This window comes from Neisseria sp. P0024.S006 (genome assembly GCF_051956595.1).
Lineage (GTDB): Bacteria > Pseudomonadota > Gammaproteobacteria > Burkholderiales > Neisseriaceae > Neisseria.
In genome coordinates this window covers 229,520-457,892 of sequence record NZ_JBQCXH010000001.1, presented here as the reverse complement: position 1 = coordinate 457,892, position 228,373 = coordinate 229,520, and the positions used below count along the sequence as shown (strand labels likewise).

The window sequence follows — 228,373 nt, the reverse complement described above, 5'->3', positions numbered from 1 at the left end:
TGCCAAACCGTCCGAACGGCATATCTTGGGAACGGACGACCGCGGCCGCGACCTGTTGGCACGCTTGGTTTACGGTTTCCGCGATTCGCTGCTGTTTGCCTTGGTGTTGACCGTGGTAACTACCGTAATCGGCGTGGTTGCAGGTGCGGTGCAGGGTTATTTCGGCGGCAAAACCGACCTTCTGATGCAGCGTTTTATTGAGGTTTGGGGCGGTATGCCGGAGCTGTACCTCCTGATTATCCTGTCTTCGTTTTTTAATCCGGGGCTGTTGATTTTGCTGGTGTTGCTGTCGCTTTTCGGCTGGATGGGCTTGTCCGACTATGTCCGCGCCGAGTTTTTGAAAAACCGTCAGACCGATTACGTTTTGGCGGCGCGCGCGATGGGCGTGAGCAACCGTGAAATCATGTGGCGCCATATCCTGCCCAACAGCTTGACGCCGGTATTGGCTTTCCTGCCTTTCCGTATTTCTGGTGCCGTACTTGCCTTGACCAGTTTGGACTTCTTGGGTTTGGGCGTACCTGCCTCACAGGCGAGCTTGGGCGAGTTGCTGGCGCAAGGCAAAGACAACTTGGACGCATGGTGGATCGGTCTGTCTGCCGTTGCTACGCTGACGGTGATGCTGCTTTTGCTGGTTATGATCGGCGAAGGTTTGCGTCAGGCATTTGACGTACGCGCACGCAGTTAATTGCTTTTCTAAAGCGTGAAGAGGGTGGGCGGAAAAGCCTGTCCTTCATTCTCAAGGCCGTCTGAAAAGTTTCAGACGGCCTCATCCATTCGTTTGAATCATTAAAAAACATGAATCAAGAAATCACATTTCTTACGCTTTTTCTGCTCGGCTTTTTTGGCGGAACGCATTGCGTCGGCATGTGCGGCGGATTGAGCAGCGCATTCGCTTTGCAGCTGCCGCCACATTTAAACCGAATCGGGCTGATTGTATTGTTGAACTTGGGGCGCATCAGCAGCTATGTCGTCATTGGCCTGTTGGTCGGCTTGGTCGGGCAGGTCGGCATTTCTTTGGACGATACGCGCGCGGTTCAAAACGGTTTGTATATTGCCGCCAATGTCTTGTTGCTTTTGCTTGGTCTGTATCTTGCCGGTATTTCGACCGCCGCAACTAAAATCGAACGCATCGGCAAACCGATATGGAAACGCCTAAATCCTTTACTGAACAAATTGCTGCCGATTAAATCGATGCCTGCCTGTTTCGGCGTGGGCGTGCTTTGGGGCTGGCTGCCGTGCGGCTTGGTGTACAGCGCGTCTTTGTATGCTTTAGGCAGTGGCAATGCTTTGCATGGCGGGCTGTATATGCTGGCGTTTGCATTGGGGACCTTGCCGAACCTGCTCGCGATGGGCATATTTGCAGCGCAGTTGAAAACCTTTCTGCAGAAACGCATGGTTCGTTTGTGCGCCGGATTATTGGTGGCAGGATGGGCGATATGGCGCTTGGCCGTCTTTGCAATGGGGCAAATCGGGTAGGGAAAAAGATTTAATTTAGTTTGTTTTTATTGTCATGAAACAGGCCGTCTGAAAGATTTCCAGACGGCCTTTTCACAAGAAAGATTTAATGAATCAAATTCCAAGTCATTTTGGCGGCAATCAGCAGCAACATGATGCCGAAAGCGATTTTGAGTTTTCGGGCGGGCAGCTTGTGCGCCGTTTTAACGCCGAGCGGGGCAAAGAGGATGGTGGCAATGCTCAAAATGGCTACGGCCGGAAGATAGATAAAGCCTGCCGCGCCTTCAGGCAGGTTGGCAATAGGCAAACCGTTGGCAAAATAGCCGATGGTGCCGGCAACTGCAATCGGCCACGCCAGGCCTGAAGATGTGCCGATGGCGCGGTGCGCCGGAAAGTTGCAATACAGTAGGAATGGAACGGATAGCGAACCGCCGCCGATACCGACCCAGCTCGAAGCTGCTCCAAAAAGCGTGCCTGCGGCTGTCAGGCCGGGGAGGGAGGGCAGGGTGCGTGAAGGCGTGGGTTTGGAATCGCGTAGGGTTTTGAGTGCGATAAGGGTAAGAAATGCAATAAAGAAAACCTGCAAAGCCAGCGTCGGCATATATTTTGCCGTTACTGCGCCGAGGAGGACGCCGAGTATCATGCCCGGCGTCATCCGGCGGACGGTTGCCCAATCGATGGCGTGTTTTTTATGCTGGGCATACATACTGGAGAAGGTGGTAAACACCATGACGGCAAAGGAAGTGCCGATGGCGAGATGCTGGGCATAGGGGTGGTTGCCTACGCCTTGCAGTTGTAGCGCCCATAAAACAACGGGGACAACCAGCGTGCCGCCGCCTACGCCGAACAGCCCGGCAATAAAGCCCGCCGCGCTGCCGACGGCGAGCAGGGCAAGGATGATGTCCCAAGACCACATTTCAGACGGCCTTGTCGTGTTTGTGTGATTTATGGCGTTTTTTAAACCAACGGATGATTGCCATCACATAACCGGACAAGCTGTAGCCGAGGAAAAACAGGAAGAGGACGAGCGAAGGCTCCCAATTGATCAAAAGCAGAATCAATACGGCCAACACCATGCCCATAAACGGCACTTGGCGGCGGATATTGATTTCTTTGAAACTCCAAAACGGAATCTGCACAATCATGGAAATGCCGGCAAACAGGGTGATACCCAATGCCCACCAATGCACGTTGGGGAAGCGTTCGACGCTGTGGTTGACCCAAATCAGGCCGACAATCAACGCAGCGGCGGTCGGGCTGGGCACGCCGATAAACCAGCGTTTGTCGACTTTGCCGATAAGCGTGTTGAACAGTGCCAAACGCAGGGCGGCGCAGGCGCAGTAGATAAAGGCGACGGAATAACCGATTTTGCCAAACTGCCAAAGTTGCCATTTGTAGGCAATCAGGGCAGGCGCGACGCCGAAGCTGACCATATCGGCAAGGCTGTCGAGCTGTTCGCCGAACGCGCTTTGGCTGTTGGTCAGCCGCGCCACGCGTCCGTCCATACCGTCGAGCAGCATGGAAAGGAAAACTGCAATCGCCGCTGTTTCATAACGTCCGTGCATGGACTGAGTGATGGCGAAAAATGCGCAAAACAGTGCGGCGATGGTAAAGGAATTGGGCAGCAGGTAAATGCTGTTTTTGCGGATGGAGTTACGCGGTGGAATCGGATTTTCTGTATTTTGTGAGTTGTCCATAATGTTTCCGTATATGCTGCGGGTGCAGATGAGGCATTATACCGCATTGGCAGGTTAAGGATTTTTAAAAGGCAGTCGTAGTTTCACTTCATCAGCATAAAGTTTCAGACGGCCTTTATTGCGTCAGTCAAACAACTCGCCCTGCGCCTGCTCTTTGGTCACGCGTACGTCGGTTTCGCCGTCGGCAAAAGTGATGTGCAGTTTCTGCCCTTGCTTCAACGTATCGGCATTGCGGATGACTTGTCCGCGAGTATTTTTGACGACCGAGAAGCCGCGTTCCAGAATATGTTGAGGCGAGACGGCTTCGAGCAAAGCGGCTTGGGCGGTCAGGCTTTGACGGCGGTGGGCGAGCAGCTGGCGGAAGGAATGCGACAAGGCCGTCTGAAAGCGGTCGATGTTGTGTTTGTAAACGGAAACATCAGGACGGCAATGTTTCAGGGCTTGGGTTTGGCGTTCGAAACGGGCGGTGTGGGTGCGGAGGTTTTGCGTCATTGAGTAAGACAGCGTTTGCGCCAGTTTGCTGATTGAAGCGCGTTGCTCGTTAAGTTTTTGGCGCGGATGGCGGATTTGCCGTGCGAGCCAGTCGAGTTTTTGGCTGGCATCGAAATAGCGTTGTTCCAAAACAGTTTTCAGACGGCCTTGCGCTTGGGCGAGACGATGTAGCGATTCTTGGCGGTTGGGGCTGACTAATTCTGCCGCTCCGGTCGGCGTGGGCGCGCGTACGTCGGCAACAAAATCGGCGAGCGTGAAATCGGTTTCGTGTCCTACGCCGCTGACAACCGGAATTGTGCAGGCTTCGATGGCGCGTACGACCGGTTCTTCGTTAAACGCCCACAAGTCTTCAATGCTGCCGCCGCCGCGACAGACAATCAACACATCGCATTCGGCGCGTTGCGAAGCGGTTTTAATCGCTTGGGCAATTTGCAACTCGCTGCCTGTGCCTTGTACGGGCGTCGGATAAACGATAACGGGGATTTCGGGTGCGCGGCGGTTTAAGGTGGTTACAACATCGCGCAATGCCGCCGCCGCCAGGCTGGTGACGACGCCGATACATTGCGGACGGGCGGGCAATGGTTTTTTGCGTTCTGCCGAAAACGCGCCTTCCGCCTGTAACTGGGCTTTCAATCGCTCATAGGCTTCGTAAAGCTGCCCCAAGCCTTTGAGCCGCACCTCGTTCACGGTAATCTGAAATTCGCCCCGCGCTTCATAAATACTGATTTTTCCTGATACTTCGATATGGTCGCCTTCTTTCAAAGGCTTCGCCAAACGCATGGCTGCACCCTTAAACATCGCGCAACGCACCTGCGCGCGGCTGTCTTTGAGCGAGAAATAATAATGTCCGCTGGCGGCACGGGTCAGATTGGACACTTCGCCGGCAATCCATAAACCTGCGAGATGGTCTTCCAGCAAGGCTTTGGCGAGGGCATTGAGTTCGGATACGGAAATAGAGGAGGGCGCGAAGAGTTCGGACATTGCGAAACAGAAAAATTGGGGAAAGCTGAATTATAAGGGTTTTAGGGCGATTCGTTGTATTCGTTTTTATGAAACTTGAGCTCTTTGTTTTAATATTATCAAAGCCGCATGTTCAGACGGCCTTGCCTGGGCAGGCTTGTGTTATATTATCGTTTGATTTTCGCTTCAAAAGCCGTGCGTATGCCCAAACTCCACCAAATTATCGAGCGCCATTGGCAATCTCCCAATCCGTTTTTGTCTTTGCTGTTAAAACCATTGTCCAAACTGTTTGCCAGAATTGCGGCGAAACGGCGCGATGATTTTGTTTCAGGCCGTCTGAAAAGTGAAAAATTGCCTGTGCCAGTGATGGTGGTCGGCAATATCCATGCAGGTGGAACAGGGAAAACGCCGATAGTTGCTGCGCTGGTGTCGGGTTTGCAGGAAAGGGGCGTTAAGGTCGGCATCATCAGCCGGGGGTACGGGCGCAAGAGCAAGGCGGTTCATGTATTGAATACAACCAGCAGCGCGGCAGATGCAGGCGACGAGCCTTTATTGCTGTTTCGTCAAACCGGTGCGCCAACGGCGGTAGGCAGCAACCGTACAGAAGCAGGCAGGGCATTGCTTGCGGCGCATCCGGAGCTTAAATTGATTGTGGCCGACGACGGTTTGCAACATTATGCCTTGCAACGCGATATGGAAATTGCCGTATTTCCGGCGGCAGATACAGGGCGTACCAATTTGGATTTACTGCCCAACGGCAGCTTGCGCGAACCTTTGTCTCGGTTGGCTTCCGTTGATGCGGTTGTCGTTAGCGGCGGAAAAGCAGATGCGGCGTTTAGGCCGTCTGAAAATATGTTTGCCAGCCATATTGAAACAGGGCGGATTTACCGTTTGAACAGGCCGTCTGAAAAATTGGATTTGGAAGGCTTGGAAAGTCAAACCGTCGCCGCCGTCGCCGGTATCGCCAAGCCGGAGCGTTTTTTCAATACGTTGCAAAGCATGAATATCGCTTTAAAACAAACCATTGCCTTGCCTGATCATGCAGATATTACGGTCGAGGATTTGCCGGACGCAGATGTGGTAATTATGACGGAAAAGGATGCGGTCAAATTTTCAGACGGCCACGGCCTGAATCATGTGTGGGTCTTGCCTGTTTATGCGATAATTGAGCCGGACTTGGCGGCGTTCGTGTTGAATCGTCTAAAAAATATTTTACTTTAAAGGAATTGAAATGAAATTTAAATTGCTATTAAGTCTCATTACTACATTGGTTTATACAAATACATTTATAGCATCAGCAACAGAATTATCAGATGTGAAACATTCAAAATCAATATTTGATGAAAATATGCAAGTCAATATTGAAGAAAAAATAATTTCAGATTTGAAAGATATTCTCCTAAAGAATGGGGGACAAGAAATGTTAAGTAAGTTTATCAATAAATATGATTTGAAATGTACTACTGAAAGTTTTTCTAAAAAACTCAAAGTAGGAGCTAGAGAGTGCCAGCTGGAAAATAAAGAGAGCAATGATGGTGTTCCTTTATTGATGCTTGGTATTGAGAATGATAAAATCATTGCAACTGTTTATAGTGGCAAAGATATAACTTTTCTAAGAAAAATGAAATGTTCTTTTTCTAGAAATCGCCTGCCTATTTGTTTCTCATCAAATTCATCTTACAAAGAGAGAAAATATTGGTTGAAATTGTGGAATAAACCGTTACAAGTTGCAAATTAGATTTTATCTTTTACATTAGTTCATTTAATTATAGTTTCAGAGGATTCTTAAAATTATGCCAAAAAATATGCAAAATTATAGTGATGCTTATAGTATCAGTCAGAAATATGATAATGTCAAATATGGATTTGGTTCTAAAAATCCTGAGAAAGGAAAGGTAGATTGTTCTGGATGGGTAATTTATTTACAAAATTCAGATATGAAGCATATTAATGAATTCCTTGGGAAGGAAATCTTTACTAAAAAAGATTATTTTAATAGTTCTATAGATGCGGCATCAGAAATTATTAGAAAATCAGAATCACGTTCAGGTTTGTTATTTTCTGGTAGATTATCTTCTGACAACACCATTACAAAGGATATGCTGAAGGAAGGAATGATTATAGGGGAGGATAATGGGGATAAAATATGGGATAGAGGACGTCATAAAGGAATAGATCATATAGTCCAAGTTGTAAAAAATCCAGATACTGGTGAACTTATGATTAGTCAATCTCATGCAGGCCATAATGGTGGGGTGACATTAACATCCGTAGATAATTATCTGGATGGTAAACGTAAAAAAGGAACGTTTCTTTATTTAACTGATCCTCTATATAAAGCTAGAGAAGCCATTGAGCAAAAGATAAATGAACTTGAAGAAAATAAAATAGAAAATTTTAATACTTTGAAAAATGGGAAAGAACAACCACAAAGTTCAGTTGACAGGCTCAGATCTTTAATTGATGGGTTTAAAAATGATTACGATGGTTCGTTTAGTAAGCAGATTTTAGCAGAATATAAGGATGTTGTTGATAATTTTAAAGAAAGACAACAAGAAAGATTGGAAGAGCAATTGGCCATACAGAATGAACAGCCTGAAATACAAAGAGATCGAAACTTTAGTGGTAGATCTTTAGGTTAAGGTGTTTTTATAATTGATTCAAGGTCGTCTGAGGATTTATCGGACGACCTTTAAATCATATGGATACTAGAAAAAACAGAAGGTAACCCCATGGAAAAAAAATTCTTAGACATCCTTGTTTGTCCTGTGACCAAAGGCAAACTCGAATACCATCAAGACAAACAGGAATTGTGGAGCCGTCAGGCAAAGCTGGCTTATCCGATTCGTGACGGCATCCCTTATATGCTGGAAAACGAAGCACGAGCGTTGAGCGAAGAGGAACTGAAAGCATGACCGAATTTGTCGTATTGATTCCGGCGCGGTTGGATTCTTCACGTCTGCCGGGAAAGGCGTTGGCTGATATTCACGGTAAACCGATGGTTGTACGCGTTGCTGAACAAGCGGCAAAAAGCAAGGCTGCGCGTATTGTCGTTGCCACCGACCATCCTGATATTCAGACGGCCTGTCAGGCGCACGGTGTCGAAGTGGTCATGACTTCCAATCAACACGAAAGCGGTACAACGCGCCTTGCCGAAGCGGTCAATACGCTGAAACTGCCGCAACATCTGATTGTCGTGAACGTACAAGGCGACGAGCCTTTAATCGATCCCGAACTCATCAACCGTACGGCTGAAGTTTTGGTTGAAAACAATGTGCAAATGGCGACGGCCGCCCACGAATTGCACGATTTTGACGAGTTTATGAATCCTAACGTTGTCAAAGCCGTCCTCGACAAAAACCGCAACGCCATCTATTTCAGCCGCGCCCCGATTCCTTATCCGCGCGACGCCATGCGCGCCAAAAAACGCGAATTACCTTCAGAAACAGCTGTTTTGCGCCACATCGGCATTTATGCCTATCGTGCAGGTTTCCTGCAACGCTATTTCGAAATGGAAGTTTCTCCTTTGGAAACCATTGAATCTCTGGAACAATTGCGCGTCCTGTGGCACGGTTATCCGATTGCCGTTGAAATTGCCCAAGAAGCGCCAGCCGCCGGCGTGGATACGCAGGAAGATTTGGACAGGGTAAGGGCTGTGTTCGAGGCCGTCTGAAGGGAAAAAACATGAATGATTTACGCCATTTGAGCCGTGACGAACAAAAACTGCTTGCCGATGTTGCTTTGCTGGTCAAAGACGACGATCAAGAGTTCAACTACGAAATGTTGAAAGTGGCCGCGCCCGACGAGGCCAGCGGCGAATTTTGGTTTCGCATGGCAGAAATGCTCAGCACCCTGCCGCCCAACCAGTCTTTAGATTTGCGCATGACCGGCGGACGGTTGGCGGTCGCCGTATCGATTTTATCGGTGTTGTTGCAGGAAAGCCCCGATATTCCCCAGCTTTGGGCGCAAAAAGTGATTGCGCTCAACTATCTGGCACACGGCCATCGGACACGCGCCCTCGGTTTGGCGCAACAGCCGGACAAAGCGGCAGAAGCCAACGAGGAAGAATATTTGGCAAAAGCCTTGTCCCAAAACCTACTTTCCACGTTGAAAGACGCGTTGGAACGCTTTCCCGAAGACAGCTGGTTTATCGAAATGCGCGATGATGCGTGGCAGCACTTTGGCGCAGAACAGGCCGTCTGAAGTTTTGAACGATAAACGCAAGGCGTGTAGAATTAAACAAACATCAAATCCATAAACCAAGAAGGACTCATCATGAAAGTATTATTGTTGGGCGCACCCGGCGCAGGCAAAGGCACACAGGCCCAATTCATCACCGCCGCATTCGGCATTCCTCAAATTTCTACCGGCGACATGCTCCGCGCGGCCATCAAAGCAGGCACCCCGCTGGGTTTGGAAGCAAAAAAAATTATTGATGAAGGCGGTTTGGTGCGCGACGACATCATCATCGGCATGGTGAAAGAACGCATCGCCCAAGACGACTGCAAAAATGGTTTCCTGTTTGACGGTTTCCCACGCACATTGGCACAAGCCGAAGCGATGGTTGAAGCAGGCGTGGATTTGGACGCAGTTGTTGAAATCGACGTACCCGACAGCGTGATTGTCGACCGCATGAGCGGCCGCCGCGTGCATTTGGCTTCCGGCCGTACTTACCACGTTACCTACAATCCGCCTAAAGTCGAAGGTAAAGACGACGTAACCGGCGAAGATTTGATTCAACGCGACGACGACAAAGAAGAAACCGTGAAAAAACGCCTTGCCGTTTACCACGAGCAAACCGAAGTTTTGGTTGATTTCTACAGTAAACTGGAAGGCGAACACGCGCCGAAATACATCAAAGTCGACGGCACCCAAGCAGTAGAAGCCGTGAAAGCCGAAGTATTGAAAGGTTTGGGCAAATAAGTTTTGCCAAAGTAAAATCATAAGGCCGTCTGAAAAAATATTTTCAGACGGCCTTTTGTGTACAAAAGCTGTTAAAATCGAAGCTATAACCGTTTATCTGCAGGCATCTTATGAATCCCTTAATCTCCGACTTCCAAACCCAGCAACAACGTACTCCCGTTATCGTCGCCCTTGATTTTGCCAACGAAAAAGACACACTCGGATTTGTCCGTAATCTTGACCCGACATTGTGTCAAATCAAAATCGGCAAAGAGCTGTTTACCGCGACCGGTCGCAGTTTGGCAGAAAGCTTAATCAATCAAGGTTTCAAACTTTTCCTTGATTTGAAATACCACGATATTCCCCACACTGTTGCGCAGGCATGTAAAGTTGCCGCCGAGATGGGCGTTTGGATGGTCGATATGCACGCATCGGGCGGCCGCCGCATGATGGAAGCCGCCGTAGAAGCTGTTGCCGGATATCACACCAAGCCGCTTTTGATCGGTGTAACCGTGTTGACCAGCATGGAACAAAGCGACTTGGCAGAAATCGGTTTGAACATCGCCCCTGAAGAACAAGTCATCCGCTTGGCGAAACTGGCGCAAAGCTCAGGCTTGGACGGCGTGGTATGTTCCGCTCAAGAAGCTGCACCATTGCGCCGTGAATTAGGACAAGATTTCGTCTTGGTTACACCGGGTATCCGCTTGGACGTTGCCGGCAATAATGACGATCAACGCCGCATCATGACACCGGCCGAAGCATTGGCGGCAGGCTCGACTTATCTGGTAATGGGCCGTCCGGTAACCAAAGCTGCCGATCCGGTAGCCGTATTGCGCGAAGTGAACCGCGTGGTAAACCTTGAAGCAAACTGATTTTCAGGCGACCTTACAGGTTGAGGCCGTCTGAAAAAAAAACACAACGGAGACAATATGTCCACCAAGTTCCAACAAGAAACCCTCAAATCTCGTTTTGCACAAGCCAAAGTCCTTGTTGTCGGCGATGTGATGCTCGACCGCTATTGGTTTGGCGATGTATCCCGCATTTCTCCTGAAGCCCCCGTACCGGTGGCGAAAATCGGACGTATCGACCAACGCGCGGGTGGCGCGGCAAACGTTGCACGCAATATCGCCTCACTGGGCGGCAAAGCAGGGCTGTTGTCCGTAACCGGCGATGATGAAGCTGCGGATGCACTGGATGCGTTGATGACGCAAGACGGTGTTTCTTCCTATCTGATGCGCGACAAGCAGATTGCGACTACTGTCAAACTGCGCGTTGTTGCTCGCAACCAGCAGCTTATCCGACTTGATTTTGAAGAGCCGCCGCATCGTGAGGTATTGGAACAAATCAAGCAGCAATACCGCGAAGTGTTGCCTGAATATGATGCCATTATTTTTTCAGATTACGGCAAGGGCGGCCTGTCGCATATTTCCGATATGATCGATTGGGCGAAACAGGCCGGTAAACCGGTTTTAATCGATCCCAAAGGCGACGATTACGAGAAATATGCCGGCGCTACGCTGATTACGCCGAATCGTGCTGAATTGAAAGAAGTGGTAGGCAGCTGGAAAAACGAAAACGATTTGACCGAAAAAGCTCAAAACCTGCGCCGTCATCTTGACTTGACCGCGATTTTGCTGACCCGAAGCGAAGAGGGCATGACCCTGTTCAATGAGGGCGAGCCGATTTATCAGCCTACACGGGCTCAAGAAGTTTATGATGTATCCGGTGCGGGCGATACCGTTATTGCCGGAGTAGGCTTGGGTTTGGCGGCAGGTTATACCATGCCCGAAGCGATGCACCTTGCCAATACCGCGGCAGGGGTTGTCGTGGCAAAACTTGGTACGGCGGTTTGCTCGTTTGCAGAGTTGAATAAGGCATTGGAAGAGCAATAATTGCTGTTTCAGACGGCCTTAAAATCTAAAGGCCGTCTGAAAATGGAGTTGGAAAATAATCCAGATAGAAAAGTTTTTATTTTCAGCCGGCATGATTACTTTAAGGCCGTCTGAAAAATCAAAATAAAGGAAACTCATTATGACCATTATCGTAACAGGAGCGGCCGGCTTTATTGGCAGCAACATCGTCAAAGCACTTAACCAGCGCGGTATTACCGACATTGTTGCCGTCGACAATCTGAGCAAAGGCGAAAAATTTAAAAACCTTGCCGAGTGTGAAATTGCCCATTATCTCGATAAACACGAATTCATCCGCCAAGTGCGCGGCCATCTTCTGCCTTACGATAATATCGAAGCCGTCTTCCACCAAGGCGCGTGTTCCGACACCATGAACCACGACGGCCTTTATATGATGGACAACAACTATCAGTACACGCTCGACCTTTTGGACTGGTGTCAGGACGAACGTATTCCGTTCCTCTACGCCTCTAGCGCCGCCGTGTACGGCAAAGGCGAAATCTTCCGCGAAGAGCGCGAACTGGAAAAACCACTCAATGTGTATGGCTACTCTAAATTCTTGTTTGACCAAGTATTGCGCCGCCGCATGAAAGAAGGCCTGACTGCCCAAGTCGTCGGCTTCCGCTACTTCAACGTATATGGACAGCAGGAGCAACATAAAGGCCGTATGGCATCCGTCGCCTTCCACCATTTCCACCAATACCGAGAACACGGCTATGTTAACCTGTTTGGCGCCAATGACGGCTACGGCAACGGCGAACAAACCCGCGATTTTGTCAGCGTAGAAGACGTCGCCAAAGTTAACCTTTACTTCTTCGATCATCCCGAGCTTTCAGGTATCTTTAACCTCGGTACAGGCCGCAGCCAACAGTTTAACGAACTTGCCGCCGCTACCGTCAACGCCTGCCGAGCAGCCGAAGGCAAGCCTGAAATGAGTTTGAAAGAGTTGGTTGAAGAAGAGCTTATTCGCTATATCCCATTCCCCGATGCACTTAAAGGTAAATATCAGAGCTTCACTCAAGCGGATATTACCAAGCTGCGCGAAGCTGGGTATACAGAAGAATTCTTGGATGTAAAACAAGGCGTCAGCCGTTACGTTAAATGGATGCTGGAGAACTTGGTTTAAGTCCTTCTGATTTGAATGATAAGGCCGTCTGAAAAAGGATTTTCAGACGGCCTTATTATTTTGTGAAATTTTAAAATGAGACCTTTGTAAAATTTCTTTTCCTCCCAATAGCCGAAATTCAAACACAAATTTTCGGCTGTTTTCGCCCCTAATTGTTCCTGATTCTACCCAAATACCCCCTTAATCCACCTTGGATACCTGATTAATCAGGCATCCGAGCCACCTTTTAGGCAGCAACAGGCACACTTAGCCTGTTGGCGGCTTTCAACAGGTTCAAACACATTGCCTTCAGATGGCTTTGCGCACTCACTTTAATCAGACCGAAATAGGCTGCCCGGGTGTAGCGGGACGGGACTTACGGTGCAGCGTACCGAAGCTTTGTTTGACCACATAACGGGTCTTCGATAGATGTCGGTTACGTTTGGTTTGCGCTTCCGACAGCGGATGTTTGCGGTGGGCTTTGTGCATAATGCCGTCCAGCAAACGATGATTACCAGATGCTACCAGTCTTCCTTACTGTCATAGTTTGAGGCCTTTGCAGGAGCTTGTCACATTTGGCACATACGGCGCAAGTTAGACACAAATAAGGTACAAACAAAAAAGACAGTCTTACAAATAAGCTGTCAATTGGAAATTTGGAATCTTAGATTTTCAATAAATTCAGATATTTATTGGTGCCCGGAGCCGGAATCGAACCGGCACGGCCGGTTTAGGGCCGACGGATTTTAAGTCCGTTGTGTCTACCTATTTCACCACCCGGGCGTAGACAGTAAATTGAGAAATTGGAGGCGGGGGCGCGGATTTGAACCGGCCTGTATAAGGGTTGCACCCCTTATAGCATAAACACTCTGCCACCCCGCCATAAAAGGGATGGAGGCGAGAGTCGGAATCGAACCGGCGTAGACGGATTTGCAATCCGCTGCATAACCACTTTGCTATCTCGCCAAAACTACGCTTGAGTGTTGTAGTATGAAACTGGAGCGGGAAACGAGTCTCGAACTCGCGACCTCAACCTTGGCAAGGTTGCGCTCTACCAACTGAGCTATTCCCGCATATTCGGATGCGTAATTTGATGGAGCGGGAAACGAGTCTCGAACTCGCGACCTCAACCTTGGCAAGGTTGCGCTCTACCAACTGAGCTATTCCCGCATTTGAGTGCATCTGAAATTAAACTGGAGCGGGAAACGAGTCTCGAACTCGCGACCTCAACCTTGGCAAGGTTGCGCTCTACCAACTGAGCTATTCCCGCATATTGAAAAAGAACAATCAACAAGTCATCAGAATGGAGCGGGAAACGAGTCTCGAACTCGCGACCTCAACCTTGGCAAGGTTGCGCTCTACCAACTGAGCTATTCCCGCTCTGATATTTGTTGCTTCGTATATCGAAGAAGACGCAATTATTATGGATTTAATCGTGTGCGTCAAGTGTTTTGTTTTTATTTTTTTAAAAAATTTATTTGAATTCTTTCCATGCCATTTTCAGGTAGTAGCACATTGACCAGATGGTCAATACAGATGCTATAAACATCAATATGTTACCAATGAGATAGAAAGGATCGTTATATTTGTCTGTGCCGATAAGCAAAAGGAAGATGGCGATCATTTGGGCAGTGGTTTTGAATTTGCCGATGGTTGCCACGGCAACGCTGCCGCGTTTGCCCATTTGTGCCATCCATTCGCGCAAGGCGGAAATGGTAATTTCCCGGCCGATGATAATCATGGCGAAGATGGCGTATGTCCTGCCAAGGCTGACGAGCAGGAGCAGGGCAACTGCGACCATGAGTTTGTCGGCAACGGGGTCGAGGAATGCGCCAAAGTCGGAAGTTTGTTTCCAGCGGCGTGCCAAAAAGCCGTCGAACCAGTCTGTAATAGCGGCAAGTGCAAAGATAATAGCGGCTGTCCAGTTGACGGTTTGTGGTTGAATCCATGTGTTCGGTAAATAGAATAGGATGGTAAACACGGGGATTAATAGGACGCGCATCCAGGTAAGTAAAATAGGTATGTTCCAAGGCATGGTTTGGGACCTTTTGGATGATGTGTCGGGTTGTTCATTATAGCTTATTTGTTCACTCTGCTTTTTGAAGTGTTGTTTTTTTGCCGACAAGTATCTCGGGCATAGATTTTTGTCGTGTGGGTTGTGAAGAAAATCTGCTAAGGCCGTCTGAAAAATAGGCTGTTGCGGGGTGTAAATGTTTTTGGGTAGAAAAGTGGCTGCGAAATAGTGGGCAATAAGGTCTGCCTGCTGTTCGATATTTAATTGGTTGATGTGGGGTAAGGGGATGGGGTAGGCGTAAGCTTTGCGTTTTCTGTATCCGCCTTTGAGCATGATGAATAGGCCGGAAAGCCAAACTTTGTGACCGCGCTGGTGTTGCCAGACATGTGTCAGCTCATGAATCAGCCAAATTTTGTAGGCTATGCCGGCTTGAGTGAAATCTTCGGGACAGTGTTTGCGCGGAAAGTATATGTTTCCATTGGGTGCAATGGCGGTATTGGCGTTGGGTAGAAGCGGAATGCCGCGATATATTTTGATGCGGTGGAAGTCTATGCTGTCCGCAAAAACTTGTTTTGCCATACGGACTTCGTTTTTGGTCAGTCGGCGCCAATCGGAAAAAATCATATTTGGAAGAGAATATAAGAGGGTATGAAGATTTCAGGCCGTCTGAAAGGTTTCAGACGGCCTGTGTCGGGATTTATTGTTCTGTTGAAGCGGCTTGTTTGCCGTTGTCGAACAATTTGTCCATGGGTGTCAGGTTGACTGCATTGCCTTGGCTGACTATCCATTTGTTTTCAACACGCCATACGCCTGAAGTATCTTCAACGCGCAAGTACCAATGATTGGTTGGGCGTAAAGGCTTAAAGACGGCTTCGTATTCCATGCGGCCGTTTTGCGGCTCGGCTGTTACGGCGCGCAGCTTGACGGTTTGGTCATCGGCTTTGCGCGTCGGGTGCATCAACAATAGGTTTAACGGCTGTTTGGTATCGAATTGTCCGCTGACGAATACTTTGGCGGCGTTCATATCCGGACTGATTAAAACCTGCACCTGAATTTGCCGTTTAACGGCTTCTTCATCGCGGTGAAGTTGGATTTCGATGTGTTTGCCGTCTTTGTAGTAATCGTCAGACACCAAGTCTGTCGTATGTTCTTTTGCGACGAAGAACATGGAAACGCTGGCGATAACGACGAAGATGGGGCCGGCCATCAGCACCCAGGGCCAAATATGTTTGTACCAAGGTTTGATTTGGGGTTGTGGGGACACCGTTTATTCTCCGATAAAGGTTGCTTTTTCTTCTAAAGTAGTCGGTTTGGAGTCGGCAGAGCCGGTCTCGCGATAGGTAAAGGTAAATTCGATCGGATGGCTGCCTTTGTCGGCATATTCGGGAATGGTAGATACCTGTACCGGGATGGTAACGGTTTCCCGCGGCGCAATTTTAATACCGTTTTCAGGCAGGCCGGTCAGCGCGATTTCATCAAAGCCTTTGACAGTTGCGGTCATCAGTTGTTCGTTTTCACTATTGTTGATAATGCGCAGGTTATAGGCATTTTCCAACCAGCCTTGGCTATTTTCGCGAACCATGACGCCGCGGTCTTTCAAGATATCGACTTCGACCATTTTTCGGGTGGAAATACCGACCAGGAAGGCGATGATGACCACCAGGAGTACTGCGCCATAACCGGCTACGCGCGGACGTTTCAAGCGTTTTTTGATGTCGCTTTCAGGGTATTCGTGTTCCAACGCGCCTTCGGTCGTATAACGGATCAAGCCACGCTCGTAGCCCATTTTATCCATGATTTCGTCACAGGCATCGATACACGCCGCGCAGCCGATACATTGGTATTGCAAACCGTCGCGGATGTCGATACCGACGGGGCAGACTTGCACGCACATGGTGCAGTTGATGCAGTCGCCCAAGCCGCTGTCTTCTTTGTTGGCGGTTTTCTTGCGTGCGCCGCGCGGTTCGCCGCGTTCGGCATCGTAAGAAATAATCAGTGTGTCTTTATCAAACATCGCGCTTTGGAAACGTGCATACGGACACATATGCAGACAAACTTTTTCGCGCATGATGTGGGCGAAGAAGAAGGTCATGAATCCGTAAAACGCTGCGGCAAACATCGCGCCGCCGCCTGCTGCTCCGGTAAACAAATCAGGAACAAACTGGCGGATTGGGACAAACCAGCCTGCAAAAGTAATGCCTGTCCATGCGCAGACAAGGAAAATCAGCAGGTATTTAGTGGCTTTAATGCGAATTTTAGTAAAGTTCCAAGGCGATTTTTCCAGTTTTAGGCGTTTGTTTCTATCGCCTTCGACCAAGTTGTCAATCCACAGCATAATTTCGGTGTAAACCGTTTGCGGGCATGAATAGCCGCACCACAAACGACCGGCAATGGTTGTCCACCAAAACAAGCCGAATGCGCAAATCATCAGCAGCAAGGCAAGGTAGATCAAATCGCCCATGCCCAGCGACAGTCCGAAAATGAAGAAATGACGGTCAGGGATATTGAATAAAACCGCCTGACGGCCGCTCCAGTTGAACCATGGAATAACGTAAAATACAAACTGGGTCGCCAATACGGCGGCGATACGCAGTTTGGCAAAGCGTCCTTCTGCCTTTTTAGGATGGATGCGTTCGCCTTCAGGATGGATTTGAATCACGCTGGATTTGGGTTTGGAAGGTTTGGGCGCAGTGGCTTTTGCTGTTTTTTCTGTTGAGGGTGTGGTGTTTTCAGCTTGGTTTTCTGGTGACATTTCAGTGTTCCTTGATGAAGTGCACACAAGCCTGTTGTCATGGTAGTAGTTTGATGTGAATATTTTCAGACGGCCTTTCGCGTGCATACAAATCATAACATTTGACTCTATTCAAAGCAAAAGAGGGACTTCGTCTTAACAATGGATTCCTTGCGGCCGTTTGATGTAGGGCCGTCTGAAAAGGGCAGTATTCAAAGGTTTACGGTTCAGCTTGTGTACAAACTTATAGTGATTTGCTATTTACACGATAAAAATATATAAAGCACTGTTTCAAAACGAAATAACAGTTAATATCATCTGTCCCGTCCGTTTCGGGCAACCGAGTGGAAACAGGCCGTCTGACAAAGCGAATATCAAAAGCTATCCTTGAAAGCACGGCTGATTCAGGCGATAATCGGTACACCTTTTTTCATATTTCCAATCTTGTCCAAGGAAGGTCAAACCATGTCTCAACTGGCAAACGCAATCCGTTTCCTCTCAGTCGATGCCGTACAGAAAGCAAACTCCGGCCACCCCGGCGCACCTATGGGTATGGCGGAAATGGCGGAAGTATTGTGGACGAAGTTCCTCAACCATAACCCTGCCAACCCGAAATTCTATAACCGTGACCGCTTCATCCTTTCCAACGGCCACGCGTCCATGCTGCTGTACAGCCTGTTGCACCTGACCGGCTACAACGTATCCATCGAAGACTTGAAAAACTTCCGCCAATTGCACAGCAAAACCCCCGGCCACCCCGAATACGGTTACACCGACGGCGTGGAAACCACGACCGGCCCGTTGGGACAAGGTATTGCCAACGCAGTGGGCATGGCTTTGGCCGAAAAAATCTTGGCTGCCGAATTCAATAAAGACGGCTTGAACATCGTTGACCACCACACCTACGTTTTCATGGGCGACGGCTGCATGATGGAAGGCGTGTCGCACGAAGCCTGTTCGCTCGCCGGCACTTTGGGCTTGGGCAAGCTGATTGTTTTATATGATGACAACAATATTTCCATTGACGGTAAAGTGGACGGTTGGTTTACCGAAAACATCCCGCAACGTTTTGAAAGCTACGGCTGGCAGGTGATTCCAAATGTAAACGGTCATGATACCGATGCCATTCAGACGGCCATTGAAGCGGCCAAAGCCGAAACCGGCAAACCGTCCCTCATCTGCTGCAAAACTTTAATCGGCAAAGGCAGCGCCAACAAAGAAGGCAGCCACAAAACCCACGGTGCGCCTTTGGGTGCGGACGAGATCGAAGCCACGCGCAAACATTTGGGTTGGACATATCCTGCGTTTGAAATTCCGCAAGAAATCTATGCCGCATGGAATGCAAAAGAAAAAGGCGCAAAACTTGAAGCCGAATGGAACGAGCTATTCGCCCAATATCAAGCCAAATACCCTGTCGAAGCCGCAGAATTCGTGCGCCGCATGGATAAAAAACTGCCGGACAACTTCGATGCTTACGTTCAAGCCGCATTGAAAGAAGTGTGTGCCAAAGCCGAAACCATCGCCACCCGTAAAGCCAGCCAAAACAGCATCGAAATTCTGGCCAAAGAGCTGCCCGAGCTGGTGGGCGGTTCTGCCGACCTGACCCCGTCCAACTTGACCGACTGGTCAAACAGCGTCTCCGTTACCCGCGAACACGGCGGCAACTATATTCACTACGGCGTACGCGAGTTCGGCATGGGCGCCATCATGAACGGCCTTACCCTGCATGGCGGTGTTAAACCATTCGGCGCGACTTTCCTGATGTTCAGCGAATACGAACGCAACGCCCTGCGTATGGCGGCGCTGATGAAAATCAACCCAGTATTTGTGTTTACCCACGACTCCATCGGTTTGGGTGAAGACGGCCCGACCCACCAACCCATCGAACAAACCGCCACCCTGCGCCTGATTCCAAATATGGATGTATGGCGTCCGTGCGATACCGTTGAATCCTTGGTGGCGTGGTCTGAAGCCGTTAAAGCGGCCGATCATCCGTCCAGCTTGATTTTCAGCCGTCAAAACCTGAAATTCCAAGCACGCAACGAACAGCAACTAAATGACATCAAACGCGGCGGCTACGTCATCAGCGAAGTCCAAGGTAACGCACAGGCCGTCATCATTGCCACCGGTTCTGAAGTTGAATTGGCTCTGGAGGCGCAAAAAGTATTGGCAGAACAAGGTATTACCGTACGCGTTGTTTCCATGCCGTCTACCAATGTATTTGACCGCCAAGATGCTGCCTATAAAGCCGCCGTTCTGCCGGAAGGCTTGCCACGCATAGCCGTAGAAGCCGGACATGCCGACGGTTGGTATAAATACGTCGGTCTGAACGGCGCAGTAGTCGGTATCAATCGCTTCGGCGAGTCTGCACCTGCTGATTTGCTGTTTAAAGAATTCGGCTTTACCGTAGACAATGTGGTTGCTACTGTTAAATCCGTTTTGTAAATCAGATTTTTGATTGAGATAAAAAGGCCGTCTGAAATTTCAGACGGCCTTTTATGTTTCAGTTGGTTAAACAGTTTCTGCTTCAGGTTTGACCTTGCTTTTCTTAAACTTCAACAGGGCTTCTTCTTTTGCCGCATCCCAGTCTATCCGCACAAAGCCGCCTTCGGCGAGTTTGCCGAACAGGAGTTCGTCGGCGAGCGGTTTGCGGATTTTTTCCTGAATCAGGCGGTGCATCGGGCGTGCGCCCATTTTCGGGTCGAAACCTTTTCCCGCCAGATATTTGCGCAATGCCGGCGTGAATTCGGCTTCGACTTTTTTGTCGAGGAGCTGGTGTTCGAGCTGGAGCAGGAATTTGTCCACGACTTTGACGATGACGGGTTCGGATAATGGGGCAAACGGGATAATCGCATCCAAACGGTTGCGGAACTCGGGCGTAAAGAGTTTGTTGATCGCCTGCATTTCGTCGCCGCGTTCGCGTTTGGCGGTAAAGCCGAGGCTGGGTCGGCTGAGGCTTTCCGCGCCTGCGTTGGTGGTCATAATCAGGATGACGTTGCGGAAATCGGCACTCTTACCGTTGTTGTCGGTCAGTTTGCCTGCGTCCATGACTTGCAGGAGGACGTTGAAAATGTCGGGGTGGGCTTTTTCGATTTCGTCCAAGAGTAACACGCAGTGCGGCTGTTTGTTGACGGCTTCGGTTAAAAGGCCGCCTTGTTCAAAGCCGACGTAGCCCGGTGGCGCACCGATGAGACGTGATACGGCATGGCGTTCCATGTATTCGGACATATCAAAGCGTTGCAGCGGTACGCCCATCGAGTAGGCAAGCTGTTTGGCAACTTCGGTTTTGCCGACGCCGGTAGGGCCGGAGAAGAGGAAACTGCCTATCGGTTTGTCGGGCAGGGCAAGGCCGGAGCGCGACATTTTGACGGCGACAACCAGCGCGTCGATGGCGTTTTCCTGACCGTAAACCATGTTTTTCAAATCGCGGCCGAGGAATTGCAGCACTTGTTTGTCGTCGTGCGACACGGTTTTTTCGGGAATCCGCGCGACTTTGGCGATGACGGTTTCGATTTGCGCTTTGCCGATGACTTTTTTCTGTTTGGATTTGGGCAAAATCCGTTGCGCCGCGCCTGCTTCGTCCATTACGTCAATGGCTTTGTCGGGCAGGAAACGTTCGTTGATGTAACGGGCGGAAAGTTCGGCCGCGGCTTCAAGTGCGCCTTGCGTATAGCGCACTTGGTGAAAATCTTCAAACATCGGTTTCAAGCCGCGCAGGATTTGCACGGTTTCGGCGACGGTGGGTTCGACCACGTCGATTTTTTGGAAGCGGCGGCTTAAGGCGTGGTCTTTGTCGAAAATGGTGCGGTATTCGTCGTAGGTGGTCGCGCCGATGCAGCGCAGCGAACCTTTCGCCAGCGCGGGTTTGAGCAGGTTGGACGCGTCCATCGTGCCGCCGCTGGTACTACCCGCGCCGATGATGGTGTGGATTTCGTCGATAAACAAAATGGCGTGCGGGATTTTTTCGAGCTGTTTCAAAACGGATTTGACCCGCGCTTCAAAGTCGCCGCGGTATTTCGTGCCTGCCAAAAGCGAACCCATATCCAGCGCATACACTTCGGCTTCTTTCAGCGCATCGGGAATGTCGCCGTTGACGATTTGATGTGCCAAGCCTTCCGCCAGCGCGGTTTTGCCCACGCCTGCTTCGCCGACTAAAAGCGGATTGTTTTTGCGGCGGCGGCACAGGATTTGTACCAGCCGTTCCATTTCGTGTTTGCGACCAATCAAAGGGTCGATACGGCCGGCTTTGACTTCGGCGTTGAGGTTGACGGTGTAGTCGGAAAGGGAGCCGGTTTTTTGTTCCGCTTCTTCGCCCTCGCGTTCCAGGCCGTCTGAATCATTGCCGTCTTCGTCATCGGGCGAGCCATGGGCAATGCAACGCAAGACTTCAAAGCGCGTAATGGATTGCAATTTGAGGAAATAAACCGCATGGCTTTCGGATTCGCTCATCATGGCAACTAAAATATCCAAAGGCTCTACTGCGGCTTTACCAGCAGACTGGGTATGCACCATCGCCCGTTGGATGACGCGTTGGAAGCCCAATGTTGGCTGGGTTTCGACCGTATCCAGAAGATGATCGGGAATTTGCGGCGTATTTTCTGCAACGCTGGCCGCAAGCTGCTCGGACAGGACTTTTAAATCCGCACCACACAGTTTCAAGACGTTCGGCACAGCCGCATCTTCTTCTATCAGCACCAAAAGCAGGTGTTCCAAGCTGATAAACTCATAACGCGCGTTGCGTGCTTCACGGTAGAGCAGTTGCAGGATGTGTTCCAATTCGGGTGAAAGCATGGTTTAAACCTCTTCGACTATACATTTGAGCGGATGCCCTTCAGCTTTGGCGCGTTCCATGACCTGATGCTGCTTGGTTTGCGCAATATCGCGCGTGTAGGTGCCGCACAGGCCTTTGCCTTCATGGTGCACCAGCAGCATGACGGCCACGGCCTGTTCTTGTGCAAGCATAAAGACTTCGGTCAGGATTTCGACGACAAATTCCATAGTGGTGTAATCGTCGTTCAATAAAAATACGCCGTAACGTTTCGGCGGCTGTGTGTTGATATCGCTGAGCAGGGTATCGGATTGGTGGTCGGTATTCGGATGGTTCATAAGCTTAGATTTCAGTTTTCAGACGGCCTGTTTTAGAGTGCAAACCGTTTTCTGTTGTATTTCGGCCAATTTTTTCTATTTTCCCACTTTTTTGAAAACATAGCTTGACGTTTTGTCTTAACAAATGTAAAAAGACGGTTAAGCAGAAGTTGGCACTCGACCGCGTAATAAAAACGGGGGAGAAACGCTGAACGTTTTAGTTTGCTGTATGCCTTGTTTTGCTGATTTTGTTAATTTTTAAGTATAGGAAGTTTCTAATGGCAACCGGTATCGTAAAATGGTTTAACGACGCTAAAGGTTTTGGTTTCATCACTCCTGACGAAGGTGGCGAAGATTTGTTCGCTCACTTCTCAGCGATCAACATGGAAGGTTTCAAAACCCTGAAAGAAGGCCAACGCGTGTCTTTCGACGTAACCACCGGCCCTAAAGGCAAACAAGCTGCTAACATTCAAGCTGCTTAATCAAATGCGCGGCATAAGCCGTAAAATCATGGCGGGGTTTCCCGCCATTTTTTATGGGCGTTCGGGTTAAAAATTATGAATCCAAATTCATCTTATCAAAATGCTTTAAACCAGTTGGACGAGCTTATCCGTCATTTCCGCAGCGAAGGCGAGGTCAGCTGCGCCGTTGCCGAGCGTGAAGACCAAATCTTGATCCGTCTTGCCGATTTGAAACTGGATTTGCGCCCTGAAGATGAAAAAGCCATTGCCGATATAGACCGCTTTTACCGCCGCCATGTTTTAAGCGAATAAACGTTTCAAAACCGTTTGCCGTTTTATTTTTTAAGCATGCCTGATAAAATAGGCCGTCTGAAAAGTTTGTAAAGAATCAGCACAATGAGTATTGCCAATAATAAAAAAGCCTTTCACGATTTCTTTATCGAAGACCAAATCGAAGCCGGTATAGTATTGGAGGGATGGGAGGTCAAAGCCATCCGCGCTGCACGCGTGCAATTAAAAGAAAGCTATATCTACTGGAAAAAAGACGCATTTTATTTGGTGGGCTGCCACATTACCGCATTGCCCACTGCCTCGACACACGTCAAACCAGATCCTGTCCGTCCGCGTAAGTTGTTGTTGAAACAGTCGGAAATCAATAAGTTAATCGGCAAAACCGAACGCGCCGGTTATACGATTGTGCCCTTAAACCTGCATTACACCCGCGGTAGAATCAAAGTGGAAATCGGTTTGGCCAAGGGTAAGAAACAGCATGACAAACGCCAAAGCCTGAAAGAAGCGGATTGGAAGCGTGAGAAACAGCGTTTGATGAAAAACGTACGTTGATTTTTTCAGACGGCCTTTGCATAAAGGCCGTCTGAATATTTATTGTTTGAACATTTTAAAAGGAAAACAGATGAAAACCATGATTTTAGCGGCGGCTTCAGCAGTATTATTGCTGGGCGCGTGTTCTACGACCGAACAAAGAGTATTGAAACCTGAAGAGCTGACCAGCATCAAACATGTCTGCATCATTCAAAACGCAAAAGTAAGACCGCATGATTTGGATCGTGCTTTGTCCAAAGCTTTGGCAAAACGCGGCATTGGCAGCACGATTGTAACCGCAGACAACCGCGGCAAACTGTATGATTCTTCTTGCCCGTATAATCTGCGTTACAAAACCAAAGGCAATAACGAAATCTTGCGTAAAGGCGTATTTGTGTTGAGAAGCACGAAGTATGCGGTTTCTACGGTCAGCTACTCTTTGAACGATGAAAACCACTTCCGAACCAATCCTGATTTGGTGAAACAGGCCGAAGGCGTTGTGGCAAAATTGTTGGAAAAAAACAGCAAATAAAAGCCAGAATAAAAAACCGGCTTGCCGTGATATGGAGAATATCGGGCAAGCCGGTTTTATTTTCAGACGGCCTTAAATGGATTTGATTTTTTCCCAAAGGGTTTTGACTGTACCTTGATAGTAAGTATCGGAAGTGCAATAGATTGTTTCTAAAGCACATTGTCCTTGAGAGCCGTATTTTTTGATGCACTGGCTCAAGGCAATTTGATGCACGTTTTTGAAGCGCGGAGATGTAATGGCCACTACGTTTTGAGCAGTCAATTTGCCCATGGCTTTAGGGTAGGCAACCGCGATACAGGTATTGTGCAGTGGGACAACCGTTTTGCAGCCTGTTGCTTGGCCTGCGCCGATACCGGCTAAGGCATCTTGGCCTTTGCAGAATGTTTCGAGTTCGGCTGTCGCGTCCAGTTGGGTAGCATTTTCTTTGGTGGTTTTGATTTGCAGCGCTTCATTGCTGTCGGCTGGGTTTTGCCACATGGCCAGGTAGCCGTAAGTATCGGCAGCCAGGGCGGCAGGAGTCAGTGCGCAAAGGATAAGTGTCGTTAGTGTTTTTTTCATGTTTGTTCCCTGTTTGTTGGGTATTTGTTGTCATTATAAAGCAAAAGTACTTATTTGATATAAATTTGCCATTAAAATGAAATTCAGTGTGGCAAGCAGATAATAGGCCGTCTAAAATTTCAGACGGCCTGTTGATGATGTTTCAAAGAATAGAATGTAGCTTAGAGGCTTATACGCTGTGGCGGTCGAGCCAACGTTCGGCATCAAGTGCGGCCTGACAGCCGGAAGCCGCGCTGGTGATGGCTTGACGGTAAGTATGGTCTTTGACGTCGCCTGCTGCCCATACGCCTTCGATATTGGTGGCGCCGACATTGTCGCCGGTGCCGCCTTTGGTTTTCAGGTAGCCGGTTTCATCCATATCAAGTTGGCCTTTGAAGATGTCGGTGTTGGGTTTGTGGCCGATGGCGATGAAGACGCCTTTTACAGCAATTTCTTCAGTGCTGCCGTCATTGTGTTTCAGGCGTGCACCGGTAACGCCACTTTCGTCGCCCAAGATTTCATCGACCGAGCTGTTGAGCTTGAGGATGATTTTACCTTCTTCAACCCGTTGCATCAGTTTGTCCACCATGATTTTTTCGGCGCGGAAGCTGTCGCGGCGGTGAATCAGGGTAACGGTGTTGGCGATATTGGCAAGGTAGAGGGCTTCTTCTACAGCGGTATTGCCACCGCCGACTACGGCAACATCTTGTTTTTTATAGAAGAAACCGTCGCAAGTTGCGCAGGCGGAAACGCCTTTGCCGGCAAAGGTTTCTTCGCTTGGCAAACCTAAATATTTGGCGGATGCGCCGGTGGCAACGATGAGCGCATCGCAGGTGTATTCGCCCATATCGCCTTTGAGGGTAAACGGACGGTTTTGCAAATCGACGGTGTGGATTTGGTCAAAAATCATTTCAGTGCCGAAGCGTTCGGCATGAGCTTGGAAACGGGCCATCAGTTCCGGACCTTGTACGCCTTCTGCGTCGGCAGGCCAGTTGTCCACTTCGGTGGTGGTCATCAGTTGTCCGCCTTGCTCAACGCCGGTAATGATTACAGGGTTAAGGTTGGCGCGGGCGGCATAGACGGCGGCAGTATAGCCGGCAGGGCCGGAGCCGAGGATGATGAGTTTGTGATGGTTGCTCATGATGGTTTCCTTGCTGATAAATGATTGAATTTTGTCGTGTCTACGCTTTCAGACGGCCTAAATTCTACTTGAATCTGCCGCCGTCTGAAATATGTTTGTCGTTTGGGTTTAATGGCTGTCTTTCCATTGATAGTATTTGGAACCGAGGTAAGAGCCGAGTTTGCGCAGGAATGGTTGGGTAATAATGTTGCTGTGGCGCAGTTGCTCGAAAGGTTTCAGACGGCCGTCATCACCCATGATGGCTTCGGCAATTGCCAAGCCGGCAATGCCGGTAATCGCCATGCCGTGTCCGGAATAGCCTTGAGCAAAGAAAACGGTAGGGGCGAGGCGGCCGAAATGTGGAGCGAGGTTGCGCGTAATGTCGCATTCGCCGCCCCAAGAATGCTCGATTCTGACATCGGCAAGTTGTGGGAAAACTTTCAACATGTCTTGGCGGACGAGTTCGGTCATGCGGTCTGGATCGTCGATAAACTCGTTGTCTTTGCCGCCAAAGAGCAGGCGGCCGTCGGCGCTGAGGCGGTAGTAGTCGAGGACGTGGCGGTTGTCGCAGATGGCCATATTGTTGCGGATCAGGTCTTTGGCACGCTCGCCCAGAGGCTCGGTGGCGATGATAAAGGTGCTGACTGCAATGGCTTTTTGTTCTAATACTTTGAATTTCGGGTGTAAACCGGCATAAGTATTGACGGCATAAACGAGGTTTTTGCACTCAACGCTGCCATTGGGTGTATGAACCAACCAGCCGTTATCGCATGGCTCGATACGCGTCATCGGGGATTGCTCAAAAAGTTGCGCACCTGCATCGGCTGCCGCTTTGGCAATGCCTAGGGTGTAATTGAGCGGGTGCAAGTGGCCGGATAAAGGATCAAATTGCGCGCCTTGATACCTATCGCTGGCAAGTTGTTGCTTCAGCGTGGCTTTATCCCAAAGCTGGTAATGGCTTGCGCCATAATGTTTTTGGGCGTGTTCGTGCCATTGTTGCAATTCTTCCCAATGCTGAGGATGGACGGCGACGGTCGCATAGCCGCGTTGCCAATCGCATTGGATATTGTGTTTTTGAATGCGCGAGTCAACCAGTTCAACGGCTTGCAGGGATTGCTGCCAGAACCATTGGGCCTGTTCTAAGCCGACTTGTTTTTCGATCTCTTCCATACCGCAGGCAAAATCACTGATGACTTGTCCTCCACTTCGGCCTGATGCGCCGAAACCGATACGTGCGGCTTCGAGTACGATGACTTCATGGCCGTTTTCGGCAAGCGGTAGGGCGGTGCATAAACCGGTCAAGCCGCCGCCGATAACGCAGGTTTCAGTTTTCAGACGGCCTTCGAGCGTCGGATAAGACGGATGGGGATTGGCTGTGCTGACATAGTAGGAAGGAAGGTATTCTTTGAAGCTGGGATTGATCATGATTTGGGCTTTAGGTTGGTTTTCACTTCATTGAAAACAGGTTTTCAGACGGCCTGGAATATGGGCTTAAGTTCAGGCCGTCTGAAAGGATAAAATGCGGTTAATAAAACAGGCTGTTCCGGCACTTTATCGGACAGCCTGTCTGCATATTAGGCGGCTTTCTCGGCTGCCAGTTTTTCTTGGCGGTAGGCTTCGGCAGCCTCGCGTTCCCGTTTGGTTGCCTGACGCATCATCCAGTAGTTGACGACAATCACCAGCGTACCGATGATACCGATCAGGATGGTTGCCAAAACGTTCATCTGAGGGTCAAGGCCGAGTTTGATTTTGGAGAAAATTACTTGCGGCAATGTCGATGAACCCGGGCCTGACAGGAAGGAGGTAATCACCAAGTCGTCCAAAGACAGGGTAATGCCCAAGAGGAAGCCGGAAGCAATCGCAGGGGCAATCAACGGCAGGGTAATCACGAAGAAAATCTTCAGCGGACGGGCACCCAAGTCCATAGCAGCCTCTTCCAAGGATTGATCCAATTCCACCAAGCGCGAGCGGATAACGACGGTAATGTACGCCATGCAAAGCGTGGTGTGGCCGAGGAAGATGGTGAAGAAGCCACGATCGAAGTAGAGCGATTGCAACAATTCACTGCCTTGCAGGAACATTTGTACCTGAATAATCAACAGCAGCATGGACAAACCGGTAATCACATCAGGCATCACCATAGGTGCGGAAATCATACCGGCAAACAGGGTGCTGCCGCGGAAGCGTTTAATCCGTGCCATAGCGTAGCCTGCCAATGTGCCGAGTACCACGGCGGCAAGCGAGGAAACGATGGCGATACGCAATGACAGCCAGGCCGCTTCCAAGATGGTGTCGTTTTCCATTAATGCGCCGTACCATTTGGTCGAGAAACCGCCCCAAACGGTAACCAGTTTGGATTCATTGAAAGAATAGATGACCAAAACCACCAGCGGAATATAGAGGAATGCCAGCGAGAGCAGGAGCATCAGTTTCAAGAACCAGGATAATTTGGTTTTCTGCATTATTTGCCTCCTTCTTCCAATTCGCGGTTTTCATAGTGTTGGAACAGGGCAATCGGTACAACCAACAGGGCAACCATGACGACGGCGACGGCAGAAGCCAGCGGCCAGTTGTTTTGGTCGAAGAATGCCTGCCACAATACTTTACCGATCATCAGGTTTTCAGAACCGCCCACCAATTCAGGAATCACAAATTCACCGACAGCCGGAACGAAGACCAGCATAGAGCCTGCAATGATGCCGGTTTTGGACAAAGGCAGGGTAATGGTAAAGAAGGATTTGATCGGACCCGCACCCAAGTCGGAAGCGGCTTCGAGCAGACGGTTGTCCAGTTTTACCAATTGTGTGTACAGCGGCAAAATCATAAACGGCAGATAGGCGTAAACCATCACCAAATTCAGCGAAAACGCATTGTAGAACAAGTCTAAAGGCTCGCTGATGATTCCGTATTTGATCAAGAAATTGTTGATGATGCCGTTGTGACCCAATAAGCCCATCCATGCGTAAACACGCAGCAGGAAAGAGGTCCAGAAAGGCAGCATGATTGCCAACAGCAGGCCGTTACGCGCAGCCGGATTGGCGCGTGAAATGGCATAAGCGGTGGGATAACCGATCAACAGGCAGATGATGGTCGTCGTCAGCGCCGTCTTAATCGAAGACCAGTAGGTCATCAGATAGATATTGCTGTTTTCACTGTCGCCAAACGGATTGAGCGTATTCCAAAAGTTTTGGAAAATGTCGGCGTAGTTTTGATAGCTGATGGCAATGTTCAGACGGCCTAAGTCTTCATCAATCGTTGTCAACGGCGTAAATGGCGGAATGGCAATTTCTTGTTCGGCAAAGCTGATTTTCAATACGATGGCGAACGGAATCAGAAACAGAATCAAAAGCCAAATATACGGCACGGCAATCACTGCACGCTGGCCGGGGCGGCGGAACAGTTTGTTTTTCAGTTTTTTAAGGTTCATTGCATTTCCCTCAAATTAACTGAACAGAGGTGTCGGTTGGTTTTCAGGCCAGCTGATGTAGACAGTCTCGTCCCAAGTCGGCGGCGTAATGTTACGCACATACCAATAAGGTGCGGGAACTTGGCTCTTAACAACACGGCCGTTGGCAAGTTTGATGTGGTAAATCGCAAAGCTGCCTAGATAGGCAATTTCTTTGACTGTACCTTGGGCCCAGTTGTGCGCGCCCAAGTGTTCCGGTTTCTCTTTGTGCAAATCAATATCTTCAGGACGAATACTGATCCAAATTTCATGGTCGTTCGGAACGCCCAAGCCGTGGTCGATGCGGACGTGGTTTTCCAAGCCGTCACATTTGACGATGGAGAAATCGGCGCGGTCGTCAATAACGACGCCGTCAAAAATATTGGTTTCGCCGATAAATTCAGCGGTAAAGCGACTGTTAGGGTAGTCGTACACGTCGCTAGGCGTACCGACTTGACGCAATTGGCCGTCGGACATAATGGCGATACGGGTCGCCATCGTCATCGCTTCTTCTTGGTCGTGGGTAACCATGATGCAGGTTACACCGACTTGTTCCAGCGTGTTGACCAATTCCAGTTGGGTTTGTTGGCGTAGTTTTTTATCGAGTGCGCCCAAAGGTTCGTCAAGCAGCAGGATTTTCGGACGTTTTGCCAGGCTGCGCGCCAAAGCGATACGTTGTTGCTGGCCGCCGGAAAGTTGGTGCGGCTTGCGTTTGGCGTATTTGGTCATTTGCACCAGGCGCAACATTTCTTCGACGCGGGCGTCGATTTCGCCTTTAGGCATTTTGTCTTGTTTCAGACCGAAAGCGATGTTTTGTTCAACACTCATGTGCGGGAACAGGGCATAGCTTTGGAACATCATGTTGATTGGGCGCTCATACGGGGCAAGCTTGGTAATGTCTTGACCGTCGAGAATGATTTTGCCCTGATTGGGGCTTTCCATGCCTGCCAACATGCGCAGCAGTGTGGATTTGCCACTGCCTGAGCTGCCCAAAAGGGCGAAGATTTCGTGTTGATAGATGTCCAAGTCGATGTTATCGACAGCGTAATTGTCACCAAACTTTTTCACCAAGCCTTGGATTTGCAAATAAGGTTTGGCTGAAGACGCAGTGGTTGCGGTCATAATGGCAATACTCCAAAAAGAAAGACGAGTACCGGCAAAACGGATTTTCGAATGGGTGATAAAAAGCTGTTTGATTGCTGGCGGGAGTCGGACGGAGGCCGTCTGAAACTCTTGTAAAGCGCACGGGCAGCGTGAATAGAAAGCAGTTTAAGCCTCAGCTTTTGCTCTCGGCAAACTCAATATTATATTAGCCTAAGCCTCATAGGGGCAATATGAAAATGCTTGTGGCGGCTGATTTGAAACAAATAGGAAAGGAAAGGCAGGCAGGGGAACAGGATAGCGAAAATGGGTAACGTTGTTTTTCTGCACAAAAGGATTTAATTTATATTCAAATGTCTTAAAAAATAATTCAATATAGAATAAAATACGCAAATTGCATTAATTTTAATAAAGTCGTGCGGATTGCGTTTTATGCGGGCAAGATGGTTTTGTTCTAAATAAAAACTAAATCCGCTATATGAATAAAAAGGGAAAACATGAGCATTAAAGAATGGCCCGAGGGGGAGCGGCCGCGTGAGAAGCTGTTGGAGCGCGGCGCGGCGGCGTTGAGTGATGCGGAGTTGCTGGCGATTTTATTGCGTGTCGGAACGCGCGGCATGAGCGCGGTTGATTTGGCGCGTTATTTGTTGAGCGAGTTCGGCAGTTTGGGAAAGCTGATGAGTGCGGATGCCAAAACACTTTCTGCTTGCAAGGGCATGGGTTTGGCGAGCTATACTCAGTTTGCCGTAGTCAAAGAAATCGGACGGCGGATTTTGGGTGAGGATTTGCAGGAGCAGATGGTGTTGTCAAACCCGAAATCGGTTGCGGATTATCTGCGCCTGCATCTTGGGCATGAAAAAATCGAGGTCAGCGTTGCCTTGCTGCTCAACCGTCAAAATCAATTGATTGCGGTACGGGAATTGTCGCGTGGTACGGTGGCGGAAAACACGGTTTATATTCGTGAAATCGTCAAATTGGCATTGGATGAATACGCCGACAGTTTGATTTTGGCGCACAATCATCCGGGCAGCTCGGCAAGGCCGTCTGAATCTGATGTGCAGTTTACAGAGCGTTTGAAACAGGCTTTAAGTTTGGTGGATATTACGCTCTTAGACCATTTTATCGTAACGGCAAAAGAAACCTGCTCTTTGCGCGAACAGGGCTATATGTAAGGATGAATGTTCAGACGGCCTTGGTAAGATGGGTTGCTTTACCGAGGCCGTCTGAAGGATTATTGCGTTACTTTATCGGAGGACTCTTCCTTATAGATGATTTCTTCCGATTTTGGCTTTTCTTTGCTCTTTTCTTTTTCTTTGTCCTTGTCTTTTTTGCCGTCAGGAATGGCGGCATCAATCACTGCTCCCGTTCCTTTGACAACCAATTTTCCGGCAGTCAGGACGGTTGTGGCAGCCAAATCGACAGCTGCGCCTACAACGCAGCCGTTAAGCGTCAGGCAAAGGGCAAGTGTCGGAAGCAGGCGTTTTGTACATCTCAATGGCTGCATCCGCAGTGTCCTTCGTGATGATGGCCGCATCCGAGTGCTTCTTGCCAAGCATCATCGTCGCCGTCAAATTCTTCGACTTCGTCAAATTCGCCGTTTTCTACCATGCTTACCAGCTCTTCCAGGCTTTCTGCGCCTTCTACCCAAAAGCAGGGAATATCGGGCGGTGTATCGGGGGCAAGCAGGGCGGCTTGTTGGTCGTGCCAAGCAATCCAATAGCCGTTTTGCGTTTGTACGAATACGGCATCGGGATGGATGGTTTCGTTTTCAGTATTGACCAGCATTCTGGCGGCGATATCGGTTTGAAAAGGTAAGGTTTGCATGATGGTTTGAGAATGTGGGAAAAGAAAGTATTGTAACATGGCAAAAACAAACGCACCGTCTGAGTCAGGCGGTGCGTTTGTGTCTCGGCAACTTGGGTGCGGACGGTTTAGGGTGTCGGCCGCACCGGAAATATCATTCCGTTCAGATTATTTGTTGTCGTTGTTTGCCAAAACAAAGCGGTAAATAGCCGCGCCCACTGCTGCGCCGGCAATAGGGGCCAACCAGAACAACCACAGTTGTTCAACAGCCCAGCCGCCTTGGAACAAGGCAACACCGGTAGAACGTGCAGGGTTGACGGAAGTATTGGTCACAGGAATGCTGATCAAGTGAATCAGGGTTAGACCCAGGCCGATGGCAATAGGGGCGAAGCCGGCCGGAGCCAGTTTATCGGTAGAGCCCATGATGATGATCAGGAAGAATGCGGTCAGGACGAATTCGATCAGCAACGCGGCCATCATGTCGTAACCGTTAGGAGAGTGTTCGCCGAAACCGTTGCTGGCAAAGCCGGAAGCAACAGCATCAAAACCGGTTTTACCGGAAGCAATCAGATACAGAACGCCTGCAGCGGCAATCGCACCGATAACTTGGGATACGATGTAAGGCAACAAGTCTTTACCGTTGAAACGGCCGCCGATGAAGAGGCCGACGGAAACGGCAGGGTTGAAGTGGCCGCCGGAAATATGGCCGACGGCGTAAGCCATGGTCAGTACGGTCAAGCCGAACGCCAAGGCGACACCGGCAAAGCCAATGCCGAGTTCAGGGTAGGCTGCTGCCAATACTGCGCTGCCGCAGCCGCCGAATACCAGCCAGAAAGTGCCGAAAAATTCTGCAAAATATTTTTTCATTTGTTTTTCCTCGTAAAGGTTGGGGTGTTGCCGAGGGCATGAATCATAATAATATTGTTTCTAATCGAAAAACGGATTTACCTGTTTTTTCCGGTCTTGACAAAAGGCCGTCTGAAAATGGTGACAAACGGGTAAAAATATGCATTTTGTAGGTCGAGTTTGGTTGATTGAACCTTGTTTTTTGTGAAGCAAATGCCGTCAATGTAAAAGCATTTAGATTTGTAAGAAATGTTGTTTATAGATTACTTATTTGCTTGTTTATTTGATTGGAATTGCTGAACCATATCTGATTTAAAAAGGCCGTCTGAAAAGTTTTCAGACGGCCTTGATTTAAGCAAGGATAAATTAATCCAGATGGTCGCTGCTTTGCGCCAAGATGGTGCGGTTGCCGTTGTTTTCCGCCGAGGAAACAATACCGTCGGCTTCCATTTGGTCAATCAGGCGGGCGGCTCGGTTGTAGCCGATGCGCAGTTGGCGTTGGATATTGGAAATGCTGGCTTTACGCGATTTCAAGACAACGGAAACGGCTTCGTCATACATGGGGTCGAGGTCGCTGTCGTTGCTGCGGCTGGTGCCGGTAAAGTCTTCGGTCGAACCGCTGCTTAAAATATCGTCGATATAATCGGGTGCGCCAAATTGTTTCAGGTATTCCACTACACGGTGTACTTCGTTGTCGGAAGCGAATGCGCCGTGTACACGTTGCGGATAGCCAGTGCCGGGCGGAAGGAACAGCATATCGCCTTGGCCGAGCAGGTTTTCCGCACCCATTTGGTCAAGAATCGTGCGGCTGTCAATTTTGCTGGACACTTGGAAGGCAATGCGTGTCGGAATATTGGCTTTAATCAGGCCGGTGATGACATCCACGCTTGGGCGTTGGGTGGCAAGAATCAAATGGATGCCGGCTGCGCGGGCTTTTTGGGCAAGGCGGGCAATCAGTTCTTCAATTTTCTTACCGGCGGTCATCATCAGGTCGGCAAATTCATCTACGACGACCACGATAAACGGCAGTTTTTCCAATGACTCAGGATCTTCAGGCGTGAGGCTGAATGGGCTGCCGATTTTTTCACCACGCGCGGCGGCTTCGGCAATTTTTTGGTTGAAACCGGCAAGGTTGCGCACGCCCATAAAGCTCATCAGGCGGTAGCGTTTTTCCATTTCGTTGACGCACCAGTTCAGCGCGTTTGCAGCCAGCTTCATATCGGTCACGACAGGGGCGAGCAGGTGCGGAATGCCTTCGTAAATGCTCAGTTCCAGCATTTTCGGGTCAATCATAATCATGCGCACGTCTTCCGGCGTTGCTTTGAAGAGCATGGACAGAATCATGGCGTTCACGCCTACGGATTTACCCGAACCGGTCGTACCGGCAACCAGCAGATGCGGCGCTTTGGCCAAGTCGGTGACGACAGGCTGGCCGGTGATGTCTTGGCCGAGCGCGAGGGTCAGTTTGGATTTGGACTCGGTAAACGCGGGCGAATTGAAGATTTCGCTCAGGCGGATCATTTGGCGTTTCGGATTAGGCAATTCCAAGCCCATGCAGGTTTTGCCTGGGATGGTTTCCACCACGCGGATGGAAGCCACGCCAAGCGAGCGCGCCAAGTCTTTTTCAAGGTTCAAAACGGCACTGCCGCGTACACCGACATCAGGCTCAATCTCGTAGCGCGTAATGACCGGGCCGGAATAGGAGTCCATCACTTTGACTTTAACTTTGAACTCGGCCAGTTTTTCTTCGATGGTAATGCTGTTTTCCAACAACTGTTCTTCAGTTTGCGAGGCGCTTGGGTCAAACTGCGGCGGCAGGAGCAGGGCAGTGGTCGGTAGAAGCGCATCGGTCAGTGTTGCCGAAGTTGGAATCGCTACGCTTGGCGTATTTTCTTGAACGCTGGGTTCTACGCTTTGAACAGGCGTTTCAACGACTGTCTGAGTATATTCAGACGGCCTTGTGATTGTTTCAGCAGGTTCAACAGGTTCAATTGTTTCAACCGCTTGAATCGCTTCTGTTTCCGCTTGTACAGGCGCTTCCGGCTCACCATCGAATTCTGTTTCTTCTTCCGCAGATTCGCTGATTAAATAATCGCGGATACTGCGTTCAGGCTGATTGCTGACATGCGCATTGACTTGTGCATCAAAAATCGGCACTTGGATTTTATGTTCGAAAGCAGGCGGCTCGGGGATATCGATCGGCGAAATCGAGGTTTGGAAAACGGGGGGCTCGGGAATATCGGTTTTCGCCATAGGGACGACCGGTACGGCAGGTGGCTCGACTACGGTTGCGTTTGGTGCGGCAGGTCGGGAGATATAAGGGGATTTTTTAACAGACGCAGCCGGTTTTGGACGGGACGGCGTTGCCGGTGTGGCAGGTTGTGGTGCAACAGCTTCCGTGGCAGCTTGTTTACGCGCCCATCTTTCGGCGGCCGCTTTGGTATGGCGAACTTGACGGCGCAAGCTGGCAGGACGGCTGATTTGTCCCAAGTTGGCCAGAATTTCGTCATTTTCGATGGTGCGCGGAGAGTAGTCGCGCAATGGGGCGACGGCCGCGGCCAGTTTGTGGCGAGCGGCGGTACGGCGGGCAAGGTTGTCGTGAATATCTTCCGCTTGGATTTCAGAAGGAAAAGCCTGCATGGAAGTATAGGGGAGTATGGCTTCTTTTTCGGCAGTTCTTAAGGCCGTCTGAACGGTTTCGATATGCGGCGCATGGGCTTCAGCCACGCGGACATTATTGGCGCGCGCCAAGGCACGTTCGCGTGTGCGGCGTAAAACAGGATCGTTGTAGTCGATGATTTCCATGCCGGTCATCGGCAGGGATGAAGCGCGCAACAATGGGGTCTCGACTTCGTCTTTGTAAATCGGCGCATTTTTTTCGGCCAAATGCTCGTTCCATTCTTCAATCGCTGCTTCATGCAGGGAACGGGTGGCTTCTTCTAATGTGATTTCTTCAAAATTGCTGTTTTGCACCAAAGACGGGCTATATTCGGGCGTTTCCATTTGTGCAAACGGCGTGATTTTGGGAATACGTTCCGGCTTGGCAGATTTGCGGGTTTTAGGCGCAACTTTGATTTCTTCCTCGATCGCTGCGATGTGTTCCGGCTCTTCGGCAACGGACTCTGCTGCGTGCTCTTCGTATGTTTCGGCGTGTTGCGTTTTATTGTGTTCGAGCGCGGAAAGCAGGCGGATGCGGGCGATTTTATGGTTGTCGGCGGTGCGCTTGTTCATGCTGAACAAACGTTTCAGACTGTCCAGTTGGCTGGCAAAACCGACCGGGCTGTCTTCTTCGTTGATTTCTTCTTCATCGCCACTGAGTCGAGCCAATTCTTGGCGCCACTTTTGCTCTTGTTTCTGGCGCCACCAGAACAAGCCGGCTATGGCGGCCAGCAGAATTAAAGCCAATATTGTCCAAAGCATGCGTCCATCCCCTTAATTAAACGGCAAAGTCCGTTATTCTAACGCTTTTTTCGGGTAAACAAAACCAGCCGAAACAAGCTTTAACGGCAAAGGCAGACAGGATTGTCAAAGCTGTGGCTTGAGGCGCGTATAATAGGCCGTCTGAACATTTTGCGGATGAGATGATGATTTTTCAAAACGGATGGTTTCCCGTTGGTGTCGTGATGGCGGCATGGCCTGTATTGCTGGTGATTTTTGCTTTGTGTGCAAAGCAGGCATGGGTGTCGGTATCGCAGCATCGTTCCGCATTTTTGTTGGCTGCCGTGATGTTGCCGCTGGCTTGGAGTTTGAATGCCTCTCCGGAAAGCGGACAACTGGCCGGCATGAGCTATCATTTGCTTGCTTTAAACCTGACGGCTTTAATGCTGGGTACCTCTGTCGCATTCTGCGTCGGCGTTTTGCTGTTTTTTCCATATTTGTGGCTTTGGGGCGATTGGCATATGTTCCCCATCAACGCCTTGTCCGTATTGCTTCCGCCTTTGTTGGTGAACTTGGGTTTCCGCCATTGGGTGTCGCGTTTGCCTGCCAATATCTTTATCTTTATTTTTCTGAATGGTTTTTGGGCTGCGGCGGTCGGCATGGTGTTTACCGGCGTGGTTTTGGTCGGTTTGTTGGACTGGGCGGATGTATTTGATACGACAGTATTGTGGAAAACCGCTTTTCCTGTTTTCTTCTTAATCGCTTGGGCGGAGGCATTTTTGAGCGGTATTTCAACAGCCATTTTTATCGCGCTCAAGCCGCAATGGATTTGTACTTTTGATGACGGCAGGTATTTGAAATCCGCGCCTAAGATTTGGCAATAAGATATGAAGACATCTTTGTGTGGTTTTCAGACGGCCTTATGACCGGATGGCCTGTTTTTGAATTGAATTTTTAACTTGTTATGTTTGCTTATATTTTTCCCATTGTTTGCGGTGCCGCTGTCGGGGCTGTATTGCGTTGGTTGTTTGGCTTGGTGCTGGTGTCTTCGGCGCCTTTTTCTATCGGTACATTGGCGGCAAACTGGCTGGGCGCGCTGCTGATCGGCGTATTGGCAGAACTCTTAACCGATCCGCAATGGCGTTTGCTTTGGATTACCGGATTTCTCGGCAGTTTGACCACATTTTCAGGTTTTTCAGTGGAGATGGTGGGTTTGATGCAGGCGCAACGCTGGGGTATGGCTTTGATGGCAACCTGTCTGCATGTTTTCGGTTCGTTTGGTTTGACGGCGCTAGGGATTAAATTGGCGCAGATTTGGAAGTAAGCAAAAATAACAGGGTGCAAAATTGCACCCTGTTATTTTTTATAGGTATTCAATCAATGCCAATAGGTAAACAGACGGTTTCTTGGCAATAGGTTTTGCCGGACTCGCTTAAGTGTGCCGGTTTGTAGGCGGCAAAGGTGTAGGTTAGGTCTGCGCGGAATGTGTCGGGATCGGCTTCGGCGGTGTCGCAGTTGAGGCCGGTGGGAATATCGAGGGCGACTTTCAGGCCGTCTGAATGATTGAGTTGGCGGCAGAGGGCGGCGATTTCGGTTGGAAGTGCGCCGCTGAAGCCTGTGCCGAATATGCCTTCGATAATGATGTCGTAACCTTTTTTCAGACGGCCTTCCAGTTCTTGTGCGGGTATCAATTCAATATGGGGCAAACCGTTGAGGCGTTCGCGATTGGTTTGAGCCAAAGGGGAGAGGTTTTCTCCGAGTGAAAACAGAATATCGATATGCCAACCTTGCGCCTGCATATATCTTGCCATGACTAGGCTGTCGCCGCCATTGTTGCCTTTGCCGCAAACGATCAGGGCGCGTCCGGCTTGAGGATGACGCTGCATGAGGTCTCGGGCGGCAGAGCTGCCGGCGTTTTCCATCAGTTGGTCGAAGCTTGTGCCTTTATCGACGGCAGCTTGTTCGCGTTCGCGCATTTGGGCGGCGGTATAGACTTTCATGATCGGCTCTCTTTGCAGGAAGTTATTTGTCGGCGGTATTCATCAGGCGCAAGGCTTTCAGACGGCCTATTTCTTTTTGATATTCCACCAGCCCGATAAATGTGCCGTCTCGGTTGTACACACGGATGGGCTGCTCGGTGGAAATGTTTTCGGTGAACTGGGGACGTTGGCCGTGTTTGAGCATGGTAACGGCGTAGTCGTTTAGCTCAAGTTTGGGGAAATGTTGCACCAAAACATCGCAAGGCAGCAGCAGGGCATCGCGTTCGGCTTCATCCAATTTTGCCAAGGCTTCGAGCGTGTGGCTTTGGGCAATGGTAAAACCGGCGGTTTCGGTACGGCGAAGGGCGGTCAGGTGGGCGAATGTGCCGATGTGTTTGGCGATGTCTTCGCTGAGGGTGCGGATATAAGTACCCTTGCTGCAACGTACGTCTATCACGGCTTTGGGTGCATCAAATTCAGTGATATCAATGGAGTAAATCGTAATATCGCGCGCTTTGCGTTCGATAACGATGCCCTTGCGTGCGTATTCGTACAGCGGCTTGCCTTCGTGTTTGAGGGCGGAAAACATGGGTGGAACTTGGCGGATATCGCCCGTTAAGGCTTGGCAGGCCGTCTGAAATTCGGACAATGAAATATCGGCGTGTGCGGTGGCGATGATTTCGCCTTCGGCATCGCCTGTGCTGCTGGCTTCGCCCAGTTTCAGCGTGGCCGTATAGGCTTTGTCGGCATCAATCAGGTATTGGGCAAACTTGGTCGCTTCGCCGAAACAAACGGGCAAAAGCCCTGTGGCCAAAGGATCGAGTACGCCGGTATGCCCGGCTTTTTCAGCACGGAACAAACGCCGCGCTTTTTGCAGGGCGGTGTTGCTGGAAAGGCCTTCGGGTTTGTCGAGGAGAAAAACGCCGTTGACCGGGCGTTTGGTGGGTTTGGTTGTCATATCGGGTAGGGGGTAATGTTCAGGCCGTCTGAAAGCATTCAGACGGCCTGTGTGTTTTAATCAATCAGTCTTCAACCGGTTTTTCCGCCGCCACTTGGTCGATCAGGCTGGAAATGCTCATGCCGCGTTCGAGTGATTCGTCGTATTTGAAGTGCAGCTCAGGCGTTTTGAAGAGTTTGATGCGTTTGGCCAATTCGCTGCGCAAATGGCCTTTGGCGTGTTCCAAAGCTTCTTCGGTGATGTCGCGCGTGCTGTCGTCGAGGACGGTGTAGAACACGGTCGCGTGGCTGTAATCGCGGGTAACTTCGACTTCGTTGATGGTGATGAAGCCTGCGCGCGGATCTTTCAGGCCGGTGCGGACGAGTTCAGCCAGTTCGCGCATGATTTGTTCTTTGACACGGTCTTGGCGGGCGTAGCCGCGTTGGGGTTTTCTCATGGTTTTCCTTGATGTATGGCAGGCTGTCGTTTCAGACGGCCTGCGGTTTGGATTTTGAACAGCTGCCTATTATAACGGAGCGCGGTTTATTGTGCTTGAACCGAGAAAGGCATATCGATTTTTTGCCATTGCGCGCTTTCGTAGTCCAGCGCATCGGCGATGAGGGGGTGTTGCTCCAGCCATTGGGCGTTGATGCGCAAGATGAAGCTGTGGTTGCTTTCATCTATGCGAAGCTGGGTTTGCGGCGGCAAATCAAGCGGCAGGCGTGAGCGGCAGAAGAGGGCGGCCAGACGCAGGGATAATACGGCACACCACATGATTTCGTTGTCGCCGATAATATCCGCCATTTTCTTGAGGTCACCGCGATGGCCGATAACCAGTTGCGCCAAAATGGTTTGCTCTTTGCGTGAGAAGCCCGGCATATCGGCGTTTTCGAGAATATAGGCGGAGTGTTTGTGATAACCGGTATGGGCAATATCCAAACCGATTTCATGCAGACGGCCTGCGCGGCTGAGGTATTGGTTCCACAGGGCAAGTTCTTGAACGGTTACGTTTTTGGCGTGGCACAGGCTGTTCATGAAGGCTTGCGCGGTATCGGCAACGCGTTTGGCTTGGTTGAGGCTGACGTGGTAGCGTTTTTGGAACTCGGCCGTTGTCTGTTCGCGCATATCGACATTGAGGCTGCGGCCGATTAAGTCGTAGAACACGCCGTCGCGGAGGGCGGCTTCGGTAACGGTCATTTTGGTCAGCGAGAGTTCGTCGAAGGCGGCCATCATCACGGCCAATCCGCCCGCAAAAACTTCGACGCGTTCAGGTTTGAGATTTTCAAATTTGGCTTTTTTAACTGAACCGGCTTCGATAATCCTATCGGCAAGATAACGCATGCCTTGGGCGGTAATGTCGGCTTCCTGCGGCAATTCGGCCGCCAAAACGTCGCGTATGGATTTGGCCGAACCGGACGTGCCGATGGCGAAATCCCAACCGGTGCGCTTCATCAGTTTGCTGATGCGTTGGATTTCGATACGCGCGGCGGAAACGGCGGATTGGAAATCTTTGGCGGTAATTTTGTTTTGGAAAAAGCGCATGCTGTACGTTACGCAGCCCAGAGGCAGGCTTTCTGTGGTCAGCGGTTGCAAATCCGAGCCGATGACAAATTCGGTCGAACCGCCGCCGATGTCGATAACCAGCATTTTATCGCCTTTGGGCGGCAGGGTATGCACTACGCCGGTGTAAATCAGACGCGCTTCTTCGCGGCCAGCAATGACTTCGATGGGAAAACCCAGCGCCGCTTCGGCACGGGGCAGAAATTGGGCGATGTTTTTGGCGACGCGGAAAGTGTTGGTGGCCACCACGCGCACGTTTTCAGGTTGGAATCCGCGCAGGCGTTCGCCGAATTTTGCCAAACATTCCAAGGCTTGTTCTTGAGAGGCTTCGCTCAGGTTTTTTTGTTCGTCCAAGCCGGCGGCAAAGCGTACCATTTGTTTGAAGGAGTCGATGACTTTCAGCTGGCCGTTGTTGTTTTCACAAATTTGCAGGCGGAAACTGTTGGAACCCAAATCGACGGAGGCTAAAACGTTGGCGGGAGTGGTGGTCATAAAAAATACCGCTTGATTAGAAAAACCTAAATGTTACTTGAGGCGGTATCACTTGACAATAAAAGGAATACAGCTCTTTGATTATGCTCATAGATGTATTTTATAATGCTGATTTTAAGCAAATATATCAAAGGCCGTCTGAACTTTTCAGACGGCCTAAAAAGAGAAAATACATGAAATCGGAAAACCAAGATTCCTTATTTTTATCGCGCCGCCGCCTGTTGCAAGTCGGCGGAGCCATGCTTTTGACGCCTGCGGCCGCTTGGGCGGGGGCGCAACGTGAAGAAACGCTGGCCGATGATGTGGCTTCCGTGATGCGCAGTTCGATCAATAGCGCCAGCCCTGCGCGGCTGGTGTTTTCCGATTCGAGGGAAGGGGAGCGTTGGTTGGCGGCGATGTCTTCCCGATTGGCACGCTTTATTCCCGATGAAGGCGAGCGCCGCCGCCTGCTGATCAATATCCAATACGAAAGCAGCCGCGCCGGACTCAATACTCAAGTGATTTTAGGTTTGATTGAAGTGGAAAGCGCGTTTCGCCAATATGCCATCAGCGGCGTGGGCGCGCGCGGTTTGATGCAGGTGATGCCGTTTTGGAAAAACTATATCGGCAATCCGTCGCACAACCTTTTCGACATCCGCACCAATCTGCGCTACGGCTGCACCATTCTGCGCCATTACAACAATATCGAAAAAGGCAATATTGTCCGCGCGTTGGCAAGGTTTAACGGCAGCTTGGGCAGCAACAAATATCCGAATGCCGTATTGGGCGCGTGGCGGAATAGATGGCAGTGGGGTTGAGCGGCTTGCGATTTGCCCCATGCAATTCCTTTGAATCCTGTATAATCAGAAAATCTGTTAATTCACACTTTCAGACGGCCTTTCGCAAATTTAAGGCCGTCTGAAACATTATTTATGGCAAGAGATAACCGCATTCAAATGTTTCCGCACGAATGGCGTGCCAGTACCACACTCTCCGGCGTTTACGCACTGCGTATGCTAGGGATGTTTTTGGTGCTGCCTGTTTTGGCAATGTATGCCGCTTCGTTGCCCGGTGCGGAAGATAATAAAGCATTGGTCGGTATGGCAATGGGCATTTACGGGCTGACACAGGCCTTGTTGCAGCTGCCATTGGGCATCGCTTCCGACAAGTTCGGCCGTAAAAAAGTGATTTATATCGGCTTGATTGTGTTTGCGGCGGGTAGTTTTTTGGCAGCAGTTGCCGATAGTCTGCAGATGTTGGTCACCGCTCGTGCCATTCAAGGCGCGGGTGCCGTCAGCGCGACGGTAACGGCTTTGCTGGCGGATTTGACCCGTAACGAAGTGCGGACGCGTGCGATGGCGATGATCGGCCTGAGCATAGGCTTGACCTTCTCCGTCAGCCTGGTGCTCGCGCCGATGATTGCCAGCTTTATCGGCGTATCCGGCCTGTTTGCGCTGACCGGTATCCTGACGGTAATCAGTATCGGCGTGGTTGCCTGGATGACGCCTGATCCCGAAGTGTCAAAAATGCACGAAGACACGCAGGCGCAGCCTTCGCGTATGGGCGAGGTATTGAAAAACCGCCAACTGCTTAATCTCGACTTCGGCATTTTTGCCTTGCATGCGGCGCAAATGGCTTTATTTACTGCATTGCCGTTTGCCATGACGCAGCTGGGTTTGGAAAAAATCCATCACTGGCAAGTCTATCTGCCGTCAACCATTACCGGCCTGATTATTATGGTGCCGCTGATTATCGTCGGTGAAACGCGTAACAAGCTCAAGCAAGTGTTTATCCTTGGTATCGTCTGCATTGCCGCGGCACAAATCGGCTTGCTGTTTGGCATGCACTCGATATGGTTGATTACCGCTTATTTGATTGTTTATTTTATTGGTTTCAATGTATTGGAAGCCAGCCTGCCGTCTATGGTATCGAAAATTGCCCCGTCCGATTTGAAAGGAACGGCGATGGGCGTGTATAACACATTACAGTCGGTCGGCTTGTTTGTCGGCGGCGCGACCGGCGGCTTATTGTTCCAAAAATATGGGTTTTCAGGCGTATTTACCTTTTGTAGCGTATTGATGCTGCTGTGGCTGGTATTGGCACTCATCTTACCGGCACCGAAACCCGTCAAAAACCTTAGCTATCCGCTTAACGCCGAATGGCAACAAAATCCGGATTTGCTCTACCAAAAACTGACCGAAATTGAAGGCGTCGAAAGCATCAGCTTCAGCGCAGACAAACAAACCATTTATATCAAGGCCTTGCAAAAAGGATTCGACCAAGAGGCCGCCGAAAAAATCATCACAGGAGTGTAAAATGTCATTGAATAAAGTTATCCTCATCGGCCGTCTCGGCCGCGACCCGGAAGTCCGCTATATGCCCAACGGCGAGGCCGTCTGTAACTTCAGCGTTGCCACCAGCGAAACTTGGAACGACCGCAACGGCCAACGCGTAGAACGTACCGAATGGCACAACATCACCATGTACCGCAAACTCGCCGAAATCGCCGGCCAATACCTTCGTAAAGGCAGCCAAGTGTACCTGGAAGGCCGTATCCAAAGCCGTAAATACCAAGGCAAAGACGGCATCGAACGCACCGCTTACGACATCATCGCCAATGAGATGAAAATGCTCGGCAGCCGCAACGACAACAGCGGCGGCGCACCATACGATGACGGCTACAACCAAGGCAGTCATTCAAGCCAAAGCAGTTACCAACAAGCGCCTCAACAGCAATACCAATCTGCCCCGGCGCAAGAACCCCCGGCCGCCCCGGCCCGTCGTCCTGCACCGGCACAACCGACCGCTCCGGTTGAAGATATCGACGACGATATTCCCTTCTAATGACTAAATAATAAAAGGCCGTCTGAAAAATATACTTTCAGACGGCCTTTAACATTATCTAAATAAAATCCTACATTTGTACCGAGCCGTTAACAGTCAGGCTGATTTCTTCCGAACCCGGAGAAGCCGGTATGCCATCTTCTATTCCTGCAGCCACTTCTGCAGCGGGGATTGCACGCAGCATTTTGGCGTGTGCAAAGTCGCCGCCGACTTGGCGGTTGCCGATATGGCCCAGGTTGAGTTTGACGATTTTGTAGCTTGAGAAGCCGAGCGTTTGGGCGAGGTTTTGGGCGCGGTCTTTGAAGCGCAGGATGACGGTTTTACTCAATTGGTCGACGGTTTCTTCGCGTTTTTCTTTGGATACGGAAAATGAGGAGTTTTCCAAAACGGCGATATTGATGCTGTCGGCAATCAGGCGGTTGAGTGCTTCAAAGTCTTTGCTTTCTACTTTGAAGTAAGCGTGTTCTTCCCAGCCTGTTTGGGTACGTTTGCCGTTGGTGTATTGATAGCGCGGGGAGGCGTTGCGTTCCATCAGTTCGGCTTTAAATTTGCTGTTTTGGGAGATTTTGTTGAACTGGTTGAATTTCTTCATGAAGGCTTGGTTGACGGCTTGACGGTCTTTGCCTTCTGCGTTGACGCTGAAATATGCGGTCATGGTGTCCCGCGGTACTTCCATGTTAGCGGATTCGGAAAATTCAACGATGTTGTAGTTGAGGCTTTCTGCTGCTACGGGCAGGGAGGCGGCTAGCAGTAGGGCAATAAGGGCTGGACGGAGCATTTTGGTTTCCTTATAAGGGGATTTCAAAAAAGTAATTTAGCATGAAAGATGGAAACGTTGGCTTTGGCAAGCGTAAGGATTTGTATGGGCTGAGGCCGTCTGAAAAGAAGTTACTTTGTATCCGTCAGGCCGACTTCATGGGGATTGAGACGGGCGTTTTCTTCTTGGCCTAAGCCGATCAATTTCCTCAAGCGGGTCATGTAGGCGTTGACATCTAGGCCCCGTCCGTAGCGTTGCGCTTCCCAGATGGTTTCTGCCAAGGCTTCCATCATATCGTGTTCGGCTTTGACCCAGTCGCCGTTGTAACGGGCGCAAAGTTGTTGGTGGATGGCACGGATGCCCGGGGGTTGGTCGATGGCGCTTTGCTCTTGCAGGGAAAGGTGTAGCGACATGTGCAGGAATGGGTTGCTTTCGCCGTCTTCGGGCAGCCATTCTTTATCTAAATATTGTTCGATGTCTTCGAGATAGTGTCCGTATTCGGGATGGGCTTCGATAATGCGTAAGGCTTTTTGCTGTAGGCCGTCCAATTGGAGCGGTGCGAGCCTGTGTTGCCAGACGTGGGCGAAGAATCGTCGGACATCGTGGGTGTTTACGTCATACATGATGGGTGTAATTTGATTTTGGGATATGTGATTATATAGCGATTGCGATAAAAAAGGCCGTCTGAAAAGTGTGTTTTCAGACGGCCTTTGTTTGATAGGTTTAGCGGCGGTCGATGATTCGGTAATACACTTCGCCGTCTTGGACGTAGCCCAATTCGACGCGGGCAATTTCGGCGATGGCCTCTTGTCCGTGTGCCAAGTCTTCAACTTCCGCATTGAGGAAATTGTTGCGCAAAGTGAGCGTTTGGTTTTTTTCCTCCTGACGGACGAGCTGCTCCTGCAATTCTTCCGTATGCCCGACGCTGCCTTTGCCAAACCAAAGGCTGTACTGACAGCACAAAAGTGCGAAGGTTAAAACAAAAGTCACCCACTTCATACAATCAATATCCTATATTCTGCTTATTTGCCCAGTTGGTAGAATGCGGCTTTGCCGGGGTAGTAGGCGGCTTCGGCCAATTCTTCTTCAATGCGCAGCAATTGGTTGTATTTCGCCATGCGGTCGGAGCGGGACAGGGAGCCGGTTTTGATTTGCATACAGTTGGTGGCAACTGCCAAGTCGGCAATGGTGCTGTCTTCTGTTTCGCCGGAACGGTGGCTCATTACGCTGGCGTAGCGGTTGCGTTTGGCCAAGTCGACGGCTTGCAGGGTTTCGCTCAAAGTACCGATTTGGTTGACTTTAACCAGCAATGCGTTTGCCACGCCTTTTTCGATGCCTTCAGCCAAGATTTTTGGATTGGTTACGAACAAGTCGTCGCCGACCAATTGAACTCTGCCGCCCAATTTTTCGGTCAGCAGTTTCCAGCCTTCCCAGTCGTTTTCGTCCATACCGTCTTCGATGGAAATGATTGGGAATTCGTTAACCAGGCCTTCCAGGTATTCGGCAAATTCTGCGCTGGTGTAGGAGCGGCCTTCGGCTTCCAGGTGGTATTGGCCGTCTTTGTAGAACTCGCTGGATGCGCAGTCCAGGGCGAACAATACGTCCTCGCCTGCTTTGTAACCGGCGGCTTCGGTGGCTTCCACCATCAATTGCAGGGCTTCTTTGTGGCTGTTTAGGTTGGGTGCAAAACCGCCTTCGTCGCCGACGGTAGTCGGGAAGCCTTTGCTATCGCACAGTTTTTTCAGCGCATGGAAAATTTCGGCACCGCAACGCAGGGCTTCGCGGAAAGATTTTGCGCCGACAGGCATGATCATGAATTCTTGGATGTTCAGGCTGTTGTTAGCGTGTTCGCCGCCGTTGATAACGTTCATCATTGGAACCGGCAGAGCCATTGGGCCTGCGCCGCCCAAGTAACGGTACAGCGGCAGGCCTGCATCTTCAGCGGCCGCGCGTGCTACGGCCATAGAAACGGCCAAAGTGGCATTGGCACCCAAGTTGCCTTTGTTTTCAGTACCGTCCAATTCGATCATGATTTGGTCGATATAAGATTGCTCGCTGGCATCGATGCCGATGAGGGCTTGCGCGATTTGGTTGTTAACGTGGTCAACGGCTTTCAATACGCCTTTGCCCAAGTAACGGGATTTGTCGCCGTCACGCAGTTCCAAAGCTTCTTTTTGACCGGTTGATGCGCCGCTTGGTACGGCTGCACGGCCCATGACGCCGGATTCCAACAATACGTCACACTCTACAGTAGGGTTGCCGCGAGAGTCTAAGATTTCGCGTGCAAAAATATCAACGATTGCGCTCATGAATATCTCCAAATAGGATGGTAAAAGAAAAGTAGCTTTATTACGCTTCAGACGGCCTTGAGGATGATTGCCGAAGTCTGATGAATGCAGACATTATACCGTCTTTGCCGGGCATGGCATCGGCGTCGGTATGAAACCGACTGTAAGTTTGTTTCACGTCAATATCGGTCAAACAAATATAAGCTGTATAGTATAACATTTTTTACCCTTTTTAGGGTGAAAAGCTGATTAAATCAGGCATAAGGCCGTCTGAAAACCAGATTAGCCCTCGCCTAAAATCATCGAGCCTACGCCGTCATCGGTCAGCACCTCCAAGAGCAGAGCGTTGGGAACGCGGCCGTCTATGATGTGCGTGGCTTTAACGCCGCTTTTGGCGGCTTCGACGGCGGAGGCAATTTTAGGCAACATACCGCCGTACAGCGTGCCGTCTTCAATTAATTCGTCAATGCGGCTTGGCGTCAGGGTGGTCAATAATTTGCCTTCTTTATCCAGTACGCCGGGGATGTTGGTCATCATCAGCAGTTTTTCGGCTTGAAGTTTTTCCGCCAGTTTGCCGGCAACCAAGTCGGCATTGATGTTGAACGCTTCGCCGTTTTGGCCTACGCCGATGGGTGCGATGACCGGAATGCAGCCGCGCTCGACCAAGCCTTCCACCAAACGGGTATCGATGTCGGCCACGGTGCCGACTTGGCCGATATCCACGCCTTTTTGTTCGGGCGTATCGATCAGGAGTTTTTCCGCTTTGATAAAGTGGTTGTCCCGGCCGGTAATGCCGACGGCGCGACCGCCGAAGGTGGTAATCATGGAAACGATTTCTTTATTGACGTGTCCGCCCAAAACCATCTCTACAATGTCCATGGTTTCACTGTCGGTCACGCGCATGCCTTGAACAAATTCTCCTTTTTTGCCGACTTTTTCCAGCATTTCATTGATTTGCGGGCCGCCGCCGTGAACGATGACGGGATGCAGGCCGATCAGTTTGAGCAGGACGACATCGCGTGCGAAGCCCTCTTTTAAGGCCGAATCGGTCATGGCGTTGCCGCCGTATTTGATGACGATGATGGAGCCGGAAAAACGGCGGATATAAGGTAAAGATTCGGCAAGGACGCGCGCTTTGATCGCAGAGGAGACAGATTGTTGCTGAGTCATGGTTTCAACCTTGTTTCATGATTTCGGCCTTTATCTTAATCCCAAAGGCCGTCTGAAACAATATTTCCAAGCGCTTGAAATCCTGTTAAATCAGTTAAATGGTTGAAACCAGCCTCATGCAAACGGTAAAATGACGGTTTGCTTCGGCCTCTTTGCCGATTACTAAGGATACCCATGATGAAAATCAGCACCCAATTCGATGCCGGTTCGGTCGTTGTCAAAGATTTGAGCAACCCTGCCGATATCCGCCTCGCCCTGCGTCCCGACAATGCTTCGGAGTTTGCCCAATGGTTTTACTTCCGTTTGCAGGGTGCGGCCTATCAAAACTGCGTGATGCATTTTGAAAATGCGGCGGACGCTGCGTATCCTTTGGGTTGGGAGGATTATCAGGCTTGCGCTTCTTACGACCGCCAAAATTGGTTCCGCGTGCCGACCAGCTATGAAAACGGTGTGTTGACCATCAACCATACGCCTTTGTCCAACAGCGTTTACTACGCTTATTTCGAGCCTTATTCCAACGAGCAGCATTTGAACCTTTTGGGCGATGCGCAGGGCAGCGGTTTGTGCCGTATCGACGACTTGGGCAGTACCGTTCAAGGCCGTGACATCAATCTTTTGACCATCGGCAACCAAGTCGAAAGCGACATGAAAGTCTGGATTATCGCCCGTCAGCATCCGGGCGAAACTATGGCGGAATGGTTTGTCGAAGGTTTGCTGGGCCGTCTGCTTGATCCGCAAGATCCGACCGCGCGCATGCTGCTTGACCGTGCGACTTTCTACATTGTGCCGAATATGAATCCGGACGGTTCGGTATTGGGCAACCTGCGCACCAATGCCACCGGCGCCAACCTCAACCGCGAATGGGAAAACCCGACTTTGGAGCGAAGCCCCGAAGTCTTTACCGTCCGCGAAAAAATGATGGAAACCGGTGTGGATTTGTTCTTGGATATTCACGGCGATGAAGGTCTGCCGTTTGTCTTTGTGGCCGGTACCGAAGGCGTGCCGAACTACAACGAGCGCATCGAAGCCTTGGAAGACCAATTCAAACTCGCGTTGCTCAATGCCAGCCCCGATTTCCAAGACGATTACGGCTATGACAAAGATGCGCCGGGTCAGGCAAACATGACTTTGGCGACCAACTGGGTCGGCAATCATTTCAACTGCCTTGCCTATACTTTAGAAATGCCGTTTAAAGACAATGCCAACCTGCCGGACGACGATTTCGGCTGGAACGGCCAACGCTCGCTGCGCTTGGGCGAGGCCATGTTGTCTGCTATTTTGAATGTGGTTGGCGATTTGCGTTAAACCGTCCGACACTGCATACAGGCCGTCTGAAAGTTCAGGCTTTCAGACGGCCTTTGAGATAAGGAATACACATTATGATGATACATCCCCAGTTTGATCCGGTGCTGATCAGCATCGGCCCGCTTGCCATCCGTTGGTATGCCTTGAGCTATATTGTCGGCTTTATCCTGTTTACGATTTTGGGCCGCCGTCGTATTGCGCAGGGCAATTCTGTGTTTACGAAAGAAACACTCGACGATTTCCTGACTTGGGGTATCTTGGGCGTCATCTTGGGCGGCCGTATCGGCTACGTTTTGTTTTATAAATTTTCCGACTATCTGGCCAACCCGTTGGATATTTTCAAAGTGTGGGAAGGCGGCATGTCGTTTCACGGCGGCTTCTTGGGCGTAGTCGTTGCCATGTGGCTGTTTGGCCGCAAGCACAACATCAGTATCTTAAAGCTGATGGATACCGTTGCGCCACTCGTACCGCTGGGCTTGGCTTCCGGCCGTATCGGTAACTTTATCAACGGCGAACTTTGGGGACGCGTGACCGAACTCAATGCTTTCTGGGCGATGGGTTTCCCGCAAGCGCGTTACGAAGATGCGGAAGCTGCGGCGCACAATCCTTTGTGGGCTGAATGGCTGCAACAATACGGTATGCTGCCGCGCCATCCGTCTCAGCTTTACCAGTTTGCCCTTGAAGGCATTTGCCTGTTTGTCATTGTTTGGATTTTCTCGAAAAAACCGCGTCCGGCCGGACAAACGGCAGCATTGTTCTTGGGCGGTTACGGATTGTTCCGCTTTATCGCCGAATTTGCCCGTCAGCCTGACGACTATCTCGGCCTGCTGACTTTGGGCTTGTCCATGGGTCAATGGTTGAGCGTGCCGATGATTGTATTGGGTGTGATTGGTTTCGTTTGGTTTGGCCGTAAAAACCGTGTTGCCAAAGCGTAAATAAAACAATGAATAAAGGCCGTCTGAAAAGGTTTTCAGACGGCCTTTTTATGGCTTCAAGCAAACGGATTTTGGGTTTAACCGAAAAAGCCCATTTTGACTTGAATGAGTTTTTCCAACTCCGGCAGGACGCGGCGGCGTGAGACGAAGAAGATAATGTGGTCGCCGTCTTGGAGGATGGTTTCGGTGTGGTGTCCCATGATGACCTCGCCGGTTGCGCCGCGGACGATGGCGGCGATGTAGCAGTCGCTCGGCCATTTGATGCCGCTGATGCGGCGGCCGACGATGGCGGAAGTGTTTTTGTCGCCGTGTACCACCACTTCGATGGCTTCGGCCGTGCCGCGGCGCAGGGGGTGGACGGCAACGATGTCGCCGCGGCGGATGTGGGCGAGGATGGAGCCGATGGTAATCAGGTGGGGGGAAACGACGATATCGATTTTGTTGCCTTCGAGCAAATCGACGTAGCTTGAGCGGTTGACGATGGTGATCACGCGTTTGGCACCAAGGTTTTTTGCCAACAGGCTGGACATGATGTTGTTTTCGTCGTCGTTGGTCAGCGCGCAGAAGACGTCGATTTCGTCGATGTATTCTTCGTCCAGCAGGGTTTCGTCGGTGGCGGAACCTTGCAGGACGAGGGTGTTGTCCAGATTTTCGGCCAGCCATTCGGCACGGTGGGGTTTGTATTCGATAATTTTGATGTCGTATTTGGATTCGAGCTGCTTGGCGAGGCGGTAGCCGATGTTGCCGCCGCCGGCGATCATGATGCGGCGGGTACGCGCTTCTTTCGGACGCAATTCGCGCATGATGGCTTCCACGCTGTTGATGTCGGCGGCAAACAGGACTTCATCGCCTTCGATGATGACGGTTTGCGGGGTGGGGACGATCAGGCGGTTGTTGCGGTAGATGGCGCAGATTTGGCAGTCCACGCCTTCGAGCAGGTGTTGGTTGATGTCGGCAATTTCACGGCCGATCAGCAAACCGCCTTTGCGGGCTTGAACAATCACCATGCGCACTTTATCGTTGGCAAAACTGAGTACCTGCAATGAGCTGGTGTAGTTGAGCAGGCCGACGAGTTGTTCGGTAACCAGTTGTTCGGGGCTGATGGTTTCGGTAATGCCGAAGATGTTGAGGCTGCCTTCTTCGGGGTTGTCGCTGCCGTCAACCGGATATTCGAGGTATTCGCTTGAGCGCACGCGTGCGATGCGGCTGGGGATGTTGAATAGGTCGGCGGCGATTTTGGAGGCGACGATGTTGGTTTCGTCGCTGCGGGTCAGGGCAAGCAGGAGGTCGGAGTCCGCCGCGCCTGCCTGTTCGAGGGTAAAGGGCGATGCGCCGTTGCCGACGATGGTTTGGACATCGAGGCGGCTGCTGATGCGGTTGAGCGCTTTTTCGTCGATGTCGATGATGGTAACGTCGTTGCTGGGAACGGAGGCAAGGTTTTGGGCGACGGTCGAGCCGACTTGGCCGCTGCCGAGAATGAGTATTTTCACGGTAATCGAGTGTGTTCGGTAAAAATGAAATTGTAACAAAAGGCCGTCTGAAATTGGAGTTTCAGACGGCCTGATTTTTCAATCGGCTAAAGGATTACCAATAGCCCAAGGCTTTCCACCACAAGATGCCGACAGTGCTGAAAATCAGGATTTCGACCACGCTCATGATGAAGCCGGCTTTCCACCATTCGGTCATGTTGACGTAGTTCGAGCCGTAAATGACAGGTGCGGAACCGGTGGCGTAGTGGGTCAGCGACATCATGATGCCGGTAGCGGCTGCCATAATCAGGGCAAACAGCATCGGTGGTGCGCCCAAGGCCAAGCCTGCGCCGTAGAATGCACCGAACATAGCGGTAACGTGTGCCGTACCGCTGGCGAAAACGTAGTGGGCGTAGAGGTAGGCCAACATCAACAGGGCGCAACCAGCTTCCCAACCCAAGCCCATGTGGGCGATACCGCTTTGCATGGAGTCGGACAACCAGCTGATGAGGCCCAGTTTGTTGAGGAAGTTAGCCATCATGACCAAGGCCGCAAACCAGACGATGGTATCCCACGCGCTTTTTTCTTTCAGCGCGTCGTCCCAAGTCAGTACGCCGGTCAACAGGCACAGGCTCAAGCCGAGGAAAGTAGTGGCGGTAGCGTCCACTTTCACGCCGAACAGCATTTCTGGAATACCCGCCCACAACAGCAGCAGAACTAAGAAAATACCCAGCATGATTTTTTCTTCACGCTTCATCGGTCCCATGGCAGCCAAATGCTCTTTTGCCAATGCAGTGGCGTTGGGGGTTTGTTTGATTTCAGGCGGATACAGGAAATACAGCACCAGCGGCATCATCAGCATAGCAATCAGGCCGGGTACGACCATTGCCAAGAACCAAGTGCCCCAAGAGAGTTGGATTTGCGAATTGGTGGCTTTGGCAACCAATTCGACCACCAGCGGATTAGGTGCGGTGGCAGTGATAAAAATCAGACAGGTAATCACATTGGAGTGGAAGTTGACCAGTGAAAGGTATTTACCGATTTTGCCTTCCGTCCCTTTTTCAGGGTCGGAGTCGAAGCTTAAGGCAATGGATTTCATAATCGGATGCACGATGGCACCGCCGCGCGCAGTATTACTCGGCGTTACCGGACCGATGACCAAGTCGGCCAGCGCCAGGCTGTAACCTACGCCCAGCGTACGTTTGCCGAAGAGGGAAATCAAGAGGTAGCCGATACGCATACCCAAGCCGGTTTTCAACAGGCCGCGCGAGATGATGATGGCGATACCGATCATCCAGATGAGCGAGTTGTTGAGGCTGCTCAAAGCGTCTTTGGTTGCGTCGGCGGCTTTTTCGTTGGTCACGCCGGTCAGTGCAACCAAGGTAATGCCCAAAATCGCCATTGCGCCGATAGGCATGGCTTTGCCGATGATGCCGGCGATGATGCCGACGAACAATGCCAAAAGATGCCATGCGTCAGGCGATACGCCTTGGGGAACGGGGATAACGAACCAGATAAGCAGCGTCAGCACAAGTGCGACCGCAGCAGGAATTGGCTTGAAGCCCATGTTGAATCTCCTAATTTGAGGATTAAAGAATTGGGAAATCGGTTTTCAGACGGCCTGAGTATTGCTTAAGGCCGTCTGAACGTATTTTGGTAGGTTCGGAAGGTATTTTTCTTATTGGGTTTCTTTTCTATCTTGGAAAGAAGAGAAAGGGGGGGCGGGTATCGTTTTTCAGATGGCCTTTACAGTAACAGGCCGTCTGAAAACAATACCGATTTACTCCTGTTCTGCCGGCAGGCCGTACTCTTCGGGGAAGGTACGCAGCGAGCTTTGCAGCACGGTTACCGCGCCGTCAATCAAACCGCAACGGCCGCTTCGGGGCAGCAGTTGGCACAGGCTTTGCAGGGCGCGCAGGTCGTCTGAAGTGCCGATGCCGGTATCCACGCGGTTGAGCAGGCGGGAAAGTTGGAACGTGCCGCCTTTGCACGGCGGGCATTGTCCGCATGAGTTGGCAGCAAAAAACTCCACATATTCAGAGACTTTACGCACCACACTCGTGCCTTCAGAAATCACAATCATCGCACCCGTACCGAGGCTGGATTTGCGTTCGCGCACGGAAACGAAGTCCAATGGCACATCCAAATCTTTGGCAGTCAGAAGCGTGTTTGATGGACCGCCAGTGAAGACGGCTTTAAACGTGCGGCCTTCAAGCATACCGCCGCCGTGATCGAAAATCAGTGATTTCAGCGTTGTACCCATCGGCAGCTCGTACAGGCCAGGATTCAATACGTCGCCGGAGAGCGAGTAGAGTTTCGTACCTGCGGCATCACCCAAACCCAGTGATTTGTACCATTCCGCGCCTTTGGCAAGGATTTGCGGAATATTGGCGAAGGTTTCGGTGTTGTTGATTAGGGTCGGTTCACCGTTGACACCGCTTTCGGCAGGGAAAGGCGGCTTGCGGCGAGGGAAGGGGAAACCGCCTTCCAACCATGAAATGACAGCAGTTTCTTCGCCGCCGATATAACGGCCCGAAGTTTCAACCAGCTGCAAATCCAAAGGTTTGCCCAAGTAGTTTTCAATGCGGATAAACAAATCGCTGTTTTTCCATTGCTCGATGGCCGGTGTGATGGAAGCGATGGATTCGGTTTGATGCGGGTTGATGTACAAAATCGCTTTGTTAGCGCGGCAGGCAACGGCGGCAATCAGGACGCCTTCGATGACTTGGTGCGGCGTTTTTGCCAGCAAAACGCGGTCTTTAAATGTGCCCGGTTCGTCTTCGTTGGCATTGCAGACGACGTATTTGTCGCCATTTTTGCTTTGGGCGGCAACGGCAGCCTCCCATTTGCGCCAGGTCGGGAAACCTGCGCCGCCCATACCGCAAAGATTGGCTTCTTGCAGTTTGGAAACAATGCTTTGAGGATCGGCAAGCGCCGCCAACAGGCCTTCGCCGCCGCCAACTTTACGCCATGCGGCTAAATCTGCGCCGACTTGGCGGGAAGGGTGCAGTAAGTTTTGATTGGCTTGATTCATGATTGTTGCTCCTGCAAACCGGCGTGTTCGCGCAAATCGAATTTGCCGTAGTCGGGATATAAAACGGGGGCTTTGATGTCGCTGGTCAGACCGGCGCGGGTCATTTCGCGTTGCAGGTCGTGGACGTGTCCGACACCGCCGCGTACTTTTTTCAGCGGCAGGCCGCAATTTGCCGCGGCTTTACCGGCACGGCGGCCGAAGCTGATGATGTCCAAAAGTGCATTGCCCATCAGGCGGTTGCGGCCGTGGATGCCGCCGGTTACTTCGCCGGCACAATAGAGGCCTTCCACGCAGGTTGCGCCGTCGCCGTTGATTTCGACACCGCCGTTTTGATAGTGCAGGGTCGGATGAATCATCATCGGCTCAACAGCAGGGTTGATACCGCATTTGTGGGCAACGTGGCCGAGTGTTACCAAACGGTTCAACACGTCGGGGTCGTTGGCAATCAGGCGCGGGGTGTCGAGGAACACGCCGACTTGACCGTCGCGCACTACGCCGCGGCCTTCGCGACATTCGCGCAGAATCGCGGCAGCAACGACGTCGCGCGGCTGCAATTCGTCAACGAAACGCTCGCCCAAACCGTTGACCAGTTTGGTGCCTGCGGAGCGCACAGCTTCGGAAATCAGCGCGCCTGCCAAGTGTGGCGGATGGGCAACGCCGGTCGGGTGGTATTGGAAAGAATCGACATCGCGCAGTTTGGCGCCAATACGGTAAGCCATGACCAGGCCGTCTGCAGTCGCGCCATAGTGGTTGGAAGTGGCAAAACCTTGCAAATGCAGGCGTCCGCTGCCGCCGGTTGCCAAGACCACGGCTTTGGCATGAACCAATACCAAAGAGCGTTTTTCCAAATCGTACAAAATCGCGCCGACGCAGCGGCCGTGTTCGTCTGATAATAATTCGATGGCGGGGTGGCGGTTGAGCTGAGTGATGTTTTCGTCGAGTTCGACCGCCTCGCGCAGGACGCGCATCATTTCGAGGCCGGTAAAGTCGCGGTAGCTCAAAATACGCGGTACGGTTGTACCGCCTGCACGTTTGCGGCTCAACATGCCGTTGCTGTCCGCGCCTTTTGCAAGGTCAAAAGTCATGCCCAAGCCAATCAGCCAGCGGATGGCGGACGGCGCGTCGGTAACCATTTGTGCCACCAATTCTTTCTTGCCTGCGTTGTGGCCGCCTTTGATGGTGTCGTCAAAGTGTTGCTGCAGGCTGTCTTCCGCGCCGACTGCCGCCTGAATGCCGCCTTCGGCCATCACGGTATTGCTGTCGCCGATACGCAGCTTGTTCGCCATGATGACGCGTGCGCCGGCTTCAGTTGCAGACAATGCCGCAGCCGCACCTGCACCGCCGCCGCCGATTACCAAGACGTCGGTGTTTAAGTGTTCTGCACCCGACAAATCATAGTCGTCAATCAGAGGCTGACTGATTAAGAGTTTGGCCAAATCAGGGTGGCAGTAATCGCCTTGGTTCGGGCCGATAGGCAGTTTCACACGTGCATCAGCCTGATAGTCGGGGTGAAACTGGCTCAGCAATTCGTTTTTTTCAGGTAAATCGCCACGCAGTTCCAATGAGGACGCACGCAGATTGGCAAGGGCGGTTTCGTAATCTATGCCTTGGATTTTGTTAGCCATCACAGTGCCTCCTCTTCAAATTCGACTTTCATTTTGCCGCTGTCGATTTCGCGCAGGCGGCGCATCAAATCCACCGGACGCAATGTACGCGCCGCTTTCATACGGCGGGCGAACAGGCCTAAGTGGTTCGGACGGATGTGTTCTGGGCAGGAAAGGGTGCAGAGGTTGCACATCACGCATTGGTCGAAGGTCAGCGCAGCCGCGCCAAAATCGCCGGAAACTACCTGTGCTACGCCGTTTTCCACTTGCAAACCTTTAGGACAGGCACGATTACAGCCGCCGCAATGACGGCAGTTTTGCGCTTCAGGGAAGGCTTTGGCGGTATCGTCCAACCAGTTCCAGCCGTCGCCAATCTCGCTCACGTCGTAATATTGGATATGCTCCGGAATAAAGTAGTCCAAGAAGCTGACCTGCATGCCTTCCTCGACTTTGGTCTCGCATGCCAGTGCAGTGGTTACTTCGCGCTCGCCTTCTTTACGAATCATGCAGCGACAGGAACCGCATACGCCTTGACCCATGCAGCCGACGTTGGCAGTAATCGCATTGCCCGAACGTGCATAGGCTTGGATGATTGACGAATCGGCGGAAGCTTTGACTTCGTGGCCGTCTATGGTCAGGGTTAACAAATTTTCACTCATGATTTGTTCCTGTGAAATTGGAAGTTGGAATAGTGGATAATTTGGTTAATTGTATTTTTATTACATTTATTACGTATGAGGAAAATATCCAAGTGATTTACTCGGAAATTCTTTTAAAATCAATGTTTATCTATATAAGGCGAAGTGTATCAGAATTTGTTGAATTTGATGATAGGGAGGAATTGGTATTGCTTAAGGAGAAGATTGTAAACAAAATATGCCTATTATTTAGACAAATTAATTATTTATATTTGATTTTAAAGGTAAAAGAAAATTACCTTTTTAGTATATTTGCAAAAATAATCTAATATTTGCTAGTAGAAATCATTATTATATCTTAGAAGTTAATATATAACCTGTTGTATAGATTGGATAATATCTAATTTTGTAAACAAACGAAAAGGCTGTTATAAAATTTCAGAAAATTAAATAAGTTTGACATCCGTCAAGAAGGTTGAGGGAGGAAATGACATAAATTTTACAATTGTGTATCGTATTAAAAAATAAAATGGCCGTCTGAAATGGGGATGGTTCTCTTTTAAATACAGGCTACTAAATTTTTTACTCAGATGTGCAGGGCAAATATTTCAGATGGCCTGGCAATAAGGTTATCGTTTAAAAATAATGTAGTTTTATTTCTGTGTAAGTGAATGGCCAGTAGATATGGGTTATCAATAACCAAGTGATTTAATATGTTATTAAATTCTAATTAAATCAATGAAGTATGAAAATGATATTGTCTGGATTATTCATTTGAAAGCACTATTACGCTATTGAAGGCCGTCTGAAAAATCGGTCTCTTAAAAAATAAACAAACCCTTCCTACCATGACTCCCGAAAAGGAACACAATCATGACCGTCATCAAGCAAGAAGACTTTATCCAAAGTATTTTCGACGCTTTCCAATTCATCAGCTACTACCATCCTAAAGACTACATTCAGGCTTTATACAAGGCTTACCAAAAAGAAGAGAACCCTGCCGCCAAAGATGCAATGGCGCAAATTTTGGTCAATAGCCGTATGTGTGCCGAAGGCCATCGTCCGATTTGTCAGGATACCGGTATTGCGACCGTATTCTTGAAAGTGGGCATGGATGTACAGTGGGATGCCGAGATGAGCGTACAGGAAATGGTCAACGAAGGCGTACGCCGCGCATATACCTATCCTGACAACAAACTGCGCGCCTCCGTATTGGCCGATCCGGCAGGCAAACGTCAAAATACCAAAGACAACACCCCTGCTGTTGTACACATGGAAATCGTGAAAGGCGACAAAGTCGAAGTTACTTGCGCAGCCAAAGGTGGCGGTTCTGAAAACAAAACCAAAGTGGCCATGCTCAACCCATCAGACAGTATCGTTGACTGGGTATTGAAAACCGTTCCTCAAATGGGTGCAGGCTGGTGTCCTCCGGGCATCTTGGGTATTGGCATCGGCGGTACGCCTGAAAAAGCAGTATTGATGGCCAAAGAAAGCCTGATGAGCCACATCGATATTCAGGAACTCAAAGAAAAAGCCGATTCCGGTGCAGAATTGTCTACCACCGAAGCCCTGCGCTTGGAACTCTACAAAAAGGTAAATGCCTTGGGCATCGGCGCACAAGGCTTGGGCGGTTTGAGCACCGTGCTGGATGTCAAAATCCTTGACTACCCAACCCACGCGGCTTCCAAACCGATTGCCATGATTCCAAACTGCGCGGCAACCCGCCACATCGAATTTGAATTGGACGGCTCAGGTCCGGCCAAACTGGAAGCCCCATCTTTGGAAGACTGGCCGGATCTGACTTACAGCCCTGACAACGGCAAACGTGTCGATGTCAACAATCTGACCAAAGAAGAAGTAGCCACATGGAAAACCGGCGACGTATTGTTGCTGAACGGTAAAATCCTGACCGGCCGCGATGCCGCACACAAACGTCTGGTTGACATGCTCAATAAAGGCGAAGAGTTGCCGGTGGATTTCACCAACAAACTGATTTACTACGTCGGCCCGGTTGATCCAGTCCGCGACGAAGTTGTTGGCCCAGCCGGTCCGACTACTTCCACCCGTATGGATAAATTTACCCGCCAAATGCTGGAGCAAACCGGCCTCCTAGGTATGATCGGCAAATCCGAACGTGGCGCAGCGACTTGCCAAGCCATTGCCGATAACAAAGCCGTTTACCTGATGGCTGTCGGCGGTGCGGCATATCTGGTGGCCAAAGCCATTAAAGCATCTAAAGTCTTGGCGTTTCCAGAATTGGGTATGGAAGCGATTTACGAATTTGAAGTCAAAGACATGCCTGTGACTGTTGCGGTGGATAGCAACGGCGAATCGGTTCACGCCATTGCGCCAAAACAATGGCAGGCTAAAATCGGTATTATCCCGGTTGAAGCTTGATATTTGACTGAATAATCAAAGGCCGTCTGAACGATTTCAGCCGGCCTTTTTTGTGTATAAATAATTCAAATATTTTCAAACGAGTAAATTTCCTTTTCTAAAAAGCACTTGTCAAAATCAGTATTTGAAACTAAAATTCATGGCTTATCGAGTCGGAGTGTGGCGCAGTCTGGTAGCGCACTTGCATGGGGTGCAAGGGGTCGAAGGTTCGAATCCTTTCACTCCGACCAAAAGATTTTAAGGACTTAACCTGTTTTTCCGGTTAAGTCCTTTTTGTTTTTACTCTGTGGGGTAAACAATAGGGCAAATATAAGTGTAGACGGTACGATTTATTTTTTATTAAAAAAGCGTTTCAAATTCCTTTGTAGACTGTTTACTTATTAAGCTAAAAACAATCTTGCAACCTTGTAGGGTAGTATTATGGTAAAGGCCGTCTGAAAAATAACGAAAAATCTGCTTAAAAAAGCAGGTTTTGTTGTTTCTAAATTAGGACTATTCGGTACTATCTTTCAGCGTGTCTCTATAAGTATAAAGATAAGATGCGCCGACAAAGGATGCGCCACCGACGACATTGCCCAGGAATACGGGAATCATGTTGAAGAAAAACTGCCCCCAAGTGATGTTTGCGCCTGCCAGAATCCCTGCTGGGATAACGAACATATTGGCGACAAGGTGTTGGAAGCCGTTTAATACGAAAATCATAACGGGGAACCAAATGGCCAGCATTCGTCCGGTTGTGTTTTTAGCGGCAAAGTGCAGCCACGCGCCCATGCAGACCATCCAGTTACATGCGACTGCCGATACGAAAGCAAGGCCGAAATCCATATGGACTTTTGCTTCTGCCACAGCAATGGTTTTTTCTGCCACGCTGCCTTCGGTCATGCCGACATAGTGTCCGAGAAAAAACGCCATCGCCAGCGTGCCTACCAAATTGCCCATGCAGACGATAACCCAGTTTCGCAGCAGCATTTTAGAGGAAATCCGTCCGGCCAACCTGCCTAAAGACATAATCATCATGTTGCTGGTTACCAGCTCGCCGCCGCCAAGCAGGATACAAATCAAGGCGATTGGGAATACGGCGGCACCGAGTAAAGTCGCAACACCGCCCCATTCGTGCGGAATGCCGCTGACTACTTTTAAATAGGTAAGATAACCGAAGCCGATGTATTCGCCGGCTAAAACGCTCAAGATTGCCAGTGTGGGGATGCTGGATTGTGCTTTGGCGTAGCTTTTGTCGAGAACAACCTGTAAAATTTCCTGTGGGTATAAATCGCGCGAAGCCATGATGTTCCTTAAAGTGGGTTGAGGAGGAAACGTTGTTTTAAAGGTGGTACAAACTGTCGCGGTAGAGTGGTGTTATAGGGAGCCGGTGTACGGTCTTTGTCTTATCAATCAGTCTGAATTAAACCTAAAAAACAGATACTTCGCCTTGTTTTAGCTCAAAAGAAATATTATTACATTTTGTCTCCATATTCAAAAAGGCCGTCTGAACATTGAAATTTCAGACGGTCTGGTTTTGATTTCTTAAACTGACAAATGAGCCAGCTTTGCATTGCCTTCGCGAGGAATAGGGCGCGGATTACCTTGTGCATCGATGGCGACGTAAGTGAATACGGCTTCAGTAACCAGTTGGCGGTCTTCCGTTACCATATCGTTCATCAAAGTCTTCACCCACACTTCGATTTTCAGTTGCAAAGAAGTATTGCCTACACGGACGCAATGACCATAGCAGCATACGACGTTGCCGACCTTTACCGGTCTGATGAAATTCATTTCTTGAACGGCCACGGTGACAATTCGTCCCTGTGCGATTTCTGCCGCCAAAATACCACCGCCCAAATCCATTTGCGACATAATCCAGCCGCCGAAGATGTCCTGATTAGGGTTGGTATCGCGCGGCATGGCTACTGTACGCAATAAAAGTTGTCCTTCGGGTGCAGCATGGGTTTGTTTGTTGTCAGCCATAAAAAATCCTGTCAAAAAGTGGTATTTTACGCCATTTGTGGCGTTAAACCTATGTAGGCCGTCTGAAAAATCAGCAGGTAAAGTGTTACAATTAAATATATTCATCAAACAAAGGAGAAAGCTCATGCATCCGATTCAAGAACCACGAAATAGCGGCCTTTTACGCGTATCCGACATTCACGAAATCTACTGGGAAGAGTCAGGCAATCCTGATGGACACCCCGTGATTTTCCTGCATGGCGGCCCCGGAGCAGGCGCATCACCTGCTTGCCGAGGCTTTTTCAATCCAGAACATTTCCGCATCGTCATCATCGACCAACGCGGCTGCGGACGCTCCAAACCGTATGCCTGTATCGAAGACAACACCACATGGGATTTGGTTGCCGATATCGAAAAAGTACGCGAAATGCTCGGCATTCAAAAATGGTTAGTCTTCGGCGGTTCATGGGGCAGCACCTTGTCGCTGACTTATGCCGAAACCCATCCCGATCGCGTCAGCGGCTTAGTTTTGCGCGGTATTTTCCTGTGCAGGCCGTCTGAAATGGCATGGCTGAACGAAGCAGGCGGCGTCAGCCAAATTTATCCGGCTCAATGGCAAAAATTCATTGCTCCCGTAGCCGAAAACAAACGCCAAACCCTAATTAAAGCCTACCATGAGATGCTGTTCAGCGAAGATGAAGCCACGCGCCTCAAAGCAGCCAAATCATGGGCAGACTGGGAAAGCTACCTTATTCAGTTTGAACCCAAAGACGTAGATGAAGACCCGCAAGCCTCCCTTGCCATTGCAAGAATGGAAAACCATTATTTCGTGAACGAAGGCTGGTTGCAGGGCGATAAAGCCATCTTGTCAAATATCGACAAAATCCGCCATATTCCAACCATCATCGTCCAAGGCCGCTACGACCTGTGCACCCCAATGCAAAGCGCATGGGAACTCTCGCAAGCCTTCCCAGAAGCAGAATTGAGAATTGTTCAAGCAGGCCACTCTTCTTTTGATCCTTCGCTTTCCGAAGCTTTGGTAAAAGCAGTAGAGGATATTAGAAGCAAGTTATAAAGGTTAATCAATAACAATGCCGTCTGAAAAAGTTTCAGACGGCATTTTTTAATCAAAGCTTGCTAGATATTAAGTGGTAAATGTTTATATGTAATATTATTGAGTATGAATACTATCTGGTATATGATTTATAAATTAACTAATTAATGATGATAAGTTTTACCATTGTTTGCATCTGTAAGGTAGATGGACAATATTAGTTTTCACAATCCCATCTAATGGAAACTTGCATGATTGCGAAATCATGGGTAACCAAGTTGCTGTTGAAACATATAGAAAAATTGTTTGGGTACATGTGTTTCTTAAAAATCTATAATTAATTTTATTTTAGGAAGTTGGATGACTGACAAAATTGCCCACGCTTACCAAGACTCATCAGAAAATTGGCATTCTCATTCCCTGCAAAAACATCTGCAAAAAGTCGCCAAACTCGCTAAACGTTTTGCAGGGCGTTATGGGGCGTTGTTTGCCGAATATGCGGGGCTTTTACACGATTTGGGGAAATTTCAGGAAGCTTTTCAGAAATATATCCGTAATGCATCCGGCTTTGAAAAAGAGAATGCCCATTTGGAAGATGTTGAATCTACCAAGTTGCGCAAAATTCCGCATTCCACTGCTGGTGCCAAATATGCAGTAGAGCACCTTAATCCATTTTTTGGGCATTTGTTGGTGTATTTGATTGCTGGGCATCATGCAGGGCTGGCAGATTGGTATGATAAAGGCAGTTTAAAAAGCCGTCTGCAACAGGCGGATGACGAGTTGGCTGCGTCTTTGTCGGGTTTGGTGGAAAGTGGTTTATCTGAAGATTTTTTCCCGGTATCAGATAATGATCTGAAGCAGGATTTTTTTGCATTTTGGAAAGATGGGGCAAAACTGGAAGAGTTGCATATTTGGCTGCGTTTTCTCTTTTCCTGCTTGGTGGACGCCGATTTTTTGGATACCGAAGCCTTTATGAACGGCTATGCCGATGCAGATGCCGCGCAGGCTGCCGGATTGCGCCCGAAATTTCCCGGTTTGGATGAGTTGCACCAACGATATGAGCAATATATGGCGCAACTTCATGAGAAATCAGATAAAGATTCATTCTTAAATCAAGAACGCCATGCCATTTTGCAGCAATCTTTTTCTGCCGCAGAAACCGACCGCACTTTGTTTTCTTTAACCGTGCCGACCGGTGGCGGTAAAACTTTGGCGAGCTTAGGGTTTGCTTTGAAGCACGCGCTGAAATTCGACAAAAAGCGCATTATTTATGCCATTCCCTTCACCAGTATTATCGAGCAGAACGCCGATGTTTTCCGGAAAGCATTAGGCGATGATGTGGTTTTGGAACACCACAGCAATTTAGACGTGAAAGAAGATAAGGAAACTGCGAAAACTCGTCTTGCTACGGAAAATTGGGATGCGCCGCTGATTGTTACCACCAACGTGCAACTGTTTGAAAGCCTGTTTGCGGCAAAAACCAGCCGCTGCCGCAAGATTCACAATATTGCCGACAGCGTGGTGATTTTGGATGAAGCCCAGCAGCTTCCGCGCGATTTCCAAAAGCCGATTACCGACATGATGCGGGTGTTGGCGCGGGATTACGGCGTTACCTTTGTGCTGTGCACGGCAACTCAGCCTGAACTTGGTAAAAATATCGACGCATTCGGCCGCACCATTTTGGAAGGACTGCCGGATGTGCGCGAAATTGTGGCAGACAAAATTGCCTTATCGGAAAAACTGCGCCGTGTCCGCATCAAAATGCCGCTGCCAAACGGCGAAATGCAAAGCTGGCAGGAAATTGCCGATGAAATTGCTGTGCGTCCGTGTGTTTTGGCGGTAGTCAATACGAGAAAGCACGCCCGCAAACTCTTTGCTGCCCTGCCTTCTGATGGTATCAAACTGCATTTATCTGCCAATATGTGCGCCACACACCGAAGCGAAGTGATTGCGCTGGTTCGCCGATATTTGGCACTGTATCGAGCAGGCAGCCTGCACAAGCCTTTATGGCTGGTTAGTACGCAGTTGATTGAAGCAGGTGTGGATTTGGATTTTCCTTGTGTTTATCGAGCGATGACAGGGCTGGACAGCATTGCCCAAGCGGCCGGGCGGTGTAACCGTGAAGGCAAACTGCCGCAGTTGGGGGAAGTGGTCGTGTTTCGTGCCGAAGAAGGTGCGCCTAACGGCAGCCTGAAACAGGGGCAGGATATTACCGAAGAGATGTTGAAAGCTGGACTGTTCGACGACCCGCTTTCCCCGTTGGCATTTGCCGAATATTTCCGCCGGTTCAACGGTAAAGGCAATGTGGATAAACACGACATTACAAGACTCTTGACGGCAGAATCATCCAATGAAAATCCGCTGGCAATTAAATTCCGCACCGCTGCCGAACGCTTCCGCCTGATTGATAACCAAGGTGTAGCAATCGTTGTGCCGTTTATCCCGTTGGCTCATTGGGAAAAAGACGGTAGTCCGCAAATCGTCAAAGCAAACGAGCTGGATGATTTTTTCAGACAACAACTGGACGATGTGGGAGTTTCAGAATGGCAGGATGTTTTGGACAAACAACGCTTTCCTCAGCCGGTCGACAATTCCTTCGGGCAAACTGACAGCCCACCGCTGCCTGAGCCGTTTGAAAGTTGGTTCAAATTTTTAGAAAGCGATCCTCTCAAACACAAATGGGTTTACCGCAAGCTGCAACGCTACACGATAACCGTGTACGAACACGAACTGAAAAAGTTGCCTGAACATGCCGTTTTCTCCAGAGCGGGATTGCTGGTGTTAGATAAGGGCTATTACAAAGCCGTGCTTGGTGCAGATTTTGACGATGTGGCTTGGCTACCTGAAAATTCGGTTTTATGAAATGAAAGCAATAAGGAGATGATATGAGTTTTATCCTAGAAATCAGCGGCGATTTGGCATGTTTCACCAGGCCCGAACTTAAGGTGGAGAGGGTAAGCTACCCTGTTATCACGCCGTCTGCCGCCAGAAACATCCTAATGGCGATATTGTGGAAGCCGGCAATCCGCTGGCGAGTCTTGAAGATAGAAATTCTAAAACCGATCCAGTGGACGAATATCCGCCGCAACGAAGTGGGAACTAAGATGAGTGAGCGTAGCGGCTCGCTCTATATTGAAGACAACCGCCAGCAGCGCGCATCCATGCTGCTGAAAGACGTTGCCTACCGCATCCACGCTGATTTTGACATGACCAGCGAAGCGGGCGAGGGCGACAACTACGTCAAATTTGCCGAAATGTTCAAGCGGCGGGCCAAGAAAGGACAATATTTCCACCAACCTTATTTAGGCTGTCGTGAGTTTCCTTGTGATTTCAGGTTGCTGGAAAAAGCCAAAGATGGATTGCCACGCGAAGATATTACCCAAGATTTCGGTTTTATGTTGTACGACATGGATTTCAGCAAATCCGACCCGCGCGATTCCAATAACGCCGAACCCATGTTTTACCAATGCAAAGCGATAAACGGCGTAATTACTGTGCCCCCAGCCAACAGCGAGGAGGTGAAACGATGATTCTGCACGCACTCACCCAATACTACCAACGCAAAGCCGAAAGCGATGGCGGTATTGCCCAGGAAGGGTTTGAAAACAAAGAAATCCCGTTCATTATCGTGATAGACAAACAGGGTAATTTTATTCAGCTAGAAGATACCCGCGAGCTGAAAGGCAAGAAAAAAGTTGGCCACACTTTTTTGGTGCCGAAAGGTTTGGGCAGGAGCGGTTCAAAATCCTACGAGGTAAGTAATTTATTGTGGGATCACTACGGTTATGTGCTTGCCTATGCTGGAGAAAAAGGGCAAGAGCAGGCGGATAAACAGCATGTCAGCTTTACTGCCAATGTAAACGAATTGAAACAGGCATTGCCAGATGATGCAGGTGTTGCCGCCGTTGCCGCCTTTCTGGCTTCTGCGGAAGAAAAAAGCAAAGTCATGCAGGCCGCAAATTGGGCGGAATGTGCCAAAGTTAAAGGCTGTAATCTCAGCTTCCGCTTAGTGGACGAGGCGGTAGATTTGGTTTGTCAGTCAAAGGCTGTGCAGGAATATGTAAGTCAAGCTAATCAGGTGAAGTCGGACAACGTCCAAAAGGGTATTTGCTTAGTAACGGGCAAACCTGCGCCGATTGCTCGGCTGCATAACGCTATCAAGGGCGTGAACGCCAAACCTGCCCCGTTCACATCGGTAAATCTGTCGGCTTTTGAATCATACGGCAAAGAGCAGGGCTTTATCTTTCCTGTGGGCGAACAAGCCATGTTCGAATACACCACCGCCTTAAACACTCTGCTTGCCGGTGAAAATCGCTTCCGTATCGGCGATGTAACAGCCATCTGTTGGAGTGCGAAACCAACCCCGTTGGAAGAGCATCTTGCTTCGCTGATTAACGGCGGCGGCAAAGACAATCCCGATGCCTATATTGATGCGGTCAAATCACTTTATAAAAGCTTGTACAACGGGAAATACACAGAACCCGACGGCAAAGAAAAATTCTACCTTTTAGGTTTATCACCCAATTCCGCGCGCATTGTCGTCCGCTTTTGGTATGAAACCACTGTTGCCGCCTTATCCGAAAGTATTGCAGCGTGGTATGACGATTTGCAGATGGTGCGTGGCGAAAACTCACCATACCCTGAATATATGCCGTTACCGCGCCTGCTGGGCAATTTGGTGTTGGACGGCAAAATGGAAAACCTGCCATCTGACCTGATTGCCCAAGTAACAGATGCCGCACTCAACAACCGCGTTTTACCCGTCAGCCTGTTGCAGGCTGCTTTGCGGCGCAACAAGGCGGAACAGAAAATTACCTATGGCAGAGCAAGTCTGCTTAAAGCCTATATCAATCGCGCAATCCGCGCGGGTCGTCTGAAAAACATGAAGGAGCTAACTATGAGCTTAGATAGAAACCGTCAAGACATCGGCTATGTGCTGGGGCGGCTGTTTGCCGTACTGGAAAAAACACAGGCCGAAGCCAATCCCGGCTTGAACGCCACCATTGCCGACCGCTATTTCGGTTCGGCAAGCAGCACGCCGATTGCCGTATTCGGCACATTGATGCGCCTGCTGCCGCACCATTTGAACAAGCTGGAATTTGAAGGACGTGCCGTACAACTGCAATGGGAAATCTGCCAGATTTTGGAACATTGTCAGAGATTTCCCAACCATTTGAATTTGGAACAGCAAGGCCTATTTGCCATCGGTTATTACCACGAAACCCAATTCCTGTTTACCAAAGACGCATTGAAAAACCTGTTTAACGAAGAGAAAACCGCATAAGGAGCAAATGCTATGACTATTGAAAAACGCTACGATTTTGTCTTTTTATTTGATGTGCAAGACGGCAACCCTAACGGCGATCCTGATGCAGGCAACCTGCCGCGTATCGACCCGCAAACCGGCGAAGGTTTGGTAACTGATGTCTGCCTGAAACGCAAAGTCCGCAATTTTATCCAAATGACTCAAAATGACGAACATCACGATATCTTTATTCGTGAAAAAATCATTCTTAATGATTTAATTGCTGAAGCCCATCAGCAAGATGAAGTAAAAGACAAACCAAATGGGAGAGAAAAAACCGAAAGTGCGCGTCAATATATGTGCAAACGCTATTACGATATTCGTACTTTTGGTGCGGTTTTAACGACAGGTGAGAATGCGGGACAAGTTAGAGGTCCTGTGCAATTGACTTTTTCCCGCTCCATTGATCCCATAGTAACACTTGAACATACGATTACTCGTTGTGCGCCAGCCAAAGAGGTTGAAAACCCAAATCCTGAAGATAGTGAAGAAGACAAAGCAAAGAAAGAACGGGGGAGAATGGGTCGCAAATTCACCGTCCCCTACGGGCTATACCGCTGCCACGGCTTCATTTCTGCCCATTTCGCCAAACAAACAGGCTTTTCCGAAAACGATTTAGAGCTGTTTTGGCAGGCACTCGTCAATATGTTCGACCACGACCATTCCGCCGCACGCGGGCAAATGAATGCTCGCGGGCTCTATGTGTTTGAACACAGCAGTAATCTGGGTGACGCACCTGCTGATAGCCTCTTCAAACGCATTCAGGTTGGTAAAAAAGATGGAGTGGAAGTGGCAAGGAATTTTGACGACTACCTTGTCAGCGTGGACGATCAAAATCTTGGCGAAACCAAGCTGTTGCGTAAATTAGGCTAAAAATGACCGCACTTTTAACCGAAACCCAAGGGGAAAATCAGGACACGCGCCTGATTCCCCTTTCAGCCCTGCAACACTACGCCTTCTGCCCGCGCCAATGCGCCTTGATTCACAACGAGCAGGCGTGGGTGGAGAACTATTTGACCGCGCAGGGCAAGGCGCTGCATGAGCGGGTGGATTCGGGCGAACCGGAAACACGCAAGGGCGTACGCTTTGAGCGGACGGTGCATGTATCGGCGGAAAAACTTGGCATCAGCGGCGTGTTGGATTTGGTGGAAGTGGAAACAAAGACAGGTCGTCTGAAACCCGTGGAATACAAACGCGGCAAGCCCAAACCCAATCCGATGGACGAAATTCAACTCTGCGCCCAAGGCTTGTGCTTGGAAGAAATGACGGGGCAAACCGTCTCTGAGGGCGCGCTGTGGTATATGCAAACCCGCCACCGCGTCCCTATCGTGTTTTCAGACGACCTGCGCGCCCAAACCCTCGCCACCATCGCCGCCGTGCACGAACTCCTAAACAGCGGCCAAACTCCGTCGCCCGACTACAGCAAACGCTGCAAAGCCTGTTCGCTGGTGGAGATTTGCCAGCCGGAGTTGTTGGGGAAACGGGATAGGAGTGTGGGGTATGTGGAGGGGTTGTTTGGGGAATAACTAATCGTGTTTTATATTTTATTGGATAAGAAAACATGTCAAGAAAATTGCATACTATAAAAGAACTAAAGGCTTTTAAATTTTTATTGGATGGACAACTTCACAAAGCAAAAAAAGTAGATAAAAATGTTTGTATGATTCCAGCTCAAATAGATAAACCAGATTTTGGTTTTATAATGAAGGGAACAAGAATTGGAATTGAGGTGTGTTCAATTGATAACAGTAAATTACTTGAAAGTAGAAATGTGCATAATTCATCTAAACCAACTAATGCCAAAAGAAAAAAAATTAACGCTATTTTAAATGATAAGCCATATACAAGCGTGAATCAAACAACAAGTGTCAAAAAGAATGCTTGGGAAGGAATTTTATTGAAAAAATTTAATTTGCACGCAGGATATGAAAATTTTAAAGAGATATTTCTATTGCTACATACAGAAAGTTATTCAGATGTTTCTTTGTCTGAAGCGACCAGATTTCATCTAAATCATTTTTGTATTGATAAAGGATGTCCCTTTGATAAGGTATATTTAGTTGATTTAAAGAATAAAAAATATATTGGGATAGTTTTTGATAAGAAATCAAATAAGCGACTAACTATTCCTAAAAATTTAGAAAATTTAGAAAGTGAAACTACAGTAAGTCAATGGTTCCCGGTTGGACAATCTTTTAATATTTGGAATACATATTAAATAAAAATACCAAGTCGTAACCTGTATCTCCACCAACCGTGTACGGTATGCATACACTAGGTTTTTGCTATTCAAATGATTGCCTCAAACTTTCAGACGACCATGTGTTTCAGTCTGTGTAGGTGGGATACTTGTATCCGACAACCATCTGATATTTATGTAATTTAAAATTGTTGCTGCAATTTTGAAAATGTCGGATTCAAGAATCCGACCTACCATTTTTCAGGTAGCCCAACCTTGTTAAACGCCCCAAAAAGTACGGCCAAAATCCAAGGAGTTCCCCATGCGCAAACTGCAAAATACGCTCTACATTACCACGCAAGGCAGCTATCTGCATAAGGAGCGGGAAACGCTGGTGGTGGAGCAGGAGCGTAAGAAGGTGGCGCAGCTGCCGGTGCATTCCATCGGGCATATTTTCTGTTTCGGGAATGTGCTGGTGTCACCGTTTTTGTTGGGGTTTTGCGGTGAAAATAATGTGAATTTGGCGTTTTTTACCGAAAACGGACGTTTCTTGGGGCGGCTTCAAGGGCGGCAGAGCGGCAATGTGCTGCTGCGTCGGGCGCAGTATCGGGTGTCGGAGCAAAATCCCGTGCCGATTGCGCGTAATATCATTGCGGCAAAGATTCAGGCAAGTAAACGGGTGCTTCAGCGGCAGATTCGCAATTATGGCGAGAATGCAGCGATTCAAAGTGCGGTCGATGCTTTGAACATTTCGCTGCAGCGGTTGAAGGGCGCGGCGGAGCTGGACGTGGTGCGCGGTATTGAGGGCGATGCGGCGGCGCGTTATTTCGGCGTATTCGGACAGCTTTTGAGCGAAAAAAGCGGCTTTACTTTTGACGGGCGCAACCGCCGCCCGCCCAGAGACGGGGTGAATGCGCTGTTGTCGTTTGTGTACAGCATCTTGGGCAAGGACATCAGCGGCGCGCTGCAAGGCGTGGGGCTGGATCCGCAGGTGGGTTTTCTGCACACCGACCGTCCGGGGCGCGACAGTTTGGCGCAGGATATTTTGGAAGAATTCCGCGCGTGGTGGGCGGACAGGCTGGTGTTGTCGCTGATTAACCGAGGGCAAATCAAACCGCAGGATTTTGTTACCGAGGCAAGCGGCGCGGTGAGCTTAAAAGCCGATGCGCGTAAGCTGTTGTTTCAAGCCTTGCAGGCGAAAAAGCAGGAAAAAATCGTTCATCCGTTTTTGGGCGAAGAAGTGGAAATCGGGCTGCTGCCGTATATTCAGGCCATGCTGTTGGCGCGCCATTTGCGCGGAGATTTGGTGGAATATCCGCCGTTTTTGATGAGATAAATTTTCAGGCTGCCTGAAAACGGGTTGGACGTTTTCAGACAACCTCTAAAGCAGCCTGCACATGGAAATACAAAATGTTGATGCTGATTACTTACGATATTTCGTTGGAAGATGCCGAAGGACAGGCAAGGCTGCGACGCGTGGCGAAATTGTGTCTGGACTACGGCGTGCGCGTGCAGTATTCGGTGTTCGAATGCGACATCGCGCCCGACCAGTGGGTTGTTTTAAAAGACAAACTTTTGAAAACCTACAACCCCGAAACCGACAGCCTGCGCTTTTATCATTTAGGCAGCAAATGGCGGCGCAAAGTGGAACATCACGGCGCGAAACCGGCGGTGGATGTGTTTAAGGATACGTTGATTGTGTGAATCGCCAACCTGCGGTTCTCATGAAAATGCGGCAGGTTTGGCGAATGGGGATTGTTCTTTAACAATCAGGATATTGCGAATGCGGGTGTAACAGAAAAGGCTGTGTTATACTCGCGTTCACGCTTTTCTCGGGAGCTTAGCGAAATCGGGGCTGCGAAACCTGATGGAGCAAGGCTTTTAAGAAAGGCTCCAGCCGCCTTCGGGCGGCTGTGTGTTGAAACGATGAAAGGATAAAAAATGCCTGCCTTTCTCGCTCCAGCCGCCTTCGGGCGGCTGTGTGTTGAAACCCGAAAAACTGTCCTTTCAGGCGCATTTGGCCTTCCAGCCGCCTTCGGGCGGCTGTGTGTTGAAACTGTAAAAATTGCAAAACTAAATAAACAGAAAAAACCAGCCGCCTTCGGGCGGCTGTGTGTTGAAACTTGTTATCAATCCCCTAAAAATCAAACGGTATGCCCCAGCCGCCTTCGGGCGGCTGTGTGTTGAAACTTGGCGTAATCGCTTAAGGTTAGCTGGGGTATATCCCAGCCGCCTTCGGGCGGCTGTGTGTTGAAACTTAGTTGATTGACGATAGTCAACAATCAATTTGAGCCAGCCGCCTTCGGGCGGCTGTGTGTTGAAACGTTGGTTGAAAGTTGTGTGGCGGTATCGGACGCTCCAGCCGCCTTCGGGCGGCTGTGTGTTGAAACGCCCAAAAGGCAACGCGTATACACGCGGTTAAGGCCAGCCGCCTTCGGGCGGCTGTGTGTTGAAACAAGTAACCTCCAAGAGTATAAGGAACGTAAGGAACCAGCCGCCTTCGGGCGGCTGTGTGTTGAAACTTCGTACTGCTGTCCATCCCCGCGCCCGCAAACCCAGCCGCCTTCGGGCGGCTGTGTGTTGAAACATGTATGACAAATTCGCAAGACAATCTATTTTATCCAGCCGCCTTCGGGCGGCTGTGTGTTGAAACTATGATGGTCAAATTTCAACGGCTTATTATTATGCCAGCCGCCTTCGGGCGGCTGTGTGTTGAAACTCAATCAAAATACGGTCATCAATAGCGAAGCTACTCCAGCCGCCTTCGGGCGGCTGTGTGTTGAAACAGCAGCGGTAACAGCAGTTCAACCGTGGCCAACCCAGCCGCCTTCGGGCGGCTGTGTGTTGAAACAGATCGAAGATCGAAATAAAGCGTATGGAGCAACCAGCCGCCTTCGGGCGGCTGTGTGTTGAAACTTCGTAATAAATGCCGGTTGCTTCCATGCTGATACCAGCCGCCTTCGGGCGGCTGTGTGTTGAAACTGTTAGTTTGAGCCAACCACACCGCCATTCTGACCCAGCCGCCTTCGGGCGGCTGTGTGTTGAAACTTTACGGTCAAGTTTATATCGGCGGTCAGAATGACCCAGCCGCCTTCGGGCGGCTGTGTGTTGAAACAAAGCTTCAGGAATCCCAGCCAGCCCCAAAAGGCCCCAGCCGCCTTCGGGCGGCTGTGTGTTGAAACTTTTGCCCTTTTTTTCCAAAATCCATTTGCAACTCCAGCCGCCTTCGGGCGGCTGTGTGTTGAAACAATAACTTCATCTACGACAAATTCGCAAGACTACCCCAGCCGCCTTCGGGCGGCTGTGTGTTGAAACTTAAATGATGGATTACTATTTTTACTTGGGATTGGCCCAGCCGCCTTCGGGCGGCTGTGTGTTGAAACTATGAATTGATGAACATTCATTTCTAAGGCCGAACCAGCCGCCTTCGGGCGGCTGTGTGTTGAAACCAACTTGAATAGATATACCAACCGGCGGTAATTAACCAGCCGCCTTCGGGCGGCTGTGTGTTGAAACTGTCTCAATGCAGTTATTACTATTTAGACAAGGACCAGCCGCCTTCGGGCGGCTGTGTGTTGAAACACGCTTTACACGATAAACAACATGAGCAAACGATTCCAGCCGCCTTCGGGCGGCTGTGTGTTGAAACAGCGCCGGTTGTAGCGGCCATTGCCAAGTTAGCGCCAGCCGCCTTCGGGCGGCTGTGTGTTGAAACAAAACGGAATTGTTGTTTTGGGTTATCAATATCGGCCAGCCGCCTTCGGGCGGCTGTGTGTTGAAACTCAAACACGGTTATACTGCTTCGGTCGTTGTCGTACCAGCCGCCTTCGGGCGGCTGTGTGTTGAAACAGGGAAAAAAGGAAGCAAAAAGGCGTATTACGGTCCAGCCGCCTTCGGGCGGCTGTGTGTTGAAACCATGTACCGCCTTTACCTTGACTACTTACCACGTCCCAGCCGCCTTCGGGCGGCTGTGTGTTGAAACCTCCTGTAGTTCCGCTTTGGCCACTTCCGCCTGCCAGCCGCCTTCGGGCGGCTGTGTGTTGAAACTAAAAGTGAAAGCTCTAGTGATAATTCAAGCCCTACCAGCCGCCTTCGGGCGGCTGTGTGTTGAAACTGTTGCTTTTGGATTTTGTGGATTAGTTACGGGGAACCAGCCGCCTTCGGGCGGCTGTGTGTTGAAACTCGAAAATTCAGTCCGCGCCGTATATCAACACGGGCCAGCCGCCTTCGGGCGGCTGTGTGTTGAAACAATATAACGCTGTCCCTCTTCCATAACAACAATAACCAGCCGCCTTCGGGCGGCTGTGTGTTGAAACATCTACTTCAGGAATGCCGTCAAGATATAAAGGACCCAGCCGCCTTCGGGCGGCTGTGTGTTGAAACTACTTTACCGACATTAACATTTTGACTGACAGTCCCAGCCGCCTTCGGGCGGCTGTGTGTTGAAACATTTTCCCTGAACTGGAAAAAGCCAAACTGTTTGAACCAGCCGCCTTCGGGCGGCTGTGTGTTGAAACCAAGGCTGCCTAATAAAACCATGATTTAGTCCTTACCAGCCGCCTTCGGGCGGCTGTGTGTTGAAACATTAGCTCAGGAGCAAGACTTTTGACTGTATCCATCCAGCCGCCTTCGGGCGGCTGTGTGTTGAAACTCCTTTGTGTACAACGCCTGCGGCTTCGTGGACGCCCAGCCGCCTTCGGGCGGCTGTGTGTTGAAACTTCATATCCAGCCTTGCCTTTTTCGATCATGGTATCCAGCCGCCTTCGGGCGGCTGTGTGTTGAAACATTATGGCGGTCAGCGAGAAACAATGCTTGTTGAATCCAGCCGCCTTCGGGCGGCTGTGTGTTGAAACGCCCTGTGGGGAGATGCCGACACCCTTATCCCTGCCAGCCGCCTTCGGGCGGCTGTGTGTTGAAACACCGACATTCGGGGGTAGATATTATATTGATTACTCCAGCCGCCTTCGGGCGGCTGTGTGTTGAAACAGCAATGACATCTTCGCGCTTAGGGATTAAATGCCCAGCCGCCTTCGGGCGGCTGTGTGTTGAAACGACCTATCCCGAAGAGAGCGACCATACCATGCTCGACCAGCCGCCTTCGGGCGGCTGTGTGTTGAAACTCCTTTTGATTCGTCCCATTTATAGCCTTCAGATTCCAGCCGCCTTCGGGCGGCTGTGTGTTGAAACTGCTTGCGTAAAAAGTGATAATGGCTGTAATTGCCCAGCCGCCTTCGGGCGGCTGTGTGTTGAAACGCCTATGCCTGTTATTGTTTTCAGCCTTTTGCGCCCAGCCGCCTTCGGGCGGCTGTGTGTTGAAACCGTATCAGTTCCGGTCCGTATCGCAGACCAAGGTTCCAGCCGCCTTCGGGCGGCTGTGTGTTGAAACCTCAAACTACCGATGATAGGACATGGTCGTCAGACGCCAGCCGCCTTCGGGCGGCTGTGTGTTGAAACTACGGCCATGCAAACGTAGGACATCTGAAGTTGGTCCAGCCGCCTTCGGGCGGCTGTGTGTTGAAACCGCTGTCGGGCGTTGTGGCGTGGTCAGCTCCGCTTCCAGCCGCCTTCGGGCGGCTGTGTGTTGAAACTTTAAATTTTTAGTTTGCAAGTAAAAATAACTCTCCAGCCGCCTTCGGGCGGCTGTGTGTTGAAACAACGCTATCCAAACCGTAATGCAATATGAGCAAGACCAGCCGCCTTCGGGCGGCTGTGTGTTGAAACGGATAATCAAAAAGCGCCATTTGGCGGTTGATCCGCCAGCCGCCTTCGGGCGGCTGTGTGTTGAAACCATCACAAGTTTTTGGCGTATGTGCGACCAAGCCCCAGCCGCCTTCGGGCGGCTGTGTGTTGAAACCTCTTGTCCTGCGCGTTGGTTCGTACCAAAACGTCCAGCCGCCTTCGGGCGGCTGTGTGTTGAAACCATTGCGATCGCGTCGGCGATTGCGCGGCAGATGCCAGCCGCCTTCGGGCGGCTGTGTGTTGAAACTGCGCGATGACTACGGCTTGACCGTTAAAACCGACCAGCCGCCTTCGGGCGGCTGTGTGTTGAAACCAAAATTGCTTGATTTCCAAGTTAAAGGCGCAACCAGCCGCCTTCGGGCGGCTGTGTGTTGAAACCGCGCTTGCTGAAACTGAACGGTTCATGGTTGCACCCCAGCCGCCTTCGGGCGGCTGTGTGTTGAAACAGCCTTTTGCGCAGGTTGTTGTAACTTGGATTGCCAGCCGCCTTCGGGCGGCTGTGTGTTGAAACAGGGATAAGGTAGCAATAGAAGAGTCTTCGATTCCAGCCGCCTTCGGGCGGCTGTGTGTTGAAACAGCCAGAGGGCATTTCAGTGGGAAGGCTGCTGCTCCAGCCGCCTTCGGGCGGCTGTGTGTTGAAACAGCCATACCAAAACAGACAAAGCAGATTCAAAACCCAGCCGCCTTCGGGCGGCTGTGTGTTGAAACTTTAACTGATTGCTTGTCTATGCACAATTTATTATCCCAGCCGCCTTCGGGCGGCTGTGTGTTGAAACACCTCTTCGAGTAGCCAAAAAAAATTCCCAAACCCAGCCGCCTTCGGGCGGCTGTGTGTTGAAACGCCTTGTCATAAATCCTCGCATAACACGATGACTCCAGCCGCCTTCGGGCGGCTGTGTGTTGAAACGTATAACAACGGCGAATTTAATAAAAGAGGCAAAACCAGCCGCCTTCGGGCGGCTGTGTGTTGAAACGTTCGTCATTTTTTTCTACGAACAGACGGAAAATCCAGCCGCCTTCGGGCGGCTGTGTGTTGAAACGCTCTTGTCGCATTGGTAGCCGCCGAAGTAGTAGCCCAGCCGCCTTCGGGCGGCTGTGTGTTGAAACAATAACTGTTAATCAGAAGCGGGATTCTATCATCCAGCCGCCTTCGGGCGGCTGTGTGTTGAAACTTCCGGCAGGTCTTGGAAAAGCTCGTCAACGTAGCCAGCCGCCTTCGGGCGGCTGTGTGTTGAAACATAAGCAAAATAAGCAGCTGTACCCCAACCACTTAACCAGCCGCCTTCGGGCGGCTGTGTGTTGAAACTATTTAAGGATGATTCGGTTTTCAGTATAGGAAACCAGCCGCCTTCGGGCGGCTGTGTGTTGAAACGTGTTTACGAAAAAGGCAAGCAACTTGGCGACAAAGCCAGCCGCCTTCGGGCGGCTGTGTGTTGAAACTTGTCTCGAAGCGTTTATGCGATGGGTCTTGCTTCCAGCCGCCTTCGGGCGGCTGTGTGTTGAAACTTCGCGTTTAACGCAGTTAAGGAGCTTTAATCATGTCCAGCCGCCTTCGGGCGGCTGTGTGTTGAAACTTTCTTGAACTGTTTGTGCACCGCAGCAGCAGCCCCAGCCGCCTTCGGGCGGCTGTGTGTTGAAACTTAACCCATAAGGCATTTAAAGACAGTTCCTTTTCCAGCCGCCTTCGGGCGGCTGTGTGTTGAAACATTACGGCAAAAGACAAATTCGCCCAGTTGATTCCAGCCGCCTTCGGGCGGCTGTGTGTTGAAACAAGATATGCATGTTTGGTTGAAATGGCCTGAAAACCAGCCGCCTTCGGGCGGCTGTGTGTTGAAACCGCGTGGCGGAGTGTAACAGTGCCGTTAAGCCAGCCAGCCGCCTTCGGGCGGCTGTGTGTTGAAACCGTTTAATCCTTACAAGGAAAAACGCATGGAAATCCAGCCGCCTTCGGGCGGCTGTGTGTTGAAACATCACGATGGGGTAGTATTGGGCAATCCATACAGCAGCCGCCTTCAGGCGGCTGTGTGTTGAAACACAATAATCCCAAAAATAACGCATTCGCACGCCCAGCCGCCTTCAGGCGGCTGTGTGTTGAAACTGTGAATGTGATAATGAGCGCCAACCAAGTCGCGCAGCCGCCTTCAGGCGGCTGTGTGTTGAAACTCGGCAGGTGCAGTTTGGCCGAAATTGGATTGCTCAGCCGCCTTCAGGCGGCTGTGTGTTGAAACGCTTGAGGCCTCAAACACGCTATACAGGCTAGGGGCAGCCGCCTTCAGGCGGCTGTGTGTTGAAACAGAAGAAGAATTGAGATTCAAAAAAGACACGAATCAGCCGCCTTCAGGCGGCTGTGTGTTGAAACCAAATCATCACATTCGATGGCGCATTTGCGAAACTCAGCCGCCTTCAGGCGGCTGTGTGTTGAAACGCTCTACCCACGGTGGCGGATAACGTCTGACTTTCAGCCGCCTTTAGGCGGCTGTGTGTTGAAACGACAGTTTATAGTCTGTTCGTATTCTGAGACGGCCAGCCGCCTTCAGGCGGCTGTGTGTTGAAACGAGCTGGTCTTTGCGTGGGTTGTCCACGATTAACCAGCCGCCTTCAGGCGGCTGTGTGTTGAAACCTACCGCCAAACGGCGTTTGTCCTCAACCCAAAAGCAGCCGCCTTCAGGCGGCTGTGTGTTGAAACAACAAGTCGAAGAAGAAATACAGGCAATCACGAATCAGCCGCCTTCAGGCGGCTGTGTGTTGAAACAAGTAATGGTGCTACGTCTTTGGCAATCAAGATTGCAGCCGCCTTCAGGCGGCTGTGTGTTGAAACGCACTCATAGGCGGAGGGGTAGTTTTGCTCGGCCAGCCGCCTTCAGGCGGCTGTGTGTTGAAACATGGACGCAAACTACATCGGCGGTATTGGTGTAGCAGCCGCCTTCAGGCGGCTGTGTGTTGAAACAAGCCCTGAATGAGTAAACCAGCCCATTGAGGGCCAGCCGCCTTCGGGCGGCTGTGTGTTGAAACAGGTAATCGGCTATCGATATGCTTTGCAATATATTCAGCTGCCTTCGTGCAGCTGTGTGTTGAAACAGCAACCATTACGAAAGTTAGCATTATGAAACCGTCAGCCGCCTTCAGGCGGCTGTGTCTTGAAACCAACATATCGGGATCGATACCATATTTGTCGCCGACCAGCTGCCTTTGGGCGGCTGTGTGTTGAAACCCAACCGGGTATAGCAGCCTGACAACCTGTACCACCAGCCGCCTTCGGGCAGCTGAGTGTTGAAACTCTGCCACCGTATCTCATGTCTGAGTAGGGAAGAGGGCTGTATGTTCAAATATCGTCCAAGCAGGCCACTTTTCTTTTGATTCTTCGCTTTCCGAAGCTTTAGTGAAAGCAGTGGAGGATATTAGAAGCAAGTTATAAAGGGTAATCAATAACAATGCCGTCTGAAAAAGTTTCAGACGGCATTTTTCTATTTACATATTAAATTTGATAGCATATTATCGTTGCATTTTTATCAATTTGAATTTTTTAGAATTTCAATATGAAACCTCTCATTTACTACGCCCATTCTGCCCAAGACAAACTTGGCAATCTCTTGCCTTACGAACATTGGCAAACCTTGCAAAGCCATTTGGTCAATGTTGGGGAAATAGCGGCGGAGTTTGCTTGGGTATTTGGTGCGCAGGAAATTGCCTGCCAGACGGGACAGCTTCATGACGTAGGGAAATATTCGGAACCATTTGACCGTCGATTGCATGGGACCCTTCAGTCGATCATGCTACCGTTGTAGTCAAAATTGCAAAAATGCTTGCTTCAGGGTGGGTTCCAAAGTATAAACTGTGGTTATCTTTCTTAGGCTAGATAACTTTATTAATGAATTAAAAGGCAAAAATAATGGAAACGAAACAAGCCAATTCAACCATCAAATCGCGTGCGGCGGTGGCATTCGCCCCAAATCAACCTTTACAAATTGTGGAAATTGACGTAGAAATGCCACGCAAGGGCGAGGTGTTAATTCGTAACACTCATACTGGTGTGTGCCATACTGATGCGTTTACGTTATCAGGAAGCGATCCTGAAGGCGTATTCCCTGTGGTGCTTGGGCATGAAGGTGCGGGTGTGGTCGTTGCTGTGGGCGAAGGTGTGTCAAGCGTAAAACCGGGTGATCACGTTATTCCGCTTTACACTGCTGAATGTGGCGAATGTGAGTTTTGTCGTTCAGGTAAAACCAACTTATGCGTCTCAGTGCGTGATACGCAAGGTAAAGGTTTAATGCCGGACGGCACGACGCGTTTTTCTTATCAAGGTCAACCGATTTATCACTATATGGGCTGTTCGACTTTCAGTGAATACTCAGTTGTTGCCGAAGTTTCACTTGCGAAAATCAACCCGGAAGCCAACCATGAACATGTATGCTTACTCGGCTGCGGCGTGACCACAGGTATTGGTGCGGTACATAATACGGCAAAAGTGCAAGAAGGCGACTCTGTTGCCGTGTTTGGCTTGGGGGCGATTGGTTTGGCGGTGGTGCAAGGTGCGCGTCAAGCCAAAGCCGGCCGCATTATCGCCATTGATACCAATCCTGCAAAATTCGAGTTGGCAAAACAGTTCGGTGCAACGGATTGTTTGAACCCGAACGATTACGATAAACCGATCAAAGATGTGTTGTTAGACATCAATAAATGGGGTATTGACCATACTTTTGAATGTATCGGCAATGTAAACGTAATGCGTCAAGCATTAGAAAGTGCACACCGCGGTTGGGGGCAATCCATTATCATCGGCGTAGCGGGTGCAGGACAAGAAATTTCAACGCGTCCGTTCCAGTTGGTAACCGGCCGTGTTTGGAAAGGCACGGCATTTGGCGGCGTGAAAGGTCGTTCTGAACTGCCGAAAATGGTGGAAGATTCAATGAAAGGTGACATTGAGTTAGAACCGTTTGTGACCCACACAATGACACTCGATCAAATCAATGAAGCCTTTGAGTTAATGCACGAAGGTAAATCGATCCGCGCTGTTATTCATTACTAAGGTACGCGATGAAACTGATTGAACAACATCAAATTTTTGGTGGTTCGCAACAAGTTTGGGCATACCATGCCCAAACGCTGCAATGCGAAATGAAATTTGCCGTCTATTTGCCGGATAATCAAGAAAATCGACCACTTGGTGTGATTTATTGGCTTTCCGGCTTGACGTGCACTGAACAAAATTTCATTACCAAATCAGGCTTTCAGCGTTATGCGGCAGAACATCAAGTGATTGTGGTTGCCCCCGATACCAGTCCTCGCGGAGAGCAAGTGCCGAACGATGCGGCTTACGATTTAGGGCAAGGTGCGGGCTTTTATTTGAATGCGACCGAGCAGCCTTGGGCGACGAATTATCAAATGTATGATTATATTTTGAACGAGTTGCCTGGTCTGATTGAGGAGCATTTTCCTACCAATGGCAAACGTTCCATTATGGGGCATTCAATGGGCGGACACGGTGCATTGGTATTGGCATTGCGAAATCGAGAACGTTATCAAAGTGTTTCTGCCTTTTCGCCCATTTTGTCGCCAAGCCTTGTGCCTTGGGGAGAAAAAGCCTTTACTGCCTATTTAGGGGAAGATCGTGAAAAATGGCAGCAATATGATGCTAGTTCGCTCATTCAACAAGGCTATAAAGTGCAAGGTATGCGCATTGATCAGGGCTTGGAAGATGAGTTTTTGCCAACACAATTGCGTACCGAAGATTTTATCGAAACCTGCCGTGCGGCAAACCAACCGGTCGATGTGCGCTTCCATAAAGGCTACGATCATAGCTATTACTTCATCGCCAGTTTTATTGGTGAGCATATTGCCTATCATGCGGCATTTTTGAAGTAAACCAAAGAAGTGATTTGTGTTAATAAATTAAAAAGGCATCGGATTGATGCCTTTTATTTTTTATAAATGATGAAAAATAATGCGATTAAAATGAGCTAGCTTGCTCACTCTCATTTAAATATCTCCCCATTCCAGTCCAAACCGTTGCAAATACTTTCTCAATCGGTCGCTGTCATTGACTTTTGCCCTTTCTGTTCGGGAGACGTTGAACAATGCACGGCCGGCAGCGGCCATGTTGGGGTGTTTGCGGCATTCGTCGATGACGTGTTGCAGTTGTAGTTTGTCGAATAAATCCAATGTGTCCCAATCGATTTTATCGGGGTAGTCTTGTGTTTTTTCAGACGGCCTTTTATGTAGGAGGCCGTCTGAAAAGGGTTCTTCCGACCATAACCATTTTAGGCGTTCGATTTCGGCTTGGACTTGTTCTACCTGTATCCTGCCTTGAGGTGCGAGTGTGGCCAGGCGCATGATGCTGGCGGCTAGGTCGCGGAAGTTGCCGCGCCATGGGGCTTGGTTGGAGTGGGCGAAGTTGAGGTAGGCGGCCAGGGCTTCTTTGTTGAAGCGGGTGGTTCGGCCGAGTTCTTGCGAAGCTAGGGCGAGCTGGTGTTCGACGTTGGGCTCGATGTCTTCGCGGCGGTCGGCAAGTGCGGGCAGCGGATAGTTCCAAATATTGATGCGGGCGAACAGGTCTTCGCGGAAGCGTCCGGCGCGGATTTCGTGGCGTAGGTCGCGGTTGGTGCCGGCGATGAGCTGGAAGTCGCTTTTGACTTCGCTGTCGCTACCGACGGGATAAAAGTGTTTTTCCTCAATGGCTTTGAGCAACATGGCTTGTTCGTCCAAGCCTAATTCGCCGATTTCATCTAAAAACAATACGCCGCCGTCGGCAGTTTTTAGGTAGCCTTCACGCTTTTCCGCCGCGCCGGTAAAGGCGCCTTTTTTGTGGCCGAACAAGGCAGATGCTGCGCCGTCGCCGCGAAGGGTGGCGCAGTTTACATCGACAAATGTGCCTTTAATCAGATGGCGCGCTTTTTTCAATTCAAAAATCCTGCGTGCCAACATGGATTTGCCTGCGCCTGTCGGGCCGGAAAGCAGAATGGGGGAAGGGGAGTTGAGCGCGACTTGTTCGATTTCGGCAATCATGCGGTTGAAGGCGGCGTTTTGGGTGGAGATGCCGCTTTTCAGGTAGCGCACTGCGTCATCGCGTACGGCGGCAAGGCGTTCGGCCAGTACGTCGTAACGGGCCAAGTCTAAATCGATGATTTCATAACTGCCGACATTGCCGTCCTCCATACTGCGTCTTTGGTTTTTGGGCGGAGCGGTTTGTAACAGTACGCCGGGGATTTGACGAGATTCCACCAATAAAAACAGGCAGATTTGAGCAACGTGTGTACCTGTAGTGATGTGGGTGAGATAAGTTTCTTCTTCCGTATCAAATGGATAGCTCGCCGCCCAATCGTGCAGTTTGGTATAAACCTCGGAGAAATCCCACGGGTTTGCCAGCTCCATAGGTACAAGATTGACGACCGTGTGCGGCGACACCTGCTGAATATCGGCTTTTACATGATCCGCCAGCTCGCGGTATTTTTCCGCATAAAACAGCTCCATGCGGTCGAGATGAAAATCTTGACGCTGATTCATGGCGACATTCGGCCGCCATTTCTGCCAACGCCCTTGACCGAAACCACTGTCCAATACCGTACCGAGAAAGCTGACGGCGACTTGTTTTTTGGGTGCAGTATTCATTTTCAGACGGCCTTTAAATTATTTTTTCCAAGACAAATTTGCCGTTTGCTTAACCGCAAGCGTTTGTCCAAATCATCGAATCGCATCATATATCCTTTTATATTTTATTTTCTATATAACTATCTATAAATATATTTTTTAGTATTCTACGCTTCTTGCCGATAAAAGCTACTTTAAAATATATTATCTTTATATTCAATCAATTAAAAATTATTTTTATAAAAATTTCATTCTTGGCACGCTGTTGGCTATGTTGTGAATGTAACGATACAGCAGATGCTTCGGGAAATACAGTTACCGGAGAAAAATTTTCCGTAAATTTAGTTGCTGTGTGGTTACAGGGCGAATGCCGACAAGACTACATTTGGATTAACAGGTTCGAGTCCTGTCTCGTCTGATAGACGTTGAACGTCTTGTTTATTTAGTCGCCCACCCTTTTTCAATATGGCAGGCAAATGCCTGGGGAAACTACAACATGGATACCCTTGTGTCGCAGGTTCGAGTCCTGCCTCTGTTATCCAAAATAGCAGAGTAGCTCAGTTGGTAGAGTAAAGGCATGTTTCCCTGAAAAACTTGTTGCGTGCCATATTATTTTTACGGCAGCAGGCGGATGCCCGGAAGAGAGTACATTAGCTTTCAGTTAAAACTGTTTCTCTTCATCTTTAGCCGCTACGCTGCCACCTATTCGAGGCCGTCTGAAATATTCAGGCGGGCCGATATAAAAACCGTTTTCGGTGCAAACGGCAAATGCCGGAGGAATTACAGCCTGCTAAGCTCGAGGTCGCGGGTTCGAGTCCCGTCTCTGCCGCCAACAATGGCAGAGTAGCTCAGTGGATAGAGCGCGTAAAAATTTCTCCACTCTTTGTTGCCCAATGTACCACCCCTTATGGGTGAATGCCATTAGGATTACATTCCTTCCTTGCTACAAACCTGAATGATCCTAATTAAACTAGTCGCCCTACGGCAGTAGGCGGATGCCCGGAAGAGAATACATTAGCTTTCAGTTAAAACCGTTTCTCTTCATCTTTAGCCGCCACGCTGCCACCCATTCAAGGCCGTCTGAAAAACAAAGCTAAAACAAGTTCAGACGGCCTCAAACCAACAATATGAAAGAAAATGAAAATGGCTAATACTACCTTGTTTCAATCTATTAAAAACCGTTTGACTAAAACCGACACTTATAACGAAGCCGGCGGCATCGCCTACACGCTGACACACAAACAACAGCTGGCCCAGCTTGCCGCTACCGGATGTCTGAACAATACCTACTATGCGGATGCCCAAAGTCAGCTTGACCAAGTGTTGAAATTGGCAGAAAACCTGGATGCCGAGTTCATCGCCAAAACTGCCGTATATGCCCGTCAAAAAGGTTTTATGAAAGATATGCCTGCGCTGTTGCTTGCCGTGTTGGCGCAAAAAGACGTGAATATGCTCGCCCGCGTATTCGACCAAGTGGTGGACAACGGTAAAATGTTGCGCAACTTCGCACAAATTATCCGCAGCGGCGCAGTCGGCAGAAAATCCTTCGGCAACCGTCCGAAAAAACTGATGCAGACCTGGCTTTTGACTGCCACCGAAAAACAACTGCTTAACGCCGCCGTCGGTAATTCGCCGTCGCTGGCAGACGTGGTCAAAATGGTGCATCCCAAACCGCGTGAAGCATGGCGTGCCGCCTGGTTTGCATGGCTGATCGGCAAACCTTACGACCGCGAAGCATTGCCACCCATTACCCGCGCTTTTGAAGACTACAAACAAAGCCGAGAAGGCGAATTGCCCAATGTTCCCTTCCAAATGCTCACCGCTTTAGACTTGAACAGCGGCGACTGGGCAGAGATTGCCCGCAACGGTTCATGGCAGCAGGTTCGTCAAAACCTGAATACTTTCCTGCGCCACGAAGTGTTTGCCAAAAGCAAAAACATCAAAATGGTGGCAGAAAAACTGCGTGACGAAACCGCCATTGCCCGTGCCCGCGTCCTGCCTTACCAATTGCTGACCGCGTATCAGGCAACATCTAATCAAATGCCGTTTGAAATCCGCGAAGCGCTGCAAGACGCGATGGAAACCGCCGTACAAAACGTACCGGCCGTCCAAGGCAAAGTCGTGGTTTGCCCGGACGTCTCCAGCTCTATGCACAGCTCGGTTACCGGCCATCGCGGCAGCGCGACCAGCAAAACCCGCTGCATCGACATCGCCGCGCTCGTATCCGCCGCCATGTTGCGTACCAACCCGCAAGCCCGCGTGATACCGTTTGAGCAAATCACAGTAAACGTGAAGCTCAATCCGCGCGACAGCATCATGACCAACGCCGAAAAACTCGCGAATATCGGCGGTGGCGGAACGGCTTGCAGCGCACCGCTCGCCATGTTGAACCGGGAAAAAGCCGACGTGGATTTGGTCGTCATCGTGTCAGACAACGAAAGTTGGGCAGATGACAACCAAGGATGGGGCGCAACAACCAGCCTGATGAAAGAGTGGGACATTCTGAAACGACGCTGTCCGGAAGCCAAACTCGTTTGTTTGGATATCCAGCCCTACGTCCAGGCTCAAGCACGAAACCGTCACGATATCTTGAACATCGGCGGCTTCTCCGACCAAGTATTCTCCCTGATTGGTTCCTTTGCCGAACGAGGTATGGGTACGGATTTTTGGGTAGAAGAGATTGAGAAAACGCCGTTGGCAGCTGTGAACTGAAGCTAAGGCCGTCTGAAAAAAGGGTAGAAATATTTTTCAGACGGCCTATTTATTCAGGACAAGCTGAGAAAAAGAATAAGGAAACAAAATGCAAAAATTCATCTTAATCCGCGGTCATCAAGGTTCGGGAAAATCGACTTTTGCCGAACAAAAAGCCGCCGAATTTAAAGCTCAGTATCCGGATGCGGAAGTGGTCCGTATTGAAAACGATTTGTTTATTACCGATGAATATGGTGAATATCGTTGGTCGGGTGAAGCGGTGGATAAGGCGCAAAAACGCGGCAATGCTTTGATGACTGAAACGTTGAGACTTGGACGTCAAAATCCGAATCGAAATATTTTGATCATTAATTCCAATACCAACCAAAAAGCTTCACGTTGCCGTCATTTATTGGATCAGGCGGAGAAAAGCGGTTTTGAAACAGAAATTTATCGACTGCACAATTTCTATCCCAACCTGCACGGCGTGAAAGAGCATGATGTGTTGGCGGCGTATATCAAGCTGAACCAAAACCGTGTGGCAAACGAAATCCACATCGAGGCCGTGCAGCCGGCAAATGCGGAGCAGTTAGAAAAAATCGAACAGATGCAGGCTATCGAGCATAAGCCGCTGGTGTTTGACGAAGCGCAGCAAACTTTTGTGACCGATCACTATCTGCAACACGGCAGCCGTAACTTTACCACCAAAGCATCCAAGCGCTATCCTGAATTGCGCGTGTTGAAATACGCCCGCAGCGTGTTCTATAACAACCGCTTTGATGATGCTTTGCTGGAAATGCGCGGTTTGATTATTGACGCGCACAACCGCATCATCGTGCGTCCGTTTAAAAAAGTGTTCAATTATTCGGAGCGTATTGCCAAAGGCAGCCGCTATCCGATTCGAATCGGCGACGAGAGACTGGTGGACGCGGTCGTAAAAGTAAACGGCTTCCTCGGCTGCTGCACTTTCGTCTCGCTTTCAGACGACCATCCGTCTCACGGCGCTTCGTTTGACAGCAAAGTGCTGTATTCGACTACCGGATCGCTTGATAGCGCGTTTGCTTATATGACCGCCGCACACTGCGCGCAATACGAAACCCTGTTCCGCGCTTATCCGAACCACACTTTTTTGTTTGAAATCACAGACGCGAAAGACGTACACATCATCCGCGAAGCATTGGGCGAAACCTTAATCGGCTGCATCGACGTGGCGACAGGCCGTCAGTTTAGCGAAGCGGAATTGGACGAAATCGGCAAACAATACAGCATCCGCCGTCCCGAAATGCTGAAAAACATCACGTTCGGCGAGCTGAAAGGTCGTCTGAAAAACGTGGAACACGAAGGTTTTATGGTATTTGATGCGCAAAACGGCGAAATGCTGTTCAAACTCAAATCGCCGTATTACCTGATTTCCAAGTTTCTAGGACGAAGCAACGAAGGCAATATCGGCCGCAAACTGGACAAACGCCATGTTAATGAAGAATTTTATCCTTTGATCGACTACATCCATGAGCATCAGGAAGCGTTCAACGCTATGCCGGAATTGGATAAGATCGCGTTTATCCAAGCATTTTTGAGACAGTTGTAAGGCCGTCTGAAAATATAGGGAGCAATGCGTATTTATTTTTCGCGCTCATACGCTTCGATTTCGCCGACTTTAGGTGCATAGCCGCTGCTTGTGTCGTGGCGCAAATCCAACCAGATATCGACCAATGCCCAAGCGGCCGGGGCGGCAATCACGTTTTGCCCCATACATAAAACCTGCGCGTTATAGTTTTCCACCGAGCCGCGGAGCGTGAGCAAATCGTGCGCCGTCGCTGCCCGTATGCCGCGCACTTTATTGGCGGCGATTGCCGTGCCCACGCCGGTACCGCAAATCAACAGCGCACGGTCGGCGCGCCCTGCTGCGACTTCTTCGGCTGCGGCAAACGAGAGTTGCGGATAGCTTCCTTCGGGTGAGGATAAATCGACCAAGTTGCTGACGCGCGGGTCGTTTTGAAGATACGCTTTGAGCGCGTCTTTCAATATTGCGCCGTTGGCCGGCGCGGCAATAACCAAACGCATAAAAACTCCTTGAAGAACACAATAAACATTGTTTAGCATACGCCCGCGCGTGATACGATTCAAGCTTGCAACGCAGAGAGCACGGCATGAGCAAAACCTACTTCACATCAGACCTACATTTCTCACATAAAAACATCGCCAAATTCTGCCCGCAATTTCGACCGTTCGATAACGTGGAGCAGATGGATGAATTTTTAATCCGGACATGGAATGAAACCGTTACGCCTGAAGATACGGTGTACAACCTGGGCGATTTTTCCTTTGCCCACGACCATAAGCAGATAGAGCGCGTTTTGTCGCGTTTAAACGGGCAACATCACTTGATTTATGGCAATCATGATCATGTGATTCGGCAGCATGCCGATTTTTTCCGTAGCCAAACCAAGCATGACGGCCATCCGCTGCTGTCGTCCATACGGCCGTATATGAAACTGAAATTGCCGGAAATTAAGAATACGCTGGTTCTCTTTCACTATCCGATTCAGGAATGGGACGGCTGCTATCAAGGCTGGTATCACTTGTACGGGCATTTGCATGACAGGATGGCGGAAATCAAAGGGCGTGCTTTAAATGTCGGATTCGATTTGCACGGCCGTTTTTTGACGGCAGAAGATGTCGATAAGTTTTTGTGCGAGTTGCCTAAAATTTCGTATTTTGGCGAAGCGGGGTTGAAGGCCAACTCGCCGGAAGAAGCGGCTGAGCTGGTGTCTTGGAAACTGGCGCAGTTAAATCAGGTATAATTTCAGACGGCCTTTGCGGATTTTCGGCAAAGGCCGTCTGAATATCAATTTCCCATTTTTGAGTGAGACATGGAAAACCTTTCGGCTTACTTACTACAAAAAATCAGCTTCCCCAATCAATCCGGCAAGGATAAGTCATGAGCGGTAAGCCTTTGAAGTATCCCGTTTCCGCTTTGGTCGTTTTGCATGATAAAGACGGCAATATCCTGCTGATTGAACGCACGGCGCCGCAAGGTTTTTGGCAGTCGGTTACCGGCAGCTTGGAAGAAGGCGAGCGTATCGAAGAAACCGCATGGCGCGAAGTGTGGGAAGAAACCGGTATCCGCCTTGCAGACGGACAGCTGGAAAACTGGCATGACAGCACTGTTTACGAAATCTATCATCACTGGCGCCATCGCTATCCCAAAGGCGTTTTTGAAAACCGCGAACACATCTTCTCCGCCCAAATTCCGCGCGATACGCCTATCGTCCTGCAGCCGGACGAACACGTTGCCTACGGTTGGTTTAGTGCGGAAGAAGCGGCAGAAAAAGTGTTTTCGCCTTCCAATAAACGCGCAATTTTAGAACTGATCAAAAGGCTGAATGCCAAAAAGGCCGTCTGAATACGACAGTTTCACATTTTCAGACGGCCTTGGGTTTGCTATACTTTCGCCGTTTGACTCTCTTTAAAATCAAAGGAAACCATCATGGCAGACTTCAACAAAATCCTGACCCCGGGGGATGTGGACGGCGGCATCATCAACGTTGTCAACGAAATCCCAGCGGGCAGCAACCACAAAATCGAGTGGAACCGCAAACTGGCCGCTTTCCAACTCGACCGCGTTGAACCGGCAATTTTCGCCAAACCGACCAACTACGGCTTCATTCCGCAAACGTTGGACGAAGACGGCGACGAATTGGACGTATTGCTGGTTACCGAGCAGCCTTTGGCAACCGGTATTTTCCTAGAAGCACGCGTTATCGGCGTGATGAAATTCGTTGACGACGGCGAAGTGGACGACAAAATCGTCTGCGTTCCGGCCGACGACCGCAACAACGGCAACGCCTACAAAACTTTGGCCGACTTGCCGCAACAACTGATCAAACAAATCGAATTCCACTTCAACCACTACAAAGACCTGAAAAAAGCAGGTACCACTAAAGTTGAATCTTGGGGCGATGTAGAAGAAGCGAAACAAGTCATCAAAGAATCTATCGAACGTTGGAACAAACAAGCTTAATCGGTTGGTCCCATCCAATATCAAGGCCGTCTGAAAATCAGATTTTCAGACGGCCTTTTTATATCTCAGCAGCCTATCAATCCTTCAAGCATTTTCAAACTGATATTTCAAACGAATCAATCATATTATTTTAAATAATTGTTCCCTAAAGCCGAAATTTCAGACGGCCAGAGAATAGGTTTTCTAGATTGCAATTACAGCATCAGCCCCAAAACGCTTTTTCAAATCCTGCCGCGCATTCTGGTGGCAATTCCCGTTGTAGTAAATCATGCAGAGCAGAATATAGTGCTGAAGGTATGTCGCAGCTTTCTTCATCGTAAAACTCTCCGCCTGCTTTCCGCCATTCGCACTCAAAATCATAAATTGCCAATAAGGTTTGCATTAGTATTGCTATGGAAGGGGCGATAAGGCGGCGTTTTTCTATTGTACCGTAACCTATTATCAACCAATAAACAGGACTGCCGGGAGCGGTGGTATCAGCAAAAAGAATTGAATCGTCAAACATTATGCCAAATATCGCCCATTCTTCACGCCAGCCTTGTGTAGGCAGATATTGCTTGGTCTTCCTATCCCAGCCGAAGGCCCAATCGTGCCAACTGTTGGGCAATTTGGGATAAGTCACCCATTGTAAAAACAGAGTTTCCATCTCTAGCCAATAATTGGCAAGTGGATTGTCGGAATGCCATGTACCGTCCATATGGCAGTAGAAATCTGCTAATGCACCCAAATGCAGATGACGGTTGTCTTCCAGTGGGGGCAGTTCTTGCAACGTTTCTGTATAGGGAAAACTAAAGGTTTGAGCGAAGGTGCGTATAAGGGAGTGAGACATAAAGTTTGCTTGCTGTATTTTTACGGTTTAAGCCCGTGGAAAATAATGGATTATAGTGGGTTTAATTAGAATCGGGCTTGATGCAGGCTAATGATGTAAGTCATCTGTTCAATTTATTTCTAATCTGCCAATGCTCATCAGTCAGAACATAAATATAGTAAATTCAAATTAGCTATAGGTAAGTGCGGCATTTTACCGATATAACAAAATCGTCTTTAAAACAAACAAACCATTCTTTCTCATTTTCAGACGGCCTCATTAAAGTAACGCCTATACCAAAAATAAGGAGTACTTCAATGACTGCTACCACGACCGACCCGCGCGCCAAGCTGCCTGATACACCGCTTTCCGGCAACGAAGCCTTGAAAGAACGCAGCGATTATCTGCACGGCACCATTAAAGAAGAGTTGAAAGACGACTTTACCGGCGGCTTTACTGCCGACAACTTTCAACTTATCCGCTTCCACGGCATGTACGAACAGGACAACCGAGACATCCGTGCCGAGCGTACCGAACAAAAGCTTGAGCCTTTAAAAAACATGATGTTGCGTTGCCGTTTGCCCGGCGGCATCATTACGCCGAAACAGTGGCTGGGTATCGATAAATTTGCCGGTGAAAATACGATTTACGGCTCCATCCGCCTGACCAACCGCCAAACCTTCCAATACCACGGCATTCTGAAAACCGATTTAAAACAGGCGCATCAGGCATTGCACAAACTGGGTCTGGATTCCATTGCCACAGCCAGCGATGTCAACCGTAATGTGTTGTGCACCAGCAATCCTGTACAAAGTACTCTGCACCAAGAAGCCTATGAATGGGCGGCACGCATCAGTATGCACCTCCTGCCGCGTACCATGGCATATGCCGATGTATGGTTGGACGGTGAAAAAGTGTTTACAACCGAGCCGACCGAGCCGCGCAATAAAGAAATTGCCGACGACGTAGAGCCGATTTTGGGTAAAACCTATTTGCCGCGCAAATTCAAAACCGCCGTTGTGATTCCACCTGATAACGATGTGGACATTCATTCCAACGATTTGGGTTTTGTGGCGATTGCAGAAAACGGCAAATTGGTGGGTTTCAATGTATTGGTCGGCGGCGGTTTATCCAGCGAACACGGCAATACTAAAACTTATCCCAATATTTCCTATGAATTCGGTTTCGTTCCGCTGGAATACACCCTCAATGCCGCCGAAGCCGTCGTCAGCACCCAGCGCGACTGGGGCAACCGCAGCGACCGCAAAGCAGCGCGTACACGCTATACGCTGCAACGCGTCGGCGTAGATGTGTTCAAAGAAGAAGTCGAAAGGCGCATGGGCATTAAATTTGAACCCATCCGCCCTTACGAATTCACCCACCGCGGCGACCATATCGGCTGGGTACAAGGACATGAAGGCAACTGGCATTTGACTTTGTTTATTGAAAACGGCCGCCTGCTTGATTATCCCGGCAGACCTTTGAAAACCGGCGTACGTGAAATTGCTAAAATCCATCCCGGCGACTTCCGTCTGACGGCCAACCAAAATCTGGTGGTTGCCAATGTACCGCCCGAATTGAAAGACACGATTGATAAAATCGCCAAAGATCATGGCCTTATTAGCAAATCGATTACCATCCAGCGTGAAAACTCCATGGCTTGCGTTGCCTTGCCGACTTGCCCGCTGGCGATGGCGGAGGCCGAACGCTTCTTGCCGACATTCTCCGATAAAATCGATGAAATGTTCGCCAAATATGGCTTGGAAGACGAATACATCGTTTTGCGCGTAACCGGTTGTCCGAACGGTTGCGGCCGCGCCATGCTGGCGGAAATCGGTTTGGTCGGTAAAGCCGTCGGCCGCTACAACCTTTACGCAGGCGGCAACCGCGAAGGCACACGCATCCCGCGCCTGTTTAAAGAAAATATTACCGAACCTGAAATCCTTGAAATTGTCGAAGGCTGGGTGGCCGATTGGGCGCAAAACCGACTTGATGATGAAGGCTTCGGCGATTTTGCCGTCCGCACCGGTATCGTCAAACCCGTATTGGACGCACCGCGAGACTTCTGGGCATAACGCATACAGACAGACCCACAAGTCTGCAATAAGAAAATAGAGAAGGACTAAAGGCCGTCTGAAAAATCAGGATAACTGGTTTTCAGACGGCCTTTTATATTAGGGATGTTTATATGAAAGATAGGATATAAACCGAATCAGCGGCGGCGGCCAAAGCCTCGGCCCATGCTGGGGCGGCGGTAGTTGGAAGGCTGACGCGTAGTTTCGCGGTAACGCTGTTGCTGTTGAGCGTTTTGTTGTTGCGCATTTTGTTGTTGCGCATTTTGCTGTTGGGCACGCAGGGTGCGCGTATTCAGCTGTTGGCTGGTGCGTCCGTTTGGACGTGCGGTTTGATAATAGTTGGCACGGGCTTGACGGGCAATCGGGCTGTTTTGATTGCTTGCCTGTGTGAATTTGTTGGCCAATGCGTTACCGATAAATGCACCGGCTGCCGCGCCCACCAAGCTTTGCAGCAGCCAGCTGCCGGTGGATTGGTCGTAGATGTATTGTTGGCCGTCTGTACCGGTTACCGGTTGGCCGTTGTTGCCGTTGGCTTGTGCCTCGGCAGGAATGGTGTCTTTCACGGCTTCAGGCGTGAGCTGGTAAACCGTATTGTCTTCTTGTTGGCCGTTTTGTTGTGCCAACTGTTGTTGTAATGCTTCGATTTGTTTTTGTTGCTGCTCAAGCTGTGCCTGGGTATTGTCTTTGCAGGCAGCAAGGGCGAAAGTGGAAAGGGCGGCTAAGGCAATCAGTTTTTTCATTGTTTTTCCTGAGAGAAGTTTGTCTTTGCCGAGATTTCGGCGGAGTGTGTTTGCCTAATATTAAACCATTTCCCTGTTTTTCAAGTGGTTTTACAAAATAATATTGGAAAGTTGCGCGGCAAATGCACGGCTGTTGGCGGCCAGATTACCCAGTGCAGGCATTTCGTGTTCGGTTTCGATAATCAGCAGGTTGGCAGGGCGGCGGGTGTGCAGGGACATTTGCATTTCAGCGGGAGAGAAGGGCATGTGATGGCGTTTGGCGAAGGCTTCGGCGCGTTTGTTGGCGGTTTTGAGCATAGGCAGCAGGGTAATGTCCAAATGGAAACGGCGTACGCCCAAAACCAGAATACGCGCCGCGAAGAAATCCGCTTCATCAGTAAAAACGCTGGGGCTGCTTTGATTGAAGTCGTGACGCTCTGCGGCAATCAAAGTCGCGATGGTGCGTACTTGCGGAATTAAGGCTTCGCTGATGAGGTTGTCGGGTGTATCAGGCAAAGTGAGCGTGTTGGGCATGCTGTGGTGGCTGTTGCTGTCAACGACCATGCGGCAGGTGTGTAACATTTGAGTTTGGCTGTGGATTTTGGTTGAAGCGGTCATGGCTGTATTCCTTATTTCTTAAAAATGGGTGGATTTAAGCGGCCATGGTGGGTATAAAAAAAGCCGCTCAAATGAGGCGGCTCTGATTTGCGTATTTTCAATTTAGTCTGTTTCAGACAAGCGCAAAAAAGTACCGCACGTTTGTGTGGTACCAATAGAAGAAAGTAGCGGAGCATTGCGCGGTTTGCATGATGAAAATACGTCTTTAATGTATAAAATTATGGAACGTAGTTTAAAACAAGAAGGCCAGTAATTTCAATATCCAATCGACAAAACCCACCAATAAATCTACAAGTTGTTGTAATCCTTCCAATTTATTTTCTTTCGAGTGAGTCAAATTTGCACAATTATAATGCAAGACAAGATAAATTGATAACAATCCGAGCAAGTTACTTAAAAAGGCCGTCTGAAATTCAGCTTTCAGACGGCCTTTATTTTGGCTTATCCAATCAATAAACGTCGCGTTGGTAGCGTTTATCTTCGCGTAGGTCGTTGAGGTAGTCTTCGGCTTCGTCACGGCTGAGTTTGCCTTGGGTTTCGATGACTTCGATCAGGGCGTTTTCGACATCACGTGCCATGCGTGCGGCGTCGCCGCAGACGTAGATGTGTGCGCCTTGTTGCAGCCAGTTCCAAACTTCGGCGGCGCGTTCGGTGATTTTGTGTTGGACATAGACTTTGTGTTCGCCTTGGCGGCTCCATGCGAGGTCGGCGCGGGTGAGGAGGCCGTCTTTGCGCCAATCGCTCCATTCGAGTTGGTAGAGGAAGTCGTCGGCCAGGCGTTGGTTGCCGAAGAAGAGCCAGTTTTTGCCGCTGTCGCCATTGGCGGCGCGTTGTTGCATGAAGGAGCGGAAGGGGGCGACGCCTGTGCCTGCGCCGATCATGATGATGGGGGTATCGCCGTTTTGCGGCAGGCGGAAGTTGGGGTTGGGTTCGACAAAGACGCGGACTTCGCTGCCTTCTTCGAGGCGTTCGCCCAAGTAGCCGGATGCTGCGCCGGTGTAGGTGTGGTCGTGGTGGTCGAAACGGACGACGCCGATGGTGAGGTGGACTTCTTCGCCGACTTCGTCTTGTGCGGAGGCGATGGAGTAAAGGCGCGGGGTTTGTGGGCGGAAGAGGCTGTATAGGGTTTGTGCATCCAGTGGGTGCGGATAGGCGGCAAATACGCCGACGGGCGGTGTGGCGGCGAGATAGGCATCCAGTTGGGCTTTATCTGCGGCTATGGCTTTGAGTTCTTCGTTATTTGTTAATTCGGCGTATTGTTGGACGAATGCCGGTGTGTTTTGGGTGATGTCTACGGATTCGGTCAGGGCGGTACGGATGTCGGTTTCGCGGCCGTCTGAAAGTTGGACGGTTTCGCTGCCGGTCAGTTGGTTGAGGTCGAGGATTTCTTGGACGAGGTCGGCGGCATTCAGCGGCCATACGCCGAGTGCGTCGCCTGCCTGATAATACAAACCTGAGCCGCTGAGGTCGATTTCGATGTGTTCGACGTCTTTTTCTGCGGTGCGTGAGGTGATTTTTTGGCGCACGGAGAGGGTGGCTGTGTAGGGGTTTTCTTTGGTGTATGCGGTGCCGCTGCTTGGGGTTGCCGGGCTGTGTGCTGCGGTGGTTGTGCTTGGGCTTGCTGCTTGTGCGGTCAATTCGGCTACTTTGGGTACGACGGCGGCTACCCATGCGTCGGCATTTGCTTGGAACTCTAAGTCGCAAATGCCCAAGTCGTTCAGACGGCCTGCGCCCAGTTCGGCAAATTTGGCATCAAAGTCTTTGCCTGCTTGGCAGAAGTTGGGATAGGAGGAGTCGCCAAGGCCTAAGACGGCAAAGGTGAGTTTGCTGAGGTCGGGTTTCTTTTTGCCGTAGATGAATTTGTACAGGGGCAGGGCTTCTTCGGGTGGTTCGCCTTCGCCTTGGGTGGAGGTAACCAAAAGGACGATGTCTTCGTCGGGCAGGGTTTTGCTTTTGAAATCGCCTGCGCTGCTGAGGCGGGCTTCTACGCCGGCGGCTTGAAGTTTGGCGTGTAAGGATTCGGCAACGCTGCGGGCATTGCCGGTTTGTGAGGCGGAGAGGACTAATACGCGGCGGCTGACTGTCGAAGTGGCTGTTTGCAGGGCAGATGGTTCGGCTGCTGCTCCGGATACGCCTTGGCTTTGCGCCCAGCAATAGCCGGAGAGCCAGGCAAGTTGGGTGGGGGATAGGGCAGAGAGTTGGACGGAGAGTTCGGGTGGAAGCGGATTGGCTTGGCTCATTTGGATTCCTTTGTTGGACGGCTATAACCGATTGTTTGAATAATGGACAGTCGCCACTTTAAACAGGCCGTCTGAAAAAAGGAAAGAATGCTTGGTTTTAATTTAAGATGATTTTGTTATATTCGGGAAGGTATTAGGCCGTCTGAACAAGCATATTCAGACGGCCTTGGATTGGATAGAAACGAGATTTTCAGTTTCCGCTGGAGAGTTTCATCACTACGACGCCGGAGATGATGAGAAATGCGCCGAGCCAGCGGCCGATATTGGCGGCATCGTTGAAAAATACAACTCCCACTAAAAATGCCCCTGCCGCGCCTATGCCTGTCCAGACGGCGTAGGCTGTACCCATCGGAATACTTTTTTGGGCAAGGTAAAGGAGGTATCCGCTACCGGCGATGCAGGCAAAAGCGGCGGCAAAGCCATGCCAGCGGTAGCCTTCCTGTTGTGCCAGCTTTAAGCCCAATGGCCAGCCGATTTCCAGCATACCGGCTAAGATTAAATAAAACCAACTCATAATATATCCTGATAGTGTGTTAAGGTTTCAGACGGCCTTGGAAAGATTGTTTTCTTCCGAGAGTTCAACGCGTTGTCCGATATCTTTTAAATTGGAGTATTGTTCGACCAAGCGCGGTACATCGTCCAAGCTCATTGCAAACATCCATAAATAAGTGCTGACGGAATAGATATGGCCGGCACTGCCATAGCCTTTAAGTGTCATGTGTATAAAGGCGAAGCCGAACAATATGCTCATCGCTATGCCGATACTGAGATAGCCTAAGGCTTCGCGGTTGGAAATCAGCACGCGTAGTTTGGCAACCCAGCCGTAGTGGCGGTAGAGCTGATGTTCGTTGCCGTCGCGGATAAAGTGATTGTCGCGTTCAAGCCGGTTGTTTAAACGGAAATATAGGTTTTCGCTGATGGCGGCAAAACGCGGCAGCAACCATAAAAACAGGGCAAGTATCGCGACAGCCAATACGCCCACCCAAAATTCCAATATCAGCAACATCATACATGCACCGAAGATGGAGACCAGCGAAGTAGCAGCGATGGGCAGGTGTTCTTCAAAAAAACTGACAAACTCACGCGATAGGGCAACGCGTGCGGTAATGGCGGAATGCGGTACTTCTCGCTTGCGCTGTTCCAAAACGACCGGGACGGCGATTTCGGTATAGATTTGGGTAAATGTGCGCGTATCGGCTGCTCGGCGGGCGGCTCCGATTATCCACATTAATAAAACCACCACACCATACAACATTGCCTGCCAGACGTTGCCTTCCATAACGGCATTAATCGCCCAGCCGCCAAACACGGGATATACCAGCAAGAGTAGATTATCCAAGCCGACGAGAGAGAAGGTTGTGATGAGTTTGCGGCGGTGTGTTTGACCGATGTGTTTCAACATTTTCCACATGGTTGCCCTCCTTATTTAGTATTGAGGGTTTGCGCCATTAATTCGGCCAATGCGTCCAAATCGGCAAACAGTCGGACTGCACGTTTTTCACCGAAGGCGGTAAAAATTCGTTTGCTGAATTCCTGCATGTTTTGCACCAGTGGTGTGGCGTATTCCTTGCCTTGCTCGGTCAGCGACAATAAACGTTCGCGTTTGTCTTGTTCGCTTTCGTGAAATGTCAGCAAGCCTTGTTCCGCCAGCGTTTTGCATGTGCTGGAAACGGTTTGCTTGGGCAGGCTTCATTCTTCGCCTATGTATTTTTGAGTGCGGCTGCCTTCGGTAGCTAAGGTGTAAAGAACGGCGAAGGTATTGTAGTTGGTGTTTTGCTGTTTAATCCATTGGTCAAATGCGCTGTCTATGTGGCTGATGCGCATACCGAGTTGGTCGATCTGATTCATAAATTGGTCTCAATATTGACTAATTGGATGCGGATTATAGTCATGTTTAGGACTAATTGCAAATAGAAGGCCGTCTGAAACAATCATTTTCAGACGGCCTTGAAACCGTTAAAATAATTAATGTAGAAACGATATATTCAAACTACGATAAACCTAATAAAACCATCTTCAGCACATACGCCATGATTCATTTCTTATCTCAAAACATCTCCTCCAAACAAGCCACTGCCATTGGGTTGCTTGCCGTTGCTTTGTGGAGTTTCGTCATTTCTCTGATACGCTCTTTGAGCCTGCATATGGGGGCAGTGGGCGGCGCGGCAATGATGTACACCCTGTCCACTGTGTTGATTTGGTTGATTTTCGGCAGGCCTCATTTGCGTAATTACAACCGCAGCTATTTGCTTTGGGCAAGCATTTTTTTTGTCGGTTGCGAACTGTGTTTGTCGCTCTCGGTCGGTTTTGCGCAAAACGCGAGACAGGCGGTGGAAATCGGCATGGTCAATTATTTGTGGCCGACGTTTACAATTTTAGGCGCGGTCTGTTTCAACGGGCAGCCGGCAAAATGGTGGATAGGCATAGGCTTTGTATTGTCGTTTTTCGGGATTGCCACGGTATTGGGCGGCGACGGCGGATTGTCGCTTTCGGGGATTTATCACAATGTCCGCACCAATCCTGCCGGTTATCTGATGGCATTGGCCGATGCACTTTTTTGGGCGGCATATTGCACGCTGACGGCGCGCGTGAAGGCGGAAGGAAGCAGCGTGGGCTTTTTCTTTATGCTGGTGTCGCTGCTTTTGTGGGCGGAATATTTTATCGGTGGGACAAACAGTCTGAATTTTGATGCGGAGTCCGTCGGCTATGCCCTGGCCGCCGCGTCTTGCATGGGTTTGGGCTATGCGGTTTGGAACATCGGTATTTCGCGCGGGAACATGACGGTATTGGCGGGCGCATCTTATTTTATCCCTGTGTTTTCCGCGCTGGTGTCTTCGTTTGTCATCAGTGCGCCGCTGTCTGTACAGTTTTGGCAGGGGGCAGGGATGGTGTGCGCAGGTTCGGTTGTTTGTTGGTTGGCTACACGCAGAAAATCGATATAACAAAAATATCTTTTTTAACAACCAAACATTCTTTCCCATTTTCAGACGGCCTGTTTAAAGTAGAGACCAGTTTGAGAAATCACGAGAAATAGGAAAGAACCATGACCGCAACCACCGCCCCGCTTTTGCGCTTCATCACCGCCGGCAGCGTCGATGACGGCAAATCCACCCTCATCGGCCGCCTGCTCTACGACAGCAAAACCTTGCTGACCGACCAACTCGACAAGCTCAACCGCGCTGCCGAAAAAGGCGAAACGCCTGACTTCGCTAGCCTGACAGACGGCCTTGCTGCCGAGCGCGAACAAGGCATTACCATTGACGTGGCCTACCGTTATTTTGCCACGCCCAAACGCAAATTCATCATTGCCGATACGCCGGGACATGAGCAATACACGCGTAATATGGTCACCGGCGCATCAACTGCCGATGCCGCCATTATTTTGGTTGATGCCACACGCGTCGATTTTTCAGGCAGCGAGCCTGTCCTCCTACCGCAAACCAAACGCCACAGCGCGATTTTGAAGCTCTTGGGCTGCCCCAATATCATTGTCGCTGTCAACAAACTCGACCTGCTCGACTTTGACGAAGCCAAATATCAAGCCATTACCGAGGCCTACCGCAAACTGGCGGAACAAATCGGCCTCCAAGCACAAATCCACTTCCTGCCCATCAGCGCCTTGAAAGGCGACAATATCGTCAATGCAAGCAGCCAAACTCCGTGGTATCAAGGTTTGCCGCTTCTTCCTTTGCTCGAAAGCCTGCCCGTTAACCGTCAAAACGCCGCCGACCAAGCCGCGCATTTTCCCGTACAACGCGTGGCGCGCCAAGACGGCAGCAGCAGCGACGACTTCCGCGGCTATCAAGGCAGATTGGAAGCAGGCCGTCTGAAAGTAGGCGATAAAGTCAAAGTCTTGCCCAGCGGCCATGTTGCCAAAGTTGCCGAAATCTACAATGCCAACGGTAAAACCGAATCTGCCGAAGCAGGGGAAGTATTGACCGTCGTTTTGGATACGGACATCGATATTTCACGCGGCAACAGCATTGTTTCAGCCGACAGCGCCATTGTCCCCGAACAACAATTCCAAGCCGCGCTTTGCTGGTTTGACGATATTCCGCTCAATCTGCGCCGCAAATATTTGCTGAAACACACGACCCAAACCACGCCCGTAAAAATCAGCGAAATTGCCTACGTTTGGGACGTCAATACCCTCAGCCGGGTCGAATCCGCCGAAACGCTCAAGCTCAACGACATCGGCAGCGTCAGCCTCAAAACCCAGCAGCCGCTCGCCGCTGCCGCATACGAAGACAACCATGCACAAGGTGCGTTTATTTTGATTGACGAAGCCACCAACCATACTGTCGCGGCAGGCATGATACGCAAAGTCAGCGAAACAAACAGTTTTGAAATTTAAAAGAAAGTTGCAATAAAAAAGGCCGTCTGAAGTTTCAGACGGCCTGTTATTTCATCCAAGGCGAAATGCTTATGCGCCGTAAACCGGATATTTATTGCACAAAGCAGTCACTTGTTCGCGGACTTTGGCAAGGTTGGCTTCGTCTTCAGGGTTGGCCAATACGTCGGCAACCAAGTTCGCCAATACGCGCGCGTCGGCTTCGTTAAAGCCGCGTGTGGTCATGGCGGCGGAGCCGATGCGGATGCCGGAGGTAACAAATGGTTTTTCCGGATCATTCGGGATGGCGTTTTTGTTGACGGTAATGTGTGCTTTGCCCAAAGCGGCTTCGGCGGCTTTGCCGGTAATTTTCATCGGTTGCAGGTCAACGAGGAAAACGTGGCTTTCGGTGCGGCCGGAAACGATGCGCAAACCGCGTTTAACCAACTCTTCCGCCATTGCTGCGGCGTTGATTTTCACTTGTTTTGCGTATTGTTTGAACTCAGGTTGCAACGCTTCTTTAAACGCTACGGCTTTGGCAGCGATAACGTGCATCAGCGGACCACCTTGCAGACTTGGGAAGATGGCGGAATTCAACGCTTTTTCGTGGGTATTGTCACGGCACAAAATCACACCGCCGCGAGGGCCGCGCAGGGTTTTGTGGGTGGTGGTGGTCACGAAGTCGCAGAATGGTACGGGGTTGGGATATTCGCCGCCGGCAATCAGACCGGCATAGTGCGCCATGTCGACAAAGAGGTATGCGCCGACTTTATCGGCGATTTCGCGGAATTTTGCCCAGTCGATTTGCAACGCGTAGGCAGATGCACCGGCCACAATCATTTTAGGTTTGTGTTCAAGCGCCAAGCGTTCGACTTCGGCATAATCGAGAACTTCGTTTTCATCCAAACCATAAGTAATGGCGTTGTAGAGTTTGCCGGAAATATTGACGCTGGCACCGTGGGTCAAGTGGCCGCCATGTGCCAGAGACATGCCCAAAATGGTGTCGCCCGGTTTCAAAACAGAAGCATATACGGCTTGGTTGGCTTGCGAGCCGGAGTGTGGTTGGACGTTGACATATTCTGCGCCAAACAACTCTTTAGCGCGGTCAATCGCCAATTGTTCGACAATATCAACATATTCGCAGCCGCCGTAGTAGCGTTTGCCCGGATAGCCTTCAGCGTATTTGTTGGTCAATTGCGAACCTTGGGCTTCCATAACGGCGCAGCTGACGTAGTTTTCTGAAGCAATCAGCTCGACATGGTCTTGCTGGCGTTGGTCTTCTTGGGCGATGGCGGCTGCCAGATCGGGGTCATATTGTGCGAGGGTAACGCTTTTTGAAAACATGTTCTCGGTTCCTTTGTGTTGGGCTGAAAATAAGGGATGGAGTACTGCAGATTGGTTCAAGATGAACTATTTTTCTTACATTGTCAACAATTTCGTCAGGCGTTTGGTTTCAGACGGCCTGGAGCTGAAGGGTTCATTTGAAAATATCGTCTTGTTTTAAATGAAAATCCATTTTTTCCAAAAGCGCGGCCAAATCGGCTTCAGCTTGGGCGGCTTGAAGATTTTTTGCCAGCTCGGCCATGGCCGCCGCATTTAAACGCTCTTTCTCCAGCCGTAGGGCTTCTTCGCTGAAGATTTTGATATTGTCTGCCGATTCAGCGGCATCTATTTTTTCAAATGGATAAAATGATTCTTCGTGCACGGCCAAACCGTCGGGCAGGGGCGCGGCATGGTTGAAATCGGCATCATTGACCGGCATCCATGAAGGATGGTTTTCAAGCAGGATAAATTGTCCGTCCATGCCGTTGATATGACGGAATAGGGTGGTTCGGCCATTGTGTAAACGCATAAGCCCGATTGTATGCCCAAGTCGGCAAACCGTCTATAAACCCGTTTCTTTCCATTGGGATGATGGCTAATGTTGATATTATTAATTTTGACATAAAACAGTTTCGGCTTAAAAAAGACTGGATAAAACGCCCGTGTTTGTTATAATGAAGCTAAAGATTAATTCGTCCTAGTTTTTGGCAGCAGTACTTTTTTATTTAATTAACAAGAGAGGAAAACAAAATGTTTCCAGAATACCGCGATCTGATTTCTAAACTGAAACAAGAGGATGCACACTTTGCCCGTTTGTTTGAGGAGCACAACGAGCTGGACGATAAAATTACCGGTTTGGTGAATAACGTGGTAACCAGCGGCTCCGAAGAAATCGAGGAGCTGAAAAAAGCCAAACTCAAACTCAAAGACGAATTGTATGCCCTTTTGCAAAAAGCAGCAGGCAAATAATTAAAATTTGAATAAGGCCGTCTGAACGGTATGATGGAAATCTCAGATTCCCTTTCATGCCGGTTCAGACGGCCTTTTTAATTATTAGGCATTTGGTTATTTTTATTGGCTTAATTTAACGAATAATTGTAAATCACTCTTAATTGCATTGAAAACTCTGTTAAGTTTATTTAGAATCCTGAATAATTTTTATTTTGATTTTAACAAACAAAGTTAAAGAGAAACGATGCAATGAAAACATTCACACTCGCCATTTTGCCTTTGGCATTAATCAGCGCATTCTCTCACGCTGCTGAAGAGAAAGCTGCTGAACAGGCTGAAGTCGATACCGTTTACGTTACTGCCGAGAAACAGCTGCAACAGTCGCTGGGCGTATCGCGTATTTCGAAAGACGACATCGACAAGCGTCCGGCCGTCAACGATATTTCCGAATTTGTCCGCACCATGCCGGGCGTCAACCTGACCGGCAATACAGCGACGGGTCAGCGCGGCAACAAACGCCAAATTGACTTGCGCGGCATGGGCCCTGAAAACACATTGATTCTGATTGACGGCAAGCCTGTAAACTCGCGCCAGTCCGAGCGTATCAGTATGCGCGGTGAACGCAATACGCGCGGTGACAGCAACTGGGTGCCGGTTGAAGAAATTGAATCCATCACCGTTTTGCGCGGTCCGGCAGCAACGCGTTACGGCTCGGGTGCGATGGGCGGCGTGGTCAATATCGTTACCAAAAAAGTGTCTAAGGAATTTAAAGGTCAGGTCAATCTTTACGCCAATCAACCACAAGATAGCAAAGAAGGCGCAACCCGCCGTATCGGCTTCAATTTGAGCGGTCCGATTATTCAAGATACTTTGGGCTTCCGCATTTACGGCAACCTGAATAAAACGGATGCAGATGCGGCCGATATCAATGCAGGACACGGCAACGACAGCGCGGCTGGTGTCGAAGGCGTACGCAATAAAGACATTGCAGGCCGTCTGCAATGGAAAATCAGCCCTGCGCAAACATTGATTTTAGACAGCAGCTACAGCCGTCAGGGCAATATCTACAACGGCGATACGCAAAACAGCAATCCACGTTCCGCTTTAGTTAATTCTTTAGCTGACGGCAAAGCCGAAACTGCCCGTTTATACCGTTCCGCTTATTCTTTAACGCATGACGGCGCATGGGAATGGGGTGATACCAAAAACGTGATCAGTTATGAGCGTACAGTCAACAGCCACTTGCCTGAAGGTTTGGCCGGTGGTCCTGAAGGCAGCTATACAGGCTTGGATTTTGTTCAAAGCCGTCTGAAAAACCTGCGTTTCAGCAGCGAAGCGAATATTCCGTTTAAACTCGGTGTCGATAATGTATTGACGGTCGGCGCAGAATTTACTGACAGTAAGCTGGATGATCCTGCTTCCAATAGTCAGGGATTTAAAGACCAAGGTAAAACTGATGTGTTTGACGGTATTTCAGCAGTACGCGGCGGCAAGGCATCGCAACGCAACTGGGCAGCTTACGTTGAAGACAATATTTCGTTGACCGACAAAACCCATCTGATTCCGGCCATCCGTTTCGACCACAACAGTGACAGCGGCAGCAACTGGAGTCCGGCGTTGAACTTCTCGCATCAAATCGGCGAAAACTGGTTGGTCAAAGGCGGTATTGCCCGTGCGTATAAAGCGCCAAATCTGTATCAAACCAATCCTGACTTTATCCTGTACACGCGCGGTCAAGGTTGTCCGATTGATGCGCCGGGCAGTGTCCGTTGCTACTACATGGGTAATAATAATTTGAAACCCGAAACCAGTATCAATAAAGAGATTGGCCTTGAGTTCAATAAAAACGGCTGGCAGGCTTCTGCGACTTATTTCCACAACGCGTACCGCAACAAAATCGTGATTGGTGAAAATATCATTGCCACCAGCAATATCGGCAACTGGCTTTTGCAATGGGAAAATACGCCGAAAGCAACTATTTCGGGTATCGAAGGCAACTTGGTGATTCCGTTGCATGACACACTCAAGTGGAGCAACAATTTCACTTACATGCACAAATCTGAAGATTATCAAGGCAATCCATTGTCTTTGGTGCCGAAACACACCATTAACAGCACGCTGTCTTGGACACCAAACGAACATTTTGATGCCAACCTGACCTTTACCCACTACGGCCGTACTAAACCGCGCGGCGTAGCGATTAATAGACTGGAACGAGACGGTAATCCTCGTGCAGGGGTTACTCCTTTGACTTCCGAACATAACCAAACGCAAGTCGGCTCTTACGGCATTTGGGGTATCAATGCCGGCTACAACTGGAACAAACGCGTGGCCGTCCGTGGCGGTGTCAGCAACCTGTTCAATAAAAAACTGTACCGCACAACTGCCGGCGCACAAACATACAACGAACATGGCCGTGCCTTCTACGGCAGTTTGAAAGTATCGTTTTAAGCAGTAGCGTATTAAACAAGGCCGTCTGAAACGTTGTGAAATGAAATCTAGGATTTCTGACACAGGGTTTCAGACGGCCTTTTTATTTGGATTTCTAGTGGTCTTTGTCATTACGGAATTTACTTATCTTTTAGAAAAAAATAAAAGGGCGGTATTCGCCGCCCTGAAAATCCAAACCGCTTATTCAACCCAAGTTACCATTTCTTCAATCGGTTTGCGTGCTTTTTTGGTAATTTCTTTGGCGCGATAGCCGAATGTTGCCGCTACGGATACGCCCCATTCGTTGGCATCAAACAGACCTTCTGCCGCCAATACTTCATTCATTTTGTCGTAGTTGAAGCCTTCAATTGGGCAGGAATCGATGCCGATGGCGGCTGCGCCTGTGAGCATATTGGCCAAAGCGATATAGGTTTGCTTGCTACTCCAGTCAAAGAGCGCGCGTTGGTTGTCGGCAATTTTTATGTCAGTTTCCTGAAAACTTTTATATTTTGCCAACGCTTTTTCCAGCTGCTCGCCTTGCAAGCCCCTGCGTTCGGCAACGCTGCGGAAGAACGGGGTATCGTAACGGGCATTTTTCTTGGCAAGGATAATCACCAGATGGCTGCAGTCGTCCAGTTGGAATTGCATCCCCCAGCTGAAAGGCTTGATTTTCTCACGCAGGGCTTTGTTTTGAATCACCAAGAATTTCCATGGCTCGGAGCCGACAGAGCTGGGCGAGAGGCGGGCAAATTCTAAAATCGCTGCAAAATCTTCTTGGCTGATTTTTTTGTCGGGATCGTAATAACGGGTGGAGCAGCGATTTTCGAATACTTGCAGCATTTGTTCGCGTGTAATTTTACTCATTGGTTTTTCCTAATAAATGAAGATGTTATTTTGACCGTTTTGCCGATATCCGGTTTGCGTGAATTGGAGGAGAAAACAGGATAGGGCAGCACCATGTTAAATCAAACCCTGCGGTTAGGCTATCTTTTAATTTTGAATTTCGCAGAAAAAATCGATTAAGTATCAATATGAATATGAAAAGGCCGTCTGAAATTTTAAAAGTGAAGTTTCAGACGGCCTTTGATTTCAAATCCTGATTACAGATGCGGATTCATCAGGTTTTCTGGTGAGAGGATGCGGTTGAGCTCTTCTTCGCTCAACAGGCCGCGCTCCAGTACGACTTCGCGTACGCCTTTGCCGGTTTGGGCGCAGATTTTGCCGACCAAATCGCCGTTGTGGTGGCCGATGTACGGATTCAGGTAAGTGACCAAACCGATGGAGTTGAAAACGTAGCGTTCGCAGATTTCGCGGTTGACCGTAATGCCTTTGACGCATTTTTCGGACAGGTTGACCGCGGCGTTGCCCAAGAGGGAAATGGTTTCAAACATACATTGGGCGATGACCGGCTCCATGACGTTCAGCTGCAACTGACCTGCTTCGGCCGCGAAAGTGATGGTGGTGTCGTTGCCGATGACTTTGAAGCACACTTGGTTGACGACTTCAGGAATTACCGGATTGACTTTGGCCGGCATGATGGAAGAACCGGCCTGCAATTCAGGCAGATTGATTTCTTTCAAACCGGCGCGCGGGCCGGAAGAGAGCAGGCGCAAGTCGTTACAGATTTTGGACAGTTTGACGGCTGTGCGTTTCAATGCGCCGTGTACCATCACATATGCGCCGCAGTCGGAGGTCGCTTCGATCAGGTTTTCAGTCAGTTTGCAAGGCAGGCCGCTGACTTCGGAGAGTTTCTCAACGACTAAAGCCGCATAGCCTTTGGGTGTATTCACGCCCGTACCGATGGCGGTAGCGCCGAGGTTGACTTCAAGCAGCAGGGAGCGGGTGCGGTCGAGGTTGAGGATTTCTTCTTCCAGCAATACTTGGAAAGATTGGAATTCTTGGCCGGCAGTCATCGGCACGGCATCTTGAAGTTGGGTGCGACCCATTTTCAAAACGTCTTTAAACTCTTCGGCTTTGGCGGCAAAGGCGTTTTTCAGGATAGCCAGTTTGTCGAGCAATTCGCCGATGCTGTAATACACGGCAAGGCGGAAGCCGGTAGGATAGGCGTCGTTGGTGGATTGGCTGGCATTGACATGATCCATCGGATTGACGATGTCGTAGCGGCCTTTTTCGTATCCCAACACTTCCAGCGCAAGGTTGGCAATGACTTCGTTGGTGTTCATGTTGACCGAAGTACCGGCGCCGCCTTGATAAACGTCGGACGGGAATTGGTCGAGGCAGCGGCCTTTGACCAATACTTCGTCGCAGGCTTTTTCGATGGCGGCCGCAATTTCCGGCTTGATGGCACCTAATGCGCCGTTGGCTTGCGCGGTGGCTTTTTTAACCATCACCATGCTGCGGACAAATTGCGGTACGTCGGAAATTTTTTGCGTGGAAATTTTAAAGTTTTCAATGGCGCGCAGCGTGTGGATACCCCAATAAACATCGGCGGGGATTTCGCGGTCGCCCAATAAATCGTGTTCGATTCGTACAGTCATTTCTCTTACCTTCTCGTATAGTTGTGTTGGTGTGCGTTATGCGTTTGGAACATTAGCCCAGTTCGGCAAGATTGTCCAGTCGGTAAGGCTTAATCGTCAGGGTGAAAACGTGCCGCTTCGCGCTCTTTCGCAGCTGTCTCTTTATCTTTCAATTTCGCACCCAGTCCCAACATTTTTTCATATTCGGATTGCGGCGTGCCATCCTCTTCCATGCCGAATGCGCTGGCATTGACCCAAAGGGAAAGCAGGGAAACGATGAAGGCGAAAAAACCAACGATATACCAAAACATTTTTTTCTTCCTTGTGTGTCTGCGTGTGCAGATTGTTGTGGTTTGTAAAGATATGAATGTAGCACAAACACGGCAAGGTTTAAATTCCCTTACTTCGTCCTTTCATTCATTTACCTGTAAGTGTTTAGAAAAGAAAAGGCCGTCTGAAAAGTAAGACTTTTCAGACGGCCTTGGGACTATATCGGGAAGATTAGCCGCCGCATGCGCCGCAGCAACCGCCTTCGCCATGACCGCCGCGTTTTTCTTCGTTGTTGACAACGGGCAGCTCGGTTTCTTCGGTTTGCTCTTTTTTATCTTCAGGCAAATCGTTTACTTTGATTTTGTTTTCTTCAGCCATGATATATCCTTTCAATGGATTAGGGAGTGGAAAGATTCATAAAGATAGCATCTTTAGAGCGATAAACCAAGTAGTGCAAAACGGTCTTGTGATAATGCCATGACTTGGAACAATAAATTTGATTGCAAAAGCGTAAAGGCCGTCTGAAGGAATCTTTAGGATGCGTGTTGGTTTCTATGGTTTGGAATGATGGCCGTAAGATTTGTGAATGTTTGGGTTTCAGGGTTGAACTGACATGGATTTCAAAAAACAATACAATGTTATCATCATCTGGACACCGCCAATTGATCGGAGCATATATGTATTCACACCACAGCGAACGCCATTTCAGCAACCGCAACAACTGGCTTCGGGCAAGCGTATTGGGTGCTAATGACGGCCTGATTTCCACTGCCTCGCTGTTGACGGGCGTAGCCGCAGCCGTACCCGATTTCCAAACCCTGCTGTTGACCGGTGTTTCGGCGCTGATCGGGGGCGCAGTATCGATGGCGGCGGGGGAGTACGTTTCCGTGTCCAGCCAATCGGATACGGAAAAAGCCGATTTGCACAAAGAACGCCACGAATTGGCAAATAATCCTGATGCGGAGTTGGAGGAACTGACTGAAATTTACCGCCGCCGCGGTTTGTCCGGCGCGCTTGCCGCCGAAGTCGCGCAAGCCTTGATGGAACACGATGCACTTGCCGCCCACGCGCGCGACGAAATCGGCATTACCGAAGCCTCGGCAGCCCGTCCCATGCAGGCTGCGCTGGCTTCTGCCGCTTCATTTTGCGCCGGCGCGATTTTACCTTTACTGGTCGCGTTGACAGCTTCTGGTGCCATTGTCCCTGCATTGGCAGTCTCCACTTTGTGCGGACTGGCATTACTGGGTTATGTCTCCGCCAAACTGGGCGGCGCGCCTGTCGTTCCCGCCGTTTTGCGCGTGTGCCTGTGGGGCGTTGCGGCATTGGCGATAACTGGGTTTATTGGAAAATTGGCCGGCGTGGCGGTTTGATTGTAAGGCCTTATATTCTTTTAAACCTGTATCCAGTAAAATTGAAAATTAATTTGCTCACTAAAGGCCGTCTGAAAATTTTTCAGACGGCCTGCGGTGCTTGTATTGACTTATTGCACACTGTTTTTTGTCATGACCTATCCGATTCCCAAACCCCGTGAAAAATCCCATTGGCTCAATCTTTCGCAAGGCTCGCTGCCCTTGGCTTTGGCGCGTTATCTGCCGCATAAACAGCTCAAGGTTGTCTTGACCCAAGATGCGGAACAGGCGCTACGCCTTCAGACGGCCTGGCTGTTTTTCCGTCCGCACGACACGGCGGTGTTCCTGCCGGACTGGGAAACGCTGCCTTACGAGCGTTTTTCGCCGCATCAGGATTTGGTGTCGGAACGTCTCTCGGCGTTGTGGCAGATTAAGAGCGGTGCGGCGGACGTGTTGTTCGTACCGGTTGCCACGGCGATGCAGAAGCTGCCGCCCGTGCCGTTTTTGGCGGGGCGCACGTTTTGGCTGAAAACCGGGCAGACTTTGGATATAGGCCGTCTGAAAAGTGATTTGGTGGATGCAGGTTATAACCATGTTTCCCATGTTGTCGCGGCAGGCGAGTTTGCCGTGCGCGGCGGCATTGTCGATTTGTTCCCGATGGGCAGCGAAATGCCTTACCGCATCGATTTGTTCGACGATGAAATCGACAGCATTAAAACCTTCGATACCGAAACGCAGCGCACCATCTCGCCCGTTTCCGAAATTCGCCTGCTGCCGGCGCACGAGTTCCCCACCGACAGCGAGGCGCAGAAAATCTTCCGCAGCCGCTTCCGCGAGGAAGTCGATGGCAATCCAAACGATGCCGCCGTGTACAAAGCCGTCAGCAACGGCCACTTCGGCGCGGGCGTGGAATACTATCTGCCGCTGTTTTTTGAAAACGAGCTGGAAACGCTGTTTGATTATATCGGCGAAGACGCGCTGTTTGTCTCTTTGGGCGATGTTCACGCCGAGGCAAACCGCTTTTGGAGCGACGTCAAATCGCGTTACGCCATGGCGCAGGGCGATGAAACCTATCCGCCTTTGCTTCCACAGCATTTGTATCTCTCTGCCGATGTGTTCGCAGGTCGTCTGAAAAACTACGGACAAGTGCTGCCCGATGTTTCCGGCAAAGAACACACCCTGCCCGACCTTGCCGTCAACCGCCAATCCGACGAGCCGTTGCAGGCATTGAAGGATTTTCAGACGACCTTTGAAGGACGGATTTTGCTGTGCGCTGAAAGTTTGGGACGGCGCGAAACCATGCTCGGCTTCTTGCAGCAAAACGGCTTGAAAGCCAAACCTGTGTCCGACTGGCAGGGCTTTTTATCAGCGCACGAGCCGCTGATGATTACGGTCGCGCCGTTGGCATACGGGTTTAAATTAGAAGATCAAAACATCGCGGTCATCACCGAATCTGACCTCTACCAATACGTTGCCCGTTCGCGCAAACATCATCGCAAGAAACACGCCGCCGTTTCAGACGGCCTGTTGCGTGACCTTGCCGAAATCAATATCGGCGATCCCGTCGTTCACGAAGAACACGGCATCGGCCGATATATGGGCTTGGTAACGATGGATTTGGGCGGCGAAACCAACGAAATGATGTTGCTCGAATACGCGGGCGAAGCGCAGCTTTATGTGCCTGTTTCTCAACTGCATTTAATCAGCCGCTACTCCGGTCAGGCACATGAAAACGTCGCCCTGCACAAGCTCGGTAGTGGCGCGTGGAACAAGGCGAAGCGCAAGGCCGCCGAAAAAGCGCGCGACACCGCCGCTGAGTTGCTCAATCTCTACGCCCAACGCGCCGCCCAATCGGGACACAAGTTTGAAATCAACGAGTTGGACTATCAAGCGTTTGCCGACGGCTTCGGCTACGAAGAAACCGAAGACCAGGCCGCCGCTATCGCCGCGGTGATTAAAGACCTGACGCAGGCGAAGCCGATGGACCGCCTTGTGTGCGGCGATGTCGGCTTTGGCAAAACCGAAGTCGCCCTGCGCGCCGCGTTTGTGGCGGTGATGGGCGGCAAACAGGTCGCCGTACTCGCCCCGACCACGCTTCTGGTGGAGCAGCACGCGCAAAACTTTGCCGACCGCTTCGCCGATTTCCCCGTGAAAGTTGCCAGCCTTTCACGTTTCAACAACAGCAAAGCCACCAAAGCCGCGCTCGAAGGCATGGCGGACGGCACGGTCGATATCGTTATCGGTACGCACAAATTGGTGCAGGACGACATCAAATTCAAAAACTTAGGACTGGTTATTATTGATGAAGAACACCGCTTCGGCGTGCGCCAGAAGGAGCAGCTCAAACGCCTACGCGCCAATGTCGATATCCTCACCATGACCGCCACGCCGATTCCGCGCACCCTCAGCATGGCGCTCGAAGGCCTGCGCGACTTCTCGCTGATTACCACCGCGCCCAGCCGCCGCCTCGCCGTCAAAACCTTTGTCAAACCGTTCAGCGAAGGCAGCGTGCGCGAAGCCGTGTTGCGCGAACTCAAGCGCGGCGGACAAGTGTTTTTCCTGCACAATGAAGTGGATACCATCGAAAACATGCGCGAGCGGTTGGAAACCCTGTTGCCCGAAGCCCGCATCGGCGTGGCACACGGACAACTGCGCGAGCGCGAGTTGGAGCAAGTGATGCGCGACTTTTTGCAGCAAAGATTCAACGTGTTGCTCTGTTCCACCATCATCGAAACCGGCATCGACATCCCCAACGCCAACACCATCATCATCAACCGCGCCGACAAATTCGGGCTCGCGCAACTGCACCAGCTTCGCGGGCGCGTCGGCCGCAGCCACCACCAAGCCTACGCCTACTTGCTCACGCCCGAATACATCACCAAAGACGCAGAAAAACGCCTCGACGCCATCGCGGCGGCAGACGAACTCGGCGCAGGTTTCACCCTCGCCATGCAGGATTTGGAAATCCGCGGCGCAGGCGAAATCCTCGGCGAAGGGCAATCCGGCGAAATGATACAGGTCGGCTTCACGCTCTACACCGAAATGCTCAAACAAGCCGTTCGCGACCTCAAAAAAGGCCGCCAGCCCGACCTCGACGCACCGCTGGGCATCACCACCGAAATCAAACTGCACAGCCCGGCATTATTGCCTGAAGACTACTGCCCCGACATTCATGAGCGTCTCGTCCTCTACAAACGCCTCGCCGTCTGCGAAACCGTGCAGCAAATCAACGCCATACACGAAGAACTCGTCGACCGCTTCGGCCTGCCCGAACAACCCGTCAAAACCCTCATCGAAAGCCACCACTTACGGCTTGCGGCAAAAGAATTAGGCATTGATGCCATTGATGCGACCAGCGAAGCGGTAACGGTAACTTTTGGCAAAAACAACAATGTCGATCCAACCGAAATCATCCTGCTGATTCAAAACGACAAAAAATACCGCCTTGCCGGAGCCGATAAGCTGCGATTTACCGCAGAGATGGAAAATATCGAAGTGCGGATTAATACAGTGAAGAACGTATTGAAGACTTTGAAAGAAAGGGTGATGTTGAAGTAAGGATGGAGGGAAAAAGGCCGTCTGAAAAAAATCCAACGGCCTTTTTATACTATTCCTGCTTAATAAGTGTAGGTAGAATTGAGAACCAACAGAACTATTAAATATATTGAAATCGTTAGGTTTATCAATCCAATCTACACATTTAAGAATTTACAGTACTATCAGCTTCGGGAATCAAACCTAAGGTTACTAAATCTATCAGGGAATTATTATGAAAATGAGGGCAATGATATTGGGGATTACAGGCTTGATATTGTCCGGTTGCTTTTTCTCTAATGATGAAATTAAGTTGAATGATATTTGGAATTTTAAAATTACTGTCAAGGAAGCTAAGGAGAACAGGCAGGTTCATTTGACAGGTTTATTAGGCAATAGCGCAATGGGCATTTCGGATATCAAAATAACTACCTGCAACGATGAGCTGAATATTGTTTTATTTCAAAAATTAGCAGGTTCGGAATACTCAGGAGCATTAGATAAAGAAATTGCTCTTGAAAGCAGTATTAAAAAGATTACATATGGTTCTGAACACAAGGTTATATGGCAAGATTAAAATCAATGAAAAGGCCGTCTGAAAACTGAATTTCAGACGGCCTTTTATTTCCTTATAACGTCATAACGTTCTTATCATCAGAAACGATAGTTCACGCCCAAGGCGAACTCGCGGCCGCGCTCGTAGAAGGGGGTGCGTCCGTTGCCGTCGGGGAAGCGTTGGCTGTGTGAACGGTATTGCTTGTTGCCGATGTTGTTGACGGCGAAGTTGACGTTCAGGTTGTCTTTTTTCAGCGGCTGCCAGTTGGCGTAGATGTCGTGTACGCCGTAACCGGCTTTCTTGCCGTGTATCGTGCCTTGTCCGCGGGCGACGTCGGTATATTTCACGCTTTGGGCGTAGCGGCCGCGCCAGCCGATTTCGAGTTTGGGGTTCTCAAACTGATAAGACAGGCCGGTCAGCCATTGGCGGCCGGTGTTCCAGAAGGTGAACGAGCTTTCGTGGTCTTCGGCTTGAATTGGGCTTTCACCGTAGTACATTTCGCCGTTCAGACGCGGTTTGACATAGGACACGCCGGCGCGCGCGGTCAGGCCGCCCCAACGGTAGGATGCGTCAAGTTCGTAGCCGTAGGTTTTGAGCGTGCCGCCGTTGTAAATCTTGCCGCGTTCGGTGATGGAGGCGGTGTTGTTGTTGATTTTTGCCCAACGATAGACGATAAGGTCTTTGATGCGTTGGTGGAACACGCTGCCGCTGACGTTGAAGTTGTCGTTGCGCCATCTGAAGCCCAATTCGGCGCGGCGGGCGGTTTCGGCTTTGAGGTTGCTGTCCAAATCGGCGGCAGCGCCTGCACGTTCGTTAGCCAACAGGGCTTCGTTTAGGCGGGGCGCACGGCTTGCCTGATTGAGGTTTGCCAAGAGGGAGAAGTTGTCGTTGATGTCCCAAATCGCACCGATGCTGGGGTTGAGCTGACCGTGCGATGCGCTTTGTTTGCTGGCGGCGTTGTATTTGAAATGGTCGTAACGCAGGCCTGTGGTCAGGGTAACAGGGTGCAGGTTCCAGATGCCTTCCGCGTACACGCCGTATTCGGCTTTTTTCTCTTTGTCTCGGTCATACAGGCCGAGAATTTTCAGCCATGCGCCTTTGTCGGACGGTTCGGAGGTTTCGTGGCGGTAGTTGACGCCGTATTTCACCATGTGTCCGTCGCCGAAGGAGCTGGCGAGGTTCAGATTTGCGCCGGTTGCTTTGATTTTGCTTAACTCAAGCTTGCCGATGGGAACGCCGCCTTGCGCCGTGCCGGAGGCTTGGGCTTTTGGAGAAGGAGCGCCTTTAGGAGGCTTGGTGTCGTCGGTATTGATTTGGAAGACGTTGGCGTCGATTTTGTCGATAAAGCCGACGTTGCGGCCGCGGTATTCCAGATTGTAGGTCTGCTCTTTTTGATAAGTGCCGTCCACGCCGACATAGCTGTCAACGTTTTGGAACTCGGCTTTGTCGGTGCGGTTGCCTTTTTGGTATTCCTGACGGTAGGTCAGGCGGATGCCGTGGTCGTCGTTGAAGTCGTAGCCGAGTTTGGCGAGGTAGCTGTGCTGTTTCAGACGGCTGCCGCGGTTGACATCGCCGTTGCCGTCTTTGTAGTCGCGGTTGTTGAGGAAGTTGCCTGCAAACAAGGCATCGAAGCCGTTTTGATAGCCGTAAACCGCTGCGTTGCCGGTTGAGCCTTTATTGCTGCTCAAGCCCGCGCCGAGTTTGAAACCGAAAGGTTTGCCATCGGTCAGCAGGTCTTTCGCGTCAACCGTCGTCACGCGGATGGTACCGCCGACCGCGCCCAAGCCCGCGCTCGCTGCGCCTGTGCCTTTTTCGACGTTGATGCTTTTCACCAAAGCGGGGTCAAGCTGGAAGCGGCTTTGGTGGTGGAAAATTTTGGTGGATTGGCTGGTGCCGTCCACTTCCAGATTAATCTTGTCTTCGCCGACGCCGCGGATACTGTAAAACTGCGCCACGCCGTTGCCGCCGCCGACATCCATACCGATTTGGTCTTTCATGACTTGTTTCAAATCGGTTGAAGTTTCGCGGTCAAGCTGGTTTCGGGTAACGCGGGTCGGTACGGCGGTACCGGTAACCTTAATTTCATTCAGTTCGGCAGTTTCTGCGGGGTGCGTATTTTCGGCATGGGCGAAGCCTGTTGATAGTGCGAGTGTAATGAGACTAAGGCGGAATACAGGAAAAGAGGTTTTATTCATGATTTTTCCCAAGGAATAAAAAATTGACCGCTTATTCTAATTATTTTAATAATGATTATCAAATTCTTAATAGATATTAATAAATATATTCTGTTTCATTTCAATCTAAAATTAATATGATTTTTATAAAAATCAATTAGTTTATATTTTAGTTAAATTTAGTAAAGGTTCTTTGGCTGAGAAAGGGGTTGAGTCTTACTTTTTCCGAGAGGGAGAGATGGGATAGCTTGAATATCTGTCAATAAAGAATTTTGTCTATCAGCGTTTTATTTAAAAAGGCCGTCTGAAAAGTACGTTTCAGACGGCCTAAATATTTATGTTTTACAGCAAAGGGCTCATCAGGCGGACGGCATTTTCTACGAGGCCGCGGAGTTTGGAGCGTTGTTGCCATGATTTGATGGCAATGTAGCTGCTGTTTTTGAGGTAGTCACGTTGGAGGTTGCAGATTTGTTTGGTGGTGTCGCGATCGTAGATGGCGAGGCTGATTTCGAGGTTGAGGAAGAAGCTGCGCATGTCCATATTGACCGTACCGAAGAGGGAGTAGTCTTCGTCTATGGTCAAGGTTTTGGCATGTAAAAGCCCACCTTCAAACATGGCGATTTTGACGCCGGCTTCCAGCAGCATAGGGTAGTAGGCGCGTGAGGCGTAGCGTACCATCAGTGAATCGACTTTGGCGGGCAGTATCAGGGTTACTTTGACGCCGCGTTTGGCGGCGACGGTTAATGCCATGAGAAGCGGCTCGTCGGGGACGAAGTAGGGGGTGGTAATTGTGATTTGTTTGGTAGCGGCATAGATGGCGCTGATGATGGTTTCGTAGATGACGAAGCTGCTTTGCTCGGGGGCGGAGGGAATGATTTGGGCAACAATATTGCCTTGCTGCATTTTTTCGGGAAGGATTTGGGGCAGCAGGTTTTTTGCTTGGTTGAGGTATGTTTGTACGTTTTGGAGGTTTTTATCGGTTTCGACGGCAAGGTCGGCGAAGAAGACGGCTGACAGTTCTAGTACCATAGGCCCTGTGCAACGCATCATGGCATCTATCCATTCGCCGACGCCTGAGTTTTGTTTGAAGTAACGCGGATCGACGAGGTTGAAGCTGCCGGTGTAACCGATTTTGCTGTCGATGACGAGGATTTTACGGTGGTTGCGCAGGTCGGTACGTGTGAATAATGTACGCCAGATGCCGACAGGTAAGGAGGTATGTACTTCTACGCCTGCTTGGCGCAGTTTCTCTACCCAATCGCTTTCAAGAAAGCTCCTGCTGCCGACGGCATCGGCCAATATAGCGCAGTCTACGCCTCTGGCTTTGGCGGCAAGGATTTCATTTAGAATTTCTTCGATGCGGCCTTTGGGTTCGATAATGTAAAAGGCCAACAGGCAGGAATGGGCTGCGGCGCGTATGTCGGCAAGCATGCTGTCGATGATGGTATCGGTGGTTGAGAGCAGGCTCATGGCGTTGCCTCGGGTTGCACCCAGCCCCGTTCCTTTTTCGGCAACTTTACTGATGCCGTGGTAACGCGATTTCACTTGGTCGGCAATATCGAGATACATATCGGTAAGGTGGGCGGCGGCAAAGTTGCGGTAGAAACGGTTCATTTCGCCGGTACGTTTGGCGCGGGCCGTACCGAGACGCGGCTCGCCGATGAGGATGTAGGCGATGGTTCCGAATACGGGGAAAAGGAAGAGGATAATCAGCCAGGCAAAGGTTGAGCCGATGTTTTTTTGTTTGTACAACACGCGCAGCATGCAGGCGAGTGCGGCGCAGGTGTGGGCGAAGATAAAAATCTCGGTCCAGGTAATGTCTTTTAAGAAATTCATATTCGGTAGGGATTGGTTGAATTTTTAAATTTAAAGGTTGGGGCCGACAAGCTTCAAATATTAAGTATATAGAAAAACCGTCTGAAAACAAATTTACACGATAATTGTGTTTTTGCTTTCAGACGGCCTTTGCGTTGCTTTCATTAACGGTGATACTGACGGGACAGTTCGTGTACGGTATCGACCAGAATTTTGGCGTGTTCGGGGTCGGCGTGTTGGTTGATGCCGTGGCCGAGGTTGAATACATGGCCGCTGCCGTTGCCGTAGTCGGCAAGGATGCGTGCGACTTCGGTGCGGATAGATTCGGGCGTACCGAAGAGGGCAAACGGGTCGAAGTTGCCTTGCAGGGCAACTTGTTCGCCGACGCGACGGCGGGCTTCGCCGATGTTGCAGGTCCAGTCCAAGCCTAATGCGTCTGCGCCGATTTCTGCCATGCTTTCCAGCCATAAGCCGCCGCCTTTGGCAAATACGATAACAGGCACGCGGCGGCCTTCGCTTTCGCGTTTGAGTCCGGCTACGATTTGACAGATATATTTCAGGCTGAATTCTTTAAATGCGGCATCACTCAACACGCCGCCCCAAGTGTCGAAAATTTGTACGGCTTGTGCGCCGGCATCGATTTGGGCATTGAGATAAGCGGTAACGGCTTGGGCATTGGTGTCGAGGATTTTATGCAGCAAATCAGGGCGCGAATACATCATGGTTTTGATGGTGCGGAATTCTTTGCTGCTGCCGCCTTCGACCATGTAGCAGGCGAGTGTGAACGGGCTGCCGGAGAAGCCGATGAGTGGAACGCGGCCGTCCAGTGCTTTACGGATGGAAGTTACCGCGTCAAAGACGTATTGCAGTTTTTCCATGTCGGGAACTTGCAGTTTTGCAATGTCGGCTTCGTGTTGCAAAGCGCGTTCAAATTTCGGGCCTTCGCCTTCGGCAAAATACAGACCCAAACCCATGGCATCGGGGACGGTCAGAATATCGGAAAACAGAATTGCCGCGTCCAGATCGAAGCGGTCTAAAGGCTGGATGGTAACTTCTGTCGCCAACTCGGTGTTTTTGCACAAATCGAGAAAGCTGCCTGCGCGTGCGCGCGTGGCTTTATATTCAGGCAGATAGCGTCCGGCTTGGCGCATCATCCAGATGGGTGTGTATTCGACAGGCTGTTTGAGCAGGGCGCGGAGGAAAGTGTCGTTTTTCAGAGCAGTCATGATAAATAGGCTTTCTGATTTGGTATGTTGGAACAAAGTTCAGACGGCCTTAGTTGTTTATTCAGGCCGTCTGAAATAATTAAATAGAAACTGGTATGAAAGATTTCATGAGTTATTAATGCGAAGCCGGCACATCAATTGGGTTGAGGAAGGGCTGTCGGATGTTCTTCCTCGGCCACGCTTTCCAAAACCAGATTGCGTTGTTCTTGCGCTTTTTGCGGCTGATCGGTTTCATCAAACACGCGGGCCAAGACCAAATGCGCAGATACGCTGGGTTGCAGGGCGATGCTGGCTTCGAGGTAGCCTTGGGCTTTGCCCCAAAGTTTGCGGCCGTAAGCCAGTTGGCCGAGATACATCAACAGTAGCGCATTGTCCGGTTGTTCCTCCAACCAAGAATCTGCCAAATCGATGGCTTTTTGCTGGTCGCGCTCGCTTAGGAAACGCACGGATTCGACAAATGCTTCCAAAAGCTCGGGCTGGCGGTTTTGCGGATAATGGGTTTTTACCCATTTGACCGCTTCGGCATACAAGCCCAAACGTTCGTATTTTTCGGCTATCGCGACGCATAATTCGCCAGATTTCACGTTTTCGGGAATCTGTTTCAAACAGGCTTTCAGACGGCCTGCATCGGTTACTTCGCTTAAGAGGCGGCGATATGCCCAATTTTGATACTGTTCGGCTTCGTAATCGTTGATGGCGCCGGCTTTAACCAGTTTTTCCGCTTTTGCCAAGACATCTGCAGCATCGCCATGATCAAAGGCATAACGTAATTGCAGGCGGACCAGGCGGCTTAAGTTGCTATTAATTTTTGCTGCGGCTTCAAGGTTTTGTGCGGCAGTCGGATAATCGCGGCGGCTCAGTGCAGATTCGGCCAGCAAAAGATGACGGGAAAGCTGTTGTTTTTGTGGCAGGTGTTCGATTTCGTGCAGGTAGCGGTCGCGCAATTCGAAGTTTTCCATTTGGTCGGCCGCGTGCGCGCCCAACATCAAAGCCAGGGTGCGGTTGTCGCCTGCTTCTTTGTTTTGCAAGACTTTGGCGGCTTCTTGTTCGGCTTTTTCAAAGCGGCCTTCAAAATATGCCAGACCTGCGCTGTTCAAAGAGGCAGAAGCCTGACGGCCTTTGCGGGCAATGCCGAAGCGTTGCATACGCGCCGGAATGTTCAAGAGGCCGAACACGAATTTAATCAGGAAATACAAGACGAATACGCTCAACAGCAGGCCTAAAACAAAGGCATGCAGATTGATACGCAGCATGGTTTGCTCAACCACAACGTACACGTTACCGGTATAAATGCCGGAAGCCAACGCTAAACCGACGGCGGCGGCAAACAGAATGACAATCCAAACGACGGTTTTCATGCTTGCTCTCCTTTAATTTTGGCAGCAGGCTTGGTTTGGTTTTGTGGTTTGGCAGCTTCGGCGGCCGGTTCTTTTTTGTTTTCAGACGGCAATGCAGGTGCTTCCAAAGACTGAGGAGCGGAAGCGGCAGCCGGTGCGGAAGTTGTGGCTTGTTCGGTAACTGCAGCCGGAGCGGAAGCGGAAGCGGTTTTCTCGGTAGCTTGGGTTTGTGCAGCTTCTTCGGTCGTCATTTGTGTACGAGAACCTTCTTGATAAGCGCGAACGGCACTCAAGCTGGCTTTCAGGCTGTCGTCCGAAATCATGCGGACATCAAGGGCTTTGAGTTCGGCCAACTCTTTCAACCATGACTGCGTAGCAGGGGATTTGCTGTCGAAGTATTGCTTCACGGTTGCTTCAACGTTGTTCAAATCGCTTTGATACACTTCGCCGTTGTGTTGCAACAGGGCAATGCGCGCATCCAAAAGGCGCAGGCGCAGGTTTTCACGGATGAAGTAGGTTTGTTCGGGCGAAATCAACATGGCATCGTTGCTGTCCAGATGACGGACTTCAACCAAGCCTTTGAGGGCATTGATGGATTTTTCCCATGTGTTTTCCCACCAAGTTCCTGAATTAGTGGCTTCGACAGGCGCAGCACCCGGTTTCAATACGCCGTCCAAAACCAAAGGCAGGCCGGAAATACCGGTTTCCAAGCGGTCGATACGCAAGGCAGTTGCGGAAATATCGACATAAGGACGGTTTTTCAGCGCGGCCAAATCATTGCTGATGGCTTGCTTGACGGGGATAAGCTCAGGCTGTTCAAAACGGCTTAAGCGGCTGTCGATGTGCTCCAATACGCTGACCGCGCCTTGGAGGTTGCCTGACAGCATCAATTGTTGCGAAGCAGTGTTCAGCATGGATTCGGCTTCGTCAACCAGCCAGTTGATACGGCCTTTGAGTAACTCTTGATAAGCTTTCTGCGTTTGCAGGATTTGATCGCTATTGTTTTTTTGACCGTTGTTCAGGCGGTCTAACTCGGCCTGAATAGCGGTTTGGCGGTTGAGGCTGTCTTTTAAAAGGCTGGCGTTTTCAGATTCACCTAACGCGGCTTTGTCGATTTTTTGGTTGAATTCGAGCTCTTGGTTTTTTAAAACATTTTGACCCTGTACAAACAGGAATCCGCTCGCGCCTAGGCCTAGCAGTGCCAAGACGGTTGCACCTGCGGCCAAGGCTTTGCCGCCAGATTGTTTGATGATAACAGGGGCGTTGTTTTGTGGGAGATTGTTGGACTCGGGCATGCTCGCCTCCACTTGCTGAGGTTGGGTAGGTTTGATTTGTTCAGACGGCCTGGTGTTTTCAGAACCTTCAGGCGCCGGAGCTACCGTATTGGCAACTTGTTGGGTATCTTTATTGTCTTCGACTTGGTTCACTGCTTGGCTCCTTTGTGACATGGATGAAAGTGCAGCGGATAGAGAAGTGACGGTTTCTACATGTTTGGCACCGACGATGCGAAGCGCATCGGAAATGCGCGGATGATGGGTAAAGTATAGCAAGGATTCGAAGAATCGGGAAAATTGCGGCGGAATCTGATGGAAAAATTCGCGTGCGAGTTCACCGGATGTGATGTAGGCGGCGGCGATGTCTTCGGTTTTAAAGTGCTGCCAATCGATGGCGTGTGGCCGTCTGAAATAGATTTCGGCGATGTCGATTTGGAAACCCAGTTCAGTCAGTTTGTCTGCTAGAAAATCACGGCCGCCATGACCTCGAATGATTAAAACTCGGGCATTGGGTGGCAGGTTTTTCCAAATAGGCATTCTCAAGACGGCTTCGCTGTCGTTGCCATCTTCGGGAGAGAATACGGGATAGGGGGAGAATTGTGCCAAAGTATGTTGGCTGGTTTGGCCGACGGTAATGTGTGCTTTGGGTCCGTCTGAAAAATTCAAGTGCGGCGCTGCGGTTTCAATAGCGGTGGGGCTGACCCAAAACACGACATCGGCTTGCTTGAATTGTTCGGGAAGTTTGTTTAGTGCCGAAAGATCCGCCTCTATTTCAATCGGACTCAATACCTGAGCCTGCCAACCGGCTGCATGGCAGGTTTGGATATCTTGCTGTGGACGGTTGGACGGACGGATGATGAGTAGAGTAGGCATAATGTGGGATAAATTATTAAGGTTTAGGCCGTCTGAAAGAAGGGCTTCAGACGGCCTGCTGCCGGGGATACGTTATTGATCGACGAATGCGCGCTCAATCAGGTAGTCGCCGCGGACACCGGTTTTTGGAGAAACGGTCAGGCCGAATTCGTCCAAGACGTTGCAGGTGTCTTTCAACATAGCAGGGCTGCCGCACAACATGGCGCGGTCGTCTTGCGGATTGATTTTAGGCAGGCCAATGTCTTCGAAGAGTTTGCCGCTGCGCATTAAATCGGTCAGACGGCCTTGGTGTACATATTCTTCGCGTGAAACAATCGGGTAGTAAATCAGTTTTTCTTTAACCAAGTCGCCCAAGTATTCGTGTTCGGGCAATTCTTTGGTGAAGCGGTCGTAGTATGCCAAGTCTTTTTTGTAGCGTACGCCGTGAACCAAGATGATTTTTTCGAATTGCTCGTAAATTTCAGGGTCTTTGGTAATGCTCAAGAAAGGTGCGATGCCGGTACCGGTGCTCAAGAGGTAGAGGTGTTTGCCTGGATTCAGGTCGCCGGCAACCAATGTGCCGGTCGGTTTTTTACTGATGAGGACATCGTCGCCGACTTTAAGGTGTTGCAGGCGGCTAGTCAATGGGCCGTCTTGTACTTTAATACTGAAAAATTCCAGATGCTCTTCCCAGTTGGCAGAAGCCACGCTGTATGCGCGCATCAGCGGTTTGCCGTCAACCATCAGGCCGACCATGACGAACTGGCCGTTTTCAAAGCGCAAAGATTCGTCACGGGTACAGGTGAAAGTGAAGTAAGCGTCGGTCCAGTGGTGTACGGACAAGACTTTCTGGGTGTTGAATGCTGCCATTGATATTTCCTGTCGGATAAGGCCGTCTGAAAAGGATAGGTCGGGACGGCCGAGGTTAATAAAAAGAATTGAATATGGTGTTCAGCTACTTGCTTGCCGGTTTGGCTGATTTTTCGCTGAGGCTGTGCAGGTCGGCATAGCGTCCGCCTGCGCTAATCAATTCATGATGAGTGCCTTGTTCTACGACATTGCCTTCATGCATAACAACGATGTTGTCGGCTTTTTCGATGGTCGAAAGTCGGTGGGCAATCACCAATGTGGTACGGTTTTGCATCAGATTTTCCAATGCGGTTTGCACCAAACGTTCAGATTCATTATCCAATGCGCTGGTGGCTTCGTCCAAAATTAAAATCGGCGCATTTTTCAAAAGCGCACGCGCAATGGCGAGGCGTTGACGTTGGCCGCCGGACAGTTTTAAACCGTTTTCGCCAACTTCAGTGTGCAGGCCTTGCGGCATTTTTTGGATAAATTCCCAAGCATTGGCTGCTTTTGCGGCATTAATAATTTCTTCTTCGCTGAATTTATCAGCTTGTGCATAGGCAATGTTTTCAGCAATCGTACCATTAAACAGGACAACGTTTTGGCTGACGAATGCCATGCGGCTGCGCAGGCTTTCGAGCGTATATTCATTGACGTTGACGCCGCCAATTAAAACCTTGCCTTCATCCGGATTGAGGAAGCGCGGCAACATATTGGCCAAGGTGGTTTTGCCGCAACCCGATGCGCCGACCAATGCAGTCACTTTGCCTTGTGGGACAAGCAGGTTGATGTGGTTCAAGCTGTTGCGTTCGGCTTCAGAATAGCGGTGTACAACATCGCAAAATTCGATATCGCCAGGGTTTGGGCTGAGAATCTGTTTGCCTTCGTTGCTTTCTTCGGGTTGATCCAAAAAGGTGAAGACGCTTTCAGCCGCCGCTAAACCGCGTTGCAGGGACTGCATCACGCCGGTCATGCGTTTGATGGGGTCAAACATCATGATCATGCTGGACAAAAACGACATAAAATCGCCTGCACTGAAGCCGGAAAGCCCTGCTTGGCGTGCGGCTGCATAAATAATCGCAGCCAGTGCAACCGAAGCCATTAATTGGGTAATGCCGGTACCGGCAGAGCTGGCAGAAACCTGTTTTAGCAGGTTGCGGCGCACATCGTCGGCAATACGGTTGAAGCGGCGATTTTCATAATCTTGACCGCCATAGATTTTCACAACGCGTTCACCATTAATGCTTTCGCCCAAGACCTGCATTAGCTGGCCAAGATAAATTTGGTTGTTAGCAGACAGTTTGCGCAGGCGTTTGCTGACTGTTTGGATACATACAGCAACAACTGGCAAGATGATAAAAGTAATCAGGGTCAAACGCCAGTTCAGATAAGTCAGTAAGCCCAATAGGCCGACTACGCTCACGCCGTCTTTAGCAATCACGGTAATGACGTTGAACCCTGCATCGGTAATTTGATTGACGTCGTTCAAGATACGAGACATCAAACGACCGCCGGTATTGCTGCTGAAATACGAAGTCGGCAGGTGCATCATTTTGTTGAACATTTCACCGCGCAAGCGCTGCACCAAGTGGCTGGACAGATAAGTCGTGCAATATTCGTTAATGAAGTTGAACAGGCCGCGAACGAAAAACAGCGCCACAATTGCCAGCGGCAACCATGACATGCTTTTCATGTTTTTATCGACAAAACCTTCATTGATCAAAGGTTTAAGCAAGTAACCGAAAGCCGGCATCGTACCGGCGACAATCAGCATGGCCACTACGGAGACGATAAACATCTTCCAATAGCTTTTTAAATATCCAAGCAAACGCTTGTACAGCTCCCAGTTGGATGTGGCTTGTGTTGTCTGCATATCAATCCAGATTTAGAGCAAACATGCAATTCTAAACGAAAATATCTGTCATTACAATGTTTGCAATTGAAAGTCAAAAGGAGTTGGTATTGTTTTAACGCCTTGATTTTATATTAGGAACGACTGCGGTGTGGTGGGTTTGGCAATAATGTTACCCACTTCTCAAATATCGGTTGTGGCCGTCTGAAAAAGTTTCAGACGGCCTCTTCAGTCGTCAAGGACGGCCGGTTAAGCCAGGGCTTCCTTAATGATGTCTTTCACTGCCGTTGCATTATTAGGGACAACACGGACACGTTGCGGCAGGTTTTCCAAGCCTTCCAATGCGGCCGGACGGGGGATGGAAACTTCGCCGACAGCCTCATGGATGGTGGCTTCAAATTTGGCAGCCAATGCGGTTTCGAGGCAGACAATGGTTTCGCCGGCTTCGCGAACTTCACGCGCTACTTTGACGCCATCGGCTGTATGCGGATCAATCAATTCACGGTCTTGTTCGTAAACCTGTTTGATGGTGGCAAGGCGGTTGGCATGGGTCGATTTGCCGGAAACAAAGCCATATTGTTGATGTACTTTGTTTAAGGCAAATTCCAAATTGAAACCTTTGCCGGAGCCTACTTCAGCCCATAAGGTTTTGATTTCGTCTGCATCGCGGTCCATCAAGTCAAACACAAAACGCTCGAAGTTGGAGGCTTTGGAAATATCCATAGACGGGCTGGAAGTGACGTGGGTATGTTCGCTGTTGCGCGGGCGGTATGCGCCGGTTTTGAAAAATTCGTCCAATACGTCGTTTTCGTTGGTGGCGACAATCAAGCGGTGGATGGGCAAGCCCATTTGGCGGGCGATATGGCCGGCGCAGACATTGCCGAAGTTGCCGCTTGGTACGCAGAAGCTGACTTTTTCGTCATTGCTTGATGTGGCGTTGAAATAACCGGCGAAGTAGTACACGACTTGGGCGACGATACGGCCCCAGTTGATGGAATTGACTGTGCCGATATGATATTTGGCTTTGAATTCGGCATCGTTTTGTACGGCTTTGACGATGTCTTGGCAGTCGTCAAACATGCCTTCAACAGCGATGTTGTGGATGTTGGCATCTTGCAGGCTGAACATTTGTGCGCGTTGGAATGCGCTCATTTTGCCTTCCGGAGACAGCATGAAGACGTTGACGCCTTTTTTACCGCGCAGGGCGTATTCGGCGGCAGAGCCGGTATCTCCGCTGGTGGCACCCAAGATATTGAGTTCTTTGCCTTCTTTATTCAATACATATTCAAACGCATTACCCAAGAATTGCATGGCCATGTCTTTGAATGCCAAAGTCGGGCCGTTGGAAAGGGCTTGGATTTTGATGCCGTCTGAAAGTGTGCGCACCGGCGTGATGGCTTTGGTACCGAATACTTCTTCGGTGTAGGTGCGGTTGATGATGTCGCGTAAATCATCAGCAGGGATGTCGGTGGCAAACAGACTCATGACTTCAAACGCCAGCTCGGGGTAGCTGAGTGTGCGCCATTGGTCTAAAGTAGCACGGTCGATTTGAGGGTATTGCTCAGGCAGCATCAAACCGCCGTCAGGAGCCAAACCCATCAATAAAACTTCGCTAAATTGCTTGCGTGCGGTCGCACCGCGGGTGCTGATGTATTTCATGGTTTCTTCTCTATGTATTTAAAATTCAAATAGAAAGTCAAAACGAATTCAGACGGCCTTGATGTGAAAAAAGGCCGTCTGAACGATTATTTGTAGAGTCGTTTGAAGCAGGCGGTAACCGTTTTTGCGGTAACGGAAGCAATGGCCTGTTCGCGGGTTGCCGGACTCAATACCTGCATCATTTCAGTTGCAGTCAATTGGTTTGGTGCTTCTTCGCTGGCACAGCTACAGATTTTATTTTCCCATTCGGCTTGTTTTTCCGCACTCATGGCCAAAGCAATGACGCGCCATTCGTTACGTTTGTTTAATTCGGTACGGCATTGGCTGTCTACCGCCATTTTCACTACGCTGCTGCCGATACCCGTACCGCTGCCCAAACCGCCGAAAGAGTCGCCGCCGGTAGCGCATGCACCCAATAAGAAAGCTGATGTAACAGCTGCCAAAAGAGCTCTTGAAGTCATGATGTTTCCTGTAAACAAGGCCGTCTGAAACGTCCGAAGAATTCTCAAAATAGTATGTATTATACCGTAATGCGGCCCGATATGTGTGTTTGCGAAACTACCGTATAATGCTAGCGAGTTTTCTTTTCAATCAATCAGCACGAAAGCCGCTATGTCCGACCTTTTTGCACGCCAACCCGAAGCCCCTTTAGCCGAACGCCTGCGCCCGCATTCTTTAGATGATGTCATCGGGCAGCAGCACTTAATCGGCGAGGGTAAACCTTTGCGCGTGGCGGTGGAAGGTGGAAAGCCGCATTCTATGTTGCTGTGGGGGCCGCCGGGTGTAGGCAAAACCACGCTGGCACGGATTTTGGCGCAGAGTTTCAATGCGCAGTTTCTGCCTGTTTCCGCCGTATTTTCAGGTGTGAAAGACATACGCGAGGCCATTGAAAAGGCTGAAATTGCCTTGCAACAAGGGCGAGCGACGATTTTGTTTGTTGACGAGGTACACCGCTTCAACAAAGCGCAACAGGACGCATTTTTGCCTTATGTCGAAAGCGGCTTATTAACCTTTATTGGCGCGACCACGGAAAACCCGTCATTTGAAGTCAATCCGGCATTGCTCAGCAGGGCGCAGGTTTATGTCTTGCAATCCTTGTCTTCAGACGACCTGAAAAAGCTGATTGCCAAAGTATTGGCTTTGCCCGAATACCAAGACTTTACGATTGAAGCGGATGCGCAAGAATTGCTTGTGAATACCGCCGATGGCGATGCACGCAGATTGTTGAACTTGATTGAGCAGCTTTTACGCGCCGCCGATACACGCCGTCTGAAAACCTTAACTGCCGAATTCCTCGCCGATAGTTTGGGTGCGCAAATCCGCCGTTTTGACAAAGGCGGCGAGAGTTTTTACAACCAAATTTCCGCATTGCACAAATCCGTGCGGGGTTCGCATCCAAATGCCGCGCTGTATTGGTTTTGCCGTATGCTCGACGGTGGCACCGACCCGCGCTATCTCGCCCGCCGCATTGTCCGCATGGCATGGGAAGATATCGGCTTGGCCGATCCGCGTGCCTTAACGATTGCCAATGATGCCGCCGTGACTTATGAGCGCTTAGGCTCGCCGGAAGGGGAGCTTGCTTTGGCTCAAGCTGTGTTGTACCTTGCCGCCGCCGCCAAATCAAACGCAGGTTATAAGGCATACAACCAAATGCGCCGTTTCGTCAAAGAAAACGCCAGCGACGAAGTGCCCGTCCACCTGCGCAATGCGCCGACCAAGTTGATGAAAGAATTGGGTTACGGACGCGAATACCGCCATGCCCACGACGAACCAAACGCCTACGCCGCCGGCGAAAGCTATATGCCCGACGGCTTGGACGAACCCAACTTCTACCAACCCGTCCCTCGCGGATTGGAAATCAAAATTGGCGAAAAGCTGAGATGGCTGAAATCTTTGGATGAAGATGCTTTAGATGATTGAAGCGATAAATATACATAATATTAATCACAGAATAAATTAAATTTTTCAGACGGCCTTTGATGTCTGAATGTTTCCAACCTATACCACATATAATTTTTCATGAATATTCTCGAAGCCTTACTATTATTGTGCCTGCTGATTGTCATTAGCGCGTTTGTGTCCTGCTCCGAACTTGCGCTGGCTTCGGCGCGCAAAATCAAATTGCAGGTCATGGCTAAAGACGGCGGCGATACGCGCGCGCTCGACGTGCTCAATATGCAGCAGCAACCGGGCAGTTTTATTACCGTCGTCCAAATCGGTTTGAACGCCGTCGCCATTCTTGCCGGTATTGTCGGCGAGGCAGCAGTGCGCCCCTATTTTGACGGCTTGTTGGCAAATGCGGGCAGTTGGGGCGGTACGGCTGCGTCGCTGCTGACATTTACGTTGGTAACAGGCAGCTTTATCCTGATTGCCGACCTGATGCCCAAGCGCGTGGCGATGACCCACCCTGAAGCGGTGGCGGTACGCATTGTACGGCCGATGATGTTTTTAATTTTTATCTTAAAGCCGTTTATTTTGATTTTTGACGGATTGGCAAACGCAATATTCAAGCTCTTCAAAGTTTCCACCGTCCGTCAGGAGCAACTGACTTCGGAAGATATTTACGCCGTCGTTGATGCCGGTGCGCAGGCTGGTGTGTTGAAAGAACAAGAACACTATCTGATTGAAAACATTTTCGATATGCAGGAGCGTAAGGTAACTTCCACCATGAGCACGCGCGAATACATTGTCTATTTTGATAAAAACGACAACAGCGATACCGTGTTGGAAATGATGTCCGACAAACCGCACAACAAATTCCTCGTATGCGACGGCGATTTGGAGCGCGTCATCGGCTACATCGAATCGCATACGCTGCTGACCTTGTTTTTAAAAGAAAAAGATGTCCGCTTGACCGACAAGCGCGTGTTGCGCAAAGCCTTGTTCATCCCCGACACGCTGTCGCTTTACGATGTCTTGGAAACCTTCAAAACTTCCGGCGAAGATTTTGCCGTGGTGGTAAACGAATATGCGCTGGTGGTCGGCGTGGTAACGCTGAAAGACGTGATGAGTATCGTCATGGGCGAGCTGGTCAATACCGAAGAAGAGCCGCAAATCATCCGCCGCACCGAAGACACCTGGCTGGTGGACGGCGCGACCCCGCTCGCCGACGTGATGCGCGCGCTGGATATTGAAGAGTTTCCCGATTCGGAAAACTACGAAACCATCGCCGGCTTTATGATGTATTCCCTGCGCAAAATCCCGAAGCGCACGGATTTTCTGGTTTATGCCGGTTATAAGTTTGAAATCATCGATACTGAAAATTTGAAAATTGACCAGCTTTTGGTTTCAAAACAAGGAAATATGGTGGGGAAAATGTAACGGGTTGCTGGGAATACATGACAAGAAAATTAAAAAATAAATAAAAAGGAAAAAATATTATGACGACTAACGAACCTCAAAAATACGCCCGCAGCCTGCATGCGCCCATCAGCCTCGGCACAACCTCTGACGACCGCTTTATGCCGCGTGGCTTCCTTTCATATTTTGCCGAGCTGCCGAAGTTGGTTTTAACCGAAAAATTAGATGGACAAAACAACTGCTTTGCCGCACACGGCCTCTATGCCCGTAGTCATACTGCACCTACCCAGCATCCGTGGGATAAACCTTTGCTGCAACGATGGCAGCAAATCAAAGATGATTTGGGCGATCTCGAACTTTTTGGCGAGAATATGTACGGCATTCATTCGATTGCCTATTCTCAACTGGAAAGCTATTTTTATCTATTCGCCGTCCGCCGTGGCGGACATTGGCTTTCATGGGAAGAGGTTAAATTTTATGCGCAGCTGTTTGATTTTCCAACTGTGCCAGAAATTCCCATTTTGCAGCCGCTTGCAGATTTCACTCAAAAATACGCCAATGAAGATACTGCTTTAGCGCAATGGCTGGCTGTTAATTTGGGAGAACCGTGGACGGAGAGCGTACAAACTGCCGGCAAACTTGGCGGCTACGATCCGAATACAGGAGCAGCATGCAGCGAAGGTTTCGTTATCCGTAACTCCGCTGATTTTGCCACCAACAACGGCAACCTATCTGTTCAATCCAATGAATTCGACAACCTTTTCAAATTGGTACGAGCCAAACACGTTAAAACCGATGTTCATTGGACGAAAACTTGGAAGCCTGCTCGTCTTATCGACTACGACAAATACCATTGGCAAAGCTGGCAGTTTCAGACGGCCTGAAGTCCAATTATCCAATAATAAGAAAGACAATTATGTGGACATTCCCATATTACATACCCGGCCAACTTCCTGATTGGCAAGCCTTAGAACGTCGTTTCAGCTGGTTTGCCGATATGAAAAACGTTCCCCAAGATCCTGAATGGCATGCCGAAGGCGATGTATTTACGCATACCATAATGGTGTGCGAAGCCCTTTTGAAACTGCCCGAGTTTCAAGCACTCGGCGAGCAGGAGCAACACATCTTGTTTGCAGCCGCTATGCTGCACGACGTAGAAAAACGCAGTACGACCAAGTGTGAAATTGAAAACGGCAAAGAACGTATCGTTTCGCCGCATCACGCAAAAAAAGGCGAGCATACCGCCCGTACTTTACTGTATACCGAACTTGCTGCTCCGTTTGCCGTAAGAGAAGCCATCGCCAAACTCGTGCGCCTGCACGGACTGCCTTTATGGGCAATTAACAAGCCTAATCCTGAGCGAGCCGTCATAGCGGCCAGTTTGCAGGTTAACACTGCGTATCTTGCTATGCTTGCTAAAGCCGATGTTTTAGGCCGTATATGTTGCGACCAACAGGATATTTTGCTGCGCATTGATTTGTTTCGTGAACTCTGTGAAGAAAATGCTTGTTGGGGCAAGGCACGTACGTTCGCTAGCGACTACGGACGCTATCTCTATCTTAACGGCCGTAGCAAAATGCCGGATTATCAGCCATTTGATGATCGGACCTTTGATGTGTACGCCATGTGCGCCATAGCAGGTAGCGGCAAAGACAGTTACATCAGGCAACATCTTGCCCATCTGCCCATGCTGTCGCTGGATGAGATTCGCCGTGAGCGCAAACTTGATCCAGCAGATTCCAAACATACCGCCGAAGCCGTGCGTTTGGGTAAGGAGCAGGCAAAAGAATACCTACGCGCCCGTACGTCATTTGTCTTCAATGCGACCAATCTTAACCGCGACCTGCGCAGCAAATGGCTGCCGATGTTTGCCGATTACGGCGCACGCGTGCATCTCATTTATTTGGAAGTGCCTTACACGCAATTACTATCGCAAAACCGTAACCGCGAACATTCTGTGCCGAATGATGTGTTGCACCGCATGATAGAAAAGCTGGAAATCCCTGATTACAGTGAAGCGCATACAGTGGATTTTGTGGTTTCTTCTTAATAGGTAAGAACCTTGTAATCAGGCCGTCTGAAACAATCCAATGTTTCAGACGGCCTTTTCATGAAATTAAAAATTGCTAGAGCTAAGACAGAGGTCTTTATTCGCAATTTAAGCCTTTTGTTTTTTCGGCAAATGTATCCATGGCAATTTGGCACATGCGCTCACGTTGGCCTACGTCGGCGGCGGGCAGGATTTGGCGCAGGTATTTTGTGTTATCGCGTTGGAACGATGCTTTATCGCCTGCTTTTTGGTAACACGCATCTGCGCGGGTAAAGTATTGCTGGCAGATTTTCGGCAATTCTTCAAAGGACAAGGGTTTGCTTTTGTGCATGCCGTGTGCGGAGACGGAGAGGGAGGAAAGGGCGCACAGCGCGATGATTAAGGTTTGGGAAATGGTTTTCATGGTCAGCCTATTTATTGAAGTGGTGTTTAAATCAATTGTTCGCCCCAATGCAGCTTTTGGCGCAGGGTTTTGAAGTATTGGTAATCGGTGGGATGGAGGACGCGCAAGGGATTGTGATAGCGGCGGATGATGATGCGGTCGAAGTTTTGCACGTCGATATGGGATTGTCCGTCAAAATGTGCGCGTGCGTCGCCGCTTTTGGTAATGAGGATTTCAATCACGCTGGTGTCAGGGATGGCAATCGGGCGGTTGGTCATGGATTGCGGGCAGATGGGCACGAGTGTGAAGGCGTGCAGACCGGCCTGCATGATGGGGCCGCCGGCGGCAAGCGCGTAAGCAGTCGAACCTGTCGGCGTGGAAATAATCAGGCCGTCCGAACGTTGGGTATAGACAAATTCTTGATTGATAAAGACTTCAAATTCAATCATTTGGCCTGCGCCGCCACGAGACAGTACGGTGTCGTTGAGGGCGAGGGCGCGTTCGATGGTTTCGCCGTCACGAATAATGCTGGCTTCGATGAGGATGCGTTCTTCGGGCAGATATTTGCCTTCCAGTACGGGGCGGATGCCTTCAACCATGGTGTCGCGTGAGATTTGGGTGAGAAAGCCCAAATGGCCTTGATTGATGCCGATGATGGGGACGGCGCGTGGGGCGACTTCGCGGGCGGCGGAGAGGAAGGTACCGTCGCCACCGAGCACAATGACGAGGTCGCAGTATTTGCCCAGCTGGGCTTTGTTGACGGTTTCGCAGTAGGCGGAATCTTGGATATAGACGCAGTGTTCTTCTACGCTCAATTCATCCAGATAGATGGTGAAGCCGTTTTCGCGCAGAAAAGAAACCAATGTGTGGACGGTATCTTGAATTTCGGGCGTATTGGGACGCGTAACGATGCCGATGTTTTTAAATGGGCTTTTCATGTAATAGGCCGTCTGAAATTAAGTATTTAATCTATCCAGATATCGCGCTCGAGGCGGTCGAGGCGTTCGTTTAGGCGGGCAACGTCGTCACGCAGTTTGTCCACTTCTTCCAGCCATGCGGCAAGCGTGGCTTGGTCGATAACAGGGGATTCGGGTTCGCGTGAAAAGTCGCTGATTTGCTCGGCAATGCTTTTGCCGATTTTTTTCATGGTGCGGCCGATGTCGCCGGCACGCGAGCTGATGTTTTCTGCGGCCACATGACCGAATACACGCGCCAAATCTTCGCTCGGATAATAGCGCAGTCCACCCAAAATAGGAAGGACGGACATGCCCAATACTAAGTCGCCTTCGAGGCTGATGTCGCCCACGCCAGGCTGACCTCCTTGGAGGATTTTTTGGATGGCGCTGTTGTGGAATGTGATGTTGGTGTCGGCGGTGTCGTTTGCGGTTTCAAGAAAACCTTGTTCGCTGATGCGTCCGGTCAGTCTGAAACCGGTCAGGCTGATGCAGATGATGCTGCCTGCAAATTCAGACAGCTCGCGCTGTTGCTCTGGATTTTGCTGTATCAGGTGGTTGATAAGGGGAAATAGGGCGGACATGGTTTACTCTAAATGCCGTCTGAAACGGATTAATGGGTTGAGTCGCAATTTTACAGGCTTAGCCCGTCTGCGCAAACGGTATTTACAATTTTGCCGTTGCTTTTGTCATCAATGATGAAATCTGGAGCCGGCAGGCCGAGTTTGGCCGCTTCGGCGGTATAAAATTCGGCCCGGCTTGGGTGGTGGGGTTCGACAATATTGCGGATACGCTTGCCGTCAGCTTGGCAGGCCGTCTGAAAAAGGACTTGGACGGCAAGATCCTTATGAAGAATATTAACGGGTTGATTGCCGCCTTGAATGCGTGTTTTTTGAACCAGCTTGGTAACGGGATGACGGTCGGCAGAATAAAGTCCACCCAGTCGCAGTATGTCGATATGGGGTACGGCACTTTCAAGCAAGGCTTGCTCGATTGTGAGGATTTGACGGGCGGATTCGGTTTGCGGATCGGGCGGCGTGGTTTCATCGCATATGCGTGCTTGGTCGCCATACACGCTGGTGCTGCTGGCAAAGATGATGTGTTGTACCTTAGATTGCTCGGCAAGTTGAATCCATTTTTTCAGGGTATTGGCGTAATGGTTTAATGATGAAGGCGGAAGCAGGCAGAACCATGTCGGCTTGTTGATATGGTTTTGCCACAATGCCGAACTGTGAAAAATATCATCTTGATTCAAATCGATGATGTCGAGTTCAATCGGCAGATTGATGTCGTCGGAGGTCAGGTTGCGTTTGATGGCGGCTACCTGACTGCCTTGTTCATAACATTTTTGCGCCAGCGGTAGGCCGAGATAACCTAAGCCGAGAATGGAAATATCGGGAAGGTGCATAAATAAAGCATCCGAAAATTAACAGGCCGTCTGAAAATCGCTTTAACTTGGTTAAAGCCACGTTTTCAGACGGCCTTTGTATGGAAAAATTAATGGTTGCTGCCGATTTTTTGGTCGAATTCGGCACGGTGTTCCGGCAGCAGGTAAGGGCGCAACAGGCTGAGTGTGCGGCTGATGCCCCGTACTTTGGAATCTTCGGTCAACTTGGCGCGGCCGCGCAGGGAGCTGTCAAAGTCGAACCAGTATTTCGTTACCATCCACATATTGACGGCAAGGTCGTTCATGGCGGTTTGGTCTGCGCTGATGATGTTCAGGCCGTTGAGCTGGGTCAGCAGGTTGACCAATAGCGGGGAAACTTTGGCTTGGGTAAAGGTATTGTGTTCGCCCAATAATTCGGCACTGCGGGCAAGCAGGGTGTTCACATCGCTGAAGAGGAAACGGTATTCCCACATCACATCATAAATACCGGCCATGTAGTTGATGGAGTCTTCCACATTAGACGGCAACACGGCCTCGTTAAGGTAGACAAGCAGGGCCTCGCTGTAACGTTTGAACAATTGAACGATGATTTCGTCTTTGTTGCGGAAATGGTAGTAGAGGTTGCCCGGGCTGATGCCCAAATGGGCGGCAATGTGGTTGGTGCTGATATTGCGCTCGCCTTCTTCGTTGAACAAGGCGAGGCTGGCATTGATGATTCGTGTGTAAGTGTTGACTTTAGCAATGCGCGGCATGGGATACACTCCTTTGTTTTATAGGCTGTATGAAGTCGGCAGCCAGTTGGGTTCTGCGTGTAATTCTACCTGAAATTGAGTAAATACTGTATTACAAACATATTGTGCCAGCTGGTGGACATCTTGCGCGGATGCGTTGTTTTTATTCACTAAAACCAAAGCCTGTCTGTCATGCACGGCCGCACCGCCGATCTGATGGCCTTTCAGACGGCATTGGTCAATCAGCCAGCCGGCCGCGAGTTTGACCGAACCGTCAGGCTGCGGATAGCGTGGCATATTGGGGTATTGCTGCAACAAATCGGCTGCTTTTTCAGCACTGACAACTGGGTTTTTAAAGAAACTACCGACATTACCAAGTACGTTAGGATTAGGCAGTTTACTGTTGCGGATTGCACACACTGCATCGGAAACATCTTTGGCTGTCGCCTCGCGGCCTTGGCTCAGTTTGGCAACCGCTGCCGCCAAATCGCCATAGCCCAAGTTCGGCACAAAATGCTCTTTCAACGCAAATACAACCGAAACAATCACATAATGTCCCTTGCCTTCCTGTTTGAACAGGCTTTCACGATAAGCAAAATCGCAATCGGCATTGGAAAGCTCGACAAAGGTTTCCGTATCCAAATCAAAGCAGCGTACGCTATGGATAACATCTTTGACTTCAACGCCGTATGCGCCGATGTTTTGTACCGGAGACGCGCCGACCGTACCCGGAATCAGGCTGAGGTTTTCCAGCCCGCTCAAACCCAGTCCAACCGTATGCAAAACAAAATCATGCCAAATTTCCCCGGCCTGAGCTTCGATATAAACCATGCCGTCTGAACGCTCAATTTCGCGTATTCCCTTGTTTTCCATATGCACAACCAGACCGGCGTAGTCCTCCATCAAAAGGATATTGCTGCCGCCGCCGAGCCATAAAACAGTATCTCGGTCGAACTCGGGCAGCCGGACGATGTCGCGCAACTCGTCGGCATGTTTGAGTGCAACAAATGCTTGGGCTTGGGCTTTGAGGCCGAAAGTGTTGTAAGGGGTAAGGTCGGTTTGGTATTGGATGGGTTGCATGGGTTTAACTTTAAAATAGGAATTCGTTGATTAAAGGACGTAGTCAGTGGAGAAAGACGGCTTGTATTGTTCAGACGGCCTTATGCGATTTGACCCTCTCTTTACTGCAAAGCTCCAAGCACCATACCAATGCAATGGCGGCAATCGTCAGCGAAACGGTCAGCGCGGTCCAGAAGCCGTAAATGCCCATATCGGCATGATAGGCAAGCAGGTAGCCGGGCAACAGGCCGCAACCCCAGAAAGCCACGGCATGGATGAACATCGGCATTTTGGTCACTTTATAGCCGCGCAGCGCATATGAAGCGATACATTGGGTAGCGTCTGCCAGTTGGAATAGGGAGGCGAAAAATAAAACGGTCGCGGCAATGCCTAATACGGCCGCATCGTTGGTGTACATACCGGCCAACTGAAAGCGAAAGATGACCAAGAGCAGCGCGGTGCAGGCAGCAAGCATCCAGCCCAACACCAGCGACACACCTGAAATATAACGCGCCCGCAAAAAATCGCGCCGCCCGAGCGAAAAGCCAACGCGTACCGTGCTTGCCGAGCCGACGCTTTGCGGAACCATATACAAAATACCCGACAGGCTAATGACGACTTGTTGCGCGGCGACATAATCCTCGCCGAATGGCGCCACCAAAAAGACGATAAACGAAAACGCGCTGGCTTCTAGAAAATAAGACAAGCCGATGGGGGCGCCGATTTTCCAAATCTGTTTGAAAGCCGTCAAATCGGGTTTGCCGATTTTTGCCGTCAAACCAAACGGGCGGAAGAATTTTTCTTTGGCGATATAAAGCCACAAAGCCAATGCGCTGAACCAAAATACCGCCGCCGTTGCCACGCCGCAACCTGCGCCGCCCAAAGCAGGCATACCGAATTTACCGTAAACGAACACATAGTTCAGCGGCACATTCAACACAAATGCCGCGAAGCTGACCAACATAATCACGCGCGGACGGTTCAAGCTGGAGGCATAAGCGTGCAAGGCGCGGTGTATCATGGCGGCCGGCATTGCCAAGCTGGTGAAGAACATATATTGCGCCATCGTGTCTTCGACATAATCGTTCAAAGTCAGCCAATGACGGAACGGCGTAATCATCGCCCACATCAACAGCATGCCGAATACGCCCAAACACAAACCAAACCAAATGCCCTGCATTCCTGTTTTGCCGACTTCTTCGGTTTTACCTGCGCCGTACAACTGGGCAATCATCGGGTTCAACGCCGCCATCACGCCCATAAAGGTAATGTAAATCGTAGAAAACGCGCTGCTGCCCAGCGCCACCGCGGCCAAATCTTCCTTGCCTGCACCACCGGCCATTACCGTATCGACAAAACCAATGCCCACTTGCGCCACTTGCGCCAACAGCATAGGCAGGGCGAGGGCGGTAAGCAGGCGGGTTTCTTTTAAGAAAACAGGAAAGGCAAAGCGGTTGAGGTTCAGTAGCATAATGTGTGCGGTTTGAAGACAAAGGCCGTCTGAAAACGGAAATTTAAAATTATAAAGGGTAATGTTTGTACACAGACAAAGATTGGTTTAATCGTTAAATTTTTCAGACGGCCTTAAATGTCGGATGTCTTTTTACTGCTTCCAACCAGCTGTCCGGCGTTTGAAACTGCATCAGGCCGTCTGAAAGCAAAACCGCAGCTTGGGTAGTCGAAGCGCGGGTCAGTTTTTCATTGGTTTTAACATCGTAAATGGTGTAATCGATACGCAGGCAGCTTTCGATTTCAACGATATCCATATCAACGCGGATTTTTTGGCCGAAACGGGCAGGGCGGATGTATTTGAGGTTCATCTGTACAATCGGCCAGCTGTACCCCTGTCGTCCCATTTCGTTGTAGTCGTAACCGATGGAAGACAAAAAAGCACAACGTGCGGTTTCAAGGTATTTGACATAGTTGCCGTGCCACACGATGTGCATGGCATCTACGTCAAAAAAAGGAACTTCGGTTTCAAAGCTGTATTGGCAGTAGATGTGTTTTTTCATGGTTTAAAAGAGTAAGTGTGATGGTTTCAGACGGCGTCTTCGCCCCAAAAATCATAAAAATTGAACCATTGTAGCGGATTTTGCGCACATTCTTGCGCCAAAATGTCGGCAAAACGCTGCATTGCGTCTTTGACGGCAGCCTCGCGGTTGCCGCGTTTCCAGCTGGAAGTATCGGTAAAGCGGCGCAGTTTCAAATGATAGCGGCCGTTTTGTTTGACGCAAAACAGCGTGTTTACCTGCGTTTTTAAAAGCGAAGCCAATAGCCATGCGCCTTGCGGCATAGGGGCGGTATGGCCTAAGAAATTAATGTCGGCGGTTTTCTCGCCGCGTACAGGCACGCGGTCGGCCGCGATGGCAATCCATTCGCCGTTTTCGATACGGTGGTTTAATTCCATCATCAGGGTGGTGTCCAAATCGGTTACCTGAATCAGACGGATATGATCTGCGCCGGCTTTTTGCAATGCCTCGTTAAATGCCTGCGCATGTTTGCTGTGTACCAATACGTTGAGTCTGAAATTTTTATGGTGCGACACCAGCGCACGGCAAACTTCGGTATTGCCCAAGTGCGAACAGGCAAAAATCTGGCCGCGTTCGTTGCGCTTGACTTGCGAATAGATGTCGTCCGGATCTTCAATCACCAAATCTTCATAACGGATTTTGCGTTGCCACACGGCAAAACGGTCGCAAACCGCTTCGCCAAATGCGATGAATTGTTTGAATACGCTGTGTTTCGGCAGGACGGCGTGGGGAAAGGCCGTCTGAAGACGGGTTTGATAGCGTAAAACATGACGGCGCGGTTTGGGCGCGGTTGCATAAAAATACAGCACCACAAACCAAATGCACGGCCTCATGAAAAAAGCCGGCAGATAGCGCACCATCAATGTGGTCAGAGCGAGAAATAGGCGGCTGCCGCGTTCTGGCTGCGCTGCCCAATGGGTTTGTTTATTGTCGGTCATGGTTTCAGATGGCCTTTCTGAAAACTTTACCCAATCGGTGTTTCAACATACCGAAAAACAGCCGTGTATGCATTTTGCTGATGCGGACATTGTCGGCAAAGGCATCGAAGTGGGACACGCCGTCGGCGGCGTATTGGACGGGCGTTTTAATCCAAACCGGTTTGACGTCGCGCCAGTACAGACGGATAAGGATTTCCGTATCGAAGTCCATGCGGTCGCCTACGGTTTCTTCGCGGACGACGGATAGCGCGGGTGCAAGCGGATAGAGGCGGAAGCCGCACATGCCGTCTTTGATGTCGCATGACCAAGTGTGCAGCATATTCCAGAAGTCGGTAATTTTGCGTCCGTAGAGCCGTGCTTTGGGTGCGTCATCGCCGTATTGCGGCCAGCCGCAAACAACGGCTTCGGGATTTTGTTCTGCTGCGGCGAGGAGTTTGGGAGTGTCGCTCAAGCAGTGTTGGCCGTCTGCATCGACCTGCAAGACGTGGGTATAGCCATGTTCTTCAGCGTATTCCAAACCGGTTTTGACCGCTGCGCCTTTGCCGCCGTTGATAGGGCGGTAAAGGACATCAATGCCTTCTGAAACCAAAGCCTGCAATACAGGTTTGCATTCTTCGCGTGAACCGTCGTCCACAATTAAAACGTTTAAATCAAAGCCGCGCATGGTTTGGGCAACGTGGCTGATGGTGGTCGGGTGGTTGTAATGTGGAATAAGGGCCAGGGTATTCATAAATATTTTTTAGACGACGTTAACACAATGCAGAGTATAGCAAATAAACATGCCATAGCGTTTGAAAAGGCCGTCTGAAACGGCGATGACAAAATCGTTTGATTTCGTTTTTCACTGTTTCAGACGGCCTTTGGTATGCCATTAATTCAGCATTGTACATGACCGACATCGAGGCAAAAATCATGGAACTCGTTGAGCGTGCTGCGGTGGCCGATACTGATGATGATGCTGTCAGGCAGTTTTTGCTTTAAGGCGCGGTAGAGCATGGCTTCGGTCGGTTCGTCCAAGGCGGCGGTGGCTTCGTCGAGCAGGATGACTTTGGGTTGCGAGAGCAGGGCGCGGACGAAGGCGACGCGTTGCAGTTCGCCTGGGGAGAGTTTGTGCTGCCAGTCATCGGTTTTATCTAATTTATCAAGCAGATAGCCTAATCGGCAGGTATTCATGGCTTCGGCTAACTCGGGATGTTGTTTGTCGATGTCGGGATAACAAATCGCATCGCGCAGGCTGCCTTGTGCTGTGTACGGGCGTTGCGGCAGGAAGAGGATGTCTTGATGCGGCGGATGGCTGACTTTACCGCTGCTGCCGAAAGGCCAAAGCCCTGCCAGCGCGCGCAGCAACGAAGTTTTTCCGCAACCACTCGGGCCGCGTATCAGCAGGGAATTGCCGTTTTTGAGGTTGATATTGATACCGTCTAATAAAACTTCGCCGTTGTGACGGTATAGGGCAACGTTTTCTAAGATCAGGCCGTCTGAAACTTCGGTAAGGTCGGGTTGTCGATCGGTGTGTTTTTCTTCCGTACTCAGCAAAAAGCCGTACAGACGCTCCAATCGGGCGCGGTAGGCGGTGAATTTGTTGTAGAACATCCGGAAGAAAGACAGCGCACTTTGCAAACGGGAGAAGGCTTGGACGGTCTGCTGGATGTCGCCGATTTTGATTTGTCCGGCAAACAGGCGCGGGGCTTGCAAAATAATGGGAAAGAGCTTGATGCCGTTGGTAAACATATCGTTAAAGCCGCTCAGGCAGACGCTTTGCCGTGCAATGCGCCAACGGTTGCGGATGATGGCTTTGAAGCGGTCGGAAAGCTGGTCGTGTTCGTGTTTTTCGCCGTTGTAAAACGCGACGCTTTCGGCATGGTCGCGCACGCGGACAAGGGAATAACGGTAGTCGCCGTTGAGTTTTTCGTTTTCATAATTAAAACGAATCAAAGGGTTGCCTATCCACATGGCGATAAAGGTCGCCAAAATCACAAACATATAGACAAACCAAACGATGCCGTGCGGAATATCGAAGCCGAACACGGTCAGGATGCCCGCCAAACCCCACAAAACAACGGCAAATTCCAGCGAGGTAACGACCGAATTGACCATGCCGCGCACAAATTCGATGGTCGAAGCGATGAATTCCTGCGCGTCCTGTTGGATACGCTGGTCGATATTGTCCGGCGCATGACGGCGCATTTGCAGGCGGTAGTAGTTTTTGTCGGCAAGCCAGCGCGAAGTCAAAACTTCATTGAGCCGCTCCGACCATTTAATCGCCAAGCCTTGATCGAGAAAGTCGTTGACGACGTTGTTAAACGCCCGTATCAACACCACGCCCGCATTCATCGCTGCAAACATCCAAAACGCAGAAGCATTTAAATCCTGCATCGAGTCGTAAAGCCCTTTGGACATAAAGGTACTCAAAACATTTAATCGCACTTCAGTCAGCAGCAGCGTAATCATCGCCGTAATCAGCAGCAATACTTTAACTGCACTTTTCGGCGTCAGACATAGCCGCAGGATATAGCTGAACTCGCGCCCGAAGCGCGTGTTGCGTGCAAAAAACAGAATCACCGCCGAAGCTGCGGCGACCATCAACAAGGTCTGCACCAGCCAAGACGGTGAGGAATAAAGCTCGGTTTGCCATTTTTGCATGGGTGTATTCTCTGAAAGGGTCGTAAAGGCCGTCTGAACGGACGGCAAATTTATTGAATTATGATCACTATGAAAATAGTTTTTCAAACTGTTGTATTTTTGTATTTACAAACAGTTCTTATTTGTTTTTGTGGAAAGTAGGAATCTTATCAAATATAATCGCAAAGCTAAATTACTTTGTAATTTTTTACCCGATATAAGAATTATTAATATTTCAATTCAGAAGGAATTTATGAACAGCAAATTAGCCCTGATGCCGCTTGTGGTTGCAAGCGCATTCGCCTACGCCGCCGATGAAGCCACCCCTGCTCCCGAAGCCCATGCAGAAGTGCAGGAAGTCAAAGTCTACGCCGACGCCAAACGCGTGAAGGCCGCACGCTCTTATTCTATTGCCAGCGACGGTGACTTACGCGATCGTGTGAACTTAGGACTGCTGGGCAAGGCAAATGCCTTTACAGCACCAATTACAGTCGTCAATTACGACGAAAAAGCCCTCAACAACACCGAAGCGCGTACTTTGGTGGATGCCGTAGCTAAAAAAGACGCTTCGACTTGGCAGTTTGGCGGCGAAAGCAATACTTTGACCGGTCTGTACTTCCGCGGTTACCAACTTGATGCGCGCCAATTCAGCGTCAATGGTTTGGCCGGTATGTACGGCACGCAAGGTACGGCCAGCGTGCAAGTCGGCTCCGCGCAACTGATTAAAGGCGCGTCCACCGCCGTAAACGGTATGGACCCAGAAGGCGCGGTATCCGGTTCCGTCAACATCGAAACCAAAAAAGCCGCCGATGAAGGCAACCGCAAAATCGGTTTGGGCTGGTTCAGCAACAACCGCGCCCAAGGCACGTTTGACTTGGGTCAACGCTTCGGCGAAAACAAAGAATTCGGCGTACGCGCCAACGGCAAACTGCGCCACGGCGATACCCCGCGCCACGGCTACAGTGAGGACAACAAAGAATTTGCCTTAAATGCCGACTATCGCGGCGAAAAAGTGCGCGTGGCGTTCGACTCCATCTACGCGAAACGCAAAACCAACGGCGGCCGCGCGCGTATGCAGGACATCCAAAACGCTGATGGTCGTTTGTTCGATGCACCGGATGGCAAAACAAATCTGTTGCCAAGCTGGAACTGGCAAAATACCGTCGGCCAAACCAATATGCTGACTTTCGAATGGGATGCGTTTGAAAATGCGCAAATTACCGGCGGTATCGGTTACAACAAGGCGCGTTATTACGGCACGCTGATTTCTCCGACCATCTGCGGTACAAAAGGCGCAAGCAGCATGACTGCCACTTGTTCGAGCGCCGATCAATACCATACGGGTACAGCACGCCTGACCGACCAATATTTCCGTACTTTGAGTATGAATTTATCCGCGCGCGGCGAATTTGAAACCGGCCCGGTAACGCATAACTGGAGTACTGCTTTTGACCGTATCATTCGTCAGCGTGCAACTGTCCGTGGTTTGGCTGAGGGCAAAAGCCGCGTTGAGGTTGATGCAAACGGCAATATTGACAATCAACTGGCTTCTTTTGTCCCTAATTACGCGACAGACTGGGAAAGCTCAGCAAACCTGGATGCCAATATCAAAGTCAACAGCCTGGCTTTGTCCGACACCTTGGGCTTTGCCGACAATAAATACCGCCTGACGCTGGGCGGACGTTTCCAAGCAGTTGAATACACCAATAAAAAAGAAGGTCAAAGCGGAGATTCCAAACGCTTCAGCCCGATGCTGATGGCTGCATGGGTACCGCAACCTGACTTGGTCGTGTACGGCAACTACATGGAAGACTTGGAGCCTGCCGACATCAAAACCGATGATTCCGGCGAAACTACGATGTCCAAACCTCGTGTCAGCCGTCAGTTTGAAGTCGGCGTGCGCAAAAACTGGGGTAGTTTTGTCACTACGTTGAACGCGTTCCAAATCAAACGTCCGGGTTACTGGCGCGGCCAGACAACCACCAAGACAATAAATGGGGTAAAAACAACAACGTTGACTTATGGCAACAATTCCGATTTTGCCCGCTATAAAGCGCAAGGCGGCGCGGCCGGCGACGAGCAAGGCATGGAACGTAATCGCGGTATTGAGTTCAATACCTATGCCAACTTGTTGAATAATACCTTGCGTCCAAGTTTTGGTCTGATGTACTTGCATTCAACCGTGAAGGATTATCCAAATTCACGCGATATGCTGGTTAACGGTGTACAAGTTGCCAATCCGCGCGTGATTGCCAAAGCAGGCGTGGAATGGGATACGCCGTTTGCCAAGGGCTTGACCTTGAACGGCAATGTTTCGTATTTCGGCAAGTCTTACCAAGACACGCAAAAACAATACGCCTTCCCATCCTATACCTTGGTTGACGTAGGCGCGCGCTACAAAACCAAGCTCGGCAAAAATACTTTAACCGTCAGCAGCTCGGTAGAAAACCTGTTCAACAAAAACTACTGGCAGGTACAACGCGGCCAATACGACCGCAGCTTCGCCGTCGTCGGTATGCCGCGTACTTACTGGCTGAAAGCGGAATTGGATTTCTAATCTGATTTCGGTTTGACCGTAATAGCAGGCCGTCTGAAAGGGAATATAAAAAGCAAGAATTTGTTTTTTATCCCTTTTCAGACGGCCTGATTTGATTGCCTTATGTTTTTTGCTTGAAAAATCTTACATGTTTTTTATGGATTTCACGCGAAACAAGGTTAATATTCCATTTTCACAATACATCATTCGAGAAGACATATGAAAAAATCCATCAAACTGACCCTGTGCGCCCTCGCACTCTCACTTTCCGTGCAAGCGCAAGCGGTTACCCATGCCGTGATTGAAACCAATATGGGCAACATCCAACTGGAGTTGGATGAAGTCAAAGCGCCGAAAACCGTGGCAAATTTTGTCAATTATGCCAAAAAAGGTTTTTACGACAACACGATTTTCCACCGCGTTATCGACAATTTTATGATTCAAGGCGGCGGATTTACCGAGAAAATGGTTCAAAAATCCACCGATAAAGCCATCAACAACGAAGCAGACAACGGCTTGAAAAATAACGTCGGCACCATCGCCATGGCGCGCACCGGCGATCCGAATTCCGCAACCAGCCAGTTCTTTATCAATACGGCCGACAACGACTTTTTGAATTTCAAAAGCAAAACCCCTCAAGGCTACGGCTATGCTGTTTTCGGTAAAGTTACTTCCGGCATGGACGTTGTCCGTAAAATCAGCAAAGTGAAAACAGCGACACGTGGTTTCCATCAAGATGTACCGACCGAAGCCGTGATAATCCGCAAAGTCAGCATCAAATAATTTTGATGGTTTGAATCCAAACAACAGGCCGTCTGAAACATTCAGACGGCCTGAATTTATTTATTTGATAATAAGCGGCAATTTGGGCGATAATTCAGCATCTACTATTTAAGGAGTCGATTATGCAAACCCGCCTGCCTTTTTTCGGCGTTGTCCGCGTCAGCGGTGAAGACAGAGCATCATTTCTTCATGGCCAATTATCCAACGATATTAATAATTTAGCTTCCGGTCAGGCATGTTACGCCACATACAATACGCCCAAAGGCCGTGTGTTGGCGAATATGCTGGTCATCAATCGCGGAGAAGATTTGCTGCTGGTCATGGCGCAAGATTTGACCGAAGCCATCGTCAAACGCCTGAGAATGTTTGTCTTGCGTGCAAAAGTCGTCTTCGAGCTGATGCCCGATTTGGCTGTCAGCGGCGAGTTGGCAGACAATGCAGCACCACATCCTGCTGCCGAACCGCAACTGTCTTTCCCGGCCCAAATTCAAGCAAACGCCGTAGAAATTACCTTGCCGCACACAGGTCGTCTGAAAATTTCAGCAGCCGAAAACGCATCCGAATATCAAGCAGAAGCCGAAAACGCGTGGAACCTGCACGAAATACGCAGCGGCTATCCGTGGATTTGCGCCGCAACCAAAGAAGCGGCCGTTGCCCAAATGCTTAACCAACACATCATCGGTGCCGTCCATTTCCGTAAAGGCTGCTACCCCGGCCAAGAAATCATCGCCCGCGCCCAATACCGAGGCCAAGTCAAACGCGGTCTGGCCGTATTAAGCGGAGATTCCTTAGAAGCTGCCGGTATTGTCGTCAAAGTCGGCGAAGAAGAAGCAGGCGTCATCCTCAACACAGCACTGACTGAACAAGGCAGCCTCAGCTTAGCCGTTATCAAGTTTTCCGCAGCAGAAGCAGCATTGACCGATGCAGACGGCAATGCTTTGAAACAGGAAGAACTATTTTTTACGGTTGAGAAAGATTGATTGTTAGATGATTGAATAAAAAGTTTAAATTTAAGTATTAATCAGCTTTAAATGAAAACAGAAAGGCCGTCTGAAATTCAGACGGCCTTTTGATATTGAGTTTTGTTGGTACATGACCCAAGCTGCGTTTGCTGCTGGCATGGATGCAGGCTACGGCTTGCTCCCTTGTGTCTGAATTTAGAAGCCTACATGCATGTTTTTGAAAATCCATAGCATAGGCAGGCTAACGGGCAGGGTAACGATATCGACAGCAGCGGTGAACGGGGTAGCGAGTGCGCGGCCGACCGTCCCCCCTGATACGCTTGTACCGGTTTTGGTTACCGAGGTGTGGAGGGTTACAGGCAGCGGAGTTTCAAAACGGTAGTCGTAGTTCATGTCGCTCGGGCGGGCATAGAGCTGGCCGCACACCCGGATGGTACGGGCATAGCGGGACGTGCCCTTGCTGTCGGTAACCTGCCTGAATTGCAGCCGGCGCAGTTCGGTGCGTTCTTGGCGGCGCTCGGCGAGGGAAAGGCGCGGGTTTTCTTGGTAAACTAAATCGAAATCCGTGCTGCAGAAATGTTGCTTTGATTCGTTGGTGGCCAGTCTGAATCCTTTCCGAGGCGGGGTGCTGCAGCATTTTTCGGCATCATTGGAGGGTGCGTACATTTGGAAGGGTTGGGACAACTTGACGTTTAAAATTGCGCCCAAATCCACTTCTCGGGCTGTTTCGCCGCTTTCAACCCTAGGGTTGCTGCCTTTGGTCAGCACATAGATATAGCTCTCGCCCAACATTACGATACTGTTGGGCGGCAGTTTTTGGCTGTCGGGCTTGACGCGGGCAAAGCCGACAACGGAGTCGTTTTCGACGAGATTTAAGCTGTAAGAGTTGGAACCGCGTGAGTCGTGATTTTCCCACAGTGCATAAGTGGCGCAGCCGTTGAGCAACATCAGTGTGGCGGCGAGGAAGAGGGGTTTCAACAGGGATTTTGCAAACATGGCAGGCTCCTTTGATTGAGTTGATGAGCTTTGGTTTACGTAGTCCTTGCAAATATTAACATTTGCTTGGAGAAAAGGCTACCTGAAACAGGCAGTGATCGAAATGCTTGGTTTCAAGTAGTTTGTGGGAATCAATAGCATGATTTACGATTCAGTGTTTGATTGAAGGCCTGCTTGAGCAGTTATTCGATATTGCCAAGAATGATGATAGGCACGGAAAATCCGCTTGATTCTTGATAATGGCGGATAGATGCTTAAAAAATCATTTAAGCCAACACAAAGGTCATCCATCGTAGAAAAAAATGTAAACAACAAGGCAATTTACTGTACAAAAAGGCTGCCTGAAAACCCACTTTCAGGCAGCCTGTACTTTCCTACATTACAGCTTCTCTTTAATCCAACCTTCCACGCTTCCTAGCATTTCAGGCAATTTGTCGGCATCTGTACCACCGGCTTGCGCTAAGTCAGGACGGCCGCCGCCTTTGCCGCCGACTTGTTCGGCTGCAAATTTAACCAGATCGCCTGCTTTGACTTTGCCAGTCAACGGTTTGGATACGCCGGCGCACAGGGAGACTTTGCCGTCGTTGACTGCGGCGAGCAATACGATGGCTTGTTCTGATTTGCCGGTCAGGTCGGTCACGATTTCGCGCAGGGCTGCGGCATCGGCTTCGATTTGTGCGGCAACGAGTTTGGCTGCGCCCAAGTCTTTTGCATCGTCCAAGAGTTTGGTGCCCGCATGGACGGCGAGTTCGGCTTTGGCGCGTGCCAATTCTTTTTCCAATGCTTTGGCGTGTGCTGCGCCTGCTTGGATTTTCGCCAGTACGTCTTTTTCGGTTTGGGCTTTGGTTTCGGCAATAATGTCTTTAACCAAGCGCTCTTGCTCTTGCGCCCATTTGAGTGTGTTCAGGCCGGTGATGGCTTCGATACGGCGTACGCCTGCGGCAATACCGCCTTCGCTGATGATTTTGAAGAGGCCGATGTCGCCGGTGCGTGAAACGTGTGTACCGCCGCACAATTCGGTAGAGAAACCGCCCATTTGCAGTACGCGCACTTCATCGCCGTATTTTTCGCCGAAGAGCATCATGGCGCCGGTTTTTTGGGCGTCTTCCATGCTCATAATGGCTGCGTTGACGGCAACGTTGGCCAAAATGGCTTCGTTGACGCGGCGTTCTACTTCGGCGATTTCTTCAGCAGTTACCGCTTGAGGATGGGAAATGTCGAAACGGGTGGATTCGGCGGTAACCAAAGAGCCTTTTTGTTCAACGTGTTCGCCCAATACATCGCGCAGAGCTTTGTGCATCAAGTGGGTGGCACTGTGGTTGCGCATATTGGCATTGCGGATTTCGTCATCCACTTTGGCGGTAACGCTGTCACCGACTTTCAGACGGCCTGAAGTTTGTACGCCGAATTGACCGAATACGGCCGCTTTGATTTTTTGGGTATCGCGTACTTCAAAGCGGTTTTCGCCTGCGAAGATATAGCCGACATCGCCGACTTGACCGCCGGATTCTGCATAGAACGGGGTAAAGTCGATAACGACGGCACCTTCGTCGCCTTCGTTCAATTCGTTGACTTGCTCGCCGTCTTTGTAGAGGGCGAGGACTTTAGATTCGGTTTGGCGTTCGCTATAACCTTTAAACTCGGTATCCTGACCTTCGTAAGGCAGTTGGGCGTTGGCTTTGAAGCTTTGTGCGGCGCGTGCGCGTGCGCGTTGGGCTTCCATCTCACGCTCGAAGCCTGCTTCGTCCAGTTCGATATTGCGTTCGCGGCAGATGTCGGCAGTCAAGTCGTATGGGAAACCGTAAGTATCGTAGAGTTTGAAGATGATTTCGCCGTCGAGTTTTTTGCTGCCTTTAGCCAATGCGTTTTCCAACAAAGCCATACCGGTTTCCAGAGTTTGGGCAAAACGGCTTTCTTCGTTTTTCAACGCTTCTTCGATTTGGGCTTGTTTTTCTTTCAATTCAGGGTAGGCATCGCCCATCTCTTTAACTAAATCGGCCACCAGTTTGTGGAAGAATGGTTTGCTTTGACCCAGTTTGTAACCGTGGCGCACGGCGCGGCGGATAATGCGGCGCAATACGTAGCCACGGCCTTCGTTGGAAGGCAATACGCCGTCGGCAATCAGGAAGGAGCAGGAGCGGATGTGGTCGGCGATGACTTTCAGGCTGGGTTCTTCCATGCTGAATGGTGCGCCGGTTTCGCGGGCAACGGCTTTGAGCAGGTCTTGGAACAAGTCGATTTCGTAGTTGCTGTGAACATGCTGCATGACGGCGGCCATGCGCTCCAAGCCCATGCCGGTATCGACGGAAGGCTTAGGCAGCGGATTCATATTGCCTTGTTCGTCGCGGTTGAACTGCATGAATACGCAGTTCCAAATTTCAATCCAGCGGTCGCCGTCTTCTTCAGGGCTGCCCGGAATGCCGCCCCAGATTTCTTCGCCGTGGTCGTAGAAAATTTCGGAGCAAGGGCCGCAAGGGCCGGTGTCGCCCATTTGCCAGAAGTTGTCGGATGCGTATTTCGCGCCTTTGTTGTCGCCGATGCGGACGATGCGCTCGGCAGGCATGCCGATTTCGTTCAGCCAGATGTTGTAGGCTTCGTCGTCTTCTGCGTAAACGGTCGCCAACAATTTTTCTTTAGGGATGTTCAACCATTCAGGGGAAGTCAGAAATTCCCAAGCGAAGTGGATCGCGTCGCGTTTGAAGTAGTCGCCGAAGGAGAAGTTGCCCATCATTTCAAAGAAGGTATGGTGGCGGGCGGTGTAGCCGACGTTTTCCAAGTCGTTGTGTTTGCCGCCTGCGCGTACGCATTTTTGCGCGGTAGTAGCGCGGTTGTACGGGCGTTTGTCAAAGCCGAGGAACACGTCTTTAAATTGGTTCATGCCTGCGTTGGTAAACAGCAGGGTCGGGTCGTCGTGTGGCACGAGCGAGGAAGAGCGGACGATGGTGTGGCCTTTAGATTCGAAAAATTTCAGGAATTTTTGGCGTAGTTCGGTGGTTTTCATAATGTCTCGATAAAATTTTGTACAAAGATTTCAGACGGCCCGGACGGCGCGTTGAGATTAAAAACGAATGGGCGTTATCTTACCGCAAAACCATATTTCAAGCTATCGGCAGAAAGGTTTTAAGTTGGCGGCAAGCTGTCTTTCAGACGGCCTCAAGCGGGTCGATATCTTTTAACAATGAAGCCTATCCGCCCCGGCTTGCCTGCTTTATAATGCCTTTCTCTTTTCAACCGGATACGCAAGGAATGATAATGGCCAAACATCTGTCCCTCATCGTACTGACTGCGCTGGCATTGGCCGGCTGCGGCGGCTCGGACAAAAACTCTGCCGACAAGGCGGCGCAAACCGATAATCAAAAGGTATTGAGCATTTACAACTGGTCGGAATATGTCGATCCCGAGACGGTTGCCGCGTTTGAGAAAAAACACGGTATCGCAGTAACTTATGATGTATATGACAGCGATGAAACCCTGGAGAGCAAGGTGTTGACCGGTAAGTCGGGTTACGACATCGTGGGTCCTTCCAATGCGTTTGTCGGTAGGCAGATTAAGGCAGGTGCGTATCAGAAAATCGACAAATCCCTGATTCCCAACTATAAAAACCTCAATCCACAACTGATGAAGCTGATGGAAGGCGTTGATCCGAATCACGAATACGCCGTTCCATTTTATTGGGGGACTAATACTTTCGCCATCAATACCGAGCGTGTGAAAAAGGCTTTGGGTACGGACAAACTACCGGACAATCAATGGGATTTGGTGTTTAACCCCGAATACACGTCCAAACTCAAGCAATGCGGCATCAGCTATTTGGACAGCGCGGCAGAAATTTATCCTATGGTATTGAACTATATGGGTAAAAATCCAAACAGTAGCGAAACGGCGGATATTAAGGCGGCTACGGAAGTCTTGAAGAAAAACCGTCCGTACATCAAGCGTTTTACCTCGTCCGGTTTTATCGATGATTTGGCGCGCGGCGATACTTGCGTAACAATTGGTTTTGGCGGCGATTTGAACATTGCCAAACGTCGTGCCGAAGAAGCAGGCGGCAAGGAAAAAATCCGTGTGATGATGCCGAAAGAAGGCGTGGGGATTTGGGTGGATTCGTTTGTGATTCCGAAAGATGCCAAACACGTGGCCAATGCCCATGCATATATCAATGATTTCTTAGATCCTGAAGTTGCGGCGAAAAACGGCAATTTTGTTACTTATGCGCCGTCCAGCAAACCGGCTCAGGAGCTGATGGATGAAGAGTTTAGAAACGACAATACGATTTTCCCAACTGATGAGGATTTGAAAAACAGCTTCATCATGGTGCCCATCCAACCGGCGGCGTTGAAATTTATGGTCCGCCAATGGCAAAGCGTGAAAGCAGGGACCTAAGCTGATTTAAACGGATTAAGGCCGTCTGAATGGTGTAACCGAAATCCTTGATTTCGTTTTACGGCTGTTCAGACGGCCTTTGGTTTGTGTCAGACTGGCTTGGATAAAGTTTGAAAAAACAAAGGGCGTGTCTATCAATCACGCCCTTTGTGTTTGTTTCAGACGGCCTTAGAATTTCACGCCTTTATGCAGGGCAACAATGCCTGCGCTCATGTTGTGGTAATCCACGCTGTCGAAGCCTGCATCCAGCATCATTTGTTTCAAGGTTTCTTGGTCGGGGTGCATACGGATGGACTCGGCGAGGTATTGGTAGCTGTCGGCATCTTTGGCAATCAGTTTGCCCATAATCGGCAGCAGTTTGAAAGAGTAGAGGTCGTACACGCCTTCCAAAGGTTTGTACACTTTGGAGAATTCCAACACCAGCAGGGTGCCGCCCGGTTTCAATACGCGGTACATTTCTTTCAGCGCGGCATCTTTGTGCGTCATGTTGCGTAGGCCGAATGCGACGGAAACCAGATTGAAATAGTTGTCGGGGAACGGCAATTTTTCAGCGTCTGCTAATGATACGGGCAGAATCATGCCTTCGTTGAGCAGGCGGTCGCGGCCGACGGTCAGCATGGAGGAGTTGATGTCTGTCAGCCAAACTTCGCCTTCTTTGCCCACACGTTTTGCCCAGCCTCGGGACAAATCGCCCGTACCGCCGGCGATGTCCAATACTTTGTCGCCTTTTTTCAGGCGGGCGGTATTGATGGTGAAATGTTTCCAAACGCGGTGCAGACCGCCGGACATTACGTCATTCATAATGTCGTAGTTTTTTGCCACGGAGTGGAAGACTTCGGCAACTTTGCCTGCTTTTTCGTCTTCGTCAACGGTAGTGAAGCCGAAATGGGTTTTGTGGTCGCTCATAGTGTCTGCCTTCTTAAAATAATACGGATTCAGGTATCGAATACGTCGAAATCGCCAACCACTTTCGACGCGGGAAATATAGTTTGTGCCTGCCGCTCCAGCATCAGGCGTTGTTCTTCTTCGGTATAACGTGCGCTGATGTGGGTCAGGTAAAGTTGTTTCACATTGGCCTGCAAAGCCAGCTTAGCGGCATTGGATACGGTTGAATGGAACACTCGTTCCGCTGTTTCTTCATCACCTGCCGCAAAGGTTGCTTCATGCGCCAAAACGTCTGTGTTTTGCGCGGTGCGTACTGCCTGCGGACAGGCTTTGGTATCGCCGAAGATGGCCACTTCTCGGCCTTTTTTGGGCGGGGAGAGGGACGCTTTGCCGTCAATCGTCCTTCCGTCATCCAAACTTACGGTCTCGCTTTTTTCAGACGGTCTTTCCGCCGCAACCACCGCTACCGCAGGAATGTGTGTGCTTGGGTTTCAAATCTTCGGCACTTGGCGTTCTGGACGCGCCGGCTTTTTCGAGGCGGTCGAGATAGTCTTGCCAAAGCGCGTCTTGATTGTGCGCCAGTCGGTAGAGATAGTCCCAATCGTAAAGGCCGCTGTCGTGGCCGTCTGAAAAAGTAATTTTCAAGGCGTATTGGCCGACGGGGTCTAAATCGGTAATGCTGACTTCGGCTTTGCCTGTTTGCAAAACATCTTGGCCGGCACCGTGTCCGCGCACTTCCGCGCTGGGCGAGTACACGCGTAGGTATTCGGCAGGAAGGCTCTTGGCACCGTCAACATAGACCAAAGTCAGTACGCGCCTCTCTTGCTGGAGGCGGATTTCTTGTGGAATTTTATCGGCTTGGGTCATGTCATGCTCCGTTCTTTTTACGCAAATAGGCAACGCGTACAGAAAAAATACCGCCAAGTACGGCAAACAGCACGATTGCGTAGAGTGAAAACCGTATCAGGCTCACTTGTGTGTCCGCCGTCAGCCCCAAGGGCAGCAACATCACGGCAACGAACAGTAAAAATGCGGCCAACATGGCGGCAATGCTGGCAAAGGCATAGCGGGTATTGGCTGCTGTTTGCGGATGTTTGGTCATATTGGATAGCTTGCCGTAGGGTAATGAGGCGGTATTTTATCAGTTTTTTGGTGCTTCATGCCGTCTGAAAACGGCTTTATTTCCATAAATAAAGTGTAATGGCGCGCCTGTCTTCGCCTTCGGGCATTAAGCGGATGCTGCTGCCTTTGCTTCCGTTGACACGGATAATGATGCCGCCGGCCTGCCGCTCGATGATGTCGAGTTGGGTGTCGCGGTTCATGCGGTAGTTGTAGCGTTCGCATTGTTTCAAGCACCAAAAATCCTGCCAATGGATAAAATATTTTTGTCCGGATTCGATGGCCAGCGTTTCGCCACCTTTGACGATGAAGTAAGGATAATCGGGTTTTTGCGTGCTGAATGTCCATTCGGCCGTTCTGTTTTTTCCGTTTTGACGGTATTCGAACACGGCTCGGTAGTCGGTATCGTATTCCAAGGGCTGTAAAGGAAACAGCGCGAATTGGCGTTCGGTCAGGAGGCGGTTTGGGTCATTATCTTTATCTAAGATTTTGACGTCTTTGATTTCTTTTGTGTCCTGATACAGTTTGAACGAACGCATTCTGACCGGGGGCGATTGTTCGGAGAAGGCGATGCTGACCGGATTGCCGGTCATTTCATAATGCGGCATAGGGTCGGGATGCTCACCATGAAAAACCGGCGAAGCGAAGTTGCCTTGCGGATAGGTGATGTAAGGCCGGAGTTTGCGGTTGGAAATTTCATCCGCATAAACAATAGCATGACCATGACAGGCATCTTGATAAAACGAGCGGCTGAGGTCGGAGAGAGGGCGGTTTTTTTGGCAGAAGCTGTTGAATCTGCTGTCGCCCTGATTGATGCTCAACGCGATTTGTTTGCCTTGCGATTCAAATGCTGCACCGGCCTCGTCGATATTTTGATCGAGCAAGGAGAAACGGTGGTAAATCGCCGTCATCAGATTGTCCAGCTGATGTTGGGCAGGTAGGTGGTCGTTGATTTTTTCGTTTGGCGGATGTTGGCCGGTGCTGACGTTTTCGTGTACGCCTTTATAGGCATAACCGGCTTTGCGCGTGCGGTCTGATGGGCGTGGGCCCGTGTAAAAGGGATTGCGCGTATTGTGTTCGTCATGTCCGTCGTCAGGGTTTTGCAGCAGATAGCGGGCATGATTGCGCGCAGCGCGTTCGAGTGTGGCCGAGTGCGCCAGTGCGGGCAGGTTGGCTGAGGCGCGGAGGAAGTTTAAATACGCCAAGGCATCAAAATCGGCAACGGTAGTACGATTTTGCGGCGGTTGGGCGTAGATGAGCTGGTCTTCGGAATAGCGATGGGTTTCGTAGTATTGGAATATACCGAGGGCGACGGCAAAACCGCCCAGCCAGTAAAGAATATGTTTCATTATATATGCTGCGTTCAGACGGCCTTGAGCTACGGCTCTTTCCCCTTGAAACTCATGCCGCTACATGATTATTTTGATAGCGGCTTGACTTGGAATGCTTCAGGGTGGGATTTGAAATATTCGACAGCGATAAATCCGCCGCCAATAATAATCAGCAGGGCAATGGCCATGCCGATCATCGCTAAAATGAATTTGTCCATATTTGTCCGTTTGAATGAAGGCCGTCTGAAACACTTGAAAGCGTTCAGACGGCCTTAAAGTCAGGTTAATTAACGTTCGATTTGCGATACGTCGCGTACTGCGCCTTTGTCGGCGGAAGTCGCCATCGCGCCATAGGCACGCAGGGCTGCGGAGACGTAGCGGTCGCGGTTTTCCGGTTTCCACGCTTTGCTGCCGCGTGCTTCCATTTCGGCACGGCGTGCGGCAAGCTCTTCATCGGAAATGACAAGGTGGATGCTGCGGTTTGGAATGTCGATTTCGATGGTGTCGCCTTCGTGTACCAAACCGATTGCGCCGCCTTCTGCCGCTTCAGGCGAAGCGTGGCCGATGGACAGGCCGGAAGTACCGCCGGAGAAGCGTCCGTCGGTCAGAAGGGCGCATTCTTTGCCCAAACCTTTGGATTTCAGGTAAGAAGTCGGGTACAGCATTTCTTGCATGCCCGGGCCGCCTTTAGGGCCTTCGTAGCGGATGATGACGATGTCGCCGGCGACGATTTGGTTGCCCAAAATGCCTTCGACTGCGTCTTCTTGGCTTTCAAATACGCGGGCGCGGCCGGTAAATTTGAGGATGCTCTCGTCCACGCCTGCGGTTTTCACTACGCAACCGCGTTCTGCGATATTGCCGAACAATACTGCCAAGCCGCCGTCTTGCGAGTAGGCATGTTCCACATCGCGGATACAGCCTTTTTCGCGGTCGAGGTCGAGGGTTTTCCACATACGGTTTTGCGAGAACGCCTGAGTAGTGCGCACGCCGCCGGGCGCCGCTTTGAAACGCTCGATGGCATGGGTGTTTTCAGGGTTGGTCACGTCCCATTTTTCAATCGCGTCTTTCAGTGTCGGCGCGTGGATGGTGTACACGTCGGTGTGCAGTTTGCCTGCTTTGTCCAATTCTTTCAGGATGGCGAAGATGCCGCCTGCGCGGTGTACGTCTTCCATGTAGTAGTCGTGATTGTTTGGCGCGGTTTTGCAGATGCAAGGTACAACGCGGCTCAGGCGGTCGATGTCGGCCATTTTGAAATCGACACCGGCTTCGTTGGCAACAGCCAACAGGTGCAAAATGGTATTGGTAGAGCCGCCCATGGCGATGTCCATGGTCATGGCGTTTTCAAACGCTTTTTTGGTGGCAATGCTGCGCGGCAACACGGTTTCGTCGTCTTGCTCGTAGTAGCGTTTGGTGATTTCGACAATCATGCGGCCGGCTTCGAGGAACAATTCTTTGCGGCCTGCGTGGGTAGCCAGATAAGAACCGTTGCCTGGCAGGGAAAGGCCGAGTGCTTCGGTCAGGCAGTTCATGGAGTTGGCGGTAAACATGCCGGAGCAGGAGCCGCAGGTCGGGCAGGCGTTTTGCTCGACTTCTTCGACTTGTTTGTCGCTGATATTGTCGTCAGCCGATTCGATCATGGCGTCAATCAAGTCCAAACGGCGTTCGGGCTGAATATTGGCCACGCCGATAACTTTACCGGCTTCCATCGGGCCGCCGGAAACGAAGATGGTCGGAATGTTCAGGCGCATGGCGGCAATCAGCATTCCCGGGGTAATTTTGTCGCAGTTGGAAATGCACACCAGTGCGTCGGCGCAGTGGGCGTTGACCATGTATTCGATGGAGTCGGCAATCAGGTCGCGGCTGGGCAGTGAGTACAACATGCCGCTGTGGCCCATGGCGATACCGTCGTCAATGGCGATGGTGTTGAATTCTTTGGCAATGCCGCCGGCTTTTTCGATTTCACGGGCAACCAGTTGACCCATATTGTGCAGGTGTACATGGCCTGGGACGAATTGGGTGAAAGAGTTGGCAATGGCGATAATCGGTTTGCCGAAGTCGGTTTCCATTACGCCGGTCGCACGCCACAATGCGCGCGCGCCTGCCATATTGCGGCCGTGGGTAGAGGTTTTGGAGCGGTATTCAGGCATTTTTGTTCCTTTGTTTTATGCTGAGGCCGTCTGAAATAGGCTGGTTGGTTGGCGGCCTGTTGTAGAAATAACTCGGTATTTTATACCAATTACGAGCGATGAAGCACGCTATTTTGTAATAAAACTAAACTGTATTTGCTTCACCTGAATTTGCTGCTCATTCTTTCAGACGGCCTGAAGTTTTCTTAAGATGAAATGCTGTCTTTCCCAGTTGCAAAAGATGTTGGCATCAAAAAGTGATATGATAGGGAACTTCTCACATTTCTAAGGATAAGACGATGAAAAAAATCATGTTTGCATTGTGTTCGGCCATGTTGGCTTCTGCTGCGTCTGCCGCTGTTTATAAAGTGGACGAATTTCATACCAATGCCCGCTTTGCCATCGACCATTTCAACACCAGCACCAACGTCGGCGGTATTTATGGTTTGACCGGCAATTTGGAATTTGACCGTGCCAAACGCCAAGGCTCTATCGATATTGTATTGCCTTTGTCCAAACTGCAAACCGGTTCGGACCACTTTACCCAACATTTGAAATCTGCCGATATTTTCAATGCAGACAAATACCCTGAAATCCGTTTTGTATCCACCAAATTCAATTTCAACGGCAAAAAACTGCTGTCTGTTGACGGCAACCTGACCATGAACGGCAAAACTGCGCCGGTGAAACTCAAAGCCGATAAATTCAACTGTTACCAAAGCCCAATGGCAAAAGCAGAAGCATGTGGCGGCGATTTCAGCACCACCATCGACCGCACCAAATGGGGCTTGGATTATTTGGTAAGTGCCGGCATGAGCAAAAAAGTAAACATCAATATCCAAATCGAAGCAGTGAAACAATAATCCTGCTTGATTTCAAAATAAAGGCCGTCTGAACGGAATCTGTTCAGACGGCCTTATGATTAAAGACGTTTAGGATTCTTTATTTTTATCGGCTTTGGCTGCCCAATAAGTTGCCAGAAGCGAGCCGGAGATATTGTGCCACACGCTGAACAATGCGCTGGGAACGGCAACAACCGGCGCGGCGGCAAAGTGTGCAGCGGCAAGGGCGGCGCCTAAGCCTGAGTTTTGCATACCGACTTCGATGGCCAGCGTTTTTTGTGCATCATAAGGTAGGCCGGTCCATTTGGCGGCAAAGAAGCCGAGTAGATAGCCGATGCCGTTGTGGAGTACGACAACCGCGAAAATCAGCAGGCCGCTTTCAATAATTTTGCCTTTGCTGGCGCCGACTACCGCACCGATAATCAGCACGATGGCGGCAACGGAAACCAGCGGCAGCGCATCGGTCAGTTTTTCAGTTTTGTTGCCCAAAATCTTATGGACAATCAAGCCCAAAACGATGGGGAGCAAAACCATTTTGACGATGGACATCAACATGCCGCCCGCTTGGATTTCCAGCATTTCACCGGCAAGCATCAGGAAGATGGCAGGGGTCAGCAATGGGGAAATCAGGGTAGAAACAGACGTAACGGCAACCGACAAAGCCACATTGCCGCGCGCCAAATAGGTTATCACATTGGAAGCCGTACCGCCCGGACAGCAGCCGACCAAAATCACACCGACCGCGATTTCGGCAGGCAGGTTCAACAGTTTGGCCAGCAGATAGGCAGTCGCAGGCATGATGGCGAATTGGGCGATCACGCCGATAATGACGGCTTTGGGGTGTTTGAACAAAATATCAAAGTCGGAGGGTTTGAGGGTCAAGCCCATGCCGAACATGATCACGCCCAGTAGCCAAGGAATGTAAGGCCCGACCCATTTGAAGGTGTCGGGTGCGAAAAAAGCGATGCCGGCAAAGAGCGCGGCCCAGAGGGAAAAGGTCTTTCCGATAAAATTACTGATTTTGTTGAGGGTATTCATAATGATATGTTGTGAAGTTGTTTTTAAGGGAAACCAAGGATACACGCCTTAACCTTAATTTGCAAAATGGATTAAAATAAATAAGGCCGTCTGAAAATAAGGATTGATTTTCAGACGGCCTGTGATTTGTATTTGCTATATAGACGGCATTATTCTTTTGATAAAATATTGCGCAACCATCGGGCGGCAGGTGCGATTTCTCCGGCGAGCATGCCGGTTTCGATTTGGCTGCTGTGTTTGATGACATCGGCCGCCGCACCATGCAGCCATACGCCGGCGCAGGCGGCTTGGAATGTCGGAATGCCTTGCGCCAGCAGGCTGCCGATCATACCGCTTAAGACATCACCGCTGCCGGCGGTGGCCAAACCGGCATTGCCGCTGGTGTTGGTATAGGTCATGCCGTCAGTTGCGGCAACTAATGTATGATGACCTTTCAATACGACAGTCGCGCCATATTTATGGCTGATTTCAGTCACGGCTTTTTGCCTGTCGGCTTGAACTGATTGGGTATCAGTACCGAGTAGGCGTGCGGCTTCGGCCGGATGAGGTGTCAGGACGATATGTTTGTACGATTTGAGGCGTTCGGCTAATTCGGGAGAACGGGCCAGCAGTGTCAAGGCATCTGCATCGAGTAATAAAGGCTGGTCATGGTGTGTAGACAGAATTTGGGGCAGCAGCTGCTCTGATAATCCGTCCAAGCCAAAGCCGCAGCCGATTACCCGTGCGCTGACATCGTTGCGCTCCATTAGTTGAGCCGCAGTGGCGAGCATAATTTCAGGGCGTTCGGGAATGATGGCAAAAGGCAGCGTGGCTTGGTTGAAGCCCGCCCAAACCTTGCCGCATCCTTGATACATGGCGGCTGTGGCTGCTAAAACCACCGCGCCGCTCATTCCCGTTGCGCCGCCGATAATGGCAAGCGTGCCGTATGTGCCTTTGTGCGATTCTTGGGCGCGGGGGCGGAATACGTTGGGAAATGCTAAGGCCGTCTGAAAGGCTTGAAGCGATTCGGGAAGCGTGTAGATGGGCTGCATGGTGTAACCTTCCAAGATAAGAAATTTAATTTTAAATCAGAAAGTAAAAGGTAATGAAGCAAAAAATAAAAGTTTGGGACGCACCTACGCGCCTGTTCCATTGGCTCTTGGTGTTATTGATGGGATTCATGTGGTACAGCGCAACCCAAGGCGGCGATATGCTGGTATGGCACTTGCGCGGCGGCTTGTTGATGCTGGCCTTGGTGGTTTTCCGCTTGTGTTGGGGGATTTGGGGCAGCGATACGGCAAAATTCTGCCGATTTGTGCGTCCGTTCTCCGAAATCCGCCGCTATACGCAAGGCCGAATGTCTGAAGACGAATTGGTCGGCCACAATCCTTTGGGCGCGCTGATGGTCATCGCTTTATTGGCCGCCTTGGTTTTTCAGACGGCCACAGGTTTATTTGCCGCCGATGAAAATACGTTTACCAATTCCGGCTTTTTAAATCATTTGGTCAGCGAACACGCCGGTACGCTGGCGCGAAAAATCCATGTCAATTTCTTTAATGTTTTAGCTGTTTTGGCGGGTGTACATATCGCGGCTGTTTTGCTGTATCGCTTTGTGAAAAAACAGGATTTGATTACGCCGATGATGAGTGGCTTTAAAACTATTGATGCCCAACAGCCTAAATTGGCAGGAATGGGACAACTGCTTGCCGCTTTGTTGGTAGCGATTGTGTTAGTGTGTGCAATATGGATGTTGCGCGGCTGATGTTTTAAAACGGATACCAAAAACAAACCGACCCCGATAGCCGAAATGGCTGTTGGGGTCGGTCTCTTTTTAGGGTTTAAAAGATGATGTTCAGACGGCCTTAACGCAGCGCAAGATGCTGTGGCCGCGGCCGATGCCGTCTGAAATTTCCGCTACTTTCAACCCGGCTTTTTCAACGCAACGGATCAGGTCTTCAGAATGGAAGATTTTGCTGTTGCCGTTGGCCATGGCAGTGAAATACAGGCTGGTCATGGTCAGGCAGTAGGCAGCGGTTTCGTAGCGTTGTCTGTCCCAGAAAGGCTCCATGATGTAGAGGCTGGTGTTTTCGCTCATAGATGCAGCGGCGCGTTGAAGAATGCTGGTGGCTTGTTCTTCGGTGAAGCAGTCTAGGAATTGGCTCATCCAGATCGCGTCAAAACCGGTCGGGAACGGAATCTCAGGATCAAGCAGATTGGCCGGATGGGCGTGGATACGGTCTGCGCCGTTTTTACCTTTGGTTGCTTCGCGCATCAAGCCGATTTGTTGCGGCAGATCCATGATGGTTACTTCGACTTCGGCATTGTGGTTGACGCATTGTTCCGCCCAGCGGCCGGTATTGCCGCCGACATCGAGCAGTTTTTTAACCGGTTTGGCGAACACGGTGTTGAGTGCTTCGGCGAAGGAGTTGTCGGAATAATAATGGTCGAATGCAAACCATTTTTCTTGCGCGATGCTTGGCAATGAAGACAAGCCTTCGTAAATGGTTGGCCAGTCGCCGAATACTTTCAGGCCTTCAGGCTTGCCGGTTTGCAGGGTTTTTTCTAAATCAAACATGCCTTGGTAGCAGATTTCCTGTGTGAAATCCATGTTGACGCGGGCCATTTTGTCTTTGAGGACAAACCAACCGGCCTTACTGATGAAATAGCGGTTGTCGCGAGTCAAGACAGTGCCGATAGACAGCGAAGCTTCCAGCAGGACTTGTGCCGCGTAGTTGCTGATTTTCGCTTTTTCAGCAATTTCGGCTTGAGTGAGGCCGTCTGGATGGTCGTTCAGCAAGTCCAGAATGCCAAATTTCACCATCAGGCGGGAAACTTGGAACACAATCGGTGCAAAAGCGATTTCTTGAGCCAGACGTTGAGCCTCGCCTGCGGACTGGTGTTCGTGGGAATAGCGTTGTTCTAGGGCAGGGAAGAGTTGCATATTGTTGGTTTTCCACTAAAAAGTTAATAGGTATATTCAGACGGCCTCAAACACAATCCGTCCTGATGCACAAGGATGCTCTCCGTTGTTAATTTTAAAGCTCAGTTTGTTTTTGCCTTCATCGTATTTCAGTTCTACCGACACTTCATCATGAGGACGGATAAACTGCTGATATTTTAGATTTTCGATGCGGATGACACGCTGTTTGCCCCATGGCTTGGGCGCAAACAGGTTGCGTACCCACTGCAACTCGACCACGCCGGGAACCAGCGGGAAGGTGGCAAAATGGCCGCCGAAATAAACCAAATCCAAGGGCACGCGGCCGATAAAAGTTTCGGTATTGGTTTCATCGTCAGATGATGTTTTCGACCAAACGGGAGAAGTTTGGGCAACGGTAAAGGCCGTCTGAAAATCCGACGCGGCTATTTTGGCTTGGGCATTGCGCGGCAGGTTGTCGGTAAAACGCCAGTAACGCGGCAGGGCGATGGTGTCCTGCGTGGCGGCCAGATGGCGTTTGAGCGTATCTGCGACCGCAGCGCGGCCTTTCTCGCGCAAGGCAGAGATACCGTCTGCGTTCAATGCTGCCCATATGGCAATGCGTTGATGTTGGGGATGGCGGCCGCAATGGGCATCGGCAATCCAAGGGTGTTGTAAAAGTTCGTGTTCGATTTGGGTCAGCGACACGCGTTTGTCCTCAAATTTAATAATACGGTCTTGGCGACCGAGTAACAGAAAACCGTCATCTTGCGGCTCGATCAAATCGGCGGTTTGGCGGCGCTCGGGCGACCAAGGCGAAGAAGCCCAAAGTGCGCCTTCTTCGTTTTGCCCGATTTCCACACCCTTAAAAGGCTGCCATTCTTGGCGTTCGCAACGAGAGGCAATCACGCCGGTTTCGGTACTGCCATAGACTTCAAACGGGCGCACGGCAGCCTGTTGCAGCAAATCCGCCGTGGTTGCGGGCAATGCGCCGCCGGCCGAGACAATGCCTGCAATTTTATGGCCGATACTCTGCCAGTTGCGGTTTTCACCCAAGCGGTTGAGTACGGCCGGACTGGCAATCCAAACCACTTTATCGTGTGCGGCTGTGCTGGAAAGTAGGTTTTCCGGATAAACCGCCTGCTGTCGCTCCATAGTCCAAACCATTGTCAGCGCGAGTGCGAAGCGGAATGTGAAGCCGTAAAGATGCTGCGGAATCACGCTGCCGATCACGGTTTCACCGTGTTGTCCAAATGGCAGCGTATTTGCCAAAGTCAGGGCTTCTGCCTGCATTTGCGCGGCGGTTTTCACAATAATCTGCGCTTCGCCGCTGGAACCTGATGTTTTCAGCCATGCTTCGGCATGGTCGGGAATCAGATGGTTTTCAGGATAGGTGTTCAGTCCTTCCGATTCTGTTTGAGTCAATACATCAGGCAAGTGCCATATGTTCAGGCCGTCTGAAGATAGCTTTTTATCTGTTGAATCTGTTAAAAACGCCTCTGCCGTTTTCCCCCACTCCAAATTGTCTTGCGCCAAATTGGGCAGCAATAAAACCTTTCCACCAGAATGCCACACTGCCAACACGGCACAGGCAAACAGCGCGGCATCGTCAAACCACAACGCGGCAGTTTGCACGCCTGCCTGTTTCAGACGGCCTGACAGATGAAAAACCGCACGGTTGAAATCAGCACGCGTCCAATTCGGATGCGTGGCGATAAGGTCGTGTTGGGGTAGGTCGGGGGATAGGATTTGGGTTAGGTTCATGGATGAATCCAGCAGTTGCTGCTATCACTATCAAAAAATTGAATGTTGATATTTCCAAAGTGTCTCTGAAGAGTAGTATTAATATACTGACAATAATCTTGGTTATTATTATAAACAGAAACAGCAATATTTCTTATTCCGCAATTTCTTAATTTTTCCAATAAATGTAGGTCTTGTGAACCTATGCCCCATCCATAGATCACTAAACTATCTTTGGGTTCTGGTAATACTTCTCTGTAAATAGTCGAAAAATAAAAGCTATTATGAATAGAATTTATTTTTTGATTTGCTGTTCCTTCACTGATGAATAATGGAACAGTTTCCCCACGATTCCAGCCGTCAAGTATTAAATCGAGCAAACCAATTCCATTGTTTTCTATTTTATATTCAGAGCCATAGAATTTCTTTCCTAACGCTAAATTGCCATGAAGATAAAATACAAGTGAAGTAAATCTATTTCTATTGATAGGCTCTCTAAATCTTTTCCAATTTTCATCAAAATTTCTATTTATAAAACAATCTTTTAAGGAGAATCCATCATTAATGTTTAAACCATGCATTAATGCCCAATATACAATTAAATCGTAATTTAGGGAAATAATGGTATCAAATTGCTTGATAAAGTTATAAATGTTGTTTAAGAAAGGTTCTACTTCCTGATAACTTGGATGTATGCTTCTTACGGTTGCTATTAAGCCATTTCTTATTTCTTCATATACTTGACTGAGATCGGTATTATTTATTCGCAAAATTTGATTTACATTGTGGGCTTGCCAAATTCTACGTAGAATTAATTCAAAATCATAGGTTTCAAAAAAATTAAATAATCTATTTATACGTTCATTATTTAATAAATTATTGTTAAAAGCATGCTGTAGTAAAGACTGATAATTAAATTGTCGGTTAACTGCAATACTTGCCCCATTCCCTAGAATTAAGGTTGATCGATTATACTGTGCACGAATATCATCCCAATCTTCTATTTGACACATATGATTACCTTTCTTTAATTAATTATAAGAAAATAAGTCTAGTTATTAGACTTTTATTTAAAACCTATCATGATCACTTCTCCATTTGTAAGTGAATGGAGTTGGCATGTGAATGCATATCATTATTTTGTCAGTATGGACACCATTTTTTCAGACGACCTACACTTTCAATACAATTTTCCGATACACCCACTCTCCGGCAAACAAAAGCCCCATCAACACATACGACACGATGCCCGTATAAGCCGCCCACCAATCGTAATATTGCAAGCCTGCCAAAATGGCGGCGGTTGCGCCGTTGAAGATAAAGAACGCGCACCAGATTTGCGTAACGCGCCGAGTGTGGCGCACGCCTTCGGGGGGAAGGTTGGGATGTTGCAATCGGGCGAGGCGTTCGATGACGGTTTGTTTGGCAAACAGGCTGTCGCCGAAAACGGCAAGCATCAGCGCGTTGACGGCAACGGGATACCAATACATCGAGTCAGGCCGTCTGAAAACCAGTACCGCCGCAAAAAAAGCAGCAAGGATAATCGCCGTAATGCGTTGGGCTGTGGTTTGCGGCATGGCGGCGCGTATCAGCCATAACACACACATGGCCGCGGCAAGCCAGAAAAATGCGCCGTTTTCCCTGCCGTAATACCATAGGAGCGGATAGGCAAGGCTGGCAAGGGTCAGTAGGAGTTTTCCTAGTATTTTCATGGTTGCGATTGATTTTCAGACGGCCTTGCCGATTGACAAGGCCGTCTGAAAATATGCTGATTCAAAGAGGAATCAGGAATCTTGTTGTACTTTCAAAACCGCTTGAACCACGTCTTCTACGGTGCGCACGTTGCGGAAGTCTTCGGCTTGCAGTTTGCGGCCGGTTTCGCGTTTGATGTGGTCGATAAGGTCGATAGCGTCGATGCTGTCGATTTCCAAATCTTCGTAGAGGTTGGTTTCAGGTTTGATGCGTTCCGGTTCGATTTCAAACAGGTTAACCAGTGCATCGGTCAGCAGGGTGCGTACTTCTTGTTCGGTCATCTTCTCTCTCTCCCTTATGCTTGGCGGCTCTTGACGAACTCGGCCAGAGTTTTGACGTTGGCGAAGTTTTCGCGCAGGTTGTCGTTTTCACCGTCGAGCTGGAAGCCGAAGGTTTTTTGTACGGCCAAACCAAGTTCCAATGCATCAACCGAATCCAGACCCAGGCCGTCGTCGCCGAAAAGCGGATCTTCGCTGCCGATGTCGGCAACGGTAATGTCTTCCAGACCTAAGCTGTCGATGATTAATTGTTTGATTTGGTTTTCTAAATTGCTCATGTGGTTTTCCTTGTAAAATAGTCTTGCAGGTATTCGTTTAAACGGCGTGCGGCGATGGGCAGGGGTTTTTCTGCCAGCCATTCTTCAGGCAGGATGTCGTCACCGACGGTAATTTCATAATGAATTTTTTGTGGCGGGATTTTGTACCACGGTTGCCCCTTTTTAAAATTGGGCGGCGTCATCTTGATGCACACGGGCGTGATGACCGATGCGCTGCGCAAACCGAGCGATACAGCGCCGCGGTGCATTTTAACCTGTCCGTCCCAACCTGTGCGTGTGCCTTCGGGGAAAATCAGCATACTTTGCCCGCTTTTGAATACGGCGTCGATTTCTTCCAACATTTCCATGCTTTCGTCGTTGGGGATGTAGCCTGAAGCGATAATTTGGCTTTTCATGCTGGGGTTGTGCAGCAGGTCTTTTTTGACCAACACGTTCGGGTCGGGGAAGTGGCTGATCAGTAAAACAACATCCAAAAGCGAGGGATGGTTGGCAAGGATAAGCTGGCCGGGTCTGCCGAGTTTTTCCAAGCCGTTGAAACGGACGCTCAATACGCCTGACCATTGCAGGTAGCCGACGAAGAAACGCCAAACTTTGCCTATCATGCGTCTTGCTTCAAGTTGGCGCTTGATGTCGCCCTTGGTCGATTTGAGCGTATAGGGCAAAAGTGCGATTTTGAACAATACGCCTGCAACGCCGAAGAGGATGAAGCCGAAGAGTGTGGCAAAAAAGCGACGGAAATAGTCTAAAGTCTTCATGCGTTTTTCTGCCAGTGCCAGTTTCTACCGGCATAGTGTTGCGTGTGTTGTTTGCCGTCTGAAAGCAGGAAGCGTACCCACTCCAAGCTGCTCCAATAGGGCTCGACTGTTGTATCGTTAGGGTTTTCAGACGGCCTTTCAGATGTGGTTTCCAAGCTTAAGGTATAGTCTTCGCCTTTGGTAATGACCAGTGCCAATGCATAGGCAAACGGCGCACGGGTAGCCAAGACGGGATAGTCTTCAGACAACGGATCATCGGCGACAATTACTAAAACAGATGGCGCGCCGTCTTGTAAAAGCGCAAATGCCTCGGTCAGCGCGGTTTCAAAGGAATCGGCGGCAACGGCCAACGCGGTATGCTCGCTCATGTCTTTACGCAACATCGACCATTGCCCAATCGTTGCGTTGTGGACGGACAGGCCGAATGAGGTCGGCGAGACGGTATGCGTGTTCAAAAGCTCTTGCCATAATTCAAAGCTGCGGTTGCTTTCGCCGTCGTGCGAAACGTAAACCGGTACACTTTCAGGATATTGGTCGGCCAGATTCCATGCGGCATCACAAACCAAGCGTGCCGCTTTTCCCAAGCGGCGGCGTTGCATAGGCGGCAAAAAGGAGAGCGCGGGTTTGCACTCCGGCAGGGATGCGGTATCGAGTTTTCCCTGCGCCCAGTCCTGCCATTGCTCCGGCGTACTGATTTTGCTGGAGGAGGCCTGCCATGCGGCGATATTGAAGCTGAAACGGCAAACGTTTTGAGGCATGATGTCTTTCAATGTTTTACATTTTCATACATTGTAATGAAATGAGTTAGTAAAAGCTAGGCTCTGTTATAATGCATATTGTAACGTAATTTATTCCCGGATGACATTTTATGCCTTCAATACCGAGTGCCCCGATTTATGATGTGGCTTCGCTGCTTCCGCACAGCGGACATATGGTGCTTATCGACTGTGTGAAAGAATTTGGCGATGACTATACGGTTTGCCGTGCGCCGGTTGGCGACAAGCATATTTTGCTGCAGGAAGGCGTGTTGCCGTCTATGGCTTATATGGAATTGATGGCGCAGGGCATAGGCGCGTTTGCAGGCATTGAGGCTTTAAAGGCCGGAGAGCCTGTCCGTTTAGGTTTTTTATTGGGAACGCGTAAGCTGGATTTGTTTGCCGATTCCGTGCCTGTCGGTACTGAGTTGGAAGTCAGGGCGCATGTGTCCATTCAGGATTTGGGCGGCATGGGCGTATTTGATTGCGAGTTGCGCTGGACGGATGCGCCGGAAGATGTGAAGCATCTGTTGCCGCCGGACGGTTTGCTGGCAAAAGCTTCTTTAAATGTGTACAGTCCGAAAGACGGTCAAATCATTTAAACCGTTTACAAGGCCGTCTGAAAAGACAAAGATTCAGACGGCCTGTCGATATAGTGAGAAAACGTATGAGTGAAACTATTTTAATTACAGGGTCTAATCGCGGTATCGGCAAAGCTGTCGCGCTTGGTTTGGCGCAGGACGGCTTTGATATTGTCGTCCACTGCCGCAGCCGCCGCGATGAAGCGGAAGCTGTCGCGGAAGAAATCCGTGCATTGGGTAGAAATGCACGCGTGTTGCAGTTTGACGTGTCCGACCGCGAAGCCTGCCGTGAAATTCTGACTACCGACATCGAAGCAAACGGCACATATTACGGCGTGGTGTTGAACGCCGGACTGACGCGCGACAATGCGTTTCCTGCGTTTACAGATGATGATTGGGATTTGGTGCTGCGCACCAATTTGGACGGTTTTTATAATGTGTTGCACCCTTTGACCATGCCGATGATCCGCCGCCGTAAAGCAGGACGGATTGTGTGCATGGCGTCGGTATCCGGTTTGACGGGCAACCGCGGTCAGGTCAATTACAGCGCGTCCAAAGCGGGCTTGATCGGCGCGGCAAAAGCCTTGGCGGTTGAGTTGGCAAAACGAAAAATTACTGTTAACTGCGTGGCACCGGGCCTTATTGATACCGATATTATCGATGAGAACGTACCTGTCGAAGAAATCTTAAAGGCAGTCCCTGCCGCGCGCATGGGATTGCCGGAAGAAGTGGCGCATGCGGTGCGCTTTTTGATGGATGAAAAAGCGGCGTACATTACGCGCCAAGTGATTGCTGTGAACGGAGGTTTGTGTTGAATACCAGAAGAGTTGTTGTAACAGGTATCGGCGGTATTACCGCTTTCGGCCGTGATTGGCAAAGTATTCAGACGGCCTTTAAAGCCGAAAAAAACGCGGTCAAATACATGGACTGGAGCGGACGCTTTCCTGAATTGGAAGCGCAACTGGGTGCGCCAATTGAAGGCTACACTCCGCCCGAACACTGGACGCGCAAGCAGCTCAGAAGCATGGGGCGCGTATCGCACTTGTGTGTCGATGCGGCGGAACAAGCTTTGACGGATGCGGGCTTGCTGGGTGACGAAAGCATTACAGACGGCCGTATGGGCGTAGCGTGCGGCTCGTCTGTCGGCAGTACCAAAGACATTGGCGATATGGGCGAACTTTTGATAACAGGCACATCGCGCAATTTCAACGCCAATACTTATGTGCGCATGATGCCGCATACGACTGCTGCCAATATCGGCATTTTCTTCGGATTGAAAGGACGTATTATCCCGACTTCGAGCGCGTGTTCTTCCGGCAGCCAAGGCATTGGTTATGCTTACGAAGCCATCAAATACGGCCTGATTGATATGATGCTGGCGGGCGGCGGGGAAGAGTTTTGTCCGTCCGAAGTGTATGTTTTCGACTCGCTCTACGCCGCCAGCCGCCGCAACGGTGAACCCGAACTGACCCCGCGCCCTTACGACAACGGCCGAGATGGTTTGGTCATCGGCGAAGGCGCAGGCATTTTCGTGTTGGAAGAATTGGAACATGCCCGTGCGCGCGGTGCGAAAATCTATGCCGAACTCGTCGGCTACGGTGCCAACAGCGACGGCAGCCACGTTACCCAACCGCAAAAAGAAACCATGCAAAAATGTATGGAGCTTGCGCTGAAAGACGCCGGTATTACGCCTGATAAAATCGGCTACGTCAGCGGCCACGGTACGGCGACCGAAAAAGGCGATATTGCCGAAACATTGGCGACCGAGGCCGTGTTCGGATTCATCCCCATGAGTTCGCAAAAAAGCTACCTCGGCCATACACTCGGCGCGTGTGGCGCGTTGGAAGCCTGGTTCACCATCGAAATGATGAACAGCGGCTGGTTTGCGCCGACCGTCAATTTGGAAAACATCGATCCGCGTTGCGGCAAGGTGGATTACATTCAAACAGGCGGACGTGAAATTCAAACCGATTATGTGGTCAGCAATAACTTTGCTTTTGGTGGCGTCAATACTTCGCTGGTGTTCAAACGTTGGCAAGAATAATCATCGCTTGATTTCATGATTAAAGGCCGTCTGAAACTTATCTTGAGTTTCAGACGGCCTTTATTTTATTTACGGATTGAGCCGCTTTTGGATTTTATTCGTTTGTTTTCTTCTGATTTAAATCCACCAGCCTTGTTCCGGCCAAGAAGTCGTAGAGGAACTGGCGGTCGGGATGGAACAGGGCGAAGCCCCATGGCAGGATGAGCCAGATGAGCGCGGCGCCGAATGCGCCTTTGGGCGGTATATTGAGCAGATGACGCAATCCGGCGTAGGCGAGAAGGGGAATGAAAACAATAAAAATGCTTGCCCAAATAAAACGCAGGCGCAGTTGTGGCAGGGATGGCTGGGTATCGTTTTTATCGGCCAAACCGATTTTCCATGTCTGCATGGCGAGGGTTTGGCCTTTTTTGTGCCAGTTGGCGCGGAAGTAGAGCCACCATGCGTAGAACAGCATCAGGCAGGTTGTCAGCATGGACAGGCGCGTGGAAACGGGATTGAGAAAGATGGCGGCAATACCGGCTGCAAGGGCGGCAATGCTGGTCACGGCGCCGGTCAGCAGAAGTTCGTAAACCAGTGCGGCGAGGCGGCGTTTGAGAGGGGCGGTGGGAAGGCGGGTCATAATGCGATGGAAATGGAAATGGGTTTGATGGCAATAAAAACAGGCCGTCTGAAACGGGATAGGATGTTCAGACGGCCTGTTACTGTCGGGATTAGCGATGTGGACGTTTTTGACCGCGTGCCTGTTGGGCGGCCATTTGGTTCATTTCCTGACGGGTCGGACGTTTTTTGAAGATGGCGTGCGCTTCGTCAACGGAACATTTTTGCGACAGGCAAACCAAGGTAATCGCGTCTTTTTGATGTTGGCCGCCGCTGTGGTACATGCGGCGCAGGTTGGCTTCGTTGATACGGCCTTTTTCCGGATCGATGTCGAATTTTTTCAGGCGCTCGAGGAATTGGCGTTGCTGACGGCGCGAAGTCCAAACGAAACCGCCTGCGGCAGCGGCCACGATGATGACGGCCAACAGGATGGCCAGTGGCCATGAATCGACGATCAGAACGATGATGAGGCTTAATACGGCAGTGGTCAGCAGGGCCAGGCCGCCGATGCGAAGTTTGGTTTTATTATCCATATGGTTGGTGTTTCCTTGTTTTTGCTGGAAGAGGCCGTCTGAAATGCGAGGTTCAGACGGCCTGAATTTGAGTTTACGCTATTTTACAGTATTTTCTGTTTTTGGGGCGTATTGCGTGCAAGTTTCTTGACGCGCGGCAACGGTTTCAAGCAGCCAACGAGGTAACGAGCTGTTTGAACTCGGTCCATGCATCGCCTTCTTCCGCGCCTTTGATGATGCGGTCGATTTTGGCGCAGGTTTTGAGCGCGTCGAGCAGGCGGTTGATGGAAATGCGTTTGGCAGCCATTGGTGCAAGGGTCTGTTTGTCGCCCCATAAGCGCAGGCTGTTGCGCAGGCTTTGGATGTTTTGTCCCTGCTTGAGTGCGGCAGTCAGGCGGATTAGGGTGCGGATGTCTTCGGCAACCGCCCACAACAGCAAAACCGGCTCTTCGCCTTCTTCTTCCAAACCGTCCAGCAAACGGGAAACGCGCAGAACATCGCCTTTCATCCATGCGCCTGCCAGTTGGAATACGTCGAAGCGGGCGACGGTGGCAACTGCGGCCTCTGCATCAGCAATATTGATCAAATGGCCTTTGGGATGGAGCAGGGCGAGTTTTTCGATTTCCTGACGGGCGGCCAAAAGATTGCCTTCGACGCGCTCGGCAAAAAGGGTGAGTGCTTCAGGTTTGATATCCAAACCCTGCTGTTTCAGACGGCCCTGTATCCATTGCGGCAAAGCATGTGGCGCAACGGCTTTGGCTTCTAAGACGATGCCTTTGCCTGCCAATGCGGAAAACCATTTGGACTGGATTTGCGCCTTTTCAAGCTTGGGCAGGAGGATGAGCGTAACTGTATCTTCGGGCAGGCGTTCGGCGAAGGCTTGCAGGGCATCGCCTCCGTTTTTGCCGGGTTTGCCGTTGGGAATGTGGATTTCCAGCAGTTTCAGATCGGCAAACAAACCTGCGCTGCCGGCGCTTTGCAACAGCTCGTTCCAGTCAAAATTGTTTTCGGCGGTATAGACTTCGCGGTTGAGATAACCTTGTTTTTTTGCGGCTGCGCGCAGCGTATCCAAAGCCTCGATGCGCAACAAATCCTCTTCGCCGTGAATAATGTACAACGGCTTGAGCGGCGTATCGGGGCGCAGGCTCTCAATGGGCGCGGCAGCCATTATTGCGCTTTCAGGAAAGTCAGGCGGCGGACGATTTGATCTGCGGCGTCGATGCGCATTTCAGACCAAATGGTTTCTTCCTCTTCCTGTTTGCCCAAGACTTCGCTGTCGGCGTAGTCCATGGTGCGGTGCACCTTGACTTCCATCGGTTCGCCGACCGGCTCGCCGTTGCGGAAGGCTTGAGCTTTGACGGTCATGGCCAGCAGGTATTCGTTGACCGCGGCGGCGCGGGTGATGGTGTAGATGTCGCGGCGTTTTTGGAAGTCGACAACGCGCAGGGTGATTTGTGATTCGGCTTCGCTAACCGGATGGCCGTCGGCACGGCGTAAGGCATTTTCCAGCGCTTTTTGCATGACGGCTCCGCCTTCTACATGCCAGTTCTGATAAGGCAGCGGCTGAGAAGTCACGCCAGTGCCTTTCAGGTGGAAACCGCAAGAGGCAAGCAATAGGGCGAGTGCGGGCAATAGGATTTTTTTCATTGGATATTCCTTCGTTGAAACCGGTTACGGTATCGTCGGATTATAACGAATAATGTTTAGGCCGTCTGAAACCGTAAACGGAAAGTATTTCAGACGGCCTTGTCTTTGATAGTGCAAATCTTATTTTTCCAACCAAATCAGGCTGACCATGCGGCCGGTTTGTCCGTCGCGGCGGTAGGAGAAGAAAGTATCGCGTTCCAAGACGGTGCAATGGGTGCCGCCATAAATCATGTTCACGCCTTCGCGGTGCAGAACCATGCGCGCCAAAGCGTAAATGTCGGCAAGGTATTTGCCGCCGCCGATGTCTTCAAACGCATTGGTAGCTTCCGGCATGGGTGTGCAAAACGCATCAAATACATCTTGTCCCACCTCAAACGCATCAGGGCCGATGGCAGGGGCGAGATAGGCCATGATTTCCAACGGCTCGACCTTCATTGCCGCAATGGTGTTTTGCAAAACGCCGCCGGCCAAACCGCGCCAACCTGCATGGGCCGCTGCGACAACGGTTCCTGCTTTGTCGCAAAACAAGACGGGCAGGCAATCGGCAGTCATGGAAGCGCAGGCGACTGTCCCCATCGTATCCATCGAGGCATCAGCGTCAGGCGTATTGCCCAACGCTTCGGCGGCGTTCACAACAATGGTGCTGTGGATTTGATTGAGGTAGGCAACGGGCAGGCCGACTTGTTCCTGTACGATTTCACGGTTGCGGAGCACGGCTTGCAGATTGTCGCCGACGTGCGAACCGACATTCAGGCTGCGGTACACGCCTTCGCTGACACCGCCGTTACGCGTGGTAATAAGCGTTTTAACATTGGCAGGGGCAGGCCAGTCGGCAGTCAAAAAGTTCTTGCCTTGCGGGGCGAGGTTTAGGGTTTCTGTGATGGTTTTCATAATCTTTGAATCGCTGAAATATTGGAACGGATTGATTTCAGACGGCCTCAAATAATATTTTAGGCCGTCTGAAAAATGGGTTTAATCCCTTACATAAACGACTTCGACATCGTAGTCGTCTTCATTCCAATCGTCGTCATCGTCCGTGCCAAATTTCTCCTGCCATTCTTCCTCGTTGCTTAGGGACGAATCCAAACCGGCTTCCAAACGCAGGACGGAAAGCAGGTGGTACATATCGTCAGGCATGGGCGCTTCAAAAGAAACGGTTTCGCCGGTTTTCGGATGGACAAAGCTCAAGCGGTAGGCATGCAGGGCTTGGCGTGCGCCGAGGGCTTTGACGGCTTCTTTAACCGCGTCGCTGCATGGATGGCGCAGGTTGCCGTAAACAGGGTCGGCGGCCAGCGGATGGTTGGCTTCGCGCATATGGACGCGGATTTGGTGCGTACGGCCGGTTTCGAGCGAGCATTCGATGTAGCTGTGTGCCAGATAACGCTCCAACACTTTGACGTGGGTGATGGCAGGTTTGCCGCCGAATTTGACGACTGCCATTTTCAGGCGGTTGTGCGGATCGCGGCCGATTTGGGTTTCGATTTTGCCGTCAAAAGGAACGATGCCGTTGGCGATTGCGCGGTAAATGCGTTTGACTGTGCGCTCTTGAAGCTGTTGAACCAGTGAGTTTTGCGCTGGCAGGGTCTTGGCGACCACCATCAGGCCGCTGGTTTCCTTGTCCAAACGGTGTACGATGCCTGCACGCGGTACTTGGCTTAATTCGGGACAGTGCGCCAATAGGCCGTTGAGCAGGGTGCCGTTCCAGTTGCCTGCGGCAGGGTGGACGACCAATCCGGCCGGTTTGTTGATAACGATGACGGTATCGTCTTCATAAATGATGTCCAAATCCATCGGTTCGGGCGTGAACGCGAGGTTTTCTTCGCTCGGACGTACCGTAACGGCAATCAATTCACCGCCTATCATTTTGTCTTTGGATTGAGCGGGCTTATCGTTTACAATGACTGCACCCTCTTTAATCCACGAACTCAGGCGGCTGCGCGAGTAGTCGGGCATGAGTTTGGCCAATACGGCATCCAGCCTTCCGCCCGCCATTTCGAGCGGAACGGTCAAATTAACACAACTTTCTGTTTCGGGGGATGACGGAAAGTCTAAATCATCGCTATAATCGGCTTCGTTATCAAAGGAAGTATTCTGCATGAAAAAAATTCTTTTAGTAGTTTCTTTAGGTTTGGCACTGAGTGCCTGCGCAAATAAAGGCACAATCGATAAAGACGCCCAAATTACTCAAGATTGGAGTGTGGAAAAGCTTTATGCCGAAGCGCAAGACGAGTTGAACAGCAACAATTATACGCGAGCTGTCAAGTTATACGAAATTTTAGAATCCCGTTTTCCAAACGGCCGCTATGCACAGCAGTCCCAGTTGGATACGGCGTATGCCTATTATAAAGACGATGAGCCGGAAAAAGCCTTGGCTGCCATTGCGCGCTTCCAACGCCATCATCCGCAACATCCGAATATGGACTATGCGCTGTACTTGAAAGGTTTGGTCCTGTTTAACGAAGACCAGTCTTTCTTGAACAAGCTGGCTTCCCAAGACTGGTCCGACCGCGACCCGAAAGCCAACCGCGATGCTTACCAGGCGTTTGCCGAGCTGGTGCAACGTTATCCAAACAGCAAATACGCTGCCGATGCAACCGAACGCATGGCCAAGCTGGTGGACGCTTTGGGCGGTAACGAAATGTCTGTGGCGCGTTATTACATGAAACGCGGTGCTTATGTTGCAGCGGCCAACCGTGCGCAAAAAATCGTCAGCCGTTACCAAAATACCCGTTATGTCGAAGAAGCTTTGGCGATGATGGAATTGGCGTACAAAAAACTGGACAAGCCGCAACTGGCAGCCGATACGCGCCGCGTTTTGGAAACCAACTTCCCACAAAGCCCGTTCTTGCAACACGAATGGCGATCTGACGATATGCCTTGGTGGCGTTACTGGCGTTAAGCGTCGGGTTGTTCAGGCATGAATAAGGCCGTCTGAAAATGATGCATCTATGCATTTGGTTTTCAGACGGCCTTTGTTTTTAATGTTTTTTTACGTTTCCTGCAAACAGGGTGCAAAATTTGTTTTAATATGGTAAAGTCTGATTTTAATAACTCGACGGTTTGAAGCCGTCACTCAGGGGCTGTTTAAATTTAAAATCAGTTTTGTTGAAGCCGCATCGGATGTGCCGTCGATGCATTCAGGAAAATTTCAGTCGTCAGGCTGGTTTGGTTTTAAATTTAAGCAGCCCTTTGTGTTTACAAAAAAACAGAGGTAGATTCTCATGAAGTCTTGGCAGCTTCCTGAACACGTCGCCGACGTATTGCCGACCAATGCGCGACAATTGGAAAGCGCCCGTGAGCGGCTGTTGGCTTTGTTCCGCGTGCATGGTTACGAATTGGTGCAGCCGCCGTTGATGGAATACAGCCATTCCTTATTAACGCATATCGATGCCGGTTTGTCTTTGAAAACCATTTTGGTCGTCGATCAGCTCAGCGGCCGCCAGCTCGGTATCCGCGCGGATATTACGCCGCAGGTGGCGCGCATTGATGCCCACTTGCTTTCCGCCAATCAAGGCATCAACCGTTTGTGCTATGCCGGCTCGGTGCTTCATGCGCGGCCTGACGGATTGCTCAATATGCGCGAGCCTTTGCAGGCCGGTGCGGAAATGTACGGCTTGGAAGGTATTGAAGCGGACATCGAATTGATTGATTTGATGCTGAAAAGCATGAAGATTGCCGACATGGGCGAGGTTTTGCTTTCATTGGGCCATATCGGCGTATTCCGTGCTTTAGCAAATGCCGCGCATTTGGACGAGCAACAATCGGCAACCTTGTTGTCATTGATGCAGGACAAAGATGCCGAAGCTGTCAGCCAGTTGGTCAAAGAATGGAAACTCGACGGTATGTGGGCAAAAGCGTTTTCACTGTTGCCACGACTGTACGGCGGTCGCGAAGTGCTGACTTTGGCCCGTGAGAAATTACCGGAATTATCCGCAGTCAGTGCGGCGCTGGATGAATTGCAGGCCGTATGCGATGCGTTCCCAAATCAAAAAGTGCATATCGATTTATCGGAATTGCGCGTTGACAATTACCATACCGGCTTGCTTTACGCGGCTTATGGTTCAAATCTTTATGATGCCGTGGCACGCGGCGGCCGTTATGACGGATTGGGCGGATACTTCGGACGCGCGCGCCCCGCTGCCGGATTCAGTTTTGATTTGCGCAGCTTTATCGGCCGCCTTCCCGCTATCGGACGGGAGTCCGTGGTGGCGGTCGATGTCAAAGACATGCCTGCAGCTCAAGAAGCGGTAGATGCTTTGCGCGAACAAGGACAATGTGTCGTTATCGATTACGGTATCGGCTACAACGGTTCGGAAGAGGTTACGGGCCGTCTGAAACAAGTGGACGGCGTTTGGAAAGTAATCGCTTTGAACGATTGAGTTTTATTTTGAAATTTTGTATCTGAAATAAGGTTAGATAGCTATGGCTAAAAATGTTGTCGTAATCGGTGCCCAATGGGGTGATGAAGGCAAAGGTAAGATTGTTGACTGGCTGGCGGAAGAAACCAGCGGTGTTGTACGTTTCCAAGGCGGCCACAATGCCGGCCATACATTGGTCGTCGGCGGCAAAAAAACCATTTTGCGCCTGATTCCAAGCGGCATTTTGCATGAGACTTTGGACTGCTTCATCGGCTCAGGCGTCGTGGTTTCTCCTGAAGCATTGTTGGGTGAAATCGACGAATTGAACGCCGCCGGTGTGAAAAACGTTGAAGGCCGTCTGAAAATTGCGCCGACCTGCCCATTGATTCTGCCTTACCACATTGCGCTTGACCAAGCACGCGAAGCTTCCCGCGGTAAAAGCAAAATTGGTACAACCGGCCGCGGCATCGGCCCGGCTTATGAAGATAAAGTTGCCCGTCGCGCGATTCGCGTGGTGGACTTGTTGCACCCTGAAAAACTGGTTGAAAAACTGGAAGCTGTTTTGGCCTATTATAATGTTCAGCTGCAACACCTGCACCATGCCGAGCCGGTAAAACTTAAAGATGTGATGGCGGTGATTGAAAAAGTTGCGCCGCGCATTACGCCGATGATTACCGATGTTTCCCGTGTTTTGAATGAGAAAAACCGTAAAGGCGAAAGCCTGTTGTTTGAAGGCGCACAAGGTACGTTGCTGGACATCGACTACGGTACTTATCCGTTTGTAACTTCGTCCAACTGCTTAGCTGGTGCCGCTTCTGCCGGTGCAGGCGTGGGCCCGCAAATGCTGGATTACGTTTTGGGTATCGTTAAAGCCTATACCACCCGCGTGGGTTCCGGCCCATTCCCGACTGAATTGTTTGACGAAGTGGGTGCAGGTTTGGCTGAGCGCGGTCATGAGTTCGGCTCCGTAACCGGTCGTGCGCGTCGTTGCGGTTGGTTTGACGCGGCTGCTCTAAAACGCTCTATTCAAGTTAACGGCATTTCCGGCATGTGCATTACCAAGCTGGATGTCATGGACGGTATTGAGAACATCAATATCTGCGTAGGTTATGAATTGCCTGATGGCAGCAAAACCGACATTCTGCCTTGCGGCTCTGACGCGGTGGAAACCTGCAAACCGATTTACGAAACCATGCCGGGGTGGAGCGAGTCGACTTTCGGCGTGAAAGAGTACGATAAGCTGCCTGAAAACGCTAAAGCTTACCTGAAACGTATTGAAGAAGTTTGCGGCGCGCCTGTGGCCATTGTTTCAACCGGTCCTGACCGTGAAGAAACCATCGTTTTGCACCATCCGTTTGCTTAATTGATGAAGTGAATAAAGGCCGTCTGAATGTTTCAGACGGCCTTTATATATGCAATACAATAAAAATCAGCCCTGAAGAACACCTGTCTTCAGGGTTGAATTTTGTATTTTACGCCGTTTTGAAGTACGAATGTTTGGAAAATGAGATGTAGTGCCAAGTAACAATTATTCTCATTGACGTAAATCAAGAAAAACCAAATCTGTAATTTTATTTCACAAAAACCCCTGTAAATAAATGGGTATTGATGTTATCCTTTCAGAAAATTTACAGTCTATATTTTCAATAAAATTAGGAGCTTGATATGTCAAATGATGTTCAGCAACGTCCTGCCGCTTGGGAAGGTTTTGTCGGTGGCAACTGGGAAACCAGCGTAGATGTCCGCGATTTTATTCAAAAAAACTACACGCCATATGAGGGCGATGCTTCTTTCTTAGCACCTGCAACCGAAGCCACAACCAAACTGTGGGCGGAAGTGATGGAAGGCATCAAGGTTGAAAACCGTACACACGAGCCGTATAAAATCGACGCGCAAATCGTCTCCGGCATTACCAGTCATGCTCCAGGCTATATCGACAAAGATTTGGAAACCATCGTCGGCCTGCAAACTGACGAGCCTTTGAAACGTTCCATCATGCCGTTTGGCGGTTTGAAAATGGTGCAAGACGCGTGCAAAGTGTACAACGTTGAATTGAATCCCGAAGTCAGCGAAATTTTCACCAAATACCGCAAAACCCATAACCAAGGCGTGTTTGACGTTTATACGCCCGACATCCGTCGCTGCCGTAAGTCAGGCGTGATTACCGGCCTGCCGGATGCTTACGGCCGTGGCCGTATTATCGGCGACTACCGCCGCGTGGCATTGTACGGTATCGACTTCTTGATGAAAGACAAACTCAACCAGTTCAACTCACTGCAAGCCGATTTGGAAAACGGTGTAGACTTAGAAGAAGTCATCCGCCGCCGCGAAGAAATCAACGAACAATACAAAGCCTTGGGTCAAATGAAAGAAATGGCGGCTTCTTACGGCTACGACATTTCCAGCCCTGCAAAAAATGCACAAGAAGCCATCCAATGGACTTACTTCGCCTACCTCGCTGCCGTTAAATCTCAAAACGGTGCGGCGATGTCCTTCGGCCGTGTGTCTTCATTCTTGGATATTTACATCGAGCGCGACCTGAAAAACGGCGTAATTACCGAAACCCAAGCGCAAGAATTCATTGACCATTTGGTAATGAAACTGCGTATGGTTCGTTTCCTGCGTACGCCGGAATACGACCAACTCTTCTCCGGCGACCCGATTTGGGCAACCGAATCCATCGGCGGTATGGGCTTGGACGGCCGTACCTTGGTAACGCGCACCAACTTCCGCGTGCTGCATACCCTGTACAACATGGGTCCGTCTCCTGAGCCAAACATCACTGTATTGTGGTCAGAACAACTGCCGCAAGGCTTTAAAGAATTCTGCGCCAAAGTATCCATCGATACTTCGTCCATCCAATACGAAAACGACGATTTGATGCGCCCTGACTTCAACAGCGACGACTACGCCATTGCCTGCTGCGTCAGCCCGATGGTGGTCGGCAAACAAATGCAGTTCTTCGGCGCACGCGCCAACTTGGCTAAAACTCTGCTGTACGCAATCAACGGCGGCGTGGATGAAAAATCTAAAGAGCAAGTTGGTCCGAAAACCGAGCCGATTATGGACGAAGTTTTGGATTACGACACTGTCTTTGAGCGCATGGACAAATTCATGGATTGGTTGGCAACCCAATACGTTACCGCGCTGAACATTATTCACTACATGCACGACAAATACAGCTACGAAGCTGCGTTGATGGCGTTGCATGACCGTGACGTGAAACGCACTATGGCTTGCGGTATCGCCGGTTTGTCTGTGGCAGCCGACTCATTGTCCGCCATCAAATACGCCAAAGTGAAACCGATTCGCGATGAAAACGGTATTGCCGTTGATTTTGAAATCGAAGGCGAATACCCACAATTCGGTAACAACGACGACCGCGTGGACGACATCGCCTGCGACTTGGTGGAACGCTTCATGAAAAAAGTGGCCACCCACAAAACTTACCGCAACGCCACTCCGACTCAGTCTGTGTTGACCATTACTTCCAACGTTGTTTACGGTAAGAAAACCGGTAATACTCCGGACGGCCGCCGTGCAGGCGCTCCGTTTGGTCCGGGTGCAAACCCAATGCACGGCCGTGACGTCAACGGTGCAGTCGCTTCATTGACTTCCGTAGCCAAACTGCCATTTGAGTTTGCCAAAGACGGTATTTCTTATACCTTCTCCATTATTCCCGGTGCGTTGGGTAAAGACGAGCATTCTCGTGAGCGCAACCTTGCCGGTTTGATGGACGGTTATTTCCATCATGAAGAAGGAGAAGTGGAAGGCGGCCAACACTTGAACGTCAACGTATTGAACCGTGAGACTTTGGAAGATGCGATGCATCATCCGGAGAAATATCCGCAGTTGACCATTCGCGTGTCCGGTTATGCGGTTCGCTTCAACTCGCTGACCCGCGAGCAACAGCTTGACGTGATTACCCGTACGTTCACAGAAACCATGTAATCCGGGTGGCGAAACAAACCAGAAGCTAAATTTGCATTTGGTTTGTTTTGAAACAAAGCTCCAAGGCCGTCTGAAATGTTCAGACGGCCTTTATTATCGTACAATTCACATCAGCAAAATTATTTTCGAGCCGAACACTATGTCCACGACTTTTGCGATCACTCCCGAGCCGGAACTGAAAAACCTTGGCCACCGCCACTATAACGGCAAAGGCATTATTCATTCGATTGAATCTTGCGGCGCTGTCGATGGTCCGGGTTTGCGCTACGTGCTCTTTTTGCAAGGTTGTCTGATGCGTTGCCTTTATTGCCATAATCGCGATACTTGGGATTTGCATACCGAGCAGGCGCAGGAATTGGATGTGGCAACTGTAATGAAGCAGGTCATGACCTATCGCCATTATCTGCGTGCGACAGGCGGAGGCGTAACGGCAACCGGCGGTGAGCCATTATTGCAATATGAGTTTGTACGCGATTGGTTTACGGCCTGCAGGGAACACGATATTCATACCTGTCTCGACAGCAATGGCTATGCTTTGCACTATGATTCGATTTTGGATGATTTGCTCGATCATACCAATTTGGTCATGCTCGACTTAAAACAAATTGATCCTGAAATTCATAAAGTACTCGTCGGTATTCCCAATACTAAAACGCTGAAATTCGCGCGCTATCTTGCCGAACGCAATCAGCCGACACGGGTGCGTTATGTGGTTGTTCCCGGTTATACCGATGATGAGCGGTCGGCGCATTTATTGGGCGAGTTTATCGGTGATATGGACAATGTCGAAATGGTTGAGCTTTTGCCGTATCACGAATTGGGTGTACACAAATGGGCTTTGTGCGGCGACGAATACAAATTAACAGGCGTACATCCGCCGCCTAAAGAAACCATTTTGAAAATCAAAGAAATATTAGAGAGTTACGGAAAAAATATTATTTATTAAAACAGAAAAAGGCCGTCTGAAACGAAATAATCAGTTTCAGACGGCCTTTTTATCATTGAAAAAACTTAAGCGTTCAATGCGGCCAAAACCTTGGCGACAACTTCTGATACTGCAACGGCTTGAGCCTGATTGTCACGGCGCTCGGCATATTCGACATTGCCTTCTTTTAAGGCGCGATCGCCGATGACGATGCGGTGAGGAATACCCAACAGCTCGGAGTCATTCAGCAACACGCCTGCACGTTCGTCGCGGTCATCCAACAATACATCCGCACCTGCAGCCAAAAGCTCGGCATAGATTTTGTCGGCGGCTTCGCGTACGGCATCTGATTTTTTGTAGTTCATCGGCACGATCACAACTTCAAACGGCGCCATTGCTTTGGTCCAGATAATGCCTTTTTCGTCGTTGTTTTGTTCGATGGCGGCGGCCACAACGCGGGTAATACCGATACCGTAGCAGCCCATTTCCATGATTTGGGATTTGCCGTTATTGTCCAAGAAGCTGACGTTCATGGCTTGGGTATATTTGTTGCGTAATTGGAAAACGTGGCCGACTTCAATACCGCGCGCCAGTTTCAGACGGCCTTGTTCGTCAGGACTAATGTCGCCTTCGATGACATTGCGTAAATCGACGAATTCAGGCTCGGCAGCATCGCGATCGAAGTTGAAGCCGGTATAGTGGTAGTCGTCTTCGTTCGCGCCGATAACCCAGTCTGCGCCTTTCTCAGTGGCGAAATCGGCATAGACTTTGCCTTTGAAGCCGACAGGGCCGAGAGAGCCGCCGTTTGCGCCGAATTGTTCAACAATCGCGGCAGGGCTTGCCATGGTTAGCGGTGATTTCACGCCGGCCAGTTTTTCCGCCTTGATGTCGTTAAACTCATGGTCGCCGCGTAACAGCAGCAGGACGAGTTCGCCTTCGTTTTCGCCTTCGACTACGATGGATTTAAGGGTTTGTTCAACCGGAATATTGAGGAATTCAACCAAAGACTCAATGGTTTTGACGTTTGGCGTATGTACTTTGGTCAATTCGGCCTGAGCGGCTGCGCGTTCGCCTTTAAGCGGCAAAGTTGGCGCCAGCTCGATATTGGCGGCGTAATCAGAAGTGTCGCTGTATGCGATAACGTCTTCGCCGCTTTCAGCCAATACTTGGAATTCGTGAGAGCCGGTACCGCCGATGCTGCCGGTATCCGCAGCAACAGGACGGAATTCCAAACCCAAACGGGTGAAGATACGGCAATAAGCGTCGTACATATCCTGATAGGTCGTCTGAAGCGAGGCATAGTCGGCATGGAAGGAATAAGCGTCTTTCATGACGAACTCGCGCGCGCGCATCACACCGAAGCGCGGACGCACTTCATCGCGGAATTTGGTTTGGATGTGGTAAAAGTTTTTCGGCAGTTGTTTGTAGCTGTTAACTTCTTTGCGTACGATGTCGGCAATCACTTCTTCGCAAGTCGGACCCATACAGAAATCGCGGTCATGACGGTCTTTCAGGCGCAGCAGTTCTTTACCGTAAAACTCCCAGCGGCCGGATTCCTGCCACAGTTCGGCAGGTTGTACCACCGGCATCAGCAACTCCACGCTACCTGCGCGGGCCATTTCTTCGCGCACGATATTTTCAACTTTGCGCAATACGCGCAGACCCATCGGCATCCAAGTATAAAGACCGGATGCGTTGGCTTTGATCAAGCCGGCACGAATCATCAGCTTGTGGCTGGCAAGTGCGGCTTCGGCAGGGGCTTCTTTAAGGGTAGAAATGAAGAACTGGGAGGCTTTCATGGCGTATTTTTCTTTCTTAAAAATAAGTGCGTATTGTAACGCAAAATGTATGGCCGCGTGTCTTTTGAATGGCATCTGATGAAATCGGCCGTTATGTTACGCAGCTTTTGATTCGGGGCGATTTTTAGGGATGTCAACCCTAATTTATGCACAAAGCCGCATAACCTTGTTTTACCTATAAATTTTCACTGTATGATTATAGTAAAATCTTATAAATATAACTATTTGATTTTATTACATTTCATTTGATTAAATTTTAGTCAATTTAAGACTTGGTTTGTTCCTAAAGAAAATTTTACGATTACCCAAAGCTTATCAACAGATTTATCCACAGAGATTGTGTATAGATTTTAAATGCTGTCAGCGTAATGATTTCGCATGATTGGCAAGCCTTGTTTAAAGCGGATTTGGTCGCCTTAAAAAGATGGGGCAACAACACGATGGGCGGGTTTTGCGCTAACATTCTGCTTATTGTTGTTTCCTTACAAGGAATAAAATGGAAAATTCAGAATTGCATTTGCTGGGACGCAGAAAGATGTTTAACGGGCATCAGGAACGCTACCGCCATTTTTCTCAAACCTGCCGGACGGATATGGTATTTGATGTCTATCTGCCTCCACAAGTTTTAAAAGGTTATCCCGCACCTGTTTTATATTTCCTTTCCGGCTTAAATAGCGATGGTTCTGAATTGGTTCAACAAAGCGGAATCCAGCGTTTTGCGGCGCAATGGAATATTATCGTGGTTTTTCCGGATACCTCGCCACGCGGTCAGCATGTTGCCGATAGTGAAGAACATTATCTTGGACAGGGCGCCGGATTTTATGTCAATGCAACTGAAGCACCTTGGGCGCAGCATTACCAAATGGAAAGCTATATCAGCCAAGAATTGCCTGATGTGATCGAGCATCATTTCCCGGTAACGAAAGAGCGCAGCATTGCAGGTTTCAGCATGGGCGGGCATGGAGCGCTGCATTTGGCTTTGAAGCATCCCGGCCGATATGCTGCAGTTTCTGCCTTTGCGCCTTTATGTCATCCTATCGATACGGAAGGTGGCAGGCTGGCGTTTTCAGCTTATTTGGGTCAAGACGTAGAAACATGGAAACGCTATGACAGTACAGATCTGCTTCAGACGGCCTCGCATAAATTGCCTGTTTTGATTGATGTCGGCAGTGAAGATACTTTGTACCCTGAAGTCCTGCAACCCGAAGGGTTTGTCCGCTCAGCACGAGAGAAAGGTTTCAATATCCAATATAAAGTCCGTCCGGGCTATGGCCATGATTATTTCTTTATTGCCAGCTTTATTGATTCGCATATTGAGTTTCACGCTCAGGCATTAGGGCTTTAAACTATATTAAATAAAAGGCCGTCTGAAATCCGATTAGTGGTCAGATTTCAGACGGCCTTTATTTGGTCTTTTTTGACCTTTTATTTCAAACAGATTTATTCCTCAGGACGTTCGCCGTCGGTATCGTCCAATTTGCCTTCGGTAATATCGACATTGATACCGACTGCCGCACGGATTTTGGCGTCGATTTCATTGGCGATATCAGGGTTTTCTTTCAGCCAAACACGTACATTGTCTTTACCTTGGCCGATTTTTGCGCCGTTGTAGCTGTACCATGCGCCTGATTTTTCAACGATGTCATGTTTGACGCCTAAGTCGATCAATTCGCCTTCCCAGCTGATGCCTTCGCCGTAAAGAATATCGAATTCGGCTTGACGGAACGGAGGGGCAACTTTGTTTTTGATAACTTTAACTTTGGTTTCGTTACCAATCACGTCATCGCCTTTTTTAATCTGACCGGTACGGCGGATGTCGAGGCGGACGGAAGCATAGAATTTGAGCGCGTTACCGCCGGTTGTGGTTTCAGGGCTGCCGAACATCACGCCGATTTTCATACGGATTTGGTTAATGAAAACAACCAATGTATTGGTGCGTTTGATGTGGCCGGTCAGTTTGCGCAAGGCTTGGCTCATCAGTCGGGCTTGCAGGCCGACGTGGCTGTCGCCCATTTCGCCCTCGATCTCGGCTTTAGGCACAAGTGCCGCTACGGAGTCGACAACGACCATATCGATACCGCCGGAACGTACCAAGGTATCGCAGATTTCCAATGCCTGTTCGCCGGTATCCGGTTGGGAGAGATAGAGTTCTTCGACTTTTACGCCGAGTTTGCGGGCGTAAATCGGATCAAAAGCATGCTCGGCATCAATGAATGCGCAGATGCCGCCATTTTTTTGGCATTGGGCAATGGCTTCGAGGCAGAGTGTGGTTTTACCGGAGGATTCCGGGCCGAAAATTTCAACCACACGGCCGCGGGGCAGGCCGCCAACGCCGAGTGCCAAGTCCACGCCGAGGGAGCCTGTGGAAATAACATCAAGGTTTTCTTCCTGTTGGCTGCCGTCCATTTTCATGATGGAGCCTTTGCCGAAGTTTTTTTCGATTTGGGCAAGGGCTGCGGCTAAGGCTTTGCTTTTTTCGTCTGACATGTTTTCTCTCCGAAAGGAAATATGAATTGCTAAGAATTTATTTAGCTATTATCGCACAAATTAAGAAAAAGTATAGTTTTATTTTTATTTTTCAGACGGCCTGTGTTTTTTGTATGCAACAGGCCGTCTGAAACTTTGAATAATCAATCAGTTGGTCAATGATTCAAAAACTTGGAAATAGTCGGGGAAAGTTTTATGCGTACATTTCGGGTCATTGATGATGACGGGGACGCCCAAAAGCGAAACCAGCGAGAAACACATGGCCATGCGGTGGTCGTCGTAAGTATTGATGACGGCATCGGGGGTAAGTGTTTCGGGCGGCGTAATATGGATGGCTTCGGCTTCTTCGATGACGTCTGCGCCCAGTTTACGCAGTTCGGTTGCCATGGCGGCGATACGGTCGGTTTCTTTGACGCGCCATGAGCCGATATTGCGCAGGGTGCAGGGCTGTTTGGTGGCCAATGCAACGATGGCCAGAGTCATGGCCGCGTCTGGAATATGGTTAGCATCCAAGTCAAAAGCTTGAATCTTGCGCTCGGCTGGGCGGGAAATTTCTACAAAATTTTCGCCCCAAATCACATCCGCACCGATTTTCTCTAATTTGCGTGCGAAGGCAACATCGCCTTGAATGCTGTGTGCGCCGATACCGGTTACGCGGATGGGTGTACCGGCAATCAGGCCTGCACCCAAGAAGTAAGACGCGCTGGAGGCATCGCCTTCTACATATAAATGCTCTGGCGCATGATATTTGGCACCGGCCGGGATTTTAAATACACGGTAGTCTTCATTAATGATGTCCACACCGAACTGCGCCATCAGCTTGAGCGTGATGTCGATATAAGGTTTGGAAATCAACTCGCCTACCATGTGGATTTCAAATGCTTGTCCGGTCAAGGGCAAAGCCATCAGCAGGGCGGTCAGGAATTGGCTGGAAACATTGCCTTTAATCGGAATAACGCGCTCGCCGTTGTCTTGGCGTTTGCCGATCTGAAGAGGCGGATAGTTTTCATTGCCCAGATATTGTACGTCCGCGCCTGCAATGCGCAACGCGTCCACCAAATCGCCGATGGGGCGTTCGTGCATACGCGGTACGCCATGCAGATGATAGTCGCCGCCCAAAACGGCAAGTGCGGCAGTCAAGGGACGGAATGCCGTACCGGCATTGCCTAAAAACAAATCGGCGGATTGGTTGGGAAAACGGCCGCCGGCGCCATGAACTTTCAGACGGCCTTCAGGTAAAGATTCAATTTGCACGCCGAGTTTGTCGAGTGCTTCAAGCATTCGGTCGGTATCGTCGGATTTGAGCAAAGAATGGATTTCGCAAACGTTGTCGGAGAGTGCGGCCAAGAGCAGCGTGCGGTTGCTGATGCTTTTGGAACCGGGCAGGGCAACGGTGGAGGGCTTGAGTGTGGAAGCGGGCAGGCGGATGGATTCGGTCATTGGTTAGGATTTCAAATTGTAGACAAAACGATATTATACGCAGGCAAAGGCCGTCTGAAAAATGGAAGTGGCGTTGCAGGCAAGAAAAACCGGACTCTTTTTGAAAGTCCGGCTTTGGGATGCTCGATATTTTAATGGTTAACCTAAAATATGCATTAACTGGTCAATGTTGAACGTACCTTCGTCAAAGCGGAATTCGCTGACTGAGGGGATTTTTTGACCTTGGGCGTCGGTATGGATGTCGGCATATTGGTGGTCGATGGTGAAGAGGTCGTTGTGATTGTTTTCGCCACGAATGGTGATGTTCCAAGTCGTGCCGTCTTTTTCGTTGACCGTTTCGAGCGACAGATCCGAGAGGGAAATGCCAGCGCCGAATTGGATGGCGTTTGTGCTGTGATGGTCGAAAATGGTGTCATGGCCTTCGCCGCGATTGAATACATAGGTATCGTTACCGGCTTCGCCGCGCAGTATATCGTCCCCTAAGCCGCCGAACAGTGTGTCGTTGCCTGCGCCGCCGTGAAGGATGTCGTTACCCGCTTCGCCCAACAAGGTGTCGTTACCGGCACCGCCATATAGCGTGTCATTGTCTAAACCGCCGTTCAGATGGTCATTGCCACCGCCTCCGTAGAGAATATCGCTGCCGGCATCGCCGTTGATGACGTCGTCGCCGGTGCCTCCGGACAATTTGTCATTGCCGCTGCCGCCGTGAATCTCATCATTGCCCCGGTTGCCGTAGATGATGTCTTCGCTTTCAGTACCTTTGATATGGTCGTCGGCGTGGGTGCCGTTGAATGTGGTTTTGCCGTCGGCAAAGGTTTGGCTGACGCTTGCCTGCCCTAAATTGCTGACATAAAGCATATCCCAGACATCCAGGCTCGGTACGGTGACTTCCAGTGCCACCGGTTTGCCGTTTTCATAGATGACGGAAGATTCCAATGTATGCATGGATATATCGTCTGAGTCGGGGGAAGCCAGTTGTACGATGGCTTGCTCGGCCTGTTCTGCGCTGATTTCCATATCAAACGGGATTCTGACTTTAGGGTTGTCGAGTTTCAGCGTGTGGTGGTTGGAGCTGTTCCAATTGGTGTCTTTGTCGAGGCCTGCGAGATTGATTAATTGGACAACTCGGCCGCCGTCTGCGGTGGCTTTGGTCCATGTATAAACTTTGCCTCCTTCGCCTGAAGTGGAAGTCATGTCATAGCCGTCGGATGCTACGATGGAGGCATGACTGTCTTTGAGTTCAACCAAGCCTTCGCCGCGAAGCAGCTCCTCATAGGCAGTAATGAATTGTTGATAGTTGAATTCTGATTTGGCCAGGGTTTCGTTGGTTTTGAGCGTTTGAGCGGGATAGTATGGATCTTGCAAAATACCAAAACCATGTGCGTTCTTATCCGGGTGGTTGTTTAATGCGGCAACAGTCATATGGTAGCCGCCACTCGCTGCGATAACGGCATCAACCAGCAATTCGTTGTCCGGATTGAGTTCGGAAGCATGATCTTCCGGGTGGGTACCTTTTTGAGTATAGGCGGCAATAATCGGGGAAACGTGATTGTAATCGTACAGACGGCCTACCAAGCGTTTAAGCTCGGCATAGTTGTGGTTTTCATAATGGGTATTTCCGGCTGTATCTTTAAAATCGCGCGGCCAGATTTCTGAGAAAGGAACATCCATGCCTGTGGTGGATAAGACATCGGCCCTGCCTGTGCTGATGTCGTTGATCATATAAGTTTGACCGTAATCGTGTAGCTTTTCCGCAGCTGCGGCTGACAAATCGTCATAACCGTCAGACATTCTGAAGTTTTCAGTCTTTTGGCCGTTTTGTATTTTGTAAACGAGGTTATCACCCATGGTATCGGCCTGCCAGCCGTCAAAGCCGCCTGTTTTCAGGGCTTTGATCATGGTGTTGACGATATAGTTTTGCCAGCTTTTGTCGGCAGGATCGACGAATTGCTGTACGGATGTCTTGGTCTCTGCACCGGCTTTGCCGAAGTTGGAATGCTCTTGGGCATTGTAGAGTTTGACGTTATTTAAAATTTCTTTGATGGCCGGGTTATCGAGTTCGTCATTGGAGGCGGCGTTAAGCATATTGTAGAGCATAGCACTGCCGCCTTTTTCGTGAATTTTGTTCACGAGGTTTTTAATCAGTAGGGTATCGATTTGGGGAGGGTTGGGTTGGCCGTTGTTGACAGCCCAAGTCGCCCATTCTTGCTTGAAGCTGTTGACGTTTGGAAATGGATTGGAGGTTGTATCGTACACATCATAGAAGAAATAATTGTTGATGTGCATTTGTGCCAGCTGATCGATATTGTTTTGATAGCCTTCGAGCTGGTCATTGGTCATGGAGTTGTTTCGTTCTGCCGAATTATCGTTAGACCCCGCCACTACGCCATAGCGGGGAAAAACGGTCCAGTCGTCTTCGACAGACAATCCCAGGGTTTTGCTGGTGTGGTTGCCGGTGTTATCAACGGTCTCTACTTTGACGACGTAGCCCGAATTGGGTGAAAAAATATCGGAAGAAAGTTTGACGGAGGTTGAGTTCAGATGATCCAATTTTTGGATTTCCGTACCTAAATGGCTGACGGTAACAGAGGTGATTTTGTCTGTCGCATTGGAGATGTTCAGAATAACATCATCGCCGTTGGTATAGGCTGCCTTGTTAAAGAGAATAGTCGGTAAAGGGGCTGTTTTTGCTTCAGTTGTCATGCTGTGTATTCGCTTCTAAATATTATATTTTGAAATTGCCTTAACAAATTAATATCACTTAAGTTGTTGATATGGATAATTGTTAAGACTTTTTAGTAGGCAGCGCAGAAAATAAGTTCCCCGTTTGATAGCAAATATCTAAAATAATTCGGTTTATGATTGAAATTCAAAAAAGGCCGTCTGAATGCTTTGTTAGTCGAAAGACGGTTTTTGCAGACATATAACCAAACACCATAAGAAAATCAGAAACCATTCTTTCCTATTTTTTCAGACGGCCTTTAATATCGGCGGACAATCATTGATAAAGCAAGAACACGACCATGAGCCATTATCCTTTGTTTGCCGATTTGAAAAACCGCCCTGTTTTGCTGGCAGGTGCGGGCAAGGTTGCCGAGCGCAAGGCGGAAAGCCTGTTGTCTGCCGGAGCGTGCGTGCGCGTTGTTGCGGAAACTTTAAATCCTCAGTTTCAGCAATGGGCGGAAGAAAGGAAAATAGCTTGGCTGGGCGGCTTGTTTGAAGAAGCCATGCTGGACGAGGTGTATTTCGTTATTGCGGCGACGGATGACGGTGTGTTTAACCGCCGTGTTTTTGAAGCGGCGGAACGACGGGCGAAATTGTGCAATACGGTGGATACGGCGGACTTGTGTTCGTTTATCGTGCCTGCCGTGGTGGATAGGGGGCCGTTGAAGATAGCCATATCCAGCGGCGGTACTGCGCCTGTATTGGCGCGGAAATGGCGGCAGATTATCGAGACATTGATTCCGCTGCATACGGGCACGATGGCGCGTATTGCCGGCAAATGGCGCGAGAAGGTTAAGCAAACGCTGAATAATGTCGAACAACGCCGTTATTTTTGGGAAAAGTTGTTTGACAGCCGTTTCGGTATTTTTGCGGCTCAAAACAATATTGAGGCAGCGGAACGCGAATTGATTACGCAGTTAAACCGGGAAACGCCGTTTGGCGGCGAAGTGGTTTTGGTGGGCGCAGGGCCGGGCGATCCTGGCTTGTTGACCATACATGCTTTGCAGGCGATTCAGGCTGCGGATACCGTGTTTTACGATGCTTTGGTGTCGGATGAGATTTTGGCGATGGTGCGTAAAGATGCGGTGAAAATCAGCGTGGGCAAACGCGCTGGCGCGCATCATGTCCAGCAGGAAGAAACCAACCGTCTATTGGTTGAACACGCTCAAAAAGGGGAGCGCGTAGTGAGGTTGAAAGGCGGCGATCCTTTTGTATTCGGGCGTGGCGGGGAGGAAGTGCAAACCCTGCATCAGGCCGGAATTGCCTACCGCATTGTGCCGGGCATTACTGCCGCGCTTGGTGCCACTGCTTATGCCGGTATTCCGTTAACCCATCGAGATTGCGCACAAAGTGCTTTATTTGTGACCGGCCACAGCAAACACGAGGGCAATCAGCCTGATTGGCAGACTTTGGCTTTAAGCCGCCAAACGTTGGTAATCTATATGGGGACGCTTAAAGCGACCGAGATTGCGGAAAAACTGATGGCTTACGGCAGACAGCCTTCTACACCCGTTGCCGTGATTTCCAATGGGACTTTACCGAATCAAACCGTGCGGACAGGCCGTCTGAAAGATTTGGGCTTGCTGGCTGCCGAAGCGGAGCGTCCGGCTTTAATGGTGATTGGCGAAGTGGTCGCTCTGCGCAATGAGATGAAATGGTTCGGAGAAGGTATTGAATATTTCGAAGAAGCCGCGTAAAGAGAATGGATTAAATCAGGCCGTCTGAATATTGGTTTCAGACGGCCTTGCCTTATTTAAAAGCTTGGCAATATTGCTGATAACGTTCTGCCAGTCCGTATAGAATGAGTGCGGTCAGCCCCCAGATGTCGTAGTGTTGGAAAGGCAGGGCGGGGAGGGCGAGGGTTTGATTGTTGTGATGAAGTTGGCGGAATGTGTAGTTTTGCAGGTTTAAGGCGAAGTCCAAAGGCAGATAAAAAATTTCTGCTACTTCGTCGGGATTGGCTTTGGGGTTGACGGGCTGGACGCAAATTGCCGGAACAGGCGTAACACGGTAGCCGGAAGGCGTGTCACAAAAGGGTAGCGGCGCAAAAGTTTGCCATGCGGTAATCGGAATGGCGGTTTCTTCATAAGCTTCCCTTAACGCCGTTGCCGTTAGGCTGTCGTCTTGGGCATCTTTGCGGCCGCCGGCAAAGGCGATTTGTCCGGTGTGTTGCCTTAAGGTATCGGCTCTTTTAGTCAGTAAAATTTGCCACGCTCCTTCATGCAAGACAATGCCGACCAAAACGGCTGCTTCTTTGACCGTATGGGCGGTAAATAATTGATTGCGCTCTGCTTGCATACGGCTGCTAAAGCATGAAGCTTGAGTGAGGAAATGGATAAGGTGGTCGGTATTCATCTTTGGCGCTGATTGTTTTATGCAGATGAGGATTACACAAGGTTTACGGTTACCGTGTCAACAAAATAGGGTGCGTGTGTTACAGTTATGCCTGAATGATAAATATAGCTTTGCGTCTGTTCTGCAAGTGCTTAGGCCGTCTGAAAATGTCGGCATGTTCTCAAAAAGGATAGTTATGTTGTTTTCTCCATCCCGTATTCGAGTAGCAGCTGCGGCTGTCATGATGTTGTTTGCTACACAAACTTTTGCCGCGCCCGGCGATTCAAAGGCTGTTTTTGAATCGGCTAAGATTATCAAAAAGAAAAGCCGCGCCGACCGTTTTTCTCCTGAAGAGCGCGAGCAGGAACGGATACGTCTGTTGGGTATACAAAACCGCACATCGCAGGTTTTTACTTTGTTAAATTCAGAATTGGCCCTGCAAAAGGGCGATGCGGCTTCTGCGCTGTTTACTTATATTTTGACTTTGCATCGCACCAAATCTCCCGAAGTGGCCGAACGCGCTTTGGAAATGGCAGTTTCGTTAAACGCATTTGAACAGGCTGAAGCCATTTACCAAAAATGGCGCGAGATCGAGCCGGAGCCTGGTGAAACACAAAAGCGCATGACTTGGTTGCGTAATTTGCTGCTGGGTAAAGCTGATAAGAATTTGAGCGGATTGGACAAGGTGATTGCCGGCGGTAGTGAAGACGAGCAAAAGCGCGTGTTCCTGCTTTTGGCGCAAACTGCAGCCCAACAGCCGAATCTGACCAGCGATGCGGTCAAACAGGTGCATAAAACGGCATTGAATTATAAAGACTTTCCAGAAGCGGCGATTGCGGATGCAATTTTTAGTGCAAAAGACGGTCAAAAGAAATATGCCATTGCCGCATTGCAACGTTTGGCCAAGTTGGACAATGAAATCCTGCCGCCGACTTTTGTGACGTTGCGGTTGATGGCGCAACGGCATCCTGATATTCTGGACGACTTCTTCAAAGAGACAGACACCAAAACTTTATCTCCGATTTGGCAGGAATTGGACATCGCCAATTTGATCGCCCATGGTCAAAATGATAAGGCATTCAAGCGTTTGCAGACTTTGTTGGAAGAAAATCCCAACCCTGATTTGTATATTCAGGCCGCCTTATTGTCCGCCAGCAAGACGGAAAATATTTCTGTGGTAAACAGTTATCTGGAAAAGGCTTATAAAGTCGGTACGGAAGAGCAGCGCAGCCGTGCAGCGTTGATTGGTGCGGTTTCTTATAATGATGTTGAAGAATTGGCCAAAGCCAAACAATGGCTGGATAAGGTAACGGCTACGGCTTATACATTTGATAAAACCATTTTGGCCGCTTCCATCGAAGCCAAACAGGGCAACCATAAAGAGGCTTGGGCTTTGGTGCAACGCGCACAAAAAATGCCCGAGCAAAGAGGACGATATTTTGAAGCTAAGGATTTGTTGAGCACGGCTTTGTTCGTATTGTCTAAAAATACCAATCTTCAAGAATCGTTGAACGCTTTGAACAGTTTGGTAAGTTCCACCGAAAAATCCTTGAAAACTCAAGCTTCTCCGGAGCTGCTTGCCAATGTGTTGTATCAGCGTTCGATGGTTTATGAGAAGCTGAATCAGCCAGGCAAGGCGATTGCCGATTTACGCCGTGTGGTAGAGCTGTATCCGGACAATCCGCACGGTTGGAATGCTTTGGGTTATACCTTGTTGTCCAACGGCAAGGATTTGGACGAGGCATTCAAAATGGTTCAGACGGCCTATCAAATGGAGCCGGAAAGCGCAGCCATTAATGATAGTGTAGGCTGGGCTTATTATCTTAAAGGCGATGCCCAAACAGCTTTGCCGTATATCCAATATGCCTACGAAAAAGAACCTGAAGCCGAAGTTGCGGCGCATTTGGGTGAAGTTCTATGGGCACTTGGCGACCAAGAGAAGGCCAAAGAAATCTGGAATGACGGTTTGAAACGCGGAAGCAATCTCCGAGTATTAAAAGAGACAATGTCCAAATTCGGTATAACGCCCAGCAAACCGCATACTCAAAAACACAAATAAAACCGAAAGGCCGTCTGAAAAGCGTTTGATTTCAGACGGCCTATGAAGGAATATCCATGAATTTAAAACAATTATCATCGGTTGCAGCCTTATTGCTTTTAGCCGCTTGTGCGCAGCCAAACTTGCCTCAGCAAAACAGTTGGCAAGTGGCCGAGCAGGTGCAGGATTTTAGCGCAGACGGTCGTTTGGCTGTCAAAGTGGAAGGCAAAGGCTCTTATGCCAATTTTGACTGGACTTATCAGAACGCGGTTCAAACCATTGATGTCAATACACCGTTGGGCAATACCGTAGGCCAGCTGTGTCAAGATAGCGAAGGCGTATTGGCAGTAGACAGTAAGGGTAAGGTTTATCAGGCGGAAACGGCTGAAGAATTGAGCAGACAGCTTTTGGGCTTTGCTTTGCCGGTTCAATATCTGCATATTTGGGCAGATGGCAAACGCGTTGCCAATGCGCCATACAAAATCCTGCCTGACGGCCGTCTGGAACAGTTTGACTGGACAATATCGCGCACTTTAAATAGTTCGGGACAGCCCAAAACGCTACAACTTGAAAATGCCAAGTTTAATATCCGCTTGGTGTTCGACACGGTAAACCATTCTTTGGATAAAAATGGACAAACCCGATGCGCAGCACGCAAATAGAGGATAACATGTCTGTTTCAGCGGAAATCCAAGCCTTTCCTGCACCGGCCAAATTAAATTTAGATTTGAGGATTACCGGCCGCAGGAGCGATGGTTATCATAATTTGGAAAGTATTTTCTGTTTGATCGGCTTATACGATACCGTTCATCTGAAAATGCATACTGATGGGCAGATTATTCTGCATACGCCGGTTGAAGGGCTTAAGCCTGAGCAAGACTTGACTTATCGGGCGGCTAAATTATTACTGCCCTATGCAAACGTGTCGCACGGCGTTGAAATCTGGTTGGATAAAGTGATTCCGACCGGCGGAGGATTGGGCGGCGGCAGCTCCGATGCAGCCATAGTTTTAATGGTTTTAAACCAATGGTGGCAATGCGGCTTGAGCAAGCAGCAACTGATTGATTTAGGCGTAAGTCTTGGTGCGGATGTTCCTTTTTTTATTTTTGGCAGAAGTGCTTTTGCTAAAGGCGTGGGTGAGAAACTGACTGAAATAGATGTTCCTAAACAATGGTATGTTATCGTTAAACCCCCCGTCCATGTGGCAACCGCTAAAATTTTTGCACATGAAGGCTTGACACGGGATTCTAAACCCAGCATAATGCCGACTTTCCAATCATTACAGCCGTTTCAAAATGATATGCAGGCGGTTGTGTTTCAGGAATATCCTGAAGTTTGGAAGGCTTATGTTGAGTTATCCCAATATGGTCATGCATTAATGACCGGCTCCGGGGCTTGTTTGTTTATAGCAAGTGAATCTCATCAAGAAGCACATACAATTTACCAACAGGTTTCTCAATCATATGAAGCTTATTGTGTGGAAGGATTAGATATTCATCCGCTGTTTCATATGATTTAGTAAGTTGGGGAGTCGTCAAGCGGTTAAGACACTGGATTTTGATTCCAGCATGCGAAGGTTCGAATCCTTCCTCCCCAGCCAAATCCTTTGTTGGGGAGTCGTCAAGCGGTTAAGACACTGGATTTTGATTCCAGCATGCGAAGGTTCGAATCCTTCCTCCCCAGCCAACACCCTTTATTGGGGAGTCGTCAAGCGGTTAAGACACTGGATTTTGATTCCAGCATGCGAAGGTTCGAATCCTTCCTCCCCAGCCAAATAAAAGCGTGTAAGTTTTCTTACACGCTTTTTTACGCTAAGGGAAAAATAACGCTGAAAAACTTTTTTTTACCCGTCTTTACGCGTATAATCGCGAAATTAGTGTCTTGGACATAGGGCAAAGGGAAGCGTAATGTTTTCTGAGCGTAAATCAAATCTAGAATCAGGTGAAGATATGGCTGCTTATGACAGTTTAATGGTGTTTACCGGTAATGCAAATCCGGAACTGGCGCAACGTGTTGTCAAACATTTGGATATTTCACTCGGTGAAGCCACAGTTTCCAAATTCTCAGATGGCGAAGTGGCCATTGAATTGCTGGAAAATGTGCGTGGTCGCGATGTGTTTATTTTGCAACCTACTTGTGCGCCTACCAATGACAACCTGATGGAAATTTTGACTATGGCCGATGCACTCAAACGTGCTTCTGCCGGTCGTATTACCGCTGCGATTCCTTACTTTGGCTATGCACGCCAAGATCGCCGTCCACGCTCTGCCCGTGTACCGATTTCCGCCAAATTAGTGGCGAACATGTTGTACTCTGCCGGTATTGACCGTGTGCTGACCGTTGACTTGCATGCCGACCAAATTCAAGGTTTCTTTGATATTCCGGTAGATAATATTTACGCTACCCCGATTTTATTGAACGATATTAAACAGCAACGCATTGATAATTTGACCGTCGTCAGCCCTGATATCGGTGGTGTTGTACGTGCACGTGCTGTTGCCAAATCTTTAAATGCTGATTTGGCCATTATCGACAAGCGTCGTCCTAAAGCCAACGTGGCTGAAGTGATGAACATTATTGGCGATATTCAAGGCCGTACTTGCTTGATCGTAGATGATATGATCGATACGGCAAACACCTTATGTAAAGCAGCTGTTGCCCTGAAAGAGCGTGGTGCAGATCGTGTATTGGCATACGCCAGCCATGCAGTATTCTCCGGTGAAGCAGTGAATCGAATTGCTTCTTCTGAAATTGACCAAGTAGTTGTGACAGATACGATTCCGTTGTCTGAAGCAGCTAAAAAATGTGAACGCATCCGTCAAGTAACTATTGCCGGTTTGCTGGCTGAAACGGTACGCCGTATCAGCAATGAAGAATCCGTCTCATATCTTTTTAATGAAGAAGTGATGACAGGCAGCATGTTGCTGCCATAACCCCATGTCGTCTCAAGCTGGTCGCGGCCGATGACGACGATTTTATCTAAATTGGAGTATTAAACATGACTTACGAAATTCAAGCCTCTGTACGCGAAGCCCAAGGCACTGGTGCGAGCCGCCGCCTGCGTCGCGAAGGCCAAATTCCTGGTATTCTGTACGGTGAAGGTCAAGAGCCTGTTGCAATCGCTGTAGACCACAAAACTGTATTTTACGCATTGGAAAAAGAATCTTTCCATACCGCTTTGATTAAACTGTCTCTGAACGGTGAAACCAAAGACGTTATCGTGCGTGACTTCCAAATGCACCCATTCCGTCGCGAAGTTCAACACATCGACTTCCAAGCTGTGAAAGCCGATCAACCTGTACGCATCCGCGTTCCTCTGCACATTGTTAACGCTGAAAACTCTCAAGCTGTTAAACTGCAAGGTGGCCGCGTATCTCTGTTGAACACTTCCGTTGAAGTAATTGCTTTGCCTGCAAACATTCCTGCTTTCTTGGAGTTGGATTGTACATCAGTAGTTGCCGGCGACATTCTGCACTTGTCAGACATCAAACTGCCGGAAGGTGTTGAAAGCGTTTCTCTGAAACGTAACGAAAACCTGGCTGTTGCTACTGTTACCGGTAAAAAACGCTAATCGTAGTGAATATAAGAAGACCGTATCAGATAAATCTGATACGGTTTTTGTTTGATGTAAGCGGTGATAAATTCAAATAATGGAGATAAATCCAAAGTATCTTATAAAATCATTTGCTATAAAACTTGGGTATAGCGTAAAGCGATACGTTTTATAAGATTGAAGCAATTTCTTTGCGAAGCTTATTAAGAAAGCGTCCATGCCGTACCCATTGTGCAGCCGATTCATAATCCTGCTGTTCAAATGCTTGTTGCAAATCTTGATATAGGTTGTTTTGTGCATTTTGGATTTCTTGATCCAATGCTCGGATGGCATCATGATTTTGTTCCATCTGAGCATCCATCAATGTTTCCCGCCATTCCATTTGCTGCATGAGGAATTCCGGAGAGAAAGAAGTATGTTCAGGTGCGTCAGCATCGATACCTTGCATTTTCAACAGGTACGCAGCGCGGTCGATGGGATTTTTTAAGGTACGGTAGGCATCGTTGATGGTGGAAGACATCATCACTGCCTGCTTTTGCTCGAAGGTGGATGCTGAAGCGAATTTGTCGGGATGGAAGCGGGCAGCCAAGGCGCGGTAGGTTTGCTCCAAGTTTTCGGCGTCGATATCGAAAGCGGGTTCAAGCTGGAAGAGTGTGAAATATTGAGACATAGCGGGATAATTAATGTGAAATTTTCGGCAGAAGCCTGATTTTGCCTTATAATCCGCTGATTCTTAACCAAAAGGACTGAATATGAGCAGTAAAGTGCAACATAATAAAGGCAAAATACGCGACAATGCTTTAAAAGCCTTAGTGAAATCTGATTTGTTCCGACACAAGGTGGAACGGAAAAGAAAAGGCAAAGGCAGCTACAACAGGCAGGAAGCGAAAAAATGGCGGGACGGTTTTGATACTGTCCCGCCATTTTTATGTCTTAAACGTGGAAGCTCTCGCCGCAGCCGCAAGAGTCTTTGACATTCGGGTTTTCAAATTTGAAACCTTCCTGTAAACCTTCTTTGGTGTAATCGACTTGCGTGCCGTCCAGATAAACCAAGCTTTTCGGGTCGATATAAATGCGTGCGCCGTGTTCTTCGAAAATCAGGTCGTCCTCGTTCGCTTCATCGACAAATTCAAGGTTGTATGCCATGCCTGAGCAGCCGCTGGTTTTCACACCCAAGCGCACGCCCAAGCCTTTGCCGCGTTTAGTCAGGTAGTTATTGATGTATTTGGCTGCGTTTTCTGTGATGGTAATCATACTTTTTCCTCATTTCGTAATTATTTTCTGTTTGCCAGTTTTTATTTCAGACGGCCTCTTGATTTTCAGGCCGTCTGAAAACGCTGTTTTGCCCACTCTATTGCAGCGGCAATGGCAGCTTTTGCCTGCGGACTGTTTTTCCAACAGGTTGAGCCGGTCAATTGTGCGCCCTGTTCCAAAATATCGTCCAAATCCGCCACCGCCAGCTTGGTAATATCATCCAACCCCATTTGCCGCAAACGCTGCAATACGGTTTTGCCTATGCCTTTGACGGCAAGCAGGGATTGGGCTTCTTCATCGGTAAAAGGCATATTGTCTTCTTTGATTTTTCAGGCGTATCGACCAAATATAATCCTACGGATTATTTGCCCTCTCCCTAACTCTCTCACGCGGGGAGAGGGAATAGATTGGCAGGCAGTCCCAAATTTGGCGACAACTACAAAAGGATTAAGCCTCTGTGTCCTCAATTCACCCTGTCTGTTTAAGAGGTGAACAAACCGTTATGTTTGCTTTTCCTGAAAACTCTAAGACTTTCAGAAATCCTGTGAACGTCTGCCGACAAAGCACCCACTAATCGGATTATTTGTTTTCCTGACGTTTGCGATAGTCGGCAACAGCCGCTTTTACCGCATCTTCAGCCAAGATGGAGCAGTGGATTTTTACCGGCGGCAGCTCCAATTCTTCGGCGATTTCGCTGTTTTTGATTGCCAGCGCGTCATCCAGGCTTTTGCCTTTGACCCACTCGGTAATCAGGCTGGACGAAGCGATGGCAGAGCCGCAGCCGTAGGTTTTAAATTTCGCATCTTCGATGATGCCTTCGTCGTTCACTTTGATTTGCAGGCGCATGACATCGCCGCAGGCGGGCGCGCCGACCATGCCGGTGCCGACAGATTCGTCGTTTTTATCGAAAGTACCGACGTTGCGGGGATTTTCGTAGTGATCGATTACTTTATCGCTGTATGCCATGATGTGGTTTCCTTAATGTTTTTAATGGTGTAAATGGTTTGTTTGCTGATATTCAGATGGCCTGAGTTAGATTTTGCACGCGCCGCCTTCGCAGCCGTCGTCATTTTCTGAATCGATGCCGCCTTCTACGATAACGCCGTCAAAATCTTCAAGCAGCTTGTCGAGATTGTCGAGGTCAAGTTCTTGTTCGTCCATTTATATGTCTTTAAGGCTAGGAGATTAAAGGAAATTTATATATAGGTCGTCTGGAAAGTTTTATTGATTTCAGACGGCCTTTTATAAATGTGGATTAATGCGCCGCCCATTCAATCGAGTTCAAATCGATACCTTCTTTAAACATTTCCCACAGCGGCGACAGTTCGCGCAGTTTGCCGATTTTGGATTTAATCAGTTCTGCTGCGAATTTCACTTCTTCTTCGGTGGTCATGCGGCCGAAGGTGATGCGCAGGGAGGAATGTGCCAATTCGTCGTTGCGACCAAGTGCACGTAAAACGTAGCTTGGCTCAAGGCTTGCGGAAGTACAGGCGGAGCCGCTGGATACGGCGAGTTCTTTCACTGCCATAATCAGGCTTTCGCCTTCGACGAAGTTGAAGCTGACGTTCAGGTTGTTCGGGGCGCGGTGTTCGAGGTCGCCGTTGATATAGACTTCTTCGATGCCTTCGATGCCTTTGAGGAAGATGTCGCGCAGTTTGCGGTAGTGCGCCATGTCTTGCTCGAGTTCTTCTTTGGCGATGCGGAAGGCTTCGCCCATGCCGACGATTTGATGGGTTGGCAATGTGCCGCTGCGGAAGCCGCGTTCGTGGCCGCCGCCGTGCATTTGGGCTTCGAGGCGGACGCGGGGTTTGCGGCGGACGTACAGGGCGCCGATGCCTTTAGGGCCGTATACTTTGTGGCCGGACATAGACAGCAAATCAACTTTGGCGGCTTCAACATCGACAGGCACTTTGCCACAAGCTTGCGCTGCATCGACGTGGAAAATGATTTTGCGTTCGCGGCAGATTTCGCCGATGGCGGGAATGTCTTGTACCACGCCGATTTCATTGTTCACCCACATTACGGAAACGAGGATAGTGTCGTCGCGGATGGCGGCTTTCAGTACGTCTAAATCAACCAAGCCGTTTTCTTGTACGTCCAGATAAGTTACTTCAAAGCCTTGGCGTTCGAGTTCGCGCATGGTGTCGAGCACGGCTTTGTGCTCGGTTTTGACGGTGATGAGATGTTTGCCTTTGGTTTTGTAGAAGTTTGCTGCGCCTTTGATGGCAAGGTTGTCGGACTCGGTCGCGCCGCTGGTGAAGATGATTTCTTTGGGGTCGGCGTTAATCAGGGCGGCGATGTCGGCGCGGGCTTTTTCGACGGCCTCTTCTGCTTCCCAGCCGAATGCGTGGCTGTTGGAAGCGGGGTTGCCGAAGGTTTCGGTCAGGTAGGGAATCATTTTTTCGGCAACGCGTTTGTCAACGGGGGTTGTGGCGGCGTAGTCGAGGTATACAGGGGTTTTGACGGTCATGGTTTGCTCTTTCGTTGGGTCATCTGCCTGCGGTCTTTGCCGTAGGTCGGTTTAATGAATGTGTGTAAAGGTAACGACATGACTGCTGTCGCTGCAGTTTTTTTGTTCAATGATGCTTTGCAGCGTAACGCCGCTGAGGTAGTCATTGATGGTTTTGTTTAAGTTTTCCCAAAGGTCATGGGTCAGACAGGGGGCGCCGTGGTGGCAGTTTGCTTTGCTGCCGCATTGTGTGGCATCCAGTCGGTCTTCGGCTGCGGAAATGATTTGTGCAATATTGATTTGCTCGGCGGGCGCGGCAAGGATGTAGCCTCCGCCTGGGCCGCGTAGGCTTTCAACCAATCCGGCACGGCGCAGCTTGCTGAATAATTGTTCGAGGTAGGAGAGCGATATGCTTTGTCGTTCGCTGATGGCACTGAGTTTGACAGCACCGGTTTGCGCGTTCATCGCCAAATCTATCATGGCGGTTACTGCAAATCGCCCTTTGGTAGTCAGTCTCATGGTGTGGTTGCCTGTGTGGGGCGTTTTTATTAGTGGGGGGAATTGTCTAATATCTGAGTGTTTCAGTCAAGTATGTGGCGGCTCGGTTTGATTGTTTGTTTAAATGGTGGCATGGGTTGATTTTTAAATCGGAAAATATTTTCTTTATTTTTCTGTAATTTGGATTTTAGGCCGTCTGAAAAAAGGCTATCAACCCTACAAATATCAGGGTTAAAATGTTTTGATTTAATATTGATAGTGATATAGATTATCAAAATTATTCTTAAAATTTAGTTGTTTTGATGGAGTAAAATAAATGAGGTGTTTGAAATGTTCAGACGGCCTTGGCCATCCATCTTTACCTTAACAGAGGCAATCGACTATGAAATCTGATTTAAGCAAAATAACCTGTATCGAAGACTTGCGCCTTGTTGCCAAACGTAAAATGCCGCGTATGTTTTATGACTATATCGATTCGGGCTCTTGGACAGAAACTACTTATCGTGAAAACACTTCGGATTTCAAAGACATCCGTTTCCGCCAAAAGGTATTGGTTAATATGGAGGGGCGCAGTCTCGAAACCAAAATGATTGGGCAGGATGTGAAAATGCCGGTAGCGATTGCGCCGACCGGTTTTACGGGCATGGCGCACGCCGACGGTGAAATTTTGGCGGCGCGTGCGGCGGAAAAATTTGGTATTCCGTTTACGCTTTCAACCATGTCCATCTGCTCGATTGAAGATGTGGCTGAAAACACCAGCGCGCCGTTTTGGTTTCAGCTTTATGTAATGCGCGACCGCGAGTTTATGGAAAACCTGATTAAGCGTGCGAAAGATGCCAAGTGTTCTGCCTTGGTTTTGACTGCCGATTTGCAGGTTTTGGGGCAACGCCACAAAGACATCAAAAACGGCCTGTCTGCTCCGCCGAAACCGACCATCGCCAATTTAATCAATTTGGCGACCAAACCGGAATGGTGTATGAAAATGCTGAATACGGAACGCCGCACCTTCCGCAATATCGTCGGTCATGCGAAAAACGTGGGCGATTTGTCTTCGCTGTCTTCATGGACTTCCGAACAATTCGACCCGCGCCTGAGCTGGGACGATGTGGCGCGCATTAAGGATTTGTGGGGCGGCAAGCTGATTATCAAAGGCATTATGGAACCTGAAGACGCGGAAAAAGCAGCGAAAAGCGGTGCGGATGCATTGGTCGTTTCCAATCATGGCGGCCGTCAGCTTGACGATACCGTGTCCGCCATTAAAGCTTTGCCTGATGTGGTCAGCGCAGTGGGCAGCGACATCGAGGTTTGGATGGACAGTGGCATCCGCAGCGGTCAGGATATTTTGAAGGCTTGGGCTTTGGGTGCGAAAGGTACGATGATTGGTCGGGCGTTTCTGTATGGTTTGGGTGCGTATGGTGAAGAAGGCGTAACCCGTGCGCTGGAAATTCTGTACAAAGAAATGGATATTTCCATGGCGTTTACCGGCCATCGCAATATTCAAGATGTGGATTCCAGCATTTTGCGTTCTACGCGTTGGCATCAAGATGAGTTTTAATTTTTGAACATATGAAAAGGCCGTCTGAAAATCTGTTTTCAGACGGCCTTTTTATAGACGGCTATTTCTCGTTTTGGCGATACCATTCGATGAAGGCATCGGGTTTGACAAAGCCTAATAAGGGTTCGCTATGACTGCCGTCGGCGCGGACAACAAACACGCCCGGAGGGCCGAAGAGGCCGTATTCTTTCAGTAAGGCCTGATGGTCTGGAGTGTTGGCGGTTACGTCGATTTGGAAGAAGCGTTGCATATCGACTGCTTCGTGTACCTGCGGCTGGTTGAGCGTATAGGCGGCCATTTCTTTGCAGGATACGCACCAGTCGGCGTAGAAATCAATCAGCACGGGCTTGCTTGGGTCGGCTTTCAAGGCGGCATCCATAGCGGCTTTGAGTTCGCCGACATCGGTAAACATCTTGCCGTGGTCGGTTTCTTGGCCGGCTTCGGATGGCGGAACCAGCGTTAAGAAGTGGTGCAGGGCGGTGATTTGTTTATTGAAGCTTTGCCAGCCAAACCATGAGCCGCCAATCAGTAGTAAAAAGCCCAATACGGCGGCAACTGTTTTCAGACGGCCTTTTTGTTTGCCGGATTTTGCCAAAAGCATCAGGGCGGGAACAATCATCAGCAAGGTGTAGAGGCCGACTACTGCGAAATAAGGCAGATGCGGTGTGGCAAGGTATACGGCAACGGCCAGCAAGATGAAGCCGAATGCGTATTTGATGCCGTTCATCCAGTCGCCTGCTTTAGGCAGGATATGACCGCCGAATGTGCCGATGATGATGAGCGGTACGCCGGTGCCGAGTGCTAAGACATAAAGCGCGAGGCCGCCCAACACGGCATCGCCGGTTTGGCCGATATAGCCCAAAGCAAACGCCAGCGGAGGCGCAACGCACGGGCCGACAATCAGCGCGGACAAAATACCCATGATAAAGACGGAAACGATTTTACCGCCGGAGAGTTTGCTGCTTTGATTTTGGAAATAGGATTGGACAGAGTTGGGCAGCTGGATATTGAAGAAGCCGAACATCGACAGTGCCAATACCACCATCAGTCCTGCGGCGGCCAGTACGACCCAAGGCTGTTGCAGCCATACGGTCAACAGCGCACCGGTCAAACCGGCAATCACGCCGACCAAGGTGTAGGTCAATGCCAAACCTTGTACATAAACCATAGACAAGGTAAACGCTCGGCCTTTGCCGGCTTTTTTATCGCCCACGACAATACTGGAAACAATCGGCAGGAGCGGATACATACAGGCGGTAAAGCTTAAGCCCAAACCTGCGACAAAAAACGCCAACAGGTTGGCGTTTAAAGTATCCCAAGAGAGCTTGAAGCGGCTGCTGTCGGGATTGTTTGCACCGGGCTGGGCAGGCATTGGGCCGTCTGAAGAGGCGGACGGTTGCAAAAAGCGGTCTTTGGCAGAAACCGGCTCATCGCTTTGCGGCTGGTAAACCCCGTTGCCTTTTACGTCAAACTCGGTATCCACAGGCGGATAACACACACCGGCTTCGGCGCAGCCTTGATAAGTCAGCGTCAGTTTGTATTGCGGCGCGGCTTGTTTGTAAGGCAGGTCAACCTGTGCGGTATGGTGGTAAACCGTTTGTTTGCCGAAGAATTCGTCTTCTTTTTCTTCGCCTTTGCTGAATTTGGGTTCACCCAAGACTTTGTCCGGATCGGTCGCCGCAACGATTTTGGACTGGTACATATAGTAGCCGTCAGCGATTTTGAACTGCACGCTGACGCCTTGATCAGTTACATTGACTTGAGGCACAAAGGCTTGTTCGGGTGGCAGCAAATCATTGGCATCTACTGCGAATGCGAAGCTGCTCAAGCCTAAAAATGCAATGAGGAAATAAAGGAATTTTTTCATAATATCCACGGATATGCCGTTGAGAAACCGTCATTATAAATGATGGGGAAAACAATCGGCTTAATTTAAGTTAAAGATTACGCGAGTTGTCTAATTCTTTTGAATTATATCGGATTGCAGTTAACCGTACATGAGCGATAGTCTCATGTTATCGTTCAATTTATGCCAAAGGCCGTCTGAAATGTTCAGACGGCCTTTGTTGCTATTCAGCTTGGCTTAACTTTAAGGATAAGCGATATAAGCGTAAGCGGAATGGTTGTGTATCGATTCGAAGTTTTCGCTTTCGACGACGAATGATTCGATGCGTTTGTCGGCTATTAACACCGTGGCCACATCACGAACCATGTCTTCGACAAACTTCGGATTTTCGTATGCTTTTTCCGTTACATACTTTTCGTCAGGGCGTTTGAGCAAGCCGTAGAGCTGGCAGCTTGCCTGTGCTTCAACGTAATCGATGATTTCTTCAATGCCTACATCCGCATTCGCAATCAGGCTGACCGTTACATGCGAACGTTGGTTGTGCGCGCCGTATTGGGAAATTTCTTTGGAACACGGACACAATGAAGTAACCGGAACCATCACTTTCAGGCTGTGGCTGTATGTACCGTTTTTAATTTCGCCGGTCAGGGTAACATCATAGTCGAGCAGCGATTGGATGCCGGAGACCGGCGCGCTTTTCTTGCGGAAAAACGGGAAGGAAACGCTGATTTTGCCGGAATGCGAATCCAGCAGGGCAACCATGTCGGCAGTCAGCTTGTGCAGTGTATCGAAATCCAAAGCATCGGTTTGTTTTTCCATCAGGGCGACAAAGCGTGACATATGCGTGCCTTTTTGGTCGGCAGGCAGGAAAACCGTCATGGTCAGGCGGGCGACGGTGGATTGTTCGCCTTCTTTGCTTTTGAGAGAAATCGGAAAACGCAGGTCTTTGATGCCGACCTGATTAATCGGCAGGTTGCGTAAATCGCGGCTGGATTGCACGTCTGCAATGGCGTTCATGCGTTGTATGTCCTTCATGATAGGATTGTTGAGATGCGTGTAGGGGAATCGGCTCGTGTCGGCCGATTTGCAAATGCGAGATTATATCACTTGCTTTATCCGCCTGCATTGATTGTTTCTATTTTTCAGATAGTGATAAAATCTTCGATTATTCACATCTACATAGGCAGAGACCAAATGAAATTCGCCACGAAAGCCATCCATTCCAGCTACGATTGCGACGAACACAACCGCGCGCTGATGCCGCCGATTTATCAAAACAGTATGTTTGCGCTGCACGAAATCGGCGAGCAGGTTCCTTACCGCTATTCGCGCCTGAGCAACCCGACCCGCCAGGTCTTGGAAGATACCGTTGCCGATTTGGAGCACGGTGCAGCCGGTTTTGCGTTTTCCAGCGGTATGGCGGGGATTGATGCCGTGTGGCGCACTTTCCTGCAACCTGGCGATACTATTGTTGCCGTCGCCGATATTTACGGCGGCGCTTATGATTTATTGGTCGATGTTTATCAAAAATGGGGGGTGAACGTTGTTTTTGCCGATTTGGGCAATCCTGACAATTTGGACGAATTGCTCAAAGCGCACAATGTCAAACTGGTATGGCTGGAAACGCCGTCCAACCCGCTTTTGCGTTTGGTAGACGTCAAAGCCCTTGCTGCGAAAGCCAAAGCGGCCGGTGCGCTGGTCGGCATCGACAACACATTCGCCACGCCGTATCTGCAACAACCCTTGGATATGGGTTGCGATTTTGTGTTCCATTCCGCTACCAAATATTTGTGCGGCCATTCCGACGTATTGATGGGCATTGTTGTGGCCAAAACCAAAGAGCTGGCGCAGCCTTTGCACGACATGATGGTGCATACCGGCGCGATTGCAGGGCCGATGGACTGCTGGCTGGTGTTGCGCGGTATTAAAACGCTGGCTCTGCGCATGAACGCCCATTGCCAAAACGCACTCGAAATCGCGCGCCGTTTGGAAGCTCATCCTGCCATTGAAAAAGTGTTCTATCCCGGCCTGCCGTCGCACGAACATTATGAACTCGCCAAAACACAAATGCCCAAAGGCATTGGCGGCGTGGTTACGGTTTATCTCAAAAACGACACGCGTGAAGCGGCAAACAGCGTGATTAAAAACATGAAACTGGTCAAAATGGCTTCCAGCCTCGGCGGCGTGGAAAGTTTGGTCAACCATTGCTATTCCCAATCCCACAGCGGCGTGCCGCATGATGTGAAAATGGAAATGGGCATCAAAGTCGGCCTGATGCGTTTCTCTGTCGGTATCGAAGATGTGGACGATATTTGGAACGATATTTCCAAAGCATTGGATACGACTTTGTAAATAAGGCTTAAAGGCCGTCTGAAGGTGGATAGTTTTTCAGACGGCCTTTAAATTATGGTGATTAAGATGAATATCCCTGAAAAATTTATTCGTCCATTCCCTTCTCCGGAAGAAGTTTTTTCTGAAGAGATAGAGCGTCATGCGCAACATTTTTTACCCATTTGTTCGCTTAATCTTCAATTTATACGTCCTGACAGTGAAGAGTTCTGGATACATTTCGTCCAGCCTGCGGAAATTCATTCGGGTTGCGTAGGTGAACATACATCGGCATTTCATGACCGCTATAATTTTGAGGACAGTATTTGTTTTGATGTCGATGATAACGGTAAATATCGATTTAATGGCGATTGGCGTTTTTTTATTTTGGAAAACAAGGAAATACCGTCTGAAATCAAAACCAGAATAATGGAACAAGCGCAAAAGATTGCGGAAAAACAGGGTATGAGTTTTGATCAGGCAGCTTGGTATAAAACGCCGCATATTTATCGGCAGGATACGCAGGAAGAATTAGAAAACGTATATAGAATCAATCATCTTTGTTTTAATGCCATCAAAAATTTGTATCTGAAATATGGAAAATTCCTTCAGGGATATGTACCCATTGAGCTGGACAGTAAATATACTTTTGAAGAATTGGTTGCATTGAAGGAAGCTGCAGATTCACAATGTCAGGATGACGGGGCGGACAGAGATTTGATTGAGGATGCTGGCGGATTATCAGAGGGTATGTTGGAAGAAGGTTTTAACCATATTGATGAAATGTTCCAAGAAGAGTACGGTAATTTAGTGGATACACCCAAACGAGATGATGGAAAAGTTTTTTCTTATGTCGGCTATTTGAGCGGATATAAATTTCAGGAATATGGTTGCGATGAGTTATATCTATTTTTTGATGCAGACAGTAAAAAAGCCGTTGTCCGTTTGGTTTACAGTTAAATGATAAAACAGATTTTGAAAAAGGATGAATCATGAAAACCCTTATTTCAGCAATGATTGGTGTATTTGCATTGGCTGCTTGTTCTACCCCTGCCGATAAGCCTTTACCTCATCAACCACAAGCTTCTTCTGCCAAATCGTCTGAATCACATCAAATGAAAATGCCTACTTTAGCCGCCAAATGGCGTGTTGTTGCTTTCAATAAATTTACTGAAAAAGATTTGGCCGGTACTGATGCCTATCTGGATTTGAGCGAGATGCCTAAGGCGTATGGCAAGATGGGTTGCAACGGTATGATGTTCCAAGCCAATACGATTGGTTCGGACAAAATTGATTTTGGCCATATTGCGGTAAGCATGATGCTGTGTGAAGACATGAAGCTGGAAGATGCGTTTTTGCGCAAACAAAGCGTATGGAACTATCGTTTTGACGGTAACGATTTGATTTTGGAACAAAAAGGCATCAGTATCCGTTTGCGCCGTGAATGATCTTAAAGGCCGTCTGAAAATAAATATTTCAGACGGCCTTTTGAATCTTTATAATAAGCCCTATTTGAAACTGATACCGAATATCAAGGAAACCTATTATGGCAGCTTCTCCAGAAGCCAAATTTACCGAAGAAAAAGTCTTGTGGATTAAACACCATACGCCTAAGTTGATGACTTTTGCCATCAGCCGTCCCGAGTCCTACCGTTTTTCAGCAGGGCAGTTTTCGCGGCTCGGGTTTCGCGACGGCGAGGGCTTTATTTGGCGCGCGTATTCTGTCGTATCTGCCGAATACGCCGACACGCTTGAGTATTTCGCGGTGTTAATCGAAGGCGGTCCGATGTCGGCACGTTTTGCTGCAATGAAAGAGGGTGACACCATTTTGCTGGATAAAACGGCTACCGGTTTCCTCTTGCCCGAGCGTTTCCCCGACGGCAAGGACTTGGTTATGCTCTGCACGGGTTCCGGTATTGCGCCTTTCCTCTCCATTATCGAGCAGCCTGAAATTTGGCAGCGTTTCGACCGTTTGGTTTTGGCGCATTCCGTCTCTTACGCCGACGAATTGATTTTCAACCAGCGTCTTGCCGATTTGAAAGAGCATCCGCTGATTGAAGAATATTTCCATAAATTCACTTTTGTTCCGGTTACCACGCGTGAAGAAACGGAAGGCGCATTGAGCGGCAAACGGATTCCCGAATTGCTGAAGAATGGCGGTTTGGAAGCAAAAATCGGCTTTAAGTTCACCAAAGCTGATACGCGCTTTATGGTTTGCGGCAATCCGGCAATGGTCAAAGACACTTTCCAAGCCCTGATGGATTTGGGCTATGCCATGCACCGCAACCGCATCCCCGGCGAAATCATGATGGAAAATGGTTTCTAAATTCATTCGCAATATACAGCCGTATATAGAAGTGTACAAACCTGCTTATAAACAGTATATTAAGCGGGTTTTTATTTTGCCTGTAATATACGGCGATATACGGAAAACCACTCAAAGCAACATTAATCAGGGGGGATTTTCTGGGGTATATTTTGTGAAGGTTAGGAAAAATGGCGGAATCCAACCGTTTGACGCAGCGGAAAATTGACACGGCAAAGCCGGGGGATAAGGCTTATAAGCTTTACGATGGCGGCGGGCTGTTTTTGTTTGTGCATCCTGCCGGTGGGAAATACTGGCGGCTGAAATATCGGTACGGTGGTCGTGAAAAGGTGTTGTCTATCGGTGTTTATCCGGTCGTGACCCTTAAGGCGGCGCGTGATGCGGCTTTTGAGGCAAAGCGGCAGCTTTATGAGGGGATAGACCCGAGTGCGTTGAAGCGATCTGCAAAACAGGCGGCGCGGGCGGCGGCCGGTGGGCAAAGTATGGTCGATTTGGGCGCGGCATGGTATGAATCGCGGGTGGGTAAGCTGGCTAAAAATACGTTGGATGGCGACAAGGCGAGCCTTGCGCATATCAATGAATTTTTCCGAAAGAATACGGATATTAATGCCATTACGGCGCTGGATATGTCTGAGTTTGTTGAATGGATGAATGCCAAGAATATACCGGCGCGTGCAACGCGTGTGATGCAGATTGCTGAAGCGGTGTGGGATTATGCTGTTCGTAAGGGCATAATTATCAGTGATAGGCGTAATCCTGTCGAAACGGCCAAAGGGTTGCTTACGCCTTATCAATCAAAACCGGAAGCGCATTTGGCTGAGAGCGAGTTGCCGTTGTTTTTTTATTCGCTCCTGAAAGATGAAAGAATTACGGCTTTGGCCAAGTATTTGGTATTGCTTACCGCGCTTATTGCACCACGGAGTGGATCGATAGTGGCCAGCCGGTGGGAAAATGTGGATTTGGATCGTAAAGTCTGGCTTATGCCGGGTGAAGATATGAAGATGCGGAATGATTTTTTGATTCCGCTGTCTGATTGGTCGGTGGCATTGCTGTCTGAGCTGCGTAAGGCAACGGGGCGGCATGAATTTGTTTTTCCGGCCATGAGGAATGATAGTGTATCGGGTACTGTTGGCGTGAAGCTTGGGCATCAGGCGATTAAGCGGTGTGGTTATGATGGGCAGACTGCCGGTAAATCGAATGCTACCATGCACGGCTTTCGGCACTTGATGACGAATATTTGCCTGGTGAACGGCAAGGATATTCTGACGATGGATTTGGCGCTTGGGCATGTGAGTAAATCGGCGTTAAAGCGAGCGGGGTTTTCTTCTTTACCGCATTATCTGACAGCTCAGGAATTCAGATTTAATGAGCGGCGTGAACTGGCGCAATGGTATAGTGATTATTTGCGCCGGTATTATGATCAGGCTGTGGCGCGGCTACATGGGGAAGGGATAACGGATTTCTTCGGTAATTGGAAGATGTTTTATCAGGATTGAGATTATGAAACAGGCCGTCTGAATTTCAGACGGCCTTTGTGTTGTCACTGGTTTGGTTTTTGTTGCTGTTTTTGATTTCTGTGGTTTATATCGTTGGTTAGTTTGTTCAGTAGCGGCGCGGTTTGAGCGTGGGCTTGGATTAAGTGGCCGTAGTCGGCCAGGCTTAATATTTCGATTGCTTGTTCGGTGGCGGATTCTAGTATTTTGATTTCGTCGCCGGTGGCTACGAAGCGGCCGATGTTGTTTTTTCGGATTTGTTGGGCTTCTAGTGTGTCGCTGACGTGGTTTACAAAATAATCGCGGGCGATGCTTAGTTTGATGCGGGCGATTTCTTGTACGGTGTCATCGGCTTGGATTTTGGTACTTTGTAGGATGAGGACTAATTCAACCATGAGGTAATTGGTACAGCAGGCAGCCCATAAGTCGGTCTCGTTGGCTGTTCCTGCTTTCAGGCGGTCGATGTACTTCAGCAGCGGGCTAGTGGCTTTGTCGATTTCGTTGATGGTCAGACCGCGACGGCTGGTTTTCATGATGGCTATCATGTGTGGGGGTATGCCGTCAAAGGTTTTGGGTTGGTACCGTTTTCTTTTTTTCATGCTGCGTCCTTGGTGTGCCATCGGCCCAATAGCTGAACCGATGGCGGATAATGCGTTCGATGATGATTTGGATGATGATCAGGGCTAATTTAATGATGGTGGGCATAATCGATCGTTTCCTGTACCCAATCTTCTTTTTGCATTGCTAGTCTTTCATAAAAGTAAACCAGAGTGTTTGACCTTTTCTGTTTGTTGTGTGACCGAACAGTGGTTTGTATGGTGTTAATTCTAAAACCGCTTTGTTTGATATTTGGTTTTCATTCCATTTGAAGATCAGTATTCCGCCGATTTCCAATACTCTGAAGCATTCAGCAAATCCTTGTTTAAGGTCATCTTGCCAGCTTTGGGTAAGCTTGCCGTATTTAAGGGCCAGCCATGATTTTTCCCCGGCGCGGATGAGATGGGGTGGATCAAAAACTATTATCTTGAAGCTGTTATCGGGGAATGGTAGGTCTCTGAAATCCAGTTTTATATCAGGGTGAATTTCCAGATGCCGGGAGTAGTTTCGATCTTTTAAAGTGTGTTCTTCATAGCGGAGGTCTCCAAATAGAGTGCGTTGGTCGTTTTTGTCAAACCACATCATGCGACTACCGCTGCAAGGGTCTAGTATTTTATGTTTCATGGTTCGTAAACCAATCCGCCGCCGATTAATTCGGGATGAGCGTCAAAATCAATACAGCCATAATCGGGATTGCACTCTTGGGCGGCTGTATTTTCGTGGTGGGCAATGGCCGGGGCGCAACCATAACCGAGTGCGGCGGCTAGGATGGCGATGATTAGTGTGTAGCGGATTTTCATTTCAGACGGCCTTTCTTAAAAATATCGGGGATTGCGTCCATTAATGATTCTGCAACCATTTCGGCGCGGTCTTGCGTTAATGCTTTAAAAATTCGGTCTTGCTTTGAGCGATTTGGAAATTTGAATTGCCATGTGGAGTTGATTGATTTAACTGTCCCACTTGCTTCGAAATGTGAATTCGGGATATTAAGCACGAATATCGATTGGTAGTTATTACGATGCTGTGTTTGAATTTTCAGCATGAGCCGGCCATATTTTGTGCGGTAGATTTTACGTTTCATTTAATCAGCCTTTCTCCATGAGCCTTTTGGCATAATTTCGGTAATATCTTCATTTGCCCATTTTTGAAATTTTTCTAATGGGACTTTGGGATAATTTTGTCCGGGTTTGACTTCTAAGCTATCGTATTGAACGGTGATGCCGTCAAAATAAATAACTTGTCGATCGTTATAAAAATCTCCTTCAAAGGGGAAGCGGATGATTTTTGGGCGTTTGGCTGAATAGACTCGGCCTGTTTTAATCTCTAAATTATTTTGCATTTCACATGCTCCCTAAATGGATGGTTTGTACTAATTCTTTTAATGCGGTTTTGACTGCTTGCTGTGGTTCGCGGTGTCCGCCGGTTCTGACGAGGTTTTCGCCGGATTCGTTGCGGATTTGGCAGCTGTAGTAGGTCAGATAGTTGGTTGTGGTGTTAGCGTTTACGTCAATTCGCAATAGGTAGGTTTCTTGAACTTGGGTAGTCATGCGGCGGCTCCTTTTGGGTTGTTGGTTTTTGCGGCTTGAGCGGCCAACCATGCGTCTATGTTGGATTCAAGCCATACTGTTACGTTGCAGGCGATTTTGAAGGGTTTGGGGAAAGTGGCGTCATAGCGGGTGTTGTCGGGGTTGCATTTCGCCCAGACAAAGGGAATGCTGACCCCTAGCTTTTCGGCGACTTGTTTGGCGCGTAGTGCGCGGTCGGTATATTTTTCTGAAGTCATGGTGGTTTCCTTTGTTTCTTGCTTCGATGTGTGAATATTAGCAAATTGCTATTGTAAATAAAATAGCAAAATGTTATTTTTTTGTATTTTATTGTTTTAAAAGGCTATTTATTTTTTATTGGAATATCAATTTGCTATCGTTGGATAAAATAAAGGCCGTCTGAATATTCAGACGGCCTTTTGCGATTATGTCCGGATTACAGGTCCAAAAAGTCGAGGGGGAGGACTTTCCAGAATTTGCCATGTACGGTTAATTGGTCGTATTCGTCCGGCAATATATCAAAATTGGATTTTGAGTAGGCGGGGTTGTCGGATGTGACGTGCAATACGCCACCTTTTCCGCGTGCGAGCCTTTTGATGTAGGTATAGCCTTGGAAGGTGATTAGATATATGCCGCTGTTGGTAAATTCGGCGGTGTCGGTTTTTATCAGGGTAATGGATCGGCGCGGAATGGTCGGTTCCATGCTGTCGCCGTCTGGCGGGCATAAGCTGACGTTTTTCAGATTGGATGTGCCAAGCAGTTCTTGTAGGGCGCTATTGGGTAATTCTATTGACCGGAGGAGGTCGGGGAATTCGGGGTTAATGTGTCCGTGGCCGCAAGATGCGGCTACGTCGTATAAATTCAATGTTGTGCTGTCATTGTTTCGAGATGAGAAGCTACCTATCGTTTGACTATCTTTATCTTCAGGCTGATCAAACCAGCCAATCGGTTTGCCTGTTTTTCTTTCGATTTCCCGAGCAGTTTCAGATTTTAATGAGCGAGGTTTGCCCGTCGTACTTGGGGTGCCATTTATCCATTGGCTGATTTGTGCGGGATTTTTCTCGATTTGTCGTGCAAGTGTGGCTTGTGATCCGTATTCGGCAATCAGGATGCGTAGCTTTTCGCGATATGTCTCTTCAATGGTTTTCATGATAATTCCTTTTTTTAAATCATAGCAAAATGCTATAAATTTAAAATACGCAAAATGCTATTGCCTAGTAATTAGCAATTTGCTAATATAGCGCCATTAGGAAAGGAATTTTATGAAGCTTAATGAATATTTCCATTCAGAAAGTATTTCTGCGGCCGCTTTTGCAAGAAAGATTAAAGCCCATGCTCCTGATGTTTTGCGTTGGGCAAATGGCCAACGAACGCCACCTGTGATTTGGTGCGTCCGTATTGAGAGCGCTACTGGTGGTGTTGTTACGCGGCGCGATTTACGCCCTGATGATTTTGCTGAAATTTGGCCTGAATTAGTTGAGGTGTGAAATGAATGGAATAGTGATCGCCGCCGTTCGTATTCTGTCGCTTTGGTGACTGTGTCTTGAAATACCCCTGATTCCGATACGCCATGTCGGGATGTTTTTCCACCTGCCTTTTCCATTAGAGGGGGGGGCAGGCTTTTTTTACGCCTAAATTTTGTATAAGGCCGTCTGAAATGAATAAATTAGACTTTAAATCTGTTGCTGATGCTGCTTTGAATGCGGTGGATAATTTGCTTGCGGAATGGTTGCCCGGCGGCAAGTATAAGGGGCATGAGTTTTTTGCGCTGAATCCGACACGCGCGGACCGTCATTTGGGTTCATTTGCGGTGAATACGCATTCGGGCGCATGGGCTGATTATGCGACTGATGATGCCGGCGGGGATCTGATCAGCCTTTATGCTTATTTGTTTACGCATGGCAATCAGGGCGATGCGCTTCGTGCTGTGGCCGAACGTTTGAATATAGGTGGCTTTGAGCCGGTGGAGCGTGTTCTTTGGGATGGTACTCCGAACTATGGTAAATCTGGTCGGGCGCGGGAAACGTGGACGCCGATTGTGCCGGTGAATGAGGCGAAATTGGGCTTTTTGCGTGGTTCGTCGTCGTTTAAATTCCGCGCTAGGGATAAGAGGGTTGACCGGCAGGCAGTTTATCGTGACGAGCAGGGCCGTCCGTTGATGGTTATCCAGCGTTTTATCGGTACTGACGGGCATAAGGAAGACCTGCCGTTTGCATGGTGCCAGAATGGCAAGGGCGAGCAGGAATGGCGTAATCGTCGTGTGCTTGAGCCTTTGCCGTTGTATGGTTTGGATGATTTGGCACGCCGCCCGAATGCGCCTGTTTTGTTGGTCGAGGGGGAGAAATGTCGGGACGCGGCGGCAAATTGCCATGATTTGGCTGATTATGTTGCGGTGTCTTGGCACGGTGGTGCAAATGGTTGGAAAAAATCCAACTGGCAGCCGCTTGCCGGCCGTAGGGTGGTGTGTTGGCCGGATTGTGATAGTCAGCGCCGAAAACGTACCAAAAAAGATGTTGAGGAGGGTTTGAGCGAATGGGATATGCCGTATTTGGATTATTTGGAACAGCCGGGTATGGCCGCGATGTTGGGTATTGCGGCGGTATTGGTTGATTTGGGCTGTTCGGTCGAAATCGCGGATATTCCACGTCCTGGCGTTTGGCCAAGTGGTTACGATATTGCTGATGTGTTGGTGGATACTGAGCCGCTTACCAGTGTTCGGGCGGTGATGTCCGCTTTGCGGACGTATCCTTTTGTGGATGATTCCGACCCGGCAATCTTCCCGCGCCCTTCTGATAATATGAGTGGGTGCGATGCACCGCACCCACAAGATCAAGGGGGCGGCGCGGGGGCGGATGTTGAACATTCGTCTGTGGGTAGCCGTGAAGGTTTGGTCATGCAGGAATTGATGGATAATTTTGCTCAAGTCGGTTTGAAGGAGCGTGTTATCTCTTTGAAAACAGGGGAGATTTTTAGTTTTCGTCAGTTGGGCAAGATTTTCGGCAAAGGGGCGGTGCTTGGTTGGTCTTATAAGGCTAAACGGCAAAAGGTTGAGGAATTTGAGGCTGAAATCATCGGTAAGCGGTTGAAGTTGGAGGCGTTGGCCAAGATTGATGATATGTTTGCGGATATGATTAACCGCTATATTTATTTGGATGGGACAACTGATGCTTTTGATATTAAGTTGGATTCGGTTGTGTCATTGGCGGCGGTAAAGGCGGCGTGGCCGGAGCAGTTTGATGATTGGTCGAAATCTCCGGCACGAATGGTATGCCCGATCTCAAATTATGTTTTTGAGCCTGATTTGCCGTGTGGAGTATCGTTTAATGATGATAATTTAGTCAATTATATCAATATGTTTCGTGGTTTACCTGTGCCTGCGGTTTTTCCGGAGGTTGAGACGGCCAAGGATGTGTCGATTGATGATTTGAAGGCGCGTTTCCCCGGGTGTAAGCATATCATTGGCTTGATTGAAAATTTATGTGCCGGCAATGGTAATAAGGCTGATGCATCTGTTGAGTGGGTTTTGAATTGGTTGGCTTGCCGCTTCCGCTGGCCTGAACGTAAGCCTGCAACAGCTTTGGTTTTCATCTCTGAAACTCAGGGGGTGGGTAAATCGACGTTCGGTGAGCGTGTTGTTAAGGGTTTGTTTGGTGATTATTTGCGCCAACTTGACCAAAATGCGCTGGAATCTCGCTTTAATGCGGTTTTGTTGTTTGCGTTGGTTACAATTTTTGAAGAGATTAGTCCGTCTGATGAGCGGATGAATATCATCGGTAAGCTTAAAAATATGATTACGAGTGATGTGATTATGGTGGAGCGCAAAGGGCGCGATGCTGAAAAACATTCGGATTATAATTCGTATATCATTTTTTCGAATGATGAGCGTTCGATACCGATTGAATCAAATGACCGTCGTTTTATGGTATCAGGTTGTAGTCGGAAATTCACGGATGATATGTATGCTAATTTGGATGCAGAATTGAAAAATGGCGGTATTGAGGAATTTGCTGCGTTTTTATGTGCTTTGCCGTTGATGTACACCAATGATCAGGGGGAGCGTGTACCGTTTAATCCGCATTCTAAGCCGTTGATGACACCAATTAAACGCCGAATGATTAATCTGAATAAGCCGGGCTGGGAGGCGTTTTTGGATGATTGGTATAATGGTGATATTGATGTGCCTTTTATTACTTGTGCAGCGGCGGATTTGTGGAAGGTTTACAAGAAATGGTGCTACGATACTAAGACTTTTAGTATGACCCAGAAGAATTTTTATTCAAATATGGCCAAGCGCTTACAAGATGTGAGAACTTGGGTTAGAATGAATGGATATGACAAGAAGCGGTTGCGTATCTTTGTGGTGCCACATAATTGGTTGCGCCCGGAAATGCAGCAGCTCTTCCCACAGCCCAACACAGATAATACTGCCCGTGATTCGGAGGATGCTGTCAGTAAGATGGATTATTACGGCAATCAGGTGGCGGAATTTAGCCGCATTTTAGAAAAGTTGTCGTTGTAATTTTGGTTTGTCCATATTTTTGATGGTTTGTCCATATTATGGGGTCTTCTGAAAGCCTTATAAACCGTGGTTTGTCCAGTTTGTCCAGATTGTCCATAGGTCAAAACCTTATACGCGCGTAATGATTTTTTCATTACGCGCTTTTTTGTGTATACATGGTTTTTTATTTTTATTTTTTACTTCCACATACGGACTTACTTAAAAAGTATGGACAAACTGGACAAACCAATAAATATAAGGCTTTTACTATGGACAACACCTTGGACAAGTATGGACAAACCAGATAAAAATTTTGAAAAATGTGGACAATCTAATTTTTGTTGGTTGTTGTTTCTTGGTTTGATATAATTTCATTCATATAAAACAAAGCTCTGCGTTAATTGATGGGGCTACAGGGTAACTGTATGGCGAGATTGATACAGGATTGAATGACAATTAATGGACTGTTGGAATATTGGGCAGATTGGTGTTTAGGCCGGTTTGATTCTTCAGGTAGGTGTTCGAGTAAATTAAATGCGTTGATGGCTTCTGGGGTGTCGTTGCCCGGTAGTTCAAACGCTTTTTCGCAAATCCCATATGGTATTGATGGCGATGCGGTTGCGATGACTGTTGATCGGTATGTTTCTAGGTTGTCGCCGGTGCCCGCGGCGGTGGTGCGGGTTGAGTTTTTAACGGTTGGTAATCAGTTGGAAAAAGCGGCTAATGTATCGCAGCAGTGTGGGGCGGTTGTCAGTCATCAAAACTACCGTGTGACACTGCACCGGACAATCAAGAAACTTGAGGCTAATCCTGAAATTGCATTTTTATTGAGAAAATTGTCTTGACGGGTTGTAACATTTGATGTTTAATTATGACAAACTGTGGTTTACGTGCGTAACGAGACCACAGTTTTTTTATTGTCATTACCCGTATAGGCCGTCTGAACCGCCATTCAGACGGCCGTTTCTTTGGGGTGGATATGATAAAGATTAAAGCGGATGCCCGCGAAACCGTGCGCTGGTTTGATAATGTGCAGAAAAAACAATTGCCGTTTGCGTGTAGTCGAGCTTTAAACGCCGTGGCAAAAGACGTTAAGACCGCCGAACAAACGGAAATGAAGTCGGTCTTTGCTGCACCGAAAGCTTATACCGTGAATTCGGTTTTCGTCCGAAAGTATGCGCGTAAGGCTGATTTAACCGCTGTTGTCGATTTTAAAGACGGTGGCCGTGGGCGCAGTGCTGCTAAATATCTTGCGGCGCAAATCGAAGGCGGAAGCCGTCGGCAGAAAGCGGTGGAATCGTTATTGATTGGCCGTGGGTTAATGCCTGCCGGAATGAAGATTGTTCCGGCTGCGGTCAAGCTGGATCAGTACGGTAACATAACGCTTGGCACGTTCAGGCGCTTGGTTGCCGGCGTGGTGGCGGGTACGCACTTTGCGCTACATCGTCAGCATGGCAAGCTTGAGCCTGGGCTTTATCAGCGTAGTAAGCGTGGCAAGGTTAAGCCCTTGCTGATTTATGTGAGTGGTGCCAGCTATGGTAAGCGATTTAAATACTTTGAAACGGCAGAACGTACAGTTCAGTCCAAGTATCGTCAACACTTCGATAGAGAGTTGGCAAATGCTGTGGCAACCGCCCGTTAGGTACTTCCGCCGTCGCTGAACACGCGAGTGATTCGCGCCGCGTTTTTTGTGAAGCGACAGGGGGTGTTAGCTTCCTTACTTGGTTTTGTTCCGATGATTTTTGTGTGTGATGTGAGTTTTATGGGTGGCCTTTGTCCACCCAGTTTTTTTTAGTGTGTTTCAGACGGCCTGTCATTTTTGAATGTGTTGATATTGGGTCTGGTGGCAAGCCGTCTGAAGTGCATTTTTAGGACTTGGATATGCTGGTTAATAAAAGGCAGTTGTCCGAGATTTTAGGCGTGTCCGAACGGTCGTTGACGGATTGGCAGAAAGAGGGTTTACCCGTTGCCAGCTATGCCGACAATCGAGGACAGGCAAACGAATACGAAAGCAGTGAAGTTATCCGCTGGATGGTTCAGCGTGAAATTGAGCGACTGAACAAAGAGAAGCCGCGCGATAGACTGGACAGGCTTAAGGCTGATGCGATTGAGCTTGATATTAAAGAGAGAACGGGCGAACTTGCTCCGGCCGCGTTGTTTGAGCGCGCTTGGTCGGATCATATACTTGCTGCCCGTACCGAATTTTTAACGATGCCTGATATTTTGGCCACCGAATTGAGCGCGACGGCTGGCGTTGAAATCGACCCAGATGCCATTGCCGCCCATATTTACCGAGCGCTTGATAAGCTGGCGAACTACGGAGCCGATGACGATGCAGACAGCGACAGCAACGATGCAAGTGCAGATGGCTGATACCGTGTTGCGCGTGTTGCGGCAGGCATGCCAGAAATGGCGTCCGCCGCGTAAGGTAAAAACACGTGACTGGGCGAATAAGTACCGCTACTTGTCGAGTATTGAAGCAGCCCGACCCGGTAAATACGTTTTGGGCGTTACGCCATATCTTGAGTGGGAAAACAGCCCGCTTGACGCTCTTGATGATCCAAATGTACAAGTGATTTGCTGCCAAAAATCCGCGCAAGTCGCATGGACTTCCGGTGTATTGGGTAACTTCTTGGGCAAGACAATCGACACCGACCCTAGCCCAATACTGGTGCTATTCCCGAAAGAGGGTGCGGCCAAGGAGTACATGGACGAGAAGTTCACGCCGATGGTAGAGGCTACACCTGCCCTGCGTGAAAAAGTCGATACCCGTGCCCGCGTGCAAGGGCAAAGGCAGCTATTTAAGAAATTCCCTGGCGGTTTCCTTAAGCTGGTGGGTTCAAACAGCCCTGCCAGCGTGAAATCGTCGCCGGTGCCGATTGTGTGTGTGGAAGAACCTGACGACTGTAACCTAAACCTACGGGGGCAGGGCGACAGTATCAAGTTGGCAAAGGAGCGAACAAAAACCTACCGCCGTCCGAAAATTATTTTAGGCGGCACACCAACTATTGCAGGCGTATCAACCATAGCGGCTGAAATGGAGCTATCCGATAAACGCGTTGGTATGGTGCCATGCCATGAATGTGGCGAAGCGCACGCTTTGAGTTTTGACTACTTAAGCTGTGATGAAGATCCGAACGGCAACCATCCCGTTTTCGGCAAGAAATTGCCTGAAACTGCACACTACACCTGCCCGCATTGTGGCAGTGTGTGGAACGATATGCAGAAAAACCGCAACGTGAAGCGCGGCTGGTGGCAAGCTACCGCCCCATTTCATGGCACCGCTGGTTTTTATCTGAACGAGCTTTACAGTCCGTTTCCCGGCAGTGTCTTTTCCGAATTAATGAAAAAATGGCTCACCGCTCAGTATGAGATGGATAACGGCGATGTCGCTCCAATGATTGCATTTGTCAATTCATCAATTGGAATTCCGTTTGAAATGACGAACGACGGTGTTAAAGAGGATGAGCTGGCTGAGCGTGCCGAAGACTACCCGGAAAATACCGTACCACGTGGTGGCCTGTTGTTGACAATGGGTGTTGACGTACAGCACGACCGATTGGCTATTATTATTCGCGCCTGGGGGCGCGGTGAGGAAAGCTGGTTGGTTTGGTGGGGTGAGATACACGGCAATACCGTTGACCCTAAATCAGACGTTTGGCGCAAGCTGGCGGAAATGATTTTTCAGACAGTCTACCGGCATGAAAGTGGTGCCGGTATGAAGATTGCCGCGGTGTCTATTGATAGTTCAGACGGCAATACGTCTGATGCGGTTTATGGTTTCGTACGCGCCTGCCGCGGTTATAAGAATATCAATGTAATGGCTGTGAAGGGTAGTTCGAACCCGGATAAAGAGATTTTCAGCCGCGCCCGTGCGATTGATCTGAAACACAAAAACACCAAGGCCGACAAATTCGGCGTACAGGTGTATAGCGTTGGGGTGAGCCGTGCTAAAGACCTGCTGATTGATGAGCATGCCCGAATTAATTTAGAAGGTAGCGGCGCCGGCCGTATGCACTTTTATTCAGGCGTCCGCGCCGATTACTGCAGCCAGTTGTTGTCTGAAATCAAAGTGCCGAGCCGGATGAATAAGCACAAAAAAGTGTGGCAGAAAAAAGTAGGAGTGCGAAACGAAGCGTTAGACTGCGAAGTGTACGCACTTCATGCCGCCCGTTCGCTGGGTACGCATACCATGTCTGCCGCGCGGTGGGCGTTGTATGAATCGGCCTTGTTGCAATCCGAACTGTTTTCAGAACCGAAAGCTGAAGCTGATCAGGTTGTTGGATCTGAAACCGGCCACAAAAACAGCAGCGGTTATTCGGCCGTGAACCGTCGCAAGCGTGGCAGCAATTTTGCAACTAATTTTTAAAATCGTATCCTGATTGCGTAGAATGTCAGGCAACTTCACAGGGATAAGCAGCCTATGTTTCTGTGTCGGAATATTGCTGCCGGGGATTTATTCGCCTCGTTAGACAGTTAGGATATGACAGCCGGAAAGACGGCTTTTAAATCATTGACACGTCGGCGGTGGCACTGCACGACGGTGAAGGACCGAGGCCGGAGAGATGTAGCCGGTACAGTCTGTAAACAGCCCGGCGGTGGCGCGTCGTTAGCAAAGGCAACTGCTACTGTTACTCTCAACCGCCGCCCGGCCTGTAAGTTATGCTTACAGGTTAGGGTGGTTTATAACCGCTTAAAACTATGAAAACCGAAATTTTAGACTACATCCGCGCCCATCCCGGCTGCACTTCTACCAGTGTTAATAAAGCAGTGAGAGAAGATCGAAGCTGGGCAGATTGGATTAATACGCGCAACGATATAGACAACCTGATTAAAGAAGGGTTGGTCAGATCGAGCGAAGAAAACGGTATCACTTTATTTTATTTAACGGATAAGGCCGTCTGAAATGACTATCCAGCAAATCACTGCCGATCAGCGTGAACAGCAGTACATCGCCGAATTGGATGATGCCCGTGAAATCTTGCAGGTGCTTAAAAACGCCTATAAGGAACATGCTACCGGCCGTGGCTTAACCAAGCGCTACAAAATTAAAGACCGTGAAATGGAGTTTGTCGATTTGGCAGATTTGCTGAAGCAAATCCGCTATTGGGAAAACGAAGTTCGGAAATTTGAAGCTGCATTAGGTTTTTCGGCTAGGCGTAGTGGCCGTATTATCTGCCGATTTTAGGAATACACCATGCCAACAAACAACCCAACCGTGCAAAAGCGCGGTTTTTTTGCGCGTATGTTCGGGCGCAAACGGCCGGAGCAGCCCCAGCAGGGTAATCGCCGCAATTTTGCCGGTGCAGGCCGTTTGGGTGCGTTGCAATCGTGGCAGCCGCAAAACTGGTCGGCTGATGCTTTGGCGCAATCTGATTTAGACCGGTTGCGGGCGCGCGCCCGTAGCTTGGCGCGAGATAACGACTATATGCGGAAATTCTTGCAAATGGTCGAAAGCAACATTATTGGGCGCGAAGGTTTTGCATTACAGATGCGGGTGCCGATGGACAACAGCAACAGTCCCGACGGTATCGCAAATCGTGTAATTGAAACGGCGTTTTCCCGCTGGGTACGGCGCGGTGTGTGTGATGTCACTGGATTGTTGTCATTTGCTGATTTGCAACGCCTTTTGGTGCGTTCGGTAGCGCGTGACGGTGAAGCGTTAGTGCGTCATATCTGGGGATTTGGGAACGACTACGGTTATGCCTTGCAGGTTCTCGATATTGACCGTTTGGATACAGGTTTCAGCCGTGATCGGACGGACAATCTTAACGCGGTACGCATGGGTGTGGAGCTTAATGAATACAGTCGCCCGGTGGCTTATTGGTTGCGCACCAGCCATCCCGGCGAGCGCGGTCAGATTTCATCCAGCCCAAATCTGCGTGAGCGGGTGCCGGCAGATGAGATCAGTCATATTTACCTGCACGACCGCCCGGAACAGCGACGCGGCTTCCCGTGGGTTGCTTCAGCGATTGTCGGGCTGCAAAACTTGGGCGGTTACCAGGAAGCGGCGATTATTGCGGCGCGTATCGGTGCGTCAAAGATGGGTTTTTTCAAGCAAACCGAAGAATCTGACAGCTTTATGCCGCCAATCGATGGGCAAGAAGTGAATAACGGGCATGGCGGTGTTGATTTAATCGATACGGTTGAACCTGGGACGTTCCATGAGTTGCCCCAGGGGTACGATTTCACTCCTTTTAATCCAGATTATCCCCATGCGAATTATGATGCTTTCGTTAAAGCAAGTTTACGCGGTTTGGCGAGCGGATTAGGGGTTTCGTATCACTCGCTGGCAAACGATTTGGAGGGTGTTAACTTTTCCAGCATCCGTAGCGGTACCCTTGAGGAACGTGACGCGTGGATGTCGTTGCAGAACTGGTTTGCCGAAAGCTTTTTGTATGACGTTTTCGACCGTTGGATTGAATCGGCGTTGCTTATGGGGGCGATTAAGTTGCCTAGCGGTAAAGCATTGCCGCCTGCCAAGCTGGATAAGTTTAAAAACTACCAATGGCAAGGTCGCCGCTGGTCGTGGGTTGACCCGTTGAAGGATATTAAAACTCACGAAGCAGCTGTATCGCTGGCGGTTAAATCACGGCGCGATATTTGTGCCGAAATGGGCTTGGATTTTGATGATGTGCTGGCTCAAATCGAGCAGGAAAACGTGCTGATGGCCGAAAAAGGCATTATCTCAACTGTAAGCAATTCCGCTGCGGCGGTAGAGGAAACACCAAATGACGAAACACAATAAACCAGATAAAGCAGATATGCAAAACATGAGCCGATTTGCCGTATTCGAGCGTGAAACGGTGAATACCGAAAATCGTACGGTCGAAGTGGCATTTTCGAGTGAGGAGCCGGTAAAACGCTGGTTCGGCGATGAAGTATTAAGCCACGCGCCCGGCGCGTGTGATTTGAGCCGTTTAAACGATGGCGGCGCGGTGCTGTTTAATCATGCTTGGGATAAGCATATCGGCGTAATTGAACGCGCTTGGATTGATTCCGACAAAAAGGGCCGTGCATTAATCCGATTTGGTAATAGCGCCCGTGCCGCGGAAAAGTGGCAGGACGTGCAAGACGGCATCCTGCGCCATATTAGTGTTGGCTACCGTGTTAATGATATGGCATTAGATAATCCCGAAGCTGATTATGATGATTATCGCTACATTGTTACCAGCTGGGAGCCATACGAAATCAGTTTTGTAACCGTGCCTGCCGATACTACGGTTGGTGTTGGACGCAGTAACACGCCTGAAGTAACACAATTGCCGGTGGAACCGGAAACCCAAAATCCTGAACCTATTGAAAAAGGAAACCGTAACATGGATAAAACCCAAAATAAGCCGGCAGTTGTACCTGCCGAACCAACCGATACCGCTGAACGCGGCATGCAAGCCGAACGCAGCCGTGTAAGTGAATTGCTGGCGATTGGCCGTGCATATGCGGCGCATGGTGGCATTGAGGCCGCCGAAAAAGTGATTGCAAGCGGCGGTAATGAAGCGAATTTGCGCGCGGTCATCATGGAAAACATGAAAACGCCCACTACCGTAACATCGGACAGCATCGGTATGAACGCTACCGAAAAACGTGAATTTTCGTTGCTGCGAGCAATGGAAGCCGCGGCCACTGGTAAGTGGGAAAAAGCAGGTTTGGAGCGTGAAGTATCTGCTGAGTTGGAAAAACAGCATGGTCGTAGCGCAACCGGCTTCTTCGTGCCTACTGATCTGATGGCACGTGCATACAGCAAAGGCAATGCAGCCAACGGCGGCAACACTATTGCTACTGATTTCCGTGATGACTTGTTTATCGATCTGCTGCGCAACCGTCTTGCTACCGCCCAACTGGGCGCTACCGTATTGGATGGCTTGGTTGGTGATATTACTATCCCGAAACAGCTGACCGGTAATAGCGTAACTTGGGTGGATGAAAACGGCCAAGCCAGCGATAGCAATGCCACATTTGGCCAAATTGGCTTGAAACCTAAAACCGTTACTGCCAATACCGAATTAAGCCGCAAATTCATGCTGCAATCGTCTTTGTCGGCTGAACAATTTGCACGTAATGAATTGCTCCAGGCCATGATGTTGGGTATCGATTTGGCAGCCATCAACGGTAGCGGCACGTCGAATCAACCTACAGGCATTCTGAATACATCCGGTATTGGCGCGGTAGCCATCGGTACCAACGGTGGCGCGTTGACTTGGCAGCATATCGTTGCGTTGGAAACATCCATTGCCGCCGCAAACGCAGATTTGGGCAACTTGGCATACCTGACCAACACCAAGGTGCGCGGTGCGCTGAAAACTACTCTGAAATCCGAAGGCGTGAGTGGTTATATTTGGCAAGACGGCGATACTCCGTTGAATGGCTACCGCTGCGCAGTATCCAATCAAGTGCCGAGCAACCTGACTAAGGGTTCTGCGGCGGGTAAATGCAGCCCTCTGATTTTTGGTAATTGGGCTGACCTGATGATTGCCCATTGGGGTGTTTTGGATGTGATTGTTGATCCGTACACCAAGGGTAAGCAAGGTGCGGTGGTGATTACTGTTCTGCAGGATGTCGATATTGCTGTACGCAATGCCGAATCTTTTGCGGCAGTGAAAGATATTGTGACCGCCTAAGTAGTTTAATCAAGAAATGCCTGTCTGTAAGGTTTCAGACAGGCATTTGTGTTTAAATCATTGGAGTTTGAAATGGCAAAAGTACAAATTATCCCGCGCCGTTCTTTTTTCTTGGGCGATATGCTGCTGAATGAGTCGGAGGTGGCAGTCGTTGAAGAAGCGGATGTAGGTCATCTGATTAAAAGCGGCTGGGTTGATCTGGTAGAAGACGGTGGCGGTGGTGAATCCAAACCGGCGGCCGGCAAGAAATCTGGTGGTAAAAAAGTACCGTCCAAAGTGAGTGAAACAGACGGTCAACGCGAAGGCGAAACAGACGGCCAACGCGAAGGCGAAACAGACGGCCAACGCGAAGGCGAAACAGACGGCCAACGCGAAGGCGAAACAGACGGCCAACGCGAAGGCGAAACAGACGGCCAACGCGAAGGCGAAACAGACGGCCAACGCG

At 49.7% G+C, this 228,373-nt stretch carries 209 protein-coding genes, 11 tRNA genes, 4 pseudogenes and 1 CRISPR repeat array (1 of these 225 only partly in view); of the genes and pseudogenes, 98 read left to right on the top strand and 126 right to left on the bottom strand.

Annotated elements, in window-relative coordinates; translation table 11 throughout:
• On the top strand, positions 1–685 hold the 3' portion of the coding sequence (locus ACTHUF_RS02245; protein WP_003746082.1) for an ABC transporter permease. 356 nt of this gene lie to the left of the window's left edge; only the last 685 of its 1,041 coding nucleotides appear in the window; the start codon falls outside the window, past its left edge; its stop codon occupies positions 683–685.
• Between the two features lie 110 nt (positions 686–795).
• A complete protein-coding gene (locus ACTHUF_RS02240) occupies positions 796–1,476 on the top strand; it encodes a sulfite exporter TauE/SafE family protein (RefSeq protein ID WP_315093985.1) in 681 nt (226 codons plus the stop codon).
• Between the two features lie 85 nt (positions 1,477–1,561).
• Here the strand turns inward: ACTHUF_RS02240 and ACTHUF_RS02235 are convergent, their stop codons facing one another.
• From ACTHUF_RS02235 to xseA, 3 genes are all read right to left on the bottom strand, one after another.
• On the bottom strand, positions 1,562–2,371 hold the full coding sequence (locus ACTHUF_RS02235) for a sulfite exporter TauE/SafE family protein (RefSeq protein ID WP_440406898.1): 810 nt from the start codon (positions 2,369–2,371) through the stop codon (positions 1,562–1,564).
• A 1-nt stretch (position 2,372) separates the two neighbouring features.
• Positions 2,373–3,152, bottom strand: a complete 780-nt coding sequence (gene pssA / locus ACTHUF_RS02230; RefSeq protein ID WP_036490182.1) for a CDP-diacylglycerol--serine O-phosphatidyltransferase — start codon at positions 3,150–3,152, stop codon at positions 2,373–2,375.
• 123 nt (positions 3,153–3,275) lie between these two features.
• Complete coding sequence (gene xseA / locus ACTHUF_RS02225; RefSeq protein ID WP_315093989.1) at positions 3,276–4,625, bottom strand: exodeoxyribonuclease VII large subunit; 1,350 nt, start codon at positions 4,623–4,625, stop codon at positions 3,276–3,278.
• Positions 4,626–4,805: 180 nt separating this feature from the next.
• Here xseA and lpxK point away from each other — a divergent pair, with 180 nt between their 5' ends.
• The 10 genes from lpxK (at position 4,806) to rfaD (ending at position 12,542) form a co-directional block, all read left to right on the top strand.
• Positions 4,806–5,825, top strand: coding sequence for a tetraacyldisaccharide 4'-kinase (lpxK, locus tag ACTHUF_RS02220; protein ID WP_440406896.1), 1,020 nt, complete (start codon positions 4,806–4,808; stop codon positions 5,823–5,825).
• Between the two features lie 10 nt (positions 5,826–5,835).
• The gene (locus tag ACTHUF_RS02215) at positions 5,836–6,342 is read left to right on the top strand and encodes a hypothetical protein (RefSeq protein WP_440406894.1); all 507 of its coding nucleotides are present in this window, start codon (positions 5,836–5,838) and stop codon (positions 6,340–6,342) included.
• Positions 6,343–6,409: 67 nt separating this feature from the next.
• The gene (locus ACTHUF_RS02210; RefSeq protein WP_440406892.1) at positions 6,410–7,246 is read left to right on the top strand and encodes a hypothetical protein; all 837 of its coding nucleotides are present in this window, start codon (positions 6,410–6,412) and stop codon (positions 7,244–7,246) included.
• Between the two features lie 90 nt (positions 7,247–7,336).
• Entirely contained in the window at positions 7,337–7,519 is a 183-nt protein-coding gene (locus ACTHUF_RS02205; protein ID WP_003679524.1) for a Trm112 family protein, read from the top strand.
• A complete protein-coding gene (gene kdsB / locus ACTHUF_RS02200; protein ID WP_440406890.1) occupies positions 7,516–8,277 on the top strand; it encodes a 3-deoxy-manno-octulosonate cytidylyltransferase in 762 nt (253 codons plus the stop codon). Before ACTHUF_RS02205 ends, kdsB begins: the two co-directional genes overlap by 4 nt.
• A gap of 11 nt (positions 8,278–8,288) precedes the next feature.
• Entirely contained in the window at positions 8,289–8,807 is a 519-nt protein-coding gene (locus ACTHUF_RS02195; RefSeq protein ID WP_003746102.1) for a hypothetical protein, read from the top strand.
• 72 nt (positions 8,808–8,879) lie between these two features.
• A complete protein-coding gene (adk, locus tag ACTHUF_RS02190; protein WP_003746105.1) occupies positions 8,880–9,527 on the top strand; it encodes an adenylate kinase in 648 nt (215 codons plus the stop codon).
• Positions 9,528–9,637: 110 nt separating this feature from the next.
• Positions 9,638–10,378 (top strand): orotidine-5'-phosphate decarboxylase, encoded by a 741-nt coding sequence (gene pyrF / locus ACTHUF_RS02185; protein ID WP_440406888.1) that lies wholly within the window; start codon positions 9,638–9,640, stop codon positions 10,376–10,378.
• 57 nt (positions 10,379–10,435) lie between these two features.
• A complete protein-coding gene (gene rfaE1 / locus ACTHUF_RS02180; RefSeq protein WP_315093998.1) occupies positions 10,436–11,398 on the top strand; it encodes a D-glycero-beta-D-manno-heptose-7-phosphate kinase in 963 nt (320 codons plus the stop codon).
• Between the two features lie 139 nt (positions 11,399–11,537).
• Positions 11,538–12,542, top strand: a complete 1,005-nt coding sequence (rfaD, locus tag ACTHUF_RS02175; protein ID WP_036490167.1) for an ADP-glyceromanno-heptose 6-epimerase — start codon at positions 11,538–11,540, stop codon at positions 12,540–12,542.
• A 226-nt stretch (positions 12,543–12,768) separates the two neighbouring features.
• Here rfaD and ACTHUF_RS02170 read toward each other — a convergent pair.
• The 11 genes and pseudogenes from ACTHUF_RS02170 to ccoG all read right to left on the bottom strand — a co-directional run.
• Positions 12,769–13,031: pseudogene (locus ACTHUF_RS02170) on the bottom strand (IS5/IS1182 family transposase); the annotation flags it as partial.
• Positions 13,032–13,214: 183 nt separating this feature from the next.
• Positions 13,215–13,304, bottom strand: a tRNA-Leu gene (locus tag ACTHUF_RS02165).
• 21 nt (positions 13,305–13,325) lie between these two features.
• Positions 13,326–13,403 (bottom strand) — tRNA-Cys (locus tag ACTHUF_RS02160).
• A gap of 10 nt (positions 13,404–13,413) precedes the next feature.
• Positions 13,414–13,487, bottom strand: a tRNA-Cys gene (locus ACTHUF_RS02155).
• Between the two features lie 31 nt (positions 13,488–13,518).
• Positions 13,519–13,594: transfer RNA gene (locus ACTHUF_RS02150), tRNA-Gly, on the bottom strand.
• 21 nt (positions 13,595–13,615) lie between these two features.
• A tRNA-Gly gene (locus ACTHUF_RS02145) sits at positions 13,616–13,691 on the bottom strand.
• A 24-nt stretch (positions 13,692–13,715) separates the two neighbouring features.
• A tRNA-Gly gene (locus tag ACTHUF_RS02140) sits at positions 13,716–13,791 on the bottom strand.
• A 34-nt stretch (positions 13,792–13,825) separates the two neighbouring features.
• Positions 13,826–13,901: transfer RNA gene (locus tag ACTHUF_RS02135), tRNA-Gly, on the bottom strand.
• Positions 13,902–13,995: 94 nt separating this feature from the next.
• On the bottom strand, positions 13,996–14,556 hold the full coding sequence (gene pgsA, locus ACTHUF_RS02130) for a CDP-diacylglycerol--glycerol-3-phosphate 3-phosphatidyltransferase (protein WP_003679552.1): 561 nt from the start codon (positions 14,554–14,556) through the stop codon (positions 13,996–13,998).
• A 676-nt stretch (positions 14,557–15,232) separates the two neighbouring features.
• The gene (locus tag ACTHUF_RS02125) at positions 15,233–15,799 is read right to left on the bottom strand and encodes a FixH family protein (RefSeq protein ID WP_315094268.1); all 567 of its coding nucleotides are present in this window, start codon (positions 15,797–15,799) and stop codon (positions 15,233–15,235) included.
• A gap of 3 nt (positions 15,800–15,802) precedes the next feature.
• On the bottom strand, positions 15,803–17,287 hold the full coding sequence (ccoG, locus tag ACTHUF_RS02120; protein WP_315094270.1) for a cytochrome c oxidase accessory protein CcoG: 1,485 nt from the start codon (positions 17,285–17,287) through the stop codon (positions 15,803–15,805).
• A gap of 444 nt (positions 17,288–17,731) precedes the next feature.
• On the opposite strand from ccoG, the gene tkt reads away from it, so the two are divergent.
• Positions 17,732–19,711, top strand: coding sequence for a transketolase (gene tkt, locus ACTHUF_RS02115; RefSeq protein WP_440406885.1), 1,980 nt, complete (start codon positions 17,732–17,734; stop codon positions 19,709–19,711).
• 66 nt (positions 19,712–19,777) lie between these two features.
• Here the strand turns inward: tkt and clpA are convergent, their stop codons facing one another.
• On the bottom strand, positions 19,778–22,057 hold the full coding sequence (gene clpA, locus ACTHUF_RS02110; RefSeq protein ID WP_440406883.1) for an ATP-dependent Clp protease ATP-binding subunit ClpA: 2,280 nt from the start codon (positions 22,055–22,057) through the stop codon (positions 19,778–19,780).
• 3 nt (positions 22,058–22,060) lie between these two features.
• Entirely contained in the window at positions 22,061–22,372 is a 312-nt protein-coding gene (clpS, locus tag ACTHUF_RS02105; protein ID WP_003679561.1) for an ATP-dependent Clp protease adapter ClpS, read from the bottom strand.
• Between the two features lie 257 nt (positions 22,373–22,629).
• On the opposite strand from clpS, the gene ACTHUF_RS02100 reads away from it, so the two are divergent.
• The 4 genes from ACTHUF_RS02100 (at position 22,630) to ACTHUF_RS02085 (ending at position 24,166) form a co-directional block, all read left to right on the top strand.
• Positions 22,630–22,833, top strand: a complete 204-nt coding sequence (locus ACTHUF_RS02100) for a cold-shock protein (protein WP_002217533.1) — start codon at positions 22,630–22,632, stop codon at positions 22,831–22,833.
• A gap of 75 nt (positions 22,834–22,908) precedes the next feature.
• Entirely contained in the window at positions 22,909–23,124 is a 216-nt protein-coding gene (locus tag ACTHUF_RS02095; RefSeq protein WP_003746135.1) for a hypothetical protein, read from the top strand.
• Positions 23,125–23,208: 84 nt separating this feature from the next.
• Positions 23,209–23,655: an SsrA-binding protein SmpB gene (gene smpB / locus ACTHUF_RS02090; protein WP_003679566.1), complete on the top strand. Its 447-nt coding sequence runs from the start codon at positions 23,209–23,211 to the stop codon at positions 23,653–23,655.
• A 70-nt stretch (positions 23,656–23,725) separates the two neighbouring features.
• Positions 23,726–24,166, top strand: coding sequence for a hypothetical protein (locus tag ACTHUF_RS02085; RefSeq protein ID WP_003682952.1), 441 nt, complete (start codon positions 23,726–23,728; stop codon positions 24,164–24,166).
• Between the two features lie 72 nt (positions 24,167–24,238).
• On the opposite strand, the gene ACTHUF_RS02080 is transcribed toward ACTHUF_RS02085, so the two are convergent.
• From ACTHUF_RS02080 to ACTHUF_RS02055, 6 genes are all read right to left on the bottom strand, one after another.
• Entirely contained in the window at positions 24,239–24,724 is a 486-nt protein-coding gene (locus tag ACTHUF_RS02080; protein WP_315094277.1) for a DUF4189 domain-containing protein, read from the bottom strand.
• 169 nt (positions 24,725–24,893) lie between these two features.
• On the bottom strand, positions 24,894–25,844 hold the full coding sequence (trxB, locus tag ACTHUF_RS02075) for a thioredoxin-disulfide reductase (protein WP_003746139.1): 951 nt from the start codon (positions 25,842–25,844) through the stop codon (positions 24,894–24,896).
• A gap of 108 nt (positions 25,845–25,952) precedes the next feature.
• Positions 25,953–27,248, bottom strand: coding sequence for an FAD-binding oxidoreductase (locus ACTHUF_RS02070; RefSeq protein ID WP_315094280.1), 1,296 nt, complete (start codon positions 27,246–27,248; stop codon positions 25,953–25,955).
• A gap of 149 nt (positions 27,249–27,397) precedes the next feature.
• Positions 27,398–28,285: an ABC transporter permease subunit gene (locus tag ACTHUF_RS02065; RefSeq protein WP_285071445.1), complete on the bottom strand. Its 888-nt coding sequence runs from the start codon at positions 28,283–28,285 to the stop codon at positions 27,398–27,400.
• Positions 28,285–29,250, bottom strand: a complete 966-nt coding sequence (locus tag ACTHUF_RS02060) for an ABC transporter permease subunit (protein WP_003746146.1) — start codon at positions 29,248–29,250, stop codon at positions 28,285–28,287. Before ACTHUF_RS02060 ends, ACTHUF_RS02065 begins: the two co-directional genes overlap by 1 nt.
• A 15-nt stretch (positions 29,251–29,265) precedes the next feature.
• Positions 29,266–30,390 (bottom strand): ABC transporter ATP-binding protein, encoded by a 1,125-nt coding sequence (locus ACTHUF_RS02055; protein WP_003746147.1) that lies wholly within the window; start codon positions 30,388–30,390, stop codon positions 29,266–29,268.
• A 476-nt stretch (positions 30,391–30,866) separates the two neighbouring features.
• On the opposite strand from ACTHUF_RS02055, the gene radC reads away from it, so the two are divergent.
• Positions 30,867–31,541, top strand: a complete 675-nt coding sequence (radC, locus tag ACTHUF_RS02050) for a RadC family protein (protein ID WP_315094283.1) — start codon at positions 30,867–30,869, stop codon at positions 31,539–31,541.
• 59 nt (positions 31,542–31,600) lie between these two features.
• Here the strand turns inward: radC and ACTHUF_RS02045 are convergent, their stop codons facing one another.
• From ACTHUF_RS02045 to ACTHUF_RS02030, 4 genes are all read right to left on the bottom strand, one after another.
• The gene (locus tag ACTHUF_RS02045) at positions 31,601–31,873 is read right to left on the bottom strand and encodes an NF038104 family lipoprotein (protein WP_315094285.1); all 273 of its coding nucleotides are present in this window, start codon (positions 31,871–31,873) and stop codon (positions 31,601–31,603) included.
• Entirely contained in the window at positions 31,861–32,193 is a 333-nt protein-coding gene (locus tag ACTHUF_RS02040; protein ID WP_004520787.1) for a hypothetical protein, read from the bottom strand. The genes ACTHUF_RS02045 and ACTHUF_RS02040 overlap by 13 nt, the downstream gene beginning before the upstream one ends.
• A gap of 147 nt (positions 32,194–32,340) precedes the next feature.
• Complete coding sequence (gene aqpZ / locus ACTHUF_RS02035) at positions 32,341–33,039, bottom strand: aquaporin Z (protein WP_070838274.1); 699 nt, start codon at positions 33,037–33,039, stop codon at positions 32,341–32,343.
• A gap of 345 nt (positions 33,040–33,384) precedes the next feature.
• Complete coding sequence (locus ACTHUF_RS02030) at positions 33,385–36,438, bottom strand: DNA translocase FtsK (protein ID WP_440406879.1); 3,054 nt, start codon at positions 36,436–36,438, stop codon at positions 33,385–33,387.
• A 164-nt stretch (positions 36,439–36,602) separates the two neighbouring features.
• Here ACTHUF_RS02030 and ACTHUF_RS02025 point away from each other — a divergent pair, with 164 nt between their 5' ends.
• Together ACTHUF_RS02025 and ACTHUF_RS02020 are read left to right on the top strand one after the other, a co-directional pair.
• Positions 36,603–37,280 carry an energy-coupling factor ABC transporter permease gene (locus tag ACTHUF_RS02025; RefSeq protein WP_314596103.1) on the top strand — a complete coding sequence of 226 codons (678 nt, stop codon included), beginning with the start codon at positions 36,603–36,605 and terminating at the stop codon, positions 37,278–37,280.
• 80 nt (positions 37,281–37,360) lie between these two features.
• Entirely contained in the window at positions 37,361–37,720 is a 360-nt protein-coding gene (locus tag ACTHUF_RS02020) for a CrcB family protein (protein ID WP_003679592.1), read from the top strand.
• 49 nt (positions 37,721–37,769) lie between these two features.
• Here ACTHUF_RS02020 and ACTHUF_RS02015 read toward each other — a convergent pair whose 3' ends face one another.
• The 4 genes from ACTHUF_RS02015 to ppx all read right to left on the bottom strand — a co-directional run bounded on the left by ACTHUF_RS02015 (position 37,770) and on the right by ppx (position 41,364).
• Positions 37,770–38,396 carry an NAD(P)H-hydrate epimerase gene (locus tag ACTHUF_RS02015; RefSeq protein WP_315094291.1) on the bottom strand — a complete coding sequence of 209 codons (627 nt, stop codon included), beginning with the start codon at positions 38,394–38,396 and terminating at the stop codon, positions 37,770–37,772.
• Between the two features lie 22 nt (positions 38,397–38,418).
• Positions 38,419–39,333: a tRNA pseudouridine(55) synthase TruB gene (gene truB / locus ACTHUF_RS02010; RefSeq protein WP_315094293.1), complete on the bottom strand. Its 915-nt coding sequence runs from the start codon at positions 39,331–39,333 to the stop codon at positions 38,419–38,421.
• A gap of 64 nt (positions 39,334–39,397) precedes the next feature.
• Positions 39,398–39,769 (bottom strand): 30S ribosome-binding factor RbfA, encoded by a 372-nt coding sequence (gene rbfA, locus ACTHUF_RS02005; protein WP_003685554.1) that lies wholly within the window; start codon positions 39,767–39,769, stop codon positions 39,398–39,400.
• A gap of 86 nt (positions 39,770–39,855) precedes the next feature.
• The gene (gene ppx, locus ACTHUF_RS02000) at positions 39,856–41,364 is read right to left on the bottom strand and encodes an exopolyphosphatase (protein ID WP_440406876.1); all 1,509 of its coding nucleotides are present in this window, start codon (positions 41,362–41,364) and stop codon (positions 39,856–39,858) included.
• Between the two features lie 173 nt (positions 41,365–41,537).
• Between ppx and ACTHUF_RS01995 the strand changes: the two genes are divergently transcribed.
• From ACTHUF_RS01995 to ACTHUF_RS01985, 3 genes are all read left to right on the top strand, one after another.
• Complete coding sequence (locus ACTHUF_RS01995) at positions 41,538–42,161, top strand: lytic transglycosylase domain-containing protein (RefSeq protein WP_440406874.1); 624 nt, start codon at positions 41,538–41,540, stop codon at positions 42,159–42,161.
• Positions 42,162–42,275: 114 nt separating this feature from the next.
• Positions 42,276–43,658, top strand: a complete 1,383-nt coding sequence (locus tag ACTHUF_RS01990) for an MFS transporter (protein WP_440406872.1) — start codon at positions 42,276–42,278, stop codon at positions 43,656–43,658.
• A gap of 1 nt (position 43,659) precedes the next feature.
• The gene (locus ACTHUF_RS01985) at positions 43,660–44,187 is read left to right on the top strand and encodes a single-stranded DNA-binding protein (RefSeq protein ID WP_003746178.1); all 528 of its coding nucleotides are present in this window, start codon (positions 43,660–43,662) and stop codon (positions 44,185–44,187) included.
• Positions 44,188–44,257: 70 nt separating this feature from the next.
• Here the strand turns inward: ACTHUF_RS01985 and ACTHUF_RS01980 are convergent, their stop codons facing one another.
• The 5 genes from ACTHUF_RS01980 to argB all read right to left on the bottom strand — a co-directional run bounded on the left by ACTHUF_RS01980 (position 44,258) and on the right by argB (position 48,402).
• Positions 44,258–44,965, bottom strand: coding sequence for an SIMPL domain-containing protein (locus ACTHUF_RS01980; RefSeq protein WP_315094295.1), 708 nt, complete (start codon positions 44,963–44,965; stop codon positions 44,258–44,260).
• 110 nt (positions 44,966–45,075) lie between these two features.
• On the bottom strand, positions 45,076–45,567 hold the full coding sequence (locus ACTHUF_RS01975; protein ID WP_070645834.1) for a DUF1841 family protein: 492 nt from the start codon (positions 45,565–45,567) through the stop codon (positions 45,076–45,078).
• Between the two features lie 100 nt (positions 45,568–45,667).
• Positions 45,668–45,943: a cell division protein FtsB gene (gene ftsB, locus ACTHUF_RS01970; protein ID WP_003679613.1), complete on the bottom strand. Its 276-nt coding sequence runs from the start codon at positions 45,941–45,943 to the stop codon at positions 45,668–45,670.
• 23 nt (positions 45,944–45,966) lie between these two features.
• Positions 45,967–47,253 (bottom strand): phosphopyruvate hydratase, encoded by a 1,287-nt coding sequence (eno, locus tag ACTHUF_RS01965; RefSeq protein ID WP_440368976.1) that lies wholly within the window; start codon positions 47,251–47,253, stop codon positions 45,967–45,969.
• Between the two features lie 261 nt (positions 47,254–47,514).
• Positions 47,515–48,402 carry an acetylglutamate kinase gene (gene argB / locus ACTHUF_RS01960; protein ID WP_070460295.1) on the bottom strand — a complete coding sequence of 296 codons (888 nt, stop codon included), beginning with the start codon at positions 48,400–48,402 and terminating at the stop codon, positions 47,515–47,517.
• 174 nt (positions 48,403–48,576) lie between these two features.
• Between argB and ACTHUF_RS01955 the strand changes: the two genes are divergently transcribed.
• A complete protein-coding gene (locus tag ACTHUF_RS01955; RefSeq protein ID WP_070460294.1) occupies positions 48,577–49,707 on the top strand; it encodes a M14 family metallopeptidase in 1,131 nt (376 codons plus the stop codon).
• A 74-nt stretch (positions 49,708–49,781) separates the two neighbouring features.
• Positions 49,782–50,642 carry a prolipoprotein diacylglyceryl transferase gene (gene lgt / locus ACTHUF_RS01950; RefSeq protein ID WP_070849710.1) on the top strand — a complete coding sequence of 287 codons (861 nt, stop codon included), beginning with the start codon at positions 49,782–49,784 and terminating at the stop codon, positions 50,640–50,642.
• Positions 50,643–50,719: 77 nt separating this feature from the next.
• On the opposite strand, the gene trkA is transcribed toward lgt, so the two are convergent.
• The 5 genes from trkA to ACTHUF_RS01925 form a co-directional block, all read right to left on the bottom strand.
• Complete coding sequence (trkA, locus tag ACTHUF_RS01945; RefSeq protein WP_003746208.1) at positions 50,720–52,132, bottom strand: Trk system potassium transporter TrkA; 1,413 nt, start codon at positions 52,130–52,132, stop codon at positions 50,720–50,722.
• A 94-nt stretch (positions 52,133–52,226) separates the two neighbouring features.
• A complete protein-coding gene (locus ACTHUF_RS01940) occupies positions 52,227–53,678 on the bottom strand; it encodes a DASS family sodium-coupled anion symporter (RefSeq protein ID WP_440406867.1) in 1,452 nt (483 codons plus the stop codon).
• 213 nt (positions 53,679–53,891) lie between these two features.
• Positions 53,892–55,145 (bottom strand): complex I 51 kDa subunit family protein, encoded by a 1,254-nt coding sequence (locus ACTHUF_RS01935; protein ID WP_036491428.1) that lies wholly within the window; start codon positions 55,143–55,145, stop codon positions 53,892–53,894.
• On the bottom strand, positions 55,142–56,770 hold the full coding sequence (locus ACTHUF_RS01930; protein ID WP_440406865.1) for an FAD-binding protein: 1,629 nt from the start codon (positions 56,768–56,770) through the stop codon (positions 55,142–55,144). The genes ACTHUF_RS01935 and ACTHUF_RS01930 overlap by 4 nt, the downstream gene beginning before the upstream one ends.
• On the bottom strand, positions 56,770–57,408 hold the full coding sequence (locus ACTHUF_RS01925; protein WP_003746216.1) for a 2Fe-2S iron-sulfur cluster-binding protein: 639 nt from the start codon (positions 57,406–57,408) through the stop codon (positions 56,770–56,772). The genes ACTHUF_RS01930 and ACTHUF_RS01925 overlap by 1 nt, the downstream gene beginning before the upstream one ends.
• 852 nt (positions 57,409–58,260) lie before the next feature.
• Here ACTHUF_RS01925 and ACTHUF_RS01920 point away from each other — a divergent pair.
• On the top strand, positions 58,261–59,784 hold the full coding sequence (locus ACTHUF_RS01920) for a fumarate hydratase (RefSeq protein ID WP_049323434.1): 1,524 nt from the start codon (positions 58,261–58,263) through the stop codon (positions 59,782–59,784).
• A 153-nt stretch (positions 59,785–59,937) separates the two neighbouring features.
• Positions 59,938–60,014 (top strand) — tRNA-Pro (locus tag ACTHUF_RS01915).
• Positions 60,015–60,276: 262 nt separating this feature from the next.
• Here the strand turns inward: ACTHUF_RS01915 and ACTHUF_RS01910 are convergent.
• On the bottom strand, positions 60,277–61,068 hold the full coding sequence (locus ACTHUF_RS01910; RefSeq protein ID WP_315094307.1) for a formate/nitrite transporter family protein: 792 nt from the start codon (positions 61,066–61,068) through the stop codon (positions 60,277–60,279).
• Positions 61,069–61,308: 240 nt separating this feature from the next.
• A complete protein-coding gene (yciA, locus tag ACTHUF_RS01905; RefSeq protein WP_036491440.1) occupies positions 61,309–61,749 on the bottom strand; it encodes an acyl-CoA thioester hydrolase YciA in 441 nt (146 codons plus the stop codon).
• Positions 61,750–61,873: 124 nt separating this feature from the next.
• On the opposite strand from yciA, the gene pip reads away from it, so the two are divergent.
• The 12 genes and pseudogenes from pip (at position 61,874) to fghA (ACTHUF_RS01845) (ending at position 81,867) form a co-directional block, all read left to right on the top strand.
• On the top strand, positions 61,874–62,803 hold the full coding sequence (gene pip, locus ACTHUF_RS01900; protein WP_107848841.1) for a prolyl aminopeptidase: 930 nt from the start codon (positions 61,874–61,876) through the stop codon (positions 62,801–62,803).
• A 339-nt stretch (positions 62,804–63,142) separates the two neighbouring features.
• Positions 63,143–65,644, top strand: a complete 2,502-nt coding sequence (gene cas3, locus ACTHUF_RS01895; protein WP_315094312.1) for a CRISPR-associated helicase Cas3' — start codon at positions 63,143–63,145, stop codon at positions 65,642–65,644.
• 23 nt (positions 65,645–65,667) lie between these two features.
• Positions 65,668–66,312, top strand: a complete 645-nt coding sequence (gene cas5c / locus ACTHUF_RS01890) for a type I-C CRISPR-associated protein Cas5c (protein ID WP_315094314.1) — start codon at positions 65,668–65,670, stop codon at positions 66,310–66,312.
• Positions 66,309–68,066: a type I-C CRISPR-associated protein Cas8c/Csd1 gene (gene cas8c, locus ACTHUF_RS01885; RefSeq protein WP_440406861.1), complete on the top strand. Its 1,758-nt coding sequence runs from the start codon at positions 66,309–66,311 to the stop codon at positions 68,064–68,066. Before cas5c ends, cas8c begins: the two co-directional genes overlap by 4 nt.
• A gap of 12 nt (positions 68,067–68,078) precedes the next feature.
• The gene (gene cas7c / locus ACTHUF_RS01880; RefSeq protein ID WP_315094318.1) at positions 68,079–68,960 is read left to right on the top strand and encodes a type I-C CRISPR-associated protein Cas7/Csd2; all 882 of its coding nucleotides are present in this window, start codon (positions 68,079–68,081) and stop codon (positions 68,958–68,960) included.
• 2 nt (positions 68,961–68,962) lie between these two features.
• Positions 68,963–69,613, top strand: coding sequence for a CRISPR-associated protein Cas4 (cas4, locus tag ACTHUF_RS01875; RefSeq protein ID WP_315094320.1), 651 nt, complete (start codon positions 68,963–68,965; stop codon positions 69,611–69,613).
• A gap of 35 nt (positions 69,614–69,648) precedes the next feature.
• Positions 69,649–70,305, top strand: a complete 657-nt coding sequence (locus ACTHUF_RS01870) for a hypothetical protein (protein ID WP_315094322.1) — start codon at positions 69,649–69,651, stop codon at positions 70,303–70,305.
• Between the two features lie 283 nt (positions 70,306–70,588).
• On the top strand, positions 70,589–71,602 hold the full coding sequence (gene cas1c, locus ACTHUF_RS01865; RefSeq protein ID WP_315094324.1) for a type I-C CRISPR-associated endonuclease Cas1c: 1,014 nt from the start codon (positions 70,589–70,591) through the stop codon (positions 71,600–71,602).
• A gap of 74 nt (positions 71,603–71,676) precedes the next feature.
• Positions 71,677–71,970, top strand: a complete 294-nt coding sequence (gene cas2, locus ACTHUF_RS01860; RefSeq protein WP_003685729.1) for a CRISPR-associated endonuclease Cas2 — start codon at positions 71,677–71,679, stop codon at positions 71,968–71,970.
• A gap of 189 nt (positions 71,971–72,159) precedes the next feature.
• Positions 72,160–79,282: direct repeats of the CRISPR family, unit length 32 nt; unit sequence CCAGCCGCCTTCGGGCGGCTGTGTGTTGAAAC.
• Between the two features lie 259 nt (positions 79,283–79,541).
• A pseudogene (locus tag ACTHUF_RS01855) lies at positions 79,542–79,801 on the top strand (CRISPR-associated helicase/endonuclease Cas3); the annotation flags it as partial.
• A 93-nt stretch (positions 79,802–79,894) separates the two neighbouring features.
• Positions 79,895–81,031, top strand: coding sequence for an S-(hydroxymethyl)glutathione dehydrogenase/class III alcohol dehydrogenase (locus tag ACTHUF_RS01850; RefSeq protein ID WP_049347789.1), 1,137 nt, complete (start codon positions 79,895–79,897; stop codon positions 81,029–81,031).
• An 8-nt stretch (positions 81,032–81,039) separates the two neighbouring features.
• Positions 81,040–81,867 (top strand): S-formylglutathione hydrolase, encoded by an 828-nt coding sequence (fghA, locus tag ACTHUF_RS01845; RefSeq protein WP_315094327.1) that lies wholly within the window; start codon positions 81,040–81,042, stop codon positions 81,865–81,867.
• 114 nt (positions 81,868–81,981) lie between these two features.
• On the opposite strand, the gene rtcR is transcribed toward fghA (ACTHUF_RS01845), so the two are convergent.
• Positions 81,982–83,610, bottom strand: coding sequence for an RNA repair transcriptional activator RtcR (gene rtcR, locus ACTHUF_RS01840; protein ID WP_315094329.1), 1,629 nt, complete (start codon positions 83,608–83,610; stop codon positions 81,982–81,984).
• A 1,116-nt stretch (positions 83,611–84,726) separates the two neighbouring features.
• On the opposite strand from rtcR, the gene ACTHUF_RS01835 reads away from it, so the two are divergent.
• Together ACTHUF_RS01835 and ACTHUF_RS01830 are read left to right on the top strand one after the other, a co-directional pair.
• On the top strand, positions 84,727–86,301 hold the full coding sequence (locus ACTHUF_RS01835) for an RNA-binding protein (protein ID WP_315094332.1): 1,575 nt from the start codon (positions 84,727–84,729) through the stop codon (positions 86,299–86,301).
• 88 nt (positions 86,302–86,389) lie between these two features.
• Positions 86,390–87,868 carry an AAA family ATPase gene (locus ACTHUF_RS01830; protein WP_315094334.1) on the top strand — a complete coding sequence of 493 codons (1,479 nt, stop codon included), beginning with the start codon at positions 86,390–86,392 and terminating at the stop codon, positions 87,866–87,868.
• 32 nt (positions 87,869–87,900) lie between these two features.
• Here the strand turns inward: ACTHUF_RS01830 and ACTHUF_RS01825 are convergent, their stop codons facing one another.
• Positions 87,901–88,344: an RpiB/LacA/LacB family sugar-phosphate isomerase gene (locus ACTHUF_RS01825; RefSeq protein ID WP_440406856.1), complete on the bottom strand. Its 444-nt coding sequence runs from the start codon at positions 88,342–88,344 to the stop codon at positions 87,901–87,903.
• Between the two features lie 86 nt (positions 88,345–88,430).
• On the opposite strand from ACTHUF_RS01825, the gene ACTHUF_RS01820 reads away from it, so the two are divergent.
• The 3 genes from ACTHUF_RS01820 (at position 88,431) to ACTHUF_RS01810 (ending at position 90,304) form a co-directional block, all read left to right on the top strand.
• On the top strand, positions 88,431–89,084 hold the full coding sequence (locus ACTHUF_RS01820; RefSeq protein WP_315094338.1) for a phosphoesterase: 654 nt from the start codon (positions 88,431–88,433) through the stop codon (positions 89,082–89,084).
• Between the two features lie 137 nt (positions 89,085–89,221).
• Positions 89,222–89,686 (top strand): dihydroneopterin triphosphate diphosphatase, encoded by a 465-nt coding sequence (gene nudB, locus ACTHUF_RS01815; protein WP_315094340.1) that lies wholly within the window; start codon positions 89,222–89,224, stop codon positions 89,684–89,686.
• An 84-nt stretch (positions 89,687–89,770) separates the two neighbouring features.
• Complete coding sequence (locus ACTHUF_RS01810) at positions 89,771–90,304, top strand: inorganic diphosphatase (RefSeq protein ID WP_003678634.1); 534 nt, start codon at positions 89,771–89,773, stop codon at positions 90,302–90,304.
• Between the two features lie 202 nt (positions 90,305–90,506).
• On the opposite strand, the gene ACTHUF_RS01805 is transcribed toward ACTHUF_RS01810, so the two are convergent.
• The gene (locus tag ACTHUF_RS01805; protein ID WP_049336821.1) at positions 90,507–91,133 is read right to left on the bottom strand and encodes a hypothetical protein; all 627 of its coding nucleotides are present in this window, start codon (positions 91,131–91,133) and stop codon (positions 90,507–90,509) included.
• A 296-nt stretch (positions 91,134–91,429) separates the two neighbouring features.
• On the opposite strand from ACTHUF_RS01805, the gene cysI reads away from it, so the two are divergent.
• Positions 91,430–93,187 carry an assimilatory sulfite reductase (NADPH) hemoprotein subunit gene (cysI, locus tag ACTHUF_RS01800; protein ID WP_036491464.1) on the top strand — a complete coding sequence of 586 codons (1,758 nt, stop codon included), beginning with the start codon at positions 91,430–91,432 and terminating at the stop codon, positions 93,185–93,187.
• A gap of 137 nt (positions 93,188–93,324) precedes the next feature.
• On the opposite strand, the gene ACTHUF_RS01795 is transcribed toward cysI, so the two are convergent.
• The 6 genes and pseudogenes from ACTHUF_RS01795 to ACTHUF_RS01770 form a co-directional block, all read right to left on the bottom strand.
• A complete protein-coding gene (locus ACTHUF_RS01795; protein WP_440406852.1) occupies positions 93,325–93,927 on the bottom strand; it encodes a hypothetical protein in 603 nt (200 codons plus the stop codon).
• A gap of 90 nt (positions 93,928–94,017) precedes the next feature.
• The gene (locus ACTHUF_RS01790) at positions 94,018–94,524 is read right to left on the bottom strand and encodes a hypothetical protein (protein WP_049322330.1); all 507 of its coding nucleotides are present in this window, start codon (positions 94,522–94,524) and stop codon (positions 94,018–94,020) included.
• Positions 94,525–94,973: 449 nt separating this feature from the next.
• Positions 94,974–96,764 carry an assimilatory sulfite reductase (NADPH) flavoprotein subunit gene (locus ACTHUF_RS01785; protein WP_440406850.1) on the bottom strand — a complete coding sequence of 597 codons (1,791 nt, stop codon included), beginning with the start codon at positions 96,762–96,764 and terminating at the stop codon, positions 94,974–94,976.
• Positions 96,765–96,954: 190 nt separating this feature from the next.
• On the bottom strand, positions 96,955–97,278 hold the full coding sequence (locus ACTHUF_RS01780; RefSeq protein ID WP_070646415.1) for a DMT family transporter: 324 nt from the start codon (positions 97,276–97,278) through the stop codon (positions 96,955–96,957).
• Positions 97,279–97,305: 27 nt separating this feature from the next.
• A complete protein-coding gene (locus ACTHUF_RS01775) occupies positions 97,306–98,175 on the bottom strand; it encodes an ABC transporter six-transmembrane domain-containing protein (RefSeq protein WP_285071087.1) in 870 nt (289 codons plus the stop codon).
• Positions 98,176–98,186: 11 nt separating this feature from the next.
• A pseudogene (locus ACTHUF_RS01770) lies at positions 98,187–98,612 on the bottom strand (MarR family winged helix-turn-helix transcriptional regulator).
• A 182-nt stretch (positions 98,613–98,794) separates the two neighbouring features.
• On the opposite strand from ACTHUF_RS01770, the gene yddG reads away from it, so the two are divergent.
• Positions 98,795–99,706, top strand: coding sequence for an aromatic amino acid DMT transporter YddG (yddG, locus tag ACTHUF_RS01765; RefSeq protein ID WP_315094354.1), 912 nt, complete (start codon positions 98,795–98,797; stop codon positions 99,704–99,706).
• 101 nt (positions 99,707–99,807) lie between these two features.
• On the top strand, positions 99,808–101,118 hold the full coding sequence (locus tag ACTHUF_RS01760; protein ID WP_440406847.1) for a sulfate adenylyltransferase subunit 1: 1,311 nt from the start codon (positions 99,808–99,810) through the stop codon (positions 101,116–101,118).
• Positions 101,119–101,187: 69 nt separating this feature from the next.
• Here ACTHUF_RS01760 and glyA read toward each other — a convergent pair whose 3' ends face one another.
• Together glyA and ACTHUF_RS01750 are read right to left on the bottom strand one after the other, a co-directional pair.
• Positions 101,188–102,438: a serine hydroxymethyltransferase gene (gene glyA / locus ACTHUF_RS01755; protein WP_070764980.1), complete on the bottom strand. Its 1,251-nt coding sequence runs from the start codon at positions 102,436–102,438 to the stop codon at positions 101,188–101,190.
• Between the two features lie 133 nt (positions 102,439–102,571).
• Positions 102,572–102,946, bottom strand: a complete 375-nt coding sequence (locus tag ACTHUF_RS01750; protein ID WP_049322337.1) for a hypothetical protein — start codon at positions 102,944–102,946, stop codon at positions 102,572–102,574.
• 221 nt (positions 102,947–103,167) lie between these two features.
• On the opposite strand from ACTHUF_RS01750, the gene ACTHUF_RS01745 reads away from it, so the two are divergent.
• Entirely contained in the window at positions 103,168–103,386 is a 219-nt protein-coding gene (locus ACTHUF_RS01745) for a YdcH family protein (protein ID WP_036491484.1), read from the top strand.
• Positions 103,387–103,617: 231 nt separating this feature from the next.
• A complete protein-coding gene (locus ACTHUF_RS01740) occupies positions 103,618–105,819 on the top strand; it encodes a FepA family TonB-dependent siderophore receptor (RefSeq protein WP_440406845.1) in 2,202 nt (733 codons plus the stop codon).
• Between the two features lie 180 nt (positions 105,820–105,999).
• On the opposite strand, the gene ACTHUF_RS01735 is transcribed toward ACTHUF_RS01740, so the two are convergent.
• The 4 genes from ACTHUF_RS01735 to ACTHUF_RS01720 form a co-directional block, all read right to left on the bottom strand.
• Complete coding sequence (locus ACTHUF_RS01735; RefSeq protein WP_070822479.1) at positions 106,000–106,662, bottom strand: NAD(P)H-dependent oxidoreductase; 663 nt, start codon at positions 106,660–106,662, stop codon at positions 106,000–106,002.
• Positions 106,663–106,898: 236 nt separating this feature from the next.
• The gene (aspA, locus tag ACTHUF_RS01730) at positions 106,899–108,296 is read right to left on the bottom strand and encodes an aspartate ammonia-lyase (protein WP_036491490.1); all 1,398 of its coding nucleotides are present in this window, start codon (positions 108,294–108,296) and stop codon (positions 106,899–106,901) included.
• Positions 108,297–108,385: 89 nt separating this feature from the next.
• The gene (locus ACTHUF_RS01725) at positions 108,386–108,586 is read right to left on the bottom strand and encodes a hypothetical protein (protein ID WP_003746297.1); all 201 of its coding nucleotides are present in this window, start codon (positions 108,584–108,586) and stop codon (positions 108,386–108,388) included.
• Between the two features lie 190 nt (positions 108,587–108,776).
• Positions 108,777–108,923 (bottom strand): hypothetical protein, encoded by a 147-nt coding sequence (locus ACTHUF_RS01720; RefSeq protein WP_049322342.1) that lies wholly within the window; start codon positions 108,921–108,923, stop codon positions 108,777–108,779.
• Positions 108,924–109,222: 299 nt separating this feature from the next.
• On the opposite strand from ACTHUF_RS01720, the gene ACTHUF_RS01715 reads away from it, so the two are divergent.
• The 3 genes from ACTHUF_RS01715 (at position 109,223) to ACTHUF_RS01705 (ending at position 114,005) form a co-directional block, all read left to right on the top strand.
• A complete protein-coding gene (locus ACTHUF_RS01715) occupies positions 109,223–109,915 on the top strand; it encodes a VIT1/CCC1 transporter family protein (RefSeq protein WP_440406842.1) in 693 nt (230 codons plus the stop codon).
• Positions 109,916–110,047: 132 nt separating this feature from the next.
• The gene (gene mfd / locus ACTHUF_RS01710) at positions 110,048–113,452 is read left to right on the top strand and encodes a transcription-repair coupling factor (RefSeq protein WP_440406840.1); all 3,405 of its coding nucleotides are present in this window, start codon (positions 110,048–110,050) and stop codon (positions 113,450–113,452) included.
• 211 nt (positions 113,453–113,663) lie between these two features.
• The gene (locus tag ACTHUF_RS01705; RefSeq protein ID WP_440406838.1) at positions 113,664–114,005 is read left to right on the top strand and encodes a hypothetical protein; all 342 of its coding nucleotides are present in this window, start codon (positions 113,664–113,666) and stop codon (positions 114,003–114,005) included.
• A 77-nt stretch (positions 114,006–114,082) separates the two neighbouring features.
• Here the strand turns inward: ACTHUF_RS01705 and ACTHUF_RS01700 are convergent, their stop codons facing one another.
• From ACTHUF_RS01700 to ACTHUF_RS01655, 10 genes and pseudogenes are all read right to left on the bottom strand, one after another.
• A complete protein-coding gene (locus ACTHUF_RS01700) occupies positions 114,083–116,179 on the bottom strand; it encodes a TonB-dependent receptor plug domain-containing protein (RefSeq protein ID WP_440406836.1) in 2,097 nt (698 codons plus the stop codon).
• A 321-nt stretch (positions 116,180–116,500) separates the two neighbouring features.
• Positions 116,501–117,994, bottom strand: coding sequence for a cardiolipin synthase (gene cls, locus ACTHUF_RS01695; RefSeq protein ID WP_371489576.1), 1,494 nt, complete (start codon positions 117,992–117,994; stop codon positions 116,501–116,503).
• A gap of 143 nt (positions 117,995–118,137) precedes the next feature.
• The gene (gene hemE, locus ACTHUF_RS01690; RefSeq protein WP_440406834.1) at positions 118,138–119,199 is read right to left on the bottom strand and encodes a uroporphyrinogen decarboxylase; all 1,062 of its coding nucleotides are present in this window, start codon (positions 119,197–119,199) and stop codon (positions 118,138–118,140) included.
• A 134-nt stretch (positions 119,200–119,333) separates the two neighbouring features.
• Positions 119,334–120,557: a heme biosynthesis protein HemY gene (locus tag ACTHUF_RS01685; protein ID WP_315094384.1), complete on the bottom strand. Its 1,224-nt coding sequence runs from the start codon at positions 120,555–120,557 to the stop codon at positions 119,334–119,336.
• Positions 120,554–121,984 carry a uroporphyrinogen-III C-methyltransferase gene (locus tag ACTHUF_RS01680; RefSeq protein WP_440407112.1) on the bottom strand — a complete coding sequence of 477 codons (1,431 nt, stop codon included), beginning with the start codon at positions 121,982–121,984 and terminating at the stop codon, positions 120,554–120,556. Before ACTHUF_RS01680 ends, ACTHUF_RS01685 begins: the two co-directional genes overlap by 4 nt.
• Positions 121,979–122,683, bottom strand: a pseudogene (locus ACTHUF_RS01675) (uroporphyrinogen-III synthase); the annotation flags it as partial. The gene ACTHUF_RS01680 and the pseudogene ACTHUF_RS01675, both read right to left, overlap by 6 nt.
• Positions 122,684–122,755: 72 nt before the next feature.
• The gene (locus ACTHUF_RS01670) at positions 122,756–123,532 is read right to left on the bottom strand and encodes a ferredoxin--NADP reductase (protein WP_101755163.1); all 777 of its coding nucleotides are present in this window, start codon (positions 123,530–123,532) and stop codon (positions 122,756–122,758) included.
• Positions 123,533–123,617: 85 nt separating this feature from the next.
• Positions 123,618–125,384: a lipid A export permease/ATP-binding protein MsbA gene (msbA, locus tag ACTHUF_RS01665; protein ID WP_440406831.1), complete on the bottom strand. Its 1,767-nt coding sequence runs from the start codon at positions 125,382–125,384 to the stop codon at positions 123,618–123,620.
• A gap of 228 nt (positions 125,385–125,612) precedes the next feature.
• The gene (gene thrC / locus ACTHUF_RS01660; RefSeq protein ID WP_070608769.1) at positions 125,613–127,022 is read right to left on the bottom strand and encodes a threonine synthase; all 1,410 of its coding nucleotides are present in this window, start codon (positions 127,020–127,022) and stop codon (positions 125,613–125,615) included.
• Positions 127,023–127,108: 86 nt separating this feature from the next.
• Positions 127,109–127,483: a hypothetical protein gene (locus ACTHUF_RS01655; RefSeq protein WP_315094390.1), complete on the bottom strand. Its 375-nt coding sequence runs from the start codon at positions 127,481–127,483 to the stop codon at positions 127,109–127,111.
• Between the two features lie 151 nt (positions 127,484–127,634).
• On the opposite strand from ACTHUF_RS01655, the gene ACTHUF_RS01650 reads away from it, so the two are divergent.
• The 4 genes from ACTHUF_RS01650 (at position 127,635) to ACTHUF_RS01635 (ending at position 132,372) form a co-directional block, all read left to right on the top strand.
• Positions 127,635–128,942: a replication-associated recombination protein A gene (locus tag ACTHUF_RS01650; protein WP_440406829.1), complete on the top strand. Its 1,308-nt coding sequence runs from the start codon at positions 127,635–127,637 to the stop codon at positions 128,940–128,942.
• Positions 128,943–129,041: 99 nt separating this feature from the next.
• Complete coding sequence (locus ACTHUF_RS01645) at positions 129,042–130,343, top strand: hemolysin family protein (protein WP_440406827.1); 1,302 nt, start codon at positions 129,042–129,044, stop codon at positions 130,341–130,343.
• Positions 130,344–130,402: 59 nt separating this feature from the next.
• Positions 130,403–131,206 (top strand): RNA ligase family protein, encoded by an 804-nt coding sequence (locus ACTHUF_RS01640; protein ID WP_315094395.1) that lies wholly within the window; start codon positions 130,403–130,405, stop codon positions 131,204–131,206.
• A 32-nt stretch (positions 131,207–131,238) separates the two neighbouring features.
• Positions 131,239–132,372, top strand: coding sequence for an AAA family ATPase (locus ACTHUF_RS01635; RefSeq protein WP_315094397.1), 1,134 nt, complete (start codon positions 131,239–131,241; stop codon positions 132,370–132,372).
• 97 nt (positions 132,373–132,469) lie between these two features.
• Here ACTHUF_RS01635 and ACTHUF_RS01630 read toward each other — a convergent pair whose 3' ends face one another.
• The 11 genes from ACTHUF_RS01630 to ACTHUF_RS01580 form a co-directional block, all read right to left on the bottom strand.
• Positions 132,470–132,775 carry a hypothetical protein gene (locus ACTHUF_RS01630; RefSeq protein WP_003746349.1) on the bottom strand — a complete coding sequence of 102 codons (306 nt, stop codon included), beginning with the start codon at positions 132,773–132,775 and terminating at the stop codon, positions 132,470–132,472.
• A 26-nt stretch (positions 132,776–132,801) separates the two neighbouring features.
• Positions 132,802–133,692 carry an NAD(+) kinase gene (locus tag ACTHUF_RS01625; RefSeq protein WP_049322157.1) on the bottom strand — a complete coding sequence of 297 codons (891 nt, stop codon included), beginning with the start codon at positions 133,690–133,692 and terminating at the stop codon, positions 132,802–132,804.
• Between the two features lie 26 nt (positions 133,693–133,718).
• Positions 133,719–134,291: a ubiquinone biosynthesis accessory factor UbiJ gene (locus ACTHUF_RS01620; RefSeq protein ID WP_440406824.1), complete on the bottom strand. Its 573-nt coding sequence runs from the start codon at positions 134,289–134,291 to the stop codon at positions 133,719–133,721.
• 50 nt (positions 134,292–134,341) lie between these two features.
• Positions 134,342–135,115 carry an NAD-dependent epimerase/dehydratase family protein gene (locus ACTHUF_RS01615; protein WP_440406822.1) on the bottom strand — a complete coding sequence of 258 codons (774 nt, stop codon included), beginning with the start codon at positions 135,113–135,115 and terminating at the stop codon, positions 134,342–134,344.
• Between the two features lie 89 nt (positions 135,116–135,204).
• Positions 135,205–135,846 (bottom strand): TetR/AcrR family transcriptional regulator, encoded by a 642-nt coding sequence (locus tag ACTHUF_RS01610; RefSeq protein WP_004519965.1) that lies wholly within the window; start codon positions 135,844–135,846, stop codon positions 135,205–135,207.
• A gap of 18 nt (positions 135,847–135,864) precedes the next feature.
• Positions 135,865–136,905, bottom strand: a complete 1,041-nt coding sequence (gene murB, locus ACTHUF_RS01605; protein WP_314552479.1) for a UDP-N-acetylmuramate dehydrogenase — start codon at positions 136,903–136,905, stop codon at positions 135,865–135,867.
• A gap of 70 nt (positions 136,906–136,975) precedes the next feature.
• Positions 136,976–138,355 (bottom strand): MATE family efflux transporter, encoded by a 1,380-nt coding sequence (locus tag ACTHUF_RS01600; RefSeq protein WP_314552480.1) that lies wholly within the window; start codon positions 138,353–138,355, stop codon positions 136,976–136,978.
• Positions 138,356–138,458: 103 nt separating this feature from the next.
• Positions 138,459–138,896 carry an acyl-CoA thioesterase gene (locus ACTHUF_RS01595; RefSeq protein ID WP_440406820.1) on the bottom strand — a complete coding sequence of 146 codons (438 nt, stop codon included), beginning with the start codon at positions 138,894–138,896 and terminating at the stop codon, positions 138,459–138,461.
• Between the two features lie 26 nt (positions 138,897–138,922).
• Entirely contained in the window at positions 138,923–139,852 is a 930-nt protein-coding gene (locus ACTHUF_RS01590; protein WP_440406818.1) for an LpxL/LpxP family acyltransferase, read from the bottom strand.
• 4 nt (positions 139,853–139,856) lie between these two features.
• Entirely contained in the window at positions 139,857–140,582 is a 726-nt protein-coding gene (locus ACTHUF_RS01585) for a glycosyltransferase family 2 protein (protein ID WP_440406816.1), read from the bottom strand.
• 146 nt (positions 140,583–140,728) lie between these two features.
• On the bottom strand, positions 140,729–142,495 hold the full coding sequence (locus tag ACTHUF_RS01580; RefSeq protein ID WP_440406814.1) for an ABC transporter ATP-binding protein/permease: 1,767 nt from the start codon (positions 142,493–142,495) through the stop codon (positions 140,729–140,731).
• 232 nt (positions 142,496–142,727) lie between these two features.
• Between ACTHUF_RS01580 and ACTHUF_RS01575 the strand changes: the two genes are divergently transcribed.
• The 3 genes from ACTHUF_RS01575 to ygfZ all read left to right on the top strand — a co-directional run bounded on the left by ACTHUF_RS01575 (position 142,728) and on the right by ygfZ (position 146,773).
• On the top strand, positions 142,728–145,031 hold the full coding sequence (locus ACTHUF_RS01575; protein ID WP_440406812.1) for a TonB-dependent siderophore receptor: 2,304 nt from the start codon (positions 142,728–142,730) through the stop codon (positions 145,029–145,031).
• Positions 145,032–145,229: 198 nt separating this feature from the next.
• Complete coding sequence (locus ACTHUF_RS01570) at positions 145,230–145,793, top strand: peptidylprolyl isomerase (protein ID WP_004519955.1); 564 nt, start codon at positions 145,230–145,232, stop codon at positions 145,791–145,793.
• A gap of 122 nt (positions 145,794–145,915) precedes the next feature.
• Positions 145,916–146,773: a CAF17-like 4Fe-4S cluster assembly/insertion protein YgfZ gene (gene ygfZ / locus ACTHUF_RS01565; RefSeq protein ID WP_440406810.1), complete on the top strand. Its 858-nt coding sequence runs from the start codon at positions 145,916–145,918 to the stop codon at positions 146,771–146,773.
• 177 nt (positions 146,774–146,950) lie between these two features.
• On the opposite strand, the gene ACTHUF_RS01560 is transcribed toward ygfZ, so the two are convergent.
• Both ACTHUF_RS01560 and alaS read right to left on the bottom strand, forming a co-directional pair.
• Positions 146,951–147,751 carry a hypothetical protein gene (locus tag ACTHUF_RS01560; protein ID WP_440406808.1) on the bottom strand — a complete coding sequence of 267 codons (801 nt, stop codon included), beginning with the start codon at positions 147,749–147,751 and terminating at the stop codon, positions 146,951–146,953.
• A 379-nt stretch (positions 147,752–148,130) separates the two neighbouring features.
• Positions 148,131–150,752, bottom strand: a complete 2,622-nt coding sequence (gene alaS / locus ACTHUF_RS01555; protein ID WP_440406806.1) for an alanine--tRNA ligase — start codon at positions 150,750–150,752, stop codon at positions 148,131–148,133.
• 251 nt (positions 150,753–151,003) lie between these two features.
• Here alaS and ACTHUF_RS01550 point away from each other — a divergent pair, with 251 nt between their 5' ends.
• A complete protein-coding gene (locus ACTHUF_RS01550) occupies positions 151,004–152,134 on the top strand; it encodes a polyamine ABC transporter substrate-binding protein (RefSeq protein ID WP_440406804.1) in 1,131 nt (376 codons plus the stop codon).
• A gap of 168 nt (positions 152,135–152,302) precedes the next feature.
• On the opposite strand, the gene ubiE is transcribed toward ACTHUF_RS01550, so the two are convergent.
• The 7 genes from ubiE to ilvD form a co-directional block, all read right to left on the bottom strand.
• Positions 152,303–153,040 carry a bifunctional demethylmenaquinone methyltransferase/2-methoxy-6-polyprenyl-1,4-benzoquinol methylase UbiE gene (ubiE, locus tag ACTHUF_RS01545; RefSeq protein WP_003746386.1) on the bottom strand — a complete coding sequence of 246 codons (738 nt, stop codon included), beginning with the start codon at positions 153,038–153,040 and terminating at the stop codon, positions 152,303–152,305.
• Positions 153,041–153,069: 29 nt separating this feature from the next.
• A complete protein-coding gene (locus tag ACTHUF_RS01540; RefSeq protein WP_440406802.1) occupies positions 153,070–153,435 on the bottom strand; it encodes an MBL fold metallo-hydrolase in 366 nt (121 codons plus the stop codon).
• Between the two features lie 19 nt (positions 153,436–153,454).
• Complete coding sequence (locus ACTHUF_RS01535) at positions 153,455–153,886, bottom strand: gamma-butyrobetaine hydroxylase-like domain-containing protein (protein WP_440406800.1); 432 nt, start codon at positions 153,884–153,886, stop codon at positions 153,455–153,457.
• A 1-nt stretch (position 153,887) separates the two neighbouring features.
• Entirely contained in the window at positions 153,888–154,121 is a 234-nt protein-coding gene (locus tag ACTHUF_RS01530; protein WP_003679719.1) for a hypothetical protein, read from the bottom strand.
• A gap of 76 nt (positions 154,122–154,197) precedes the next feature.
• Positions 154,198–155,487, bottom strand: coding sequence for a CAP domain-containing protein (locus tag ACTHUF_RS01525; protein ID WP_036491121.1), 1,290 nt, complete (start codon positions 155,485–155,487; stop codon positions 154,198–154,200).
• Positions 155,488–155,555: 68 nt separating this feature from the next.
• Positions 155,556–155,687: a hypothetical protein gene (locus ACTHUF_RS01520; RefSeq protein WP_256388404.1), complete on the bottom strand. Its 132-nt coding sequence runs from the start codon at positions 155,685–155,687 to the stop codon at positions 155,556–155,558.
• A 69-nt stretch (positions 155,688–155,756) separates the two neighbouring features.
• Positions 155,757–157,616 (bottom strand): dihydroxy-acid dehydratase, encoded by a 1,860-nt coding sequence (ilvD, locus tag ACTHUF_RS01515; protein ID WP_070615262.1) that lies wholly within the window; start codon positions 157,614–157,616, stop codon positions 155,757–155,759.
• Positions 157,617–157,894: 278 nt separating this feature from the next.
• On the opposite strand from ilvD, the gene ACTHUF_RS01510 reads away from it, so the two are divergent.
• A complete protein-coding gene (locus tag ACTHUF_RS01510) occupies positions 157,895–158,458 on the top strand; it encodes a YceI family protein (RefSeq protein WP_300482735.1) in 564 nt (187 codons plus the stop codon).
• A 69-nt stretch (positions 158,459–158,527) separates the two neighbouring features.
• Here the strand turns inward: ACTHUF_RS01510 and ACTHUF_RS01505 are convergent, their stop codons facing one another.
• Both ACTHUF_RS01505 and ACTHUF_RS01500 read right to left on the bottom strand, forming a co-directional pair.
• Positions 158,528–159,475: a bile acid:sodium symporter family protein gene (locus tag ACTHUF_RS01505; RefSeq protein WP_315094428.1), complete on the bottom strand. Its 948-nt coding sequence runs from the start codon at positions 159,473–159,475 to the stop codon at positions 158,528–158,530.
• Positions 159,476–159,624: 149 nt separating this feature from the next.
• A complete protein-coding gene (locus ACTHUF_RS01500; RefSeq protein ID WP_440406797.1) occupies positions 159,625–160,506 on the bottom strand; it encodes an NAD(P)H-hydrate dehydratase in 882 nt (293 codons plus the stop codon).
• Positions 160,507–160,559: 53 nt separating this feature from the next.
• Between ACTHUF_RS01500 and ACTHUF_RS01495 the strand changes: the two genes are divergently transcribed.
• Entirely contained in the window at positions 160,560–161,216 is a 657-nt protein-coding gene (locus ACTHUF_RS01495) for a cytochrome b/b6 domain-containing protein (protein ID WP_070826942.1), read from the top strand.
• Positions 161,217–161,306: 90 nt separating this feature from the next.
• Here ACTHUF_RS01495 and ACTHUF_RS01490 read toward each other — a convergent pair whose 3' ends face one another.
• From ACTHUF_RS01490 to ACTHUF_RS01455, 8 genes are all read right to left on the bottom strand, one after another.
• On the bottom strand, positions 161,307–162,395 hold the full coding sequence (locus ACTHUF_RS01490; RefSeq protein WP_003685414.1) for a methyltransferase: 1,089 nt from the start codon (positions 162,393–162,395) through the stop codon (positions 161,307–161,309).
• A 36-nt stretch (positions 162,396–162,431) separates the two neighbouring features.
• Positions 162,432–164,135: an AMP-binding protein gene (locus ACTHUF_RS01485; RefSeq protein ID WP_070826943.1), complete on the bottom strand. Its 1,704-nt coding sequence runs from the start codon at positions 164,133–164,135 to the stop codon at positions 162,432–162,434.
• Entirely contained in the window at positions 164,132–165,127 is a 996-nt protein-coding gene (locus ACTHUF_RS01480; protein ID WP_070826944.1) for a DUF4917 family protein, read from the bottom strand. Before ACTHUF_RS01480 ends, ACTHUF_RS01485 begins: the two co-directional genes overlap by 4 nt.
• Positions 165,128–165,286: 159 nt before the next feature.
• A complete protein-coding gene (locus ACTHUF_RS01475) occupies positions 165,287–165,826 on the bottom strand; it encodes a hypothetical protein (protein WP_070826945.1) in 540 nt (179 codons plus the stop codon).
• 72 nt (positions 165,827–165,898) lie between these two features.
• Positions 165,899–166,147, bottom strand: a complete 249-nt coding sequence (locus tag ACTHUF_RS01470) for an acyl carrier protein (RefSeq protein ID WP_003680823.1) — start codon at positions 166,145–166,147, stop codon at positions 165,899–165,901.
• Positions 166,148–166,161: 14 nt separating this feature from the next.
• Positions 166,162–166,422, bottom strand: a complete 261-nt coding sequence (locus tag ACTHUF_RS01465; protein WP_003680822.1) for a phosphopantetheine-binding protein — start codon at positions 166,420–166,422, stop codon at positions 166,162–166,164.
• Positions 166,419–167,177 carry a lysophospholipid acyltransferase family protein gene (locus ACTHUF_RS01460; RefSeq protein WP_003746415.1) on the bottom strand — a complete coding sequence of 253 codons (759 nt, stop codon included), beginning with the start codon at positions 167,175–167,177 and terminating at the stop codon, positions 166,419–166,421. The genes ACTHUF_RS01465 and ACTHUF_RS01460 overlap by 4 nt, the downstream gene beginning before the upstream one ends.
• A complete protein-coding gene (locus ACTHUF_RS01455; RefSeq protein WP_440372285.1) occupies positions 167,174–167,935 on the bottom strand; it encodes a beta-ketoacyl synthase chain length factor in 762 nt (253 codons plus the stop codon). Before ACTHUF_RS01455 ends, ACTHUF_RS01460 begins: the two co-directional genes overlap by 4 nt.
• Before the next feature lie 110 nt (positions 167,936–168,045).
• Here ACTHUF_RS01455 and ACTHUF_RS01450 point away from each other — a divergent pair, with 110 nt between their 5' ends.
• From ACTHUF_RS01450 to ACTHUF_RS01440, 3 genes are all read left to right on the top strand, one after another.
• The gene (locus ACTHUF_RS01450) at positions 168,046–168,534 is read left to right on the top strand and encodes an ApeP family dehydratase (protein WP_440406793.1); all 489 of its coding nucleotides are present in this window, start codon (positions 168,046–168,048) and stop codon (positions 168,532–168,534) included.
• 65 nt (positions 168,535–168,599) lie between these two features.
• Positions 168,600–169,328 carry a 3-oxoacyl-ACP reductase FabG gene (gene fabG, locus ACTHUF_RS01445; RefSeq protein ID WP_222570542.1) on the top strand — a complete coding sequence of 243 codons (729 nt, stop codon included), beginning with the start codon at positions 168,600–168,602 and terminating at the stop codon, positions 169,326–169,328.
• Positions 169,322–170,557, top strand: a complete 1,236-nt coding sequence (locus ACTHUF_RS01440; RefSeq protein WP_440406791.1) for a beta-ketoacyl-ACP synthase — start codon at positions 169,322–169,324, stop codon at positions 170,555–170,557. Before fabG ends, ACTHUF_RS01440 begins: the two co-directional genes overlap by 7 nt.
• Positions 170,558–170,651: 94 nt before the next feature.
• Here the strand turns inward: ACTHUF_RS01440 and ACTHUF_RS01435 are convergent, their stop codons facing one another.
• The 6 genes from ACTHUF_RS01435 to rluD form a co-directional block, all read right to left on the bottom strand.
• Complete coding sequence (locus ACTHUF_RS01435; protein WP_070822066.1) at positions 170,652–171,176, bottom strand: RDD family protein; 525 nt, start codon at positions 171,174–171,176, stop codon at positions 170,652–170,654.
• A gap of 91 nt (positions 171,177–171,267) precedes the next feature.
• Positions 171,268–171,687: a hypothetical protein gene (locus ACTHUF_RS01430; RefSeq protein ID WP_003746427.1), complete on the bottom strand. Its 420-nt coding sequence runs from the start codon at positions 171,685–171,687 to the stop codon at positions 171,268–171,270.
• Positions 171,688–171,832: 145 nt separating this feature from the next.
• Complete coding sequence (gene holA / locus ACTHUF_RS01425; RefSeq protein ID WP_315094450.1) at positions 171,833–172,834, bottom strand: DNA polymerase III subunit delta; 1,002 nt, start codon at positions 172,832–172,834, stop codon at positions 171,833–171,835.
• Complete coding sequence (locus ACTHUF_RS01420; RefSeq protein WP_070822064.1) at positions 172,834–173,313, bottom strand: LPS-assembly lipoprotein LptE; 480 nt, start codon at positions 173,311–173,313, stop codon at positions 172,834–172,836. Before ACTHUF_RS01420 ends, holA begins: the two co-directional genes overlap by 1 nt.
• Positions 173,314–173,433: 120 nt before the next feature.
• Positions 173,434–174,204, bottom strand: coding sequence for a peptidoglycan editing factor PgeF (pgeF, locus tag ACTHUF_RS01415; protein ID WP_440406788.1), 771 nt, complete (start codon positions 174,202–174,204; stop codon positions 173,434–173,436).
• Positions 174,205–174,285: 81 nt separating this feature from the next.
• Positions 174,286–175,410, bottom strand: coding sequence for a 23S rRNA pseudouridine(1911/1915/1917) synthase RluD (rluD, locus tag ACTHUF_RS01410; protein WP_440406786.1), 1,125 nt, complete (start codon positions 175,408–175,410; stop codon positions 174,286–174,288).
• Between rluD and ACTHUF_RS01405 the strand changes: the two genes are divergently transcribed.
• The 5 genes from ACTHUF_RS01405 to pflA all read left to right on the top strand — a co-directional run bounded on the left by ACTHUF_RS01405 (position 175,409) and on the right by pflA (position 182,568).
• The gene (locus ACTHUF_RS01405; RefSeq protein WP_004519923.1) at positions 175,409–176,212 is read left to right on the top strand and encodes an outer membrane protein assembly factor BamD; all 804 of its coding nucleotides are present in this window, start codon (positions 175,409–175,411) and stop codon (positions 176,210–176,212) included. The two genes, rluD and ACTHUF_RS01405, sit on opposite strands and share 2 nt — an antisense overlap.
• 322 nt (positions 176,213–176,534) lie before the next feature.
• Positions 176,535–177,692: an ATP phosphoribosyltransferase regulatory subunit gene (locus tag ACTHUF_RS01400; RefSeq protein WP_070822061.1), complete on the top strand. Its 1,158-nt coding sequence runs from the start codon at positions 176,535–176,537 to the stop codon at positions 177,690–177,692.
• A 43-nt stretch (positions 177,693–177,735) separates the two neighbouring features.
• A complete protein-coding gene (locus tag ACTHUF_RS01395; RefSeq protein ID WP_039862185.1) occupies positions 177,736–179,034 on the top strand; it encodes an adenylosuccinate synthase in 1,299 nt (432 codons plus the stop codon).
• Positions 179,035–179,336: 302 nt separating this feature from the next.
• Complete coding sequence (gene pflB, locus ACTHUF_RS01390) at positions 179,337–181,622, top strand: formate C-acetyltransferase (protein WP_315094457.1); 2,286 nt, start codon at positions 179,337–179,339, stop codon at positions 181,620–181,622.
• A 139-nt stretch (positions 181,623–181,761) separates the two neighbouring features.
• Positions 181,762–182,568 (top strand): pyruvate formate lyase 1-activating protein, encoded by an 807-nt coding sequence (pflA, locus tag ACTHUF_RS01385; protein ID WP_315094459.1) that lies wholly within the window; start codon positions 181,762–181,764, stop codon positions 182,566–182,568.
• Positions 182,569–182,633: 65 nt separating this feature from the next.
• On the opposite strand, the gene ACTHUF_RS01380 is transcribed toward pflA, so the two are convergent.
• Complete coding sequence (locus ACTHUF_RS01380) at positions 182,634–184,346, bottom strand: proline--tRNA ligase (RefSeq protein WP_315094461.1); 1,713 nt, start codon at positions 184,344–184,346, stop codon at positions 182,634–182,636.
• A gap of 496 nt (positions 184,347–184,842) precedes the next feature.
• Here ACTHUF_RS01380 and fghA (ACTHUF_RS01375) point away from each other — a divergent pair, with 496 nt between their 5' ends.
• Entirely contained in the window at positions 184,843–185,691 is an 849-nt protein-coding gene (gene fghA, locus ACTHUF_RS01375) for an S-formylglutathione hydrolase (RefSeq protein ID WP_440406782.1), read from the top strand.
• Between the two features lie 95 nt (positions 185,692–185,786).
• On the opposite strand, the gene recA is transcribed toward fghA (ACTHUF_RS01375), so the two are convergent.
• The 3 genes from recA to ACTHUF_RS01360 all read right to left on the bottom strand — a co-directional run bounded on the left by recA (position 185,787) and on the right by ACTHUF_RS01360 (position 190,976).
• Positions 185,787–186,833 (bottom strand): recombinase RecA, encoded by a 1,047-nt coding sequence (gene recA / locus ACTHUF_RS01370; protein WP_003680794.1) that lies wholly within the window; start codon positions 186,831–186,833, stop codon positions 185,787–185,789.
• Positions 186,834–186,980: 147 nt separating this feature from the next.
• Positions 186,981–188,273, bottom strand: coding sequence for a 3-phosphoshikimate 1-carboxyvinyltransferase (aroA, locus tag ACTHUF_RS01365; RefSeq protein ID WP_440406780.1), 1,293 nt, complete (start codon positions 188,271–188,273; stop codon positions 186,981–186,983).
• A gap of 138 nt (positions 188,274–188,411) precedes the next feature.
• A complete protein-coding gene (locus ACTHUF_RS01360) occupies positions 188,412–190,976 on the bottom strand; it encodes a glycoside hydrolase family 66 protein (protein ID WP_440406778.1) in 2,565 nt (854 codons plus the stop codon).
• Positions 190,977–191,296: 320 nt separating this feature from the next.
• Here ACTHUF_RS01360 and cysG point away from each other — a divergent pair, with 320 nt between their 5' ends.
• A complete protein-coding gene (gene cysG / locus ACTHUF_RS01355; RefSeq protein WP_440406776.1) occupies positions 191,297–192,694 on the top strand; it encodes a siroheme synthase CysG in 1,398 nt (465 codons plus the stop codon).
• Between the two features lie 52 nt (positions 192,695–192,746).
• Here cysG and ACTHUF_RS01350 read toward each other — a convergent pair whose 3' ends face one another.
• Positions 192,747–193,352 carry a CoA pyrophosphatase gene (locus ACTHUF_RS01350; protein ID WP_440406774.1) on the bottom strand — a complete coding sequence of 202 codons (606 nt, stop codon included), beginning with the start codon at positions 193,350–193,352 and terminating at the stop codon, positions 192,747–192,749.
• Positions 193,353–193,527: 175 nt separating this feature from the next.
• Between ACTHUF_RS01350 and ACTHUF_RS01345 the strand changes: the two genes are divergently transcribed.
• From ACTHUF_RS01345 to ACTHUF_RS01310, 8 genes are all read left to right on the top strand, one after another.
• Positions 193,528–195,390, top strand: a complete 1,863-nt coding sequence (locus tag ACTHUF_RS01345; protein WP_440406772.1) for a tetratricopeptide repeat protein — start codon at positions 193,528–193,530, stop codon at positions 195,388–195,390.
• Positions 195,391–195,446: 56 nt separating this feature from the next.
• A complete protein-coding gene (gene lolB / locus ACTHUF_RS01340; RefSeq protein ID WP_315094474.1) occupies positions 195,447–196,031 on the top strand; it encodes a lipoprotein insertase outer membrane protein LolB in 585 nt (194 codons plus the stop codon).
• An 8-nt stretch (positions 196,032–196,039) separates the two neighbouring features.
• Positions 196,040–196,888, top strand: a complete 849-nt coding sequence (gene ispE, locus ACTHUF_RS01335; protein WP_440407110.1) for a 4-(cytidine 5'-diphospho)-2-C-methyl-D-erythritol kinase — start codon at positions 196,040–196,042, stop codon at positions 196,886–196,888.
• 5 nt (positions 196,889–196,893) lie between these two features.
• Positions 196,894–196,969, top strand: a tRNA-Gln gene (locus tag ACTHUF_RS01330).
• Positions 196,970–196,979: 10 nt separating this feature from the next.
• A tRNA-Gln gene (locus ACTHUF_RS01325) sits at positions 196,980–197,055 on the top strand.
• A gap of 11 nt (positions 197,056–197,066) precedes the next feature.
• Positions 197,067–197,142: transfer RNA gene (locus ACTHUF_RS01320), tRNA-Gln, on the top strand.
• A gap of 176 nt (positions 197,143–197,318) precedes the next feature.
• Entirely contained in the window at positions 197,319–198,302 is a 984-nt protein-coding gene (locus ACTHUF_RS01315) for a ribose-phosphate pyrophosphokinase (protein ID WP_141746368.1), read from the top strand.
• Positions 198,303–198,367: 65 nt separating this feature from the next.
• Entirely contained in the window at positions 198,368–198,940 is a 573-nt protein-coding gene (locus tag ACTHUF_RS01310; protein WP_049349632.1) for a 50S ribosomal protein L25/general stress protein Ctc, read from the top strand.
• 151 nt (positions 198,941–199,091) lie between these two features.
• On the opposite strand, the gene hscB is transcribed toward ACTHUF_RS01310, so the two are convergent.
• Positions 199,092–199,592, bottom strand: a complete 501-nt coding sequence (hscB, locus tag ACTHUF_RS01305; RefSeq protein ID WP_049349631.1) for a Fe-S protein assembly co-chaperone HscB — start codon at positions 199,590–199,592, stop codon at positions 199,092–199,094.
• An 82-nt stretch (positions 199,593–199,674) separates the two neighbouring features.
• Between hscB and ACTHUF_RS01300 the strand changes: the two genes are divergently transcribed.
• Positions 199,675–199,896 (top strand): alternative ribosome-rescue factor A, encoded by a 222-nt coding sequence (locus ACTHUF_RS01300; RefSeq protein WP_003746467.1) that lies wholly within the window; start codon positions 199,675–199,677, stop codon positions 199,894–199,896.
• Here the strand turns inward: ACTHUF_RS01300 and iscA are convergent.
• The 6 genes from iscA to iscR all read right to left on the bottom strand — a co-directional run bounded on the left by iscA (position 199,856) and on the right by iscR (position 203,144).
• Positions 199,856–200,176 (bottom strand): iron-sulfur cluster assembly protein IscA, encoded by a 321-nt coding sequence (gene iscA, locus ACTHUF_RS01295; RefSeq protein ID WP_003680782.1) that lies wholly within the window; start codon positions 200,174–200,176, stop codon positions 199,856–199,858. The genes ACTHUF_RS01300 and iscA overlap by 41 nt on opposite strands.
• A gap of 65 nt (positions 200,177–200,241) precedes the next feature.
• A complete protein-coding gene (locus ACTHUF_RS01290; RefSeq protein ID WP_311477305.1) occupies positions 200,242–200,487 on the bottom strand; it encodes a recombinase RecA in 246 nt (81 codons plus the stop codon).
• 268 nt (positions 200,488–200,755) lie between these two features.
• Complete coding sequence (iscU, locus tag ACTHUF_RS01285; RefSeq protein WP_003674559.1) at positions 200,756–201,142, bottom strand: Fe-S cluster assembly scaffold IscU; 387 nt, start codon at positions 201,140–201,142, stop codon at positions 200,756–200,758.
• Between the two features lie 66 nt (positions 201,143–201,208).
• Positions 201,209–201,337, bottom strand: coding sequence for a hypothetical protein (locus ACTHUF_RS01280; RefSeq protein ID WP_311477303.1), 129 nt, complete (start codon positions 201,335–201,337; stop codon positions 201,209–201,211).
• Between the two features lie 94 nt (positions 201,338–201,431).
• Positions 201,432–202,646 carry an IscS subfamily cysteine desulfurase gene (locus tag ACTHUF_RS01275; protein ID WP_315094797.1) on the bottom strand — a complete coding sequence of 405 codons (1,215 nt, stop codon included), beginning with the start codon at positions 202,644–202,646 and terminating at the stop codon, positions 201,432–201,434.
• Between the two features lie 51 nt (positions 202,647–202,697).
• On the bottom strand, positions 202,698–203,144 hold the full coding sequence (iscR, locus tag ACTHUF_RS01270) for a Fe-S cluster assembly transcriptional regulator IscR (protein ID WP_003746476.1): 447 nt from the start codon (positions 203,142–203,144) through the stop codon (positions 202,698–202,700).
• A 361-nt stretch (positions 203,145–203,505) separates the two neighbouring features.
• Between iscR and ACTHUF_RS01265 the strand changes: the two genes are divergently transcribed.
• A complete protein-coding gene (locus ACTHUF_RS01265; RefSeq protein WP_315094799.1) occupies positions 203,506–204,678 on the top strand; it encodes an alpha-hydroxy acid oxidase in 1,173 nt (390 codons plus the stop codon).
• A 61-nt stretch (positions 204,679–204,739) separates the two neighbouring features.
• Here the strand turns inward: ACTHUF_RS01265 and dsbD are convergent, their stop codons facing one another.
• Both dsbD and folE2 read right to left on the bottom strand, forming a co-directional pair.
• Positions 204,740–206,545 (bottom strand): protein-disulfide reductase DsbD, encoded by a 1,806-nt coding sequence (dsbD, locus tag ACTHUF_RS01260; RefSeq protein WP_315094936.1) that lies wholly within the window; start codon positions 206,543–206,545, stop codon positions 204,740–204,742.
• A 222-nt stretch (positions 206,546–206,767) separates the two neighbouring features.
• Positions 206,768–207,541, bottom strand: a complete 774-nt coding sequence (gene folE2 / locus ACTHUF_RS01255; RefSeq protein WP_003685690.1) for a GTP cyclohydrolase FolE2 — start codon at positions 207,539–207,541, stop codon at positions 206,768–206,770.
• A gap of 177 nt (positions 207,542–207,718) precedes the next feature.
• On the opposite strand from folE2, the gene ACTHUF_RS01250 reads away from it, so the two are divergent.
• The 5 genes from ACTHUF_RS01250 to ACTHUF_RS01230 all read left to right on the top strand — a co-directional run bounded on the left by ACTHUF_RS01250 (position 207,719) and on the right by ACTHUF_RS01230 (position 212,674).
• Complete coding sequence (locus ACTHUF_RS01250; protein WP_315094801.1) at positions 207,719–208,876, top strand: PLP-dependent aspartate aminotransferase family protein; 1,158 nt, start codon at positions 207,719–207,721, stop codon at positions 208,874–208,876.
• 66 nt (positions 208,877–208,942) lie between these two features.
• Entirely contained in the window at positions 208,943–209,812 is an 870-nt protein-coding gene (locus ACTHUF_RS01245; RefSeq protein ID WP_315094803.1) for a hypothetical protein, read from the top strand.
• Between the two features lie 32 nt (positions 209,813–209,844).
• A complete protein-coding gene (locus ACTHUF_RS01240) occupies positions 209,845–210,300 on the top strand; it encodes an META domain-containing protein (RefSeq protein WP_315094804.1) in 456 nt (151 codons plus the stop codon).
• Between the two features lie 98 nt (positions 210,301–210,398).
• Positions 210,399–211,178, top strand: coding sequence for a ferredoxin--NADP reductase (locus tag ACTHUF_RS01235; protein ID WP_049322251.1), 780 nt, complete (start codon positions 210,399–210,401; stop codon positions 211,176–211,178).
• A gap of 170 nt (positions 211,179–211,348) precedes the next feature.
• Entirely contained in the window at positions 211,349–212,674 is a 1,326-nt protein-coding gene (locus tag ACTHUF_RS01230) for a tyrosine-type recombinase/integrase (RefSeq protein WP_107696885.1), read from the top strand.
• 44 nt (positions 212,675–212,718) lie between these two features.
• Here ACTHUF_RS01230 and ACTHUF_RS01225 read toward each other — a convergent pair whose 3' ends face one another.
• The 9 genes from ACTHUF_RS01225 to ACTHUF_RS01185 form a co-directional block, all read right to left on the bottom strand.
• Complete coding sequence (locus tag ACTHUF_RS01225; protein ID WP_159068724.1) at positions 212,719–213,270, bottom strand: hypothetical protein; 552 nt, start codon at positions 213,268–213,270, stop codon at positions 212,719–212,721.
• A complete protein-coding gene (locus ACTHUF_RS01220) occupies positions 213,233–213,376 on the bottom strand; it encodes a hypothetical protein (protein WP_159068723.1) in 144 nt (47 codons plus the stop codon). Before ACTHUF_RS01220 ends, ACTHUF_RS01225 begins: the two co-directional genes overlap by 38 nt.
• Before the next feature lie 39 nt (positions 213,377–213,415).
• Positions 213,416–213,853 carry a methyltransferase domain-containing protein gene (locus ACTHUF_RS01215; RefSeq protein WP_223168786.1) on the bottom strand — a complete coding sequence of 146 codons (438 nt, stop codon included), beginning with the start codon at positions 213,851–213,853 and terminating at the stop codon, positions 213,416–213,418.
• Positions 213,854–213,888: 35 nt separating this feature from the next.
• A complete protein-coding gene (locus tag ACTHUF_RS01210) occupies positions 213,889–214,068 on the bottom strand; it encodes a hypothetical protein (RefSeq protein WP_107696883.1) in 180 nt (59 codons plus the stop codon).
• Entirely contained in the window at positions 214,065–214,349 is a 285-nt protein-coding gene (locus tag ACTHUF_RS01205) for a hypothetical protein (protein ID WP_049343814.1), read from the bottom strand. The genes ACTHUF_RS01210 and ACTHUF_RS01205 overlap by 4 nt, the downstream gene beginning before the upstream one ends.
• Positions 214,350–214,607: a hypothetical protein gene (locus ACTHUF_RS01200; protein ID WP_107696882.1), complete on the bottom strand. Its 258-nt coding sequence runs from the start codon at positions 214,605–214,607 to the stop codon at positions 214,350–214,352.
• 1 nt (position 214,608) lies between these two features.
• Positions 214,609–214,815 (bottom strand): hypothetical protein, encoded by a 207-nt coding sequence (locus tag ACTHUF_RS01195; RefSeq protein WP_049343811.1) that lies wholly within the window; start codon positions 214,813–214,815, stop codon positions 214,609–214,611.
• Positions 214,812–215,051, bottom strand: coding sequence for a helix-turn-helix transcriptional regulator (locus ACTHUF_RS01190; protein WP_049343809.1), 240 nt, complete (start codon positions 215,049–215,051; stop codon positions 214,812–214,814). The genes ACTHUF_RS01195 and ACTHUF_RS01190 overlap by 4 nt, the downstream gene beginning before the upstream one ends.
• A 197-nt stretch (positions 215,052–215,248) precedes the next feature.
• Positions 215,249–215,962, bottom strand: a complete 714-nt coding sequence (locus ACTHUF_RS01185) for a S24 family peptidase (RefSeq protein WP_107696881.1) — start codon at positions 215,960–215,962, stop codon at positions 215,249–215,251.
• Positions 215,963–216,074: 112 nt separating this feature from the next.
• Between ACTHUF_RS01185 and ACTHUF_RS01180 the strand changes: the two genes are divergently transcribed.
• The 11 genes from ACTHUF_RS01180 to ACTHUF_RS01130 all read left to right on the top strand — a co-directional run.
• Complete coding sequence (locus ACTHUF_RS01180; protein WP_070826981.1) at positions 216,075–216,299, top strand: transcriptional regulator; 225 nt, start codon at positions 216,075–216,077, stop codon at positions 216,297–216,299.
• A 170-nt stretch (positions 216,300–216,469) separates the two neighbouring features.
• On the top strand, positions 216,470–219,331 hold the full coding sequence (locus ACTHUF_RS01175; protein WP_107696880.1) for a DUF5906 domain-containing protein: 2,862 nt from the start codon (positions 216,470–216,472) through the stop codon (positions 219,329–219,331).
• 428 nt (positions 219,332–219,759) lie between these two features.
• Entirely contained in the window at positions 219,760–220,155 is a 396-nt protein-coding gene (locus ACTHUF_RS01170) for a hypothetical protein (protein WP_107696879.1), read from the top strand.
• 134 nt (positions 220,156–220,289) lie between these two features.
• The gene (locus tag ACTHUF_RS01165; protein ID WP_107696878.1) at positions 220,290–220,952 is read left to right on the top strand and encodes a hypothetical protein; all 663 of its coding nucleotides are present in this window, start codon (positions 220,290–220,292) and stop codon (positions 220,950–220,952) included.
• A gap of 239 nt (positions 220,953–221,191) precedes the next feature.
• Entirely contained in the window at positions 221,192–221,683 is a 492-nt protein-coding gene (locus ACTHUF_RS01160) for a terminase small subunit (RefSeq protein ID WP_049343666.1), read from the top strand.
• 91 nt (positions 221,684–221,774) lie between these two features.
• On the top strand, positions 221,775–223,679 hold the full coding sequence (locus ACTHUF_RS01155; protein ID WP_440406762.1) for a phage terminase large subunit family protein: 1,905 nt from the start codon (positions 221,775–221,777) through the stop codon (positions 223,677–223,679).
• Positions 223,680–224,011: 332 nt separating this feature from the next.
• Complete coding sequence (locus ACTHUF_RS01150; RefSeq protein ID WP_107696876.1) at positions 224,012–224,215, top strand: hypothetical protein; 204 nt, start codon at positions 224,012–224,014, stop codon at positions 224,213–224,215.
• Between the two features lies 1 nt (position 224,216).
• The gene (locus tag ACTHUF_RS01145; protein WP_107696875.1) at positions 224,217–224,498 is read left to right on the top strand and encodes a hypothetical protein; all 282 of its coding nucleotides are present in this window, start codon (positions 224,217–224,219) and stop codon (positions 224,496–224,498) included.
• A 9-nt stretch (positions 224,499–224,507) separates the two neighbouring features.
• A complete protein-coding gene (locus tag ACTHUF_RS01140; protein WP_107696874.1) occupies positions 224,508–226,058 on the top strand; it encodes a phage portal protein in 1,551 nt (516 codons plus the stop codon).
• Positions 226,042–227,928, top strand: coding sequence for a phage major capsid protein (locus ACTHUF_RS01135; RefSeq protein ID WP_049343655.1), 1,887 nt, complete (start codon positions 226,042–226,044; stop codon positions 227,926–227,928). Before ACTHUF_RS01140 ends, ACTHUF_RS01135 begins: the two co-directional genes overlap by 17 nt.
• 72 nt (positions 227,929–228,000) lie before the next feature.
• Positions 228,001–228,373 (top strand): hypothetical protein (locus ACTHUF_RS01130; protein ID WP_440406759.1); only part of this gene is annotated, 373 nt, incomplete at its 3' end.

What these genes read in the sequence shown, in the direction of transcription:
- ACTHUF_RS02240 (WP_315093985.1), top strand. Translation starts at nt 796, where the DNA reads ATGAATCAAGAAATCACATTTCTTACGCTTTTTCTGCTCGGCTTTTTT.
- ACTHUF_RS02235 (WP_440406898.1), bottom strand. Translation starts at nt 2,371, where the DNA reads ATGTGGTCTTGGGACATCATCCTTGCCCTGCTCGCCGTCGGCAGCGCG.
- pssA (WP_036490182.1), bottom strand. Translation starts at nt 3,152, where the DNA reads ATGGACAACTCACAAAATACAGAAAATCCGATTCCACCGCGTAACTCC.
- xseA (WP_315093989.1), bottom strand. Translation starts at nt 4,625, where the DNA reads ATGTCCGAACTCTTCGCGCCCTCCTCTATTTCCGTATCCGAACTCAAT.
- lpxK (WP_440406896.1), top strand. Translation starts at nt 4,806, where the DNA reads ATGCCCAAACTCCACCAAATTATCGAGCGCCATTGGCAATCTCCCAAT.
- ACTHUF_RS02215 (WP_440406894.1), top strand. Translation starts at nt 5,836, where the DNA reads ATGAAATTTAAATTGCTATTAAGTCTCATTACTACATTGGTTTATACA.
- ACTHUF_RS02210 (WP_440406892.1), top strand. Translation starts at nt 6,410, where the DNA reads ATGCAAAATTATAGTGATGCTTATAGTATCAGTCAGAAATATGATAAT.
- ACTHUF_RS02205 (WP_003679524.1), top strand. Translation starts at nt 7,337, where the DNA reads ATGGAAAAAAAATTCTTAGACATCCTTGTTTGTCCTGTGACCAAAGGC.
- kdsB (WP_440406890.1), top strand. Translation starts at nt 7,516, where the DNA reads ATGACCGAATTTGTCGTATTGATTCCGGCGCGGTTGGATTCTTCACGT.
- ACTHUF_RS02195 (WP_003746102.1), top strand. Translation starts at nt 8,289, where the DNA reads ATGAATGATTTACGCCATTTGAGCCGTGACGAACAAAAACTGCTTGCC.
- adk (WP_003746105.1), top strand. Translation starts at nt 8,880, where the DNA reads ATGAAAGTATTATTGTTGGGCGCACCCGGCGCAGGCAAAGGCACACAG.
- pyrF (WP_440406888.1), top strand. Translation starts at nt 9,638, where the DNA reads ATGAATCCCTTAATCTCCGACTTCCAAACCCAGCAACAACGTACTCCC.
- rfaE1 (WP_315093998.1), top strand. Translation starts at nt 10,436, where the DNA reads ATGTCCACCAAGTTCCAACAAGAAACCCTCAAATCTCGTTTTGCACAA.
- rfaD (WP_036490167.1), top strand. Translation starts at nt 11,538, where the DNA reads ATGACCATTATCGTAACAGGAGCGGCCGGCTTTATTGGCAGCAACATC.
- pgsA (WP_003679552.1), bottom strand. Translation starts at nt 14,556, where the DNA reads ATGCCTTGGAACATACCTATTTTACTTACCTGGATGCGCGTCCTATTA.
- ccoG (WP_315094270.1), bottom strand. Translation starts at nt 17,287, where the DNA reads ATGTCACCAGAAAACCAAGCTGAAAACACCACACCCTCAACAGAAAAA.
- tkt (WP_440406885.1), top strand. Translation starts at nt 17,732, where the DNA reads ATGTCTCAACTGGCAAACGCAATCCGTTTCCTCTCAGTCGATGCCGTA.
- clpA (WP_440406883.1), bottom strand. Translation starts at nt 22,057, where the DNA reads ATGCTTTCACCCGAATTGGAACACATCCTGCAACTGCTCTACCGTGAA.
- clpS (WP_003679561.1), bottom strand. Translation starts at nt 22,372, where the DNA reads ATGAACCATCCGAATACCGACCACCAATCCGATACCCTGCTCAGCGAT.
- ACTHUF_RS02100 (WP_002217533.1), top strand. Translation starts at nt 22,630, where the DNA reads ATGGCAACCGGTATCGTAAAATGGTTTAACGACGCTAAAGGTTTTGGT.
- ACTHUF_RS02095 (WP_003746135.1), top strand. Translation starts at nt 22,909, where the DNA reads ATGAATCCAAATTCATCTTATCAAAATGCTTTAAACCAGTTGGACGAG.
- smpB (WP_003679566.1), top strand. Translation starts at nt 23,209, where the DNA reads ATGAGTATTGCCAATAATAAAAAAGCCTTTCACGATTTCTTTATCGAA.
- ACTHUF_RS02085 (WP_003682952.1), top strand. Translation starts at nt 23,726, where the DNA reads ATGAAAACCATGATTTTAGCGGCGGCTTCAGCAGTATTATTGCTGGGC.
- ACTHUF_RS02080 (WP_315094277.1), bottom strand. Translation starts at nt 24,724, where the DNA reads ATGAAAAAAACACTAACGACACTTATCCTTTGCGCACTGACTCCTGCC.
- trxB (WP_003746139.1), bottom strand. Translation starts at nt 25,844, where the DNA reads ATGAGCAACCATCACAAACTCATCATCCTCGGCTCCGGCCCTGCCGGC.
- ACTHUF_RS02070 (WP_315094280.1), bottom strand. Translation starts at nt 27,248, where the DNA reads ATGATCAATCCCAGCTTCAAAGAATACCTTCCTTCCTACTATGTCAGC.
- ACTHUF_RS02065 (WP_285071445.1), bottom strand. Translation starts at nt 28,285, where the DNA reads ATGCAGAAAACCAAATTATCCTGGTTCTTGAAACTGATGCTCCTGCTC.
- ACTHUF_RS02060 (WP_003746146.1), bottom strand. Translation starts at nt 29,250, where the DNA reads ATGAACCTTAAAAAACTGAAAAACAAACTGTTCCGCCGCCCCGGCCAG.
- ACTHUF_RS02055 (WP_003746147.1), bottom strand. Translation starts at nt 30,390, where the DNA reads ATGACCGCAACCACTGCGTCTTCAGCCAAACCTTATTTGCAAATCCAA.
- radC (WP_315094283.1), top strand. Translation starts at nt 30,867, where the DNA reads ATGAGCATTAAAGAATGGCCCGAGGGGGAGCGGCCGCGTGAGAAGCTG.
- ACTHUF_RS02045 (WP_315094285.1), bottom strand. Translation starts at nt 31,873, where the DNA reads ATGCAGCCATTGAGATGTACAAAACGCCTGCTTCCGACACTTGCCCTT.
- ACTHUF_RS02040 (WP_004520787.1), bottom strand. Translation starts at nt 32,193, where the DNA reads ATGCAAACCTTACCTTTTCAAACCGATATCGCCGCCAGAATGCTGGTC.
- aqpZ (WP_070838274.1), bottom strand. Translation starts at nt 33,039, where the DNA reads ATGAAAAAATATTTTGCAGAATTTTTCGGCACTTTCTGGCTGGTATTC.
- ACTHUF_RS02030 (WP_440406879.1), bottom strand. Translation starts at nt 36,438, where the DNA reads ATGCTTTGGACAATATTGGCTTTAATTCTGCTGGCCGCCATAGCCGGC.
- ACTHUF_RS02025 (WP_314596103.1), top strand. Translation starts at nt 36,603, where the DNA reads ATGATTTTTCAAAACGGATGGTTTCCCGTTGGTGTCGTGATGGCGGCA.
- ACTHUF_RS02020 (WP_003679592.1), top strand. Translation starts at nt 37,361, where the DNA reads ATGTTTGCTTATATTTTTCCCATTGTTTGCGGTGCCGCTGTCGGGGCT.
- ACTHUF_RS02015 (WP_315094291.1), bottom strand. Translation starts at nt 38,396, where the DNA reads ATGAAAGTCTATACCGCCGCCCAAATGCGCGAACGCGAACAAGCTGCC.
- truB (WP_315094293.1), bottom strand. Translation starts at nt 39,333, where the DNA reads ATGACAACCAAACCCACCAAACGCCCGGTCAACGGCGTTTTTCTCCTC.
- rbfA (WP_003685554.1), bottom strand. Translation starts at nt 39,769, where the DNA reads ATGAGAAAACCCCAACGCGGCTACGCCCGCCAAGACCGTGTCAAAGAA.
- ppx (WP_440406876.1), bottom strand. Translation starts at nt 41,364, where the DNA reads ATGACCACCACTCCCGCCAACGTTTTAGCCTCCGTCGATTTGGGTTCC.
- ACTHUF_RS01995 (WP_440406874.1), top strand. Translation starts at nt 41,538, where the DNA reads ATGAAATCGGAAAACCAAGATTCCTTATTTTTATCGCGCCGCCGCCTG.
- ACTHUF_RS01990 (WP_440406872.1), top strand. Translation starts at nt 42,276, where the DNA reads ATGGCAAGAGATAACCGCATTCAAATGTTTCCGCACGAATGGCGTGCC.
- ACTHUF_RS01985 (WP_003746178.1), top strand. Translation starts at nt 43,660, where the DNA reads ATGTCATTGAATAAAGTTATCCTCATCGGCCGTCTCGGCCGCGACCCG.
- ACTHUF_RS01980 (WP_315094295.1), bottom strand. Translation starts at nt 44,965, where the DNA reads ATGCTCCGTCCAGCCCTTATTGCCCTACTGCTAGCCGCCTCCCTGCCC.
- ACTHUF_RS01975 (WP_070645834.1), bottom strand. Translation starts at nt 45,567, where the DNA reads ATGTATGACGTAAACACCCACGATGTCCGACGATTCTTCGCCCACGTC.
- ftsB (WP_003679613.1), bottom strand. Translation starts at nt 45,943, where the DNA reads ATGAAGTGGGTGACTTTTGTTTTAACCTTCGCACTTTTGTGCTGTCAG.
- eno (WP_440368976.1), bottom strand. Translation starts at nt 47,253, where the DNA reads ATGAGCGCAATCGTTGATATTTTTGCACGCGAAATCTTAGACTCTCGC.
- argB (WP_070460295.1), bottom strand. Translation starts at nt 48,402, where the DNA reads ATGACTCAGCAACAATCTGTCTCCTCTGCGATCAAAGCGCGCGTCCTT.
- ACTHUF_RS01955 (WP_070460294.1), top strand. Translation starts at nt 48,577, where the DNA reads ATGATGAAAATCAGCACCCAATTCGATGCCGGTTCGGTCGTTGTCAAA.
- lgt (WP_070849710.1), top strand. Translation starts at nt 49,782, where the DNA reads ATGATGATACATCCCCAGTTTGATCCGGTGCTGATCAGCATCGGCCCG.
- ACTHUF_RS01940 (WP_440406867.1), bottom strand. Translation starts at nt 53,678, where the DNA reads ATGGGCTTCAAGCCAATTCCTGCTGCGGTCGCACTTGTGCTGACGCTG.
- ACTHUF_RS01935 (WP_036491428.1), bottom strand. Translation starts at nt 55,145, where the DNA reads ATGAATCAAGCCAATCAAAACTTACTGCACCCTTCCCGCCAAGTCGGC.
- ACTHUF_RS01930 (WP_440406865.1), bottom strand. Translation starts at nt 56,770, where the DNA reads ATGGCTAACAAAATCCAAGGCATAGATTACGAAACCGCCCTTGCCAAT.
- ACTHUF_RS01925 (WP_003746216.1), bottom strand. Translation starts at nt 57,408, where the DNA reads ATGAGTGAAAATTTGTTAACCCTGACCATAGACGGCCACGAAGTCAAA.
- ACTHUF_RS01920 (WP_049323434.1), top strand. Translation starts at nt 58,261, where the DNA reads ATGACCGTCATCAAGCAAGAAGACTTTATCCAAAGTATTTTCGACGCT.
- ACTHUF_RS01910 (WP_315094307.1), bottom strand. Translation starts at nt 61,068, where the DNA reads ATGGCTTCGCGCGATTTATACCCACAGGAAATTTTACAGGTTGTTCTC.
- yciA (WP_036491440.1), bottom strand. Translation starts at nt 61,749, where the DNA reads ATGGCTGACAACAAACAAACCCATGCTGCACCCGAAGGACAACTTTTA.
- pip (WP_107848841.1), top strand. Translation starts at nt 61,874, where the DNA reads ATGCATCCGATTCAAGAACCACGAAATAGCGGCCTTTTACGCGTATCC.
- cas3 (WP_315094312.1), top strand. Translation starts at nt 63,143, where the DNA reads ATGACTGACAAAATTGCCCACGCTTACCAAGACTCATCAGAAAATTGG.
- cas5c (WP_315094314.1), top strand. Translation starts at nt 65,668, where the DNA reads ATGAGTTTTATCCTAGAAATCAGCGGCGATTTGGCATGTTTCACCAGG.
- cas8c (WP_440406861.1), top strand. Translation starts at nt 66,309, where the DNA reads ATGATTCTGCACGCACTCACCCAATACTACCAACGCAAAGCCGAAAGC.
- cas7c (WP_315094318.1), top strand. Translation starts at nt 68,079, where the DNA reads ATGACTATTGAAAAACGCTACGATTTTGTCTTTTTATTTGATGTGCAA.
- cas4 (WP_315094320.1), top strand. Translation starts at nt 68,963, where the DNA reads ATGACCGCACTTTTAACCGAAACCCAAGGGGAAAATCAGGACACGCGC.
- ACTHUF_RS01870 (WP_315094322.1), top strand. Translation starts at nt 69,649, where the DNA reads ATGTCAAGAAAATTGCATACTATAAAAGAACTAAAGGCTTTTAAATTT.
- cas1c (WP_315094324.1), top strand. Translation starts at nt 70,589, where the DNA reads ATGCGCAAACTGCAAAATACGCTCTACATTACCACGCAAGGCAGCTAT.
- cas2 (WP_003685729.1), top strand. Translation starts at nt 71,677, where the DNA reads ATGTTGATGCTGATTACTTACGATATTTCGTTGGAAGATGCCGAAGGA.
- ACTHUF_RS01850 (WP_049347789.1), top strand. Translation starts at nt 79,895, where the DNA reads ATGGAAACGAAACAAGCCAATTCAACCATCAAATCGCGTGCGGCGGTG.
- fghA (WP_315094327.1), top strand. Translation starts at nt 81,040, where the DNA reads ATGAAACTGATTGAACAACATCAAATTTTTGGTGGTTCGCAACAAGTT.
- rtcR (WP_315094329.1), bottom strand. Translation starts at nt 83,610, where the DNA reads ATGAATACTGCACCCAAAAAACAAGTCGCCGTCAGCTTTCTCGGTACG.
- ACTHUF_RS01835 (WP_315094332.1), top strand. Translation starts at nt 84,727, where the DNA reads ATGAAAATGGCTAATACTACCTTGTTTCAATCTATTAAAAACCGTTTG.
- ACTHUF_RS01830 (WP_315094334.1), top strand. Translation starts at nt 86,390, where the DNA reads ATGCAAAAATTCATCTTAATCCGCGGTCATCAAGGTTCGGGAAAATCG.
- ACTHUF_RS01825 (WP_440406856.1), bottom strand. Translation starts at nt 88,344, where the DNA reads ATGCGTTTGGTTATTGCCGCGCCGGCCAACGGCGCAATATTGAAAGAC.
- ACTHUF_RS01820 (WP_315094338.1), top strand. Translation starts at nt 88,431, where the DNA reads ATGAGCAAAACCTACTTCACATCAGACCTACATTTCTCACATAAAAAC.
- nudB (WP_315094340.1), top strand. Translation starts at nt 89,222, where the DNA reads ATGAGCGGTAAGCCTTTGAAGTATCCCGTTTCCGCTTTGGTCGTTTTG.
- ACTHUF_RS01810 (WP_003678634.1), top strand. Translation starts at nt 89,771, where the DNA reads ATGGCAGACTTCAACAAAATCCTGACCCCGGGGGATGTGGACGGCGGC.
- ACTHUF_RS01805 (WP_049336821.1), bottom strand. Translation starts at nt 91,133, where the DNA reads ATGTCTCACTCCCTTATACGCACCTTCGCTCAAACCTTTAGTTTTCCC.
- cysI (WP_036491464.1), top strand. Translation starts at nt 91,430, where the DNA reads ATGACTGCTACCACGACCGACCCGCGCGCCAAGCTGCCTGATACACCG.
- ACTHUF_RS01795 (WP_440406852.1), bottom strand. Translation starts at nt 93,927, where the DNA reads ATGAAAAAACTGATTGCCTTAGCCGCCCTTTCCACTTTCGCCCTTGCT.
- ACTHUF_RS01790 (WP_049322330.1), bottom strand. Translation starts at nt 94,524, where the DNA reads ATGACCGCTTCAACCAAAATCCACAGCCAAACTCAAATGTTACACACC.
- ACTHUF_RS01785 (WP_440406850.1), bottom strand. Translation starts at nt 96,764, where the DNA reads ATGAGCCAAGCCAATCCGCTTCCACCCGAACTCTCCGTCCAACTCTCT.
- ACTHUF_RS01780 (WP_070646415.1), bottom strand. Translation starts at nt 97,278, where the DNA reads ATGAGTTGGTTTTATTTAATCTTAGCCGGTATGCTGGAAATCGGCTGG.
- ACTHUF_RS01775 (WP_285071087.1), bottom strand. Translation starts at nt 98,175, where the DNA reads ATGTGGAAAATGTTGAAACACATCGGTCAAACACACCGCCGCAAACTC.
- yddG (WP_315094354.1), top strand. Translation starts at nt 98,795, where the DNA reads ATGATTCATTTCTTATCTCAAAACATCTCCTCCAAACAAGCCACTGCC.
- ACTHUF_RS01760 (WP_440406847.1), top strand. Translation starts at nt 99,808, where the DNA reads ATGACCGCAACCACCGCCCCGCTTTTGCGCTTCATCACCGCCGGCAGC.
- glyA (WP_070764980.1), bottom strand. Translation starts at nt 102,438, where the DNA reads ATGTTTTCAAAAAGCGTTACCCTCGCACAATATGACCCCGATCTGGCA.
- ACTHUF_RS01750 (WP_049322337.1), bottom strand. Translation starts at nt 102,946, where the DNA reads ATGCGTTTACACAATGGCCGAACCACCCTATTCCGTCATATCAACGGC.
- ACTHUF_RS01745 (WP_036491484.1), top strand. Translation starts at nt 103,168, where the DNA reads ATGTTTCCAGAATACCGCGATCTGATTTCTAAACTGAAACAAGAGGAT.
- ACTHUF_RS01740 (WP_440406845.1), top strand. Translation starts at nt 103,618, where the DNA reads ATGAAAACATTCACACTCGCCATTTTGCCTTTGGCATTAATCAGCGCA.
- ACTHUF_RS01735 (WP_070822479.1), bottom strand. Translation starts at nt 106,662, where the DNA reads ATGAGTAAAATTACACGCGAACAAATGCTGCAAGTATTCGAAAATCGC.
- aspA (WP_036491490.1), bottom strand. Translation starts at nt 108,296, where the DNA reads ATGACTGTACGAATCGAACACGATTTATTGGGCGACCGCGAAATCCCC.
- ACTHUF_RS01725 (WP_003746297.1), bottom strand. Translation starts at nt 108,586, where the DNA reads ATGTTTTGGTATATCGTTGGTTTTTTCGCCTTCATCGTTTCCCTGCTT.
- ACTHUF_RS01720 (WP_049322342.1), bottom strand. Translation starts at nt 108,923, where the DNA reads ATGGCTGAAGAAAACAAAATCAAAGTAAACGATTTGCCTGAAGATAAA.
- ACTHUF_RS01715 (WP_440406842.1), top strand. Translation starts at nt 109,223, where the DNA reads ATGTATTCACACCACAGCGAACGCCATTTCAGCAACCGCAACAACTGG.
- mfd (WP_440406840.1), top strand. Translation starts at nt 110,048, where the DNA reads ATGACCTATCCGATTCCCAAACCCCGTGAAAAATCCCATTGGCTCAAT.
- ACTHUF_RS01705 (WP_440406838.1), top strand. Translation starts at nt 113,664, where the DNA reads ATGAAAATGAGGGCAATGATATTGGGGATTACAGGCTTGATATTGTCC.
- ACTHUF_RS01700 (WP_440406836.1), bottom strand. Translation starts at nt 116,179, where the DNA reads ATGAATAAAACCTCTTTTCCTGTATTCCGCCTTAGTCTCATTACACTC.
- cls (WP_371489576.1), bottom strand. Translation starts at nt 117,994, where the DNA reads ATGAATTTCTTAAAAGACATTACCTGGACCGAGATTTTTATCTTCGCC.
- hemE (WP_440406834.1), bottom strand. Translation starts at nt 119,199, where the DNA reads ATGACTGCTCTGAAAAACGACACTTTCCTCCGCGCCCTGCTCAAACAG.
- ACTHUF_RS01685 (WP_315094384.1), bottom strand. Translation starts at nt 120,557, where the DNA reads ATGAAAACCGTCGTTTGGATTGTCATTCTGTTTGCCGCCGCCGTCGGT.
- ACTHUF_RS01680 (WP_440407112.1), bottom strand. Translation starts at nt 121,984, where the DNA reads ATGTCACAAAGGAGCCAAGCAGTGAACCAAGTCGAAGACAATAAAGAT.
- ACTHUF_RS01670 (WP_101755163.1), bottom strand. Translation starts at nt 123,532, where the DNA reads ATGGCAGCATTCAACACCCAGAAAGTCTTGTCCGTACACCACTGGACC.
- msbA (WP_440406831.1), bottom strand. Translation starts at nt 125,384, where the DNA reads ATGCAGACAACACAAGCCACATCCAACTGGGAGCTGTACAAGCGTTTG.
- thrC (WP_070608769.1), bottom strand. Translation starts at nt 127,022, where the DNA reads ATGAAATACATCAGCACCCGCGGTGCGACCGCACGCAAGCAATTTAGC.
- ACTHUF_RS01655 (WP_315094390.1), bottom strand. Translation starts at nt 127,483, where the DNA reads ATGACTTCAAGAGCTCTTTTGGCAGCTGTTACATCAGCTTTCTTATTG.
- ACTHUF_RS01650 (WP_440406829.1), top strand. Translation starts at nt 127,635, where the DNA reads ATGTCCGACCTTTTTGCACGCCAACCCGAAGCCCCTTTAGCCGAACGC.
- ACTHUF_RS01645 (WP_440406827.1), top strand. Translation starts at nt 129,042, where the DNA reads ATGAATATTCTCGAAGCCTTACTATTATTGTGCCTGCTGATTGTCATT.
- ACTHUF_RS01640 (WP_315094395.1), top strand. Translation starts at nt 130,403, where the DNA reads ATGACGACTAACGAACCTCAAAAATACGCCCGCAGCCTGCATGCGCCC.
- ACTHUF_RS01635 (WP_315094397.1), top strand. Translation starts at nt 131,239, where the DNA reads ATGTGGACATTCCCATATTACATACCCGGCCAACTTCCTGATTGGCAA.
- ACTHUF_RS01630 (WP_003746349.1), bottom strand. Translation starts at nt 132,775, where the DNA reads ATGAAAACCATTTCCCAAACCTTAATCATCGCGCTGTGCGCCCTTTCC.
- ACTHUF_RS01625 (WP_049322157.1), bottom strand. Translation starts at nt 133,692, where the DNA reads ATGAAAAGCCCATTTAAAAACATCGGCATCGTTACGCGTCCCAATACG.
- ACTHUF_RS01620 (WP_440406824.1), bottom strand. Translation starts at nt 134,291, where the DNA reads ATGTCCGCCCTATTTCCCCTTATCAACCACCTGATACAGCAAAATCCA.
- ACTHUF_RS01615 (WP_440406822.1), bottom strand. Translation starts at nt 135,115, where the DNA reads ATGCACCTTCCCGATATTTCCATTCTCGGCTTAGGTTATCTCGGCCTA.
- ACTHUF_RS01610 (WP_004519965.1), bottom strand. Translation starts at nt 135,846, where the DNA reads ATGCCGCGCATTGCTAAAGTCAACACTTACACACGAATCATCAATGCC.
- murB (WP_314552479.1), bottom strand. Translation starts at nt 136,905, where the DNA reads ATGCAACCCATCCAATACCAAACCGACCTTACCCCTTACAACACTTTC.
- ACTHUF_RS01600 (WP_314552480.1), bottom strand. Translation starts at nt 138,355, where the DNA reads ATGCTACTGAACCTCAACCGCTTTGCCTTTCCTGTTTTCTTAAAAGAA.
- ACTHUF_RS01595 (WP_440406820.1), bottom strand. Translation starts at nt 138,896, where the DNA reads ATGAAAAAACACATCTACTGCCAATACAGCTTTGAAACCGAAGTTCCT.
- ACTHUF_RS01590 (WP_440406818.1), bottom strand. Translation starts at nt 139,852, where the DNA reads ATGACCGACAATAAACAAACCCATTGGGCAGCGCAGCCAGAACGCGGC.
- ACTHUF_RS01585 (WP_440406816.1), bottom strand. Translation starts at nt 140,582, where the DNA reads ATGAATACCCTGGCCCTTATTCCACATTACAACCACCCGACCACCATC.
- ACTHUF_RS01580 (WP_440406814.1), bottom strand. Translation starts at nt 142,495, where the DNA reads ATGCAAAAATGGCAAACCGAGCTTTATTCCTCACCGTCTTGGCTGGTG.
- ACTHUF_RS01575 (WP_440406812.1), top strand. Translation starts at nt 142,728, where the DNA reads ATGAACAGCAAATTAGCCCTGATGCCGCTTGTGGTTGCAAGCGCATTC.
- ACTHUF_RS01570 (WP_004519955.1), top strand. Translation starts at nt 145,230, where the DNA reads ATGAAAAAATCCATCAAACTGACCCTGTGCGCCCTCGCACTCTCACTT.
- ygfZ (WP_440406810.1), top strand. Translation starts at nt 145,916, where the DNA reads ATGCAAACCCGCCTGCCTTTTTTCGGCGTTGTCCGCGTCAGCGGTGAA.
- ACTHUF_RS01560 (WP_440406808.1), bottom strand. Translation starts at nt 147,751, where the DNA reads ATGTTTGCAAAATCCCTGTTGAAACCCCTCTTCCTCGCCGCCACACTG.
- alaS (WP_440406806.1), bottom strand. Translation starts at nt 150,752, where the DNA reads ATGAAAACCACCGAACTACGCCAAAAATTCCTGAAATTTTTCGAATCT.
- ACTHUF_RS01550 (WP_440406804.1), top strand. Translation starts at nt 151,004, where the DNA reads ATGGCCAAACATCTGTCCCTCATCGTACTGACTGCGCTGGCATTGGCC.
- ubiE (WP_003746386.1), bottom strand. Translation starts at nt 153,040, where the DNA reads ATGAGCGACCACAAAACCCATTTCGGCTTCACTACCGTTGACGAAGAC.
- ACTHUF_RS01535 (WP_440406800.1), bottom strand. Translation starts at nt 153,886, where the DNA reads ATGACCCAAGCCGATAAAATTCCACAAGAAATCCGCCTCCAGCAAGAG.
- ACTHUF_RS01530 (WP_003679719.1), bottom strand. Translation starts at nt 154,121, where the DNA reads ATGACCAAACATCCGCAAACAGCAGCCAATACCCGCTATGCCTTTGCC.
- ACTHUF_RS01525 (WP_036491121.1), bottom strand. Translation starts at nt 155,487, where the DNA reads ATGAAACATATTCTTTACTGGCTGGGCGGTTTTGCCGTCGCCCTCGGT.
- ACTHUF_RS01520 (WP_256388404.1), bottom strand. Translation starts at nt 155,687, where the DNA reads ATGGACAAATTCATTTTAGCGATGATCGGCATGGCCATTGCCCTGCTG.
- ilvD (WP_070615262.1), bottom strand. Translation starts at nt 157,616, where the DNA reads ATGCCTGAATACCGCTCCAAAACCTCTACCCACGGCCGCAATATGGCA.
- ACTHUF_RS01510 (WP_300482735.1), top strand. Translation starts at nt 157,895, where the DNA reads ATGAAAAAAATCATGTTTGCATTGTGTTCGGCCATGTTGGCTTCTGCT.
- ACTHUF_RS01505 (WP_315094428.1), bottom strand. Translation starts at nt 159,475, where the DNA reads ATGAATACCCTCAACAAAATCAGTAATTTTATCGGAAAGACCTTTTCC.
- ACTHUF_RS01500 (WP_440406797.1), bottom strand. Translation starts at nt 160,506, where the DNA reads ATGCAGCCCATCTACACGCTTCCCGAATCGCTTCAAGCCTTTCAGACG.
- ACTHUF_RS01495 (WP_070826942.1), top strand. Translation starts at nt 160,560, where the DNA reads ATGAAGCAAAAAATAAAAGTTTGGGACGCACCTACGCGCCTGTTCCAT.
- ACTHUF_RS01490 (WP_003685414.1), bottom strand. Translation starts at nt 162,395, where the DNA reads ATGCAACTCTTCCCTGCCCTAGAACAACGCTATTCCCACGAACACCAG.
- ACTHUF_RS01485 (WP_070826943.1), bottom strand. Translation starts at nt 164,135, where the DNA reads ATGAACCTAACCCAAATCCTATCCCCCGACCTACCCCAACACGACCTT.
- ACTHUF_RS01480 (WP_070826944.1), bottom strand. Translation starts at nt 165,127, where the DNA reads ATGTGTCAAATAGAAGATTGGGATGATATTCGTGCACAGTATAATCGA.
- ACTHUF_RS01475 (WP_070826945.1), bottom strand. Translation starts at nt 165,826, where the DNA reads ATGAAAATACTAGGAAAACTCCTACTGACCCTTGCCAGCCTTGCCTAT.
- ACTHUF_RS01470 (WP_003680823.1), bottom strand. Translation starts at nt 166,147, where the DNA reads ATGACCGAACAAGAAGTACGCACCCTGCTGACCGATGCACTGGTTAAC.
- ACTHUF_RS01465 (WP_003680822.1), bottom strand. Translation starts at nt 166,422, where the DNA reads ATGAGCAATTTAGAAAACCAAATCAAACAATTAATCATCGACAGCTTA.
- ACTHUF_RS01460 (WP_003746415.1), bottom strand. Translation starts at nt 167,177, where the DNA reads ATGAAGACTTTAGACTATTTCCGTCGCTTTTTTGCCACACTCTTCGGC.
- ACTHUF_RS01455 (WP_440372285.1), bottom strand. Translation starts at nt 167,935, where the DNA reads ATGCCTCAAAACGTTTGCCGTTTCAGCTTCAATATCGCCGCATGGCAG.
- ACTHUF_RS01450 (WP_440406793.1), top strand. Translation starts at nt 168,046, where the DNA reads ATGCCTTCAATACCGAGTGCCCCGATTTATGATGTGGCTTCGCTGCTT.
- fabG (WP_222570542.1), top strand. Translation starts at nt 168,600, where the DNA reads ATGAGTGAAACTATTTTAATTACAGGGTCTAATCGCGGTATCGGCAAA.
- ACTHUF_RS01435 (WP_070822066.1), bottom strand. Translation starts at nt 171,176, where the DNA reads ATGACCCGCCTTCCCACCGCCCCTCTCAAACGCCGCCTCGCCGCACTG.
- ACTHUF_RS01430 (WP_003746427.1), bottom strand. Translation starts at nt 171,687, where the DNA reads ATGGATAATAAAACCAAACTTCGCATCGGCGGCCTGGCCCTGCTGACC.
- holA (WP_315094450.1), bottom strand. Translation starts at nt 172,834, where the DNA reads ATGGCTGCCGCGCCCATTGAGAGCCTGCGCCCCGATACGCCGCTCAAG.
- ACTHUF_RS01420 (WP_070822064.1), bottom strand. Translation starts at nt 173,313, where the DNA reads ATGAAAAAAATCCTATTGCCCGCACTCGCCCTATTGCTTGCCTCTTGC.
- pgeF (WP_440406788.1), bottom strand. Translation starts at nt 174,204, where the DNA reads ATGAAAACCATCACAGAAACCCTAAACCTCGCCCCGCAAGGCAAGAAC.
- ACTHUF_RS01405 (WP_004519923.1), top strand. Translation starts at nt 175,409, where the DNA reads ATGAAAAAAATTCTTTTAGTAGTTTCTTTAGGTTTGGCACTGAGTGCC.
- rluD (WP_440406786.1), bottom strand. Translation starts at nt 175,410, where the DNA reads ATGCAGAATACTTCCTTTGATAACGAAGCCGATTATAGCGATGATTTA.
- ACTHUF_RS01400 (WP_070822061.1), top strand. Translation starts at nt 176,535, where the DNA reads ATGAAGTCTTGGCAGCTTCCTGAACACGTCGCCGACGTATTGCCGACC.
- ACTHUF_RS01395 (WP_039862185.1), top strand. Translation starts at nt 177,736, where the DNA reads ATGGCTAAAAATGTTGTCGTAATCGGTGCCCAATGGGGTGATGAAGGC.
- pflB (WP_315094457.1), top strand. Translation starts at nt 179,337, where the DNA reads ATGTCAAATGATGTTCAGCAACGTCCTGCCGCTTGGGAAGGTTTTGTC.
- pflA (WP_315094459.1), top strand. Translation starts at nt 181,762, where the DNA reads ATGTCCACGACTTTTGCGATCACTCCCGAGCCGGAACTGAAAAACCTT.
- ACTHUF_RS01380 (WP_315094461.1), bottom strand. Translation starts at nt 184,346, where the DNA reads ATGAAAGCCTCCCAGTTCTTCATTTCTACCCTTAAAGAAGCCCCTGCC.
- fghA (WP_440406782.1), top strand. Translation starts at nt 184,843, where the DNA reads ATGGAAAATTCAGAATTGCATTTGCTGGGACGCAGAAAGATGTTTAAC.
- recA (WP_003680794.1), bottom strand. Translation starts at nt 186,833, where the DNA reads ATGTCAGACGAAAAAAGCAAAGCCTTAGCCGCAGCCCTTGCCCAAATC.
- aroA (WP_440406780.1), bottom strand. Translation starts at nt 188,273, where the DNA reads ATGACCGAATCCATCCGCCTGCCCGCTTCCACACTCAAGCCCTCCACC.
- ACTHUF_RS01360 (WP_440406778.1), bottom strand. Translation starts at nt 190,976, where the DNA reads ATGACAACTGAAGCAAAAACAGCCCCTTTACCGACTATTCTCTTTAAC.
- cysG (WP_440406776.1), top strand. Translation starts at nt 191,297, where the DNA reads ATGAGCCATTATCCTTTGTTTGCCGATTTGAAAAACCGCCCTGTTTTG.
- ACTHUF_RS01350 (WP_440406774.1), bottom strand. Translation starts at nt 193,352, where the DNA reads ATGAATACCGACCACCTTATCCATTTCCTCACTCAAGCTTCATGCTTT.
- ACTHUF_RS01345 (WP_440406772.1), top strand. Translation starts at nt 193,528, where the DNA reads ATGTTGTTTTCTCCATCCCGTATTCGAGTAGCAGCTGCGGCTGTCATG.
- lolB (WP_315094474.1), top strand. Translation starts at nt 195,447, where the DNA reads ATGAATTTAAAACAATTATCATCGGTTGCAGCCTTATTGCTTTTAGCC.
- ispE (WP_440407110.1), top strand. Translation starts at nt 196,040, where the DNA reads ATGTCTGTTTCAGCGGAAATCCAAGCCTTTCCTGCACCGGCCAAATTA.
- ACTHUF_RS01315 (WP_141746368.1), top strand. Translation starts at nt 197,319, where the DNA reads ATGGCTGCTTATGACAGTTTAATGGTGTTTACCGGTAATGCAAATCCG.
- ACTHUF_RS01310 (WP_049349632.1), top strand. Translation starts at nt 198,368, where the DNA reads ATGACTTACGAAATTCAAGCCTCTGTACGCGAAGCCCAAGGCACTGGT.
- hscB (WP_049349631.1), bottom strand. Translation starts at nt 199,592, where the DNA reads ATGTCTCAATATTTCACACTCTTCCAGCTTGAACCCGCTTTCGATATC.
- ACTHUF_RS01300 (WP_003746467.1), top strand. Translation starts at nt 199,675, where the DNA reads ATGAGCAGTAAAGTGCAACATAATAAAGGCAAAATACGCGACAATGCT.
- iscA (WP_003680782.1), bottom strand. Translation starts at nt 200,176, where the DNA reads ATGATTACCATCACAGAAAACGCAGCCAAATACATCAATAACTACCTG.
- ACTHUF_RS01290 (WP_311477305.1), bottom strand. Translation starts at nt 200,487, where the DNA reads ATGCCTTTTACCGATGAAGAAGCCCAATCCCTGCTTGCCGTCAAAGGC.
- iscU (WP_003674559.1), bottom strand. Translation starts at nt 201,142, where the DNA reads ATGGCATACAGCGATAAAGTAATCGATCACTACGAAAATCCCCGCAAC.
- ACTHUF_RS01280 (WP_311477303.1), bottom strand. Translation starts at nt 201,337, where the DNA reads ATGGACGAACAAGAACTTGACCTCGACAATCTCGACAAGCTGCTTGAA.
- ACTHUF_RS01275 (WP_315094797.1), bottom strand. Translation starts at nt 202,646, where the DNA reads ATGACCGTCAAAACCCCTGTATACCTCGACTACGCCGCCACAACCCCC.
- iscR (WP_003746476.1), bottom strand. Translation starts at nt 203,144, where the DNA reads ATGAGACTGACTACCAAAGGGCGATTTGCAGTAACCGCCATGATAGAT.
- ACTHUF_RS01265 (WP_315094799.1), top strand. Translation starts at nt 203,506, where the DNA reads ATGAAATCTGATTTAAGCAAAATAACCTGTATCGAAGACTTGCGCCTT.
- dsbD (WP_315094936.1), bottom strand. Translation starts at nt 206,545, where the DNA reads ATGAAAAAATTCCTTTATTTCCTCATTGCATTTTTAGGCTTGAGCAGC.
- folE2 (WP_003685690.1), bottom strand. Translation starts at nt 207,541, where the DNA reads ATGAACGCCATTGCAGACGTGCAATCCAGCCGCGATTTACGCAACCTG.
- ACTHUF_RS01250 (WP_315094801.1), top strand. Translation starts at nt 207,719, where the DNA reads ATGAAATTCGCCACGAAAGCCATCCATTCCAGCTACGATTGCGACGAA.
- ACTHUF_RS01245 (WP_315094803.1), top strand. Translation starts at nt 208,943, where the DNA reads ATGAATATCCCTGAAAAATTTATTCGTCCATTCCCTTCTCCGGAAGAA.
- ACTHUF_RS01240 (WP_315094804.1), top strand. Translation starts at nt 209,845, where the DNA reads ATGAAAACCCTTATTTCAGCAATGATTGGTGTATTTGCATTGGCTGCT.
- ACTHUF_RS01235 (WP_049322251.1), top strand. Translation starts at nt 210,399, where the DNA reads ATGGCAGCTTCTCCAGAAGCCAAATTTACCGAAGAAAAAGTCTTGTGG.
- ACTHUF_RS01230 (WP_107696885.1), top strand. Translation starts at nt 211,349, where the DNA reads ATGGCGGAATCCAACCGTTTGACGCAGCGGAAAATTGACACGGCAAAG.
- ACTHUF_RS01225 (WP_159068724.1), bottom strand. Translation starts at nt 213,270, where the DNA reads ATGAAAAAAAGAAAACGGTACCAACCCAAAACCTTTGACGGCATACCC.
- ACTHUF_RS01220 (WP_159068723.1), bottom strand. Translation starts at nt 213,376, where the DNA reads ATGCCCACCATCATTAAATTAGCCCTGATCATCATCCAAATCATCATC.
- ACTHUF_RS01215 (WP_223168786.1), bottom strand. Translation starts at nt 213,853, where the DNA reads ATGATGTGGTTTGACAAAAACGACCAACGCACTCTATTTGGAGACCTC.
- ACTHUF_RS01210 (WP_107696883.1), bottom strand. Translation starts at nt 214,068, where the DNA reads ATGAAAATCCGCTACACACTAATCATCGCCATCCTAGCCGCCGCACTC.
- ACTHUF_RS01205 (WP_049343814.1), bottom strand. Translation starts at nt 214,349, where the DNA reads ATGAAACGTAAAATCTACCGCACAAAATATGGCCGGCTCATGCTGAAA.
- ACTHUF_RS01200 (WP_107696882.1), bottom strand. Translation starts at nt 214,607, where the DNA reads ATGCAAAATAATTTAGAGATTAAAACAGGCCGAGTCTATTCAGCCAAA.
- ACTHUF_RS01195 (WP_049343811.1), bottom strand. Translation starts at nt 214,815, where the DNA reads ATGACTACCCAAGTTCAAGAAACCTACCTATTGCGAATTGACGTAAAC.
- ACTHUF_RS01190 (WP_049343809.1), bottom strand. Translation starts at nt 215,051, where the DNA reads ATGACTTCAGAAAAATATACCGACCGCGCACTACGCGCCAAACAAGTC.
- ACTHUF_RS01185 (WP_107696881.1), bottom strand. Translation starts at nt 215,962, where the DNA reads ATGAAAACCATTGAAGAGACATATCGCGAAAAGCTACGCATCCTGATT.
- ACTHUF_RS01180 (WP_070826981.1), top strand. Translation starts at nt 216,075, where the DNA reads ATGAAGCTTAATGAATATTTCCATTCAGAAAGTATTTCTGCGGCCGCT.
- ACTHUF_RS01175 (WP_107696880.1), top strand. Translation starts at nt 216,470, where the DNA reads ATGAATAAATTAGACTTTAAATCTGTTGCTGATGCTGCTTTGAATGCG.
- ACTHUF_RS01170 (WP_107696879.1), top strand. Translation starts at nt 219,760, where the DNA reads ATGACAATTAATGGACTGTTGGAATATTGGGCAGATTGGTGTTTAGGC.
- ACTHUF_RS01165 (WP_107696878.1), top strand. Translation starts at nt 220,290, where the DNA reads ATGATAAAGATTAAAGCGGATGCCCGCGAAACCGTGCGCTGGTTTGAT.
- ACTHUF_RS01160 (WP_049343666.1), top strand. Translation starts at nt 221,192, where the DNA reads ATGCTGGTTAATAAAAGGCAGTTGTCCGAGATTTTAGGCGTGTCCGAA.
- ACTHUF_RS01150 (WP_107696876.1), top strand. Translation starts at nt 224,012, where the DNA reads ATGAAAACCGAAATTTTAGACTACATCCGCGCCCATCCCGGCTGCACT.
- ACTHUF_RS01145 (WP_107696875.1), top strand. Translation starts at nt 224,217, where the DNA reads ATGACTATCCAGCAAATCACTGCCGATCAGCGTGAACAGCAGTACATC.
- ACTHUF_RS01140 (WP_107696874.1), top strand. Translation starts at nt 224,508, where the DNA reads ATGCCAACAAACAACCCAACCGTGCAAAAGCGCGGTTTTTTTGCGCGT.
- ACTHUF_RS01135 (WP_049343655.1), top strand. Translation starts at nt 226,042, where the DNA reads ATGACGAAACACAATAAACCAGATAAAGCAGATATGCAAAACATGAGC.